The sequence below is a fragment of the Rhizobium chutanense genome (genome assembly GCF_002531935.1).
Classification (GTDB): domain Bacteria; phylum Pseudomonadota; class Alphaproteobacteria; order Rhizobiales; family Rhizobiaceae; genus Rhizobium; species Rhizobium chutanense.
Map to the genome: position 1 here is coordinate 169,590 of NZ_NWSV01000004.1, position 226,881 is coordinate 396,470.

The 226,881-nt window shown below is 63.1% G+C and carries 213 protein-coding genes and 5 pseudogenes (2 of these 218 running past the window's edge); 115 read left to right on the plus strand and 103 right to left on the minus strand.

Annotation, left to right across the window (positions count from 1 at the left end; all coding sequences use genetic code 11):
- The 5 genes from CO666_RS08125 to CO666_RS08145 form a co-directional block, all read right to left on the minus strand.
- On the minus strand, positions 1-719 hold the start of the coding sequence (locus tag CO666_RS08125) for a TadE/TadG family type IV pilus assembly protein (RefSeq protein WP_097611560.1). Its footprint begins 883 nt before the window's first position; the window shows 719 of its 1,602 coding nt (coding positions 1-719); the start codon lies at positions 717-719; its stop codon lies off the left edge, out of view.
- Positions 720-811: 92 nt separating this feature from the next.
- Positions 812-1,117 carry a hypothetical protein gene (locus tag CO666_RS08130; protein ID WP_097611561.1) on the minus strand — a complete coding sequence of 102 codons (306 nt, stop codon included), beginning with the start codon at positions 1,115-1,117 and terminating at the stop codon, positions 812-814.
- Positions 1,101-2,588 (minus strand): type II and III secretion system protein family protein, encoded by a 1,488-nt coding sequence (locus CO666_RS08135; protein ID WP_097611810.1) that lies wholly within the window; start codon positions 2,586-2,588, stop codon positions 1,101-1,103. The genes CO666_RS08130 and CO666_RS08135 overlap by 17 nt, the downstream gene beginning before the upstream one ends.
- A 59-nt stretch (positions 2,589-2,647) precedes the next feature.
- The gene (gene cpaB, locus CO666_RS08140) at positions 2,648-3,565 is read right to left on the minus strand and encodes a Flp pilus assembly protein CpaB (RefSeq protein ID WP_097611562.1); all 918 of its coding nucleotides are present in this window, start codon (positions 3,563-3,565) and stop codon (positions 2,648-2,650) included.
- Between the two features lie 98 nt (positions 3,566-3,663).
- Positions 3,664-3,861, minus strand: coding sequence for a Flp family type IVb pilin (locus CO666_RS08145; RefSeq protein WP_064841572.1), 198 nt, complete (start codon positions 3,859-3,861; stop codon positions 3,664-3,666).
- A gap of 260 nt (positions 3,862-4,121) precedes the next feature.
- Here CO666_RS08145 and CO666_RS08150 point away from each other — a divergent pair, with 260 nt between their 5' ends.
- Positions 4,122-4,652, plus strand: a complete 531-nt coding sequence (locus CO666_RS08150; protein WP_097611811.1) for a prepilin peptidase — start codon at positions 4,122-4,124, stop codon at positions 4,650-4,652.
- Between the two features lie 56 nt (positions 4,653-4,708).
- Here CO666_RS08150 and CO666_RS08155 read toward each other — a convergent pair whose 3' ends face one another.
- Together CO666_RS08155 and CO666_RS08160 are read right to left on the minus strand one after the other, a co-directional pair.
- Positions 4,709-5,206 carry a GNAT family N-acetyltransferase gene (locus CO666_RS08155; protein WP_097611563.1) on the minus strand — a complete coding sequence of 166 codons (498 nt, stop codon included), beginning with the start codon at positions 5,204-5,206 and terminating at the stop codon, positions 4,709-4,711.
- A complete protein-coding gene (locus tag CO666_RS08160; RefSeq protein WP_097611564.1) occupies positions 5,203-5,499 on the minus strand; it encodes a type II toxin-antitoxin system TacA family antitoxin in 297 nt (98 codons plus the stop codon). The genes CO666_RS08155 and CO666_RS08160 overlap by 4 nt, the downstream gene beginning before the upstream one ends.
- Before the next feature lie 205 nt (positions 5,500-5,704).
- Between CO666_RS08160 and CO666_RS08165 the strand changes: the two genes are divergently transcribed.
- The 3 genes from CO666_RS08165 to CO666_RS34480 all read left to right on the plus strand — a co-directional run bounded on the left by CO666_RS08165 (position 5,705) and on the right by CO666_RS34480 (position 6,755).
- Positions 5,705-6,004 carry a hypothetical protein gene (locus CO666_RS08165; RefSeq protein ID WP_097611565.1) on the plus strand — a complete coding sequence of 100 codons (300 nt, stop codon included), beginning with the start codon at positions 5,705-5,707 and terminating at the stop codon, positions 6,002-6,004.
- A gap of 144 nt (positions 6,005-6,148) precedes the next feature.
- Entirely contained in the window at positions 6,149-6,424 is a 276-nt protein-coding gene (locus CO666_RS08170) for a type II toxin-antitoxin system ParD family antitoxin (RefSeq protein WP_097611566.1), read from the plus strand.
- Complete coding sequence (locus CO666_RS34480) at positions 6,411-6,755, plus strand: type II toxin-antitoxin system RelE/ParE family toxin (protein ID WP_097611567.1); 345 nt, start codon at positions 6,411-6,413, stop codon at positions 6,753-6,755. Before CO666_RS08170 ends, CO666_RS34480 begins: the two co-directional genes overlap by 14 nt.
- Positions 6,756-6,871: 116 nt before the next feature.
- On the opposite strand, the gene melA (CO666_RS08180) is transcribed toward CO666_RS34480, so the two are convergent.
- The 6 genes from melA (CO666_RS08180) to melA (CO666_RS08205) all read right to left on the minus strand — a co-directional run bounded on the left by melA (CO666_RS08180) (position 6,872) and on the right by melA (CO666_RS08205) (position 15,882).
- Positions 6,872-8,242, minus strand: a complete 1,371-nt coding sequence (melA, locus tag CO666_RS08180; protein ID WP_097611568.1) for an alpha-glucosidase/alpha-galactosidase — start codon at positions 8,240-8,242, stop codon at positions 6,872-6,874.
- 22 nt (positions 8,243-8,264) lie between these two features.
- A complete protein-coding gene (locus CO666_RS08185) occupies positions 8,265-9,932 on the minus strand; it encodes an ABC transporter ATP-binding protein (protein WP_097611569.1) in 1,668 nt (555 codons plus the stop codon).
- A gap of 10 nt (positions 9,933-9,942) precedes the next feature.
- Entirely contained in the window at positions 9,943-11,079 is a 1,137-nt protein-coding gene (locus CO666_RS08190) for an ABC transporter permease (RefSeq protein ID WP_097611570.1), read from the minus strand.
- A gap of 1 nt (position 11,080) precedes the next feature.
- Positions 11,081-12,088 carry an ABC transporter permease gene (locus tag CO666_RS08195; RefSeq protein WP_085740130.1) on the minus strand — a complete coding sequence of 336 codons (1,008 nt, stop codon included), beginning with the start codon at positions 12,086-12,088 and terminating at the stop codon, positions 11,081-11,083.
- A gap of 116 nt (positions 12,089-12,204) precedes the next feature.
- A complete protein-coding gene (locus CO666_RS08200; RefSeq protein ID WP_097611571.1) occupies positions 12,205-14,292 on the minus strand; it encodes an ABC transporter substrate-binding protein in 2,088 nt (695 codons plus the stop codon).
- A 123-nt stretch (positions 14,293-14,415) separates the two neighbouring features.
- Positions 14,416-15,882 carry an alpha-glucosidase/alpha-galactosidase gene (melA, locus tag CO666_RS08205; RefSeq protein ID WP_097611812.1) on the minus strand — a complete coding sequence of 489 codons (1,467 nt, stop codon included), beginning with the start codon at positions 15,880-15,882 and terminating at the stop codon, positions 14,416-14,418.
- Positions 15,883-16,127: 245 nt separating this feature from the next.
- Between melA (CO666_RS08205) and CO666_RS08210 the strand changes: the two genes are divergently transcribed.
- Entirely contained in the window at positions 16,128-16,970 is an 843-nt protein-coding gene (locus tag CO666_RS08210; protein ID WP_097611572.1) for an AraC family transcriptional regulator, read from the plus strand.
- A gap of 19 nt (positions 16,971-16,989) precedes the next feature.
- On the opposite strand, the gene CO666_RS08215 is transcribed toward CO666_RS08210, so the two are convergent.
- Positions 16,990-18,051, minus strand: coding sequence for a class I SAM-dependent methyltransferase (locus tag CO666_RS08215; protein WP_097611573.1), 1,062 nt, complete (start codon positions 18,049-18,051; stop codon positions 16,990-16,992).
- A gap of 232 nt (positions 18,052-18,283) precedes the next feature.
- On the opposite strand from CO666_RS08215, the gene CO666_RS08220 reads away from it, so the two are divergent.
- From CO666_RS08220 to CO666_RS08235, 4 genes are all read left to right on the plus strand, one after another.
- On the plus strand, positions 18,284-18,604 hold the full coding sequence (locus tag CO666_RS08220; RefSeq protein WP_085740127.1) for a helix-turn-helix domain-containing protein: 321 nt from the start codon (positions 18,284-18,286) through the stop codon (positions 18,602-18,604).
- Positions 18,605-18,865 (plus strand): hypothetical protein, encoded by a 261-nt coding sequence (locus tag CO666_RS08225; protein ID WP_097611574.1) that lies wholly within the window; start codon positions 18,605-18,607, stop codon positions 18,863-18,865.
- A 10-nt stretch (positions 18,866-18,875) separates the two neighbouring features.
- Entirely contained in the window at positions 18,876-19,115 is a 240-nt protein-coding gene (locus tag CO666_RS08230) for a hypothetical protein (protein ID WP_097611575.1), read from the plus strand.
- A 308-nt stretch (positions 19,116-19,423) separates the two neighbouring features.
- Complete coding sequence (locus CO666_RS08235; RefSeq protein ID WP_097611576.1) at positions 19,424-21,985, plus strand: GcvT family protein; 2,562 nt, start codon at positions 19,424-19,426, stop codon at positions 21,983-21,985.
- Positions 21,986-22,042: 57 nt separating this feature from the next.
- Here the strand turns inward: CO666_RS08235 and CO666_RS08240 are convergent, their stop codons facing one another.
- The gene (locus CO666_RS08240) at positions 22,043-22,780 is read right to left on the minus strand and encodes a phosphatase PAP2 family protein (RefSeq protein ID WP_097611577.1); all 738 of its coding nucleotides are present in this window, start codon (positions 22,778-22,780) and stop codon (positions 22,043-22,045) included.
- Positions 22,781-22,970: 190 nt separating this feature from the next.
- Here CO666_RS08240 and CO666_RS08245 point away from each other — a divergent pair, with 190 nt between their 5' ends.
- A complete protein-coding gene (locus CO666_RS08245; protein WP_097611578.1) occupies positions 22,971-23,513 on the plus strand; it encodes a hypothetical protein in 543 nt (180 codons plus the stop codon).
- 13 nt (positions 23,514-23,526) lie between these two features.
- Here CO666_RS08245 and CO666_RS08250 read toward each other — a convergent pair whose 3' ends face one another.
- The 5 genes from CO666_RS08250 to CO666_RS08270 all read right to left on the minus strand — a co-directional run bounded on the left by CO666_RS08250 (position 23,527) and on the right by CO666_RS08270 (position 28,207).
- On the minus strand, positions 23,527-25,020 hold the full coding sequence (locus CO666_RS08250) for an HAL/PAL/TAL family ammonia-lyase (RefSeq protein ID WP_097611579.1): 1,494 nt from the start codon (positions 25,018-25,020) through the stop codon (positions 23,527-23,529).
- Positions 25,017-25,793, minus strand: a complete 777-nt coding sequence (locus CO666_RS08255) for an ABC transporter ATP-binding protein (RefSeq protein WP_097611580.1) — start codon at positions 25,791-25,793, stop codon at positions 25,017-25,019. The genes CO666_RS08250 and CO666_RS08255 overlap by 4 nt, the downstream gene beginning before the upstream one ends.
- A 28-nt stretch (positions 25,794-25,821) precedes the next feature.
- On the minus strand, positions 25,822-26,526 hold the full coding sequence (locus tag CO666_RS08260) for an ABC transporter permease (protein ID WP_097611581.1): 705 nt from the start codon (positions 26,524-26,526) through the stop codon (positions 25,822-25,824).
- Positions 26,527-26,536: 10 nt separating this feature from the next.
- Positions 26,537-27,262, minus strand: a complete 726-nt coding sequence (locus tag CO666_RS08265) for an ABC transporter permease (RefSeq protein WP_097611582.1) — start codon at positions 27,260-27,262, stop codon at positions 26,537-26,539.
- A gap of 102 nt (positions 27,263-27,364) precedes the next feature.
- A complete protein-coding gene (locus CO666_RS08270; RefSeq protein WP_097611583.1) occupies positions 27,365-28,207 on the minus strand; it encodes a transporter substrate-binding domain-containing protein in 843 nt (280 codons plus the stop codon).
- Positions 28,208-28,402: 195 nt separating this feature from the next.
- Here CO666_RS08270 and hutC (CO666_RS08275) point away from each other — a divergent pair, with 195 nt between their 5' ends.
- Positions 28,403-29,158: a histidine utilization transcriptional repressor HutC gene (gene hutC, locus CO666_RS08275; protein ID WP_097611584.1), complete on the plus strand. Its 756-nt coding sequence runs from the start codon at positions 28,403-28,405 to the stop codon at positions 29,156-29,158.
- Between the two features lie 33 nt (positions 29,159-29,191).
- Here hutC (CO666_RS08275) and hutC (CO666_RS08280) read toward each other — a convergent pair whose 3' ends face one another.
- Both hutC (CO666_RS08280) and CO666_RS08285 read right to left on the minus strand, forming a co-directional pair.
- Complete coding sequence (hutC, locus tag CO666_RS08280; protein ID WP_097611585.1) at positions 29,192-29,914, minus strand: histidine utilization transcriptional repressor HutC; 723 nt, start codon at positions 29,912-29,914, stop codon at positions 29,192-29,194.
- Between the two features lie 60 nt (positions 29,915-29,974).
- Positions 29,975-31,321, minus strand: a complete 1,347-nt coding sequence (locus tag CO666_RS08285) for a formimidoylglutamate deiminase (protein WP_097611586.1) — start codon at positions 31,319-31,321, stop codon at positions 29,975-29,977.
- A gap of 122 nt (positions 31,322-31,443) precedes the next feature.
- Between CO666_RS08285 and hutI the strand changes: the two genes are divergently transcribed.
- The 6 genes from hutI to CO666_RS08320 all read left to right on the plus strand — a co-directional run bounded on the left by hutI (position 31,444) and on the right by CO666_RS08320 (position 38,332).
- Positions 31,444-32,706 carry an imidazolonepropionase gene (hutI, locus tag CO666_RS08290; RefSeq protein WP_097611587.1) on the plus strand — a complete coding sequence of 421 codons (1,263 nt, stop codon included), beginning with the start codon at positions 31,444-31,446 and terminating at the stop codon, positions 32,704-32,706.
- Positions 32,703-34,238, plus strand: a complete 1,536-nt coding sequence (gene hutH, locus CO666_RS08295) for a histidine ammonia-lyase (RefSeq protein WP_097611588.1) — start codon at positions 32,703-32,705, stop codon at positions 34,236-34,238. The genes hutI and hutH overlap by 4 nt, the downstream gene beginning before the upstream one ends.
- A gap of 202 nt (positions 34,239-34,440) precedes the next feature.
- A complete protein-coding gene (gene hutG, locus CO666_RS08305; protein WP_097611589.1) occupies positions 34,441-35,244 on the plus strand; it encodes an N-formylglutamate deformylase in 804 nt (267 codons plus the stop codon).
- Between the two features lie 30 nt (positions 35,245-35,274).
- Positions 35,275-36,948: a urocanate hydratase gene (hutU, locus tag CO666_RS08310; protein WP_097611590.1), complete on the plus strand. Its 1,674-nt coding sequence runs from the start codon at positions 35,275-35,277 to the stop codon at positions 36,946-36,948.
- A gap of 5 nt (positions 36,949-36,953) precedes the next feature.
- Positions 36,954-37,529 carry a HutD/Ves family protein gene (locus CO666_RS08315; protein ID WP_097611591.1) on the plus strand — a complete coding sequence of 192 codons (576 nt, stop codon included), beginning with the start codon at positions 36,954-36,956 and terminating at the stop codon, positions 37,527-37,529.
- Between the two features lie 173 nt (positions 37,530-37,702).
- Complete coding sequence (locus tag CO666_RS08320; RefSeq protein WP_097611592.1) at positions 37,703-38,332, plus strand: J domain-containing protein; 630 nt, start codon at positions 37,703-37,705, stop codon at positions 38,330-38,332.
- Positions 38,333-38,356: 24 nt separating this feature from the next.
- Here CO666_RS08320 and CO666_RS08325 read toward each other — a convergent pair whose 3' ends face one another.
- The 5 genes from CO666_RS08325 to CO666_RS08345 all read right to left on the minus strand — a co-directional run bounded on the left by CO666_RS08325 (position 38,357) and on the right by CO666_RS08345 (position 41,889).
- Positions 38,357-39,058: a DUF899 family protein gene (locus CO666_RS08325; RefSeq protein WP_097611593.1), complete on the minus strand. Its 702-nt coding sequence runs from the start codon at positions 39,056-39,058 to the stop codon at positions 38,357-38,359.
- Between the two features lie 197 nt (positions 39,059-39,255).
- Positions 39,256-40,158: an NADP-dependent oxidoreductase gene (locus CO666_RS08330; protein ID WP_097611594.1), complete on the minus strand. Its 903-nt coding sequence runs from the start codon at positions 40,156-40,158 to the stop codon at positions 39,256-39,258.
- A 77-nt stretch (positions 40,159-40,235) separates the two neighbouring features.
- Positions 40,236-40,634, minus strand: coding sequence for a DoxX family protein (locus CO666_RS08335; protein WP_097611595.1), 399 nt, complete (start codon positions 40,632-40,634; stop codon positions 40,236-40,238).
- A gap of 29 nt (positions 40,635-40,663) precedes the next feature.
- Positions 40,664-41,044, minus strand: coding sequence for a glutathione S-transferase N-terminal domain-containing protein (locus CO666_RS08340; RefSeq protein ID WP_097611596.1), 381 nt, complete (start codon positions 41,042-41,044; stop codon positions 40,664-40,666).
- The gene (locus tag CO666_RS08345) at positions 41,041-41,889 is read right to left on the minus strand and encodes a DODA-type extradiol aromatic ring-opening family dioxygenase (RefSeq protein ID WP_097611813.1); all 849 of its coding nucleotides are present in this window, start codon (positions 41,887-41,889) and stop codon (positions 41,041-41,043) included. Before CO666_RS08345 ends, CO666_RS08340 begins: the two co-directional genes overlap by 4 nt.
- A 138-nt stretch (positions 41,890-42,027) precedes the next feature.
- Here CO666_RS08345 and CO666_RS08350 point away from each other — a divergent pair, with 138 nt between their 5' ends.
- The 3 genes from CO666_RS08350 (at position 42,028) to CO666_RS08360 (ending at position 43,975) form a co-directional block, all read left to right on the plus strand.
- The gene (locus CO666_RS08350; protein ID WP_097611597.1) at positions 42,028-42,927 is read left to right on the plus strand and encodes a LysR family transcriptional regulator; all 900 of its coding nucleotides are present in this window, start codon (positions 42,028-42,030) and stop codon (positions 42,925-42,927) included.
- Positions 42,928-43,023: 96 nt separating this feature from the next.
- Positions 43,024-43,311, plus strand: coding sequence for a hypothetical protein (locus CO666_RS08355; protein WP_097611598.1), 288 nt, complete (start codon positions 43,024-43,026; stop codon positions 43,309-43,311).
- A gap of 22 nt (positions 43,312-43,333) precedes the next feature.
- Positions 43,334-43,975 (plus strand): alpha/beta hydrolase family protein, encoded by a 642-nt coding sequence (locus tag CO666_RS08360; RefSeq protein ID WP_097611599.1) that lies wholly within the window; start codon positions 43,334-43,336, stop codon positions 43,973-43,975.
- A 22-nt stretch (positions 43,976-43,997) separates the two neighbouring features.
- Here the strand turns inward: CO666_RS08360 and CO666_RS08365 are convergent, their stop codons facing one another.
- The 3 genes from CO666_RS08365 to pcaQ all read right to left on the minus strand — a co-directional run bounded on the left by CO666_RS08365 (position 43,998) and on the right by pcaQ (position 46,181).
- On the minus strand, positions 43,998-44,669 hold the full coding sequence (locus CO666_RS08365; RefSeq protein WP_097611600.1) for an RES family NAD+ phosphorylase: 672 nt from the start codon (positions 44,667-44,669) through the stop codon (positions 43,998-44,000).
- Positions 44,666-45,190 carry an MbcA/ParS/Xre antitoxin family protein gene (locus CO666_RS08370; RefSeq protein WP_097611601.1) on the minus strand — a complete coding sequence of 175 codons (525 nt, stop codon included), beginning with the start codon at positions 45,188-45,190 and terminating at the stop codon, positions 44,666-44,668. Before CO666_RS08370 ends, CO666_RS08365 begins: the two co-directional genes overlap by 4 nt.
- Positions 45,191-45,263: 73 nt before the next feature.
- Positions 45,264-46,181, minus strand: coding sequence for a pca operon transcription factor PcaQ (gene pcaQ, locus CO666_RS08375; RefSeq protein ID WP_097611814.1), 918 nt, complete (start codon positions 46,179-46,181; stop codon positions 45,264-45,266).
- 289 nt (positions 46,182-46,470) lie between these two features.
- On the opposite strand from pcaQ, the gene pcaD reads away from it, so the two are divergent.
- From pcaD to CO666_RS08400, 5 genes are all read left to right on the plus strand, one after another.
- Positions 46,471-47,280 carry a 3-oxoadipate enol-lactonase gene (gene pcaD, locus CO666_RS08380; protein WP_097611602.1) on the plus strand — a complete coding sequence of 270 codons (810 nt, stop codon included), beginning with the start codon at positions 46,471-46,473 and terminating at the stop codon, positions 47,278-47,280.
- The gene (gene pcaC / locus CO666_RS08385; protein ID WP_097611603.1) at positions 47,277-47,678 is read left to right on the plus strand and encodes a 4-carboxymuconolactone decarboxylase; all 402 of its coding nucleotides are present in this window, start codon (positions 47,277-47,279) and stop codon (positions 47,676-47,678) included. Before pcaD ends, pcaC begins: the two co-directional genes overlap by 4 nt.
- Positions 47,679-47,687: 9 nt before the next feature.
- Entirely contained in the window at positions 47,688-48,437 is a 750-nt protein-coding gene (pcaH, locus tag CO666_RS08390; RefSeq protein WP_097611604.1) for a protocatechuate 3,4-dioxygenase subunit beta, read from the plus strand.
- A 2-nt stretch (positions 48,438-48,439) separates the two neighbouring features.
- On the plus strand, positions 48,440-49,051 hold the full coding sequence (gene pcaG, locus CO666_RS08395; RefSeq protein WP_097611605.1) for a protocatechuate 3,4-dioxygenase subunit alpha: 612 nt from the start codon (positions 48,440-48,442) through the stop codon (positions 49,049-49,051).
- Positions 49,052-49,282: 231 nt separating this feature from the next.
- Positions 49,283-50,329 carry a 3-carboxy-cis,cis-muconate cycloisomerase gene (locus CO666_RS08400; RefSeq protein ID WP_097611606.1) on the plus strand — a complete coding sequence of 349 codons (1,047 nt, stop codon included), beginning with the start codon at positions 49,283-49,285 and terminating at the stop codon, positions 50,327-50,329.
- Positions 50,330-50,382: 53 nt separating this feature from the next.
- Here the strand turns inward: CO666_RS08400 and CO666_RS08405 are convergent, their stop codons facing one another.
- From CO666_RS08405 to CO666_RS08440, 7 genes and pseudogenes are all read right to left on the minus strand, one after another.
- Positions 50,383-51,213 (minus strand): shikimate dehydrogenase family protein, encoded by an 831-nt coding sequence (locus CO666_RS08405; RefSeq protein ID WP_097611607.1) that lies wholly within the window; start codon positions 51,211-51,213, stop codon positions 50,383-50,385.
- Positions 51,214-51,220: 7 nt separating this feature from the next.
- Positions 51,221-52,286: pseudogene (locus tag CO666_RS08410) on the minus strand (Gfo/Idh/MocA family protein); the annotation flags it as partial.
- Between the two features lie 39 nt (positions 52,287-52,325).
- Positions 52,326-53,054 carry an amino acid ABC transporter ATP-binding protein gene (locus tag CO666_RS08415; RefSeq protein WP_097611609.1) on the minus strand — a complete coding sequence of 243 codons (729 nt, stop codon included), beginning with the start codon at positions 53,052-53,054 and terminating at the stop codon, positions 52,326-52,328.
- Between the two features lie 91 nt (positions 53,055-53,145).
- Positions 53,146-53,787 carry an amino acid ABC transporter permease gene (locus tag CO666_RS08420; protein ID WP_097611610.1) on the minus strand — a complete coding sequence of 214 codons (642 nt, stop codon included), beginning with the start codon at positions 53,785-53,787 and terminating at the stop codon, positions 53,146-53,148.
- Positions 53,788-53,797: 10 nt separating this feature from the next.
- Positions 53,798-54,466, minus strand: coding sequence for an amino acid ABC transporter permease (locus CO666_RS08425; protein ID WP_085739767.1), 669 nt, complete (start codon positions 54,464-54,466; stop codon positions 53,798-53,800).
- Complete coding sequence (locus tag CO666_RS08430; protein ID WP_097611611.1) at positions 54,463-54,912, minus strand: type II 3-dehydroquinate dehydratase; 450 nt, start codon at positions 54,910-54,912, stop codon at positions 54,463-54,465. The genes CO666_RS08425 and CO666_RS08430 overlap by 4 nt, the downstream gene beginning before the upstream one ends.
- Positions 54,913-55,172: 260 nt before the next feature.
- Positions 55,173-56,003 carry a transporter substrate-binding domain-containing protein gene (locus CO666_RS08440; RefSeq protein WP_097611612.1) on the minus strand — a complete coding sequence of 277 codons (831 nt, stop codon included), beginning with the start codon at positions 56,001-56,003 and terminating at the stop codon, positions 55,173-55,175.
- A gap of 222 nt (positions 56,004-56,225) precedes the next feature.
- On the opposite strand from CO666_RS08440, the gene CO666_RS08445 reads away from it, so the two are divergent.
- Positions 56,226-58,121: a bifunctional sugar phosphate isomerase/epimerase/4-hydroxyphenylpyruvate dioxygenase family protein gene (locus CO666_RS08445; RefSeq protein ID WP_097611613.1), complete on the plus strand. Its 1,896-nt coding sequence runs from the start codon at positions 56,226-56,228 to the stop codon at positions 58,119-58,121.
- A 59-nt stretch (positions 58,122-58,180) separates the two neighbouring features.
- On the opposite strand, the gene CO666_RS08450 is transcribed toward CO666_RS08445, so the two are convergent.
- Positions 58,181-58,855 (minus strand): GntR family transcriptional regulator, encoded by a 675-nt coding sequence (locus CO666_RS08450; RefSeq protein ID WP_097611614.1) that lies wholly within the window; start codon positions 58,853-58,855, stop codon positions 58,181-58,183.
- Between the two features lie 51 nt (positions 58,856-58,906).
- Positions 58,907-59,575 carry a GntR family transcriptional regulator gene (locus CO666_RS08455; protein WP_097611815.1) on the minus strand — a complete coding sequence of 223 codons (669 nt, stop codon included), beginning with the start codon at positions 59,573-59,575 and terminating at the stop codon, positions 58,907-58,909.
- A 490-nt stretch (positions 59,576-60,065) separates the two neighbouring features.
- On the opposite strand from CO666_RS08455, the gene CO666_RS08460 reads away from it, so the two are divergent.
- Both CO666_RS08460 and CO666_RS08465 read left to right on the plus strand, forming a co-directional pair.
- Positions 60,066-60,896, plus strand: a complete 831-nt coding sequence (locus tag CO666_RS08460; RefSeq protein ID WP_097611615.1) for an MBL fold metallo-hydrolase — start codon at positions 60,066-60,068, stop codon at positions 60,894-60,896.
- Between the two features lie 128 nt (positions 60,897-61,024).
- Positions 61,025-61,399, plus strand: a complete 375-nt coding sequence (locus tag CO666_RS08465; protein ID WP_097611616.1) for a GFA family protein — start codon at positions 61,025-61,027, stop codon at positions 61,397-61,399.
- 15 nt (positions 61,400-61,414) lie between these two features.
- Here the strand turns inward: CO666_RS08465 and CO666_RS08470 are convergent, their stop codons facing one another.
- Positions 61,415-62,161, minus strand: a complete 747-nt coding sequence (locus tag CO666_RS08470; protein ID WP_097611617.1) for a polysaccharide deacetylase family protein — start codon at positions 62,159-62,161, stop codon at positions 61,415-61,417.
- On the minus strand, positions 62,158-63,252 hold the full coding sequence (locus tag CO666_RS08475) for a glycosyltransferase family 4 protein (protein ID WP_097611618.1): 1,095 nt from the start codon (positions 63,250-63,252) through the stop codon (positions 62,158-62,160). Before CO666_RS08475 ends, CO666_RS08470 begins: the two co-directional genes overlap by 4 nt.
- Positions 63,253-63,433: 181 nt before the next feature.
- Here CO666_RS08475 and CO666_RS08480 point away from each other — a divergent pair, with 181 nt between their 5' ends.
- Together CO666_RS08480 and CO666_RS08485 are read left to right on the plus strand one after the other, a co-directional pair.
- Entirely contained in the window at positions 63,434-65,152 is a 1,719-nt protein-coding gene (locus CO666_RS08480; RefSeq protein WP_097611619.1) for an adenylate/guanylate cyclase domain-containing protein, read from the plus strand.
- Positions 65,152-66,030, plus strand: a complete 879-nt coding sequence (locus CO666_RS08485) for an FkbM family methyltransferase (protein WP_097611620.1) — start codon at positions 65,152-65,154, stop codon at positions 66,028-66,030. Before CO666_RS08480 ends, CO666_RS08485 begins: the two co-directional genes overlap by 1 nt.
- 62 nt (positions 66,031-66,092) lie before the next feature.
- Here the strand turns inward: CO666_RS08485 and CO666_RS08490 are convergent, their stop codons facing one another.
- Positions 66,093-67,004 carry an ankyrin repeat domain-containing protein gene (locus CO666_RS08490; RefSeq protein WP_097611621.1) on the minus strand — a complete coding sequence of 304 codons (912 nt, stop codon included), beginning with the start codon at positions 67,002-67,004 and terminating at the stop codon, positions 66,093-66,095.
- Positions 67,005-67,289: 285 nt separating this feature from the next.
- Between CO666_RS08490 and CO666_RS08495 the strand changes: the two genes are divergently transcribed.
- On the plus strand, positions 67,290-69,203 hold the full coding sequence (locus CO666_RS08495; RefSeq protein ID WP_097611622.1) for an adenylate/guanylate cyclase domain-containing protein: 1,914 nt from the start codon (positions 67,290-67,292) through the stop codon (positions 69,201-69,203).
- 169 nt (positions 69,204-69,372) lie between these two features.
- Positions 69,373-69,468, plus strand: a pseudogene (locus CO666_RS33580) (FkbM family methyltransferase); the annotation flags it as partial.
- Positions 69,469-69,616: 148 nt separating this feature from the next.
- Here the strand turns inward: CO666_RS33580 and CO666_RS08500 are convergent.
- The 9 genes from CO666_RS08500 to CO666_RS08540 form a co-directional block, all read right to left on the minus strand.
- The gene (locus CO666_RS08500; RefSeq protein WP_097611623.1) at positions 69,617-69,943 is read right to left on the minus strand and encodes a hypothetical protein; all 327 of its coding nucleotides are present in this window, start codon (positions 69,941-69,943) and stop codon (positions 69,617-69,619) included.
- 215 nt (positions 69,944-70,158) lie between these two features.
- Positions 70,159-71,058, minus strand: a complete 900-nt coding sequence (locus CO666_RS08505; RefSeq protein ID WP_097611624.1) for an RDD family protein — start codon at positions 71,056-71,058, stop codon at positions 70,159-70,161.
- Positions 71,055-72,131, minus strand: coding sequence for a stage II sporulation protein M (locus CO666_RS08510; protein WP_097611625.1), 1,077 nt, complete (start codon positions 72,129-72,131; stop codon positions 71,055-71,057). Before CO666_RS08510 ends, CO666_RS08505 begins: the two co-directional genes overlap by 4 nt.
- A complete protein-coding gene (locus CO666_RS08515) occupies positions 72,131-73,450 on the minus strand; it encodes a DUF58 domain-containing protein (RefSeq protein WP_097611626.1) in 1,320 nt (439 codons plus the stop codon). Before CO666_RS08515 ends, CO666_RS08510 begins: the two co-directional genes overlap by 1 nt.
- On the minus strand, positions 73,451-74,407 hold the full coding sequence (locus CO666_RS08520) for an AAA family ATPase (protein ID WP_097611627.1): 957 nt from the start codon (positions 74,405-74,407) through the stop codon (positions 73,451-73,453). It lies immediately after the preceding gene.
- Positions 74,408-74,460: 53 nt separating this feature from the next.
- Positions 74,461-75,771: a hypothetical protein gene (locus CO666_RS08525; RefSeq protein WP_097611628.1), complete on the minus strand. Its 1,311-nt coding sequence runs from the start codon at positions 75,769-75,771 to the stop codon at positions 74,461-74,463.
- Positions 75,764-76,522: a hypothetical protein gene (locus tag CO666_RS08530; protein ID WP_097611629.1), complete on the minus strand. Its 759-nt coding sequence runs from the start codon at positions 76,520-76,522 to the stop codon at positions 75,764-75,766. Before CO666_RS08530 ends, CO666_RS08525 begins: the two co-directional genes overlap by 8 nt.
- A gap of 3 nt (positions 76,523-76,525) precedes the next feature.
- Positions 76,526-76,969 carry a DUF805 domain-containing protein gene (locus tag CO666_RS08535; RefSeq protein WP_097611630.1) on the minus strand — a complete coding sequence of 148 codons (444 nt, stop codon included), beginning with the start codon at positions 76,967-76,969 and terminating at the stop codon, positions 76,526-76,528.
- A 201-nt stretch (positions 76,970-77,170) separates the two neighbouring features.
- Entirely contained in the window at positions 77,171-77,602 is a 432-nt protein-coding gene (locus CO666_RS08540) for a DUF805 domain-containing protein (RefSeq protein WP_097611816.1), read from the minus strand.
- 505 nt (positions 77,603-78,107) lie between these two features.
- Between CO666_RS08540 and CO666_RS08545 the strand changes: the two are divergent.
- Positions 78,108-79,897: pseudogene (locus tag CO666_RS08545) on the plus strand (ABC transporter ATP-binding protein).
- Positions 79,898-80,029: 132 nt separating this feature from the next.
- Here CO666_RS08545 and CO666_RS08550 read toward each other — a convergent pair.
- Positions 80,030-80,509: a class I SAM-dependent methyltransferase gene (locus CO666_RS08550; RefSeq protein WP_097611631.1), complete on the minus strand. Its 480-nt coding sequence runs from the start codon at positions 80,507-80,509 to the stop codon at positions 80,030-80,032.
- 123 nt (positions 80,510-80,632) lie between these two features.
- Between CO666_RS08550 and CO666_RS08555 the strand changes: the two genes are divergently transcribed.
- Positions 80,633-81,808, plus strand: coding sequence for a DUF3095 domain-containing protein (locus CO666_RS08555; RefSeq protein WP_097611632.1), 1,176 nt, complete (start codon positions 80,633-80,635; stop codon positions 81,806-81,808).
- On the opposite strand, the gene CO666_RS08560 is transcribed toward CO666_RS08555, so the two are convergent.
- Entirely contained in the window at positions 81,798-83,135 is a 1,338-nt protein-coding gene (locus CO666_RS08560; RefSeq protein WP_097611633.1) for a nucleotide sugar dehydrogenase, read from the minus strand. The genes CO666_RS08555 and CO666_RS08560 overlap by 11 nt on opposite strands.
- Before the next feature lie 718 nt (positions 83,136-83,853).
- Between CO666_RS08560 and CO666_RS08565 the strand changes: the two genes are divergently transcribed.
- The 10 genes from CO666_RS08565 (at position 83,854) to CO666_RS08610 (ending at position 98,475) form a co-directional block, all read left to right on the plus strand.
- A complete protein-coding gene (locus tag CO666_RS08565) occupies positions 83,854-85,197 on the plus strand; it encodes an adenylate/guanylate cyclase domain-containing protein (protein ID WP_097611634.1) in 1,344 nt (447 codons plus the stop codon).
- Positions 85,198-85,352: 155 nt separating this feature from the next.
- Positions 85,353-87,248 (plus strand): ABC transporter ATP-binding protein, encoded by a 1,896-nt coding sequence (locus CO666_RS08570; protein ID WP_097611635.1) that lies wholly within the window; start codon positions 85,353-85,355, stop codon positions 87,246-87,248.
- Complete coding sequence (locus CO666_RS08575) at positions 87,242-89,149, plus strand: ABC transporter substrate-binding protein (RefSeq protein WP_097611636.1); 1,908 nt, start codon at positions 87,242-87,244, stop codon at positions 89,147-89,149. The genes CO666_RS08570 and CO666_RS08575 overlap by 7 nt, the downstream gene beginning before the upstream one ends.
- A gap of 3 nt (positions 89,150-89,152) precedes the next feature.
- A complete protein-coding gene (locus tag CO666_RS08580; protein WP_097611637.1) occupies positions 89,153-90,151 on the plus strand; it encodes an ABC transporter permease in 999 nt (332 codons plus the stop codon).
- On the plus strand, positions 90,151-91,323 hold the full coding sequence (locus tag CO666_RS08585) for an ABC transporter permease (protein WP_179869639.1): 1,173 nt from the start codon (positions 90,151-90,153) through the stop codon (positions 91,321-91,323). The genes CO666_RS08580 and CO666_RS08585 overlap by 1 nt, the downstream gene beginning before the upstream one ends.
- 96 nt (positions 91,324-91,419) lie before the next feature.
- Entirely contained in the window at positions 91,420-92,625 is a 1,206-nt protein-coding gene (locus CO666_RS08590) for a glycosyltransferase family protein (protein ID WP_097611638.1), read from the plus strand.
- Between the two features lie 9 nt (positions 92,626-92,634).
- Positions 92,635-93,882: a glycosyltransferase gene (locus CO666_RS08595; RefSeq protein ID WP_097611639.1), complete on the plus strand. Its 1,248-nt coding sequence runs from the start codon at positions 92,635-92,637 to the stop codon at positions 93,880-93,882.
- A complete protein-coding gene (locus CO666_RS08600; protein WP_097611818.1) occupies positions 93,879-95,045 on the plus strand; it encodes a glycosyltransferase family protein in 1,167 nt (388 codons plus the stop codon). The genes CO666_RS08595 and CO666_RS08600 overlap by 4 nt, the downstream gene beginning before the upstream one ends.
- 148 nt (positions 95,046-95,193) lie before the next feature.
- Positions 95,194-97,908: an ABC transporter ATP-binding protein gene (locus CO666_RS08605; RefSeq protein ID WP_097611640.1), complete on the plus strand. Its 2,715-nt coding sequence runs from the start codon at positions 95,194-95,196 to the stop codon at positions 97,906-97,908.
- Positions 97,909-98,007: 99 nt separating this feature from the next.
- Positions 98,008-98,475 (plus strand): cyclic nucleotide-binding domain-containing protein, encoded by a 468-nt coding sequence (locus CO666_RS08610; RefSeq protein ID WP_085740122.1) that lies wholly within the window; start codon positions 98,008-98,010, stop codon positions 98,473-98,475.
- Positions 98,476-98,564: 89 nt separating this feature from the next.
- On the opposite strand, the gene CO666_RS08615 is transcribed toward CO666_RS08610, so the two are convergent.
- Both CO666_RS08615 and CO666_RS08620 read right to left on the minus strand, forming a co-directional pair.
- Positions 98,565-99,023 carry a hypothetical protein gene (locus CO666_RS08615; RefSeq protein WP_097611641.1) on the minus strand — a complete coding sequence of 153 codons (459 nt, stop codon included), beginning with the start codon at positions 99,021-99,023 and terminating at the stop codon, positions 98,565-98,567.
- Positions 99,024-99,316: 293 nt separating this feature from the next.
- Positions 99,317-100,648: an MFS transporter gene (locus tag CO666_RS08620; RefSeq protein WP_097611819.1), complete on the minus strand. Its 1,332-nt coding sequence runs from the start codon at positions 100,646-100,648 to the stop codon at positions 99,317-99,319.
- Between the two features lie 378 nt (positions 100,649-101,026).
- Here CO666_RS08620 and cyoA point away from each other — a divergent pair, with 378 nt between their 5' ends.
- From cyoA to CO666_RS08650, 6 genes are all read left to right on the plus strand, one after another.
- Positions 101,027-102,190 (plus strand): ubiquinol oxidase subunit II, encoded by a 1,164-nt coding sequence (cyoA, locus tag CO666_RS08625; RefSeq protein ID WP_097611642.1) that lies wholly within the window; start codon positions 101,027-101,029, stop codon positions 102,188-102,190.
- 42 nt (positions 102,191-102,232) lie between these two features.
- Positions 102,233-104,236, plus strand: a complete 2,004-nt coding sequence (gene cyoB / locus CO666_RS08630; protein ID WP_097611643.1) for a cytochrome o ubiquinol oxidase subunit I — start codon at positions 102,233-102,235, stop codon at positions 104,234-104,236.
- Positions 104,237-104,241: 5 nt separating this feature from the next.
- A complete protein-coding gene (gene cyoC, locus CO666_RS08635; RefSeq protein WP_097611820.1) occupies positions 104,242-104,862 on the plus strand; it encodes a cytochrome o ubiquinol oxidase subunit III in 621 nt (206 codons plus the stop codon).
- Positions 104,859-105,260, plus strand: coding sequence for a cytochrome o ubiquinol oxidase subunit IV (gene cyoD / locus CO666_RS08640; RefSeq protein ID WP_097611644.1), 402 nt, complete (start codon positions 104,859-104,861; stop codon positions 105,258-105,260). Before cyoC ends, cyoD begins: the two co-directional genes overlap by 4 nt.
- Before the next feature lie 61 nt (positions 105,261-105,321).
- A complete protein-coding gene (locus CO666_RS08645; RefSeq protein WP_097611645.1) occupies positions 105,322-106,083 on the plus strand; it encodes an SURF1 family protein in 762 nt (253 codons plus the stop codon).
- Between the two features lie 112 nt (positions 106,084-106,195).
- Complete coding sequence (locus CO666_RS08650; RefSeq protein WP_097611646.1) at positions 106,196-107,368, plus strand: acyltransferase family protein; 1,173 nt, start codon at positions 106,196-106,198, stop codon at positions 107,366-107,368.
- A 40-nt stretch (positions 107,369-107,408) separates the two neighbouring features.
- Here CO666_RS08650 and CO666_RS08655 read toward each other — a convergent pair whose 3' ends face one another.
- The 3 genes from CO666_RS08655 to CO666_RS08665 form a co-directional block, all read right to left on the minus strand.
- Positions 107,409-109,337: a hybrid sensor histidine kinase/response regulator gene (locus CO666_RS08655; RefSeq protein ID WP_097611647.1), complete on the minus strand. Its 1,929-nt coding sequence runs from the start codon at positions 109,335-109,337 to the stop codon at positions 107,409-107,411.
- A gap of 69 nt (positions 109,338-109,406) precedes the next feature.
- On the minus strand, positions 109,407-110,813 hold the full coding sequence (locus CO666_RS08660) for an FAD/NAD(P)-binding protein (protein WP_097611648.1): 1,407 nt from the start codon (positions 110,811-110,813) through the stop codon (positions 109,407-109,409).
- Between the two features lie 363 nt (positions 110,814-111,176).
- Positions 111,177-112,088: a LysR family transcriptional regulator gene (locus CO666_RS08665; protein WP_097611649.1), complete on the minus strand. Its 912-nt coding sequence runs from the start codon at positions 112,086-112,088 to the stop codon at positions 111,177-111,179.
- Between the two features lie 154 nt (positions 112,089-112,242).
- On the opposite strand from CO666_RS08665, the gene CO666_RS08670 reads away from it, so the two are divergent.
- From CO666_RS08670 to CO666_RS08680, 3 genes are all read left to right on the plus strand, one after another.
- Positions 112,243-112,923, plus strand: a complete 681-nt coding sequence (locus CO666_RS08670) for a type 1 glutamine amidotransferase domain-containing protein (RefSeq protein WP_097611650.1) — start codon at positions 112,243-112,245, stop codon at positions 112,921-112,923.
- Between the two features lie 198 nt (positions 112,924-113,121).
- The gene (locus tag CO666_RS08675; protein ID WP_179869640.1) at positions 113,122-115,083 is read left to right on the plus strand and encodes an ABC transporter ATP-binding protein; all 1,962 of its coding nucleotides are present in this window, start codon (positions 113,122-113,124) and stop codon (positions 115,081-115,083) included.
- 17 nt (positions 115,084-115,100) lie between these two features.
- Positions 115,101-117,008, plus strand: coding sequence for an ABC transporter ATP-binding protein (locus tag CO666_RS08680; RefSeq protein WP_097611651.1), 1,908 nt, complete (start codon positions 115,101-115,103; stop codon positions 117,006-117,008).
- A gap of 137 nt (positions 117,009-117,145) precedes the next feature.
- On the opposite strand, the gene CO666_RS08685 is transcribed toward CO666_RS08680, so the two are convergent.
- Positions 117,146-118,411, minus strand: coding sequence for an RNA polymerase sigma factor (locus tag CO666_RS08685; protein WP_097611652.1), 1,266 nt, complete (start codon positions 118,409-118,411; stop codon positions 117,146-117,148).
- A gap of 31 nt (positions 118,412-118,442) precedes the next feature.
- Complete coding sequence (locus tag CO666_RS08690) at positions 118,443-118,835, minus strand: YciI family protein (RefSeq protein WP_097611653.1); 393 nt, start codon at positions 118,833-118,835, stop codon at positions 118,443-118,445.
- A gap of 361 nt (positions 118,836-119,196) precedes the next feature.
- On the opposite strand from CO666_RS08690, the gene CO666_RS08695 reads away from it, so the two are divergent.
- The 3 genes from CO666_RS08695 (at position 119,197) to CO666_RS08705 (ending at position 120,476) form a co-directional block, all read left to right on the plus strand.
- Positions 119,197-119,481 (plus strand): hypothetical protein, encoded by a 285-nt coding sequence (locus tag CO666_RS08695; protein ID WP_097611654.1) that lies wholly within the window; start codon positions 119,197-119,199, stop codon positions 119,479-119,481.
- A gap of 111 nt (positions 119,482-119,592) precedes the next feature.
- Positions 119,593-119,919 carry a hypothetical protein gene (locus CO666_RS08700; protein WP_097611655.1) on the plus strand — a complete coding sequence of 109 codons (327 nt, stop codon included), beginning with the start codon at positions 119,593-119,595 and terminating at the stop codon, positions 119,917-119,919.
- Between the two features lie 257 nt (positions 119,920-120,176).
- Positions 120,177-120,476, plus strand: coding sequence for a hypothetical protein (locus tag CO666_RS08705; protein WP_097611656.1), 300 nt, complete (start codon positions 120,177-120,179; stop codon positions 120,474-120,476).
- Between the two features lie 45 nt (positions 120,477-120,521).
- Here CO666_RS08705 and CO666_RS34090 read toward each other — a convergent pair whose 3' ends face one another.
- A complete protein-coding gene (locus CO666_RS34090; protein WP_179869641.1) occupies positions 120,522-120,689 on the minus strand; it encodes a hypothetical protein in 168 nt (55 codons plus the stop codon).
- A gap of 54 nt (positions 120,690-120,743) precedes the next feature.
- On the opposite strand from CO666_RS34090, the gene CO666_RS08710 reads away from it, so the two are divergent.
- Complete coding sequence (locus CO666_RS08710) at positions 120,744-121,784, plus strand: LacI family DNA-binding transcriptional regulator (protein WP_097611657.1); 1,041 nt, start codon at positions 120,744-120,746, stop codon at positions 121,782-121,784.
- 81 nt (positions 121,785-121,865) lie between these two features.
- Positions 121,866-122,903, plus strand: a complete 1,038-nt coding sequence (locus tag CO666_RS08715) for a LacI family DNA-binding transcriptional regulator (RefSeq protein ID WP_097611658.1) — start codon at positions 121,866-121,868, stop codon at positions 122,901-122,903.
- Between the two features lie 6 nt (positions 122,904-122,909).
- Here CO666_RS08715 and CO666_RS08720 read toward each other — a convergent pair whose 3' ends face one another.
- Positions 122,910-124,202 carry an MFS transporter gene (locus tag CO666_RS08720; RefSeq protein WP_097611659.1) on the minus strand — a complete coding sequence of 431 codons (1,293 nt, stop codon included), beginning with the start codon at positions 124,200-124,202 and terminating at the stop codon, positions 122,910-122,912.
- Positions 124,203-124,328: 126 nt separating this feature from the next.
- The gene (locus tag CO666_RS08725) at positions 124,329-125,528 is read right to left on the minus strand and encodes a multidrug effflux MFS transporter (protein WP_097611660.1); all 1,200 of its coding nucleotides are present in this window, start codon (positions 125,526-125,528) and stop codon (positions 124,329-124,331) included.
- 267 nt (positions 125,529-125,795) lie between these two features.
- Here CO666_RS08725 and CO666_RS08730 point away from each other — a divergent pair, with 267 nt between their 5' ends.
- Positions 125,796-126,536: a TetR/AcrR family transcriptional regulator gene (locus tag CO666_RS08730; RefSeq protein WP_097611661.1), complete on the plus strand. Its 741-nt coding sequence runs from the start codon at positions 125,796-125,798 to the stop codon at positions 126,534-126,536.
- A 14-nt stretch (positions 126,537-126,550) separates the two neighbouring features.
- Here CO666_RS08730 and CO666_RS08735 read toward each other — a convergent pair whose 3' ends face one another.
- Entirely contained in the window at positions 126,551-126,991 is a 441-nt protein-coding gene (locus tag CO666_RS08735; RefSeq protein ID WP_097611662.1) for a response regulator, read from the minus strand.
- 284 nt (positions 126,992-127,275) lie between these two features.
- Between CO666_RS08735 and CO666_RS08740 the strand changes: the two genes are divergently transcribed.
- The gene (locus CO666_RS08740) at positions 127,276-127,815 is read left to right on the plus strand and encodes a L,D-transpeptidase family protein (RefSeq protein WP_097611822.1); all 540 of its coding nucleotides are present in this window, start codon (positions 127,276-127,278) and stop codon (positions 127,813-127,815) included.
- Positions 127,816-127,820: 5 nt separating this feature from the next.
- Here CO666_RS08740 and msrA read toward each other — a convergent pair whose 3' ends face one another.
- On the minus strand, positions 127,821-128,525 hold the full coding sequence (gene msrA, locus CO666_RS08745; RefSeq protein WP_097611663.1) for a peptide-methionine (S)-S-oxide reductase MsrA: 705 nt from the start codon (positions 128,523-128,525) through the stop codon (positions 127,821-127,823).
- A gap of 208 nt (positions 128,526-128,733) precedes the next feature.
- Between msrA and CO666_RS08750 the strand changes: the two genes are divergently transcribed.
- Together CO666_RS08750 and pbpC are read left to right on the plus strand one after the other, a co-directional pair.
- Complete coding sequence (locus CO666_RS08750; protein WP_097611664.1) at positions 128,734-134,205, plus strand: alpha-2-macroglobulin family protein; 5,472 nt, start codon at positions 128,734-128,736, stop codon at positions 134,203-134,205.
- Positions 134,202-136,283 (plus strand): penicillin-binding protein 1C, encoded by a 2,082-nt coding sequence (pbpC, locus tag CO666_RS08755; RefSeq protein ID WP_097611665.1) that lies wholly within the window; start codon positions 134,202-134,204, stop codon positions 136,281-136,283. Before CO666_RS08750 ends, pbpC begins: the two co-directional genes overlap by 4 nt.
- Before the next feature lie 29 nt (positions 136,284-136,312).
- Here the strand turns inward: pbpC and CO666_RS08760 are convergent, their stop codons facing one another.
- Both CO666_RS08760 and CO666_RS08765 read right to left on the minus strand, forming a co-directional pair.
- Complete coding sequence (locus CO666_RS08760) at positions 136,313-136,774, minus strand: Lrp/AsnC family transcriptional regulator (RefSeq protein WP_097611666.1); 462 nt, start codon at positions 136,772-136,774, stop codon at positions 136,313-136,315.
- A gap of 13 nt (positions 136,775-136,787) precedes the next feature.
- Positions 136,788-136,976 (minus strand): hypothetical protein, encoded by a 189-nt coding sequence (locus CO666_RS08765; RefSeq protein ID WP_097611667.1) that lies wholly within the window; start codon positions 136,974-136,976, stop codon positions 136,788-136,790.
- On the opposite strand from CO666_RS08765, the gene CO666_RS08770 reads away from it, so the two are divergent.
- The 4 genes from CO666_RS08770 (at position 136,975) to cueR (ending at position 143,981) form a co-directional block, all read left to right on the plus strand.
- Positions 136,975-138,201: an MFS transporter gene (locus tag CO666_RS08770; protein ID WP_097611668.1), complete on the plus strand. Its 1,227-nt coding sequence runs from the start codon at positions 136,975-136,977 to the stop codon at positions 138,199-138,201. The two genes, CO666_RS08765 and CO666_RS08770, sit on opposite strands and share 2 nt — an antisense overlap.
- Before the next feature lie 133 nt (positions 138,202-138,334).
- Positions 138,335-140,944, plus strand: a complete 2,610-nt coding sequence (treY, locus tag CO666_RS08775; protein WP_097611669.1) for a malto-oligosyltrehalose synthase — start codon at positions 138,335-138,337, stop codon at positions 140,942-140,944.
- Positions 140,945-141,056: 112 nt separating this feature from the next.
- Complete coding sequence (locus CO666_RS08780; RefSeq protein ID WP_097611670.1) at positions 141,057-143,582, plus strand: heavy metal translocating P-type ATPase; 2,526 nt, start codon at positions 141,057-141,059, stop codon at positions 143,580-143,582.
- A gap of 9 nt (positions 143,583-143,591) precedes the next feature.
- The gene (cueR, locus tag CO666_RS08785) at positions 143,592-143,981 is read left to right on the plus strand and encodes a Cu(I)-responsive transcriptional regulator (protein ID WP_097611671.1); all 390 of its coding nucleotides are present in this window, start codon (positions 143,592-143,594) and stop codon (positions 143,979-143,981) included.
- Between the two features lie 17 nt (positions 143,982-143,998).
- Here the strand turns inward: cueR and CO666_RS08790 are convergent, their stop codons facing one another.
- Positions 143,999-144,292: a hypothetical protein gene (locus CO666_RS08790; RefSeq protein ID WP_097611672.1), complete on the minus strand. Its 294-nt coding sequence runs from the start codon at positions 144,290-144,292 to the stop codon at positions 143,999-144,001.
- Between the two features lie 186 nt (positions 144,293-144,478).
- Here CO666_RS08790 and CO666_RS08795 point away from each other — a divergent pair, with 186 nt between their 5' ends.
- From CO666_RS08795 to CO666_RS08805, 3 genes are read left to right on the plus strand one after another with little or no spacing between them, the layout of a single operon-like run.
- On the plus strand, positions 144,479-145,018 hold the full coding sequence (locus tag CO666_RS08795; RefSeq protein ID WP_097611673.1) for a sigma-70 family RNA polymerase sigma factor: 540 nt from the start codon (positions 144,479-144,481) through the stop codon (positions 145,016-145,018).
- Entirely contained in the window at positions 145,005-145,772 is a 768-nt protein-coding gene (locus CO666_RS08800; RefSeq protein ID WP_097611674.1) for an anti-sigma factor family protein, read from the plus strand. The genes CO666_RS08795 and CO666_RS08800 overlap by 14 nt, the downstream gene beginning before the upstream one ends.
- A gap of 20 nt (positions 145,773-145,792) precedes the next feature.
- Entirely contained in the window at positions 145,793-146,503 is a 711-nt protein-coding gene (locus CO666_RS08805) for a Bax inhibitor-1/YccA family protein (protein ID WP_085739705.1), read from the plus strand.
- A gap of 124 nt (positions 146,504-146,627) precedes the next feature.
- Here the strand turns inward: CO666_RS08805 and CO666_RS08810 are convergent, their stop codons facing one another.
- From CO666_RS08810 to repA, 4 genes are all read right to left on the minus strand, one after another.
- Complete coding sequence (locus CO666_RS08810; RefSeq protein ID WP_097611675.1) at positions 146,628-147,761, minus strand: RHE_PE00001 family protein; 1,134 nt, start codon at positions 147,759-147,761, stop codon at positions 146,628-146,630.
- 180 nt (positions 147,762-147,941) lie between these two features.
- The gene (repC, locus tag CO666_RS08815; RefSeq protein WP_097611676.1) at positions 147,942-149,156 is read right to left on the minus strand and encodes a plasmid replication protein RepC; all 1,215 of its coding nucleotides are present in this window, start codon (positions 149,154-149,156) and stop codon (positions 147,942-147,944) included.
- A 154-nt stretch (positions 149,157-149,310) separates the two neighbouring features.
- On the minus strand, positions 149,311-150,303 hold the full coding sequence (gene repB / locus CO666_RS08820) for a plasmid partitioning protein RepB (protein WP_097611677.1): 993 nt from the start codon (positions 150,301-150,303) through the stop codon (positions 149,311-149,313).
- Positions 150,300-151,496, minus strand: coding sequence for a plasmid partitioning protein RepA (gene repA, locus CO666_RS08825; protein ID WP_097611678.1), 1,197 nt, complete (start codon positions 151,494-151,496; stop codon positions 150,300-150,302). The genes repB and repA overlap by 4 nt, the downstream gene beginning before the upstream one ends.
- 202 nt (positions 151,497-151,698) lie before the next feature.
- On the opposite strand from repA, the gene cobF reads away from it, so the two are divergent.
- From cobF to CO666_RS08850, 5 genes are all read left to right on the plus strand, one after another.
- Positions 151,699-152,463 (plus strand): precorrin-6A synthase (deacetylating), encoded by a 765-nt coding sequence (gene cobF, locus CO666_RS08830; RefSeq protein ID WP_097611679.1) that lies wholly within the window; start codon positions 151,699-151,701, stop codon positions 152,461-152,463.
- Between the two features lie 73 nt (positions 152,464-152,536).
- Positions 152,537-153,919 (plus strand): precorrin-3B synthase, encoded by a 1,383-nt coding sequence (gene cobG / locus CO666_RS08835; protein ID WP_097611680.1) that lies wholly within the window; start codon positions 152,537-152,539, stop codon positions 153,917-153,919.
- Positions 153,920-153,921: 2 nt separating this feature from the next.
- Complete coding sequence (locus CO666_RS08840) at positions 153,922-154,554, plus strand: precorrin-8X methylmutase (RefSeq protein ID WP_097611681.1); 633 nt, start codon at positions 153,922-153,924, stop codon at positions 154,552-154,554.
- Positions 154,551-155,282 (plus strand): precorrin-2 C(20)-methyltransferase, encoded by a 732-nt coding sequence (locus CO666_RS08845; protein ID WP_097611682.1) that lies wholly within the window; start codon positions 154,551-154,553, stop codon positions 155,280-155,282. The genes CO666_RS08840 and CO666_RS08845 overlap by 4 nt, the downstream gene beginning before the upstream one ends.
- On the plus strand, positions 155,279-156,043 hold the full coding sequence (locus CO666_RS08850; RefSeq protein WP_097611683.1) for a precorrin-3B C(17)-methyltransferase: 765 nt from the start codon (positions 155,279-155,281) through the stop codon (positions 156,041-156,043). Before CO666_RS08845 ends, CO666_RS08850 begins: the two co-directional genes overlap by 4 nt.
- Here CO666_RS08850 and CO666_RS08855 read toward each other — a convergent pair.
- A complete protein-coding gene (locus CO666_RS08855) occupies positions 156,007-156,777 on the minus strand; it encodes a cobalt-precorrin-6A reductase (protein ID WP_097611684.1) in 771 nt (256 codons plus the stop codon). The two genes, CO666_RS08850 and CO666_RS08855, sit on opposite strands and share 37 nt — an antisense overlap.
- Between CO666_RS08855 and cbiE the strand changes: the two genes are divergently transcribed.
- Together cbiE and cobM are read left to right on the plus strand one after the other, a co-directional pair.
- Positions 156,776-158,008 carry a precorrin-6y C5,15-methyltransferase (decarboxylating) subunit CbiE gene (cbiE, locus tag CO666_RS08860; RefSeq protein ID WP_097611685.1) on the plus strand — a complete coding sequence of 411 codons (1,233 nt, stop codon included), beginning with the start codon at positions 156,776-156,778 and terminating at the stop codon, positions 158,006-158,008. The genes CO666_RS08855 and cbiE overlap by 2 nt on opposite strands.
- A 4-nt stretch (positions 158,009-158,012) precedes the next feature.
- The gene (cobM, locus tag CO666_RS08865; protein ID WP_097611686.1) at positions 158,013-158,771 is read left to right on the plus strand and encodes a precorrin-4 C(11)-methyltransferase; all 759 of its coding nucleotides are present in this window, start codon (positions 158,013-158,015) and stop codon (positions 158,769-158,771) included.
- A 220-nt stretch (positions 158,772-158,991) separates the two neighbouring features.
- Here cobM and CO666_RS08870 read toward each other — a convergent pair whose 3' ends face one another.
- Positions 158,992-159,804, minus strand: coding sequence for a TIM barrel protein (locus CO666_RS08870; protein ID WP_097611687.1), 813 nt, complete (start codon positions 159,802-159,804; stop codon positions 158,992-158,994).
- Between the two features lie 169 nt (positions 159,805-159,973).
- On the minus strand, positions 159,974-161,002 hold the full coding sequence (locus CO666_RS08875) for a LacI family DNA-binding transcriptional regulator (RefSeq protein WP_097611823.1): 1,029 nt from the start codon (positions 161,000-161,002) through the stop codon (positions 159,974-159,976).
- A gap of 132 nt (positions 161,003-161,134) precedes the next feature.
- Between CO666_RS08875 and CO666_RS08880 the strand changes: the two genes are divergently transcribed.
- From CO666_RS08880 to CO666_RS08935, 14 genes are all read left to right on the plus strand, one after another.
- On the plus strand, positions 161,135-162,223 hold the full coding sequence (locus CO666_RS08880) for a fatty acid desaturase family protein (protein ID WP_097611688.1): 1,089 nt from the start codon (positions 161,135-161,137) through the stop codon (positions 162,221-162,223).
- A 21-nt stretch (positions 162,224-162,244) separates the two neighbouring features.
- Complete coding sequence (locus CO666_RS08885) at positions 162,245-162,559, plus strand: MocE family 2Fe-2S type ferredoxin (RefSeq protein ID WP_097611689.1); 315 nt, start codon at positions 162,245-162,247, stop codon at positions 162,557-162,559.
- Positions 162,560-162,570: 11 nt separating this feature from the next.
- Positions 162,571-163,797: an NAD(P)/FAD-dependent oxidoreductase gene (locus tag CO666_RS08890; RefSeq protein ID WP_097611690.1), complete on the plus strand. Its 1,227-nt coding sequence runs from the start codon at positions 162,571-162,573 to the stop codon at positions 163,795-163,797.
- Positions 163,798-163,852: 55 nt separating this feature from the next.
- Positions 163,853-164,665 (plus strand): 3-methyl-2-oxobutanoate hydroxymethyltransferase, encoded by an 813-nt coding sequence (locus CO666_RS08895; RefSeq protein ID WP_097611691.1) that lies wholly within the window; start codon positions 163,853-163,855, stop codon positions 164,663-164,665.
- A 57-nt stretch (positions 164,666-164,722) separates the two neighbouring features.
- The gene (locus tag CO666_RS08900; RefSeq protein ID WP_179869642.1) at positions 164,723-165,661 is read left to right on the plus strand and encodes an NUDIX hydrolase; all 939 of its coding nucleotides are present in this window, start codon (positions 164,723-164,725) and stop codon (positions 165,659-165,661) included.
- Between the two features lie 69 nt (positions 165,662-165,730).
- The gene (gene nadA, locus CO666_RS08905; RefSeq protein WP_097611693.1) at positions 165,731-166,702 is read left to right on the plus strand and encodes a quinolinate synthase NadA; all 972 of its coding nucleotides are present in this window, start codon (positions 165,731-165,733) and stop codon (positions 166,700-166,702) included.
- A complete protein-coding gene (locus CO666_RS08910; RefSeq protein WP_097611694.1) occupies positions 166,699-168,258 on the plus strand; it encodes an L-aspartate oxidase in 1,560 nt (519 codons plus the stop codon). The genes nadA and CO666_RS08910 overlap by 4 nt, the downstream gene beginning before the upstream one ends.
- 1 nt (position 168,259) lies before the next feature.
- A complete protein-coding gene (gene nadC, locus CO666_RS08915; protein WP_097611695.1) occupies positions 168,260-169,126 on the plus strand; it encodes a carboxylating nicotinate-nucleotide diphosphorylase in 867 nt (288 codons plus the stop codon).
- Entirely contained in the window at positions 169,123-169,290 is a 168-nt protein-coding gene (locus CO666_RS34095; RefSeq protein WP_179869643.1) for a hypothetical protein, read from the plus strand. The genes nadC and CO666_RS34095 overlap by 4 nt, the downstream gene beginning before the upstream one ends.
- Before the next feature lie 45 nt (positions 169,291-169,335).
- Positions 169,336-171,288 carry an AfsR/SARP family transcriptional regulator gene (locus tag CO666_RS08920; RefSeq protein ID WP_097611696.1) on the plus strand — a complete coding sequence of 651 codons (1,953 nt, stop codon included), beginning with the start codon at positions 169,336-169,338 and terminating at the stop codon, positions 171,286-171,288.
- Positions 171,289-171,394: 106 nt separating this feature from the next.
- Positions 171,395-171,538: a hypothetical protein gene (locus CO666_RS34100; RefSeq protein WP_164740501.1), complete on the plus strand. Its 144-nt coding sequence runs from the start codon at positions 171,395-171,397 to the stop codon at positions 171,536-171,538.
- A gap of 13 nt (positions 171,539-171,551) precedes the next feature.
- A complete protein-coding gene (locus CO666_RS08925; protein WP_245436755.1) occupies positions 171,552-172,916 on the plus strand; it encodes a YcaO-like family protein in 1,365 nt (454 codons plus the stop codon).
- Positions 172,913-173,656, plus strand: a complete 744-nt coding sequence (locus tag CO666_RS08930; protein ID WP_097611697.1) for a TfuA-like protein — start codon at positions 172,913-172,915, stop codon at positions 173,654-173,656. The genes CO666_RS08925 and CO666_RS08930 overlap by 4 nt, the downstream gene beginning before the upstream one ends.
- Positions 173,657-173,720: 64 nt before the next feature.
- Positions 173,721-173,987 carry a hypothetical protein gene (locus CO666_RS08935; protein ID WP_097611698.1) on the plus strand — a complete coding sequence of 89 codons (267 nt, stop codon included), beginning with the start codon at positions 173,721-173,723 and terminating at the stop codon, positions 173,985-173,987.
- A gap of 216 nt (positions 173,988-174,203) precedes the next feature.
- Here the strand turns inward: CO666_RS08935 and CO666_RS08940 are convergent, their stop codons facing one another.
- The 3 genes from CO666_RS08940 to CO666_RS08950 all read right to left on the minus strand — a co-directional run bounded on the left by CO666_RS08940 (position 174,204) and on the right by CO666_RS08950 (position 176,713).
- The gene (locus CO666_RS08940; RefSeq protein ID WP_097611699.1) at positions 174,204-174,608 is read right to left on the minus strand and encodes a helix-turn-helix domain-containing protein; all 405 of its coding nucleotides are present in this window, start codon (positions 174,606-174,608) and stop codon (positions 174,204-174,206) included.
- 206 nt (positions 174,609-174,814) lie between these two features.
- The gene (locus CO666_RS08945) at positions 174,815-175,651 is read right to left on the minus strand and encodes an amidohydrolase family protein (protein WP_097611700.1); all 837 of its coding nucleotides are present in this window, start codon (positions 175,649-175,651) and stop codon (positions 174,815-174,817) included.
- Positions 175,652-175,927: 276 nt separating this feature from the next.
- The gene (locus CO666_RS08950) at positions 175,928-176,713 is read right to left on the minus strand and encodes an IclR family transcriptional regulator (protein ID WP_097611701.1); all 786 of its coding nucleotides are present in this window, start codon (positions 176,711-176,713) and stop codon (positions 175,928-175,930) included.
- 387 nt (positions 176,714-177,100) lie between these two features.
- Here CO666_RS08950 and CO666_RS08955 point away from each other — a divergent pair, with 387 nt between their 5' ends.
- From CO666_RS08955 to CO666_RS08980, 5 genes are all read left to right on the plus strand, one after another.
- Positions 177,101-177,835, plus strand: coding sequence for an SDR family oxidoreductase (locus tag CO666_RS08955; RefSeq protein ID WP_097611702.1), 735 nt, complete (start codon positions 177,101-177,103; stop codon positions 177,833-177,835).
- Between the two features lie 80 nt (positions 177,836-177,915).
- Entirely contained in the window at positions 177,916-179,193 is a 1,278-nt protein-coding gene (locus CO666_RS08960) for an L-fuconate dehydratase (protein ID WP_097611703.1), read from the plus strand.
- A 223-nt stretch (positions 179,194-179,416) separates the two neighbouring features.
- Positions 179,417-181,996: a caspase family protein gene (locus CO666_RS08965; RefSeq protein ID WP_097611704.1), complete on the plus strand. Its 2,580-nt coding sequence runs from the start codon at positions 179,417-179,419 to the stop codon at positions 181,994-181,996.
- Positions 181,997-182,020: 24 nt separating this feature from the next.
- Positions 182,021-182,662, plus strand: coding sequence for a tail fiber domain-containing protein (locus tag CO666_RS34105; protein ID WP_179869644.1), 642 nt, complete (start codon positions 182,021-182,023; stop codon positions 182,660-182,662).
- Positions 182,663-182,679: 17 nt separating this feature from the next.
- The gene (locus tag CO666_RS08980) at positions 182,680-183,942 is read left to right on the plus strand and encodes a methyltransferase family protein (RefSeq protein WP_097611705.1); all 1,263 of its coding nucleotides are present in this window, start codon (positions 182,680-182,682) and stop codon (positions 183,940-183,942) included.
- Positions 183,943-184,340: 398 nt separating this feature from the next.
- On the opposite strand, the gene CO666_RS08990 is transcribed toward CO666_RS08980, so the two are convergent.
- Positions 184,341-185,948, minus strand: a complete 1,608-nt coding sequence (locus CO666_RS08990; RefSeq protein ID WP_097611707.1) for an NHL repeat-containing protein — start codon at positions 185,946-185,948, stop codon at positions 184,341-184,343.
- A gap of 149 nt (positions 185,949-186,097) precedes the next feature.
- Here CO666_RS08990 and CO666_RS08995 point away from each other — a divergent pair, with 149 nt between their 5' ends.
- The 8 genes from CO666_RS08995 (at position 186,098) to CO666_RS09030 (ending at position 198,250) form a co-directional block, all read left to right on the plus strand.
- Positions 186,098-186,688 carry a hypothetical protein gene (locus CO666_RS08995; protein WP_097611708.1) on the plus strand — a complete coding sequence of 197 codons (591 nt, stop codon included), beginning with the start codon at positions 186,098-186,100 and terminating at the stop codon, positions 186,686-186,688.
- Positions 186,689-186,880: 192 nt separating this feature from the next.
- Positions 186,881-187,252, plus strand: a complete 372-nt coding sequence (locus CO666_RS09000; RefSeq protein WP_097611827.1) for a hypothetical protein — start codon at positions 186,881-186,883, stop codon at positions 187,250-187,252.
- Between the two features lie 212 nt (positions 187,253-187,464).
- A complete protein-coding gene (locus CO666_RS09005; protein WP_097611709.1) occupies positions 187,465-189,399 on the plus strand; it encodes a DUF4384 domain-containing protein in 1,935 nt (644 codons plus the stop codon).
- A 22-nt stretch (positions 189,400-189,421) separates the two neighbouring features.
- Positions 189,422-191,053 carry a caspase family protein gene (locus tag CO666_RS09010; RefSeq protein ID WP_097611710.1) on the plus strand — a complete coding sequence of 544 codons (1,632 nt, stop codon included), beginning with the start codon at positions 189,422-189,424 and terminating at the stop codon, positions 191,051-191,053.
- On the plus strand, positions 191,050-193,563 hold the full coding sequence (locus tag CO666_RS09015) for a trypsin-like serine protease (RefSeq protein ID WP_097611711.1): 2,514 nt from the start codon (positions 191,050-191,052) through the stop codon (positions 193,561-193,563). The genes CO666_RS09010 and CO666_RS09015 overlap by 4 nt, the downstream gene beginning before the upstream one ends.
- Positions 193,564-193,576: 13 nt before the next feature.
- Positions 193,577-194,776 carry a serpin family protein gene (locus CO666_RS09020; protein ID WP_097611712.1) on the plus strand — a complete coding sequence of 400 codons (1,200 nt, stop codon included), beginning with the start codon at positions 193,577-193,579 and terminating at the stop codon, positions 194,774-194,776.
- A 30-nt stretch (positions 194,777-194,806) separates the two neighbouring features.
- Positions 194,807-197,212 (plus strand): protein kinase domain-containing protein, encoded by a 2,406-nt coding sequence (locus tag CO666_RS09025; RefSeq protein WP_097611713.1) that lies wholly within the window; start codon positions 194,807-194,809, stop codon positions 197,210-197,212.
- Between the two features lie 285 nt (positions 197,213-197,497).
- Positions 197,498-198,250 carry an NYN domain-containing protein gene (locus CO666_RS09030; RefSeq protein ID WP_097611714.1) on the plus strand — a complete coding sequence of 251 codons (753 nt, stop codon included), beginning with the start codon at positions 197,498-197,500 and terminating at the stop codon, positions 198,248-198,250.
- Between the two features lie 41 nt (positions 198,251-198,291).
- On the opposite strand, the gene CO666_RS09035 is transcribed toward CO666_RS09030, so the two are convergent.
- On the minus strand, positions 198,292-198,984 hold the full coding sequence (locus tag CO666_RS09035; RefSeq protein WP_097611828.1) for a TetR/AcrR family transcriptional regulator: 693 nt from the start codon (positions 198,982-198,984) through the stop codon (positions 198,292-198,294).
- A 91-nt stretch (positions 198,985-199,075) separates the two neighbouring features.
- On the opposite strand from CO666_RS09035, the gene CO666_RS09040 reads away from it, so the two are divergent.
- From CO666_RS09040 to CO666_RS09050, 3 genes are all read left to right on the plus strand, one after another.
- A complete protein-coding gene (locus tag CO666_RS09040; RefSeq protein WP_097611715.1) occupies positions 199,076-199,732 on the plus strand; it encodes an O-methyltransferase in 657 nt (218 codons plus the stop codon).
- A gap of 310 nt (positions 199,733-200,042) precedes the next feature.
- Complete coding sequence (locus tag CO666_RS09045) at positions 200,043-200,354, plus strand: DUF982 domain-containing protein (RefSeq protein WP_097611829.1); 312 nt, start codon at positions 200,043-200,045, stop codon at positions 200,352-200,354.
- 167 nt (positions 200,355-200,521) lie between these two features.
- Positions 200,522-200,899: an Imm8 family immunity protein gene (locus CO666_RS09050; RefSeq protein ID WP_143540269.1), complete on the plus strand. Its 378-nt coding sequence runs from the start codon at positions 200,522-200,524 to the stop codon at positions 200,897-200,899.
- A gap of 247 nt (positions 200,900-201,146) precedes the next feature.
- On the opposite strand, the gene CO666_RS09055 is transcribed toward CO666_RS09050, so the two are convergent.
- Complete coding sequence (locus tag CO666_RS09055) at positions 201,147-202,085, minus strand: AraC family transcriptional regulator (RefSeq protein WP_097611717.1); 939 nt, start codon at positions 202,083-202,085, stop codon at positions 201,147-201,149.
- Positions 202,086-202,137: 52 nt separating this feature from the next.
- Here CO666_RS09055 and CO666_RS09060 point away from each other — a divergent pair, with 52 nt between their 5' ends.
- A complete protein-coding gene (locus tag CO666_RS09060; protein ID WP_097611718.1) occupies positions 202,138-202,875 on the plus strand; it encodes an SDR family oxidoreductase in 738 nt (245 codons plus the stop codon).
- Positions 202,876-203,035: 160 nt separating this feature from the next.
- Here the strand turns inward: CO666_RS09060 and CO666_RS09065 are convergent, their stop codons facing one another.
- Positions 203,036-203,257 carry a hypothetical protein gene (locus CO666_RS09065; RefSeq protein ID WP_097611719.1) on the minus strand — a complete coding sequence of 74 codons (222 nt, stop codon included), beginning with the start codon at positions 203,255-203,257 and terminating at the stop codon, positions 203,036-203,038.
- A 232-nt stretch (positions 203,258-203,489) separates the two neighbouring features.
- Here CO666_RS09065 and CO666_RS09070 point away from each other — a divergent pair, with 232 nt between their 5' ends.
- Positions 203,490-204,134: a glutathione S-transferase family protein gene (locus CO666_RS09070; RefSeq protein WP_097611720.1), complete on the plus strand. Its 645-nt coding sequence runs from the start codon at positions 203,490-203,492 to the stop codon at positions 204,132-204,134.
- 79 nt (positions 204,135-204,213) lie between these two features.
- Here CO666_RS09070 and CO666_RS09075 read toward each other — a convergent pair whose 3' ends face one another.
- Complete coding sequence (locus tag CO666_RS09075) at positions 204,214-205,185, minus strand: DMT family transporter (RefSeq protein WP_097611721.1); 972 nt, start codon at positions 205,183-205,185, stop codon at positions 204,214-204,216.
- Between the two features lie 448 nt (positions 205,186-205,633).
- On the opposite strand from CO666_RS09075, the gene serA reads away from it, so the two are divergent.
- A complete protein-coding gene (serA, locus tag CO666_RS09080) occupies positions 205,634-206,872 on the plus strand; it encodes a phosphoglycerate dehydrogenase (RefSeq protein ID WP_097611722.1) in 1,239 nt (412 codons plus the stop codon).
- Positions 206,873-207,204: 332 nt separating this feature from the next.
- Here the strand turns inward: serA and CO666_RS09085 are convergent, their stop codons facing one another.
- Complete coding sequence (locus tag CO666_RS09085) at positions 207,205-207,390, minus strand: 4-oxalocrotonate tautomerase (RefSeq protein WP_097611723.1); 186 nt, start codon at positions 207,388-207,390, stop codon at positions 207,205-207,207.
- 124 nt (positions 207,391-207,514) lie between these two features.
- On the opposite strand from CO666_RS09085, the gene CO666_RS09090 reads away from it, so the two are divergent.
- From CO666_RS09090 to CO666_RS09100, 3 genes and pseudogenes are all read left to right on the plus strand, one after another.
- The gene (locus tag CO666_RS09090; protein ID WP_097611724.1) at positions 207,515-208,399 is read left to right on the plus strand and encodes a LysR family transcriptional regulator; all 885 of its coding nucleotides are present in this window, start codon (positions 207,515-207,517) and stop codon (positions 208,397-208,399) included.
- 154 nt (positions 208,400-208,553) lie between these two features.
- The gene (locus CO666_RS09095; protein WP_143540272.1) at positions 208,554-208,871 is read left to right on the plus strand and encodes a hypothetical protein; all 318 of its coding nucleotides are present in this window, start codon (positions 208,554-208,556) and stop codon (positions 208,869-208,871) included.
- A gap of 70 nt (positions 208,872-208,941) precedes the next feature.
- A pseudogene (locus tag CO666_RS09100) lies at positions 208,942-209,220 on the plus strand (type II toxin-antitoxin system TacA family antitoxin); the annotation flags it as partial.
- A gap of 61 nt (positions 209,221-209,281) precedes the next feature.
- Here the strand turns inward: CO666_RS09100 and CO666_RS09105 are convergent.
- A complete protein-coding gene (locus tag CO666_RS09105) occupies positions 209,282-210,052 on the minus strand; it encodes an SDR family NAD(P)-dependent oxidoreductase (protein WP_097611830.1) in 771 nt (256 codons plus the stop codon).
- Positions 210,053-210,075: 23 nt separating this feature from the next.
- On the opposite strand from CO666_RS09105, the pseudogene CO666_RS35010 reads away from it, so the two are divergent.
- Both CO666_RS35010 and CO666_RS09115 read left to right on the plus strand, forming a co-directional pair.
- Positions 210,076-210,226 (plus strand): annotated as a pseudogene (locus CO666_RS35010) (LysR family transcriptional regulator); the annotation flags it as partial.
- Between the two features lie 180 nt (positions 210,227-210,406).
- Entirely contained in the window at positions 210,407-210,769 is a 363-nt protein-coding gene (locus tag CO666_RS09115; protein ID WP_097611726.1) for a hypothetical protein, read from the plus strand.
- Positions 210,770-210,803: 34 nt separating this feature from the next.
- Here the strand turns inward: CO666_RS09115 and CO666_RS09120 are convergent, their stop codons facing one another.
- From CO666_RS09120 to CO666_RS09155, 8 genes are all read right to left on the minus strand, one after another.
- Positions 210,804-211,262, minus strand: coding sequence for a DUF411 domain-containing protein (locus tag CO666_RS09120; protein ID WP_097611727.1), 459 nt, complete (start codon positions 211,260-211,262; stop codon positions 210,804-210,806).
- Positions 211,263-211,317: 55 nt separating this feature from the next.
- Positions 211,318-211,605 carry a copper-binding protein gene (locus tag CO666_RS09125; protein ID WP_097611728.1) on the minus strand — a complete coding sequence of 96 codons (288 nt, stop codon included), beginning with the start codon at positions 211,603-211,605 and terminating at the stop codon, positions 211,318-211,320.
- Between the two features lie 23 nt (positions 211,606-211,628).
- On the minus strand, positions 211,629-212,108 hold the full coding sequence (locus CO666_RS09130; protein WP_097611729.1) for a cupredoxin domain-containing protein: 480 nt from the start codon (positions 212,106-212,108) through the stop codon (positions 211,629-211,631).
- Positions 212,109-212,142: 34 nt separating this feature from the next.
- Positions 212,143-213,489 carry a multicopper oxidase family protein gene (locus CO666_RS09135; protein ID WP_097611730.1) on the minus strand — a complete coding sequence of 449 codons (1,347 nt, stop codon included), beginning with the start codon at positions 213,487-213,489 and terminating at the stop codon, positions 212,143-212,145.
- Positions 213,490-213,503: 14 nt separating this feature from the next.
- Positions 213,504-214,967 (minus strand): TolC family protein, encoded by a 1,464-nt coding sequence (locus tag CO666_RS09140; protein WP_097611731.1) that lies wholly within the window; start codon positions 214,965-214,967, stop codon positions 213,504-213,506.
- Positions 214,964-215,191, minus strand: a complete 228-nt coding sequence (locus CO666_RS09145) for a hypothetical protein (RefSeq protein WP_097611732.1) — start codon at positions 215,189-215,191, stop codon at positions 214,964-214,966. The genes CO666_RS09140 and CO666_RS09145 overlap by 4 nt, the downstream gene beginning before the upstream one ends.
- Positions 215,192-215,282: 91 nt before the next feature.
- The gene (locus CO666_RS09150; RefSeq protein WP_097611831.1) at positions 215,283-215,681 is read right to left on the minus strand and encodes a hypothetical protein; all 399 of its coding nucleotides are present in this window, start codon (positions 215,679-215,681) and stop codon (positions 215,283-215,285) included.
- A gap of 136 nt (positions 215,682-215,817) precedes the next feature.
- Positions 215,818-216,321 carry a cytochrome b gene (locus CO666_RS09155; protein ID WP_097611733.1) on the minus strand — a complete coding sequence of 168 codons (504 nt, stop codon included), beginning with the start codon at positions 216,319-216,321 and terminating at the stop codon, positions 215,818-215,820.
- A gap of 206 nt (positions 216,322-216,527) precedes the next feature.
- Between CO666_RS09155 and CO666_RS09160 the strand changes: the two genes are divergently transcribed.
- Entirely contained in the window at positions 216,528-217,058 is a 531-nt protein-coding gene (locus CO666_RS09160; RefSeq protein ID WP_425352406.1) for a cytochrome c, read from the plus strand.
- 142 nt (positions 217,059-217,200) lie between these two features.
- Here CO666_RS09160 and CO666_RS09165 read toward each other — a convergent pair whose 3' ends face one another.
- The 10 genes from CO666_RS09165 to CO666_RS09210 form a co-directional block, all read right to left on the minus strand.
- Positions 217,201-218,076 carry an FHA domain-containing protein gene (locus CO666_RS09165; protein ID WP_097611734.1) on the minus strand — a complete coding sequence of 292 codons (876 nt, stop codon included), beginning with the start codon at positions 218,074-218,076 and terminating at the stop codon, positions 217,201-217,203.
- Positions 218,077-218,078: 2 nt separating this feature from the next.
- Entirely contained in the window at positions 218,079-218,984 is a 906-nt protein-coding gene (locus CO666_RS09170) for a type II secretion system F family protein (protein ID WP_097611735.1), read from the minus strand.
- Positions 218,981-219,844, minus strand: a complete 864-nt coding sequence (locus tag CO666_RS09175; RefSeq protein WP_097611736.1) for a type II secretion system F family protein — start codon at positions 219,842-219,844, stop codon at positions 218,981-218,983. Before CO666_RS09175 ends, CO666_RS09170 begins: the two co-directional genes overlap by 4 nt.
- A gap of 62 nt (positions 219,845-219,906) precedes the next feature.
- Positions 219,907-221,805 carry a TadA family conjugal transfer-associated ATPase gene (locus tag CO666_RS09180; RefSeq protein ID WP_097611737.1) on the minus strand — a complete coding sequence of 633 codons (1,899 nt, stop codon included), beginning with the start codon at positions 221,803-221,805 and terminating at the stop codon, positions 219,907-219,909.
- Positions 221,806-221,825: 20 nt separating this feature from the next.
- Positions 221,826-222,743, minus strand: coding sequence for a Flp pilus assembly protein CpaB (gene cpaB, locus CO666_RS09185; protein WP_097611738.1), 918 nt, complete (start codon positions 222,741-222,743; stop codon positions 221,826-221,828).
- Entirely contained in the window at positions 222,740-223,666 is a 927-nt protein-coding gene (locus tag CO666_RS09190; protein WP_097611739.1) for a hypothetical protein, read from the minus strand. The genes cpaB (CO666_RS09185) and CO666_RS09190 overlap by 4 nt, the downstream gene beginning before the upstream one ends.
- The gene (locus CO666_RS09195; protein ID WP_097611740.1) at positions 223,663-224,337 is read right to left on the minus strand and encodes a TadE/TadG family type IV pilus assembly protein; all 675 of its coding nucleotides are present in this window, start codon (positions 224,335-224,337) and stop codon (positions 223,663-223,665) included. Before CO666_RS09195 ends, CO666_RS09190 begins: the two co-directional genes overlap by 4 nt.
- The gene (locus CO666_RS09200; RefSeq protein WP_097611741.1) at positions 224,309-225,952 is read right to left on the minus strand and encodes a TadE/TadG family type IV pilus assembly protein; all 1,644 of its coding nucleotides are present in this window, start codon (positions 225,950-225,952) and stop codon (positions 224,309-224,311) included. The genes CO666_RS09195 and CO666_RS09200 overlap by 29 nt, the downstream gene beginning before the upstream one ends.
- Positions 225,949-226,746, minus strand: coding sequence for a TadE/TadG family type IV pilus assembly protein (locus CO666_RS09205; RefSeq protein WP_097611742.1), 798 nt, complete (start codon positions 226,744-226,746; stop codon positions 225,949-225,951). The genes CO666_RS09200 and CO666_RS09205 overlap by 4 nt, the downstream gene beginning before the upstream one ends.
- A gap of 5 nt (positions 226,747-226,751) precedes the next feature.
- On the minus strand, positions 226,752-226,881 hold the end of the coding sequence (locus CO666_RS09210) for an A24 family peptidase (RefSeq protein ID WP_097611743.1). It continues 434 nt past the right edge of the window; 130 of the gene's 564 nt are visible here — the last part of the coding sequence; the start codon falls outside the window, past its right edge; it ends in the stop codon at positions 226,752-226,754.

Genomic DNA, 226,881 nt, shown 5'->3' on the forward strand with positions numbered 1-226,881 from the left:
TTGCCAGGCCCGGGATTGGCGGAGGACGTGCTGTGCATTTCGATCTGCCGGCCGTAGAGATTGCCAGCCGCGAAGTTGGTGTGGAGATCCGTCGCCGCCTGTTGGCTGGCGGCCTCGCTCGTATTGCCCGCCGGCTCGTAGGGATTGCAGATGAAGATCGGCGTCACGTCGCAGGCGCTGGCATGGTATACCGCCACGGCATCGGCAGCGATGCTGATCGTGCTGCGGGTGAAACCGACCGGGACCGGAAAGATCGTCTGCATCGCCTGCGGCTTGGCGATGACCCAGGCGTAGGACGCTTCGCTGGCCGTGGTCGTTTTCATCGAAGACGGGATCGGCGTATCGTCATTGGCCGGGATGTTCTTCAGAAAAAACACGGTGACCGTGCTGGCGGCGTCGTTTCCAGCCTTATAGGTGACGCTGATGTGCGAGCCGAGCGACATGCCGGTCCCGCCCCCGGAAAAAGCCGCGCTATTGGCGATTTTCTCGATCGCGGTCTGCGCCCTCGAAATGGCATCGTCGCGGCCATCGAGTTCGCGGGCTCCGGCCAGTGCCATCGCGTCGACCGCGTTCTGGAGATCGGTGTGCAGGTTGCTGCTGCGGCCGACATCGATGACCAGCAGCGAAAAGCCGAGAAGCATGGGCATGGCGATGAGCGTCAAGGCGATGACATAGCCACGATGATCATTCCAGAACCGTCTGACAACCCTGCTCAGCATTGGCCCACCCCCATCACGGCTTTCGCCGCGACGACCCTGTTTCGTGCATTTTCCCTTCCGGCGCGTTGCCGCCGTTCATGCCTTTCGAACAGCTACTGGCTGACGGTGGCCCCGTTGGACGCACCGTTGGCCTCCATGGCCGGCGATGGCTGAACGACCACCACCCCGCCGTTCTGATACTCGGTCATCACTCTGCGGACCACCTTGCCGTCGCTTGCGATACGGGTTCGCTGGGCTTCCGGCGGGAACGGATCCTCGGTGTGGATGGCTTTGTTTGCTTCCATGGCGTTCCCGGCCCCGAAGGTGATCGTGTCGCGATGGTTCATGTAGTCGGCGCAGCTGGAAACCAGGCCGGCGGCCGCGAGGACGAGAAGGATGCGCTTAGCGTTTTGTAGCAACAACCTGGCCTCCCTGGTTCAGGTCGAGACGATGGCCATAAGGCCCGGTCACACCTTCGCCGTTGCGAAAGCGCCGGAGCATGTCCTTGTCGACTTCCAGGACACCGAGCGCGAAAAGCTCGACATCGTTGGACGACCGCGTCTGATCGAGCGGACTGTAGAGGTCCTCGCCCGGGCGGGCGGGCCGCACGATATGCGGGGTGACGACGATGACGAGGTCGGATTCCTTCTTCTGGAAACTCGTCGAACGGAACAATGCGCCGAGGATCGGTATCTTCCCGAGGCCGGGCAATTGCTGGATGTCCTTGGCGTTAATCGACTGCAGCAGACCCGCCAAGGCAAAGCTCTGGCCGTCGCGAAGTGCGACCGTGGTGCTGGCCGCGCGCGAGATGAAACCCGGATTGCCGTTGACGTTGATCGACGGATCAAGCTCGGAAACCTCAGGCTCGATCTCCAGATTGATGAGCCCGTCATCAAGAACCACCGGCTTGAAGGTCAGCCGCACGCCGAAGGGGCGATAGTCCGTCTCGGTGGCGACTGTCGTGCCGTTGTTGGTCGTCTTCAGGATCGGCACTTCGCCGCCGGCATGGAAGCTGGCCGTCGAGCCGCTCATTGCGATGAGGTTCGGCTGAGCCAGGCGACGCACCAATCCCTTCTGCTCGAGCGCGTTGATGACCACGTCGATGTGGCCGCCCGAGATTTCCAGCACCTTTGCGATCAACTGACCGAAGGGCAGCGCGCCCGTTGCCGCACCCTTGGGGTCGACGAGGGTGCGGACGAGGCTGCCGTTATCATCCACGCCGATACCCTGGCTGGTCGTTGCCTTGCCGATGCCGTTGTTGCCGCGCCCGGACCAGCCGATCCCGAGGTCACGACCCGTCTGGCGCGAGGCTTCGATGACACGGACTTCCAGCATCACCTGCTGGCTGTCACTGACGCGCAACTGGTTCAGCACCGGCTGGTCGGAATAGGACTGGGCGATGTCCATCACCCGCTGCAATTCGACGCCGTCACGGACGATGCCTGTCAGGCGAATGCGGTCGCTGGAATTGGCCACGACAACCCGGGCCGAGGGCGCGGCAGAGCGAATGGCGGCGGCGACTTCACTGAAATCGCTGGCAACCCGGACATCGATGACACCGAGAAGCGACTTGTCGTCGCCATAGACCGAGATATTGGTGGCGCCGATCTTCTTGCCGCGGATGAACAGCGACTTGTCGGAAAGCGGCACCACGTCGATCATATCGGCGCTGCCGATGACGAGATCGCCGAAGGTCTGGCCGGTATTGAGCGTCAGCGTCGCGTTCGGAGGCAGGGTCACGCGCTGGACCGATTTGCCTAAGGTGACCGATTTTTCCTGTGCGTTGGCGCAGCCTGCAAATCCCGGTCCTAAACACACACAGGCCGAAAACACCGCCGCCAGTGCCGCAAGGCTTTTCGTCCTTGCGATTCTTCTCTTGCCATTCGCCATGCCTGCTTTAGCCCCCTCGTTCGGCATGGCCGTATCTGCGGCATGCCGGCTAAACAACATCACTGGACCAGGCCGACTCGGTGCTCCTCGCGCTTCGTCGTGTTCCAGACCCCCACCGTCACCCATTTCGGCTCAACCGGCAACACCGGTTCGACCTTTTGTTCCACAATCTGCACTTGTTTTTCAGCTTCTGGTAATTTTTTCTTTTCTAAATCATTGCCGAGCTCCGTCGCCATCGCCCCGCCACCGAGGTCTGCGACGGTGATCGGCCGGGTCTGCTCGACGGAGGCAGAGGCAATATTGCGAAGCGCCAGCGAGAGCGTGCCGATGCTGGAGCCGAGGGTAAGCCGTTGCGCCTCATCGGTCGTGACCTCGAAGGTCACGGTTTTGACGACGGACGGTTCGTCCTTGCGCTCGTCTGCCGTCTGGTCTACTGCCAGCACCTTGACGCCTTGCAGCAGCACGTCGACGAAGGTCTGATCGTTGCCGGCCGGCCCGCGCACGACCCGCGTCAGAAGCACGTCGACGCGATCGGAAGGCCTGACGAAGCCGGCAACGCCGAGCACGTCATTGACACGGATGGAAACGGCCTTCATGCCCTGGTCGAGGGCCGCCGACAGCGTGGCGCGTTCGCCGGCGCCGGTGATTTTCGAGGAAAGCACCGGCTCGCCGGGATCGATCGCCGCCATCGCATAACGCGGCTGGGCATCGCTGCCGACAACCGTCTCGATGCTGACGAATGAGCCTGAGGGTGTTTCATTGGAGGGCCATGGGATGGCCCTGAGATTTTCGGGCCGGATCCGGTCGCCGAAGCGCATCGGTTTGGCGGCGACGACGAGCGTCCGCTCCTCGGCCTTCACACCGTTCATCGCCAGGAGCCTGGCCTTCTGATCGGAGAGATACTCGCGCATGCCGAAAACTGCTGCTGCTGCGAGGACAAACGCAATAACGAGACTTAAAATCGTTGAAGAACGCATCGCAGTTACTCGCTACACTGGACGGAACGCATCCATTCATTGCTTCTAATTTAGAAGAGAGGGGTTAACAAAACCCCTCGCTTCTTCGTACGCCGATATCAGGCTGCTGGCGCGGTGAGGTTAGTCGTAAACCAGCCTGCCCAGCCGTTCCAAACGGTCGCCAGATTGGTGCCGGCCAATGTCACCGCCCCGATCACGCCGCCGACCAGCAAGGCAAGCAGAATGAGATATTCGGTCAGTGCGACGCCATCTTCTTCCCGCGCGAAAGCGCGTACGCAGTTTACAAATGCTTTCATCGAGAATTACCTCCCAGGTAAGTTGTGCGCCGTAATTTCCCCCGGCCGCGTTGTCGTCGAGACCGCCCCTTCGACTGGTTGTATTAATAATCTGTTAAGACTAAATTAGTCAATTGTTTTATACATGGACGATATACATCTATACTTTTATGGTTAAGACCAAAGACCGGGGAGCGCGCAGTCAATACCAGCTTGCGTCGCTGATGACGAATGAAAATAAACGTGCAGGTAGATTAAATAACCCAAAGAGGTTGCGCTCCATGCTGAAACTGGTCGTCGTTATTAATTATCTTTCAGTATTACTTTTTCTCTACGCCGCCTGGACAGACTTCCGTACATGGAAGATCCCCAACACGCTCGTTCTTGCCCTCGTAACACTCTATGTATTGCGCGCGTTGGCTGTGATTCTCAGCGCCGAAGATGTCGGCGCTGCGCTGTTTGATTCGAGCGGAATTGGCGGCGACCTCGGGGCCGGCCTGCTGATGTTCATGCTTGGGGTGGTGCTCTGGGCACTCCGGCTGTTCGGCGCAGGAGATGCCAAGCTTTTCCTGCCGATCGGCCTTTTTGTCGGATGGCACGGCATGCTGCCGTTTTCGTTTTTCCTCCTCGTCCTCGGCGTCGTGACGCTGCTCACCCTGCGGCTGCCGGTGCCGTTACCCGTCGCACATCTCGCTTTTTTCATGCGCATCGCGGAAATCCGGGCGAGCCGGAAGGTGCCTTATGGCGTCGTCATGGTTTTCGCCGTGCTCCTCACCCTGGCTTTGCCCATTATCCGACAGCAGCTGCGGTGACCTGCAGCGACAACTTCCTCACGGCGCGGCGAGACGTGCGCCTGAGCAAAGCATGGTCACGCGTTCAGCGCGCTATTGAGATCATGCAACCCGATCATCAGCATCATCGGGTCGGATGGCGAGGGCAGGAAACCGACGGCCTCATAGAAAGCGCGTGCGCCGTCGGAAATCGCATGCACCAGCACGCCGCGAATTCCGAGGATGTCTGCGGCATTGAGCAGGCGCAGGCCCGCATCGCGCACCAGTGCTCTGCCGATCCCGCGCCCTTGGTAGGACTGATCAATGGCGAGGCGGCCAAGCACGGCAACCGGAATCGGATCAGGCATGTTGCGCCGAAAACGACCGGGCGCTTCCGGCAGCTTCACGGCACCGGAAGCGAGTGCGTAATAGGCGATGACCCGGCTTCCCTCGCCCACGACGAAGGTGCGCGACGCGCCGCCTGCCTGATTGGCGCGGGCGCGGCGACGCAGCCAGTCATTCAGTTCAGGCACGCCGGAATTGAATTCAGCCAGCTCGTGATGATCGGCCAGCGGTGCCGGTGGGCTAAGGGTCACGCTTCATCCCATGGCGCTTTGGTCGACATGGTCCGTTTCAGGCGCTCATTGGGCTGCGCGGGCGCGTCGAGGCGGGCAAGGTATTCGGCATGGATTTCCGGGGTGACTGTGAAGATGACATGATCGAGCAGCACTTCCTCGGCTCGGCGCTCGGAAGCCTCCAGCATGAAATCCGTGCGCGTCTTGCCAAGCAGCTCGGCGGCGCGGTCGATCAAATTGCGGGTCGCGGGCTTGATGCGCATATTCAGCGGCACGCTTGCGTCCGGACCTTTGTTCGTAGGCGAGATGGGCATGGGACACTCCTGTCTGGAGTACATCATAGTGTAATGACATTATCTTTACAAGCGCCGTAAAGATATCGTCATTACACCCTCTCACCTCGCGGAACTCTCAACCCAGCCCCCACCGGGTCAACTATCGGATTGGTCGTCAAAGTTTGAGTTGACCGTTTTCGATGGCGAAGCGACACTTACCTGCAGCGAGGCAGGAGGAAAGACGATGGACGACCTAGACCGCTGGCGCCAGATGGCAAGCGCTCCGAAAGACGGCAGCCGGATCCTGGTGACGATCCGCGCATCCGAACAGGGGCCGGCGGAAGTCGACCTCGCCTATTGGTCGCACGGCGATCAGTTCGGTGGAGAAGGCTGGCGCGCCTCCGATTCCTCGCCCGGCCACATCATCGAATATGCCGAGCCGGAACTGAAGTGCTGGATGCCGATGCCCTCCGCCAATCGCACCTCGATGCCTTCGCCCTGGGAAGGCGACGACGCCCAGCAACTCGACGGCTCAGGGATTTAAGAAGCCCCGCCCTGGCAGCCTTGGTATCCGAATCAACACAGCACCACATCATCGGCCGTCGCCTTTGAGGAACAGAGGGAGGGGTTCCGTCCTATTGGTGGATGTGCTACTGAGTAGCAAAAATCGCCCGGTGGAGATAAACCGATGAGTGTCAAATCGTCGATCTCGCTGACCGATCAGCAGGACGCGTTTGCACGTTCGCTGGTGGAGAGCGGGCGCTATTCCAGCATGAGTTCCGTTCTTCAGCAGGGCTTGGAACTCCTCCGCCAAAAGACGGAAACCGAGGCCGTCGAAACGGCAGCTCTTCGAGAACTGGTCCAGCGGCGTTTGAAGGACCCGATGATTTCCACGACGGAAATGGAAAGCCGCGTCGAGACAATGATCGCGCGGAAGCGGCGAGTTATTCGTGTGGACCCTTGAATATTCCGAGGATGTCGAACGAGATTTCGAGTTGATTTTCGATCATCTCTTCGAGTCCTATGTCGAACTCGGAGACTCGCCCGACGAGGCTTTCGAGCGTAGCGCTGAGCGAATCCGTAAATTGCGCGTCGAAATTGATCGTCTTGTCGATACGCCTTATATCGGGACATTGCGAGCCGACATTTGCCCTGGAATCCGGTTTCTGCGGCGGGACAGGACGGCGGTGTGGTTCCTGCCGGTAGAAAGCAGCCGCAGGATCATTATTGCTGCCATTTTTTACGGCGCGCAGGACCATATCAGACATATGCTTACACGTATGCTGTCTGGATAAAAGGTCGCTCCGTGCGCCCGCGCGGCGGCCCACGTCCGCAACAAGTCTTTCACGCAAAAGCCCCGCGGTCGTTGCCACACCGCGGGGCTCTTTGACGCCTCACCCGGGAGAGGGGGTCAGGCGGCCTTGATTTTGCTGGATGTCCGCGCCCATTCCGGCAGCCAGTCGCCGTGGGCGGCGAGCAGGTCGTCGACCAGCGACCAGATCTGGTCGAGGTCGAGTTCGGCGGCCGTATGCGGGTCCATCATCGCGGCGTGGTAGATGTGCTCGCGATTTTCCGTCATCAGCGCCTGCACCGTCAGCTCCTGGACGTTGATATTGGTGCGCATCAGCGCCGTCAGCTGCGGCGGCAGGGCGCCGATGAAGGTCGGCTGGATGCCTGACGCGTCGACCAGGCAGGGTACTTCGGCGGCGCAATTTTCCGGCAGCGAGGTGATGCAGCCATTGTTGCGGACATTGCCGTAGATCACCGAGGGTTCGCCGGTCCAGACCGAATTGATGATCGAGGAGGCATATTCCTTCGACGGCTGAACCTCGATCTTGTCGGCCGAACGATAGGCTTCGGCCTGGCCCTTCCAACGTTCGATCTGCTCGATGCAGCGCTTCGGATATTCATCGAGCGGGATGCCGAACTTCTCGATCAGGTCGTCGCGGCCCTCCTTGATGAAATAGGGGGTGTATTCGGCGAAATGCTCCGAGCTTTCGGTGACGAAATAGCCGAGCCGCGTCAGCATCTCGTAGCGCACCTTGTTCGGGCAGCGCGGGTTCCAGCCGGGCTTCGGCGCCCTGCCCTCGCGGTAGCCGCGCAGCAGGTCGGGATAAAGGTTGCGATAGGAACCGTCGGCCTGGCGATGCTCGAATTTGAGATAGAAGGCCATGTGGTTGATGCCGGCGGCGCGGTAGCGGATTTCCTCGTAGGGAATGTCGAGGTCGTGGGCCAGTTCCATCGCCGTGCCCTGCACCGAGTGGCAGAGGCCGACCTGACGGATGCTGGGATACTTCTCCGAGATCGCCCAGGTGTTGATCGCCATCGGGTTGACATATTGCAGCATGATCGCCTCGGGGCAGACGGCGAGCATGTCCTCGCAGACCTTCCACAGATGCGGCACGGTGCGAAGCCCGCGCATGATGCCGCCGACGCCGAGCGTGTCGGCGATCGTCTGGCGCAGCCCGTATTTCTTCGGCACCTCGAAATCAGTGACCGTGCAGGGCTCGTAGCCGCCGATCTGGAAGGCGACGACGACGAAATCGGCCCCGGAAAGCGCCTTGCGCTGGTCGGAATAGGTCTCGGCCTTGGCCGCCACACCGAGCGTCGAGATCAGCTTGTTGACGACGATGGCGCTTTCCTCAAGCCGCTGCGGATTGAGATCCATCAGCGCGATCGTCGCCCCCGACAGCGCCGGACGCTGAAGCACGTCGCCGATGATGTTCTTCATGAAGACGGTGGAGCCTGCTCCGATGAAGGTGATTTTGGGATTTCCTGCCATTAGTGCCTCCGGCATTCGATAATCATGCTACCTCGAAAGCGGCCTTGACGAGCCGTTCGGTGTAAGCGGTCTTGGGATGGGTGAGAACTTCGTTGACGGGCCCCTCTTCGACGATCTTGCCATGCTGCATGACGATGACACGATGGCAAAGCGCCCGGACGACCTTGAGGTCGTGGGAGATGAAGAGGTAGCTCAGGCCCCGCTCGTCCTGCAGCTTGCGCAGGAGCTCGATGATCTGCGCCTGAACGGACAAGTCGAGTGCGGATGTCGGTTCGTCGAGCAGGATGAATTCCGGCTCCAGCGCGATAGCGCGGGCAATGGCGATGCGCTGGCGCTGGCCGCCGGAAAATTCATGCGGAAAACGCGACAGGATATTGCCGGGCATGCCGGCGGCAATAAGCGCCTCGCTCACCCGGTCCTGGCGCTCGGCCCTCGTGGCGCCGAGCTTGTTGACGACGAGGCCCTCCTCGATGATCTGGCCGACCGTCATGCGCGGGTTGAGCGAGGAGAACGGATCCTGGAACACCACCTGAATGCGGGCACGCAAGGGCCGCATCTCGGCCCTGGAAAGCCCGTGGATCGGCTGATGGTCGAAATGGATCTCGCCGGCCTGGGGCGTGTTCAGCCGCAGGATCGCCTGGCCGAACGTGGTCTTGCCGGAGCCGGATTCACCGACGATGCCGAGCGTCTCGTGACGGCGCAGCGTCAGGTCGAGGCTGTCGACGGCGACCAGCTCGCGCATCGCCGGCTTCAGAATGGTGCCGTGGCGCAGCATGAAGGCGACGCGCACACCCTTGGCATCGAGAATGACATCCGATCCTTCCGGCAGCGGATTGGCTTGCCCACGCGGTTCGGAGCCGAGCAGATGCCTTGTATAGGCGTGCTGCGGATTGGCGAAGAGCGCTTCGGTGGTGTTGTGCTCACGCACCTCGCCGTGCTGCATGACATAGACGTAATCGGAGAACTGCCGCACCACCGTCAGATCATGGGTGATGAGGATGACCGCCATCCCCAGCTCTTTCTGCAGGTTGCGGATGAGGTTCAGAATCTGCGCCTGCACGGTGACGTCGAGCGCCGTCGTCGGCTCGTCGGCGATCAGCACGTCGGGATCGTTGGCGAGCGCCATGGCGATCATCACCCGCTGGCGCTGGCCGCCGGAAAGCTGATGTGGATATTGCTTGAGCCTAGCTGCGGGATCGGGAATCTGCACATGTTCGAGCAGTTCGAGCGCCCGCTTTTCCGCATCCCTCCGGCTGACCCGGCGGTGGACGCGGATCGCCTCGACGATCTGGCCGCCGACCGTATAGATCGGGTTCAGCGAACTCATCGGCTCCTGGAAGATCATCGAGATGCGGTCGCCGCGCAGCTTGCGGCGCGCCCGCTCGGAGAATTTCAGGATATTGCTGCCGTCATAGGAAACCGTCGATTTGTCGGAGACGACGGCGCGCTTCGACAACAGCCCCATCACCGTTCGCGCCGTCACCGATTTGCCGGAGCCGGATTCGCCGACGATCGCGATGGTTTCGCCGCGATAGAGCTGGAAGGAGACGTCCTTGACGGCTTCGACCAGGCCGTTCTCGACCTTGAAATTCACCGCGACGTTGCGGGCGTCGATCACGGGCGTGTCCGAGCGGCCGTCGTGGTCGTGGCGAACGGGCGGGGCGAAGGAATTGACCAGTGCAAGAGCCATATCAATCACCTCAATAAGGATCGACTGCATCGCGCAGTCCGTCGCCGAGCGCATTGAAGGCGAAGACGGTGACGAGCACGAAGGCGACGGGAGAAAGAATCCAGGGATAGGAGCCGATGACCGAATAGGTCGCCGTATCCTGCAGCATCAGCCCCCAGGAAATCAGCGGCGGCTTGACGGCAAAGCCGAGGAAACCGAGGAAGGATTCCAAGAGCACGACGCTCGGTATGGCGAGCGTCACCGCGACGATGACGTGGCTCATCACATTCGGGAAGATATGCTGCAGGATGATGCGGGTGTCGGTGGCGCCGACCGCCATCGCCGCCCGGACATAATCGATGCGGGCGAGCGCCAAGGTCTTGCCGCGCACCTCGCGCGACATCTGCGCCCAGCCGAGCGCCGACATCACGCCGATGACGAAGGCGAGGAAGACATTGGTCGGCGCCGTCACCGGGATCAGCGAGGTCAGCGCCAGATAGAGCGGCAGCTGCGGGAAGGCGAGCACCAGTTCGACGAAACGCTGCAGCCAGACATCGAAGCTGCCGCCGAAATAACCCGAGACCATGCCGACCGTCGTGCCGATGACGGTGACGATGGTGACCACGGTCAGCGCGATCATCAGCGAGATGCGCGAGCCGATGATGGCGCGCGACAGCACGTCACGGCCGAACTTGTCGGTGCCGAGGAAATGCACCGGCTGGCCGTCGGTCGAGCCGAAGAAATGCCGCTCAGTCGGGATCAGGCCAAGAAGGTTGTATTCGGCGCCCTTGACGAAGAAGCCGAGCAGCCGCGGATTGTCGTAATCGACGCCGACGATCGGCTGGAAGGTGACGGGGTCGAGCTCCTCGGAATCCGACAGCGCATAGACGCGCGGCTGGAAGACGAAATTGCCGTCCTTGTCGTGGAAGCTCATCACCTGCGGCGGGGCGAAGCCGACATCGGTCGCCTTCGGGTCCATCGGCGCGAAGAAATCGGCAAAGATCGCCATGAAGAGCAGCAGCCCGACCAGCACCAGCCCGGCCAGGCCGGTCCAGGAGCGCCTGAGCCGGCGCCAGACGAGCGCCAGATAGCTCTCGCCGCCCTGCGATGGCTTCTTGACCGCGGGTTCGGTCGTCGGGGGTGTGTCGGACGAATCGAAAGCAAGCATGTCAGGCTCCTCCGAACTGGCGGACGCGCGGATCGAGCAGGGCCAGCAACATGTCGGCGATGATATTGCCGACGATCAGTGTTGCCGACAGCACCATCATGAAGGTGGCGGTGACATAGACGTCGCCGACCGCCATCGAGCCGACGATGGCCGGGCCGACGGTCGGCAGGGCGAAGATGATCGCCGTTTCGATCTCGCCGGTCAGCATGTAAGGCAGCACGACGCCCTGATACATCACAAGCGGATGCAGGGCATTCGGCACCGCATGGCGCATCACCACCGCGCCGCCGGACAGGCCCTTGGCCTTGGCCGTCTCGACATATTGGGCATTCAGCGTATCGAGCAGATTGCCGCGCATGACACGCATATTGTAGGCAAGCCCGCCGAAGGTGGCGATCGCCACGACAGGCCAGACATGGTGGACGAGATCGACGAATTTCGCCCACGACCAGGGTGCCCCACCATATTGCGGCGAGAAGAAGCTGCCGATCTCGGACACGTTGAACTGGAAAACCAGGAGGTAGACGATGATCAGCGCCATCAGGAAGCGCGGCACCGTCATGCCGAGGAAGGAAATTCCCGAAAGCAGGCTGTCGATCCAGCTGTATTGCCGCGTCGCCGCCCAGATGCCGAAGCCGATGCCGAGCACCGAGGCGAAGATGTGGCAGACGAGCGCCAGAAGCAGCGTGCGCGGCAGCCGCTCGGCGACCACATCGGCCACCGGCTTGTTGTAGAACATGCTGTAGCCGAAATCACCGCGGGTGACGATGCCGCCGATCCAGTTGACGTATTGGACGACCAGCGGCTTGTCGAGGCCGTGTTCGGCCCGGTAGGCCTGCGCCTGGGCTTCGGCCTGGGCGTAGGACGCGCCACCCTGATTGATCAGCTGTGATCTTATATAATCGGCATAATCGCCGGGCGGCGCCTGGATGATCGCGAAAGTCACCACGCTCAGGATGAAGAGAACGGGGATCGCGGAGGCTATGCGCACGAGCAGGAATCGCAACATCGAACGGTTCGCTTCGCTTTGCCGCCAGTCGCTCCTTGTCGGCGCGGCCGGCTCGTTGGTCATATCAGGCCGCGCGCCACGCGCGGCCTGACTCTCGCTTCAGCTGGGAGGGAACACTAGTTTATGGGACCCTTGTCGCCGGGCTTGCCCGGCAGCTGCTCGGGGAACAGCTCATATTTGCCCTGCTTGTCGGCGGCCACCCACAGGCGTTCGCGGATGATCGAGTCTTCAGCCCAGTTGAACATGAAGATCGGCGTCCCCTGCGGCACGTTGGAGAAGCGCTTGTTGATGATCAGCGCGCCCGGATATTCGGTCAGGCCGACGGTGTTGACGTGTTCGGTCGAGATCTTCTGATACTGCTTCATCAGATCGACGCGTTCGTCATTGCTCTGGCTGGTGGTGAACTTGTTGACGACGTCGACAAGCTCCTGTTCGAACGGCATCAGATCGAGCTTGTCGTCCTTGCCGGCACGATGGTTCCAGCTGGTGCGCGGACCGACCGGGGCGAGCTGCTCGGTATTCTGCACCACCGATGACAGTTCCGTGGTGTTGCGCTGGATCAACCAGTCGAAGCGGCCGGAATAATGGGCTTCGTCACGCTTCGCCCCGTCGAGTCCATTGATGATGATCTTCAGCCCGAGTTTTTCCATCTGGCCGACGACACCTTCGCCGAGGCTCTTGTCGGTCGTATAGTCGTTGTTGACGAGCAGAACGATTTCGACATTCTTGCCGCCGGCCGTACCGGCCGGGAAGTTCACGATGCCGTCGCCGTCCGTATCCTTGAGGCCGGCCTTGGCAAGCTCCGCCTTGGCGCCCTTCAGATCGAAGGGATAGTAGACGGTGGAGTTGCGGTCGTAGAAGCTGGTGCCGGAGGAAAGCCCGCCCGGATAGATCGCGGTGAACGGTCCCTTGACCAGCGAGTCGCCGATCGCCTTGCGATCGAGCGCCATGGTGACGGCCTTGCGGAAGTCCTCGTTGCGGTTCAGATCGCGGATCGCCTGGCCACGTTCGTCCGGGTTGCCCCAGCCATTGGCGGAGAAGTTCATGCGCAGATTATAGCCGATCAGGCGCGGACCGAAGGCAAGGCGGGCGGGCGCGGTCTTTTCGGCGGCTCGCTTCAGCGAGGCGACGAAGTTTTCCGGCTGCTCGAGGTTGGAGATGTCGGCAGAGCCCGCCACCGCCTGAACGTCGCGGTCGGCCCAGGTCGACAGCTTGTAGTGCAGCTCGTTGAGATAAGGCAGCTGATTGCCCTTCTCGTCGACCTTCCAGTAATAGGGGTTGCGCCGCAGGACGATGATGTCGTCGGAGCGATATTCCACCGGCACCCAGGCGCCCATCACAGGCATGTTCATGAACTCCGGCGGGAAGGCGTTCTTGAACTGGTCGTAGGTGTTCTTCGAATATTTCGGATGCTGGGGCTTCAGGATATGCGACGGACCCGGGCAGAAGTTCGGGTAGGACATCGTATAGAGATATTGCTTCGGGAAGGCCTCCTTGAAGGTCCACTCGACGGTATAATCGTCGATCTTCTTCAGCGTCGTGCCGACGCCGAAGGCCTCAGGCGAGGCGCCGCCGCCGAGCGGCGAGACGTTCGGGTCGACGACTTCGTCGTCCCAGTAGAACATGATGTCGTCGGCGTTGAACGGCGCGCCGTCGGACCATTTGGCGCCTTCGACCAGGTGCATGGTCAGCTTATGGCCGTCGGCGGACCAATCCCAGCTCTTGGCCAGATTCGGCAGCGGCTCGGTATCCTTGGCTTCCACCTGGAACAGCGGCGCGGTGCGGGTCAGGCATTCGGAAAGGCCGATATCGATGCCGCCCCAGCCCTGCGTCTGGCCGGCGCCGTAGTTCCAGCCCTCCGGCCGGCCGCCGATGACGTGGCGCATCGTATCGCCATAGACGCCGATGCCGTCGGGCATATTGCCCGTCTTGAAGACCAGTGGCTCCTTCGGCAGCCGGTCCTTGACCGGCGGCAGCTTGCCGGTGGCGACGAAACTCTTGGTGACCCAATCGGGCTCGTGATATTCGGGCAGCGCCTTGAACTCCAGGATGGAGTCGCGCGCCACATATTTGATCTTGCCTTCGGCCGGGAAGTCCGCCGGTGCCGGCGGAACGGTTGCTTCGGAAGCATAGGCATTCAGCGCCAGCACCGAGACGCCGAGCGCCAAGCCGGCCAGAATGCCTGTTTTGCGGATATTCATCATCGTTCTCCCTCTTGTTCCGGAGCGCGGGTCACACGGGCTCCTTTTCCTCGCACGATGTGATGGCGGGCCTGATGTCATGGATTTTCCTCCCGGAAACCCATGACGGCCCATCCGTCACGAGATTCAGACGGCCTGTTTCAGCGCCGCCTTTTCGGCGCGCAGCTCCTCGATCGAGCGGACGGTGCGGCGCGCGGCCCCCGCCCAGTCGCGGGTCTGCACCTTCGATTTCGACAGCCGCTCCTTGGCGGCCGGCACGGCATCGGCATATTGCGGCAGCCAGCGCGCCTGGGCAACGACCATCTCGTCGACCATCTGCCAGACCTCCTCGGGCGTCGAGACGGCTCCAACAAGCGGATCGTGCAGCACGGCGAGCTTCAACAGGTCGATATCGCCGGAGATCGCGGCATGCACCGACATGCGCTGGACGTTGATCGAGGAAATGCAGGTCGCCGCACAGGCTTCCGGCAGGGTGACGCCGGAGACCATGTTGATGCCGAAGCGGTCGACGAAGCCGGGCGATTCGATGATCGCGTCGGACGGCAGGTTGGTGATGACGCCGTTGTTCTTGACGTTGAAATGGCCGCGATAGACCCGGTTGGTCTCCAGCGCCTCCAGAATGTGGCTGGCATGTTCGTTCGAGCGCTTGGCCGGGTCGATCGGCTTCGATGCGGATTCCAGGAATTGCGGAAATTCGGTCTCGAACCAGTTGCGCGTTTCGGTGGAGTGGCGGAGATAGCCACCGGTCTCGCCATGGATCCAGTCGGACATGTCGATCCAGCGGGTGATTTCCTCCGGCCGCTTGCGATACCAGGGCAGGTATTCCGAGAGATGGCCGTTGCTTTCGGTGGAATAGACGCCGAACCGCTTCAGCACGTCGATGCGCAGTTTTTCCTGCTGCGAATAGACCGGATGCGCCTCGAAGGCGGCGACCAGCTCGTCCTTGCCGATCCTGCGGCCATTGAGGCGCAGGTCGATGAACCAGGTCTGGTGATTGATGCCGGAGCAGATGTAATCGAGCTCGCTCAGCGACTTGGCGCCGAGCACCTCGGCGATCTGTTCGGCGCCGTGCTGGACGCCGTGGCAGAGGCCGACGGTGTCGACCTTGCCGTATTCGATCGCCGCCCAGGTGTTCATCGCCATCGGGTTGGCATAGTTGAGGAACTTGGCGCCGGGCTCGGCGACCTCCCGGATATCCTTGCAGAAGTCGAGGATGACGGGAATGTTGCGCTGGCCGTAGAGGATGCCGCCGGCGCAGATCGTATCGCCGACACACTGGTCGATGCCGTATTTCAGCGGAATTCTGATATCGTCGGCATAGGCTTCGAGCCCCCCGACCCGGACGCAGCTGATGATGTAACGGGCGCCTGCGAGCGCCTGGCGGCGGTCGGTCGTTGCCGTCACCTTGGTCGGCAGCCCGTTCGCCTCGACGATACGGTCGAGGATCGCCTTGATCATTTCGAGATTATGCTCGCTGAGATCGGTCAGTGCGAATTCGACGTCGCGGAACTCCGGCACGCACAAGATGTCGGTGAACAGCTTCTTGGTGAAACCGACGCTGCCCGCACCGATGATAGCGATTTTGAAACTCATGATCTTCACCTCGACCCAATGGAATGCTAGAGAAAAGATTGATGTGGAGGAACAGGCCGCATGCCGGCGCATGGGGTTGAAAAAGCCGTAAAACTGCCTGTTTTCCTCCCGGCCGCTCTCGTCGACCGTCGTCTCTTCTGTGTTGTCGAGCGGGATTATGCCCGAAATCGGCGGCCCGACCAGAGAAGGATTATGCTTTCAGGGGTAATTTTGTGCTGCAGGATTTAATCGCCAACGGACAGTCGATGAGAACGGTTTCGCTGCCCCGCGGCCGCCAGCGGCTGCATGCCATGCCGACCAGCACCGGCTATGAAGTGCGCGAGAACGAAACCTATGACTGGGACGGCAGACGGCGTGGCCAGACCCCCTTCACCGTGCTGCAGCACACGATCAGCGGCTCGGGCCGGCTGCGCTACCAGAACCGCAATTATCGCCTCCAGGGCGGCGACACGCTGCTGGTGCTCGTCCCGCACAATCACCGCTACTGGCTGGAGAAGGGTGAGCGCTGGGAATATTTCTGGATCTCGATGAATGGCGAGGAAACGCTGCGCATCCACCAGCTGGTGCTGTCGACCGCCGGACCGGTGCTGAAGCTGCAGCGCTCGACCATCGATCATCTGGCCGATTGCAGCCTGCGCCTCGTTAAGGGCGCGACGTCGCCGGGTGCCGCCTCGGCGGTTGCCTATGAGGCGGCGATGGCGCTCTACGACGACGTCTTCGGTTCGCCATCCTTTGCCGCCGAGGCCAGCCCGATGCAGCCGGTGATCGACCATATCAATGCCCATCTCGAAAAGCCGCTGCCGGTCAGCGAACTCGCCGGCATCGTCGGCCTCAGCCGCGCGCATTTCTCGCGCAGCTTTGCCGAGAGCGAGGGCGTGCCGCCCGCCGAATTCGTGCTGCAGCAGCGCCTGCAGCGCGCCGTCAAGCTTCTGACCAAGGCCGATTTCCTGCCGGTCAAGGAAGTCGCCATCATGTGCGGCTTCGAGGATGCCAATTATTTCTCAAAAGTCTTCCGCCGCGTCTACGGCACCAACCCCACCGAATTCCGCACGACCGGCATGTATGCCAGCATCGGCAAGCTGAAATAAAATGCTTCCCCGACTTTCTTCAGGCCCGAACCTCGAACACCATGTTGAACGGGGTTTCCGTAGCGCGGCGGAAATGCTTGAAGCCGGCGTCGAGCGCGACCTTTCGAAGCTTCATTTCTCCCGCCTGGGCGCCGAGCCCGAGCCCGACTTCCTGGGAGAGCGATGCCGGCGTGCAGATCATCGTCGATGCGCCGTAATAGACGCGGCCCACGGGGTTGAGATTGTCCTTCAAATGGTCGTGGGCGAAGGGCTCGACGATCAGCCAGGTGCCGTTCGGGGCGAGCGTTTCCCTGACATGCCGGCCGGCGCCGACCGGATCGCCCATGTCGTGCAGGCAGTCGAACATGGCGACCATATCATAGCCGCGCCCGGGAAATTCCGCCGCCTTACCCTGCTTGAAGGTCACCCGGTCGGCGACCCCAGCTTCTTTGGCGGCAGCCTTGGCTCTTTCGATCGAGGGCCCGTGATAATCGAAGCCGGTAAAATGCGAGGCGGGATAGGCCTGCGCCATCAGAATGGTCGAGGCACCGTGGCCGCAGCCGACATCGGCGACATTGGCGCCGGCTTTGAGCTTTTCGTCCATGCCGGCAAGTGCGGGAATCCATTCGTTGACCAGATGGCTGTTATAGCCCGGGCGGAAGAACCGCTCGGTGCCGCGGAAGAGGCAGGTGCTGTGCTCATGCCAGCCGAGCCCCTTGCCGGTGCGGAAGGCATCGGCGATCTTCGGCTCGTCCATCCACATGGATTGCACGACCTCGAAGGCGCCGACGAAGAAGGCCGGGCTGTTTTCCTCGGCAAACACCATCGCCTGTTCCGGCGTCAGGCTGAAACGATCGGTTTTTTCGTCGTAAACGACATAATCGGCGGCCGCCTGGGCGCTCAGCCATTCCCTGAGGTACCGCTCCTTCACCCCGGTCTTCGCGGCAAGCTGCTCAACGGTCAACGGCGTGCCGTCGGCCATCGCCTTGAAGATCCCCACCTTGTCGCCAAGCACGACCAAGGCACCCGACATGGCGGCGCCGACATCGCCGACGAGACGACCGACCAGCGCATCGAGTTTCTGCATATCTGGCTCACGCATTGTTACCTCCCGGCGTGACAAAGGCGGTTAGATTAGGCCTTAATAATATTCAGTCAATCAACCTCCCCCATCGCCCAATCAGGGTAGATCAAAGGCCCTATTCCGCCCCGGCAAGACATGCGCTTGCCTTATTCTGCGGCGGTCACATCTTTATAGTGCTGATCGAGAGCAGGCCGTGAACTCCGGAGCGACGGCAATGCTCCCTCCCCTTCTTCGACATCAGGTGGTTATTTTGTCCCTATCTCCAGCTCAGTGCCGGGCCGCGCGTGCTCTCGTTGGATGGTCCGAAGACGACTTGTCTTCAGCCGCGAAAATCGCCAAAAAGACGATTGCCGATTTCGAGGCCGGGACGCTTTCCCCGTCCGCGCGAATCCTGCAGGATGTGAAGCGTAGCTTGGAGGATGCGGGCGTGCTTTTCATTCCGGAGAATGGCGGCGGCGCCGGTGTTCGCCTTGCGAAAGGCGCGAATGCCTCGATCGACACCAACGAAACCGAGACGGTTCAATACGAAGAACATCTCAAAAACGACGCCCCTCCCGGCGCTGGCGGCTGAATGGCAAAGAAACAAAAGCTTGAGCACTCCGAACTGGCGGGGGAATTCACCGATGACGGGGTCACGGTGCTCGTCGATATCTTCCGCACCTCCGGCAGCAACGAAGACTGGACGATGGAAGTCGTCACGCAAGGCGAGGATCTGATCCGCTGGGACGAACCCTTTGCCACCGACCGGGATGCCTTCGACGAATTCCTGGCCGTGGTGGCGCGCGACGGCATTCGCTCCTTTCTCGAAGACGAAGAACCGTCGGTGCATTGAGGGATATCCCGTGAAAAGCATCAATGATCTCATCGCCTCGGCGAAAACCGTCTGCGACCGATACCGAGCCGGGCGGATGGAGCGGGAAACCGTGCGCGAATGGGTCCTCGGCCTTGGCGCCTATCCGGCGCCGCACGGAGACCGCGTGCGCGAAGCTGCCGAATGGTTCCGCCTGCACAACCGCGAGCCTGTTTCCGAAGAGATCGTGCTGGTGGACATCGACCGGCTCCAGGCGATTTCAGCGCAGTGAACTCCGCCGTGCGAGCGGACAGGCGCAAAGAGTTTGCCCATGCCGTCGTCGCCGATCGTCGCCTGGCCGTTCGATCCCGGCTGACGCAATTACGCCGTTACTCGACGGCGTAGGACCAATGACGATTGTGAGCCTTATGCATAATGGCCTCTTCGCAGCTTCCATGCTGAGAGGTCTAGGGGTTCCGCAGCTTCGGCAAATGTGACAAACCCCTACGAGGCTGACATGGCTCTGCATCTGACGCGCAAAGCGGAAGTCACGCGTGGCCAGGCATCTTAAATTCGTCCGATAAGTAAAAGGAACAGCACGTGGCAGCATTTCCGGAAAAGGCAAAGGTCGTCATCATCGGCCTCGGCGGCATCGTCGGCGCCTCCATCGCGCATCATCTCGTCGAGCGCGGATGGGACGATATTGTCGGCATCGACAAGTCGGGCATACCGACCGATATCGGCTCGACAGCCCATGCCTCGGACTTCTGTTACACCACGAGCCACGACTATCTCTCGGTCTGGACCACGCAATATTCGATCGATTTCTACGAGAAGATGGGTCATTACGCCCGCATCGGCGGTCTCGAAGTGGCGCGCACCGGCGACGATGCCTGGATGGAGGAAATCAAGCGCAAGCTTTCCTCGGCCCGCGCCTTCGGCACGCGCGCCCATTATGTCAGCCCTTCCGAAATCAAGGAGAAGTTCCCGCTGATCGAGGAAGATCAGGTGATGGGCGGCCTTTACGATCCGGATGCCGGCCTCGTCATTCCGCGCTCGCAGACCGTTGCCGGCAAGCTGGTCGATGCCGCCGAAAAGGCGGGCAAGCTGCAGGTGTTCGGCAATACGCCGGCGAAGTCGCTGATCGTCGAAGGCGGCCGCATCAAGGGCGTCGTCACCCATCGCGGCACCATCATGGCCGACCATGTCATCGTCTGTGCCGGCCTCTGGGGCCGTCTGATCGCGGAGATGGTCGGCGAAGACCTGCCGGTCATGCCGGTCGACCACCCGCTGACCTTCTTCGGTCCCTATAACGAGTTTGAGGGCACCGGCAAGGAGATCGGCTTCCCGCTGCTGCGCGACCAGGGCAACTCCGCCTATATGCGCGATACCGGCGACCCGTCGACGACGGAAGGCGGCCAGATCGAGTGGGGCTATTACGAAGCCACCAATCCGCGCATGTGCCATCCGCGCGACATTCTCGAAAAACACGAAGCACGCCTTTCGCCCTCGCAGCGTGACCTCGAGATGGAACAGATCATCGAGCCGCTCGAGCGCGCCATGGAACTGACGCCGATCCTCGGCGAACTCGGCTATAATGAAGGTCACTCCTTCAACGGCCTGCTGCAGGTTTCCGCCGGCGGCGGCGCATCCTGCGGCGAGAGCCAGAAGGTGCGCGGTCTCTGGTATTGCGTTGCCATCTGGGTCAAGGACGGCCCGGGTTACGGCAAGCTGATCGCCGACTGGATGACCGACGGCCGGACCGAAATCGATCACAACAGCATCGATTACGCCCGCTTCTATCCGCATCAGCTGACGGAAGAGTTCATCGAAGGCCGCTGCTTCGAAGCCGCCCAGAAGATCTATTTCCCGGCTGTTCACACCCGCGAACCCTATGCCTCCGGCCGCAACGTCAAGCGCTCGCCCTTCTACGAGCGCGAAAAGGAACTCGGCGGCTACTTCATGGAGCTTGGCGGCTGGGAGCGTGCGCACGGCTACGCCGCCAACGAGCACCTGCTGGAGAAATATGCCGACCGCGTCCCGGTTCGCGAGAACGAATGGGACAGCCGCCATTTCTGGCGCGTGTCGAATGCCGAGCATCTGGCGATGAGCGAGGATTGCGGCATCGTCAATCTCAGCCACTTCCACATGGTCGATATCGAAGGGCCCGACCATGTCGAGCTGATGGAATGGCTGTGCGCCGCCAAGGTCGGCGGTGATGCCAACATCGGCAAGGGCGTCTACACCCACTTCCTCGACGACGAGGGCATGGTGCGCGCCGACTTCACCGTCTTCCGCATGGCCGACCGCTGCCGCCTCGTCAACGGCGCCGATGCCGGCCCGCGCGACCTGCACTATATGAAGCGCGTCGCCCAAGACCGCGGCCTTGACGTGACCGTCACCGATGTCTCGGAAAAATTCGTGACGATCGGCATCTGGGGCCCGAACGCCCGCGACACGCTGAAGAAGGTTGTGGCCGATCCGGCCGGGCTCGATCAGGAAAACTTCGCCTTTGCGGCGATCAAGCCGATCGAAATCGCCGGCAAGTCAGTCACAGCCTTCCGCATCTCCTACGTCGGCGAGCAGGGCTGGGAACTGCACATGAAGTACGAAGACGGCCTGGCCGTCTGGGATGCGCTGCGCTCGACCGGTGTGATGGCCTTCGGCGTCGAGACCTATGCAAACTCGCGCCGCATGGAAAAGAGCCTGCGCCTGCAGAATGCCGACCTGCTGACCCAGTACAACCTGATCGAAGCCGATCTCGCCCGTCCGAAGGTCAAGGAAGCCGATTTCCGCGGCAAGGAAAAGCATCTGGAATACAAGGCGCGCGAACATCAGCCCGCCATGCTCTGCACGCTTGTGATGACCGAGAATACCGACAAATCGGGCGTGAAGCGTTATCCCCTCGGCAACCTGCCGGTTGTCGATCCCGCCACGGGAGAGGTTCTGGTCGACGAGCTTGGCCGCCGGTCCTACACGACCTCGATCGCCTACGGCCCGACGGTCGGCAAGAACATTGCTCTGGCCTATCTGCCCTGGTCGCATTGCCAGGTCGGGCGCAAGCTGAATATCGAGTATTTTGCCGAGACCTATCCGGTCGAGGTTGTCGGCGTTGGATACAAGCCGATCTACGACCCCGAAAATCTGAAGCCGCGCACCTAAGCGCTCAAGCACTTGTGGCGCCGCAGCACGTGGCGCCACAAGCATGAGGTTGAAACGCTATCTGCCGTCGTCATTTTCGGCTTCGGCAGCAGCATCGGGAGCACGGCTCGGCACGAAGCGTTTCGAGATCAGCCAGCAGCCGAGCGCCCACAGCGCCCCGGCGCACCACCCGGCGAGAACGTCGGTCGGATAGTGAACCCCGAGATAGATCCGGCTGAGCCCGATGATGACGGCCAAGAAGACGCCGGCGCCGATGACGAAGATCCGCGTCGAGCGGTAACGCTGTGTCCGGGCCAGCAGTGCGCCGAGCGTCAGATAGGTCACCGCCGAAACCATCGCATGTCCGGAGGGGAAGCTGAGATCACTGACCTCGACGAGATGCGGCACGATATCGGGGCGCGGCCGGGCGATCAGGATCTTCAGAAGGGTGCTCGCCAGCCAGCCGGTCAGTACCGAGGAAAAGACGAAGATCGCGATCGGCCAGCGCCGGTCGAGCAGGAGATAGACGGTAACCAGAACGGTCATCAGCGTCAGCACGGTGACGCCGCCGAGGCTGGTGATATCGCTGACGGCATGGGTCAGCCAGGCGGGACCGATCGGCACGCCAAGTTCGCCCTGATGTCTGAGCGCCAGCAGGATGGCCTTGTCGAAACCAAAGGTCTCGCCCTCGAGCACCTCGCTCGTCAGCCGCTGCAGCACGAACAATCCGCCGGCAACGCATGCCAGTGTGATCAGCGTCAGCGGCTCATATGCGGTGAGCCTCGCCAAAAATCCGCGTCGTTGAACCTCACTCATGCCTGCCGTCGAACTCCCTTCACACCATGTCGCTCTTTGCCAGATCGGCAAGGTGAGCCGCAAATTCAAGACCTTGCGGCGTTCGAGGACATTTCCGAGCCTGACCGCCGCCTGATTTCAGACGCCCGGTAGCAAAAGCTCAACCTTCTTTTGTTATGGCTGGAGCGATTGTCCTGGAGATGGTTTCGCGATGAAAATTCTGACCGCGATGGTTCTGATGGCAGCCGGGCTGCAACCGGTCGCAGCCCTTGGCGAGACCGAATGGATGGGCGACGCAAGACAATGGTCGGTCGGCTATGCAAACGAGAGCCCGCCCTATTGCCGGCTGCTGTGGAACAGCGAGATCGGCAAGACCGTCGAATTCCGCCAGAGCGCCACCGAGACCTTCTGGCTGGTGGCAAAGACCAGCTGGGAGATTCCAGCCGGCACCACGACCGAGGTGACGCTGACCGATCGCAATGTGACGAAAGTGGTTGCCGCCGAATTCTTCGACAAGACCACGCTTCGCCTCTGGCCGCCGGCGAGCAAAGGAAGCGGCGGGCTGAAGAAGATCATCAAGAATTCCTTTTCAGGAACGCCTGACGTGCAGCTGACCTTTGCCGGCGACGAAGGCGACTGGACGCTGCCGCTGTCGCGGGTCGACCAGCTCTATCCGACCTTTCGCCAATGCCTCAAACGGCTGGAGGCCGGCGGAAAGCCGAAGCAGGATTCCGACACCAGCAAGCCGTTCTGACGGTCTGCCCGATTCAATCCATCGCCGGCGGGGCGGTCTCGCGGATCAGGCTGCGCACGGTCTCGATATCGCTATTGAGCGGCCGCTCGTCGCCATAATGGGCAATACGCTGCCGCACGGCCTGATAGACGAGATCCGTGCCTGCTGCCCGCGGCGCCGTCGCCGCCAGGAAATCATGTGCCTGGGCAGCCGCCATCAGCTCGATCGCCAGTATATATTCGGCATTGTCGATGACCGCGAGCAGCTTGCCGGCGGCGGCTGTCGGATGGGCGAGGAAATCCTCCTGCAGGCCGGAGGTCAGGCCGCCATCCATAGCCGCGGGCGCGGCAAGGCGGCGATTCTCGTTGCTGAGCGCCGCTGCAGTATATTGGGCGATCATGAAGCCGGAATGGCTGCCGGCGTCACTCGCCAGAAACGGCGGCAGGCCGCTGACCAGCGGATTGACCAGCCGGTCCATGCGCCTTTCGCTGATCGCGCCGATCTGCGCCAGCGCAACCGCCAGACTATCGGCCGCCTGGCCGAGCGCCGGCGCGACGGCGTGCGCCTCGGAGGAGACGATCGGCTGTTCCGGCGTGCCTGAGACAGCCGGATTGTCCGTCACCGAGGCAAGTTCCTGATCGGCGATGCGGGCGGAATTGTCGAAGACGTCGCGGGCGGCACCATGGGCATGCGGCACCGACCGCAGGCTGAGTGCATCCTGGGTGCGCCGGCCGAAGGCGGCGGCGACAAGGCCGCTGCCCTGGAGGCGGGCGCGCAGCGTCGCTCCGACCTTTTCGATGCCGGCGGATGGGCGCAGCTTCAGCACCGCCGCGTCGAAGGCGGCGATCTGGCAGCCTGCCGCTTCCAGCGTCAGCGCCGCGATCGCATCGGCCCAATCGAGCAGCCGCTCAGCGCGCAAAAGTGCGGTGGCGGTCAAGCCGGTGGCGCAGGCCGTGCCGTTGACGAGGCTCAGCCCCTCCTTGGCGCCGAGCACCAGCGGTTCGAGGCCGATCGCCGCCAGTGCTTGGCGGCCGCTCCTGCGTTCGCCGCCGAGCGTGGCGCTGCCTTCGCCGATCAGGACCAGCGCGGTATGGGCATTGTGGGTGAGGTAACCCGCCGAGCCCTTGGACGGGACGTCGGGAATGCAATCATGCGCCAGCAGGGCCACGAGATGCTCGACGATCTCGCGCCGCACGCCGGAATGGCCATGGGCGAAATTGGCGATCTGCGCGGCGATGACGGCGCGCACCTCATGGGCGGGCAGCAACGGGCCGACGCCGCAGGCGTGGCTCAGCACGATGCTGCGCGACAACAGGCTCTGCGAGGCGCGATCGACGACGGTATCGGCGAGTGCCCCGACGCCGGTGTTGACGCCATAGGCGCGCACGCCTGTTTCAACGATGCTGGCGACGATGCGGCTTGCCTGCTCGACCCGCGCCCAGGCGGCCGGCGACAGCGCAAGCGCCTCCCCTGCCCCGACGCGCGCGACGTCGCGCCAGGTCAGCACTTGATCGATCGTGATCGTCATTGGCCGCTTCCGAAATGGCCGATGAACTGGCGGAAGGCGGGCGTAGCGCCGCCGGTAAACATCTCGTCCGGCTTGCCGCTGCTTTCGATCAGCCCCTCGCGCATGAAGACGACGCGGTTCGAAACGTTGCGGGCAAAGCTCATCTCATGGGTGACGACGAGCATGGTCATGCCTTCCTCGGCCAGCGCGCGCATGACGCGCAGCACCTCGCCGACGAGTTCCGGATCGAGCGCCGAGGTCGGCTCGTCGAAGAGCATGACCTTCGGCTTCATCGCCAAAGCGCGGGCGATTGCGGCGCGCTGCTGCTGGCCGCCGGAGAGATGGGCGGGATAGGCATGGCGCTTGTCGGCAATGCCGACTTTTTCGAGCAGCGCCTCGGCCTCGGCGATGCAATCGGCGCGCGGCCGCTTCAGCACGTGAACGGGACCTTCGATGACGTTCTGCAGGATCGTCATATGGGACCAGAGATTGAAGGACTGGAAGACCATGCCGAGTTCGGAGCGGATATGGTCCACCTGCTTCTGGCTGGCCGGCTTGGTCTTGCCGTTCTTGTGAACCATCTCGATATGCTCGCCGTCGACCCAGATCTCGCCGTCGCTGGCGGTTTCGAGCATGTTGATGCAGCGCAGAAAGGTCGATTTGCCGGAGCCGGAGGCGCCGAGCAGCGAGATCACGTCGCCGTCCTCGGCATCGAGGGAAATGCCGCGCAGGACCTCGTGCGTGCCGAAGCTCTTGCGGATATTGCGGACCGAAAGTCGGGTAACGCCTGGCATGATTGCTCCAATCGATTTGAGGTTCGCCTCAAGCCTTCAGCGCCTGCGGGGCTGCGCGGCGGTGTCGGGAGAGCGAATATTCGAGCAGGGCCATGCCCTGCAGGATGATGAAGTTCAGGACGAGATAGATGATCGCCGCGCAGAGGAAGACTTCCATCGTGCGGTAGGTCTGCGAGATCAGCCGCTGGGCGACGCCGGTGACCTCCCAGACGGTGACGAGGCTTGCGAGCGCCGTCGATTTCATCATCAGCACGATCTCGGTGGAATAGGCCGGCAACGCATGGCGAAAGGCGATCGGCGCCAGGATGCGGCGCACCAGCAGGAAGCCGGACATGCCGATCGAGCGCGCCGCCTCGATCTCCTTCGGCGACACGGCGCGGATGCCGCCGCGAAAGATCTCGGCCGTGTAACCGGCGGTGCAGAGCGCCAGCGACAGGATGGCGCAGACCATCGGCTCGCGCAGGAACGGCCAGAGGAAGGAATAGCGGATGACGCCGAACTGGCCAAGGCCGTAGAACACCAGGAACATCTGGATCAGCAGCGGCGAGCCGCGGAAGACGAAGATATAGCCCTTGGCGAAGCCCGAAAGCACTCTGTTGCCGCTGACCCGCATCGAGACGATGACGAGGGCGAGCAGGCCGCCGAAGAAGATCGACAGCGAAAACAGGATCAGCGTCGTCGGCACCGCCTTCAGCAGCGTCACCATGGTCGAAGCAAGAAAGGTGAAATCCATCGTCGCCTCCTTACGCCTGGCCCATGGCCGATGCCGGCATGCTGCGGTTGGCGCGGCGTTCGGCACCGTTGAAAATGCGGTCGGAAAGGCTGGTCAGGATCAGATAGAGGCAGCCGCCGGCGATGAAGAACAGGAAATATTGCCGGGTCGAGCCCGCCGCCACCTGGCTGGTGCGCATCAGTTCGGCAAGGCCGGTGACGGAGATCAGCGCCGAATCCTTGAGGCTGAGCTGCCAGACATTGCCGAGGCCGGGAATGGCCAGCCGCAGCACCTGCGGCATGATGATGCGGCGAAAGCGCAGGCCGCGATGCATGCCGATTGCGGACGCCGCCTCGAGCTCCCCCTTGGAGATGGCAAGGTAAGCGCCGCGGAACACCTCCGCCTGATAGGAGCCGGAAATGATGCCGACGGCAAGCGCGCCGGCGGCAAAGGAAGGCAGCCCGAGGAAGCCCTCATAACCCATCGCCTTGCCGATCGAGGTGACGGCCGAGGAGCCGCCGAAATAGATGAGATAGATGATCAGCAGTTCCGGCACGCCGCGAAACACGGTCGTATAGATATTGCCGAGCGTGACAAGGAGGGGATTGCCGGAGAGTTTCGCGAATGCGACGATCGCGCCGAGCACCGCGCCGATCGCCAGCGCCGTCGCCGTGACGGCGAGCGTCATCACGGTGGCGAGAATGAGCAGCGCGCCCCATCCGGTCGAGCCGAAGCCAAGCAGTTCCAAACTTGCCATATCGTCCGTTCCCCGTCCGCGGCAGTGTTTTGTGTGACAATAACATGCTGTCTCCGGCCATAAAGCCGGAGACAGGCGTTTGCGGCCGACAGGCCGAAACGCTTATTGCTGCGGGCTGACGTCGACGTTGAACCACTTCATCGACAGGTTCTTGACGGTGCCGTCGGCGAGCGCCGACTTGATCGCCTCATTGAACTTGTCGCGCAGATCCGTATCGGCCTGGCGGATGCCGAGGCCTTCGCCCTCGCCCCAGATCGAGCCGACGATCTCCGGGCCGGTGAAATCGAGCGTATCATTGGCGGACTTGAACGCGTTGGCGAAATAGACGGCATCGTCGAAGCCGAGGTCGATGCGGCCGTTCTGCAGGTCGAGGTCGCGGTCGGCGCCGGTCTTGTATTCGCGGATCTCGGCAATGTCGCCGAAATTGTCATAGACGAACTTGGCATAGACGGTCGCTGCCTGGATGCCGATCGTCTTGCCCTTGAAGGCGGCCTTCAGCGCATCGATTTCCTTCACGCCGGTCTGGCCGGGCGTCATCTTGATCGTGGCGCCGGTGCCGGCGGCCTTGGCCAGCGGGCTGTCCTTGGCGGTGGCGAAGGCGGCAGGGGTGGCGGCATAGGGAATGGTGAAGCCGATCACCTGCTTGCGCTCGTCGGTGATGGACAGCGCGTCCATGATGACATCGAACTTGCCGGCGTTGAGCGCCGGGATCATGCCGTCCCAGTCGGAGGCAACCAGCGTGCATTCGATCTTGGCGCGTTCGCACAGCACCTTGGCAAGCTCCGGCTCGAAGCCGCCGAGCGTGCCGTCGGCATTGGTGAGGTTCCACGGTGCATAGGCGCCTTCGAGCGTGATGGTTGCCTTCGTCCAGTCCTTGGCGAATGCGGGTGCTGCGAAGGCGGAAAGAGCGGCGACGCCGCAAAACAGGATTGTGCTGAATTTCATTGATGAATTCTCCTCTGGAGTTGAAACAGACCTTGCGGCACCGCGCCGATCTTCGCCGGCTTGCCCTCTCCTGTCCTGTTTTTGCTGCAAGGACCGATTGGGAGGTTGTATATGGTACCATATGAGATATTTTGTGATATGCAAGAGGAAAGTCGGTTTATGTGGCGAATTCCATTCGTGCAAAAGGAATAGGCAATGAAGCGTTCCGGGGAAATGAAGCGCGAGCTGGCGGAAAATGATAGCACGCCGCTTTATGCCGGCGTCAAGCAGGTGATCCTCGACCGCATTCACAGCGGCGAATGGCCGCCGAAATACCGCGTGCCGTCGGAAAACGAGCTGGTGGTCGAACTCGGCGTCAGCAAGATGACCGCCAATCGGGCGCTGCGCGAGCTTGCCAATGAAGGCGAACTCGTCCGCATCCAGGGCGTCGGCTCGTTCGTCGCCGAGCGCAAGGGTTATTCGGCGCTGTTCGAGGTCCGCAACATCGCCGAGGAAATTGCCGAACGCGGCCATATCCATGAGGCGTCCGTCGTCGTTCTCGCCCGGGAAACCGCCTCTCCCGAGATCGCCGACGCGCTCGAACTGGAGATCGGCGCGGCGGTCTTCCACTCGCTGATCGTGCACAGCGAAAACGGCGTTCCGGTGCAGATCGAAGACCGCTTCGTCCATCCGGAGGCCGCGCCCGAATATCTCGACCAGGATTTCACCACCCTGACGCCGAACGCCTATCTGACGGCCGCCGCCCCGCTCAGCGGCTCCGAACACGTCGTCGAGGCGGCAATGCCGCAGGCCTGGGAATGCAAGCTGCTGACCATTTTGAAGACCGAACCGTGCCTGACGATCCGCCGGCGGACATGGTCGGCAAAACAGGTGGTCTCCACCGCCCGCCTCGTCTATCCCGGCTATCGCTACCGGCTCGAAGCGCGCAGCGGCAAGATGTTCGAGGAATGAAAACAGTCCCCATGTTGTATATGGAACATTGGACTATTGCGATGCCGGCGTGAACCGCGCCACCAATGCGTGGCGATCGCCGGGATAAGTGAAGCGCACATGGGTCACCGGTCCGGCGCCGCTCCAGGTGCGGCGTTCGACCACCAGGCAGGCGGCGTTGCGGGCAATGTCGAGGGCTGCGGCCACGTCAGCACCGGCTGAGATGGCGTGAATCCGGTGTTCGGCCGTGCTCCACGGCACCTGGTTGAGCAGCCACGGTCCTGGCGCCACCGTCAGAAAATCGGCATCCGCCGCCTCAGGCACGGTTTCAAGGCTGATCAGCCGCTCCTCCAGGCAGAAGGGCCGCGCCCCGGCATTGTGGATGCAGACCACCTCGACGACCGAGGACGCCACCGGCAGTTCCAGCCGGCTTCTGTCTTCCGCCCTGGCCTTGCGGCTCGCCTTCTTCGACACCGCATAGGAATAGGGCAGGTTCAGCGACTGCACTTCGGCCTTGATGTCGTGGATTTCGAGAACGGCCGATTGCGCCTGCGGCTGGGTGACGAAGCTGCCGGATTTCTTCCGGCGTTCGATCAGGCCGGCCTTGGCGAGCTGGGTCAGCACCTTGTTCACCGTCATGCGCGAGCAGTCGTACTGCGTGGCGAGATCGACCTCGAAGGGAATACGATGCCCCGGCGGCCATTCGCCCGAGACGATACGGCCCTCGATCTCGCCGAGGATACGCTGGTGCAAGGTGAAATCCTTGCTTGGATTCATCGCCACGCTCCGATTGATCTCCCGCTCTAGATCGAATGTCTTGAAAGGAAAAGCGCTTTTTCAGGCCGCCAGCAATTCGCCCATCGCGGCGAGGAAACGCCGGTCGATGGCCTCGCGCCCGACATGGCGGCCGCCTTCCACCTGCTTGCGGCCGCGTGCCCAGACGCAATCGACGAAAACGCCGCCGGCAAACAGCCAGTGATCGAGGATCTGGTCTCCCGAGAGATAGGGAACGGCAGACGTATCGAGCGAAACGAGGTCGGCGTGATGGCCCTCGACGAGACCGGTCGGCGCTTTCAGCGCGGCACCGCCGCCGGCAAGCGCATGGGTGAACAGCGAAAGCGCCGTCGAGCCGCCGGGAACGGCGACGACATTGCGGGCGCGCAGCGCCAGGCGCTGCGAATATTCGAGCTGGCGCAATTCCTCCGGCACGGAGATCAGCACGTTGGAATCCGAACCGATGCCGTAACGCCCGCCCTCTTCGAGGAAGAGCGGCGCGGCAAAGGCGCCGTCGCCGAGATTGGCTTCGGTGATCGGGCAGAGGCCGGCAATCGCGCCGCTTTTCGCCATCCGCCGCGTTTCGTCCTCGGTCATATGCGTCGCATGGATCAGGCACCAGCGCTGATCCACAGGCGCGTGATCGAGCAGCCATTCCACCGGCCGCGCGCCGGACCAGGCGATGCAGTCCTCGACCTCCTTCACCTGCTCGGCGACATGGATATGGATCGGGCCGTCGCCCGCCATCGGCACCAGCCTTGCCAGCTCCTCCGGGGTTGCGGCACGCAGGCTGTGCGGCGCCAGACCGAGTTCGGCGCCGTCGAGCCGGCCGGTTACCGCCCGGCATCCCTCCATCAGCCTTTCGAAGCTTTCGAGCGAATTGATGAAACGCCGCTGGCCGTCGATCGGCGCAGCCCCGCCGAAGCCGGAATGGGCATAGAAGACCGGTAAAAGCGTCAGGCCGATGCCGGTCTCTGCGCTCGCCGCACCGATGCGTTCGGCAAGCTCGGCGATATTGGCATAGGCGCCGCCGTCCCTGTCATGATGGAGATAGTGGAATTCGCCGACGCGGGAAAAGCCGGCTTCCAGCATCTCGGCATAGAGCTTGGCGGCGACCGCCTCGACATGCTCCGGCGTCATCGCCAGGGCAAACTTGTACATGACCGTGCGCCAGCTCCAGAAGCTGTCATTGGCAGGCCCGCGCACTTCGGCAAGGCCGGCCATCGCCCGCTGGAAGGCATGGCTGTGCAGGTTGCCCATGGCGGGAACGAGGAGAGCATGGCGCTCATCGCCGGGCGCGGCGGCAATACCGGTCTCGATCCGGGCAATGCGCCCGGCGTCGAGCGTCAGCCGCACGTCCTTCTGCCAGCCCTGCGGGGTCAATGCCGTGTCTGCGTGAAGTGTGGTCATGGCCTTCCCTCTCCTCTTGTCGCGCCGCCGATCTTTCTTTTCCAGAAAAGCGCGCAAAATTTCTCTTGTCACCTGTCGAATATGTATATACATGTTTTGACATAAGGAAAGGCGCAAAGCTGATGACCGGGAACAATTTTTCAGACGAAACCCCATCCGCCGACCTCCGGCCGGTGCTTTGGCGCAATGCGCGGCTCGCCACGCTTGCCCCTGAGAAAACAGGGCTCGGCATCGTCGAAAAGGGCGCCATCCTGGTCGAAAACGGCCGCATCGCCTTTGCCGGCGCCGAAAGCGATCTGCCGGCATCGGCCATCGAACAGTCCGAGATCGTCGATCTCGAAGGCCGCTGGGTCACGCCCGGCCTCGTCGACTGCCACACCCATATCGTTCACGGCGGCAACCGCGCCCGCGAATTCGAGATGCGCCTTGCCGGCGCCACCTATGAAGAAATCGCCCGCGCCGGCGGCGGCATCGTCTCCTCTGTCAAGGCGACCAATGCGCTGTCGGTCGAAGAACTGGTCGCCGAAGCGCTGCCGCGGCTCGATACGCTGCTTGCCGAAGGTGTGACGACGATCGAGGTGAAGTCCGGCTACGGGCTGAACCGTAGCGGCGAAGTCAAGATGCTGCAGAGCGCCCGCCTGCTCGGCCATGTCAGGCCGGTGCGCGTCGCCACCAGCTATCTCGGCGCCCATGCGACGCCGGTGGAATATAAGGGCCGCAACAGCGATTATCTCGACGATGTCGTCCTGCCCGGTCTCGACGACATGTTCAATCTCGGTCTTGCCGATGCCGTCGACGGCTTCTGCGAGGGCATCGCCTTTTCCACCGCCGAGATCGCCCGCGTCTTCGACAAGGCCAAGGCGCTCGGCCTGCCGGTCAAGCTGCATGCCGAACAGCTCTCCAATCTCGGCGGCGCCAGGCTCGCCGCCTCCTACGGCGCGCTTTCGGCCGATCACCTCGAATATCTCGACGAGGATGGTATTGCGGCAATGGCCGCTTCCGGCACCGTCGCCGTGCTGCTGCCCGGCGCCTTCTACGCCATCCATGAGAAGCAGAAGCCGCCGGTCGAGGCCTTGCGGCGGGCAGGCGTGCCGATCGCCATCGCCACCGACTGCAATCCCGGCACCTCGCCGCTGACCTCGATGCTGCTGACCATGAACATGTCGGCGACGCTCTTCGGCCTCACCGTCGAGGAATGCATCGCCGGCGCCACCCGCGAGGGCGCCCGCGCGCTCGGTCTGCTCGGCGAGACCGGAACGCTCGAACCCGGCAAATCCGCCGACCTCGCCGTCTGGAATATCGAAAGCCTTGCCGAGCTCGTTTACCGCATCGGCTTCAATCCACTGCATACGCGTCTCTTCAAGGGCGAAAGGAACGGCCGATGACCATTACGCTCCACCCGGGCTCCGTCTCGCTCAAGGATCTGGAAATCATTTACTGGACGGGCGAGCCGGCAAGGCTCGATCCCGCCTTCGATGCCGGCATAAACAAGGCCGCCGCCCGCATCGCCGAGATCGCCGCCGGCAATGCGCCGGTTTACGGCATCAATACCGGCTTCGGCAAACTCGCCTCGATCAAGATCGACAGCGCCGATGTCGCCACCCTGCAGCGCAATCTCATCCTGTCGCATTGCTGCGGCGTCGGCGCGCCGCTGCCCGACAATATCGTCCGCCTCATCATGGCGCTGAAGCTGGTCTCGCTCGGACGCGGCGCCTCCGGCGTGCGGCTGGAACTGGTGCGGCTGATCGAAGGCATGCTGGAAAAAGGCGTCATCCCGCTGATCCCGGAAAAGGGCTCGGTCGGCGCCTCCGGCGATCTGGCCCCGCTCGCCCATATGGCGGCGGTAATGATGGGCGAGGCCGAAGCCTTCTTCGCCGGCGAACGGCTCTCGGGCGCCGAAGCTCTGGAAAGAGCAGGATTGAAACCGGTGGTGCTCGCCGCCAAGGAAGGCCTGGCGCTGATCAACGGCACCCAGACCTCGACGGCGCTGGCGCTCGCCGGCCTGTTCCGCGCCCATCGCGCCGCCCAGGCGGCGCTGATCACCGGCGCCATGTCGACCGATGCCGCCATGGGCTCTTCGGCGCCCTTCCATCCGGACATTCACACGCTGCGCGGCCATAAGGGCCAGATCGACACGGCGGCGGCGCTGCGCGCACTGCTCGAAAACTCCGTCATTCGCCAGAGCCATATCGAGGGCGACGAGCGGGTGCAGGATCCCTATTGCATCCGCTGCCAGCCGCAGGTCGACGGCGCCTGCCTCGATCTGCTGCGCTCGGTCGCCCGCACGCTGGAGATCGAAGCCAATGCGGTCACCGACAATCCGCTGGTGCTGTCGGACAATTCCGTCGTCTCCGGCGGCAATTTCCACGCCGAACCCGTCGCCTTCGCCGCCGACCAGATCGCGCTTGCCGTCTGCGAGATCGGCGCGATTTCGCAGCGCCGCATCGCGCTGCTGGTCGATCCCACCCTCTCCTACGGCCTGCCGGCCTTCCTCGCCAAGAAGCCGGGCCTGAATTCCGGCCTGATGATCGCCGAGGTCACCTCGGCGGCGCTGATGTCCGAGAACAAGCAGATGTCGCACCCGGCCTCGGTCGATTCGACGCCGACATCGGCAAATCAGGAAGACCATGTCTCGATGGCCTGCCACGGCGCCCGCCGCCTGCTCGGCATGACCGAGAACCTGTTCGCCATCATCGGCATCGAGGCGCTGACCGCCGCCCAGGGCGTCGAACTGCGCGCGCCGCTGGCGACCAGCCCGGAGCTTGAGAAAGCGATCGCCGCGATCCGCGGCAAGGTGCCGACGCTTGATGTCGACCGCTACATGGCAAAGGACCTTGAAGCCGCCGCCGAACTGGTGGCGACAGGGGCGCTGAACGGCTCGGTTTCAACGGGCATATTGCCGGTTTTGGAGGGTTGATCGTGATGGTTCTGGACTTGGTACCCCCCTCTGCCCTGCCGGGCATCTCCCCCACAGGTGGGGAGATCGGCTGGGCGGACCCGCTCGTTCCAGCGTCAATTGTTTGGGCAGATTCCATCCGCGAGTCGATCTCCCCCCTTGTGGGGGAGATGTCCGGCAGGACAGAGGGGGGTAGCGCCCCAGACACCGGAGCGCTTTGCCCATGACCGCACCATACGAAATCCGCCAGGGCACCTCGCCCGTCATCCTCGGCTTCCCCCATACCGGCACCGAGGTCCCGCCCGCGATTTACGGCCGCCTCAACGACAACGGCCGGATCCTTGCCGATACCGACTGGCACATCCACCACCTCTATGACGGCCTGCTCGACAGCGTTACGACGGTGCGCGCTACCTTCCACCGCTACGTGATCGACGCCAACCGCGATCCGGCAGGCGTCAGCCTCTATCCCGGCCAGAACACCACCGGCCTCGTTCCGGAAACGGACTTCGACGGCAAGCCGATCTGGAAGGACGGGCAGGCGCCTGATGAGGCAGACATTGCGGCGCGGCTGCGGGATTTTCATGCGCCCTATCATGCGGCCCTCGCTGCCGAGATCGAGCGCGTCAGAGCCATCCATGGTGTGGCGATCCTCTATGATTGCCACTCGATCCGCTCGCATATTCCCTTCCTGTTCGAAGGCAAGCTGCCGGATTTCAATATCGGCACGGATCTGGGCAAGACCTGCGACAGCGCCATCGCGCAGGCGACGCTGACCGTCGTCGAAGCGGCGCAAGGCTATGACAGCGTGCTCAACGGTCGCTTCAAGGGCGGCTGGACGACCCGCCATTATGGCCGGCCCGAGACCGGCGTGCACGCGATCCAGATGGAGCTGGCGCAATCCACCCATCTGCAGACCGAGGCACCGCCCTTCGCCTATGACGCCGCCAAGGCCGACAGGCTTCGCGTCCATCTCAAAGACATTCTGGTGCGCATCGAACAGATCGCCCCGGGCCTGAAACGCTGAAGATTGAAACCTGAGAACAGGGGAACCGCCATGACCAATCCACGCCATAATATCCGCGAAATCCGCGCGCCCCGCGGCAATGAACTCAATGCCAAGAGCTGGATGACCGAAGCGCCGCTGCGCATGCTGATGAACAATCTCGATCCCGATGTCGCCGAGAACCCGAACGAGCTGGTCGTCTACGGCGGCATCGGCCGTGCCGCCCGCACCTGGGAAGATTTCGACCGCATCGTCGCGACGCTGAAGACGCTGACGGAAGAAGAAACGCTGCTCGTCCAATCCGGCAAGCCGGTCGGCGTGTTCCGGACCCACAAGGATGCGCCGCGCGTGCTGATCGCCAATTCCAACCTGGTACCGCATTGGGCGACCTGGGATCATTTCAACGAGCTGGATAAGAAGGGCCTTGCCATGTACGGCCAGATGACGGCCGGCTCGTGGATCTATATCGGCACGCAGGGCATCGTTCAGGGCACCTACGAGACCTTCGTCGAGGCCGGCCGCCAGCATTATGGCGGCAATCTCAAGGGCAAGTGGATCCTGACCGGCGGCCTCGGCGGCATGGGCGGCGCCCAGCCGCTCGCCGCCGTCATGGCCGGCGCCTGCTGCCTGGCCGTCGAATGCAATCCCGACTCGATCGATTTCCGCTTGCGCACCCGCTATCTCGATGCCAAGGCCGAGACGCTCGACGAAGCGCTCGAAATGATCGACCGTTGGACCAAGGCTGGTGAAGCCAAATCCGTCGGCCTGCTGGGCAACGCCGCCGAAATCCTGCCGGAAATGGTGCGCCGCGGCATCCGCCCCGATATGGTCACCGACCAGACCTCGGCCCACGACCCGATCAACGGCTATCTGCCGAAGGGCTGGACGATGGCCGAATGGAAGGCCAAGCGCGAAAGCGATCCGAAGGCTGTCGAAAAGGCCGCCCGCGCCTCGATGCGCGAACATGTCGAAGCGATGATCGCCTTCTGGAATGCCGGCATTCCGACACTCGATTACGGCAACAATATCCGTCAGGTCGCCAAGGAAGAGGGCCTCGAAAACGCCTTCGCCTTCCCGGGCTTCGTGCCGGCCTATATAAGACCGCTGTTCTGCCGCGGCATCGGCCCCTTCCGCTGGGCCGCCCTGTCCGGCGATCCGGAAGATATCTACAAGACCGATGCCAAGGTGCGGGAGCTGACGCCCGGCAATACCCACCTGCACAATTGGCTCGACATGGCCAAGGAGCGCATTGCCTTCCAGGGCCTGCCGGCGCGCATCTGCTGGGTCGGCCTCGGCGATCGTCATCGCCTGGCTCTGGCCTTCAATGAAATGGTCAGAAACGGCGAGCTGTCCGCGCCGATCGTCATCGGCCGCGATCACCTCGATTCCGGCTCCGTCGCCTCGCCGAACCGCGAGACGGAATCGATGAAGGACGGTTCGGACGCCGTCTCCGACTGGCCGCTGCTGAACGCCCTGCTCAACACCGCCTCGGGCGCCACCTGGGTATCGCTGCATCACGGCGGCGGCGTCGGCATGGGCTTTTCTCAGCACTCCGGCGTCGTCATCTGCGCCGATGGCACCGATGATGCGGCAAAGCGGCTCGAGCGGGTGCTGTGGAACGACCCGGCGACCGGCGTCATGCGCCACGCCGATGCCGGCTACGACATTGCGCTGGACTGCGCCCGGGACAAGGGCCTGCGCCTCCCCGGCATTCTCGGGAACTGAACCCGGTGAGGATCCTGCGCGCTGCCGATCACAAGCGCATGCCGTGGAAAAACGGCGGCGGCGAAACGGTGGAGATCGCCGTTTCGCCGGAAGATGCCGGCCTTGCCGGCTTCGACTGGCGCGTCAGCATGGCGACCGTCGCAACCGACGGTCCGTTTTCGATCTTCCCCGGCATCGACCGGACGTTGGCAATCCTCGACGGCAACGGCATGGTGCTCGATATCGAAGGCAGCGCGCCGGCGCTGCTGACGACGGCAAGCGATCCCCTGGCCTTCCCGGCGGATATCCCGGTCGCCGCCAGGCTCCAGGATGGCGCGATCACCGATCTCAACGTCATGACGCGCCGTAACGGGCTTGCTCATGCACTCAGTCAAATCGAAGTAGATGGCGGTAAGATCGTGCCGCTGTCTTCGACGACAAGCCTGTTCCTCTGCCATAGCGGCACATTATCATTCCGGTGGAACGACGAGACCGGCGGGCTTGCGGCCGGCGATGCGCTGCTGATCGAGAATGCGGCCGGAACCGAACTAAAAATCGACGGCGACGCCAAATGTTATCTCGCCTCGATCATCACAGGCTGATCGCCACATAAAAGATTGAAAAATCTAGACAATCGAGGAATGGTCGAGGCCACCGCATCGAGCATTCTCATGTCAGACCATGGACGTCATTCCTCCTTTCGGTCTAAACTTTGCCTTTGTGATGCAAAAGAAGACCTAGACTGCCCCGGCATTCGGGCAGCAGGGGAGCAGGCGTGACGGATCCATACGAAATTCTCGGCGTTGACCGCGATGCAGACGAGGCGAAGGTGAAGGCCGCCTATCGGCGCGTTGCCAAGGTCGCCCATCCCGATTCGGGAGGCGATACGGAAGCCTTCGACATTTTGCAGAAAGCCTATGGGCTGCTTCTCGATCCGGTCCGCCGCAAGGTTTACGACGACACCGGCTACGATGTCGAATTCGCCGACGCCGCCGAGTTGCAGGCGCTCGTGCTGATCGAGAAGCTCGTCACCGACGCGGTGCTCGACGAGCGCGCCCCCGGAAGTTTCGATCCCGTCGCCGTCATGCAGGACAGTCTCTCCGAAGAACTGCGCAAGGCGCGGTTCAGCAAGAGCGAATTGGAGCGCCACGCCTCGCGCATCGGCCTGCATCTGGAGCGGCTCGAAAAACAGTCCGGCCGCGATGTGCTCGCCCACATGTTCCGCGCCCGCATCGAAGCGATTTCCAAGGCGGTCGCGGAAACCGAGGCAAAGATCAAGGCGGCGGAACGCGCCGCCGACATGCTCGCCGGCTATGTCTACGATGTCGACCCGCCGCCGCTGCCGGAAGCCGCGGTCGCCAACATCGAATGGGTCGAGACGTCGAGAAACCGCTCCACCGGCTGACGGAGCGGCCTGCCTTGGAGCAATTCAGTAGGACAGCTTCGGATACCAGTCCGGCGCCCGGCCTTCCGGCGTCGTGTCGATCACCGTCCAGAGCGGCATCAAGTCGGGGGCGCCACGCGGGTCCTCGCCGGGATCGGCGGTGACACCGCCCATCTCTCCACCCCAGAAATGGCGGATGGTGCCGTCGCGGCGGGTGAAGACGTTGTAGGCAGGCTCATCGCTGCCGCCCGTGCCGATGGCGTGGTAGTCACGGCTGTAGTCGTCCGTCAGGTCGGAATAGAGCGGCAGGTGATGCCATCCGCGTTCCTTCTTGAAGGCAAGCAGCTTTCCGATCGGCGAGCGGGCAACGACCGCAAGGGCGACGCGCTGCTGGATGTCCGGCACCTCGCCGTCCCAGGCCGACAGCAGCGAGGTGCACATCGGGCATGGGCGCTCGCGCTCGGGGCCGAACATATAGCTGTAGACGACCAGCGTGTCCTTGTCGGCGAAGAGTTCACTGAAGCTTATCGGCCCGGCAGCGCCTTCGAAGCGATAGTCCTTCTTCACCTCACCGCCCGGCGGCAGCGCCCGGCGCTGTCTCGCGACGCGCTCGATATGCCGGCGCAATTCGATCTCTTCGGCGAGCAGCGCGTCGCGGGCGATGCGATACTCCTCGCTCTCATTGGGAAATTTTACGCCATTCTTTGCCGCCAGCACGGCGGCGGGGACCAGATGCCTGTTGTCCATGACCTATCCTCCTTCGGTTGCCGCGCGTCTCTGACGCGCCAAGAACGTGCTGAAGCCGCAAAGGGAATTCCGGCACATTGTTAGCATGACGATCGGAGGATGCGAAAATCGACAGCGCCGGTGCGAAAAATTGACCGGCATGAAGAACCTCATGCCGGTGCTGTCCTCCGCGTGGCGCCGGGCCGTGTCTTTGTCTCTCAGTGTTTGAGAACGACCTTCCCGGGAGCCCCTGCCGCAACCGCGCTCTGGGCAAGGCCGATCTGCTCCAGGGGGAAGGTGTGGGAAATCGGGATCACCAGGTCACCGCTGGCGGCGGATGCCAGAACGGCGTCGAGCATGGCCGCATCGGTGCGATGGTAGAGTTCACGGACGATAACCCGGCCTCCGGCATTGGCGCCGTCCGGCACCGGAACGATGCTCGCAACCGTGCCACCGTCGCGAACATGGCCGATGAGGTTGCCGGCCACCGGCCCAGCCGTGCTGATCGCATAGTCGAAGCTCGGGCTTGCGGCGGCAACGGTGATGTCGAGCGCCTCGCCCGCCAGTTCCCGGCCTTCGTTTAGCCGCTCGGGCCGGACGCCGGCAACCGGCTTGGCGCCGATCTGCTTGAGATATTGGATGGCGGACCGTCCCACCGTGCCGAGGCCGCCGGACACGAGAACCCGGTCGCCGGCCTTGACGCCGAGCGCTTCGACGGTCTGCCGGCCGGTCAGACCTGCCTTGACCAGCGAGGCGCCCTGCTCGAAGCTGAGTGCAGCCGGCAGCCTTGCGATCGATGTGGCGGGAACGACGCCATATTCCGCATGGGCGCCTTTGCCGTTGGCGGCAAAATCGGCGACAACCCGGTCGCCGACCGCAAACCCGGTCACGCCTTCGCCGAGTGCCGAGAGGGTGCCGGCGGCGTCACCGCCGAGCACTGCCGGCAATGGAAGCGGAATATACTGGGCCATGAAGCCCTGGCGGAGGATGAGATCGAAAGGATTGACGGCGGAAGCCTCGATCTTGATCAGGACTTCGCCCGGTCCGGGCTTTGGCGCCGGAAGATCCGCGATTTCGAACTGATCGATATCACCGTAGGATTTGAGAAGTGCCGCTTTCATTGCAGGTCTCCAGAATTTTCGTCTCGTTTGGCACATGCCCGGCTGCCGGGCATGTGTGATTTCCGGATAGTGCCGTCTCAGGCCGTGGCGGGACGCCGCGCATTGTCGAGCGTCCAGGCTCCGCCGCCGGCAAAGGCGATGTAGAGGAAGATGAAGCAGAACAGGATGGCGCCTTCGCCCATGTTCAGCGCCGGCCAGAAGCCATAGGGCATGTGGCCCATGAAGTAGGCGGCAGCCATTTCGCCCGAAGCGATGAATGCGGCGATGCGCGTTTGAAATCCGACGAGCATCAGAGCAGAGGTGATCACCTCGATTGCGCCTGCAACCAGCAGGAGGGCGGGCAGCGGATAGGGTACGCCTTGAATCGGACCCGGAAACTGCAGAAACTTCATGGTGGCATGTTCGAGGAAGAGTAAGGCCGCCATGATGCGCAGAAGTGCGAGGACGTATGGCGTCCATTTGCCGGTATTGATCATCGAGTTTCTCCAAAGAGGTTGATGGGAGGTCAGGCGGCCGACGCCGCCTTCTTGAGTTCCTGGTTTTCTTTCCAGAGCTTCATCGACATGGCGAAGACCCCATCGACATAGTTCCGATAGACCGTCATGCCCGTGGGATCGCGGCCGGCCTTCGCTGCGAAAAATGCAATGATATCGTCGGATTCAGCGATATAGCGGCCGGGCTCGAGCTGTGCCGAGGGAAAGCTCACCTTGTCGAGATGCGGCGAAAGCTCGGCGCGGATCGCCTCCTCCTGCTCGGTTCCAGCAGCGAAGTCGCGGCTTTCCACCTCCGAGGCCAGTCCCGATTCCAGAAGGAAGAGGCGTACCTTGAGACAGAAGGGGCAGTTTTCCTTGAGGTAGACGATCGGCTTGAAGCTTTCGCTGGTCATTGCGCATCTCCATGGGATTGGGGGGTTGAGGGGACGTCGCCAAAACGGAAGCTCGATGCGGTGAGCCCGCCGGCGAAGTCCTTCTGGTGATAGGTGGTGGCACCGGCTTCGTTCTCGGCAGCGCCGACCACCACCATCAGCGGGATCAGGTGGTCTTCGCGCGGATGCGCCGCCCGGGCGGCCGGCGCCTGCTGCCACTCGATCAGCCGCTCGGTGCGCTTGTCGGCGGGCGTGTGAACCAGTGTTTCCCGAAGCCAGGCGTCGAAGCGGCGGGAGGGCTCGTATCCGCCGGTGCCGCGCATGGCCGAAAGGTTATGATAGCTGAGACCGCTGCCGATGATCAGCACGCCCTCGTCACGCAAGGGCGCCAGCGCCCGGCCGACCCTGATGTGCAGCGCCGGATCGTAACCCGCATCCAGCGAAAGCTGCACGATAGGGATGTTCTCTTCCGGGTAGAGCGGCTTCATGATGCTGAACGTGCCGTGATCGTAACCGCGCGTCGGATCGAGCGCCGCTTCGACGCCGCCTGCGTGAAGCAGCTGCTGTACGCGGTTTGCCAGCTCGGGCGAACCGGGGGCATTGTAGGTGATATGATAGAGGTGTTCCGGAAAGCCGTGATAGTCGTAGACCATGCCGGGCTTGGCGCCCGACGATATGGCAAAACCGTCCTCCTCCCAATGACCCGAGACCACCAGGATCGCCTTCGGCGCGCTGCCGAGTTCGGCGCGCATGTCGACCAGCGACTGTTCGAGCACGTCGAAGTTGCGGCGGAATTCGCCGGTCATATAGGGCCAGGGGCCGCCGCCATGGCTGATGAAATAGGTCGGGAGTCGAGAATCTGTCACCGGAATTGTCCTTCGCATCATGGCCGCGAGCATCGGCGGGGCTTCGATGGGTGTCTGTTGCGGAAGACTTTGATTTTTTCTCTACCATTGATCAATGTGACAAATATTGAAGAACCATTTCCTGGATGTTGATGATCGATGGACACTTTGACGAGCCTGCGGGTGTTCTGCACCGTCGCCGAACTGAAAAGCTTCACCTCTGCCGCCGATCGCTTGGGCGTTTCACCGGCAATGGCGAGCAAGCATGTGATGCAGCTCGAGAACCGGCTGGGGACACGGCTGCTCAACCGAACCAGCCGCCATGTCAGCCTGACGGAGACCGGGCGGCTTTATTTCACCCAGACCCGGGAGATGCTCGAACGGCTGGACGAGGTGGAAGACGCCATCGGCAATGTGACGGTGGCGCCCCGCGGTACCCTGAAATTGAGTGCGCCGGTTTGGGCGGCCACCAGCTATTTTACAGACATGCTGGCAGCCTATAACCGGCGCTATCCCGACGTCTGCCTGGATCTGGATCTCAGCGGCCGGCTGGTCAATCTGGTTGACGAAGGTTTCGATCTGGCGCTGCGGGCAACGTCGCAAGACCGGCTCGATCCGGGCCTCGTCGCTCGCCCACTGACGAATGTCCAGTTCCGTCTGATGGCCTCGCCTGACTATCTCGAGCGAACCGGGCGCCCGCAGAACGTCGCCGAACTCAACGGCCACGCCCTGCTTCGCTACTCCGGCGTCAACCTCGGGGACAGCATGTCGCTGGAAGGTCCGGACGGACCACATAAGATCACCTTCCGCACGGTGATGCTGAGCGACAACGAGACCATCATGCACCTGGCGGCCCTGCGCGGCATGGGCCTCGCCTTCCTGCCGACATGGATGGCCGAGCAGGATATCGAAGCCGGCCGGCTGGAAATCGTGCTGCCGGCCATCACGCTCGGCTTCAACAGCACACTTTACGCCGTTTATCCAAGCCGCAAATATCTCTCGGCCAAGGTCCGCACCTTCATCGATTTTCTAACGGCGAGCACGCGGGAGACGGGATGATCTTCTTGCCGCGAGAACGGCAGCAGCGAGGAAAACGGCGGCGCGAAAAAAATCCCACTTCGGAATCCCGAAATTCCCCCGCTTCGGGATTCCGAAATGCGCCGCGTTTTCAGCGCCGTCGCCGCAGAAAAATATGCAGTGTTTTCAATGATGCAGCCAATTTCGGGATTCCGAAGTGCTATACAGAATATGGTGGGAGTTGATCCCTATCGCACCAGCATGAACCCAAGGCCGTCACTCCAGCCGATATCCGAAAAGCAAAAAGGGCGCTCGACCCTTGCGGGGAGCGCCCTTATCCTGTCGGACAGCGAACAGTTCGACGACGTCGATACCGCGCGCATCCATTTTTCAGGCAGGAGCCGTATATGGACCCTTCAGGCCTGACTTTCAAGGGACAGTTTTGCCGATGTCTGACAGGTTTCTGCTTCAAGGCCCCCATGATGCCCGCTTCACCATCCTTCTTGCGCATGGCGCCGGAGCGCCGATGGATTCGGGGTCGATGACAGCAGCGGCGGAGGCGCTCGCCGGCGTCGGTTTCCGTGTGGCCCGCTTCGAATTCGCCTATATGGCGGCGCGGCGCACGACGGAGGGCCGCAAGCCGCCGCCGCGGGCCGAAACGCTCAATCCCGAATACGAGGCGGCGATTGCCGAACTCGGCGCCGGCGGCCCGCTGATCATCGGCGGCAAGTCGATGGGCGGCCGGGTCGCCAGCATGATCGCCGACGATCTCTATCGCAGGGGAAAGATCGCCGGGCTGCTCTGCCTCGGTTATCCCTTCCATCCGCCCGGCCAGCCGAAGAAGCTGCGCACCGGCCATCTTACCGGGCTCGCGACACCCGCTCTGATCTGCCAGGGAACCCGCGACGAATTCGGCACGCGCGACGAGGTGCCGGGCTATGGTCTCTCCGACCGGATCGAGATTCTCTGGCTCGAGGACGGCGACCACGACCTCAAGCCGCGCAAGACGATCTCCGGCTTCTCCGCTGGCGATCACCTCGCCACGATGGCGAAGACGGCAAAGGCATGGGCCGAGCGCCTGCCGGTTTGAGCGTCACCGCCCGACGGTCGCATCAGGCCGCAAGCTTCCTGACGTCGATGCGCCGGTCGCCGGCGAAAACGGTGATTTCGAAGTGATCGGCCTGCACCACGTCGCGAATGTTCTTCGGCCGGTGCGCGGCGATGTTGACGCCACCGCGCAGCCGGACACTGTCATAGAGGATGCCGGCACCGCCGCTTGCGCGCAGCTGTTCGCCCAGCACCTGCGACGCGGCATAGCTGGTGCCGTCATAGACATCGGGCCGCAGCCTCTGTTCGCCGCGAATGTCGAGATAATCGCCGATCAGCGTGGCCGAATAGCTTCGATAGGTCCGCGCCATCGTCGCCACGCCGCGGGCCAAGTTCTCGCGCCGGAGGTGATGGCCGACCTCGGCGGCGGCTGTCTTCAGATTGTCGGCGGCATACCAGGCGCCGAGATCGGGACCGTTGAAGCGCATGCCGCCGGGAGCGACATGCAGGAATGCCGCCATGACGATGCTGGCATTCGCAGTGCCGTAAACCCATTCGTCCCTGGGAAGCCGCTGGATGCGGTCGGCGACGAGACGGTCATTGGTCCAGCCCACCAGTTCCATCACCGCTTCGAGATCGGCCGCCCGAGCCACCGTCTCGAACAGCCCGATCGGCGGAAATTGCGACGGGATCAGCCGGCAGGACGGCCGGGGCGCCTGAGCATAACGGTCGCTCACCGGAAGACGATGTCCGCATCTTCGTAAGGCGTGAAGGTTTCGTCGAGCCTGTTCGGCTGCATGTAGACACCGCCGCGGGCGCCATCGAGGAAGCGGCGCACGGTCATCAACCCGTCCTGGGTTCCGTTGGTCACCACGTCGAGCGGCGGATGCCCGCCGAAAACCGGCGCCTGATGCGGCATGCGCAGCCAGGCAACGCCGGCGCGTTCATCGGCAAAAAGCACGCCGAGCGCCTGGTGGATGCCGAGCACGGCGGAGATCCGGGTCAGCGTATCGACATCGAGGGTGAAAGCCCCGTGCTCGCGCGCCTGCTTGGCCCAGCTGTGATAGGTCGATCGGGAGGGATAGCCGAGCACCAGCAGCCGCTGTTCTTCGCTCAAACCCCAGAGATCGGCGATTGCCAGGAAGGTTCGCAAGGCCGGCGCGCTCAGCCGCCGGCGATTGGCCGGGGCAAAACGCTCCAGGTCCAGCCGCTGCGGCCCCTGGCCTTCCCGGTGCTCCGTGCGTCGCGCATGCTGCATGATGGCACTCCTGTCTTGAATTAGACATAGTCCAAATCTGGGCATTCGGCAAGCGGATTCAAACAGCCCGGCTTCAGAAAAGCGCCCCTGCCGCCTCGCGGATCGTCTGCATCAGAATCGATTGCGGCGCCGACGGCACGGCATCGGCCCGCATCGTCAACCCCACAGGCCCGCGGGTTTCGCCGGTATCGACCGGCAGCAGCGCCAGCCGCCCGTCGGCGACATCGTCGGCCACCACGCCGTTGGAAATGATCCAGATCGCATCGCTTGCCCTGAGGAAGGCGCGGCCGAAGGAATCCGACACCGTCTCGATCTGGTTCGGCAGGCTGGAGACGCCGTTGGCGATCAGGAAATTTTCGACCACCGGCCGGATGATCGAACCCCGCGTCGGCATCAGCACCGTATAGTCGCCGAAACCGGCAAAGGGCGATTGCCGGCCGTCGAGCAGCGGATGGCCGGGACGCACGGCAAAGACCACCTGCTCGGAATAGAGATGTTCGAAGGAAAAGCCCGCCATCTTCTCCGCACCCGCCAGCCGGCCGACGACGAGGTCGAGATCGCCGACACGAAGCTGTTCCAGCAGCACGGCATTCTCGCCGGTGACGATCTTCACCCGGCTCCAGGTCCGCTCCTTGAGGAAGAGTTCCATCGCCCGCGGCATGATCCGCGACGACACCGTCGGCAGCGCGCCGATGCGGATCGGCGGCGCATCGGAAAACTGCTCCTGCGAGACGGAATCGAGCCCCTGGCGCAGCGCCGTCAGCGCCGCCCCGGCATGGCGCAGGAAGACCTCGCCGTAACGGGTGATCTTGATGCCGCGGCCGTCGCGCTCGAAGACGGCAACTCCCAGCGCCTGCTCCAGCTCGCGGATCGTCTTCGTCACCGCCGGCTGGCTGACATGCAGCAACTCGGCCGCCTTCATGACGCTCTTCTGCCGCGCCACTTCGACAAAGGTCTGCAGATGGCGAAACTTGACGCGGCTGTCGATCATCGCCCACATAACTCCTGGGTTATCGAAATGCCTGAAAATATCATTTTACTTAACCGGATCAACCATTCAGTTTCGTGGTTGGAATGCTACCCTATCTTACCAAATGCGCAGCGGGCTGCCCCTCACCCTAACCCTCTCCCCGTAGAAACGGGGAGAGGGGACGTGCCCTGCGAGAGCGAGGTGCGAACGGAGAGGGTGCGGCATGTCCCTTCGCCCCGCGAGCGGGGAGAAGGTGGCGGCAGCCGGATGAGGGGCACCCCCACGGAACTGACATGATGAGGAGATTTCAGTGCAGTTCGCCCGCATAAACGACGTGACGATCCATTATCAGGTGATCGGCGCGCCTGCCGACCGGCCGGTGATCGTCTTTACCAATTCGCTCGGGACGGATTTCCGTATCTGGCGCGATGTCGTGGTGCGGCTTGCCGGCGACTTCGCCATCGTGCTTTACGACAAGCGCGGCCACGGCCTGTCCGATGTCGGCCAGCTCCCCTCCTCGATCGAAGACCATGCGACCGATCTCGCCGGCCTGCTCGATCTCTTGTCGGTGAAAAACGCCGTCGTCTGCGGCCTCTCGGTCGGCGGCCTGATCGCCCAGTCGCTTTATCAGCGGCGGCCGGATCTGGTCGGCGCGCTGATCCTTTGCGACACCGCCCACAAGATCGGCGCTGCGGAGAGCTGGAACGCCCGCATCGCCGCCGTCGAGAAAGACGGCATCGGCAGCATCGTCGACGCCATCATGGAGCGCTGGTTCACCCCGGCTTTCCGCCGGCCCGAAAACACCGCCTATTCCGGCTATTGCAACATGCTCAAGCGCCAGCCGGTCGAGGGTTATATCGCCGCCTGCGAAGCCATCCGCGACGCCGATTTCACCGAAGCGGCCAAGAGGATCGCCGTTCCCACGATCTGCATCGTCGGCGACCAGGATGGCTCGACGCCGCCCGATCTCGTGCTCTCGACGGCGCGGCTGATCCCGGACGCCCGCTACGAGGTGATCGCCGACTGCGCCCATATTCCCTGCGTCGAGCAGCCGGAGGCGCTGACGGCGATCATCCGCGCCTTCCTCACATCCATCCCACCTGGAGACACCAACCGATGAACGAGACCGCCTCTTCCGAGCGTTACCGGCAGGGCATGGCGACCCGCCGCGCCGTGCTCGGCGACGCCCATGTCGAGCGCGCCGCAGCCGCAACGAGCGAGTTCGACCGCCCCTTCCAAGAGTTGATCACCGAAGCCGCCTGGGGCCATGTCTGGTCGCGCCCGGCGCTGACCAAGCGCGAGCGCTCGATCGTCACCATCGCCCTGCTGGCCGCACTCGGCCAGGACGACGAGGTCGCCATGCATGTGCGCGCCACCGCCAATACCGGAGCAAGCCGCGATGATATCTGCGAGGCGCTGCTGCATGTGGCGATCTATGCCGGCGTTCCCGCCGCCAACCACGCGATCAAGATTGCCAAGCAGGCCTTTGCACAGATGGACGCCGAGAAGGCGGCCTGAGGGAGAGACATGTCCGAACGACCCAACCAAAAGCCCGAGACCGGCGCCTTCTTCGCCCGCGACCGCGCCTGGCATGCGCCGGCCCTGACCCCCGGCTACAAAACCTCGGTGCTGCGCGCGCCGCAGCGCGCGCTGCTGTCGCTCGACGGCACGATCTCCGAAACGACAGGCCCGGTCTTCGGCCATTCGATCATCGGCGACCTCGACAACGACCTGATCCTGAACTACGCGCAGCCCGGCGAAAGCGCCATCGGCGAACGCATCATCGTCCACGGCCGGGTGCTCGACGAGCGCGCCAGGCCGGTTGCCGGTGCGCTGGTCGAATTCTGGCAGGCCAATGCCGGCGGCCGCTACCGCCACAAGAAGGAAACCTATCTGGCGGCGATCGACCCGAATTTCGGCGGCTGCGGCCGCGCCATCACCGACGAGGAAGGGCGCTATCATTTCCGCACGGTGCGGCCCGGCGCCTATCCCTGGCCGAACGGCGTCAACGACTGGCGCCCCGCCCATATCCATTTCTCGATCTTCGGTCACGGCTTTGCCCAGCGGCTGATCACCCAGATGTATTTCGAGGGCGACCCGATGATCTGGAAATGTCCGATCGTCGGCACCATTCCCGACAGGGCGGCGATCGAGCAACTGATCGCGCCGCTCGACTGGGGCAATACCATCCCGATGGATTCACGCGCCTATAAATTCGATATCGTGCTGCGCGGCCGCCGCTCGACGATGTTCGAAAACAGGCTGGAGGGCAATTGACCATGCAGCAGCTCGGCTATCTCAAGGAAACCCCGTCGCAGACGGCAGGCCCCTATGTCCATATCGGCCTGACGCCGAACTTCTGCGACATAGTGGGCGTCTATGACAGCGATCTCGGCACCCAGATGGTCAACGACAAGACGCTCGGCGAACGCATCACCGTCACCGGCCGCGTCTTGGACGGCGCCGGCGCCCTGGTGCGCGATGCCGTCGTCGAGATCTGGCAGGCCGACAGCGCCGGCCTCTACAACAGCCCCTCGGAAATGCGCGGCGCCGCCGACCCGAATTTCACCGGCTGGGGCCGCTGCCCGACGCGAGCCGAAGACGGCGTCTACAGCTTCGAGACCATCAAGCCCGGCCGCGTTCCTTTCAAGGACGGCCGCAAACAAGCCCCGCATATCACCGTCTGGATCGTCGCCCGCGGCATCAATATCGGCCTGCATACGCGCCTGTATTTCCCGGAGGAGACGGAGGCCAATGCCGGCGATCCGCTGCTGTCGCGCATCGAACATCGCGAGCGCGTCGCAACGATGATCGCCACCCGCGACGGCGCGACCTGCCATTTCGATATTTACCTGCAGGGGCCCAAGGAAACGGTGTTTCTGGATATTTGAGGGTTTGCGGGCTGCTTGTTCGGAAGGCTCCGCGCAAGCGGCCCCCTCACCCTGCCCTCTCCCCGACGGGGAGAGGGGAACAGTGCCACACGAGATCGCCCGCTCATTAAGTGCCGGCGCTGCCCCGAGTCCCTTCTCCCCTCGGGGGTCCGAAGGACGGGTCGAGACCGGTGGCTCGACCCCGGGGTGGCGGCAGCCGGATGAGGGGGCCACGACCAAAACGAGCAACCCATGACCGCATCACCCTTCGACCATCCCTTCCTCTCCGGCCTCATCGGCGACGATGAAATCGCGCCCTATTTCTCCGCCGAGGCCGATCTCCGCGCCATGCTCTCCTTCGAGGCGGCACTCGCCAAGGCCGAAGCGGCGCATGGGCTCATCCCCGGAGACGCCGCAAAGAAGATTGCCGACACCTGCGCCGCCTTTTCCCCCGACCTCACCAGCCTTCGGTCGGCAACGGCACGGGATGGCGTCGTCGTCCCCGACCTCGTCAGGCAGCTGCGCAGCGCGGTCGGCGCGGAAGCGGCCAAGAGCCTGCATCTCGGCGCCACCAGCCAGGATGTGATCGACACCAGCCTGATGATCCGCCTGAAGGCCGTCGTCTTCCTGTTGGCCGGCCGGCTTTCCGCGATTGCCGCAGGGCTCGATACGCTCGACCGCCAGTTCGGCCAAAACCGGCTGATGGGCCATACCCGCATGCAGGCGGCGATCCCGATCACCGTCTCCGACCGACTTGACGCCTGGCGCGCACCGCTGATCACCTATCGCGACCGCCTGACCGAGCAGAGTTTTCCCGTCCAGTTCGGCGGCGCCGCCGGCACGCTCGACAAGCTCGGGGCGCAAGGCCCGGCAATCCGCGCCTCACTCGCCGGGGAACTCGGCCTTAGCGACAGACCGCAATGGCAGAGCGGGCGTCTGCCGATCGCCGATATCGCCGGCCTGTTCGCTTCGATTTCGGGCAGCCTCGGCAAGATAGGCCAGGATATCGCCCTGCTCGCCCAAGCCGGCGACGAGATCGAAATCTCAGGCGGCGGCACCTCGTCGGCGATGGCCCACAAGCAGAACCCCGTCGCCGCCGAGGCGCTCATCTCGCTTGCCCGCTTCAACGCCACTCTTCTGTCGGGCATCCACCAATCCCTCGTCCATGAACAGGAACGTTCCGGTGCCGCCTGGACGCTCGAATGGCTGCTGCTGCCGCAGATGGCGATAGCAACCGCCGCCTCGCTGCGGCTGGCGGGGGAATTGATAGGGAATATCAGGCGACTGGGAGCGGTTTAAAGCGCGCTGCAATCTTTCAGATCCGCGCGCTTTTGCTTCAGGCGCAACGAGCATCACCCGAGCTTGGCGATTGCACGCAAATTGTCGGCCGTCGTTGTCGGGAATTCGAAGAATTCGAGATAGGCGGGGATTTGTTCGAACAACATGTCCGTTCCGACTTGAAAGGCGCAGCCCCGAGCCCTTACGGCTTCGAGAAAGGGGGTGATCTCCCGGCTCAGCACCACTTCGCCGACAAAGGTCGATGGCGAGATGCGCTCGACATCGAGGGGCAGAGGGTCGCCCCGTCGCATGCCGAGCGGCGTGGCATTGACGACAATGTCGAAACCGGCCGGATCGAGAGAGCCGATCGTCACCTGCAGCCGCGGATAATAGGTCTTCAGCCGGTCGAGCAGTGCTGTCGCGGTCGTCGCATTGGCGTCGAAGATCGCCAGATGAGCCACACCGGCCCGCGCCAGCGACGCGGCGATCGCCGAGCCGACGCCGCCGGCGCCGACGACGAGCGCCTGCGCGCCTTCGACCTTTTTGCCCTTGCGCAGAACGCCGCGGACGAAGCCTTCGCCGTCGAACATGTCGCCGATCAGCCGGCCGTCTGAACCGAGACGCACCGCATTGCACGAGCCCGCGACTTTGGCATTGGTCGATGCCTCGTCGAGCAGCGCCATCGTCGACATCTTGTGCGGCATGGTGATCAGCGCGCCGTGGATATTGGAGAGCCGGAAGAGGAGCTTGAAGAAGGTGGGATAATCCTCCGGCCTGCAGCCCATCGGCACGACGACCGCGTCGATCCCGGTCTTTTCGAAATAAGGATTATAGATCAGAGGCGCCTTGAAGGACTCGGTGGGATAGCCGAGGTGCGCGATGAGTTTGGTCGTCCCGGAGATCATGTGGCTGGACTTTCTGGGGATTGGAAGAGGCCGCCGGCGTCGGAGAGAGGGATCATCTGCCCCGAGCCCGCCGACCGCTTGATTGCCTCGACGACCCTGAGGGTGGCGAGCCCCTCGCGGCCACTGACGAGTGGCGCGGCATCGCCGCGAATGACGTCGCAAAAATGCCGGAGCTGAACGCAGAGCGGATCGGCTGCCGCGTAAGGCACGCGCTCCTCGGCAAGCGGCTCCAGCCAATCCGGCTTCGACGTGCTGGTCCAAAGCGTCAGATCGGGAATTCCGAGCGAACCCTTCGTCCCGCCGATCTGGTAGCAGAATTGATCGTAACGGGGAAAAGCGGGATTTTCACCGGTGGTCGCCTCCCAGCTCCAGGGCGCGGCGACGGCATCGCTGCCGCTGAGCGTGGCGAGAACACCGCTGGCGAACCGGAGCGAAACGACGGCGCTGTCCTCGACGGCGTGGTGGCGCACGGCATGCGATTCCATCGCCTGGACGGCGTCGACGTCACCGAAGAGAAAGCGGAAGAGGTCGACATCGTGGATCAGATTGACGAAAACCGGGCCGGCGCCGGCTTCACGCCGCCAGGCGATGTCGAAATATTCGTCGGGCTTGGCGACCCAGAACGTGCCGTGTACCGCGATGATCCGGCCAAGCCTGCCGCTGTCGACGATCTGTCTGGCCGCCTGCATCATCGGGTTGTGACGCCTGTGGTGACCGACCAGCAGCGGTATTCCCGCCCTCTCGCCGGCGGCGACGAGCCTCGCGGCAGAAACGATGTCGTCGGCGATCGGTTTCTCCACGAGGATAGGAATGCCGGCGGCGACCACTTCCAGTCCGTTCTCGACGTGAAGCTGGTTCGGCGTTGCCACGATGACGCCGTCGGGCCGGTCCTCGGCGCGGATGTCCTGGAAGTTCGCATACCAGCGGATGCCGGCATTTCGGGCGAAGTCGCGACCGGCGTCGGAAGGATCGATCACCGCGGAAAGAACGGTTCCCGGCTCGGACATCACGCGCTCGGCGTGGCGTCTGCCGATCAGGCCGGCTCCCATCACTGCAATCTCTAACGGCTTCATTATAAAGCTCCCGGATTTTGACGGCGTATCGGCTTGCCCCTACTTGCGCAGGATCTCTCCGAGAAATTTTCGGGTCCGCTCGTGCTGTGGATTGGTGAAGAATTCGGCGGGCGGGGCTTCCTCGACGATCGCGCCGCTGGCCATGAAGATCACCCGATCGGCGACCTGGCGGGCAAAGCCCATTTCGTGGGTGACGCAGATCATCGTCATGCCCTCGTCGGCCAGCGCGATCATCGTATCCAGCACCTCCTTGACCATCTCCGGGTCAAGCGCCGACGTCGGTTCGTCGAACAGCATCACTTTCGGCCGCATGCAGAGCGCCCGGGCAATGGCGACGCGCTGCTGCTGGCCGCCGGAAAGCTGGACCGGGTATTTGTCGGCCTGCTCGAGGATCTTGACCCGCTCGAGCAGGCCGCGGGCGCGTTCCTCGGCTTCCGCCTTGCCGACGCCGATCGCCTTCATCGGCGCCAGCATGCAGTTCTGCAGTACGGTCAGATGCGGAAACAGATTGAACTGCTGGAAGACCATGCCGACCTCGCGGCGGATCGCATCGACGGTCTTGGCCTGGTCGCTGAGCAGGATGCCGCCGACCCGGATCTGACCTTTCTGGTAGGTTTCGAGATGGTTGATACAGCGAATGAGCGTCGACTTGCCGCTGCCGGAAGGGCCGCACAGGACGATCCTCTCGCCGCTGCGAACCGTCATGTTGATGTCGTGAAGGGCCTGAAACGAGCCGTACCACTTTTCCACCTGCGCCATGGTGATCATGGCTTCCGCGCGTTGGGGGGGAACGGATCTGGTCATCGGGTGAACTCCAGGATTGGCGGCCAGGGCCGCATCGAAGAAAAAAGGATGCGGATCAGCGCGCCGAGGCGGCGAACTTTCGCTCGAGGCGGGCGCCGAGAATCGTCAGCGGGCAGCACATCAGGAAGTACAGGATGCCGACGATGCCGAAGACCGTCAGCGGCTGGAAGATCTGATTGGAGATGATGTTGCCGGCCCGCGTCAGCTCGGTGAAGCCGACGATCGAAGCCAGCGAGGTGCCCTTGATCAGCTGCACGAGGAAGCCGATCGTGGCCGGCAGCGAGATACGCAGCGCCTGCGGCAGGATGACGTCCCGCATACGGGAGACGTATCGGAGGCTCAATGCCTTTGCCGCTTCGGTCTGGCCGCGCGGCACCGCTTCGATCGATCCGCGCCAGATCTCGCCGAGATAGGCGCTGGCATGCAGCGTCAGCCCGATGGCGACGGCCACCCAGGCATCGAGCATCAGGCCCACCAGAGCCAGACCGTAATAGACCACGAAAAGCTGCATCAGCAGCGGTGTTCCCTGGAAGACGGCGATGTAGCCTGATGTCACCCGTTCCAGCAGCGGATTGCCCGAGACGCGGGCAAGCGCGACGCCGAGCCCGGCAATGCAGCCGCAGACGAACCCGACCGCGGACAGGACCACCGTCCACTTCAGGCCGATCAGGAGGAAGACGAACTCGTCGTGACCCATGGAATTCCTCCTACTTGACCGGATATTTGAAGTAGCGGGCCGAAAACAGCGCAAACAGGCGCATCATCACCCAGGAGATCACGAAATAGAAAAGCGTGACCGTGAAGTAGACCTCGAAGCTGCGGAAGCTCTCCGATTCGATCCGCTGGGACACGGAGGTCAGCTCATAGGCCGAGATCGCCGAGGCGATGCTGGTGGTCAGCGTCAACAGCACGAACTGGCTGGTCAGGGACGGATAGATCGCCCGCAATGCCGGCTTGAGGATGATCAGCCGGAAGACCTGCGCCTTGTGCAGGCCAAGGGCGAGGCCGGCCTCCATCTGCCCCTTCGCAATCGACTGGACGCCGCCGCGAATGATCTCGATGGCATAGGCGCCGCCGTTGATGCCGAGCGCGATGATCGCCGTCGGCGTCGGATCGAGCCGGATGCCGGCGAGCGGCAGCGCGAAGTAGATGAAGAAGATCTGCACCAGGAACGGCGTGTTGCGGATCAGTTCGACGAAGGCGATGACCAGCCAGCGCGCCGGCTTGAAAGCGGAGTCGCGCAGGGCAACCCCGCCAATTCCAATGACGATCGCCAGCAGCATCCCGCAAATGGCAAGCAGGAATGTCCCGAGACAGCCGAGCAGCAGGCTCGGCAGGCCATCGATAACGGGGGTGAAATCCAGCGTGTAATTCATGCCTTCGCTGCTCCCGCCATGCCGGCCATCGCTTCTATGGCGAGTTCATAACCGCGGGGGCCGAAGCCGATCATGATGGCGGTGGCGACGCGCGAGACGAGGGATTTGTGATAGATCTCCTCGCGGGCATGCACGTTGGAAATATGCAGCTCGATCTTCGGCGGATCGAAGGTTTTCAGCGCATCGAGCAACGCGATCGAGGTGAAGCTATAGCCGGCCGGATTGATGATGATGCCGCAGGCCGCTTTGCGGGCCTGATGCACACTCTCCACCAGCTCGCCCTCGAAATTGGTCTGGCGGAAGTCGATGGCAAAGCCGAGGCTCTCCGCCTTTGCGAGGCACTTGTCCCTGATATCGGCCAGCGTCGCCGAGCCGTAGATAAGAGGTTCGCGCTCACCGAGCAGGTTCAGGTTCGGTCCGTTGAGCACAAAGATGGTTCTGGTCATGTCGCGCACCTCAGGGCCTTGGGCATGGCGGTTGCGTTGACGGGCATCGGCATGCCCGTCTTATTTGGTAGAGGGTTCAGCCTGCCCCTCATCCGGCTGCCGCCACCTTCTCCCCGCCTGCGGGGAGAAGGGGATATGCCGCACCGGCTTCCTCAACCTCAACGCCGCGTTTGGCACGTCCCCTCGCCCCGTTTACGGGGAGAGGGTTAGGGTGAGGGGCAGCCATCGGCGCGAACCGGACGGCAGTGGGACGAACGATGTCAGTGCGCCGCGAACGGAATGCCTTCCAGCGTTTCCGGGAATTCCGGCACCGGCACCTTCATCCACTTGTCGTAGACGGCCTTGAGCTCGCCGTTCGTCTTGATCTTGTCGATGAAGGTGTTGAGCGCCGCGTTGATTTCCTTCTCGCCGAGACGCGTGCAGGCACCGTTGTAGAGCTTCTGGAACTCGAGCTTGTTTTCGAATTCGCCCGGACGCGCCTTGTTCACCCGGTCCATATAGAAGATGTTGCCGCCCAGTGTGTCGACCTGGCCGGAAACCAGGGCCTGAACGCTGGCAGCGTCGCCGTCATAGCGCCGGATCGTCGTGCCCTCAGGCGCATTCTTCGTCACCTGCGTGTCCTGCGCAGCACCCTTGGCGACGCCGACCGTGAACTTGGCCATGTCGGCATTCGTCTTGATCTCCGCCGATTTGGGGCCGATCAGCACGATGGCATTGGCAACATAGGGTTTGCTGAATTGCACGGCCTTGGCGCGATCCGGCAGCATGGCCATCGTCGCGAAGAGAACGTCGACGCGGCCGGCCGTCAGCGCCGGAATGCGGTTGTTGACTTCAAGCGGCACGAATTCGACGGAAACCCCCAGTTCCTTGGCGAACAGCGTTGCGATGTCGGCGTCGAGACCGTCCTGTTTGCCGCCACTTGTCACAAAACCCCAGGGCGGATTGTCACCCTGAATGCCGACGATGATTTTGCCGCGCGCCTTGATTTCGTCAGGCGTCACGGCGGCGGCCGGCTGCGCCAAAGTGACGGCGGCCACCAGGGCTGCGGCTCCGAGCATCGCGTTTCGGCGCGTTAGCATAGATCTGAACATGGAATTCCTCCTCCTTTGACGGTCGATGGACCGGACAGCCACCTCACCTTTTGACTGTGGAGGGAATGATTGCCAGAGCAGGACATCAAAATCAACAGAGTTTTTCGAAATCATCTGAGAATTTAGGATACGACCAGCTATTTTAATTTCTAACGACATTTGCAATAATAGATGAGAGCGATTTCTCCCGGTGTGCGGTGCGGATACCGAAAGGGCTTTGATATGAAGACCTCGATTGCGACTGTAACGATCAGCGGCGAACTGCCGGAAAAGCTCGAGGCGATCGCCCGCGCCGGCTTCGACGGCGTCGAGATCTTCGAAAATGATTTCCTGGCCTTCGACGGAAGCCCGGCCGACGTCGGAAAGCTCGTCCGTGACCATGGCCTTGACATCACCCTGTTTCAGCCGTTCCGGGATTTCGAGGGCATGCCGGAGCCGCTGCGAAGCCGCACCTTCGATCGCGCCGAACGAAAGTTCGACGTGATGCAGCAGCTCGGAACGGATCTGGTGCTGGTCTGCTCGAACGTCTCGCCGGCAGCCTTGGGCGGCATCGATCGGGCGGCGGCGGATTTCCGCGAACTCGGCGAGCGTGCCGCCCGGCGCGGGCTGCGCGTCGGCTACGAGGCGCTCGCCTGGGGCCGCCATATCAGCGACCACCGCGACGCCTGGGAGATCGTGCGGCGCGCCGATCATCCGAATGTCGGCCTCATCCTCGACAGCTTCCACACCTTGTCACGCAAGATCGACGTCAATTCCATCCGCTCGATTCCCAAAGAGAAGATCTTCATCGTCCAGCTTGCCGATGCGCCTGATATCGACATGGATCTGCTCTATTGGAGCCGCCACTTCCGCAACATGCCGGGAGAAGGCGATCTTCCCGTCACGGCCTTCACCGAAGCCGTCGCTGCCACCGGTTACGACGGATATTACTCCCTGGAGATTTTCAACGATCAGTTTCGAGGCGGCCTGTCGCGGGCGATCGCCGCCGATGGCCACCGCTCGCTGATCTATCTCGGCGACCAGGTGCGGCGCCATCTCGGCACCGGCAGCATGACCGGGGCGGCGATGCCGGATAGAGCGGCCGTTCGAGGCGTCGGCTTCGTCGAATTTGCCACCGACGAACAGGAGGAAGTCGAACTGGTGGCATTGCTGCGCACCCTCGGCTTCAAACAGACCGCCGTCCACCGCACCAAGAAAGTCTCTCTGTTCGAGCAGGGCGAGATCCGGATCCTCGTCAATGTCGACCGGGCGGGATTTGCCAACGCCGCTTATGCCGTTCATGGCACCTTTGCCTATGCCATCGCGCTCGATGTCGACGATGCGGCGAAAGCCTATGCACGCGCCCTGGCGCTCGATGCCGAACCCTTCGTCCAGCCTGTCGCGGAAGGTGAGCTCGAGCTGCCGGCAATTCGCGGCGTGGGTGGCGGCATCGTCTATCTCATCGACGACAAGAGCGCCCTGGGCCGCTTTTCCGAAATCGACTTCCGGCCGGTCGCCGATGATGGCGACACGGACTCCGCAGGGCTTTTGCGCGTCGATCATGTCGCCCAGACCGTCGGCTACGATGAAATGCTCACCTGGCTTTTGTTCTACACCTCGATCTTCGAGACCCATAAGACCCCGATGGTCGACATCATCGATCCCGCCGGGGTGGTGCGCAGTCAAGTCGTCGAGAACCGGTCGGGCGCGCTGCGCATCACCATGAACGGCGCCGAAAATCGCCGCACCCTGGCGGGGCATTTCATTGCCGAGAAGTTCGGCTCCGGTATCCAGCACCTGGCATTTTCGACCGACGACATCTTCGCCACCGCCGAAAAACTTCGCAGCTGCGGTTTCAAGCCCCTGCACATCTCGCCGAACTATTACGACGACGTCGAAGCACGTTTCGGGCTCGATCCCGTGATGACCGAGCGGCTGAAGGCGGAGAACATCCTCTATGACCGAGACGAGCATGGCGAATATTTCCAGCTCTACAGCGGCACCTATGGCGAGGGTTTCTTTTTCGAAATCGTCGAGCGGCGCGGCTATCGCGGCTATGGCGCGCCGAACGCGATTTTCCGGATCGCCGCGTTGAAAAGACAGATGCGCCCGGAAGGCATCCCGAAGGACGCCTATTGAACGCCGCTCAGGCATGACGGCGAAAAGGCTCGGCGGTTTCCCGCCGGCCTCATGCTGCTTTACGGGATTCGCCCGCTCTTCAGCACATGTTCGACGCCGCTTTGAACGTGCCGTCTGACCACCTCGGTGGCGCCGGCGACGTCACGGCGAATGGACAGTTCGAACAGAAGCCGGTGGTCGTCGACGACAGGCTGGCCGCGAAAGCTTTCGGCCAGCATGTGGTAGCGCAGAAAACGGTCGAAGACGGAGGACAGCGTCGCCATCAGCGTCGCGGAATTGCAGGCCGAGACGATCGCCTGATGGAATTCCCAATCGTACCGCACCCAGTCGACCGTGCGCGACACGTCGCCCGCCAGCAGCCTGCGCTCGGCGGCAGCCAGCCGGTGATGGGCAGCGACGATGCGCCCTTCCCATTCGAGATTTCCCGCCGCAAAGGCAAGGCCGATCGCATGCGTTTCAAGCACGATCCTCAGGTCGGCAAGCTCCAGCAGTTCCCGCCGCGAGGCAGGGCTGACTTCGAAACCCCGCTGTCCTTCGGCAACGACAAGGTTTTCCGTGGTCAGGCGGCTCAGAATTTCGCGCAGCGACGAAATGCCGATCGAGTATCGCTCCTTGGCCTGCTCCAGCTTGATCTTGGCCCCCGGCGGCAATGTGCCCGATATGATATCCTCGCGGATTTGCCGGAAGACGACATCGCTAACTGTTTCAGCCGGGTCGTGGACTTGCGTGAGCATGGCTTTTCCTGGTTTGCCGAGATGTGTGTCAATCCTGAAGGGCGTCCGTCGCTATTTCAATGACCCTTTGGCCAGCGCATGTTCCACCCCGCCCTGGATGTGAAACGCCAGCACCCGCTTCGCCGTCTCTGCGTCCCGTCGCAGCGCCGCTTCCAAAAGCTGTTGATGTTCATCGGCTGCGACGTCGCCGCGGTAGGATAGGGCGACCATCTGATATCTCAGATATTTGTCGAAGATCGCCGAGTGTGTCTGCATCAGCAATTTCGATCCGCAGGCTGATATCAACGCCTGGTGGAACTCCCAGTCGTAGCGCTTCCAGTCCTCGGCCCGGCTGGTATCGCCTGATGCCATCACCTGCTCCATCCGCGCCAGCTTATAGTGAGCCGAGACCAGGGGCGCCTCCCATTCCACGTCTCCACGCGCGAAGGACTGCTCCATGGCATGCGTCTCCAGCAGCAGCCGCATCGCTGCCGTCTCCTTGAGGTCGGAAACCGACACCGGAGAAACCTCGAACCCTTTTTGCCCTTCGGCAACGACAAGCCCCTCGGAGGACAGCCGGTTCAGCACCTCCCTGAGCGTGCTGATGCTGGTCTCATAGGCCTCCTTCAGGCTGTCCAGCTTCAATTTTTGCCCGGGCGCCAGCCGCCCGAAAATGATGTCGGCCCGAATGCGCCTGTAGCTGCTCTCGGCAATGGTCTCGTTCACGACAGGCTGCGGCATCATGAGTCTCTTATATTTCCCATATCCTCGGATATATCGCCCTTCGGCAACGCCAAGCAAGGAAACATTCGTGCCGGAGCGAGCACAATTTTCTCCTATGATAAGGATTTCTGCCGATATTGGAGCTGGAGTAAAATCGACGCCGGTGCACGCCCCGGCGGTCAGAGCGTCGTGGAGACCTTCAGCGCGGCAAGTTGACAAGGGGAACGGGACTTGGAGCGGCAGCAATTGTTTTTTCAATCGCGCGCAACCATCTAATAGGCATGAGTTACGGGAAAATTGTCCCGCCCCAGCACCCCGTTTACCGAAAACCAACCATACTGGGTTGCTTTCCGACGCGAAAGCCGATTGCTTAGGAAAATCTACTCCTTCTTCCGCTAGCGGTTAGGAGAGGGAAAGGGGACACAGGCAAACCCGTGGAATTCTGCTGCTTCGCATCGGGATGAACTATGATTACGATGGCGATGCGGGAAGGCCGGTTTGAAGAAAGATGACGACAGAACTGTTTCAGGTAAAATTTTGGGGCGTCCGCGGCAGTATTCCCGTATCCGGCCCCGAGTTCGACCGCTACGGCGGTAACACGTCCTGCATCGAAATTCGTTGCGGAAAACATCGGATGATCTTCGACGCGGGCTCCGGTCTGCGTGAGGCGGGGCTGTCGCTGCTGGCCGACGGCGTCAGCGATGTCGACCTGTTCTTCAGCCACTGCCACTACGACCACATCATCGGCCTGCCCTTCTTCAAGGCGATCTACTATCCCTCGATCAACGTCAACATCTGGTCCGGTCATCTCGACGGCAAGATGAGCACCCGGGAAATGGTCGAGCAGTTCATCAGCCCGCCCTGGTTTCCGGTCAAGACCGACATCTGCCAGGCGACGATGAACTTCAGCGATTTCCATCCCGGCCAGGTCCTGACGCCACACAAGGGCGTCACGATCAAGACCTTCATGCTGAACCATCCGGGCGGCGCCATCGGCTATCGCATCGAGTGGCAGGGCCGTTCGGTCGCGCTGATCTACGACATCGAGCATATTCCGGGCAGCCACGACCCGGTCTCGCTGGAGATGATGCAGGGCGCCGATCTCGTCGTCTACGACTGCACCTACAATGAAGACGAGATGCAGCGTTTCAAGGGCTTCGGCCATTCGACCTGGGAGCACGGCACCGAGCTGGCAAGGATGGCCGGCGCCAAGCGCTTCGCCCTGTTCCACCACGCGCCCTCGCGCACCGACGAACAGCTGGCTGAGATGGAAGCCAAGGCGCAGGCCGCCTTCCCCGAATCCTTCGCCGCCCGCGACAACCAGACTGTTGTGATCTAAAGCGCGTCGCGATCTTTCAGATTCGCTCTTTGCGCTTAGCGCTGTACGGTTTTGCGCGACATGCTCTGCGGAACGCATGCCGAGCCAGACCGTTTCCCCCGCGCGAGATCAATGAAACGGGGACAGCCATGACCGTATTTTCCGGACAATGCCTTTGCGGCCAGGTGCGGCTTTCCGTTCGGGGCGAGCCCTTACGCGTTGGAATCTGTCATTGCACCGACTGCAGGAAGGACAGCGGTTCGGCCTTTACCTTCTATGGGATCTGGCCCGCCGGCCAATTCGAGCACACCGGAGAAACCGGCGCGTTCCAAGGCCGGCATTTCTGCATCGGCTGCGGCTCGCGGCTGTTTTCCGCCGATGCCGAGGAGGCGGAGATCAAGCTCGGCATCCTGTCCGAAGCCCCGACGCCGCTCACGCCGCGCTACGAACTCTGGATCAAGCGCCGCGAAGCGTGGCTGCGGCCGGTGGAGGGCGCCGAGCAGTACGAGGAAGACCGACGGTGAGGAGGCCGCCTAAGCTTACAGCAGCGCCGCCGCCGGCGACCAGCGCACGGCGGGATGCCGAGCCGTCTCCGCAAACAGAGCCGACAGGAAATCCCACGCAGCCGTGTCATGCACCAGATGATGAGTGAGGAGGCCAATCGGCTCGTCACGGCCGGCAAAACGGTCGCTGAGTTCCGCCACCAGCTCGGCCACCAGCTCCGCCGCGCCGCGCCCGCCGCGTGTGCCGTGCCAGTCGATAATGTCGACATGGGTGTTGAGCAGCGGCATCGGGCCATCCGGCTTTGCCCGCCCATAGACCGACAGCGCCGCAAATCCAAGCCCCGGCAGTGCCGGGATAAGGGCCGCGTCGATGCGGTTCCACGGCGGCACCAGCAGCGGCTGGAAGCGGGCCGGATGCAGCCGCTCCAGCAGTCGCAACCCTTCGCGCAATTCGCCGAGCACGACGTCTGCCGGCCGCTCGCCGCCGAGTTCCTGCTTCTTGCCCGCCGGCCCCGCATGATTCGTATGCGACCAGCCGTGCACGGCGACAGTCACGCCGGCCTCCGCCGCCAGCCGCGCCGCCAAAGCCTCGCCGGTCAGGCCGGGAATGACGGCAAGCGTCAGCGCAACCCCGCTTTTACCCGCCAGCGCCAGCAGCGTCTCCAGATCAGGCGTCGGCTCGATCGCGTCGTCGTCGCGCAGCCAGAACCGCGCCACCCGGCCGGCGGCCTGCCAGCGGTCGAGTTCGCGGCGCAGCGGCTCCCAGTCCATCCGATCGGTCATCCCCTCACTCCTGTTTCCGCATAGTCCCGCAAAATTCCGTCCAGTCGCGCAGCCGCCATCGCCAGCGAACGCTCCTCGAGCACGAAGCGGCGCGCCGCCTGCCCCATGGCCTCTCGCCGCTGCCCATCATCAAGCAGGGCAACCACGGCCCCGGCATAGGCGGCAACATCGCCATCCCTTGTCAGCAGGCCGGTCACCTCGGCTTCCACCACCGCGGGCACACCCGCCGTTTCCTGCGCCACGACAGGCAGGCCGGCGGCCTGGGCTTCCAGATAGGCAAGCCCGTAAGCCTCGCCGCAGCCCGGCCAGACATAAATACCGCCGCGCCCGAGCAGGCCGGCGATCTCCGCCCCATCCCGCTCGCCCAGCCACTCGATGCGGCCCGGGGGAAGGCCGGCAAACAGCGCCTGCACCTCCTGGCGCATCGGGCCGTCGCCGATGACGGCAAGCGTCCAGGGCCGGTCTTCGATCAGCCGCAGTGCCTTTGCCAGCATCGCATAACTCTCCATCTTGTCGCCGGCCCGCATCATCGCCACCGTCATCAGCCGGCGCGGATCCGGCGCCGGCGACAGCTTCTCGAACAGCGCCGTGTCGATGAAGGGCTTCAGGCCGGCAAGCCGCGCCTGCGGAAAGGCGGCGGCAAGACCTGCGCGGTCACGCTCGGTGAAGCTGATATTGACCGCCGCCTGCAAGATCGCTTCGCCGACCCGCTTCTGTTGCGCCGCCCAGCCGGTGCTGTCGCGTTTGGCCGCGTAAGAGGCTTCGGCAGTCACATAGGGAATGGCGAATTCGGTCGATATCGCCGGCCCGAAAGGGTCGGGCGATTTGTAATAGGGGTGGTAGCAGAACCAGAGTTCGGGTCGCGGGCCGGCGGTCCATTTCTCCCGCAGCCGCTGCAATTCGGCACGGATGGCGGGTTCGAGCGCCGCTGCCGCCTCCGGGCTCGCGGCATAGGAGCGGAATTCGGAGACGATCTCGACCTCGTGGCCGGCACGCTCCAGCGCCCGGATCAACAGCCGCGCCATCAGCCGGTCGCCCGACGGCACCAGATGGTTCGGCGATTTCATCGGCGCGTAGAAAGCCACCCGCATCCACAACCCTCACTTAGAGAACACACTGTTTCCACCCGGCATGCCCGCCGGCGCAACTCCGCTATTGTCCATTTCCCGAAAACTTGCGCATAAGCATATGGAATGTGATCGCGATCGAAACAATTCCGCCTTTTTGCCAATCTCTATGGGCGCGCGGTTGCATCGACAAGAACGGGAATGAATGACGACGGCCTCAGTCACAGGGATTTTTTCGGAGCGCTCGATCAGAAGGGCAAGGCTTGGTTCCGGCCTCGTCATTTTCATCTTCGTCCTCTTGCATTTGTCGAACCATGCGATCGGCCTGATTTCGGTCTCCGCCGCCGATAAGGCCTCCCGCCTCTTCCTGGCGATCTGGCGCAATCCTGTGGGGACGGCGATCTTCTATGCGTCGATTCTGATCCACATCGCGCTGGTGCTGCGCGCCATCTATGTCAGACGCAGCCTCGTCATGCCGAAGGGCGAGATGGCGCAGATCGTGCTCGGCTTGCTGATCCCACTGCTTCTGATGGATCATGTCATCGGCACCCGCATCGCCCACGAACTCTACGGCTATATCGACGACTACGAGGCGGTGGTCAGCATGCTCTGGATCAGGAACCCGACGGGCGGCCTGCGGCAGGGGTTCGCCGTCGTCGCCGTCTGGATCCACGGCTGCATCGGCATCCATTTCTGGCTGCGCTACCGGTCCTGGTACCCGGATTTTGCGCCGCTGCTGCTGGCGCTGGCGATCCTCGTGCCGGTGCTGTCGCTGCTCGGTTTCGTCGAAATGGGCCGCACGCTGGCCGACCCCTCCTATCAGCAGGCCATGACGATCAGCGCCTACAAGGAGGGCGTCAACACCCATTTCATCTCGAATCCGGAGGTTCACCGTCAGGTCTCCGTGATCCGCGCCGCTCTCTACGGCGCCTTCGCGGCTTCGCTGCTGATCGTCGTCATTGCCCGCGCCCGGCGCAAGCTGATGGAGCGTCTCGACCAGGTGGCCGTGTTTTATCCGGGCGGCGAGGTGATCCGCGTGCCGCGCGGCTTCTCGGTGCTGGAAGCAAGCCGGCTCGGCGGCCTGCCGCATTACGCCGTCTGCGGCGGCAAGGGCCAGTGCTCCACCTGCCGCGTGCAGATCCTCGGCGATTACGAAAGCCTGCCGGCCCCCGACAAGATGGAACAGACGACGCTCAGGCGCATCAATGCCGGCCCGGACGTCCGGCTTGCCTGCCAGCTTCGCCCGGACCGCGACGTCGCGGTCGCGCCGCTGCTGGTGCCGGCGGTCGAAGCCGCCCTTCCCGCCAACAGCCAGGAGACCAGCCCCGGCCGCGAGCGCGAGATCGCCGTGCTCTTCGTCGATATCCGCCATTTCACCACGCTGACGGAAACCCGCCTGCCCTTCGACGTCGTCTTCCTGCTGAACCGCTATTTCGCCATCATCGGCAAGGCGGTGGAGCAGGCGGGCGGGCGGCTCGACAAGTTCATCGGCGACGGCGCCATGGCGCTGTTCGGCCTCAATACCGCGCCGGAGCAGGCCTGCCGCCAGGCGCTGACGGCCGCCGCGGCGATCGTCGCCGAGATCGAGAAACTCGCCGCCGAACTCGCCGAGGAACTGGCGCTGCCGCTGCGCATCGCGATCGGCATTCACACCGGCCCCGCCGTCGTCGGCACGATGGGCTATGGGCGGGTGCGCAGCATGACGGCGATCGGCGATACCGTGAACGTCGCGAGCCGGCTGGAAAGTGCCGCTAAGGAGTTCGAGGCGGCAATCGTCATCTCCGAACCGGTGGCGAACCTTTCCGGCGCCGATCTTTCCGGCATCGAAAGCCGTGAAATCAACGTGCGCGGCCGCGCCCTGCCCTTGAAAGTCTATGTCATTCCGCGAGAAAAAGCGGCAGAACCGCTCGAAGGAAGAGACTGATGCCCGGCAAGCCCTGGCTGACCGCCAAATACTGGAGCCGCCGCCTGCGCAAGGCGCGCAACAGAGCCGTCTCGCGCTTCTTCGACACCCGCTTCGGCCGCCGCCTGCTGATCGAGAATATCGGCCCGCGCGTTACCTCGATGACGGTCGACGCCGGCGACCATCTGATGACCTTCTCGCCTTCCGACTATATCGGCCGCAAGGTCTTCCGGAAGGGCCATTTCGAGCGCGACGCCGTCGACCGGCTGATCGTCATCCTGCGCGAGCGCGGCCTGCTCAGAAAGGATGCGACGCTGCTCGAGATCGGCGGCAATATCGGCACCCAGACCGTCTATTTCGCCCTGAGCGGCACCTATGCCCGGATCGTCAGCATCGAGCCCGACCCGCGCAATTTCCCGCTGCTTGCCCTCAACATCCGCCAGAACCGGCTCGAGGAAAAGGTTCGGCTCGTCAATTGCGCCGCCGGCGAGAACGAAGGCGAGATCGACTTTTTCCTCAACCTCAACAATCACGGCAAGAGCAGCGCCATTCGCCAGAGCCCGACCGACAGGAAGATCAGCGTGCCGGTGAAGCCGGTCTCGGAGATTCTCGCCGGCCTTTCGGTCGATCCGGCCGCGATCGGCCTGGTCTGGATGGATATCGAAGGCTACGAGCCGGTCGTCTGCCGCTCGATGCAGCCGCTGCTTTCCCGCCGCGTGCCGCTCCATATGGAGTTCACGCCGCTCTTCTACGGGCCGGAGGGAACGAGGGCCTTCATCTCGATGCTGTCGGGATTTTACGAGGATTGCCTGGTGATATTCGAGGATCGCGAGGAGGAGATGAAGGTGCGGGATCTGCCGGGTGAGTTCGATCAGTATAACGTCTTGTTTTTGCCGTAGGTTTCCGTGCGGAAATGAGGCTCGGGATAAACTGTTCCTCGTTGGCATCGTGCCTTTCACTGTCAGGGCAGCGGAGCCGGCGTATCGGCGAGTGTTCTGAGATAGGCGATCACATCAAGCCGATCGGTTTCCTCAGGCGCGCCGCGAATTTCCATGTCTACGCCGGGCGTCGTCAGGGTCGGACCGGCAAGAAAGATATTGAGATCCTCGTAGGTCCAAGCCCCCTCCCAGGCCGACAGCGTTTTGGAATAGCCGGCGAACTTCGTCGAAGCCTTGTCGCGTCCGACGACGTTCCACAAATTCGGTCCTCGGGTGGGTCCACCCTGAGCGCGGGTGGCATGACAGGAGGAGCAGTTCGGCGCAAAGAAGGCCTTGCCCTTTGCCGGGTCACCCTTTGCCAGCTTCGCAGCAATCGGCGCGGGTTTCAGAATGGTGACGCCATGCGCCAGCAGGTAGGCGGCGATCTCGGCCTGATCATTGTGCCTGGCAAGGTGATAGGGCGTGATAATGGCCGGCAGACGGGCGGGGTCACCTCGGGTCCAGACCGCGTTGACGTCTGCGCCGGCTTCGACGAGGAGCTTGACGCAGTCGAGACAGCCGTTCGCGACCGCGAAATGCAGCATGCGCTCGCCCCTCGATGCGGCGTTCGGATCGGCGCCGTGCGCCAACAGCAGTCGCATCAGGTCGGCGGAATTCTGCAGAACGGCGCCGGTGAGCGGCAGGCCGAGCGCCGACGGGTTGTTCACGCCGGCCCCGCGCTCGATCAGCAACTCCACTGCTTCGGGATGGCCGCTGCGAACCGCCAGAAAGAGCGGCGTAACCCCCTTCTCCTGCTCCTCGATATTGGCGCCGGCATCGAGGGCCGCCGCTATGGCCGTCAGGTCGCCGCTCTTGACCGCCTCGTGAAGTGGACCGCATTGGGCGGCTGTGAGAGCACTCAAATAGATGAGCGCGCTTCCGATCAGTTCACGCATCCGGCTCTCCTTCCGCCAACACGGTGACCGATAATTATATACCCGAGTGCCCCTGCCGGCCAGCTTGGCATGCACCCCTCGCCTCCCCGCGCCTGCCGTCAACATTGGCCAGAACCAACTGGAGGAGAAAAGCCCGGCTCATTGCGCCGCCGGCGACAGACCAGATCTTGTGCAAGCCCGAAAAAAGCGGTTAGCTGCCGTTGTTGGGGACGCGCTTCATGCACGATTAGACGAGCCTTGGGACGCTAGGTGCGCTGAGGCGGTCCGCATTTCGAGGGAAATCTCGTGCACTGGTCCAAACCGCTCAGAGTGCATCTCGGCGTCCTGGTCGTCGCCTCGCTGCTCTGCACGTCGGCGCCGATCATCTGGATGGCCTTCAGGCAGGGAAGCGATGCTGCGGTGAATGCCGGCGCGCGGCAGATGCGCGAGATGAGCCTGCGGCTGATCGAGGGATACCGCAATACGCTGCAGGGAGGCACCGAGGCGGTTGCGCTGGCATCGAGCGCGCCGCAGTTCGTTTCTGCGCCGCCTCAGGATATCGAGGCAAAACAGGCATTCTTTCTGGAAGTTCTGCGAAGCGTCCCCGAGGCGACAAGTATCTACACCGGATATCCCGACGGTTCGTATCTGCAGGTCATCAACATCGTGAGAGAGGATGTTCGCCGTGCCCTCTCGGCGCCCGGTGGCGCGGCTTTCGCGGTCAGGACCATCACCGCGAGAGAAAGCGCAGACGTCATCTCGACACTTCGTTTTCTCGACAGCCAGGCAAGACCGATCGGCGATCGGGACGTCGAATACGCATCTTTCGATCCGCGGCAACGCCCCTGGTATCAATCCGTCGTTCAGGATGGTGTTCCGGTCTCCGTCGGACCCTATGTGACCGGCACGCTCAATGTTCCCACGCTAACCATTGCAGCGCCGATGAAGGGGCATCGCCAGGTGGTCGTCGGCATCAACATTCATCTGCAGACGATCAGCCGCCTGCTGGATGCGCAGGGGATTTCGCCGCATGCCCGCGCCTACATCATCGATGAAGGCGGCAATCTCGTCGCCCATTCCGACTCTCAGATCATGAGCAGGATCATCGGGTTGTGGGCGAGAACATCAGGCGCATTCGCCGCGACGGCAAACAGTTTCGACGCGAGCCTTGAAACCGTGGCCAGGCTGCGGCGCGATCCCGCCTTCGCAAGCGGTGGCGCTGCACGGTTCGATCTCGATGGCGCAACTTATCTGGTGCAGATGGCCCCCGTCAGCGTGTCCGGCCTGTTTAAGGGAAGCACCGCCGCAATCGTCGTGCCGCTGGAAGACCTCGTGGCCGAGGCCAACCGGCTGCTCGTGCGCAATCTCCTGATTGCCGGCATCCTCCTGATCGCGGGCGTCGGGGCATCGGTGGTGCTTTCCCGCATGGTCAGCCGCTCTCTCTATCGGCTCGCCGATGAGGCGCGCAGGATCGGCGATCTCGATGTCGGCGAGAAAGCCTTGTCGCATTCGTGGATCACCGAGATCAACACGCTGGCGAGCGCGCTCTCGGCCAGCCGTCACGCCATCGGCCAGTTTGCCCTTTATGTTCCGCGTGAAGTCGTTCGGCGGATCGTCAGCCCGGAAGGGCGAGCGGTCGTCAAGGCGAAGCGGCAGGATGTGACCGCGCTGTTCACCGATATCAGGGACTTCACGACCATATCCGAACTCAACTCGCCCGAGGAGGTGGTCGATACGCTGTCGGCCTATTTCGAACTGCTGAACACCATCGCCGAGCGCCATGGCGGGACAGTCGTCCAATATCTCGGCGACTCCATTTTCGTCATGTGGAACGCCCCTGTCCCAGATGCCAGGCATGCCGAACACGGCTGTCGATGCGCATTGGCCATGAAGGCGGCGATCGACGAATTGAACGAAGAAAACAGCAGGAACGGCCGTCCCGCGCTCATCACGCGATTCGGCTTGCACACCGGCCCGGCGGTCGTCGGCAGCTTCGGCGCGATTTCGCGGCAGCAGTACACGGCCATGGGCGATACGATCAATGTCGCTTCACGGCTGGAAGGGCTGAACAAGGAGTTTGAGACGTCGATCCTGGTCAGTGCGACCGTTCACGACGCCGTTGGCGATCGCTTCGCGTTTCGGGCGCTGGGCCTGGTGCATGTGAAGGGACGGGCTGAGAAGGTTGATCTATGGGAGCTTCGTGGGGAGAGCGGCGAATAAAATGTGGCGCAATTTTCGGGGTTGAAGGTGATATCCGCAATTCCGGCCGAGCCATCACCGCCAACGGCCAGTTCGGAGTGCACGTCGTTTGGTCTGAGGATGCCAACCGTGGTGCTCGACCAAGGTGGAAGCGGTCAACTTGCGCTAGGGACAAAAGCGAAGGGCGAAATTCCTCAATCTCAACAATCACGGCAAGAGCAGCGCTATCCGCCAAAGCGCGCCCGAAAGGAAGGTCAGCGTGCCGGTGAAGCCAATGTCCAAAATCCTTGCCGAACTCGATCAATCCGGCGCTTACCGGTCTATGCGGACGCTGCTTTCCGGCCGCGTGTCGCTGGCGCCGGTCGCTTGCTTGGTGACCCGGCATTGGCGAGTTGTCATCTTCTTTGTCATCTCCGCCAAACCTCGCCGCCCCATTATTGCCACCACTTGGCTTTCTCAAGGATGACTTTCCGCATCACCTTGTGGTTGTCGGGAACTTGGATCTCGATGACCTTGCTTTTATTTCCTTTTTTCACCTCAGTACACACTGCTGTCACCGCCGGAAACAATGGGTCGTGAAGATTACTCATTCCAAGAGTGGCTGCAGCTTTTTCTGCCGATTCTGCCGTCATGTTGAAGCCGCATGCCGATTTCGTAAAACTGTGAAAGTAGAATGCCGCTGCGGTTCTGCGATCGTCAGCCTGAACATGACCCGCCGTAGCAAAAACAAGCGCGATAGCGCCTAAAATATGCAGCTTCATTATATTGCCCCTAAATTACAATCTCTGAGCACCACAACTTCGCACATTTCCAAAGTCAATTGGCTGCAACTCGAAACCACAATTCTTTCGGTGCTCGATCGACAGAAGGGCTATGACCGCCGCGGAATACTGGCATTCAATCGGGCGCGGCATGCGCCCTGCCAGTTAAGAGGTGACCATGCTCAATATTCCGGCCTGCCTGCGCATTCATTCCCTTAAACAAGTTTCTTCGCCTCTGCTCGCGCATGCTCATGATACTTATTTTCCCGCAGCGTCCCGAACAGCTTCAAACTCTCCAGATGTTCGCGCTGGGCGCGATAGAACTCGTTGAGGAAAAGCAGTTCCCGGCCGGGCTTTACGGTGTCTTCGTAGCGGATCTTCCGGGTGATGGTGCGCACGATCTGTTCGATCTCTTTGTGGTTTGACGTCTTCGTCGCGTCACGCAGCACGTCTTCCAGCGTCTGCAGCTCATATTTGCCGTAGATGTCGAGATGTTCGGCCAAGAATTCGAATTCCGCTTGCGACGATGCGGCGGCTGGCGCAGACAGCGCGAGGTCGGAGAGCAGCACGGAACGCGGATTGTCGACCACCAGCGTGCCGGCGATGATGTCGCCAAGCCGTTGCCGGCGTCGGTTGGCCAGGGGAACGATGACCACCGCCAGAAGCCAGGCGCACGTCAAACCGTTTTCCCAGGACGACTGAGTGCCGACCGAAGCCAGAAGGCCCATGGGGGCGAAGATCTCCACCTGTTTCATCAGGTTGCGTGCCGTCACCTGGTGCGGCGTCAGCCGCCGTCCGTCCATGTTGATGACGCGGATGCCGGTTATTCTTTTTCCGAGCGTGCGGCCGTTCCAGATGAGTTCGGAGAGGATGTAATAGGGGATCTGCACCAAAAAGCCGAGCAGCACCATGAGCATCGCCTCGGCGGTCATAGGCAGCACGCCTGTGAAGAGGATGGCCATAGCGCAGACGAACATGATGATCGAGGCGAAGAGGATGTCGAGGAACTGCGCGCCGAAACGGGTTCCAAGCGAGGCAATGGCGAAGGTGATCGGGACGCCTTCCGGCGGGATGAACTGCTCGACGCGCTTGCCGTCCGTCACTGACTGGTTCATCGCACAGCCTCGCGCGAAACTTTGCTTTGACGGCCTCCCATCAGCAGCCAGCCCAACCAGAAGACGCCCATCCCCCAGCCGATGACGAGGCGCCAGGTCGGATCCTGGACTAACTGACGCAGGAAGCCTTCGATGAAGGCTGCCGCGACAAGCATCAGCCCCGCGAGGATCGCCAGTTTGACGGCATCATGCGCCTGGTGGCGCAAGGCTTCCTTGCGCGTTCTGACACCGGGAAGGAGAACGGCAAGTCCGAGCCTCGCCCCACCCGCACAGGCAATGGCGATGGCCGCAAGCTCGGTCACACCGTGGATCGAGAGCCATGCCAAGACGTCGTAACCCAGCCCTTTGCGCGCAAACATCGCGAAAAAGGCGCCGAGGATCAGGCCATTGTAAAAGGTCAGAACGAAGCTCGGCACCGACACGAAAACACCGAGCGTGAAGATCAGGATGACGATGGTCGTATTGTGGGAAAAGAGATAGGCGGAAAACGCAGCCAGCCGATCGCTGTCATGGCCTTCATTGCCATAGATCGTGGAGCGGAGGTAATCGGTCGAGGCATCGGGCGTGCGCTGGTCGGCCATTTCAGGCGGCACCAAGGTGTAGAACCAGCCCGGATCGTTCTGGTAGAGCCTGTAACCGGCGACCGCGCCCAGAATGAGCGCCAGGAAACCGATGAAGAGAGGCAGGGCCGACCGGCGCACCGCCTGCGGGATACCCTGCGAAAGCAGCCGGCTGATCAGGCCGCCCAGGCTTTCCTGCGGGGCGTAGACGACGAGATAGGCCCGGGCGCAGAGGCTTTCCAGATAGGCGATCAGGGCGCGATCGAGAGAGATGTCGCGCGCCACGCTCAATGAGTTCATCGCCTGCCTGTAGCCGCTGGCGAGATTGCGAACCTCGTCATAACCGAGCGCGGCGGCACTTCCCTTCTCGGCACGCGTCACCAGTTCGTCCAGTTGACGCCAGTGTGCCTCGCGCTCCAGCCGGAAGCGGGCCGAGCGAAGCGTATCGTTCTGAACGCCGCCGGCATTGACCGTCGCGCCACCATCTATCCTGCCGTCGATACCGATATCCATCATATCATCTCACGGGATTTGATTTCGATGTAGCGCGCAATGAGATCCGAGGTCAGCGCCTCCGGCGTGCTGTCGAGGCAGAGCACGCCGAGACGCGTCAGCTTTTCCATGACGGCGCGCCGCTCCTGAAGAATCTGGCGCGCTGCGACCGAGCGGGCGACGGCGTCCATGCTGATCTCCTCAGGTTCGACAAGCCTCTGCAGCATCGGATCGCGCAAGGCGACATAGACGACGAAGTGATGCCGGGCGAGCACCTGTATGTTCTCGATCATCAGCTCCGCTGTGATCGTGTCGACGAAATCGGAGAATATCACAATCAGCGACCGTCGCTTCAGGCGCCCGGACAGATGCGTCAGCCCCAGCGTGTGGTTGGTCTCCTGAGTTTCGTAGCGCAGCCCGGCGCACACCGTCTGCAGCCGCGCAAAGGCTGCGCGCCCGGGCAGGGCCGGCACGAAGAGACGCGGACGGCTGTCGAAGCTGTAGAAGCCGACGAGATCGCCGGCAAGACCTGCGCCCCAGCACATGGCGAGCGCGGCATTGATGGCGCGATCGAGCTTGGTGAAACCGCCAAGCTGCTCGGCCATCAGCCGCCCGGAATCGACGCAGAGGATGATCTGATGGTTTCGTTCGGCCCGCATCTCGCGCACGACGAGACTGCGCATGCGCGCCGACCGCTTCCAATCGATGCTGCGCGGATCCATGCCGCTGGCAAATTCCCGCAGCTGGTGGAATTCCGATCCCTCGCCGCGCAGCCGCAGATCCTTCTGGCCGGCTTCCAGCGGCAGGATCTGGGTCTTGATCGCCCCGGACAGCACCGGCGATATGTCCGGCTGGACGGCGATCTCCTGTCCGACCGGCATTCGCGCGATCATCTCGAGCAGCTTTAATCGCGATGGCCACTTCAGCCACAGCGCGTTGACCGCATATTGTCCGCGCCGGGTCAGACGAAGGTCGAGAGTGGCCTTGACCTCCCCTTCTCCGGCATCCGATGCAGGGATGATCCATCGGGTTTCGGAGACGACCAGCTCGGGCGCGAGATCGAGCCGGATTTCGATTTTCTGAGGCAGCGCTTTCTGCTGCGGCCGGATGCCGACGGTGAATGCGGCGGTATGGCCGACAAAACCTTGCGACGGCAGATCGACATCGATCGCCATCCTGCCCGACAGGTTGGAGACAACGAGATCGGCGGCCGCAAGGGCTGCGAGTGCCAGCCACATGAGGAGCAGCAGGGAGCTCATGTCGCGCCACCACACGCTGGTGAACACCGTCACCGCGGCTGTTATCAGAACGAGCGCGATCAGAGTGGGGGATGGCCGCATTTAACGGGGCGCGTCCACGCGGTTCTTGATGTTGCGCAGCACCTCGTCCGGTGTGCGCCCATCGATTTCCGCCGAGGGCGAAAGGATGATGCGATGGCGCAATGCCGGAACCAGCAAGGCCTGAACATCGTCCGGCAAGCCATAATCCCGGCCCTCGAAAGCGGCACGCACACGCACGGCCGCGGCAAGCGCGTCGGCCGCGCGCGTCGATGCGCCGTAGAGAATGTCGGGATCGGAGCGCGTGGCGCGCACCAGATCGACGACATAGGTCAGGATCGTGTTGTCGAGATGGATGGCATCGATCAGCGCGCGGCCTTCCGCGAGTGCCGCACGGGTGACAAGCGGACGGATGCCGGCATTGCGCAGGTCTGATTTCAGCGCCTGGGTCGCGTGTTTGGAGAGGATGGCAATTTCCGTATCGCGGTCGGGAAAATCGACGATGAGCTTGAACAGGAAACGATCGAGCTGGGCTTCGGGCAAGGGATAGGTGCCCTGCTGCTCGATCGGGTTCTGCGTGGCAAGCACGAAGAAATCCGGTCCGAGGGAGTAATCGGTTCCGTCAAGCGTGACCATGCGCTCGTTCATCGCTTGCAGCAGGGCCGATTGCGTCTTCGGCGGGGCACGATTGATTTCATCGGCGAGAAGAATGTCGGTAAAGACCGGCCCCTTGGTCAGGTGGAACTGGTTCGTCTGGAAATTGAAGAGATTGACGCCGAGGACATCGCCGGGCATCAGGTCCGGCGTGAACTGGATACGCCGATATTGCAGCGCCATGGCGGCGGAAACCGACCGGGCAAGCAGGGTTTTGGCCGTGCCCGGCGGCCCTTCGACGAGGCAATGCCCGCCGGCAAAGATCGAGATCAGGACGAGATCGATGATCGCATCCTGCCCCTGCACCGCTTTACCAATTTCGCCACGAACCGCAGCGATAAGATTGCGAAATTCACCTAGATCCAAGGTCAAGCTCCCTGAAGATGCCGAAAAGCGTAGGCGCTCTTCGGCATCATGCTCTAATTCTTTGATTTGGAAGAAGATTCGGATTTCAGGCCGACCGGCCTGAAATCATCCTGTTCCAGCGATTTTCTGAAAGTCTCGAGATTGCGGTGCAGGCTCGCCCGCGTCATCAGATGTCCACGATCGATCAGCGCCTGCGCCGACGAATGCAATGTCTTGGCCGCCGCCGGATCGCGGCGCGCCAGGCGCTGAAACAGCCGCGCTATGCCGGCCTCGTTTCCGGCTCCGGGGCCGAAGAGCTGCTGCGCCTTGTCCGAAAGCAGATGCAGCACGAACTGCCCCGTCATCCGCCCATCATTGCCCGACAGGCGCAGCAGACGCGCCATCGCTTCGATCGCGGCGGTCTTCGACAGCTCGGTGTTTGCGGAGACCTCGGGCAAAGCCGGCCCGAAGCGATAGGCGCCGCGCCAGAAACAAACAGCTGCGACGAGGATGAGCGTTCCCCAGATGAGAGACAGCGGATAGGCGAAAAACCGCTTGAAATCGCTGGCGGAGCGCTCATAGGAGCGCCCCTCATCCACCGGTTTCTTCCTATCCAGTGGCAGGCCTGCCGTATCCAGATAGACCGGCCGCGTTTCGCCCGCTCTGCGCAACAGCGTCACCAGCGACACGGCAAAGGAGGCGTTGTCGGCGAGAGCCAGTCCATGATTGTTCATCAGGTCCGGATCCGACAGCAGATAGACGCTGGGATTATCCGTGCAACGCAGGAGCAGCGCCCCCAACGGCGTGCCGGCGAGCTCCCGGCAGCCGCTCGGCAGGCTCGACCGCTCGAAGGTTTGCGCCTGATAGAGGGCGATCTTGATTGGCTCGCCCGATTTCAGCTGCGGCTGCGCCGCTTCAAAACCCGTCTTGCTGCGGGCAAAGCCAAAATCGGAATAGCCGATCTTGTCGAGTTCGCTGCCGATATCGGCGAGATCGACCAGCGCCGATTTGTCGGCGACCCCCTCCGTCGACACGCTGCCGCGCCATTTCGGCAAAATGATCAGCGTCGGCAGCGCATAGCGGTTCGACTCCCGGACCGGGTTTTGCGGGCCTGCGTCATCCGCTTTCTGGTTTGCCTGAGATGCGGCAGCCTCGCCTTGGCCGATCGACAAAGGAATGACGCGCAGCGAGATTTGCGAAGGCGCGCGGGCGATATGAGGGTCGGATCGAACGACAGGGATACCCTTGGCCTGCAGCCACAATTCCAACCCCTTGTTGCCGAGGGGCGAGTGGTCGAAATCGCTGCCGCGCGACAGCGCAAAGATTGCCACCGCCGCCAGCGCAAGCAACAGCCCCAGAAATAGAAGAGGTCCCGAGTTACGCATTGGGGGCCACTCTGCCTGTTGACAGCAAGCCGCGCGCGGTCGTCAGAAGGATGCCGAAATGGCTTTCCGCAAGCGTGCGGCCGCCATAGTGAACGAGCTCCACCGCCGTCAGGAAATTTTCCAGGCGCTCGCGCTCGGGCATATCACGCGGCAGGCGAGCGAAAACCGCCCGTTCCGTATCCGAGCGGAAAAGCCGCGTTCCGGTCATGTCGGCCGCGTGCAGCAGGCAGTGCCTGAGCAGCAGGACAAGCGCCTGCCGGCGATCCGCCATGGCGGCAATGCGCTGCAGGAAATCGCTCGGCTTTTCCTCGGCGTCGACTGCCGACATGCGCCAGCTTTCCGGCGCCTCTCCCCGCCGCTTCACGTCGCGCGGAGCCGATGAGAGAAGCACACCGCCATTGCCCAAGCGGATCCATAGGCCGATGACCACGATAAGACCGACAAGCACGGCGGCAACCGCCAGAGGACCGCTGACGACCGGCTCGCGCGGGATGATCAACGGCTGGCGTTGCGGTGGCGATGTCGTCGTATTCGATACCGGTTCGTCTTTTGCGGAGGCGTCGCCATAGACGAGCGTGCAGCGCAATCCATTCTGCCAGCACTGCGCGGCATATTCGTCTCCGGCGGCGCTCCTTTGATGATCGCCGCTCGCAATCTGTTGACTGGTGCTGTCCTGCGCCTCTGCGGGTGGAAGCTGAGCCAAAGCGGCGAGCAACAGAGCCGCCGGCAGGCCGACTTTGCGGATGGTCATGCGCTAGGCAAAGACCTCTGCTCTTATCTCCGGACGCAGGGGATCCGCCCCGAACTTGTTTGGGCCTTCAGTACCCGGAAGCACATCGATAATGAAAATCGCAAGACCCGTGCCGAAACCGACATAGGGAATAAAGCCCAGGATGACCAGCGCGAGATACCACCAACCGGAAATGTTCCGATCATGGAAGCGGCGAACCTGCAGAGCTGTCAGCGGCAAAAGTATCGCGAGGATGAACAATCCGCAAATGACTACAGCGTAACTAGCCGGAGACGCGGCTCCGCCGCCACTGGTAGCGAAGGCGAGCACACCGCCCAGAAACCCAAGTACGAACATCACCAGAAAATAAAACAGCATGAACCACCAATATTCCGACCGGGAAGCCCTGCCGGAAAAGGTTGCGTATTTCTGCTTCAGCACAGTCCGAACAGCTTCAGTAAACCCCATATGAAATGCCCCATTCTGCTTGCCGCAAGCGCCGTAAGATCTCACGCCGTCTTGCCGCCCCAGTAATTCCGATGGAAACAGCTACAATTCAAACGTAAAAATTGCAAGAAGTTGGCTGCTTCAAAAAGGCGTTCGCTGATACCGAAACTAAGCCGACGCGGCGAGCGACAGAGCCGGCAATGTAGGTGGCAGATAGCCATGTTAGGCAAACACCTCTGCTCTCGTGTCGGGACGCAACGGATCCGGCCCGAACCTGTTAGGGCCATCCGTGCCCCTCAGGACGGAAAGAGCGGTGATCGCGAGACCCGAAACGGAACCGATAGTGGGAACCATGCCCAAGACGATCAGCGCCAGATACCACCAACCGGAAATGTTGCGGTCATGGAAGCGACGAACCTGCAGAGATATCAGCGGCAAGAGAATTGTGAGTATGAACAATCCACCGATAACCGCGAGAGCTTCAACCGGTGTCGCACTTCCGCTCATGATGAGCCCACCGGCCAGAACTCCAAATACGAACAGCACCAGCAAACAAAATAGCATAAACCACCAATATTCCGAGCGGGATGCTCTGCCGGAGAAGGTTGCATATTTCTGCATCAGAACCGTTCGAACAGCCTCAGTAAATCCCACTTTGAATGCCCAATTTTGCTTGTTGCGCGTCTGATGATTTCTCACCAGCATCTTGGAACGAGTAATTCCGGCTGAAAACCAGCTACAATTCAAACGCATAAATTGCAATAAGCCAGGCAGGCCACTGGCGGCGATGCCGTTTGAGCACGCAAGTCCGCCGAACCATTCACTCGCAAGCGCACAAGGTGTGTCGTTTCCGCATCACTTTCCGGCAGGTTGCAAATATCCGCTTGGCAACAGCGAATTGGTTCGGTAGAAAACGCTCACCGCTCAATCGAACAAGGGAGGCGTTGCATGACACCAGCATTCATCGAAACCTTCCCATGTGGCATGTCTCGACGCTAAGTCATTGCCATTCGCGGCCCGCCTCGAGCGCGCCACATGCGGTTTTCTCTTCCTTCATAGCCCGATTGATCTGACGGGATCATTTTGTCTCCCGCATGGGCTGTGCGCCTTTTAACTCTCGATTTGAGGACCGGCGTCGACATGGGCCGGGCTGGTTAAAATGACTCGCAAGAAGCTCGATTTCCGTGCCGATGCCTATCGCAACGTGCTCGGCTTTGTTTTTCAACATTGGCGCCACCGGCTTGGTCTGGTGGGCCTGATCGTCGTGCTGGTGATAGCAAGCACGCTCGCCGAAGTCATGGTGCCGGTATTCTCCGGCCGCATCGTCGATGCCATCGCCGGCGGCAATGCGGCGGATGGGGCGCTCAGGGCCTTCGTGGTCGTTGTGGCTCTGGGCATGACCAGCGTCGCACTGCGCTGGTTCATCTTCAACGGCATCATCCGGCTGACGCTGCGCATCATGGCGGATGTGGTCAATAACGGCTTCCACAAGGTGCAGCGATTCTCGACCGACTGGCATGCCAACAGTTTTGCCGGTTCGACGGTGCGCAAGATCACCCGCGGCATGTGGGCGCTGGACTCGCTCAACGACCTGCTGCTGGTCGCGCTTTTGCCCTCCATCGTCATGCTGATCGGCGCCAGTCTCGTGCTCGGCAGCTACTGGCCGGTCATGGGCCTGATCGTGGCTCTGGGATCGCTGATCTATATCGGCGTAACCGTGGCGCTCTCCATGGGCTTCGTGTCGCCGGCGGCAAGGCTTGCCAATGCCTGGGACACCAAGCTCGGCGGCGCGCTGGCCGATGCGATCAGCTGCAATGCGGTGGTCAAAGCCTTCGGCGCCGAAATGCGCGAAGAGGCACGCTTGCGCCATGTGCTCTCCAAATGGGACAGCCGCACGCGGCGGACATGGAAGCGCGGCACAGCGAGCGGCACGATCCAGGGCTTCATGATGGTATCCATGCAGGCCGGCATTCTGGGCACGGGCCTGGTCATGTGGCGGCAGGGCTGGCAACGCCCGGCGACATCACCTTCGTGCTGGCGATGTTCTTCGTTCTGCAAGGCTATCTGCGGAATGTCGGCCAGGACATCCGCAATCTGCAGCGGGCCGTCAACGACATGGAAGAACTGGTGCTGCTCGACAAGATGCCGCTCGGCATCGAGGACAGGCCGAATGCCACGCCCATTGCGATCGGCGATGGCGAGATCGTCTTCGATCGCGTCACCTTCCAATATGGCGCGCATCCCACCCCGCTCTATGAGGACTTCTCGGTCACCATCAAGCCGGGCGAACGCGTCGGGCTGGTCGGGCATTCCGGCTCGGGCAAGACGACCTTCGTCAAGCTCATCCAGCGCCTCCACGACGTGACGTCGGGCGTAATCCGCATCGACGGGCAGGATATTGCGGGGGTCAGACAATCGAGCCTGCGCGGCCAGATCGCCATCGTGCAGCAGGAGCCCATCCTGTTTCATCGCACGCTGGCGGAGAATATCGCCTATGGCAGGCCGAACGCCTCGCGCCGCGAGATCGAGCAGGCGGCCAAGCAGGCGAGCGCCCACAACTTCATCATGGACCTTCCCAAGGGCTATGAGACGATGGTGGGAGAGCGCGGCGTCAAACTGTCGGGCGGCGAGCGGCAGCGTGTCGCCATCGCCCGGGCCTTCCTCGCCGACGCGCCGGTGCTGATCCTCGACGAGGCGACGTCGAGCCTCGACAGCGAGAGCGAAGTCCAGATCCAGCAGGCGATGGAACGCCTGATGACCGGCCGCACCACGCTGGTCATCGCCCATCGGCTGTCGACGGTCCGGGCGCTGGACCGGCTGCTGGTCTTCGACAAGGGAAATATTGTCGAGGAAGGCGACCACCAGGCGCTGATCCGGCTGAACAACGGCATCTACCGCCGGCTGTTCGAACGGCAGGCGCTGGAACTGACCAAGGGTCTGGTGGCGTGAACGGGAATGCGCCGGGGCTGATGCTGTGGCGTATTAGAGCAATTCCAGGAAAAGTGCGAAGCGGTTTTCCGCCCGGAATTGCGTCAAAAAAAGTTAGAGCGGTTCAGCGCTTCCGTGAAAACCTGAAACGCTCTACCTCCTGCGATAGAGGAAATACCGGCCTTCCTTGATCCCCTCCGGCAACGGCAGCGCCACCAGTTCGGGATGCTCCAGCGGCAGGCCGCTGACGGCGATGGCGTCCGGGGCGAGCACGCCGGCCATCAGCTGCGGCAGCCAGGTGAGCGTCACCGCGTCGATCTCGTCATGGCCGGTGCCGATATCGGCATGGGCAAGGGCGGCACCAATGCCGAGGAAGGCCTGGCCGGATTCGCGGATATTGCCGGTCACCATGTCCTGCGGCTCCGGTGTCGAAGCCGAATAGGAGCGGACCTCCCAGTCGAAGGCGACGATGCGCCGGCCGGGAAAGCACTCCCGCAAGTGATCATAGGTGCGGCCGTTGCCGAGGCCGAATTCCAGCACCGGGCCCTCGATTTCGCCGACCAGACCGATGATCGCGTTCAGAATATCGCGTTGAGCCGTCAACCGGCGAATGAAGCTGTCGAGGCGGCTCATCTATTCCGTATCCGTCATGAAAATCGTGGTTGCGTGCTAACACATGAAACCTTGCCAAGTCGATTGCCGTAAATGGGAAATGGCGTTGCAGTGGCAACATGGGTCTGTGCTAAGGTCGATGACATGAAAACCGTGACCGACGAAGAATTCTTTGCCGCCGTGCCGCTCTTCAGCGCCTTCGAGGGTGTGACCGATGCCGCCAATTATCGGCCGCTGCCCGAGGGATGGGTGCTGGCGGTCGCAGACATCGTCGGCTCGACGCAGGCGATCGCCGGCGGCCGTTACAAGGACGTCAACATGGCCGGCGCCAGCGTCATATCGGCGGTGCTGAATGCCGTCGGCAAGGGCGATTATCCCTTCGTCTTCGGTGGCGACGGCGCGCTGATTGCGCTTCCTGGCTCGCTGGAGAAGGCGGCGCGCGATGCACTCGCAGCCGTGCAAGTCTGGGTCGAGGAGGATCTCGGCCTGATGCTGCGCATCGCCATCGTTCCGGTCGCCGATACCCGTGCCGAGGGCCTCGACGTCCGGGTCGCGCGCTACTCGGCAAGCCCGCATGTCACCTATGCGATGTTTTGGGGCGGCGGCACCAGCTGGGCCGAAAGACAGATGAAGCTCGGCCGTTACGGCGTCGAGCGCGCCGCCGCCGGAACCCGCCCGGATCTGACCGGCCTCTCCTGCCGCTGGAGCCCGATCGAAGCCGAGAACGGCGAAATCGTCTCGATCATCGCCGTGCCCGGCGAAGGCCGGCCGGGCGAAGAATTCCGCGCCCTGGTCAACGGCATCGTCGCCATCACCGCCGAGCAGAACCGCGGCAGCCATCCAGTGCCGGCCGACGGGCCGAAATTCGCTTTCTCGCTGAAGGGCATCAATCGCGAGGCCAAGGCCACCGCGCCGGCCGGACGGCGGCTGCGGCAGAAGCTCTTCATCTTCCTGCAGCTTGCCATCACCGTGGCGTGCTACAAACTCGGCATCCCGCTCGGCCGCTTCGATGCGCGCCGCTACAAGAGCGACGTCGCCGGCAATTCCGATTTCCGCAAATTCGACGACGGGCTGAAGATGACCGTCGACGTCGATGCCGAGCACCTGAAACGGATCGAGACGCTGCTGGAGGCGGCACAGGCCAAGGGCATTGCCCGCTACGGCCTGCATCGGCAGGGCTCGGCGCTAATGACCTGCTTCGTGCCGACGCCGATTTCGCGCGACCACATGCATTTCATCGATGGTGCATCAGGCGGTTATGCGGTGGCGGCGAGCCGGATGACCGGCAAGTCGCTTTCGGCAGTTCCCGTCACGCCTTGATGACGTGATCGGCCGAAAGGCCGAGCCGGTTGAAGACATTGCGGGTGTCGACGATCAGCGAGGCGCTTTTTGCGAGCGCCGCATAGTCGACCCGGTCGTGATCGGTCGCCACCAGCACGGCATCGTAGCCGGCAACGTCCTCCGGCGTCAGCGCCACCGATTTGCGGCCTTTCAGCGCCTGGTATTCGCGCGTCGGCGGGATCTCGGCAACGAAGGGGTCGTGATAGTCGGCCCGGCCGCCGCGCTCCTCGATAATCTCGATCAGCCGCAGCGACGGGCTCTCTCTGATATCGGCAACGTTCTTCTTGTAGGCAAGCCCGAGCACCAGCACCCGGCTGCGGCTCAGCGCCTTGCCGGCGCGAATGTCGAGCGCTTCGGCAAGCTTGCCGACGACATAACGCGGCATTGCCGAATTGATCTCGCCGGCCAGCTCGATGAAGCGGGTCGGCAACTCGTATTCGCGCGATTTCCAGGTGAGATAGAAGGGGTCGATCGGGATGCAATGGCCGCCGAGCCCCGGGCCGGGATAGAAGGGCATGTAGCCGAAGGGCTTGGTCTTGGCCGCATCGATCACCTCCCAGACGTCGATGCCCATCGCCGCATAGACGGTCTTCAGCTCGTTGACGAGGGCGATATTGACCGAGCGGAAGATGTTTTCGGTAAGCTTCACCGCCTCGGCCGTCGCATTCGAGGAGACCGGAACGACGGTCGAGACCGCAGCGCCATAAAAGGCCTTCATCAGCGCCAGCGCTTCCGCGCCGTCGCCGGCGACGACCTTCGGGATGGTGGCGGTATGATAATGCTGGTTGCCGGGATCCTCGCGCTCGGGCGAGAAACCGACGAAGAAGTCCGCGCCGGATTTCAGCCCGGTGCCTTCGAGGATGACCTTGACGATATCGTCGGTGGTGCCGGGATAGGTGGTCGATTCCAGCACGACGAGCTGACCGGGGCGCAAATGTGCGGCGATCGAGCGCGACGTTGCCTCGACGAAGGAAAGGTCGGGATCGCGGTGCTTGGTCAGCGGCGTCGGCACGCAGATGATGATGACGTCGCAGGCGGCAAGACCGGCGAAATCGGTGGTTGCCTGGAAGCGCCCCGCCTCGATCTCGGCGGCAAGCGCCTCGTTGCTGACGGCGTCGATATAGGAGCGGCGAGCCTCGAGCGCCACCATCTTGCCCGGATCGATGTCGAAGCCGGTCACCGCAAAACCGCTGCGCGCCACCGCGATTGCCAGCGGCAGGCCGACATAGCCGAGCCCGATGACGCCGGCACGCGCCGCGCGGGTTTCGATCTTCTGCAGAAGCGTGTCGAAGGTGGAGATGGCCAAGGCGGGATCTTTCAAACGGAATAGAGGAAGCTGATCTAGTGCATGATCGCGGCAAATTAAACCCGGTGCTTCTTCTCCCCGGCGATGCTACCTCTGTTTAAGCCAATGGCTAAGTCACCTCGACCTGGATCGGTGCCCGGAGGACAAGGAGGCAGGCGAAGGCCATGTCAACATCGCAGCTGCGGCCGTATCCGCGCTATCTTGCTCCAGGATCCAACCCACCCTCCGTCGTCCTCGGGCTTGACCCGAGGACCCATGCCGGCCTCCACACCAGCAGCGGGCGTGGATCCCAGGGTCAAGGCCTGGGATGACGGAAAATGGGGACTGTTTCTGCCAAACTCGACGTCAGCGCAGCGGACGATGCATCCACCTCCTGACCCGGCGTCAAGCCGTATGCCACTCCACCCGGGAGTGTGGCCGAAATGACTCGCCCCACCCTTTCGTTGCAACTGGAGCGCACAAAAAAATGCCGCTCCCATTGTTTCGCATTTGCAGCATCCCTATTTTGACTTTTGATAATGAACCGCCATGAAAGGACTGCCCGTCCGATCCCCAGCAGGGGAGCAGAGGGGTGCCGCTGCCGGGCTCTCGGCAGATCGTTGACAAATAATACCGCTCGTACATCCTGATTTCCTTTTGACCTGCGCATGAACATGTGCCGGCCGGGGGGATTTTTGGCTCTTGGGGATGGGCGTGCCTGATGAGGATCATACCGAGAATGAGCACGATCGAATCCAGCGTGTCCTCCATCCTGTTGGACCGGGTCGCTGAATGGCTGACGAACTCTTCGCTGGCCGGAGACGAGCTTGAAAACATCGTGCGCGGCTTCTGTGAGAGGCTCGCCGCCGCCGGCCTGCCGATCGCGCGTGTGCATCTGACCTTTTCGATGCTGCATCCGCTCTACGACGCGCTGAGCTTCACCTGGCGGCGCGCCAGCGGCGTCACCATCGAGGGCTTCCGCATGCCGGCCGGGCAGAAGCCGGATCGTTTCCTGCAGAGCCCCTATTATTACCTGCTCGACAACAATCTGCAGCACATCCGCCGCCGGCTGATGCAGGAAGGGCCGGCCGAGTTTCCGATCTTCGAGGATCTGCGCAAGGACGCCATCACCGATTACCTCGCCTTCGTGCAGCCCTTCGGCGACGGTTCGGTGCAGGGCATGATGGGCTCCTGGTCGACCGACCACCATAACGGCTTTTCCGACGATATGATCGACGCGCTTCTGAGGATGCAGAATCATCTGGCGGTCGCCGCCAAGATGGCGGTGCTCGGCAAGCTCGCCAACAACATGCTGACCACCTATCTCGGCGGCGATGCCGGCAAACGGGTGCTGAACGGCCAGATCCGCCGCGGCGACGGCGAGACGATCCGCGCCGCCCTCGTCATGGGCGACATGCGCGAATCCACCATGTATGCCGAAAAAGAGGGCCGCCAGGCCTATATCGACACGCTCAACCAGTTCTTCGACGCGATCGCGGCTCCCTTCAACCGCAATGGCGGCGAGATCCTGAGCTTCCTCGGCGACGGCTTCCTCGCCGTCTATCCCTGCGGGCGCCACAAGGATCCGTCGAAAATCGCCTGCGAGGCAGCCCTTTCGGCCGTGCATCAGGCGCAGGCGCGGGTCGCCGAACTCAACAACGACCGCGAACAGAAGGGCCTCAGCAAGGTCGGCTACGGCATCGGCCTGCATGTCGGCAACGTCATGTTCGGCAATGTCGGCCTCAAGGACCGCCTGACCTTCTCCGCCTTCGGCTCGGCGGTCAACGAGGTGCAGCGGCTGCAGATCCTCACCAAGAAATACGGCCGCGAGGTCGTCGCCAGCCAGGCTTTCGCCGGTTATTGCGGCGGCGAATGGACGAGGCTCGGCGAAGAGAAGCTGCGCGGCATCCGCCAGAAGGTCACGGTGCTGCAGCCGCGCGCCCCGGCCCCCGAGATCAATGTCGACGACAGCTTCCGCGAGGCGGTGCAGAACGGGCTGTCGGAAGCCGAGCAGGTCATCCTCCTGCATCGCGACGCCAAGAAACAAGTCAAGCAGACGAGCATGGAGAAATTCATCCAGTAAAACGCCAAGACTCCGTCCTCGATCTGCGTGCTTCGCCTAAGGGAACTTTGGCGGAACGCGACAGTTTTCCCGCAATTGTCATCTGCTAGACACCCCGTTTGCGGTACGATAGTGTGCCTTAACGGGAACACAGAAGACTGGGGAATTTCATTGGTATGGCGTCTGCAGCGGATTTGTTGCGTATTGAAAATCTCGACGTCTCCTTCTCGGTTTTCGGCGACCGGCTGCGTGTCGTAAAAGAAGCCAATCTTCGCATTCTTCCGGGCAAGGTTACCGCGCTCGTCGGCGAGTCCGGTTCCGGCAAATCGGTGATCAGCCAGTCGGTCATGGGCATCCTGCCCAACCCGGCCAAGGCGTCGGGCCGCATCCTCTTTACCGATCCGCTCGACGGCAGCACGACCGATATCCTGTCGCTGCCGCGCGACAGCGAAGAGATGCGCGATCTGCGCGGCAAGCGCATGGCGACGATCTTCCAGGAGCCGATGACCTCGCTCTCGCCGCTGCACACCGTCGGCAACCAGATCAGCGAAGTGCTGCTGATCCATACCGATGTCGACAAGCAGGAAGCACGCGTAAGGACCGAGGAGATGCTCGGCCTCGTCGGCTTCTCCAATCCGCACCGCACCTACGATATGTATCCGTTCGAACTGTCGGGCGGCATGCGCCAGCGCGCCATGATCGCCATGGCGCTGATCTGCAAGCCGGCGCTCCTGATCGCCGACGAGCCGACGACGGCGCTCGACGTGACGATCCAGGCACAGATCCTCGAGCTCCTGCGCGATCTGCAGGCCAAGCTCGGCATGGCGATGCTGCTCATCACCCACGATCTCGGCATCGTCGCCAACATGGCCGACGAGGTGGTCGTCATCTACCACGGCGAGATCATGGAGGCCGGGCCAGTCGAGGCGATCTTCCGCAACCCGCAGCATGCCTATCTCAAGGCGCTGATGGCCGCCGTTCCGCATTTCGACATGAAACCCGGCGAGCGGCTGAAGGCGCTGCGCGACGTGCCGGTCAATCTCGAAACCCTCGTCGGCAAGAAGAAGCCGCTGCAGGCGGAAGCGCCGGGCACATTGCTTTCGGTCGCCAATCTCTCGAAGACCTACAAGACGCGCAAGCGCAGTTTCCTCGGCAAGCAGGAAGCCGCCGTCGTGCACGCCGTCGACGACGTCAGCTTCGACATCCGCCGCGGCGAATGTCTTGGCCTCGTCGGCGAATCCGGTTGCGGCAAGACGACGCTCAGCAAGATCCTGATGCGCGCCGTCACCCCGGACGGCGGCGCCGTCGTGTTCAACGACGGCAAGGAAGTCATCGACGTACTGTCCGTCAAAGGCGCTGAGCTGCAGGAACTGCGTACCAAGATCCAGATGGTGTTCCAGGATCCGGTCTCCTCGCTCTCGCCGCGCATGACGGTGCGCAATATCCTCAGCGAACCGCTGGAGATCCATGACCGCGGCGACAGCGACGAGCGCAAGCGCAAGGTCGAAGGCTTGATGGCGGCGATCGGCCTCGACAAGCGTTACCTCAGCCGCTACCCGCACAGTTTTTCCGGCGGCCAGCGGCAGCGCATCGGCATCGCCCGCGCTCTGGCGCTCGGCCCAAAGCTCGTCATCCTCGACGAGCCGGTCTCGGCCCTTGATGTCTCCGTCCAGGCGCAGATCCTTAACCTGTTGAAGGACCTGCAGAAGGAGCTGGGGCTGACCTATCTGTTCATCTCGCACAATCTCGCCGTCGTCGATTACATGGCCGACCGCATCGCCGTGATGTGCAAGGGCCGCATCGTCGAGATCGCGCCGCGCGAGATCATCCTGCGCGATCCGGTGCATCCCTATACGAAATCGCTGCTTGCCGCCGTCCCCTTCCCCGATCTCGACCGGCCGCTCGATTTCAAGGCGCTCCGGGAAAACGGCGCCGCCGACAAACAGAACTGGGGGGCGACCTTTACCGCCGAGCATGACGACGCTTCCGAGCTTGCCTATGCCGATCTTGGCGACGGCCATCTGGTGCGCGCCCGCAAGGGCGCCGATGCCAAGGAGTTGCGCTCATGGTGACGCGTCGTATTTTTCTGGGCGGCCTCGTCGGTGCGGCGATCGCGCCTTCGGTGCTTCGGGCGCAACAGGCCGGCGAGCCGGAATTCCTGAAGGAGCAACTCGCCTCAGGCAGCCTGCCGCCGATGGCCGAGCGCCTTCCTGCCCACCCGCGCATCGTCAACCTGAAGGAAATGGGGCTCGAACCCGGCAGCTACGGCGGCACGGTGCGCACCATCATCGGCAGCCAGCGCGACATCCGCTTCATGACGATCTACGGCTATGCCCGCCTGGTCGGCTACGACAAGCACCTGCAGTTCCAGCCCGATATTCTCGCCGATTTCCAATCGGAAGACGACACGGTGTTCACCTTCACGCTGCGCGAAGGCCATAAATGGTCCGACGGCCAGCCGTTCACCGCCGACGATTTCCGCTACTGGTGGGAAGACGTCATCCTGAACGACAAGCTGACGCCGGGCGGCGGCGCGCTGGAGCTTCGCCCGCACGGCAGCCTGCCGCGTTTCGAGATGCTCGACGCGCTGACCGTTCGCTACAGCTGGGAAAAACCCAACCCGATGTTCCTGCCGACCCTGGCAGGGCCCATACCGCTCGTCATCGTCGGGCCGGCACACTACCTCAAGCAGTTCCACAAGAAGTATCAGCCCGACCAGGCGAAGATGGAACAGATGATGCAGGCCAACCGCGCCAAGAAATGGCAGGACCTGCACATCAAGATGGCCAGATCCTACCGGCCTGAGAATCCCGACCTGCCGACGCTCGATCCCTGGCACAACAGGACGCCGCTGCCGGCCGAGCAGTTCGTCTTCGAGCGCAACCCGTTCTTCCACCGCGTCGACGAGACCGGCAGGCAGCTTCCCTATCTCGACCGGTTCATCCTCAACGTCTCCTCATCGTCGATCATCGCCGCCAAGGCGGGGGCCGGCGAAGCCGATCTGCAGGCGACCGGTATCGATTTCAACGACTACACCTTCCTGAAGGAGGCCGAGAAGCGCTTCCCCGTGAAGGTCGATCTGTGGAAGGTCGCGCGCGGCTCGCGCATCACGCTCCTGCCGAACCTCAACTGCGCCGACGAGGTGTGGCGCGGCCTGTTCCGCGACGTGCGCCTGCGCCGGGCGCTATCGCTGGCGATCGACCGGCACGAGATCAACATGGTCGCCTTCTACGGCTTGGGCACGCCGAGCGCCGATACCGTTCTGCCCGACAGCCCGCTGTTCAAGCAGGAATATGCCGACGCCTTCGTCAAGTTCGATCCCGACGAGGCCAACCGCCTGCTCGACGAACTCGGCCTGGTGAAACGCGGCGACGACGGCATCCGCCTGCTGCCGGACGGGCGGCGCGCCGAGATCACCGTCGAGACCGCCGGCGAGAGCAATCTCGATACCGACGTGCTGGAACTGGTGCACGACCACTGGGCCAATATCGGCCTGGCGCTCTATACCCGAACCTCGCAGCGCGACGTCTTCCGCAACCGCGCCATGAGCGGCACGATCATGATGTCGATCTGGTACGGCCTCGACAATGGCGTGCCGACCGCCGACATGTCGCCCTCGGGGTTGGCGCCGACCCTCGACGATCAGCTGCAATGGCCGCTCTGGGGCATGCACTATCTCTCGGCCGGCCAGGAGGGCACGGCCCCCGACCTGCCGGAAGCGGCCGAACTGGTCGATCTGCTCGGCCAATGGGGCTCGACGGCGAAATTCGAGGAGCGCCAGGTGATCTGGCACAAAATGCTGTCGCTCTATACGCAGCAGGTGTTCTCGATCGGCCTGATCAACAGCACGCTGCAGCCGATCCTTCGCGCCGCCAAGCTGCAGAACATGCCGGCGAAAGCCCTCTACGGCTTCGATCCCACCTCCTATCTCGGCATCTACATGCCGGATGCATTCTGGTACAAGGAGGCCTAAGGCGTGCTCAGATATATTCTCTGGCGTATCGCCGCCATGGTGCCGACACTCTTCGTCATTTCGGCGCTGGTTTTCACCATCATCGAGCTGCCGCCCGGCGATTTCTTCGAGAGCCAGATCGCCGAACTGCGCGCCTCCGGCGAAACCGCCAATCTCCAGGAAATCGAGGAGATGCGCCAGCAATACGGCTTCGACAAGCCGGAGATCGTGCGCTATTTCTACTGGGTCGGCGGCATGCTGCACGGCGATTTCGGCTATTCCTTCGAATACCAGCTGCCGGTCTCCGACGTGGTCGGCGATCGCCTCTGGCTGACGATCCTCGTCTCCTTCACCACCATCCTGCTCACCTGGCTGATCGCCTTCCCGATCGGCATCTATTCGGCCACGCACCAGTACAGCTGGGGCGACTATGGGCTGACCTTCCTCGGCCTGCTCGGCATTGCCGTTCCGAACTTCATGCTGGCGCTGATCCTGATGTATTTCGCCAATATCTGGTTCGGCATCTCGATCGGCCATCTGATGGACCAGCAATATATCTCGGCGCCGATGAGCTGGGAGAAGGCGCGGTCGATCCTCTCGCACCTGTGGATCCCGGTGATCATCGTCGGCACCGCCGGCACGGCCGGCATGATCCGGCGGTTGCGCGCCAACCTGCTCGACGAGATGCAGAAGCAATATGTGACGACCGCCCGCGCCAAGGGCCTGCATCCGATGCGGGCGCTGCTCAAATATCCGCTGCGCATGGCGCTCAACTTCTTCGTCGCCGATATCGGCTCGATCCTGCCGTCGATCATCTCGGGCGCCGAAATCGTCGCCATCGTGCTGTCGCTGGAGACGACGGGACCGATGCTGATCAAGGCGCTGCAGAGCCAGGACATGTATCTGGCCGGCTCCTTCCTGATGTTCCTGGCCTTCCTCAACGTCATCGGCGTGCTGATCTCCGACATCGCGCTCGGCTTCCTCGATCCCCGCATCCGTCTGCAAGGCAGGAGCACCAAATAATGTCGCCCCTTCCCGCACCCGGCGCGCCGCTTCCCCATTACGTCTCGACGGCGCCTTTCGATCCGCACGCGACCGAAACCATGACGGCAGCGCAATCGCGCATCCATCTCGCCTCGCAGAAGCAGCTGATGTGGTGGAAGTTCAAGCAGCACCGGCTGGCCTTGATCTCCGGCATCTTTCTCGCCGCCGTCTATCTGATGATCCTGATCGTCGAGTTCCTGGCGCCCTACGGCCTGCACACCCGCAATGTCGATTTCATCCATGCGCCGCCGCAAAGCGTCCATTTGTTCGACAAGGGTGAGTTCGTCGGACCCTTCGTCTACGGCCGCAGCATGACGCTCGATCTCGACACGCTGCACCGCGTCTATACCGACAGGCCGAACGACGTGCAGCCGATCCGTTTCTTCTGCCGCGGCGATGCCTATAAATTCTGGGGCTTTGCCGCCTCGAACTATCATCTGGTCTGCCCGGCGATCGGCGGCCAGATGTTCCTGCTCGGCACCGACCGGCTCGGCCGCGACGTGCTCTCGCGCATCCTCTACGGTGCGCGGATCTCGCTGACGATCGGTCTGATCGGCATTTCGATCAGCTTCGTGCTCGGCATCGTCATCGGCGGCCTCGCCGGCTACTGGGGCGGTATTTTCGATCTCATCGTCCAGCGCCTGATCGAGGTGCTGCAATCGCTGCCGAGCCTGCCGCTGTGGATGGCGCTGGCCGCCATCATGCCGGTGACCTGGAGCCCGATCGTCATCTATTTCGGCATTACCGTCATCCTCGGCATCATCGACTGGACCGGGCTGGCGCGTGCCGTGCGCTCCAAGCTTTTGGCGCTGCGCGAGGAGGATTACGTGCAGGCGGCACAGCTGATGGGCGCCAGCACGCCGCGCATCATCGGCCGGCATCTGGTGCCGGGTTTCATGTCGCATCTCATTGCTTCGGCGACGATTTCCATCCCCGGCATGATCCTCGGCGAGACCGCGCTCTCGTTTCTCGGCCTCGGCCTGCGTCCGCCGATCACCAGCTGGGGTATTCTGCTGACCGAGGCAAAAAGCGTCAGCGTCATCGCCTTTTATCCTTGGCTGCTCTATCCGATCATTCCTGTTGTTCTTGTCATTTTGGCGTTCAACTTTCTGGGAGACGGCTTGCGTGATGCGGCAGATCCCTACAAATAGCAGGAAGCTCGGCGGTGCCTCACGGCATCGCTCCCGCCGCATGGCCTCCGGACGGTGGGGGTGCTAAATATGTTGCTCGCCCCAGAGGGAACACCCATGGCCAGACGTCTCGAAGATGCACGCATCCTCATGTACAGCCACGACACCTTCGGTCTCGGCCACCTCAGACGCTGTCGCACCATCGCCCATGCGCTGGTCGAGGATTATCGCGGCCTCAACATCCTGATCATTTCGGGCGCCACCATCGCCGGCGCCTTCGACTACCGCGCCCGCGTCGACTTCGTGAAGATCCCGAGCGTCATCAAGCTGCGCAACGGCGAATATACCTCGCTTGCCAGCCACATCGACCTGCACGAGACGCTGAAGATGCGCGAATCGAGCATCCGCCACACGGCCGAGACCTTCCAGCCCGATATCTTCATCGTCGACAAGGAGCCGATGGGGCTGAAGGGGGAGGTCGAGGATACGCTCGCCTATCTCAAGGCCCGCGGCACCGTGCTGGTGCTCGGCCTGCGCGAGATCATGGATGCGCCGCATCTGCTCGAGGCCGAGTGGAAGAAGAACGGCATCATGCAGAAGATCGACCAATATTACGACAGCGTCTGGGTCTACGGTCCGCCTGATTTTTATGACCCGCTGGTCGGTCTCGACGTGCCGGCGAGCCTCCGCCGGAAGATGGATTTCGTCGGCTTCCTGCAGCGCAGCGTCTCCAAGGGCAAGACCTCGATCAACGCCCGCAAGGACAATTACATCCTCGTCACCACCGGCGGCGGCGGCGACGGCTCCGATCTCGTCCATGACGTGATGAACGCCTACGAGGCCGATCCGACGCTGACGCAGAAGGCGCTCGTCGTGCTCGGGCCCTATATGCCGGCCGCCGAGCGCGCCAAGCTGGTACAGAAGGGCGAAGCCATTCCCTATATCGAGGTGATCGAGTTCGACAACCACATGGAAGAGCTGATCGACGGCGCCATCGGCGTCGTCGCCATGGGCGGCTACAACACCTATTGCGAGATCCTCTCCTTCGATAAGCCGGCCCTCATCGTGCCCCGCGTCAAGCCGCGCGAGGAACAGCTGCTGCGCGCCCAACGGGCAAGCGAGCTCGGCCTCGTCGACATGCTGCTGCCGGAACAGTCGGTCGATCCGAAGATCATGGCCGAGGCGCTGAAGCGCCTGCCCTCCCGCCTGCCGCCGTCGAAGAGCGGCAGCAATATGCATCTCGAAGGGCTCGATCATATTTCGCAGACCGTCGGCCGATGGATCGACGGCCGCGCCAGCCACCTCGCCCTCGTCGCAGAATAGGGCACAGCCTTGCCGCCACGCCGCAAGATCCTCGTCGTTCTGAAAGGCTATCCCCGCCTTTCGGAAACCTTCATCGCCCAGGAGCTGCTCGGCCTCGAAAAGGCCGGCTTCGACCTGACGCTGATTTCGATGCGCCGGCCGACCGACAAGAAGCGCCACCCCGTCCATGACGAGATCCGGGCGCGCGTCGTCTACCTGCCGGAATATCTGCATGAGGAGCCGATCCGCGTGCTGAAAGGCTTGGTCGCCGGTTTTGCGAAACCTGGCTTCAAGGCGCTGATCAAACGTTTCCTCGCCGACCTCAAGCGCGACATCTCGCGCAACCGCTTCCGCCGTCTCGGCCAGGCGCTGGTGCTGGCGCGCGAATGGCCTGACGGCGGGCAATGGCTGCATGCCCATTTCATCCACACGCCAGCCTCGGTGACGGAATATGCGAGCATCCTTACCGGCACGCCCTGGACCTGTTCGGCCCACGCCAAGGACATCTGGACGTCACCGGACTGGGAGCTCAACGAGAAGCTCGGCAGCGCCCGCTGGGCGGTCACCTGCACCAGAACGGGCTACGAGCACATGCGGGGCCTGACATCCCGCAAGGATGCGGTGCACTTAAGCTATCACGGCCTCGATCTCGCCCGTTTCGGCCATTTTGCCGGCGCGCGTTCGGACCGCACCGGCACCAACCCCGACGACCCGGCCTTCATCCTCAGCGTCGGCCGTGCCGTCGAGAAGAAAGGCTACGACGTGCTGCTCAGGGCGCTTGCCCTGCTGCCCGCCGACCTCCACTGGCGCATGGACCACATCGGCGGCGGCGAGGAGCTTGCGAAACTGAAAGTCCTGGCCGGCGAACTCGGCCTCTCCGGCCGCATCGTCTGGAAGGGCGCCCTGGCGCAGGAAGACGTGCTCGATCATTACCGCCGCGCCGACCTCTTCGCGCTGGCTTGCCGGGTCGCCGCCAATGGCGACCGCGACGGCCTGCCGAACGTCCTTGTCGAAGCATCGAGCCAGCGGCTCGTCTGCGTCTCGACCGACGTATCCGGCGTGCCGGAACTCCTGAAGAACGGTGAAAACGGTCTCGTCGTGCCACCGGAGGATCCGGCGCTGCTTGCGAGAGCCCTGGAAGCGGCGATCCGCGACCCGGCGCTGCGCAAGCGCCTCGGCGACGCCGCCGAAAGCCGGGTGCGCGAAGATTTCGATTATCACTCCAGCATCAGACAGCTCACCGGCCTGTTCGAGGCCGAATGGCAGAAGGCCTCATGACGGCACCGCGTATCTTCTTCTATGTCCAGCACCTGCTCGGCATCGGCCATATCGCCCGCGCCAGCCGCATCGCCAATGCGCTCGTCAAGGACGGTTTCGACGTCACGGTCGTCACCGGCGGCCTGCCGGTGCCTGGCTTTCCCGGTGAGGGCGTGAAGACCGTGGCCTTGCCGGCGGTCGTTGCCAGCAATGCCGGTTTCTCCGGCCTCGCCGATGCCGACGGCCGGCCCGCCGGCGAGGATTTCCTCCATGCCCGCCGCGAACTGCTGCTCGACGCCTTTCATGCCGCAAGGCCCGATGTCGTCATCATCGAAGCCTTCCCCTTCGGCCGGCGACAGATGCGCTTCGAACTCCTGCCCTTGCTCGCGGCAATCGAAAAGGCCGAGCCGCGGCCGAAACTCTTAAGCTCGGTGCGCGACATCCTGCAGGAAAACCGCAAGGCCGGCCGCGACGCGGAAACCGCCGCGCTGGTCAAGGAGCATTTCGACGCCGTTCTCGTCCACGGCGATCCGGATTTCGTCAGGCTCGAGGACACCTTCCCGCTGACGCCTGAAATCGCCGACAGGCTGCGTTATACCGGCCTTGTCGCAGCCCCGCCGGCGCCCGAGCCGACCGAAACATTCGATGTCATCGCCTCGGCGGGCGGCGGCGCCGTCGGTGCGGCGCTGATCGGCGCGGCCAAAGAGGCGGCAGCGATGCTGCCCGCCGATCTCCGCTGGCTGCTGATCGCGGGGCCGAACCTGCCGGAGACCGATTTTACCGCGCTGTCGCGGGACGCGCCTCGAAATGTGACGCTGGTGCGTTTCCGCAAGGATTTTCCTTCGCTGCTGCGCGCCGCCAAAGTCTCGATATCGCAGGCCGGCTACAACACGGTCGGCGATCTGCTGCGCACCGAATGCCGGGCGATCCTCATTCCCTTCGTCGCCGGCGGCGAGACCGAGCAGACGGTGCGCGCCGAACGGCTGCAGGCGCTCGGCCTCGCCGATATCCTGCCGGAAACGGGACTGACGCCGATCCATGTGAAAGAGGCGGTCGAAAGGGCGCTCGCCGCACCGGGGCGCAAGCCGGTGCTGCTCGATCTCGACGGGGCGGAGAAAACCGCCGGCGTCATTCGCTCCATGATTGCCGAATCCCTCGCCCAATCCAAAATTCCTGTGATATAAACAGTGTTCCGGCGAGAATCGGCACGTCTGCGGCCGGTCGCTTCGCCTTGTTTTCATTGCGATATCGGCGGTCCGGCTGCATGGTCCTGTTCTTGAGATTCCTCCCCATCCCGGCCCCCGCAATTTCCCAGCACGCTGACGGTTAGCCATGGAAAAAAGCCTCGCCCGCTACATCTGGAAGAACACGCGGCTGCAGCAGCTGTGGATTCTGGCTGTCGTCGCCGCCTCGATGGTGCCCTACTTCCTGTCCTTCGACCTGCCGAAGCAGATCGTCAACGGACCGATCCAGGGCGACGGTTTCGAAGGCCCGGGCGCAAGACAGACCTTCATGCACATCGCCTACGACATTCCGCTGATCGGCCATGTCGAATTCTTTCAAGGTTTGCAGCTCAACCGCTTCCAGATGCTGATGGCCCTCAGCCTGGTGTTCCTGGCGCTGGTGGTGCTGAACGGCCTCTTCAAATTCTACATCAACACCTATAAGGGCCGGCTCGGCGAGCGCATGCTGCGCCGCATTCGTTTCGAGCTGATCGACCGGGTGCTGCGTTTCCCGCCTATTCACTTCAAGCGGGTGAAATCGGCCGAGATCGCCACCATGATCAAGGACGAGGTGGAGCCGATGGGCGGCTTCACCGGCGATGCCTTCGTCTCGCCCGCCCTTCTCGGCGGCCAGGCGATCACCGCGCTCGCCTTCATCATCGTGCAGAATTTCTGGCTCGGCATGATCGCCGCCGGCATCGTCGGCGTCCAGGCCGTCGTCATTCCCCGCATGCGCAAGCGTCTCCTGGATCTCGGCCGCCAGCGGCAGCTGACGGCGCGCGAACTTTCCGGCCGCGTCGGCGAAATCGTCGACGGCATCGGTACGATCCACGGCAACGACACATCCAACCTCGAACGCGCCGACATCGCGTCGCGGCTCGGCCGGATCTTCTCGATCCGCTACGACCTTTACCAGTGGAAATTCCTGGTGAAGTTCATCAACAATTTCCTCGCCCAGGTCACGCCTTTCCTGTTCTACGCGATCGGCGGCTATCTGGCGCTGCAGGGCCGGCTGGACATCGGCCAGCTGGTCGCCGTCATCTCGGCCTATAAGGACCTGCCCGGCCCGCTGAAGGAACTGATCGACTGGGACCAGATGCGCCAGGACGTGCAGGTGAAATACCAGCAGGTCTACGAGCAGTTCAACGTCGAGCCGCTGATCGACAGCCGCATCCAGGAACTCGCGATCGCCCCCGTCGGAGCGCTGACGAGCGCGCTCGTCGTCACCAACCTGTCGGTCTCCGACGACAGCGGCGCCCGCCTCGTCGACCACGTTTCCGTCGAGATCAAGCCGAACGAGACCGTGGCGATCGTCGGCCCGAACGGCAGCGGCGCGGAAGCCTTCGCCGAAGCGCTCGGACGCATGGTATGGCCGGATTCCGGCCGCATCACCATCGACGGCCGTGACCTGCTGGACTTGCCGGAATCGATCACCGGCCGGCGCATTTCCTATGCCTCGGCCGATACGTTCTTCTTCCACGGCTCGCTCGCCAGCAACCTGCTCTACGGCCTCAAGCATGCGCCGATGACCGATGCCGTCTATGACGAGAAGGAGGCGCAGGAATATAAATGGCACTCCATCGAGGCGGTGAAGGCCGGCAACCCGACGCTCGACCTCAACAGCGACTGGGTGGATTACAAGGCGGCCGGCGCCAGCGGGCCCGAGGACCTGTTGAAAGCGATCCGGCCGGTGCTCGACGCCGTGCTGATCTCGCAGGATATCCTCGACCTGGCGCTGCGCTCGAACGTCAATACCGACGTGCATGTGGCGGTCAGCGATCATGTCGTGGCGCTGCGCGCCTCGCTCAGAGACCGGCTGCGCGACGAGGGCCTCGACGGCATTGTCGTGCCTTTCGATTTCGACGCCTATAACGCCCAGGCAACGGTTGGCGAAAACCTGCTCTTCGGCACGATGAAGCGGCCGCTGATGACCAATCGCAGGCTGGCCGCCCATCCCTATTTCCAGCAGCTCTTCCGCGAGACCGGCCTCAGCACCGATCTCTACGCCATGGGCCTCGAAATCGCCGAGAACGCGGTGGAACTCTTCCACGACCTGCCGCCAGACCATCCCTTCTTCCAGCAGCTGACCTTCATGACGGCGGACGACATTCCGACCTACCAGGCGCTGCTGCAGAAGCTGCAAAGCCGCCGCTTCGAGGACGCCACACCCGAGGAACGGTCGGCGATCATCCGGCTGAGCTTTGCCTATATCGAGCCGCGCCACCGCTTCGGCCTGCTGACCGACGAGCTGATGGCCAAGATCGTCAGCGCCCGCAAGCAGTTCCACGAGCATATTCCAGCCGATCTCGCCGAGCTGATCGAGCGTTATGACGCCGAGCGTTTCACCCCCTCGGCCAGCCTGATGGACAATGTCCTTTTCGGCCGCATCGCCTATCAGCAGGCCGACGCCTCCGACCGCATCCGCGCCATCATGGGCGAACTCTTCGACGCGCTCGACCTTTATGACGACGTGCTGTCGATCGGCCTCGAATTCGACGTCGGCTCTGGCGGCAAGCGGCTGACCATGGTGCAGCGGCAGAAGCTCAACCTTGCCCGCGCGCTTCTGAAACGCTCGGACTATTTCATCTTCAACCGGCCGCTCTCGGCGCTCGACCAGCGCGTCCAGGATCAGATCACCCGCAACATCGTCGAAGACCTGCATAAGGAAGGCGAACGCCCGGCGATCGTCTGGGTGCTCTCCAATGCGCGCCTCGCCGAGCTGTTCGACCGGATCCTGCTGTTCGACCGCGGCGGTCTGGCGGAAGCCGGAAACTATCCGGAACTTTCCGAAAAAAACGGTATGTTCAAGGAACTGTTATCGTAATATTCTATTGGGGCGGCGATGGTAGGCGTTCCCGGGGGAACGCCCGGAATTTGAAGACGCCTGGTTCCAAGGACCATGCGGCAGGGGATTGAAACGCTCATGCTGTTGAGAGACGAAGTGGAAATGCTGCGCCGGGTGCCGATCTTTTCAAGGATTGCGCCAGCCAAGCTCAAGCTTTTGGCCTTCACCTCCGACCGCATGACCTACAAAGCCGGGCAGGACCTCTTCCATCAGGGCGATGTCGGCGACGCCGCCTATGTCATCCTTTCCGGCAGCGCCGATATCATCGTCGCCTCGCCGGCCGGCGAGATCAAGGTCGCCGACGTCGAGCTCAATTCCATCGTCGGCGAAATCGCCATCCTCTGCGATGTCTCGCGCACGGCGACAGTGCGCGCCACCTCGCCGCTTGAAGTGCTGCGCATCAGCAAGGAGCACTTCCTCAAGCTGCTCAGCGACTTTCCGGAGATGGCCGTGGAAATCATGCGGGTGCTGGCCGACCGCCTGAACCACACCACGGCGGAACTGACCGCCGCACGGGCGGCAAAACAGCCGCAGATGGCGCAGTAAGACGCGTTCAGCCTTTCGGCGGCCATTGCTGGGCGCCGTGGACGAGGCGCAAGATTTCCAACTCTGCGATTTCACACGCCAGATGAGCTTTACTTGGCTCCAGCCTTAAGCCGCGCCAGCAGCTCTGCCCGTTCGCGCGCCATCTGCTCCTCGACGACTTCATGCGGAATCCAGACCGCGTTCGGATCATCGGCCTCCCGGATCGCCTCCTCGACCTGTTCGCGGAACCACTTGTCGTATTCCGCCGCCTCATGGATACGGCGCAGAGCCTCCGCCCGATCCGGCCGCGATGCCGTCTCAGGAACGTAATCGGCCGCGTCGACATCGAACCGCGAAATGCCGACATCCTTGAGATAGGAAACCAGGGTATCCATGCGCTTGAACACACGCACCTGCCGGCTGCGCTGAGCGGCAAGTGGCCGCTCGGCCTTGCCGTAGCGGATGACGACCGACCAGCCGCCGGTTTTGCCGACAACATGAGCAGCATCGACCGCACCGGCTTCGACAAGGCGGGAAAGGGTCGAATGATCGATGGTTTCTGCGGTCATGGCAATCCTCGCTGATCGCCAACATGATATGCATTTAATTATAGATTGCAATGCATTCAATAATTGGAATTGCGACCCGAAACCAAAGCCTGCTTCCTGCCGCTGTCCGATTCGTGGCAGCGGCTGCCCCTCACCCTAGCCCTCTCCCCGTAAAAGACGGGGAGAGGGGACGTGCCCCACGAAAGGTCGAAGAGGACGGACAGGGTGCAGCATGGTCCCTTCGCCCCGTTTACGGGGAGAAGGTGCCGGCAGGCGGATGAGGGGCTGGCGCCCCTGGGGCGCAGACTGGCCGCCTATTCCCGCTGCTCCAGCGCCTTGCTGAAGGCGAGTGCTGCCAGCGTGCAGATGGCGCCGGAGAGCAGGTAGTAGCCGACGAAGGTCAAGCCGAAGCGGCTGGAGAGGCTGAGCGCCACCAGCGGCGCAAAACCGGCGCCGATCAGCCAGGCGAGATCCGAGGTGAAGGCGGCGCCGGTATAACGATAGCCGCGGCCGAAGCGCGACGAGATCGAACCGGTCGCCTGGCCGAAGGACAGGCCGAGCACGCCGAAACCGATAATGACGAAGGCGTCATGGCCGCTATTGCCAGACGCGATCAGGATCGGTCCGACGAAGCTGAAGACGGCGATGATGACGGCGCAGATGGCAAGCTGGGCGCGCCGGCCGATGCGGTCGGCGATCAGGCCCGACGCGACGATGGCGACGACGCCGACCATGGCGCCGACCACCTGCACCACCATGAAGGCGCCGATCGGCTGGTTGCCGTAAAGGCTCATCCAGCCGAGCGGGAAGATGGTGACGAGGTGGAACATGGCGAAGCTGGCGAGCGGCACGAAGGCGCCGATCAGGATGTCGCGTCCGTGCACGCGCAGCACCTCGAGGATCGGGGCTGCTTCCAGCTCGTGCTGTTCGAGCAGCGTGCCGAATTCCTTGGTCATGACCAGGCGCAGACGCGCAAACAGCGCCACGACGTTGATCGCGAAGGCGACGAAGAAGGGATAACGCCAGCCCCAGGAGAGGAAATCTTCACTGGAAAGATTGGCGACGAAATAACCGAACAGCGTGCTGGCCAGCGCAAAGCCGATCGGCGCGCCGAGCTGCGGGATCATCGCATACCAGCCGCGGTGATTGGCCGGCGCATTGAGCGCCAGCAGCGAGGCAAGGCCGTCCCAGGCGCCGCCGAGCGCAAAGCCCTGGCCGAGACGGAAGAGTGCCAGCAGCGCGATCGACCAGACGCCGATCTCCTCGTAACCCGGCAGGAAGGCGATCGAAGCCGTGGAGCCGCCGAGCAGGAAGAGCGCGATCGTCAGTTTGGTGCCGCGCCCATACATCCGGTCGATCGTCATGAAGACGACGGAGCCGACCGGGCGGGCGAGGAAGGCCAGCGAGAAGATGGCGAAAGAATAGAGCGTCGCCGTCAGCCTGTCCGGCGCAAAGGGGAAGACCAGTTGCGGAAAGACCAGGACCGAGGCGAGGCCGTAGACGAAGAAATCGAAGAATTCCGACATGCGGCCGATCACCACGCCGATGGCGATGCTGCCCGGGGAAACCGGCTTGTCGTCGTGAATGCGCCGCGCGTCGCGTTCGAGCGACGCCGACGACGGTCCGTAATGCGATGTTGTAGCCATGAAAAACGCCTCCTCGTTAAGGCGCTTCCGGCAAAGCGCCTCAAGCCTGATCTTGATCAAACCCGCAGGCTTATCAAGTGCGTGAGATGTAAATAGTTCATCTGTGCGGCTCAAATTGAGCGCGGGTGGAAAAAATTGGCGTGATCCGGACAGTAATTTGTCTTGGGAACGCTGGCCTGACCGATTCTTGCGGATATATTGACCGAAACACGCGCTGGCGAAAAATCCTTCTTGATTTCATCAGGATTTCAAAGCACTAGCGCACAAGATTTGTGCCGCAATGCGGCATACTTGCTGCACTGCGACCAAAGGCCTCATGTCGCGATCCGGTTCAGTGCTTTAGTCGCGGAACAAACGAAACAACAAGAGCTTAGAGACGTGCCAAAACTCGTGAAGTTTTCCCGCCTTCTATCCGTCTTGCCGCTGCTTTTCCTGGCAGGATGCAACATGGTGGTCATGGCGCCTTCCGGCGACATCGCCATGCAACAGCGCGATCTCATCGTCATCTCGACGGTGCTGATGCTGCTGATCATCGTCCCGGTGATCTTCCTGACGCTGTTCTTCGCCTGGCGCTACCGCCGCTCCAATACGGCCGCAACCTACGCGCCGGAATGGCACCATTCGACCCGCCTCGAAATCGTCATCTGGGCCGCACCGCTGGCGATCATCATCGCGCTCGGCGCCGTGACCTGGATTTCCACCCATAAGCTCGATCCCTACCGCCCGCTCGACCGCCTCGATGCCGAGCGCGCCATCCCGGCCGATACCAAGCCGCTGACCGTCGAGGTCGTGGCGCTCGACTGGAAGTGGCTGTTCTTCTATCCCGAACTCGGCATCGCCACCGTCAACGAGCTTGCCGCGCCGGTGGACACGCCGATCAATTTCAAGATCACCGCGTCCTCGGTGATGAACTCCTTCTACATCCCTGCGCTGGCCGGCCAAATCTACGCCATGCCCGGCATGGAGACGAAGCTGCACGCCGTCATCAACCGGGAAGGCGAGTATGAGGGCTTCTCGGCCAATTACAGCGGCGCCGGCTTCTCGCACATGCGCTTCAAGTTTCATGGCCTCGACCGCGAAGGCTTCGACGCCTGGGTGGCCAAGGTCAAGCAGCAGGGCACGATGCTCAACCGCGACGCCTATCTGAAGCTCGAGAAGCCGAGCGAGAAGGAACCGGTGCGCTATTATGCCGGCGCCGATGCCGACCTCTACGACGCCATCCGCAACATGTGCGCCACGCCAGGCAAGATGTGCATGAACGAGATGATGCACATCGACATGATGGGCGGCGGCGGCAAGGAAAGTGCCGAGAACCGCGAGAAGCTGCAATATGACAACCGCCATGCCGACGAAGGCATCGTGGCGCCGGCGGCCACAGTGCCGGCGACGGGTGCTCCGGCGCGCAGCGAGCCCGAGCGTACCGACGGCAGCAGCATGCAGCACGACATGCCCGGCATGGATATGCAGCATGACGGCCATTCCATGCCCGGCATGGGCAATGGCGCCGATCCGGCGCCGGCGCAGCTCAACAACAACAATTAACCTGGCGCTTTGCGTCGCAAGACATAATGAACGGGTTGTTCCATGTTTTCCAATCCTGACCTCCTGAAGTTCGTCTTCGGCCGGTTGACCCTCGATGCCATTCCCTATCACGAGCCGATCCTGGTCGTGACCTTCATCGGCGTCGTCATCGGCGGCCTCGCCGTGCTCGGCCTCATCACCTATTTCAAGTTCTGGGGTCCGCTCTGGCGCGACTGGATCTGCAGCGTCGATCACAAGAAGATCGGCATCATGTATGTGATCCTCGCCGTCATCATGCTGCTGCGCGGCTTCTCCGACGCCATCCTGATGCGCATCCAGCAGGCGATCGCCTTCAACGGTTCGGAGGGTTATCTGCCGCCGCACCATTACGACCAGATCTTCACCGCCCACGGCGTCATCATGATCTTCTTCGTGGCGATGCCCTTCGTCACCGGCCTGATGAACTTCGTGGTGCCGCTGCAGATCGGCGCGCGCGACGTCTCCTTCCCCTTCCTCAACAACTTCTCCTTCTGGATGACGACAGCAGGCGCGATCGTCATCATGCTGTCGCTGTTCATCGGCGAATTCGCCCAGACCGGCTGGCTGGCCTACCCGCCGCTGTCGGGCGCCGCCTACAGTCCGGGCGTCGGCGTCGACTATTATATCTGGGGCCTGCAGGTGGCCGGTGTGGGAACGACGCTTTCGGGCATCAACCTGATCGCCACCATCGTCAAGATGCGTGCGCCGGGCATGACCTTCATGAAGATGCCGGTCTTCACCTGGACGGCGCTCTGCACCAACGTGCTGATCGTCGCCTCCTTCCCGATCCTGACGGCAACGCTCGCCCTGCTGTCGCTCGACCGCTACGCCGGGACGAACTTCTTCACCAACGACCTCGGCGGCAATCCGATGATGTACATCAACCTCATCTGGATCTGGGGCCATCCGGAGGTCTACATCCTGGTGCTGCCGGCCTTCGGCATCTTCTCGGAAGTCGTCGCCACCTTCTCCGGTAAGCGCCTCTTCGGCTACGCCTCCATGGTCTACGCCACCTGCGTGATCATGATCCTGTCCTACATCGTCTGGCTGCACCATTTCTTCACGATGGGCTCGGGTGCTTCCGTCAACTCGTTCTTCGGCATCACCACGATGATCATCTCGATCCCAACCGGGGCGAAGATCTTCAACTGGCTGTTCACCATGTATCGCGGCCGCATCCGCTACGAGGTGCCGATGCTGTGGACGGTCGGCTTCATGGTGACCTTCGTCATCGGCGGCATGACCGGCGTCATGCTCGCCGTGCCGCCGGCCGACTTCGTGCTGCACAATTCGCTGTTCCTCATCGCCCACTTCCACAACGTCATCATCGGCGGCGTTCTCTTCGGCATGTTCGCCGGCGTGAACTACTGGTTCCCGAAGGCCTTCGGCTTCAAGCTCGATCCCTTCTGGGGCAAGCTGAGCTTCTGGTTCTGGCAGATCGGCTTCTGGTTCGCCTTCATGCCGCTCTATGTGCTCGGCCTGATGGGCGTCACCCGCCGCATGAGCCAGTTCGAGGACCCGTCGCTGCAGATCTGGTTCATCATCGCCGCCTTCGGCGTCGGCCTGATCGCGCTCGGCATCGCCGCCTTCCTGATCCAGATCGTCGTCAGCTTCATGAAGCGCGAAGAACTGCGCGACGACAGCGGCGATCCCTGGGACGGCCGCACGCTGGAATGGTCGACCGCTTCGCCGCCCCCGGATTACAACTTTGCCTTCACGCCCGTCGTGCACGACCATGACAGCTGGTACGACATGAAGAACCGCGGTTATGCCCGCCCGCTGGAAGGCTTCCGGCCGATCCACATGCCGAAGAACACCGGCACCGGCGCGATCCTGTCTGCTATCAGCGTCGCGCTCGCCTTCGGGCTGATCTGGTACATGTGGTGGCTGGTCGTCGTCTCCGCCATCGCCATGCTCGTCGTTGCGATCGGCCATACCTTCAACTACAGACGCGACTTCTACATCGCCGCCGACGAGGTAACCGAAACGGAAGGCAAGCGCACGGCGCTGCTTGCCGAGCAGGTGTAATGACCATGAGCGATCACACCATCGACACGGCCGAAAAGCCTGAATTCTACCTGACGGAAGATCATCATCCGGAGGGCAGCACCAATCTCGGCTTCTGGCTCTACCTGATGAGCGACTGCCTGATTTTCGCGGTGCTGTTTGCCACGCACGGCGTGCTCGGCCGCAATTATGCCGCCGGCCCGTCGCCGGCCGATCTCTTCGATCTGCCGATCGTTGCGCTGAACACCTCGATGCTGCTGTTCTCCTCGATCACCTACGGCTTTGCCATGCTGCAGATGGAGCGCAACGCCAAGGCGGAAACGCTGTTCTGGCTCGGCGTCACCGGCCTGTTCGGCGCAGCCTTCATCGGGCTCGAACTCTACGAGTTCATCCACCTGATCCATGAAGGCGCCGGGCCGACGCGCAGCGCCTTCCTGTCTTCCTTCTTCACGCTCGTCGGCACGCACGGCCTGCACGTCACCTTCGGCATCATCTGGCTGATCACGCTGATGGTGCAGGTGTCGATGCACGGGCTGATCGAGGCCAATCGCCGCCGTCTGATGTGCCTGTCGATGTTCTGGCACTTCCTCGACGTCGTCTGGATCGGCGTCTTTTCCTTCGTCTATCTGCTCGGAGTTCTCGGATGAGTTCGCAAGCACCCGCCCATGAGGATGCCCACGAGGCGCATCACGGCCACAGCCACGGTCATCAGGCCGGCCACGGCACGTTCAAGAGCTATATGGCGGGCTTCGTGCTCTCCGTCATTCTCACCGCCATTCCCTTCTGGCTGGTCATGTCGGGCGTGATCGCCAGCCCGGCACTGACGGCGGTGCTGGTGATGGGCCTCGGCGCCATCCAGATCGTCGTCCACATGATCTTCTTCCTGCACATGAACACCAGGAGCGAGGGCGGCTGGACGATCATGGCGCTGATCTTCACCCTCATCATCGTCGCCATCGCGCTCTCCGGCTCGCTCTGGGTCATGCATCATCTCAACACGAACATGATGCCGATGAACCCCGAGATGATGAAGAACATGCCGTGACCCCTTGGCACGGGCGGCGGCAGCGCCGCCCGCAGCGGTTCAGGCCCGATATAGTTTGGATATGAGCGAGGCTTCCTCGGAACAATCGGAGACACGGCATTCCCGGGCGAAACGCGCGGTCTTCGCCGTCTGCCTGGCGTTGCTTGCCGCGGCTCTTGCCGCCCTCGGCACCTGGCAGGTCGAGCGCCTGGCCTGGAAACGCGACCTCATCGCCCGCGTCGACCAGCGCGTGGATGCGCCACCCGTGCCAGCCCCGACCACGCCCGCCGACTGGAGCAAGGTCAATACCACAGACGACGAATATCGGCGGGTGACCGCAGCGGGGATGCTGGCGAACGACAAGGAAACGCTGGTCTATGCCTCCACGATTCTCGGCCCGGGTTACTGGGTGATGACGCCGCTGATGCTTGCCGACGGCACATCGATCCTCGTCAATCGCGGCTTCGTTCCCACCGACAGGCGCGATCCCACCTCACGCCGCGAGGGCCAGCCATCAGATCCAGTGGAAATCACCGGTCTGATGCGGATGACCGAGCCGAAGGGATCGCTGCTCAAATCCAACGACGTCACAGCCGACCGGTGGTATTCGCGCGACGTCGCGGCAATCGCGCAAAAACGCGGCCTAGGTGCCGTCGCCCCCTTTTTCATCGACGCCGATGCCGCACCCAATCCGGGCGGCCTGCCGGTCGGCGGCCTGACGATCATCCAATTCCCCAACAACCATCTCGTCTATGCGATCACCTGGTACGGGCTCTCGGCGATGGCGCTGGCACTGCTGGTTTTCATCCTGCGCGCCGAGATCGGCAGAAGCCGCCGGAAATAGTTCGGGCACGCCCTGTCGTTTGCACGGATACGAGCCCGAGCGCACCGCATTAATATCTCGTAAAGCGATGTCCGATACTGCTTGATTGAAGAGAATATTTAAAAAGCTGCACATGCGCCGGCCGGATTACATCCCCAGTCTCGATGGCCTGCGCGGCATTGCCGCGCTTCTGGTCGTTCAAGCCCATATCGGACTTGTCTTTCCCGGCACCGCCCAGCATTTCATGACGATGGGCAGCGAAGCCGTCGGCCTGTTCTTTGCTCTCAGCGGCTTTCTGATGGCCCATCTCTACGGTTCGCGGCCGGTGACCAAAGAAAACGTGCTGGATTTTCTGGTGAGCCGCTTTGCCCGCATCTATCCGGTCTATCTGGCTGCCGTCGCGCTCGTGGCGATCCTGTCCGGCATGCAAGATCTGAACTTCGTTCAGCCGATTGTCGGCGCCACGGACTTTGTGCGCCATGTCCTTCTTCTGGGCTCGAGCGGGGTTTTCTGGTCAATTCCGCCGGAAATCCAGTTCTATCTGCTCTTTCCGGTCCTATGGCTTTGCCTGGCCCGGCCGCACCGCCATAGCGGCCTGATCGTCGGCTTTGCCGTGGTCGTCGTTATCGACGGTCTGCTGGAATTGCCGGGGCCTGGCATAATGCTGGTTTCCAAGCTCCCCTACTTTCTTTTCGGCGCCCTTGCCGGGGCGCTGCATTCCCACTGGGACCGATGGGCACCATCTGCCCTCACAGGAATTTTCACCTTGTTCCTGCTGGCGGTGTTCTTCGCGTACCGGCATGTCGTGCCGAGTTTTTCCCCTGAATTCTGGGGCCTGCAAAGCGCGGTCGCGGCAGCCGTCATTGTCGCGCTCGTCGCGCGGCAACCGCCCATCGCAGCCTATGTGCTGGCAGCCGCCCCCATGAGGTTCTTGGGCACGATCAGCTTCTCGCTCTATCTTTTCCATGTCCCCATCATGGTCCTCGCACGCCGGACTTTCGATGGACTGATGCCCGAACCGGTGCTGATCGGGGCGGCGCTTGCCGTAGCGGCAGGCGGAGCATGGTTCATTCACGAGACGGTCGAAGTCCCGAGCCGCCGGCTGCTCGTCGGCCTGTGGCAGCAGCATCGCTGGCGCATAGCGCGCGAAAGGCCGGCTGAAGGCATTGAACGCGCGATCCTCGACCTCAAAGAGACCGAAAAACGCCTCCTGAGCGCCACACCGTCAGTCGCGGCGGATGAAGTCCGGGAGGAAGCCTCCCGTACCGGCATCCAGGACGATGGCGACGGGAAGCTTCGCGCCTAGATTCCGAAACGTGTGAGCGGTTTTCGGGATCACGCCTCTCTCAAGAAGCGATCCGGCTGATCGCCTCGGCGAGCTGCGCCTGCGAGAAGGGCTTGCCGAGACGGGGCAGGTTGGGGATCCCCGTTCCTTCGGGGAGCTCGGCGTAGCCGGTTGCGAGAATGATCGGCATTTCAGGCCATTCGTCGCGGATCGCCTTGGCCAGCTGCGCGCCGGTCATGCGCGGCATGGCATGATCTGAGATCACCAGATCGACCGGCTGCCGGCGCAGGATCTCGAGCGCCTCGGGACCGGCCATCGCCTCGAACACGGTGTGGCCGAGATCTTCCAGCATCAGCGTCGTATTCATCAGGACCAGGGCATCGTCATCGACGGCGACGATGCGCAGCCCGTGCGATGCATTGTCCGCCCGTTGCGGCAGATCCGCCGCGGCCGTGGCCACCCGCGCGGCAGTGACGACCGGGAACCACAATTCGGCCGTCGTGCCTTCGCCGAGGCTGCTCTTCAGCATCAGACGGCCGCCGGATTGGGAGGCAAGGCCCTGCACCATGGAAAGGCCGAGGCCGGTGCCCTTGCCGACACCCTTGGTGGTGAAGAACGGCGTGATGGCCTGCTCCATCGTCTTGGCGTCCATGCCCTCGCCTTCATCGATCACCGCGATCCTGATATAACGCCCGGGCGGCAGCGCACGCTTGCCCGGTGACACCGTTTCCTCGGAAGCGCGAAGCATGATCCGGCCGCCGGATGGCATGGCATCGCGGGCGTTGACGACGAGGTTCAGGATCGCCATCTCCAGTTGGTTCGGATCGGTCCGGATGGTCGGCAGCCTGACCGGGAAAGACGTCTCGATCACGGTGAGCGGTCCGAGCGACCGGCTCAGCATATCCATCATGCCTCGGACCAGGCCGGAGACGTCGATTGGTTCCATGTGCAGTTCCTGCCGGCGGGAAAAGGCCAGCATGCGCTGCGTCAGCGCGGCACCCCGCTGGGCGCCCTGCACGGCATTGTCGACAAGCGATGTCAGCGACAGATCCTGCGGCATGCGTTTCTTCAGGATTTCGAGACTGCCGAGCACGGCCATCAGCAGATTGTTGAAATCATGGGCGATCCCACCGGTCAATTGACCGATCGCCTCCATCTTCTGCGACTGGAAGAGTTCTTCGCGCGCCTGCTCCAGGGCGCGCTGGGTCTCCATCTTTTCGGTGATATCGCGGGTGATCTTGGCAAAACCGAGTACATCGCCTTCCTCATCGCGAATGACATCGATGACGATGCTGGCCCAGAAGCGGCTGCCGTCCTTGCGGACCCGCCAGCCTTCCCGCTCGAACCGGCCTTCGGCACGCGCGACGCCGAGCGCCGTCTCCGGCACGCCGGCGGCGCGATCCTCGGGCGTATAGAAGGTCGAGAAATGACGGCCGATGATTTCATCGGGCCGGTAGCCCTTGATCCGCTCGGCGCCGAAGTTCCAGCTGCTGACATTGCCGTCGGGATCGAGCATGTAGATGGCATAATCCGAGACGCCCTGGACCAGCCGGCGGAACTGCTCCTCGCTCTGGCGGATCGCCTTTTCCGCAGCTCTGCGTTCGGTCAGGTCACGGGTGATCTTGGCATAGCCGATGAGCTCGCCGGAGGGACGCCGGATGGGATCGATGATCACATGCGCCCAGAAGCGGCTGCCGTCCTTGCGCTGGCGCCAGCCCTCCCCCTCGAAGCGACCATGCTCCTTGGCGGTCGCCAGCGTGCGCTCCGGAATTCCCGCGGCGCGATCCTCCTCCAGATAGAAGCGGGAAAAATGCTCGCCGAGAATTTCGGAAGGCCGGTAACCTTTGAGACGCTGAGCACCGGTATTCCAGCTGGTGACGATGCCTTCGGGGCTCAGCATATAGATGGCATAGTCGGTGATGGCATCGACCAGGAGGCGAAAGCGTCCCTCTTCCTCGAAAGACGTATCATGTCGATTCAGCGCTTCCATCGGCCCCTCAGTGTCACCAGCGCTTTATAACGCCGCGGCAGGCGGATGGTTCCAATTAACCTCGAATTTTCAGACTGCCTTGACCTGCGGGTAGAAGCGCTCGCCGACCCGTTCGGCAGCCGCATAGGCCTGCGAGACGATCTCCGGCACCAGATCGATGTCGGGCAGGCTGCCGAGGCCGAGCGGGCCGACGGCAAAAAGCCCGTCGACCGTTGAACCGTCCTCGAGGAAGGGCTCGCCGCGCGCATTGACGGCGAGCCCCAGCGACAGCTCGTCCGGCATGGCAAGGCCGGCGGAAAGCAGGCTCTGCATCAGCGGCGCGGAAAGATCGGGCGCCTGACAGCGGCAGTCGATGATGCGCTCGGCATGGATCACCTCCTCGGCGGCGGAACCGGCGGGCGTGAAGAACAGGCCGCTCAGGCCCCGGCGGCCGGCCCGGCCGCGGCGCAGCACCGTGCGGCCTTCGGCAAGCTCGCGTTTCAGGCGCAGATGCATGGCCTCCGGCAGGCGATTGCGATGGCTGTCGTAGATGGCCCGCAGATGCCGATTGAACTGGTGCTTGTCGCCGGCCGGCAGCGAACGCCAAAGCGAGCGGGCATGTCTGCGCAGGCCGTTCATCACCGATTGCCAGCTTCGCCCCTGCTCTTCCGCCTCGCGACAGGCCTGGCGGATGAAGCGCACGATGTCGGGCAGGCTTTCAGGCAGCGCTTCGGCCGGGAAGACCGGGTCGGCGGAATTCGGCGTATGGCTCTGGGGCAGGAAACCGCGCCGGGAAATGATCGTCACCTGGCCGGCATAGCCGGAATCGCGCAGCTGCAGCAACTGGTCGACGACCCGGATGCCGCTGCCGAGCAGCACCGCATGCGGCCGCGCGACGAGGCGCTGGGCCCGGACGGGAGAAGCCTCCCGCTCGCCGGCATCCTGATCGCCAAGGCCGTAGCCGGTGGCCAGGATGACCGTGTCGAACAGCGGATTGGCGGGATTGGCGCTTTCAAGCAGGAAGCGGTGGCCATGGCTGCGGCGGATCGCCACCACCGGATCGTTGCAGACCTGCACGGTGATATCCCGGCGGGCGGCGAGCGCTTCGGAAAAGCGCTGATAGACATAATCGCTGAAGATCTCCTTCGGCACGAAGATCTGCCGGAAACCGGGAATGGCGGCCGGCACGGCGGCGCGGAAGGCGGCGTTGCTGCAGAGCCAGTCGTTGAAATCGTCATTGTCGCCGAGCGAAACCGAGAGATCGCGCACGCGGGTGTTGAGGATCGTCGAGGCGCGGACCGAGGCCAGCGCCTGCCCGCCGCTGACCGACGAATTCGGATCGAACAGTTGCAGGTGGAAGGGCGCCCGCACCGTCTTCATCAGCGCGATGGCCGTCATCATCCCGGAAAAGCCGCGCCCGACGATCGCGACGCGCGGCACGGCGGATATCTGCGCCGCCGCGTTGGCGCGCGCCGAAAAAAGTCCCTGAACCGTCATCGCAACTCCTCTGCGGCTCGGCCGCACCATGTGCAAATAGGTTCAACGCATAAAAGCGGGCCATGCGTTGATGAGGTTCATGCGGCCATTCACAAACATCTGCCGCAAGATCGGGGTCCGAACCGGTCGCCCCGCATGGGAACTAGGGGAGCGATCACGCTCGTCCATAGTCTATTAAACTAGTCGTGTATGAAAGCGCTAAAAACCGCAGGTGGCAAGGGCTTTGTTGTCGCGGCAGCGTAAACTATTGGAGCAAAACACATTTTTCGGCCGTTTCCGCCACATGGCGACGGTTGGATCGGGACTTCACAGACGGCAAAGTGCCCACTTAGCCTATACGAACACGAGTATGAACAATCGATTTCAAGTCTCTTTTGCGGTCATTTCTCTTGCCAGTTCGCCGATCATCGAACGCAACCACCTGTGGGCCGGGTCGTGACGGTAGCGTACGTGCCAAGCCATCTGCACCGGAAAAGTACCGAGATCGACGGGCGGCGGTAGTATCTTCAGGCGCGGATCCCGTTCAAGAGACCGACAGATCAGGCGCGGCAGCGTTGCGCAGTAATCGGTTGCAACGAGCATCTCGGGCACGGCAAGGAAGTGCGTAACGGACACGGCAACCTCTCGCTTGAGATTTTGCTGTCCCAATGCCTGGAAGAGGCCCGCGCGCAGCCGGCCCGGCGGGAGCACGTTCACGTGCTTGAGGTTCTCAAACTGTTCCCGGGATATATGGTCTCTAATCTCGGGATGATCGGCGCGCACCACGCAGGCAAGCCCATCGTCCATAAGATGCTGGACGACAAGGTTATCAGGCGGATCGACGATCCGGCCAAGCACCATGGCGGTTGTCCCGGAAATAACGCCGGTCTCGGCGAGATCATTGCCGAATGGCGTCATGCGAAGCCTGATGCCCGGCGCCAACTCTCGCACTCTTGCTGCCAGTGCCGGCATCAACACAAGTTCCGCGTAGCTGTTGGGGGCAAGCGTGAACAGGCGCTCGGCCTGTGCCAGCTGAAATTCCTGCCGGTTCGAAACCAGATCGTCGAGCTGCGCCAGCGCTGCTTCGATCGTTGGGGCGATCGCTTCCGCCAATTCCGTCGGTTTTATCCCGTACCTTTCCCGGATGAACAGCGGATCATGCAGGGTTTCGCGCAGGCGGTTCAGCGAATTGGACAGCGCCGGCTGGGTGATGCCCAGCCGCACTGCGGCCCGCGTCACGCTCCGTTCTTCCATCAGGGCCAGGAAAACCGGAAGCAGGTTCAGATCATATTTCATTTAGATATAATCTCATCTGAATATCTAAAATCAAAGAAGTAAATTTCCGAAATATGTCGACAGATGCCATTGTGACGACATCGAAACGCCGCAACGGCTGATCGAGCTCCAATCCACCGGCCGCCACGCGCGCCATCTGACGGAAGGATCCACAATGAAAGTCCTCATCGTACTCACCTCGCACGACACGCTCGGAGACACCCGCAGAAAGACCGGTTTCTGGCTCGAAGAGCTGGCGGCACCCTACTATGTCTTCAAGGATGCCGGCGCCGAGATCACTCTCGCCTCGCCGAAGGGCGGCCAGCCGCCTCTCGACCCGAAGAGCGACGAACCTATGTTCCAGACCGACCTGACGCGGCGTTTTACCGCCGACGAGGCGGCCAAGGCGCAGCTTGCGGAGACTGTGCGCCTGGACAGCATCGACCAGAAGGATTTCGATACCGTCTTCTACCCCGGCGGCCACGGCCCGTTGTGGGATCTGGCCGCAGATCGGAATTCGATCGGGCTGATCGAATCCTTCGTCAGGGCCGGCAAGCCGATCGCCCTCGTCTGCCATGCGCCGGGCGTCCTGCGCCACGTCACGAACCCCGACGGCACCCCCCTCGTCCAGGGACGCTCCCTCACCGGCTTCACCAATTCCGAGGAAGAGGCCGTGGGGCTCACAAAGGTTGTGCCGTTCCTCGTCGAGGACGAACTGATCGGTCTCGGCGCGCTCTTCTCCAAGGTCCAGGATTGGGGCGTGCATACAGTGGTCGACGGCCAGCTCATCACGGGTCAGAATCCGGCTTCGTCCAGCGAAGCGGCCGAAGCACTCATCGCTGTTCTCGCGCGCTGAATATCGTGAGCTGCCGACGGCCAGTACGGCGGCAGATCGCTTTCAGAAACCGGGGTTTATGATGTCCACCATGGGCCCGGTCCTGTTGCTGTCGGACGCGCGACAGATGATCGAGAGGTCCATCGCCGCCGCCGAAGCGGCATGCGGGGGCATGCAAGGGGCGCTCACGTAAAAATAACCAGTTGGTGAATTCTTTACTTGAACCCCCAAATGGAATCGGCAAAAGTGACGGTGCAATCAATCCCTTCATGGATTTGCCGTCTTTTCGGGCCAGCGTCCGATCACACATCATTTGGAAAAAATACCGTGAGCAGCGATGCGTTAAGACGCGCGACGAAGCCTTCGGCTTCGATGGCGCTTGCAACTGCGGCAGGCTGGGGCCGAGGCCTCTACACCTTGGTGCGCATCACCATGATGGCCTTTCGCCACCCCTGGCAATCCGGCTTTGCGATCGGCGCCACGCTTGTCGCTTCCACCTTCCAGCTTATGATCCCCCGCCTTCTCGGCCAGGCAGTCGACCACACGCAGATGGCGATGAGCGGCGGCGCGGCGGGCCAGGCGGCCCAGGACGCGCTTCTGACCACGGCGCTGCTGCTGCTTGGCGCGGCCGTGCTGCGCGGTCTCTTCACCATGGTGCAGAACTATTACAGCGAAGCCGTCGGCCATCACATCGGCTATGAATTGCGGCTGGCCTGCTACGAGAAGATCCAGCGGCTGTCCTTCAGCTTTCACGACACGGTGCATTCCGGCGACCTGATCACCATCGGCCTGCTCGATCTCGAAGGCGTGCGCATGTATTTTTCCACGGCGCTCGTCCGGATGATCCTGTTGTCGATCCTGATCGGCATCGGCGCCTATATGCTGCTGTCGACCGATGTCGTGCTGGGCCTGCTGGCGCTCTCCTTCGTGCCCTTCGTCGGCTGGCGCTCCTCGGTGACGCAGCTCCGGCTGCGCGCCACCTGGCTCGACCTGCAGGAGCGGCTGTCGGTGCTCACCCGCATCATGGAGGAAAATCTCGGCGGCATCCGCGTCGTGCGCGCCTTTGCCGCACAGGACCACGAAATGTCGAAATTCGAGGTGGCCTCGAAGAACGCATTGGCGCTCGCCCATCAGCGCGTCGGCATCCGCGTCGTCAATACCAGCGCCATGACATTTTCCTTCTTCGCGGCCATGGGCCTCGTGCTCTGGGTCGGCGGCGGCAAGGTGATGTCGGGCGAGATCACCGTCGGCACGCTCGCCTCGTTCCTCACCTTCATGACCATTTTGCAGATGCCGGTGCGCCAGCTCGGCCTGATGGTCAATGCCTTTGCCCGCGCCTCGACCTGCGGCTCGCGTCTCTTCAATCTTCTCGACCTCGACATATCGATCAAGGATGCGCCGGATGCACGGGAACTGAACCTCACAGGCGGCGTGCTGCGCTTCGAAAATGTCAGCTTCGCCTATCCGGGTTCGGAAAAACGCACCGTGCTCCACGATGTCTCCTTCGAAGCCAGGCGTGGCCAGACGATCGGCATCGTCGGGCCGCCCGGCAGCGGCAAGTCGACGATCGCCCATCTCATTCCCCGCTTCTACGACGTCAGCGGTGGCAGGATCACGCTCGACGGCCAGGATATTCGCAAGGCGACGCTGCAATCGCTGCGCCGGGCGGTTGCCATCGTGCAGCAGGATTCCTTCCTGTTCACGACGACGATCGAAAACAACATCGCCTATGGCGATCCATGGGCGAAGGAAGGCCGCATCGAACGCGCCAGTGAAAGCGCCCAGCTGCACAATTACGTGCTCGGCCTGCCCACGGGCTACGGCACCGTCGTCGGCGAGCGCGGCGTGTCGCTGTCCGGCGGCCAGCGGCAGCGTCTTTCGATCGCCCGCGCCCTGATGCTGAAGCCGGCGGTGATGGTATTCGACGATTCGACGGCGGCGATCGACGCCGCCACCGAGCAGCGCATCCGCAGCGCCATGCGCCGCTACGCCGCCGACCGCGTGACGATCATCGTCGCCCATCGCCTGAGTTCGCTGATGCATGCCGACCAGATCCTGTTCGTCGAAGACGGCAGGATCGTCGAACGCGGCACGCATGCGGCGCTGCTGTCGCTCGGCGGCCGTTACAAGGCGCTCTACGACCTGCAGGTGCGGCCGGGCGATGAAGTGTTGAGCGCTTAAGCCGCAGGAGGAATGGCATGGCCGAGGAACTGGAAACCGAGCGTCCCGACGTTCGCGAGGATGGACGCCGCCCGCCGCGGGCGGTGGTCGGTTCGCATCGCGTCGAGGAGGAAATGTTCGGCAAGGCCTTCGACGGCAATATCATCAAGCGCATCTGGGCCTTCGTTCATCCCTATCGCCGTCAGGTCGCCTGGGCGGTCGTTGCCGTCCTGACCTTCACGATGATGCAATTGCTGATCCCGCTGATCATCCGCTATGCCATCGACCATGGCATGTCGCCGGGCGGCAATCGGTCGGCGCTGCTCTGGGCGATCGCCGCCTTTACCATCGCCATATCCATCAATTATGCGGCAAGCTACGCCCAGGAGACGCTGGTCGGCGGCGTGGCGGAAGACGTGCTCTTCGATATCCGCAGGGCGATGTTTTCGCATCTGCAGCGCGTCTCGCTCTCCTTCATGGACAAGACCGAAGTGGGACGGCTGATGTCGCGCCTGCAGGGCGACGTCAACTCGATGCAGGAATTCCTCGAAACTTCGGTGCTGTCGGTCGGCGACATCGTGCTGCTCTTCGGCATCGTTTTCGTGATGCTCTATCTCGATTTCAAGCTGGGGCTGCTGACGCTTTCGGTACTGCCGGTGCTCTTCGTCGTCAGGCTGTTCTGGCTGCCGCTCGCCCGCAAGTCCTTCATGGCGGCGCATGAGACCAATTCGGTCGCCAACGGCGCACTCGCCGAAGCCATCCACGGCGTGCGCGCCGTCCAGAGCATGGACCGTCAGGGCGTCAACTTCACGCTCTACGACGACAAGGCGCGGGCCAATCTGCTGACGCATCTGACGGCGGCGCGTTATGCCCAGGTGATGGTGCCGATCGTCGACAGCCTGACCGGCGTCGCAATGGCACTCGTCATCGTCGTCGGCGGCGCCCGCGTTCTCAACCAGGCGCTCGACGTCGGCGTGCTCGTCGCCTTCCTGTTCTACATCCAGCGCTTCTTCGACCCGATCCGTTCGCTGACCCTGCAATATTCGGTGATGCAGCGCGCCATGGCGTCCGGCCAGCGGCTGACCGAAGTGCTCGACGTGCCCGTCGACATCAAGGATGCGCCGGATGCCAAGGTCCTGTCGCGCGACATGGACGGCTCGGTCGAATTCAAGGACGTCGTCTTCGGCTACAATCCGAAGCATCCGGTGCTGAAACATGTGAGCTTCAAGGTCAATCCCGGCGAGACGGTGGCGCTTGTGGGTCCGACGGGGTCGGGCAAATCGAGCTGCATGTCGCTCATCCACCGTTTCTACGACGTGCAGCAGGGCCAGGTGCTGGTCGGCGGCCACGATGTGCGCGCCCTGACGCAGGATTCGCTCGGGGCCGAGATCGCCATGGTGCTGCAGGAACCCTTCCTGTTCACCGGCACCGTCTTCGAAAACATCCGCTATCACAAGCTGGCCGCGACACGCGAGGAGGTGATCGAGGCGGCGAAGGCGGTCGGCGCCCATGATTTCGTCATGCGCCTGGCCGATGGTTACGACAGCGTTCTCGGCGAGCGTGGCGGCAACCTTTCGCTCGGCCAGCGCCAGCTTCTGAGCTTTGCCCGCGCCCTTGTCGCCGACGCGAAGATCCTGGTGCTCGACGAGGCGACCGCCAATATCGACAGCTATACCGAGATGCTGATCCAGAAGGCGCTGGTGAAACTGCTCGAAAACCGCACCGGCCTCGTCATTGCCCACCGCCTGGCGACGATCCGCGAGGCGGACCGCATCATTGTGCTGCAGAACGGCGAAATCATCGAAAGCGGCAACCACCGGCAATTGATGAAGAACGGCAAGCTCTATTCCAGGCTCTATAACCTCAACTACGCCTCCTTCGACGATATTCCCGAAGATGTGTTGGACGCCACCGGCTATGACCTAAAACATACCGGTATGACCTGAACCAGGCCGTCTTCAGTTTGGCGGCATCGATCCCAACCCCCTCCTGTGATGAGGAGCGGTTCGGCCTGTCCGAGCAACCCTGGGATGACCAATGTAGGGCGAGCCACCTCAGCCACGAAGGCGGAGATAGGTTAAGATCAACCCTTTGCTGCGGCTTCACCGGCACGGCGCATGAGGAAATCGTGCTCCCTTCTATTTTCGGCAAGGCCGGCCGCCATTTGAAAGGCTCGCTGCGCTTCGTCGAATCGGCCAAGCTTATAAAGAAGATCGCCGCGAACGCTCGGCAGAAGATGATAGTCCTTCAATGCCGGCTCGTCGCGCAGGCTTTCAACGATGTCCAGTGCCGCCTCGGGGCCTTCGACCATGCCGATGGCCACCGCTCGATTGAGTTCGACGATCGGCGAAGGCAGAATCCGGGCAAGCTCCGTATAGAGACCGGCGATCCGCCCCCAATCGGTTTCATCGGCGCTCATCGCTTTTGCGTGACATGCGATGATCGCGGCCTGCAGGGCATAGATCCCGCCGGCGCCGTCAAGCTCCTCGGCCCGCGTCAGCGCCTTCAACCCGCGCTGAATCTGTAACCGATCCCAGCGGCCGCGATTTTGTTCGAGAAGCAGAATCGGATCGCCGGCAGCATCCGTCCGCGCCGCAGCACGGGAGGCGTTCAGTTCCATCAAAGCCAGCAACGCATGCGCCTCCGGCTCCAGCGGCGCCACGGACGTCAAGACCCGGCCCAGCCGCAGCGCCTCATTGCACAATTGCAACCGAAACCAGTTGTCGCCGCGGGCGGCCGTATAACCCTCGTTGAAGATCAGGTAGATGACCTCCAGCACCGAGCCGAGACGTTGCGACAGTTGCTCGCCATGCGGCGTCTCATAGGCCAGCCCCGAATCCGACAATGTCTTCTTGGCGCGGAGGATGCGTTGGGCGATGGTTGCTTCCGCCACCAGGTATGCCCTGGCGATTTCTTGTGTTGTCAGGCCGCAGATCATCCGCAAGGCCAGAGCTACGCGCGCCTCGCGCGAGATCAGCGGATGGCATGCCGTAAATATCAGGCGCAGCATTTCATCGCCGATATCATCATCCAGAGGGGTGTCTAGATCGGGCATGATCCGCTCTTCCTCCTCCATCTCCCGAACGATCATCTGGTGCTTATGATCGAGCATCCGGCGACGACGCAGATGATCGAACGCTCGACGCTTGGCAGTTGTCATGAGCCATGCGCCGGGCCGTTCGGGGATTCCCGTCTTCGGCCATCGTTCCAGGGCTACAGTGAGCGCTTCCTGCGTCAGATCCTCGGCAAGCGGCACGTCGCGCAGCAATCGTGCCAGGCTGGTGATAAGCCGCGGCTGTTCGATCCGCCAGACGGCCAGGATCGTTTGATGGGTGCCGGCGGCCGTCACGGCCGCCCGCCCGGATTATGGGTCGAAAGGATCATGCCCTTGCTTCGGCGAGCGGGTCGCAGATCCCCTCCGCACCCGCTTCAAAATAGGCGCGCACTTCACACGTGCCCTCCCAACCGGGCATGAAATCCTTGTGCAACTGCATGAACTCGACCGCCAGCGCCACGGCCTCCTCTTTGCTCTGCAGCTCGAAGATTGCATAACCGCCGACGACCTCCTTGGCCTCGACGAAAGGGCCATCGATAACGCTCAACTTGCCGTCCCGGATCGTGACACGGGCACCGGTCGCCAGCGGCATCAGCCCTGCCGTGTCCAGCATGCGGCCGGCCTTGATTTCCCGATCGGCAAGCTTGCCTATCGCCTCAATGAGCTCGGGCGTCGGATGCATCGAATCGGTGGACGTGACGATGGACATGAACCGCATGGGAATTTTCCTCCAGGAGCGAGACGCCGGCACCATTGCCGCTAAACAAGCCCGCTCATATTGACAACGAAGCAGCCGTTCGCAAATCGACAATAATCTCGAGAAAATTTGGATCGGAGCAGAGCGCCAGCAGATCCTGCTGGCCCGCCGTTTCGCAATAGTCGTCGGCACAACAACGCAGCGACGAATAGTCGTTGAAGGCCCTGCTTACCCTGAACGGTGGCCTCGCAGGATGAAGGAGTCGGCGCTGAGCTATGTTCAAGCGGCCGCATTCACCTTTTGATGGTGGGGCCGATCCCTTTTGCCGGATGTGCGCATCGGGGATTCTGTATCAATCTCGCCATACGACCGGAGGGGCGAAATGGCGAGCAATTATCGTTTGGAAGCGAGGGATACCACTTGGGCCATCATCGACATAGCAACCGATGCGCCGGCCCGACTGGATGGCATACCACTCGTAACAATGGAGGCTGCGGAAGCCCGACACATGCTTCGTATACTTTATGGCATCGATCGGATCCGAACCAATTCGAAGTGGTGGGCGAAGCTCGCCAAAAAGCGGGCAAAGATGGTAGCCCCCTCGGACGATGTGCAGGCGGTGGAGTTCGAGCCGCTGCGGCCGTTTGCTTCAAGCAGTTGGACTTGAGACAACGAATCCCATCCACACGGATAGGAATGTCGAGATAAGCCTTTTTGATCAATATTCGCCGTGCACTAACGCGGTTACAATCTTCGTTTGAGAAGAAGGGAGTGAACGATGAAAGCGATCACGGTTTCTGGCCTCATTCTGCTGGCCTTCGCATCTGCGGCCTATGCCGCAACCATGACGGCGGAGCAGATGAAAAGTGAGTTGGTAGGCCACCCAATTCACTGGAAGTCAAAGACTCAATCGGGCGTCACGACTTACAAACCAGACGGAACGATTGAAGCGACGGTCGACGGGGACAAGGCCACCTACAAGGGCACATGGAGCATCAAAGGCAACAAGATGTGCGAGAAGTTCGATAAGGAAAAATGTGCAACGATCAATGCGCTTGGAGGTAAGAAATACTCCAAGGGGGCCGGAACGTTCACGGTGGAATAGCGATGCGCTACCTCCGTTCCCAAACCGGCACAACATCTTTCCATGCACCCTTAGCCCTGCGAACTGCGGGGCTTTTTAATCACCGTCGGGAAGTAGCCTGTGCGGCCCACTCCACTCAAAACCCGACTGGACCTATGACCCTGATATGGCGTTCAGCGATGACATGCGTTAATGCATGTCGCAAAGTTTGAACGAACAAACGACTTGCTGCCGCATTTCTCTTTTATCCGGGGCGAGTGCCATGTCAGGAGAACGTCATGAAGAGAGTCATTAGCAGCCTGTTGATCGCCACGGCCCTTGTCGGAGCGGCCATCCAGCCTGCTGCCGCACGCGACCACCACCATCACAATAACACCGGCCGCATCATCGCCGGCGGCGTTGCCGCAGGTGTCGTCGGCGGCCTGATCGGCGGCGCTCTCGCCAATGGCGGCCCGCGCTACGTCGATGAAGGCCCGCGTTATGTCGAACCGGCACCGAGATGCTGGTACGAGGACCGCGACGTGCGCAACCGTTATGACGGCGGTTATCACACCGAGACGGTACGGGTCTGCGAATAGCCCCCGAATTGTTGCGGCGGCATTGGTTTTAACACCGCCGGTTTGTCATCCGCCGAGGTTGCCTCCCGCAGCCTCGGTGTTTTTTTGTTCAATATGTAGCCGGTTCCATTCAAAACCCCTTCCCACAAGGGCAGGGGTTGGGGAGGGGTCTTTTTTGGGCGCCAGGCGGCCGGTCACGCCGACGAACAGCACCACCGCCGCCAAAATTTTCATCCACCCCCGCCGCCTGTCATCCGGCTGTCAGAGACGCGCAATAGCTGAGAGCCGATGAATGACGGTCCCGTGAACGGCGGCAGGATGCCGAAAAAAGAGCGCATGCGTTTCGTCAGCGCCGAGCAGGTGGCGCAGCTGGCGGGCGTTTCGCGTTCCGCCGTGTCGCGCACCTTCACGCCGGGCGCAAGCGTGGCGCCGGCGACGCGCGAAAAGGTGCTGCGCGCCGCTGAAGAGCTCGGCTATCACGTCAACGATCTCGCGCGCGGCGTGCTTGCCAATCAGAGCCGCCTTGTCGGCATCGTTGCGACCCGGCCGGAAGTCGGCTTTCGCGCCCATCTGGCGGCGGCGCTCGCCAAATCGCTGATCCGGCGCGGCAGCATCCCGATCCTGGTCAACACCGGCCAGACGGAAGAGGAACTGCTTGCCGCCCAGAAGATGCTGATCGGCCACCGGGCCGAGGCGATCATCATTCTGTCCGGCTCGCCGCCGGGAAGTTTCCTCGAACTCGCGCAGCGAAACGGCCAGCCGCTCGTCGTCATCGGCCGTTCGGAGCCCGACGCCGACCATGTGCGCGCCGGCAATTCCGAAGCCTCGCGCAGCGCGGCGGCGGCCTTTTACGAAAGCGGCAGGCGGCGGCTGGCGGTGATCGGCTCCAACTCGAAAACGCCTGCGATCATCGAACGCGAAAGCGCCTTCCTGTCGGCGGCCGAATCGCTCGGCGCATCCGTCATGGTCGCACGCGGCGACGATTCCGATTATCAGGGCGGCGCCGCCGCCGGCCGCGCGCTCTTCTCGGGAAAAATAATGCCCGACGCCGTCTTCTGCGCCAACGACCTGATCGCCTTCGGGCTGATGGATGTCGCGCGCCAGGAAGCAGGGCTGCGCATTCCCGAAGATGTCGCCATCATCGGCTTCGACGACGTGCCGGAATCCGCCTGGCTGAGCTACCAGCTCACCACCTTCCGCCAGAACCCACTGACCATGGCGCAACGCGCCGTCGCGCTGATGGAGCGACGGCTCGAAAACCCGGACGCGCCGCCGGCTTCCGAACGCGTCATTCCGGAACTCGTTATCCGCCAGAGCTTCAGGCCATAATCCCTCCCCCGACTTTTCGCAGGCGCCATCCTGTGGCAAGAAAGGACGAATGCGATCCGATCGGGAGGAAAATCGTCGGAGATGAAGGGAATTCGCCAGCTCGCCGAGCATCTGGACATTTCGATCGGGACCGTGTCCCGGGCGCTGAACGGCAAGCCTGACGTTAATGAAGACACGCGCCGGCGGGTGCTTGCCGCCGCCGAAGAGCTCGGTTACGTCGCCAACCAATCGGGCCGCAGCCTTCGCCAGGGCATGACCAACGTCATCGGGCTGATGCTCGAGGTCAGCCGCGAGACGGTCGAAAACAGCGACGACTTCTTCCTCGGCGTCACCGACGGGCTGCAGAGCGTCTTTTCCCGCCACAAGCTCGACCTGGTCATGCTGCCCTGCCCCGACGACGAGGATCCGCACGAATATCTGAAGCGCATGGTGGCGCGCCGCCTCGTCGACGCGATGATCATCTCGGCGACGCGGCGCACCGACCGGCGCATCGAGCTTCTGGAAAAGGCCCGCATCCCCTTCGTGGCGCTCGGCCGCAGTGCGTCCGGCGGCAGCTACACCTGGATGGATCTCGATTTCGAAGGCGTGGCGGCGCGCGGCGTCGACAGGCTGGTCGCCAAAGGCCACCGGCGGATCGCGGTGGCCGCCCCCTCCTCCGACATCAATCTCGGCTACGTCTTCCTCGACAGTTACCGCCAGGCGCTGAAACGCCACGGCATTGCCTTCGATCCGGCGCTCGTCATCCGCGTCAAATCGAGCGAACAGGGCGGTTATCAGGCCGGCCACGAACTGCTGATGATCGAAGACCGGCCGACAGCGATCATTCTGATCCACGAGCTGATGGCGATCGGGCTGTACCGGCGGTTGGCCGAGGCCGGCATCGTGCCCGGCCGCGACCTTGCCGTCGTCGGTTTCCGCGAGGAGCCCCGCACCGCATTCCTGCAGCCGACGCTGACCTCCTTCCGCATGTCGCTGCGCGATCTCGGTGCCCAGCTCGGCGAAACCCTGCTCGCCACCATGCCGGCCTATGCCGAGCACTATCCGCAGGGCGCCCGCAACCGCATCTGGCCGCTGGAACTCATTCCCGGTGAAAGCGACGCGTTCACGCTGACGGTCTGACGCGTTTCAGACGCGGCTCGGCGCCGCCGGAGGCTCCCGGCTCGCCAGCTGCCGCGTGACGAAGAAGACCAGCAGGGCGCCGGCCGCAAGGCAGGCGGCCAGGAAGAACATCGGCGCGATCGTGCTGCCGCTCTCATCCTTAATCCAGGGCACGACGTTCTGGGCGACGAAGCCGCCGAGATTTCCGACCGAATTGATGGCGGCAAGGCCGGCTGCCGCCCCCGCCCCTTTCAGGAAGCGCGAGGGCAGGCTCCAGAATACCGGCTGGGGCGCGAAGATGCCGGCGGCGGCCACGCAGAGGAAGGCGAATTGCAGCGTATGGTTCGGGATCAGCGCCGAGAGCAGCAGGCAGGCCGCGCCGATGAAGGCGGGGATGACGATATAGGGCGTTTTCGATTGCGCCTTGTCGGCCATGGCAGGCACGACATAGAGGGCGACGGCCACCAGAAGCCAGGGAATGATGTTGAGAAAACCGTTCACCGTATTGCTGACGCCGAAGGCCTTGACGATGGTCGGCAGCCAATAGCTCAGCCCATAGGCCGACAGCGGAAAGGCGATATAGCAGAGCGCCATCAGCAGCACGCGCGGGTCGATCAGCGCCTTGAAACCGTTTCCGGCATTTTCGCCCATGCCGGCATTTTCCGAGGCGAGCCGGCGTTCGAGCCAGGACTTCTCCTCGCCGCTCAGAAAGCTTGCATTTTCCGGCCGGCCGGGAAGATAGAAGAAGGTGACGATGCCGGCGAGAACAGCCGGGATACCGGTCGCCAGGAACACCCATTCCCAGCCGGCAAAACCGTAGAGACCGTCGAGATCGAGCAGCAGGCCGCCGAGCGGCGCACCGACGGCATTGGCGATGGCGCTGAAGATCATGAACAGCCCGACCATCCGGCCGCGATAGGCCGCGGGAAACCAGAGCGTCAGCAGATAGAGCACGCCCGGAAAGAAGCCGGCTTCGCAGACACCGAGCAGGAAGCGCAGAATATAGAACATCGTGGCGTTCTGCGTGAAGGCGAGCGCGACGGTGACGAGGCCCCAGGAAACCAGGATGCGCGCGAACCAGACGCGGGCGCCGAGCCTGTCGAGGAAGAGGTTGCTCGGCACCTCGAAGAGAAAATAGCCGATGAAGAACAGCGAAGCGCCGAGGCCGTAGGCATATTCGCTCATCCCGAGGGCATCGACCATCTGCAGCTTGGCGAAGCTGACATTCTGCCGGTCGATATAGGCGATGAGGTAGAGAATGCCGAGAAACGGCATCAGCTTCCAGGTGATTTTCGAGATCAGCCGCTTCTCGTCGACCATGCGTATCCTCCGGACTGTCAATGCTTCGTCAGGGATAGATAGCGCCGTCGGGCGATAATCAATTGCGCGTTGCATTTTCTCGGGAGTCGCGGCCGCACCCGAGTGCCGGGCGCGGCCTGTGCTCAGTCATTCGGCGGCGGCAACGGCGGCGCGGCGGCCGATCGTTGCCTGGGTCAGCACGAAGGCTGCGAACGCGCAGAGCGCGATGCCGCCGGCCATCGGCACCGCGGTGCCGTCGAAGAACAGGCTCGATATCACCATGGCGACGGCGGCGATGACGAAATGCAGCGTGCCCATCAGCGACGAGGCGGTGCCGGCGATGGCGCCATGATCCTCGAGCGCCAGCACCGCGCTCGTCGGGATGACGAGGCCGAGGAAGCCGTAGCCGAGGAAGAGCAAGCCAGCCATGACCGGCAGCTGGTTGAAGCCGGAAGCCATCACCACCGCCATGACCACCATGGCAAGGGCGAAGGCGCTGACGGCAATGCGCATGACGCGCACCAGGCCGAAACGCTCGCCGAGCCAGCCGGTCGCCTGCGACACCGCGAAGAAGGAGACGGCATTGATCGAAAAGGCGAAACTATATTGCGTCGGCGTCAGCCCGTAATGCTGGATCAGCACGAAGGGCGAGTTGGCGAGATAGACGAGGAAGCTCGAAATGCCGAGGCCGCCGATGAAGGTCAGCGTCAGGAAATTGCGGTCGGCCAGCAGCAGCCGGTAGGCGGCCATGGCGCTGGCGAGGCCGCTGCCGCCCCGCTCCGTGGCCGGGCGGGTTTCCTCGAGCTGGGTGGAAAGCAGAACGAGACCGATTGCGGCAGCGATGGTCACGGCCCAGAAGACGCCGCGCCAGCCATAAAATTCGATGACGGCGCTGCCGGTCAGCGGCGCCAGGATCGGCGAGATCGAGAAGACCAGCATCAGGAGCGACATCAGGCGCGCGGCCTGCACGCCGGTATGCATGTCGCGGACGATGGCGCGGGGGATGACCATGCCGGCAGCGCCGCCGATGCCCTGGACGAACCGGAAGGCGATCAGCGTTTCGATATCGGTCGAAAGCGCGCAGCCGATCGAAGCGCCGGCGAAAAGGCCGATGCCGAGATAGAGCGGCAGCTTGCGCCCCCACATATCCGACAGCGGGCCGTAGACCAGCTGGGCGAGCGCAAAGGAGACGAAGAAGGCGAGAAGGGTCAGCTGGGTGACGCTGTTATCCGCATGCAGGTCCTGGCCGATGGACGGCAGCGCAGGCAGATACATATCGATGGCGAAAGGCCCGATGGCCGAGAGAAGGCCGAGAATGAGGGCAATGCGAAAGAAGGAAGCCGTCATAAGGGTGATCTTTCATAAAAGCGCAGCGGAGGGATCGTCGCTCCGCCGCATTGCTCTTGAAGCGCCGTGCGTCCTCTCGAACGCACAGGGGACGCTCTAACTCTTTGGATCGACGCATCGGGCTTTCGAAATCGATTCCGATTTCGGGCCGATGTGCGAGGGTTCAATGATGATCGTTCGCGCGAAGACGAAGTTGGGAGCTCATATCTCCAGCGGCGGAACCAGGCGTGTCAATAATTTTGGACACAGTTGTAAAATTAGACTCCATTGTCTAAATCGTCAAGACGCCTTATCCTCGCTCGCATGAAAGATCGCATGACACCGGCCGTCAGGATGGCGGGACATAGCCAGCGCGGCCAATGCGCCAAGCGCCTGTCGATCCTCGATGCCGCCGCCGACGTCTTCTGCCGCCAGGGTTTTGCCGGCGCCAGCATCGACGAGATCGCTGCCGTTGCCTGCGTCTCCCGCCAGACGATCTACAATCACTACCGCGAAAAAGAGACGCTGTTCGTCGCCGTCGTCGAAGACGTGATGAACCGCGCCAACGCCATGCTCTTTTCGGTGCTGTCGGGTTTTCCCGAAAACGCCGACAATCTGGAGGATGATCTGACGGGTTTTGCCGTGCGCCTCAACAAGAACTGCATCTGCAATCACGACGGCAAATTCCTGCGCAAGCTGGTGCAGACCGAAGGCGAACGCTATCCGCATCTCTTCGAAAGCTGGCGTCGGCAGGGGCCGGGCAAGCTGACCACCGCCCTTTCCGCCCTCCTCGCCCGGCTTGCCCACGGCCGAGCGCTCGTGATCGACGATTTCGACGTCGCCGCCCGCCAGTTCGTGGCGCTCTGCAATGCCGACCTGCAGATGATGACGCTTTTCGGCGAAACTCCCAGCGATGAACAGCTGGAAAAAGCGGCGCGCAATGCCGTGCGGACCTTTCTCAAGGCCTATGGCGCGCCGCCGGCCGATAAGGCCGGCCCCAGGGCGCATCTTGCCGCCCTGCCCGGCTGATCAGGCCTTTCCGATCAGGCAAACACCGTCATCTGTGCCGGCACGACCGCGAACATGCCGACCCGGCGCGCGGCAAGATATTTCACCAGTTGTTCGACCAGCGTCGGCATGACCGGCTTCTGCACCACGCCGACCGCGCCCCTGACGCCGTCGGCGACCATTTCCGGATTGCCGGTCATGAAGACCACCGCAATGCCGTGTTCTTCCGCCAGCCGCCGGCCGATCTCGGGCCCGGTCGGACCGTCGGCGAGATTGACGTCGACGAAGGCGATATCGGCAAGCGGCGCCAGCCGCAGTGCCTGCTCGCAATCATTGGCAAGGCCGGCGACTTGCATGCCCATGCCTTCGACCGTCGCCCCGAGATCGAGCGCGATCAGGAATTCATCTTCGACGATCAATACTCTCTGCTTCATCAGATCATCTCGTTGCCAGCGCCGCACGACATTGGTGGCCATGATACGTCCCCTTGGTTCACGCACATACTTCGAAAGAGGGATCCGCTTCGGCAGACTATCCCTGCACGAAACTCGTGAGCCGTAACGGTCAACTCGACCATATGTTCCGGGGTGGAACGCGATTTCGTACATTTAAGATATTGTTAACGTTGATAAATTCTTAAAGTGACCGATATGCAGCAAAAAAGAGGCGCCAAATTGCGCTCAATCTGAACGCGCATCTTCTGGCTGAGGGCGCGAGAAGGCGGTATAATCCTTCCGTCCGTTTGAAGACTGGATTGATATTGAGAAAAAAATTTATCGTTTTGGCCGCCGTGATCGTCGGCCTGTTCGCTTACACCAAAATGATGGCCAGGATCGGCTCGGGCTCGCCGCCTCCGCAGGCGCCGCTCGCGCAACAGGCCGACCTCATCCGCGTTTATAAATCCGAACGCCGCATGGTCCTTCTCAAAGGGGACGTTCCGATCTCGACATACCGGATTTCCCTTGGGCAGGCGGCCGATGCCGGTCCCAAACAACGGGAAGGTGACGAAAAAACACCGGAAGGGCGTTATGAAATCGACTGGCGAAATCCCAAGTCGATGGCGCATCTCAGCTTGCACATTTCCTATCCGAACCTGGAGGATCGGCATAACGCCGAATCCAACGGCTTTGCGCCCGGCGGCTCTATCATGATCCACGGGCTTCCCAATGGCTGGGGCCTGTTCGGGGAAAGCCATCGGCTGTGGGATTGGACGGATGGCTGTATTGCCGTCACCAACGCCGAGATGCGCGACATCTGGGCCAGCGTCCCCGACCATACCCCCATCGACATCATGCCCTGAAGCCGTTAGCCCTTGGCCTTCCTGACGAGGACCGGCTGGCTGCGGTAGTCGGCTGGAAATAGCGATTTCAGGTTCTCGATCTTCGGCAGGTCGTTGTAGACGATATAGGGATAGGTCGGATTGAGCGTCAGAAAATCCTGATGATAGGCTTCTGCCGGATAGAAGCCGGTGGTGTCGGACACCTTGGTGACGATCGGTTGGGCGAAGACATGCGCCTTGTCGAGCTGGTCGATATAGCGCTCGGCCACCTTGCGCTGCTCTGGCCCGGCGACGAACAGCGCCGAGCGGTACTGCGTTCCCCGATCCGGACCCTGGAAATTCAGCTGCGTCGGATTGTGCGCCACCGAGAAGAAAATCTGCAGCAACTTGCCGTAGCTCACCTCTTTCGGATCGAATGTCACCTCGACGGATTCGGCATGACCGGTCGCGCCGGAGCTGACGGTTTCGTATTGTGCGGTTGCCGCCTTCCCGCCGGCATAACCGGAGACGGCGCGCTTGACGCCCTTGACGTGCTGGAAGACGCCCTGGACGCCCCAGAAGCAGCCGCCGGCGAAAATGGCGGTCTCGGTCCCTGCCCCGGCGGCCTCGTCGACGGCAGGCGGCGGGATGACGACGGCGTCTTCAGCCGCGCCTGCGGCACTCGCACCGATTGAAAGAAGAGTGGCGGCAAGGAGCGCCGTTAGGCTCCTGCGGCGGGACGACGTGAACATGGCGCTACCTCCGGCGATCGGAGAAATCCTTGCTCATGTCAGTCGAAGCCGCAAATCACAAGGCGATCACTCACGCCGATGTGACAGCCGGACGAAAGCGCCTGTGCGAAGTTGAAACAGCGCGCGAGTCGAGTTGACAATTTCGCGTGGAGTGAGGAGAGTGCCGGCCGGTAAGAGCCTGCATCGCTTGTATCCTTGGGGGGAACCTATGTCCGTGCGCTCGTTTTTCGCTTTCGCGACAATCGCATTTTTTTCCACGATCGCCATCAGCTTTCCCGCCGCCGCTGCGGACACCAGGCGCGACATCCAGACGATCAAGGACGCCGATTTCTTCGGCTTCGATCTTCGCACCGAGCAGAACGTCTCGCTCGATCAGTGCAAGACCTCCTGCATCGGCGACAAGAGCTGCAAGGCCTTCACCTACAATCCCAAGGTGAAATGGTGTTTCCTGAAGTCGGACTTCAAGACGATGAACGCCTTCCCCGGCGCCATCGCCGGCAAGATCGTGGAGACCGCAGGCAAACAGGAGCCGGATCTCGGCGCTGCGCCACGCCTGACCTTCCTGAGCAACGACCTCATTCAGCAGGCCCACGACTTCAAGGATAATCTGGCGCTGACCGACGGCCAGCAAGGCCAGGGCGTCGACAGCCTGACGGCCAATGCCCGTCTCGATATGACCGCCAACAATCTGACCGACGCGCTGATCGCCTTCCACGGCGCCCTGTCGATCACGCCAGACGATGCCGATCTCTGGCTCGAAACCGCTCGTGCTGCAATTTCCTACGGCAGCACCGAGAGCAGCGTCACCGGCCAGGCCGTGATCGACGCGCTGAACGGCTACGAGCTGACCCGCACCAAGCCCAAGCGCGCCGAGGCGCTCTCCGTGCTGGCCACCGCTCTGGAACGAAACGCCAATTACCGGCCGGCCCTCGACGCCTACAAGGCGAGCCTGGCGCTGGTTGCCGCCGACGATGTGCAGGCGGCCTACGTGCAGCTGAAATCGACGCAGGGCTTCCGCATCACCGAACACACGGTCGACGCCGACAGCGCTAACCCGCGGGCCTGCGTCACCTTCTCCGAGGCGCTGATCAAGACCACCGACTATACGCCCTTCGTGACGCTGAACGGGGCCGCCCCCAAGGCGCTGGAAACCAAGGACAAGCAGATCTGCGTCGAGGGGCTGACGCATGGCGAGACCTACAAGATCGCCTTCCGCACCGGCCTGCCGTCATCCGTCGACGAGCCGCTCGACGCCGCCGTCAGCATCGACATCTATATCAAGGACCGCAGCCAGATGGTGCGCTTCACCGGCGACAGCTTCGTGCTGCCCTCGACGGCGCGCCGCGGCATCCCGCTGGTCTCGGTCAATATGGCGTCGGCCAACCTCAAACTCTACCGCATCGGCGATCGCGCCATTGCGCCGCTCTTGACCAACTCGCAATTCCTGACCCAGCTCGACGGCTACAGCGCCCAGAACATTCAGGACCAGAACGGCGAACTCGTCTGGCAGGGCTCGATCGACATCGCCAACGAGCTCAACAAGGACATCGTCACCAGCTTCCCGGTCGACGAGGCGCTGCCCGAGCGCAAGCCCGGCATCTACGTGCTGACCGCAACCGGCCCGAACGGCCCGGCGCAGGAGTGGGATTCGCAGGCGACGCAATGGTTCCTGGTCTCCGATATCGGCATCACCACCTATGCCGGCACCGACGGGCTCAACGTCTTCACCCGCTCGCTCGCCTCGGCCAAGCCGATCGCAGGCGTCGAGCTGCAGCTGCTTGCCAAGAACAATGAGGTGCTCGGCACCGCGACAACAGACGAAAACGGCCGCGCCACCTTCACCGCCGGCCTGATCCGCGGCACGGCGGCGCTGACGCCCGCCGTCATCGCCGCCAGGAACGGCACCTCGGACTACGTCTTCCTCGACATGACGCGGGCCGGCTTCGACCTCTCCGACCGCGGCGTCACCGGCCGCGCCGCCCCCGGCGCGATCGATGTGCTCACCTTCACCGAACGCGGCATCTACCGCGCCGGCGAGACGGTGCATGCGCAGGCGCTCGCCCGCGACACCGACGGCAACGCCATCGAGAACCTGCCGCTCACCTTCATCTTCAGCCGCCCGGATGGCGTCGAAGACCGGCGGATCGTCAGCCAGACCAGCAATCTCGGCGGTTACAGCGTCGATTTCGCCACCCAGGAAAACGCCATGCGCGGCACCTGGACGATGAATATCTATACCGACCCCAAGGGCAGCGCGATTGCCAGCAAGAGCTTCCTCGTCGACGATTTCGTGCCCGATCGCACCGACATGGAAATCAAGACCGAGGCCAAGGAAATCGGCCCGGATACGCCGGCGACGATCACCATTGCGGGCAAATATCTCTATGGCGCCCCGGCCGCCGGCCTGACGCTCGAAGGCGACGTCGTCGTCAAGCCGACGCGCGAGAGTGCGGCCTATAAGGGCTTCCTGTTCGGGCTTGCCGACGAGGAGGCGAGCGAGGATTCCCGCCTGCCGATCGACGGACTGCCCGAGCTCGACGAGAATGGCGAAGCCTCGACTGATCTCACCGTCGGCGACCTGCCGGCAACGACGCAGCTGCTCAACGCCACCGTCTATGTGAGAATGCAGGAAGCGGGCGGACGCGCCATCGAGCGCTCGCTGGTGCTGCCGGTGAAGAATGAGCGGGCTTCGATCGGCATCAAGCCGGAATTTTCCGACGACCTGCCCGAGAACTCGATCGCCAACTTCACGGTGATCGGCGTCAACGCCGACGGACAGAAGCAGGAAGCCAAGGGCCTGCGCTGGAAATTCTACAGCCTCAACCGCGAATACCAATGGTATCGCGAGGGAACGGCGTGGAAATACGAGCCGGTCTATACCGCCGAGCAGGTTGCCAACGGCAGCGTCGACGCGACGATGGACGGCGGCAAGATTTCCGTGCCGGTGAAATGGGGCCGCTATCGCCTCGAAGTGGAAAGCCCGGATGCCGACGGCCCGACCTCCAGCGTCGAATTCGACGCCGGCTGGTTCGTCACCTCGACCTCGACCGAAACACCGGACGGGCTTGAGATCGCCCTCGACAAGGACAGCTACAAGATCGGCGACACCGCCAAGCTGAAAGTCACCTCGCGCTACGGCGGCGAGCTGATGGTGACGGCCGGAACCGAAAAGCTGGTCGCCGTGCAGAACGCAACCATGGGCGAGAGCGGCGGTGAAGTCGACATCCCGGTCACTGCGGATTGGGGTGCCGGCGCTTATGTCACCGCGACACTCTTCCGCCCCGGCGATGCCCAGGACAGCCACATGCCGATGCGCTCGATCGGCATCAAATGGCTGAAGGTCGATCCGGAACAGCGCGCATTGCAGGTCAAGCTCGAGACGCCGGAAAAGATGCTGCCGCGCGGACCGCTTGAGATCGGCCTGCAGGTGGCGGGCGCCGGCGCCGATGAGGACGCCTATGTCACGGTTGCCGCCGTCGATGTCGGCATTCTCAACCTGACGCGTTACGAACCGCCGAATCCGGAGGACTGGTATTTCGGCCAGCGCCAGCTTGGCCTTGAAATCCGCGACCTCTATGGCCGCCTGATCGATGGCTCGTTGGGTGCGACCGGCAAGCTGAGGACCGGCGGCGACGGCGGTGCGGTGGCGCTGCAGGCAAGCCCGCCGACCCAGAAGCTCGTCGCCTTCTTCTCCGGCCCGGTCAAGCTCGACGCCGAAGGCAAGGCGCATATCTCCTTCGACATTCCGCAATTCAACGGCACGGCGCGCGTCATGGCCGTGGCATGGTCGAAATCCGGTGTCGGCCACGGCGTCAAGGATGTGATCATCCGCGATCCCGTCGTCGTGACCGCCAGCCTGCCGAAATTCCTTGCCCCCGGCGACAAGGCCAATCTGCGCCTCGACATCGCCAATACCGATGCGCCGGCCGGCGATTACAAGCTGCAGCTGACCGGCAACGACGCGGTCGGCATCGAACAAGCCTCCGCCGCCCAGACGATCCGCCTCGAGGCGGGCGCGAAGTCCGAGCTGACGTTGTCGCTGATCGGCAAGCAGCCGGGCGCCGGCAGCGTCTCGATCAACCTCTCCGACGCCGCCGGCCTGTCGCTCGACCAGACGGTCGACGTGCCGGTGCGGCCGGCATCGCTGCCAATCACCGAACGGCGGGTGCTGGCGCTGAAGCCCGGGGCAAAACTCACCGTCGACAAGAACCTGCTCGCCGACAGCGTGCTGCCCGGCGCTTCGATCAGCGTCAACGTCACGCGGTCGGCCGCCTTCGACATTCCCGCCCTGCTGATGACGCTCGACCGCTATCCCTTCGGTTGCGCCGAGCAGACCACCAGCCGGGCACTGCCGCTGCTCTACCTCGCCGAAGTCGCAAAGCAGGCCGGCATCGAAAATGACGACGACGTGCACAAACGGGTGCAGGATGCGATCTACCGCGTGCTCTCCTACCAGGCCTCGGCCGGCAGCTTCGGCCTCTGGGGACCGGATTCGGGCGACGTCTGGCTCGATTCCTACGTTACCGATTTCCTGACGCGGGCCCGCGAAATGAAATACGACGTGCCGGAAAAGGCCTTCGTGCAGGCCCTGGAGAACCTGCAGAACACGCTGTCCTACACCACCGACATCAAGGGCCAGGGCGACCAGATCGCCTATGCCGTCTACGTGCTTGCCCGCAACAAGAAGGCGGCGATCAGCGATCTGCGCTACTACGCCGATACGATGATCAACGACTTCCCGACGCCGCTCGCCAAGGCGCATATCGCCGCCGCGCTGGCGCTCTACGGCGATGCGCAGCGTTCGAAGAACATCTTCCTCGACGCGCTGCAAATGTCGCAGCAGTCGATGGTCTCGCGCGTGAACTTCTCGCGCACCGATTACGGCACGATCCTGCGCGATGGCGCTGCGATCCTCGCACTTGCCGCCGAAAGCCGGCCGGTGCCGCCGGTCATTCCGGAACTCTCCAAGGCCGTCGCCAAGGAATGGGGACGCAGCAAATACAAGAGCACCCAGGAAGAGACTTGGATGCTGCTTGCCGCGCGCGCCATCCAGGGCGGTGATGACGACCTGAAAATCGACGTCAACGGCGCCGCGCACACCGGCGCCTATATGGCCAGCATGAGCGGCGAGGCGCTCGCCGACCATCCGCTGACGCTGACCAACCAGACGAGTGACGCGGTCTCGGCCGTCGTCACCACCGTTGCCGCCCCGACCACGCCGCTGCCGGCCGGCGGCGACGGCTTCCTGATCGAGCGCAGCTATTACACGCTCGACGGCGAGGAGGCGAATGTCAGCGAAGCGAAACAGAACGAGCGCTACGTCGTCGTCATCCATGTGCGCGAAACCAACGACTGGCCGTCGCGCATCGTCATCACCGATCTCCTGCCGGCCGGCTTCGAGATCGACAATCCCAACCTGGTCGACAGCGCCCAGATGACGAATTTCGACTGGATCGGCGAGATCTCGGCGGCCCATACCGAATTCCGCTACGACCGCTTCGTCGCCGCCTTCAACCGCGCTCAGGGCGATGAGCGCGAATTCAACGTCGCCTATGTCGTGCGCGCCGTCACCCCCGGCGCCTACGACCATCCGGCCGCCAGCGTCGAGGACATGTACCGTCCCGAGCTTTCCGCCCGCACGGCGACCGGCAAGATGGAGGTCGTGGCGGCGCAACAATGAGGCTGTGGCACAAGTTTGCGATCGGATCCGCCGCCGGCATCGTTCTTGCCGGCGCGGCTCTCTTCGCGCTCGACGCCGCCGACAAGGCCTTTCCGCCGCCGCTCGACAAGGCGGATCAGGTTTCCGCCGAGGTGCTGGATGCCGACGGGCAATTGCTGCGCGCCTTTGCGACCTCGCAAGGCCGCTGGCGGCTGAAGACTGTGGTCACCGACGTCGATCCGCAATTCCTGCGCATGCTTGTTGCCTATGAGGACCAGCGCTTCTACGATCACGGCGGCGTCGACGTCTGGGCGCTCGGGCGCGCCGCCATGCAATTGATCCGCAACGGCCGCATCGTCTCCGGCGCCTCGACGCTGTCGATGCAGGTGGCGCGGCTGATCGAACCGCGCGAAGGGCGCTCGCTTTCGGCAAAGCTCCTGCAATTGGTGCGCGCCGTGCAGATCGAGCGGCGGCTGTCGAAAGAGCAGATCCTCGATCTCTATCTCACCCATGCGCCCTATGGCGGCAATCTGGAAGGTGTGCGCGCCGCAAGCCTTGCCTATTTCGGCAAGGAGCCGCGCCGCCTGACGGTCGCGGAAGCCGCCCTGCTCGTCGCCCTGCCGCAATTGCCGGAACGGCGCCGGCCGGACCGCAATCTCAAGGCAGCCGAGGCGGCGCGCCAGCGTGTGCTCGACCGCGTGGCGGTGACCGAGGCCGTCGGCGACGGCGAGGCGGAGCGGGCCGAGGGTGTCGCCATCCCGCCGCGGCGCATGCAATTGCCGGCGCTCGCCGCCCACGTCGCCGAAGCAGCACTGCGCAAGGAGCCTGATGTCCTCAAGCACCAGACGACCTTGAAGAAACAGGTGCAGCAGGGGCTGGAAGCGGTCGCGCGGGCCGCGGCGATGAAGCTCGGGCCGAAGCTGTCGCTCGCCATGGTGATGGCGGATGCCCAGACCGGCGCGATCGTCGGCGAGGTCGGCTCGGCCGATTATTTCGATGCCAGCCGCTCCGGCTGGATCGACATGACGCGCGTCAGCCGCTCCCCGGGCTCGACGCTGAAGCCCTTCATCTACGGCCTCGCCTTCGAGCAAGGCCTCGTCTCCCAGGAGACGATCATCGAGGACCGGCCGGCCGATTTCTTCGGCTACCGGCCGCGCAATTTCGACATGAGCTACCAGGGCGACGTCACCGTGCGCGAGGCCTTGCAGCTCTCCTTGAACGTGCCGGCCGTCAAACTGCTCGATGCCGTCGGCCCGTCGCGACTGATGGTGCGCTTCCGCCGCGCCGAGGTGCGCCCGGTGCTGCCGCCGAACGAGACGCCGGGGCTGGCGATCGGTCTCGGCGGCGTCGGCCTGACGCTGAAGGATCTGGTGCAGCTCTATACGGCGCTCGCCAATCGCGGCCAGCCGGCGAGGCTCGGCGACGGCATCACCGGCACACCGGGCAAGCTCGACGGCGAACCGCTGCTGGAGCCGGTCGCGGTCTGGAACATCGCCGATATTCTCTCCGGCGTCATTCCCCCCGCCGGCGCGCCGCAGCGCGGCATCGCCTACAAGACCGGCACCAGCTACGGCTATCGCGACGCCTGGTCGGTCGGGTATGACGGGCGCTATGTGCTCGGCGTCTGGGTCGGACGGCCCGACAACAGCGCCGTGCCGGGTTTGACCGGCTACGGCACCGCCGCACCGATCCTGTTCGAAGGCTTCGCCAAATCGGGCATCTCGACGACCCCGCTGCCCCGCCCGCCAGCCGGCGCCGTGCGCATCGCCCAATCCGAGCTGCCGATCAGCCAGCGACGTTTCGCGCTGAATGCCAGCGGCCTGCTCGTCGCCTCCGGCCGCGAGCCGGCGCCGCAGATCGTCTATCCGCCCGAGGGCGCCCATATCGATCTCGGCGCCGGAGCCGGCGACCTGTCGCCGCTGATGCTGAAGCTGCAGGGCGGCCGCGCCCCCTTCCGCTGGCTTGCCAACGGCAAGCCGCTGCCCGATCTCTCCCGCCGGCGCACCCAGCAATGGCTGCCGGATGGCGGCGGCTACTCGAAACTGACCGTCATCGACTCGGCCGGCCGCGCCGCCAGCGTCGGCGTTTTCATCGATTGAGCATCGGCCTGAAGCTACGATTTGGCCGGTCACTCATCGACGGACAAGGCCAATCCATGCTTGACCGTCTTCAGCGCGATCAGGCTCTTGTATTTTCGCACAAGCGCCTGTTGCTCGTTCATCAGCCGGTCGACGAAGCCGTTGTATTCTTCGAGATCGCGGACAGCCACCAGCAGGACAAAGTCGACATCGCCGGTGACATACCAGCATGATTGGACTTCCGGCGCACGGTCCAACCACCGCTGGAATTGCTCCAGCGTGTGTCGATGTTCGTTCTGGAATTCGAGCTCGACCAGGATGGACAGGGTCCGATCGACAGCTTTTGGACTGACCACCGCCACGATCTTCTCGATGATGCCATCCTGCTTCAGCTTGCCGATCCGGCGTTCGACGGCCGAGGTGGACAGGTTGACCGCGTCGGCAATGACCTTGCCGGGAATGTCGGCGTTTTCCTGCAGGATCGATAGAATGGTTCGATCGATATCGTCCATAGCGTGTTTCCAATCATATGCGCGGAAATTCCGCTAAATATTTCACGTCAGCGCGGTTTTCCCGCATCGTAAATGCATAATCTCTTTCCATGACAAAACAACCATTTCTCTCCGCCGCATCGCCAAGCCAGGCCTCGACCAGGTCTGCGCAGGCCGCCTCCCCTCGCCCGTAAGCAAATCGTTTTCGCGGTTCACCCATCATGTCCGAACTTGTTTCGCCGCGCGTCGGCGCTTTTCGCCACGCCGGCTTTCGTCACTATTGGATCGCCCGTTTCCTCGCCAACTTCTCCGGCCAGATCATGGGTGTGTCGGTGGGCTGGCAGGTCTATGACATCACCCGCGACCCCTTCGATCTCGGCATGGTCGGCCTCACGCTGTTCCTGCCGGCCTTCCTGCTCGTGCTGGTGACCGGCGCCGTTGCCGATCGTTTCAACCGTGTGCTGATCATGACGGGCTGCATCGTCGGCGAGGGGCTGTGCGCGCTGGCCCTGCTGCTATTCACCGTGACGGAAGGGCAAACGGTGGTGCCGATCTTTTGCACGCTCGCGGTGCTCGGCACGCTGCGCGCCTTCTTCGGCCCGGCACAGCAGTCGTTGATGCCCAGCCTCGTGCCGGCGCAAGAGCGTGCCAGTGCCATCGCCTGGGGCACCTCCTCCTGGCAGATCGCGACCATCGCCGGGCCGGTCGCCGGCGGCCTGCTTTACGGCATCTCGCCCGACGCGGCCTATATGACCTCTTTCGCGCTGCTTGCCGCCGCGGCGGCGATGAGCATCCGCGTACCGGCCGGCGGGCACGTCACCGGGGAAAGACCGAGCCTGGAGACGGTCGTTGCCGGCTTCCGTTACATTTGGAAGGAGAAGATCGTGCTGGGTGCCATCTCCTTCGATCTTTTCGCCATGCTGCTCGGCGGCGCCTCGGCCTTGCTGCCCGTCTACGCGCGCGACATTCTCGCCGTCGGCCCGTGGGGGCTCGGCCTCCTGCGCGCAGCACCCGGCATCGGCTCGATCCTGGTGGCAGCCTTCCTCTTGCGCCATCCCGTGAAAGACCATGCCGGCGTGATCATGTTCGTCTGCGTCGCGCTGGTCGGTTTGTGCATTGCCGTGTTCGGCGCCTCGACGGCGGTCTGGCTATCGGTGCTGGCGCTCGGCCTGATGGGCGGTTTCGATATGGTCAGCGTCTATGTGCGCGAGACGCTGATCCAGTTGCGAACGCCCGATGCCGTGCGCGGGCGCGTCAACGCGGTGAACATGGCATTCGTCGGCGCCTCGAACGAGCTCGGCGAATTCCGCGCCGGCATCTCCGCCTGGGCTCTCGGCGCCGTGCCGGCGGTGATGATCGGCGGCGCCGCGACGATCGGTGTGTCGGCGCTGTGGTGGTATTGGTTTCCGCAGTTGCGCGAGGCAAGGCATTTGCAGGACGGGGCATAGTTTCGCCCTGTGCCCTCCTCACCCAAGACTACCCCCGGCCAAAATCGCAGCTTCGGAGCGACCGGCGCTTTAAGGGAACAAAAACCCGGCCACAACCGTTGAAAAGGGTCTTTCTCCAACGTCCGACGGCCTCATGACACTTCCGACAGCGACCTACCGGATCCAATTCCGCAACGGCATGACCTTCGATCGCGCCTGCGGCCTTATTCCCTACCTCAAGAGGCTCGGCATCAGCCACCTTTACGCCTCACCGATCTTCACCGCCGTCCGCGGCTCGACCCACGGCTACGACGTCACCGATGCCAACGAGATCGATCCGGCGCTCGGCGGCCGGGCGGGGTTCGAGCGGCTGACGGAACGCCTTGCCGCGGCGGGCATGGGCCTGATCCTGGACATCGTTCCGAACCACATGGCCGCCTCGCCTGAGAACGGCTGGTGGCGCGACGTGCTGGCCTTCGGCCGGCAGAGCGCCTATGCCGGCCACTTCGACATCGATTGGCGCGAGCCGCTGACCCTGCCGCAGCTCGGCCAGGATTTCGAGGCGGCGCTCGCCGCCGGCGAGCTCGGCATCGCGCTCGACGAAACCCACGGCAACTTCGCCTTCGCCTATTTCGAGACGCTGCTGCCACTGACCCCCAGCAGTTACGGCACACTCGCCAACCGGCTCGACGACCCGGTCGCAACGAGAATGGCAGAGGCTGCGGCCGTGACCTCAGGCGAGGACTTCGCCCGGGCGATGCGCGACATTCTTTTCGAAGGCGGTGACGGGGTGCTGCTCCGGCAAAAGCTCGAGGACGTCTCGGCCGATCGCGATTTCCTCCAAAGCCTGCATGAGGCGCAGCACTGGCGGCTCACTTATTGGAAGGAAGCGGCGCGGCATCTGAGCTATCGCCGTTTTTTCGAGGTGACCGGGCTGGTCGGCACCCGCGTCGAAGATCCTCCAGTGTTCGAGGATCTCCATCGGCTGACGATGGAGCTGGTGCGCCATGGCAAGGTGCAGGGCCTGCGCATCGACCATGTCGACGGGCTCGCCGAACCCAAGGCCTATATCGACAGGCTGAGGGCGGCGGTCGGACCGGACACCTATATCGTCGTCGAGAAAATCCTCGGGCCTGCCGAGGTGCTGCCGGAGAGCTGGCCGGTCGCCGGTACCACCGGATATGAGTTCATCGCCGCCCTCGGCGAGCTGTTCATCGACGGCGGCGGTCTGCGTATCCTGGACGAGGCCTATCGCGGCGTCGCGGCCGAGACGGGCGATCTCGAAGAGAGCCGGCGGATTGCCAAGCGGCTGATGGTGGAGCGCAATTTCGCCGGCGAGACCGACAGGCTGGTGTCGATCGCGGCAGGCATCTTTCCCGAGCTGAAGAGAGGCGAGATCGCCACCGCACTCGCCGAATTGCTGATCGCCTTTCCCGTCTACCGCACCTATGGCGACGGCGGTCCGCTTTCCTGGCAGGATGCAGCGGTGCTTGCCGGGACCGCATCGCAAACCATGCCAAAGCTCGATGATCGCAGTGCATGCGACCATGTGCTGAAGCTTCTCGAAGGCAAGATCGAAGGGGATGCGGCCCACGCCTTCCGGATCCGCTTTCAGCAATTGAGCGGACCTGTCATGGCGAAGGCGACAGAGGATACGCTGTTTTACCGTTACAACAGGCTGCTTGCCGCAAACGAAGTGGGCGGCGAACCGGGCAAGGCGCCCGGCGGCACGGAGGAATTCCACCGCCGCATGGCCGAGCGCGCGCGGCTGCAGCCGCATGGACTGTCGGCAAGTGCCACCCACGACACCAAACGCGGCGAGGATGCCCGCGCCAGGCTCTACGCCTTGAGCGAGGGGGCAGATGTCTTCGTGCAGGCGGTGGCCCGCTGGCGCGAGATGAACCGGTCCCGGCTCAGGGACCTAGCGGATGGCGTAGCGCCGGAGCCGAATGTCGAATGGATGCTCTATCAGGCGCTCGCCGGCGTCTGGCCGGAGGATTTCGACCGGGGGCAGATGGATCAGCTTACCGAACGCTTCACCGGCTATGCGCTCAAGGCGGTGCGCGAGGCCAAACTGCGCAGCGACTGGACGGAACAGGACGCTGCTTATGAGGAAACGGTCACGGCCTATGCGGCAGCGCTGCTTTCGCCTGACAATGACGCCTTCCTCGAGGATTTCGAAAGCGTGCTGCAGCCCTTCATCGCCGCGGGTTATCTCAACAGCCTGTCGCAGACCCTCCTCAAGCTGACGGCGCCCGGCATTCCCGATCTCTACCAGGGCGCGGAGGGCTTCGATTTCAGCCTGGTCGATCCTGACAACCGCCGGCCGGTCGATCACGAACGGCTGGCCGCCTGGCTTGATGAAGCCGGGCCGATCGAAAAGCTGCAGGCGGCGGCCTTGAAGCAGCGCATCATCGCAATCGGCCTGCAGCTGCGCCGGCGGCACCCGGCTCTGTTTGCCAAAGGTGATTATCTGCCGCTGAAGGTAACGGGCAGCCGGCGCGATCATGTCCTGGCTTTTGCCCGCGTTCATCATGGTGATTTCGCGATCTCCGCCGTGCCCCGGCTGATGTTCGGCTGGCTCGATCCGGGCGTGCTCTTTGCCGGCCCGGAATTCTGGGAGGATACGGCGATAGCAGTCCCCTCCCCTCTTCACGGGCTGAAGGCGGATCTGGTGACCGGCAAGACGATCGAACCGGGCGGGAGCATTTCGCTCGCCGCTCTGCTCGGCAGCCAGCCGGTTGGGATGATCAGCCCGAATTGAGGACCGACGGCAGCCTTCGGAAAATCGGGCTTGCCAAAATTAGCGCTTGACCTTCCAGTTGCTGGAAGGTGGATAAACCTCTCCAACTGCCCCTCGGGCATAGGAGACAGGCATGACTATCAAACACGATCACGACCATCCTCATGGTCACGCCCATAGCGACGATCACAGCTGTTGCGGCCATGGCTCGAAAAAAGCTGCCGACGCGGTCACTCGTGATGCCGTCTGCGGCATGACCGTCGATCCGCAGGCCGGCAAACCTTCGTTCGATCACGCGGGCCGCCTCTATCATTTCTGCTCCGAGGGCTGCCGGACGAAATTTGCGGCTGCGCCACAGGACTACCTGACGGCGAAGGATCCCGTCTGCGGCATGAGCGTCGATCGCTCGACGGCGAAGCATTTCCTGAAAGCCGAGGGTGAGAAATTCTATTTCTGCTCAGCCGGCTGCAAGGCAAAATTCGAAACCGATCCCTCCGCCTATCGCGACGGCCAGCGCCCGCCGGCAAAGCCGGCGCCGAAGGGCACGCTCTATACCTGCCCGATGCATCCGGAAGTCATCAGCGACCGGCCCGGCGACTGCCCGAAATGCGGTATGGCGCTGGAGCCGATGGGCATTCCGCCTACCGACGAAGGTCCGAACCCGGAGCTCGTCGATTTCATCAGGCGGCTCTGGGTCAGCGCCGTGCTTGCTGTGTCGCTGCTGGCGCTCGGCATGGGGCCGATGCTCGGCCTGCCGCTGCGGGACATGATCGGCGAGCCGCTGGCGACCTATATCGAACTTCTGCTGGCGAGCCCGGTGGTGCTCTGGGCCGCCCTGCCCTTCTTCCGCCGTGCGTGGGCATCCGTCGTCAACCGCAGCCCGAACATGTGGACGCTGATCGGCCTCGGCGTGGGCACCGCCTATGTCTACAGCGTCATCGCCACGCTGGCCCCTGATCTCTTCCCGATGAGCTTCCGTGGCCACGGCGCAGCCGTGCCCGTCTATTTCGAGGCCGCCGCCGTCATCGTCGCGCTCGTCTTCGTCGGCCAGGTGCTGGAATTGAAGGCACGCGAGCGTACCGGTTCGGCGATCCGCGCTTTGCTCGACCTCGCGCCGAAGACGGCGCGGCGCATCGCTGCCGACGGCAGCGAGAGCGATGTTGAGGTGGACGAGATCCAGACCGGCGACCGATTGCGCGTGCGCCCCGGCGAGCGGGTGCCGGTGGACGGCTCCGTTCTCGAGGGTCAGTCGACCGTCGACGAATCGATGATATCGGGCGAGCCCTTGCCGATCGAGAAGTCGAAGGGCGATGCATTGACCGGCGGCACGATCAACAAGAACGGCTCCCTCGTCATGGCGGCCGAGAAGGTCGGTGCCGACACGGTGCTGTCGCGCATCGTCGACATGGTCGCCAAGGCGCAGCGCTCGCGCGCACCGATCCAGGGCGCCGTCGACCGGGTGTCGGCCATCTTCGTGCCGGCCGTCGTCGCCGTCGCCATTCTGGCCTTCCTCGTCTGGGCCGCGATCGGACCGGAGCCGAGCCTTGCCCATGCGCTGCTGGCCGCCGTCGCCGTTCTGATCATCGCCTGCCCTTGCGCGCTCGGTCTGGCGACGCCGATGTCGATCATGATCGCCACGGGCCGCGGCGCCCAGGCAGGCGTACTGATCAAGGACGCGGAAGCGCTGGAGCGCTTCTCCAAGGTCGGCACGCTGATCGTCGACAAGACCGGCACGCTGACCGAGGGTAAACCGAAGCTTACCGACATCATCGTCCTCGGCGGCGTCGGGGAAGACCGGCTGCTGTCGCTGGCGGCAAGCCTTGAGCGCGGTTCCGAACATCCGCTGGCCGAAGCGATCGTTTCCGGCGCCGAAGAGCGCGGCGTCGCCTTCGTGGACGTCACCGGCTTCGAGGCGACGACCGGCAAGGGTGTGCAGGGTCTTGCCGGCGGCGCGAGGGTGGCGCTCGGCAATGCGGCGATGCTCGCCGATCTCGGCATCGATCCGGCGGGGCTTTCCGACAAGACCGAAGCTCTGCGCGGCGACGGCAAGACGGTGATGTTCGTGGTGCTCGACGGCGCGCTTGCCGGTCTCGTCGCCGTTGCCGACCGGATCAAACCGACGACGGCTGCCGCCATCAAGGCGCTGCACGAAAGCGGGCTGAAGATTGTCATGGCGACGGGCGACAACAAGCGCACGGCCGAAGCGGTGGCCAAAAGCCTCGGCATCGACGAGGTGCGGGCCGACATGCTGCCGGAAGGCAAGAAGGCGCTGATCGACGAGCTGCGGGCCAGAGGCGCTATCGTCGCCATGGCCGGCGACGGCATCAACGACGCACCGGCGCTCGCCGCTGCCGATGTTGGCATCGCCATGGGCACCGGCGCCGATGTTGCGATGGAAAGCGCCGGCATCACCCTGGTGAAGGGCGATCTCACCGGCATCGTCAGGGCGCGGCGGCTGGCGGAGGCAACGATGCGCAACATCCGCCAGAATCTCGGCTTCGCCTTCGGCTATAATGCGCTCGGCGTTCCGGTCGCAGCCGGCGTGCTCTATCCCGTCTTCGGGCTGCTGCTGTCGCCGATGATCGCGGCGGCGGCCATGAGCCTCTCGTCGGTCTCGGTGATCGTGAATGCGCTGAGACTGCGTTTTGCAAAACTATAGGAGACGCCGATGAATATTGGCGAAGCATCGCAGCGGTCGGGTCTGCCGTCGAAGACCATCCGCTATTACGAGGATATCGGCCTCATCCGCCCCGAACGGGGCGGAAACGGCTATCGCGACTATGCCGCCGCCGACGTCCACAAGCTGCGCTTCCTGCAGCGCTCGCGCGGCCTCGGCTTTTCTGTCGAGGAATGCCGGCAGTTGCTGGCGCTCTACGAGGACAAGGACCGGGCGAGCGCCGACGTCAAGGATATCGCCGAGACCAAGCTTACCGAGATCGACCGCAAGATCCGCGAACTCTCGGAATTGCGCCGCACGCTGGAGCAGCTCGTGCATGCCTGCCACGGCAATGACAGGCCGGACTGTCCGATCCTCGAAGAGCTTTCGGACGGCAGCTGACCCTTGAGGCGACTGGATCAGGAAAACTGGGGGGTGTTCTGGTTGGCCGCCTGCGAGGATTGAACCTGCTCGTCGGCCTCCTCGTCTTCGCCGCCATCCAGCCGATGCTTGATCGCCAGCGCATAGATCACGTCGAGAATATTGCGGTCTTTCAGATGAGGATCGGTCAGCGCAAGAAGCGAAGCACGGACGATCTTCTTGCTGGTGGCATTCGGGCAACGTGCCTTGACGAAATCATAAAGCGCCTGATCCGTCAGCCCTTCCATGGCGCCGTCCACGAGAGCTTCGTAGACCCGCTTCTTTTCCTTCATTCTTTATTTCCCCTCAAATCAGCGGCGTCATGATCTGTCATGTAATTGTCATAAACAATCGCCGATTTAAGGTGCACATCCGCCGGAGAAGGAAATTTTGATTATTTTTCAGGCGGCGATCCTCGGCCCGGACGATTTTTTTGCGCCCGCTGGAATAAAATACGTCGCACTTCCGTATACTCAATCATGGACCGCAAAGAACGCCCCTTCGATGTCATCGGACAGCTTGCAGCGCTGAGGCGCTACGCGCGCGCGCTGGTGCGCAATGCGGATGAGGCGGAAGATCTGGTTCATGATGCGCTGGTGCGCGCCCTCGAGAAGAAAAAGAGCTTCCGCAGCGGCGGCAATCTACGCACCTGGCTGCTCTCCATCCTGCACAATGCCCATATCGACCGCCTGCGCCAGAACCGGTCGCTGACGCGCCGCCATGACGAGGCGGCTGTCGAAGCCGAGCAGTCGCTGCCGGCCGGGCAGGAACATGCGGTGCGTCTGCAGCAGGTGCGAGATGCCTTCTTCGGCCTGCCGGAGGAACAGCGCGAGGCGCTGCATCTCGTGGCGATCGAGGATCTCTCCTATCAGGAAGCCGCCCATGCGCTCGGCATTCCGATCGGCACATTGATGTCGCGCATCTCGCGTGCGCGCACCCAGCTGCGCGAATTCGAGGAGAAGACGCCGCGCGTTTCGCATCTGAGATTAATCCGAGGAGATGACAATGAAAGCAATTGATCCGATCCTCGATGCCGATCTCGACGCCTATGTGGATGGCGAGCTCGATGTCACCCGCCGCATCCAGGTGGAATCCTATCTTTCCGACCACCCGGCAATTGCCGCCAAGGTCATGGCCGATCTCAGCATGAAGGGCGAATTGCGCCTGGCGCTTGCCGGCGAAAGTGCCTTCGGCCGCCCCGAGACCCGCGATGCCGCCCGCCGGCTGGAACGCGGCCTTTCCTATGGCCGCATTTTCCATTCCCTGCAGCGCGTCGCCGCCGTCGGCATTCTAGTGACCGCCGGCTGGGTGGCGCACAATTCCTTCGGCGCCTTCTCGGCCACCGAGGTATCGGCGTCGGTGCCGGCACCGGCCTATGTCGAGGATGCTGTGCGCGCCTATCAGACCGCGGCACTGCGCCAATCGATGCCGCCGCAGACGCCGGCCACCTATAGCGCCGACGATATTCGCGCCGCCACCGCGATCGTCATGCCCGAACTGCCTGGGGATTGGAAAGTCGCCGACGTGCAGATCTTCCCGTCCGAATTCGGCCCCAGCGTCGAAATGGCGATCGAGCAGTCGGATGGAAAGCGGCTGTCGCTTTTCGCCGTCCGTCCGGGCGCCTTCGAGGTCAAGCCGGTCAGTCATCTCACGCTTCAGAAAGCAGAAGCCGCCTATTGGCAGATCGGCGAGGTCGCCTATGCGCTGATCGCCGCCGATAGCGGTCTCAATCTCGACCAGGCGGCCGAACGGCTCGCCCGCTCACTCTATTAGTTCAAACCGAGGAGATCAGCATGAACCCGATCAATTCCCGCTACGGCGCCGCAGCCGGCACCCAGGCCCTCTTCGACGAGGGCCTGCGCCAGCATATGCTGCGCGTCTATAACTATATGGCTCTCGGCCTCGTCATCACAGGCCTCGTCGCCTTCGTCGTCGGCTCGACGCCGGCCCTCTACGTCCCGATCTTCGGCTCGCCGCTGAAGTGGGTCGTGATGCTGGCGCCGCTCGCCTTCGTCTTCTTCTTCTCGTTCAAAATCCAGACGATGTCGGCCAGCACCGCCCAGATCACCTTCTGGGCCTTCTGCGCCGTGATGGGCCTGTCGCTCGCCTCCGTCTTCCTGGTTTTCACCAAGACGAGCATCGCCCAGACCTTCTTCATCACCGCCGCGATGTTCGGTTCCATCAGCCTCTACGGCTACACGACGAAACGTGACCTGTCGAAGATGGGCTCGTTCCTGATGATGGGTCTCTTCGGCATCATCATTGCCGGCATCGTCAACATCTTCTTGGGTTCGAGCGCGCTGCAGTTCGCGATCTCGGTGATCGGCATCGTCGTCTTCGTCGGCCTCACCGCCTACGACACGCAGAACATCAAGGAACAATATTCGGAAAACTACGATCAGGAATCGAACCAGAAGCTCGCCGTCTTCGGTGCGCTGTCGCTCTACCTGAACTTCGTCAACATCTTCCAGCTTCTGCTCAACTTCACGGGCGAGCGGGAATAGGACTGCGCTTCCGGGGGCAATGGAAGCGCAAGAGCGCCTGGTCTGCCGCCTGTGACAGGATGGCGGACCGGGTGCTCACGTCAAGGAACGGCCGGGCCAACACCTGGCCGTTTTCATTTTCGTTTCAGATGATACCCCAGGCGCGATAGCGGCCGCGGCCGGTGATTTCGCGGATGCCGATCTCGTTGACGAGATTGAGCGCGCCGCGTGGCGTGATCCGCAGATGACGGGCAATCATCGCCGCCGAGACCATCGGCCGCGACAGGATGAAATCGGCAAGTTCGGGCAGACTGCTGTTCGAACGGCGGCCGCGAAAACGCAGCTCCATCTGCGTGCGCGCCAGCGTCAACCGATCGAGTTCCTTGAGCCCGGCCGTGGCGCCCAGATGCATCGCCTCCAGGAAGGCTTGCAGCCGGGTCGCCCGGTCGCGGGCCCGGCGACGCTCATGGCGCACCAGTTTCAGCCCGCCGTAGAAAGAAAACAGATGCGAGGCGACCTTGCCGCGGGCGCGCAGATGGCCGGCGATGAGAAGGCCGCCGAGCCAGTGCTGGCGCCGCAGCGGCTCGATCCTCTCCCAGGCTTCGAACAGGATGACGGCGCCGAGAACAGGCGGCAAGCTGTCGGCCAGCGGCAGCACACTCCGCCACTCCGCCAGCCGCTGCTCCTCGTCCCATTCGTCGTCCCCGAGCAGGCCCAGAGGATCTTCGTTTCGCCTTGCGGGCGGGGCTGCGACCTGCTCGCTTGCCGGCGCCTTTCCCGTATGGATATCGATGAGTTTCTGCGAGCGCGCGAGGATCGCGTCGATCTCCGCCATTTCGGCGGCGAGCGGCCCGTCTTCATCCTCGCCCTCCTCGTCTGCTTCGGCGGCAGCCTCGGGACGCTTCGCTTCCCGCGCGTCGCCCTCCCCTTCCCCGAGCGTCGCCGTCAGCGCTGCAAGCCCCGGCGCTCCCAGCGCCCAGGAGGGTTCGCCGGTCCAGATGCGCCGCCGTGCCCGCAGCACGGAATGGGCGATCGTCAGTTCGTGGCTGGGGGCGCGGCTGTCCATATGCGCATCGTGCAAAACCAGATCCTCGACATGCACGAGTTCGCCCGCCACCCAGAGCGCGCCGGCGGCATCGAAGAAATGGCTGCGTTCGGCAAATCCGCCACCGACCGGCGAGCGCAACACCCGCTCGTCCAGCCGCGCCACCGCATCCTCTGCCGCGGCAAAGGCGGGAAGCAGGGCCTGAAGCATGACACCGTCAATATCGTAGCGCATTGTTAAGCTTTACGGTTTCTCACAAATGGAAGCAAAACGCATGTTTCCTTCCGTCATGTATGACATGGTTAACGGCGTATTTCAACAAAAGGACGGGGGAGGAATTGGCTGAGATGTCTGATCGACCAGCCGCCTGTTCGTTTAGCCGACGCAGCTGGCGCGAAGCTTTTTCACAGCTGTTCATCCGGTTTTCCGCGCTACCGGCCCATTTGCCCGCATCAGCGCCATCAGCATCGGCCCGAGCGAGAACTCGCCGCGCTCCGCCCGCCGTGTCAGATCGCGCAGATAGCCGCCGGCCGAGTTGATATGTCCGCCCCTTTCCAGAATGCAGGCGATCACCGTCGCGGCGTTTTCCGGGCCCATGACCTCGCAGGCCAGCTGATAGGCACTCGGGCTGACGCCAAGCATCGATCGGACGATGACGGCTGCGGCCATCAGATCCCGCCAGCTGCCGACCCCGCCGCCCGGTCCGTAAGCAACGATCTCCGGGCAAGCCTGCAGCACCATGGCAAGCGGGAAGGATTTCGGCGGCTCCCGCCACGGCCGCGTTTCGTCCTCCGGCTTTGCGTCCTGCTTCGATTCGAAGCTTGGTTCAAGTTCAGATATGGGGTGTGGGTTTGAATTATGTATGTGCCGACCGTTTTGGCTGTCATTGGCGTCTGTTTCTTCTGTTTTCGTCTTCAATTCCAGCGTCTTGACGATCATCTCGCGGAAGGCTTCGAGATCGGCCAGCAGTCCTTCCATCTCGACGGCCGACGGGCGGCGCGGCAGGCTTGCGGACAGCAGGTTGAAATGCTGCTGCATCTCGATCCATTCGCCGGCAATCTGCTCTTCCAGCGCGATCTCGATGAGCTTGGTTATATCTCGCCGGCAAAGCGTCAACCGCTCCCGCAGGCGCTTCCATTCGAGCTTGGCAGCCATCACCTCAGCCGCCTGCGCCTCGATCTCGCGGGCGCGGACAAGGAGCGGCGCCACGCTGAAGCCGAAGGCCTCTCCAAGCCCGCCCTCGCCGTTGCGACGGGCAAAACGTTTCCCGTTCGGGCTGTCCCTGCGGATGATCAGGCCGGCTTCGACCAGCATTGCCAGGTTCCGCCGCAGCGTCGTGCCGGCCATGCCGTGCGTGCGCAGCGACAATTGTTCGTTCGAGGGGAAGACGACGAAGCCATTGGCCTCGGCAATCTCGTTCTTCGGGTAGAAGGTCAAGAGCGCGTTGAGAACCGCGAGCGCACGATCGGATACGCCGACCAGCTCCTTTGCTTCGCAGAGCGCGCGAAAGATCTTCCACTTGTCGACCGATGCGTCCGGATCGACCTTGCTGGCATTCTCCTGGCTTGCCAGCATGCCAAGCGTCATCGATCGCCGCCCAAAGGGCGTCGATACATATTGAGGCTCCATGTCCCTCACCTTTTTTCAAGGCAAAAGAAACCTACCACCCAAAAGGATGCCGAAGACGCTTGACAGTGATTCGAGGAAGTGCGATTCTCAGATTGTCCAGATATGAGAAAGGCTTCCGCGGCGGCAACGTTCGGAGGCTTTTTTCTTTTGCGGCCTACTCTCCTGCTTGCAACTTGCCGGCCCGATAGGCTTCGTAAAGCTCATCGAGACGGCGTGAAATGTAAGCGCCGAAATCCGGCGCATCGCCGGTTTTCAACGCGATCGTGAAGGAATTGCCGGCGCTCTTGATTCGGCCGGCAATCCTGCCGCCGCTCTTCGGCTTCCAGTCATATTCCGTGGGTTCGGGCTTCGCCTCTTTTCTGGCGAGTTCGGCAATCAGAAGCTCGAAACGGCGGTCGCTCTCCTCGGCCATGAAGCGTTCCGAGCCGACGAGCTTGGCAAGCCGCGCCGCGGTCATCCCGTTCCAGTCCTGGGCAAGCGCCATCCATTTGCGTCGCCCGATGCCGGGCGCAGCGCCGACCGACCTGACGATCTCGGCCGGGATGGCCCTGGCGACGGAGAGCAGCTTCGACAGCTCCGTCTTGTCGGTCGACAGTGCCTTCATGATGATAGGTCGCTCAAAACCCTTGAGCTCGAGATTGAGCGCAAAGACGGCGCGCTCTATGTAGGAGAGATTGCGGCGCGCCGAATTTTCGATGCCCTGCGCAATGACAACATCGGTATCGTCGAGCTGACGGACGATCGCCTGCACCTTGCGCCCGAGCAGCTTGACGGCCTGCAGGCGGCGATGGCCGTAGGCGATCTGATAGCGCTGCTCGTCATCGGGATGACGGCGCACGAGGATCGGCACTTCCTGGCCGTTCTCGGCAATCGACTGCACCAGCTCGTCTTCGATCTCGAGCTGATCGGCCAGGCGGTCGCGGACGAAGGAGGAATCGATCAGATCGGGATCGAGCTCGACGATGCGTTCGCCGGACAGCAAGGCCTCCTGCATCGCCCTGCTCTCTTCCTCCATGCGTCCGAGGGTCAGCGCCATTGTCCGCACCGGCCCGGCCGATCCGCGTAAAGACGTCTCCTCGTAGTTGGCCGCGGCCAACTCCTGCGCCGTATCGTCGAAGAGGCCTTTCAGGCGATCGCGTCTGCTCATGTGCGGCCCCAGGCTTTGTGAATGCCGGCGAGAACCTCGCTGTTGGCGGCGTTGACCGATTCCAGCGCCCGATCGTAAGTCGAGCGGCGCACCTGCCCCTTCTCGATCTCGAAGAGCGTCTGCTTGGTCAGGCCGGCATCGGCGATCGCCGTCGATTTGAGAATGGTCGCCGTCAGCACGTCGTCGCCGAACAGGCTGCGCAGCAGCGCCACGATCTGCGACTGCGGCGCGTCGAAAGGCTCGTGGCGGGTGACGATGTATTTGATGAAATCATGCTGCAGATCACCGCCGGCCTTGCGCACGACGGAGAGCAGATCCGAAGTCATCAGCAGGAATTGCGACATCGAGGCGACATCGACCATCTGCGGATGGATGGTGATCAGCAGCGATGTCGCGGCGCAGACGGCGCCGAGGGTGAGATAACCGAGCTGTGGTGGGCAGTCGATCACCACGACGTCGTAATCGGCCTCGACCTCGGCAATGGCAACGCCGACGCGGCGGAAGAACAGCTCCGCCGGCTTCTGGCGATCGTTGAGCGCCCGCGGCGTCTCATGTTCGAATTCCATCAGTTCGAGATTGCCCGGCACCAGATCGAGCCCGTCGAAATAGGTCTTGCGGACAATGTCCTTCAGCGGCTTGCGCCCCGCATCGTAGCGGATGGCGCCATAGAGCGTATCGCCGTCGGCAAGATCGAATTCCGGTTGGACGCCGAGCATGGAAGACAGCGAGGCCTGCGGATCGAGATCGATGGCGAGCACCCGGTACCCTTCCAGCGCCAGATACTGCGCCAGATAAAGCGTCGTCGTCGTCTTGGCCGATCCGCCCTTGAAATTGGTAACGGCAACCGTCTGCAGCTTCTCGCCGGGGCGCCGCCAGGGCAGATAGGAAAGCGCATCCTTCGGCTTGAGCTTTGCCATATAATGGCGCAATTCATTGATCTGGCCGAGCGTATAGGAGCGCCGGCCATTCTGCGAAAGCTCCGGCTGCGGGCCTTTGCCATCGAGCGACAGCTGGCGAAGATAGCCGTCGGAAACGCCGATCATCTGCGCCGCCTCGCCGGAGGAGAATGTGCGCAGCGTCTTCTGCGCGAGCGGCGGAAACAGCTTGTCGCGCAGCAGCTTCAGCTGCCGCGAAAGCTGGTTCGCATGCCGCTCGATCCGTACATCTGTCGTCGATACGCTAATGTTGTCCAAAACACTCAATCCTTTTCGATGCGCTTTTCTGTCAACATAGCGTCAAAAAGCGTATCGAAAGTGACACGATTCGGGATTTGCAGCAACAATGGGGCCTTAGCGCCATCCACAGGCTTGGTTGGCCGCGGCCAACTCTTTCTCCCCGGCCTTGCGGCGAGCAGGCTTTTTCGGCAAGACCACCAGGAATCACGGGAGTATCGGCTTGAAGCACATCCTTATCATCGGCATCGGCACGGGCAACCCGGAGCACCTCACCATCCAGGCGATCAATGCGATGAACGCGGCCGACGCGATCTTCCTGCCGGTCAAGGGCGCAGGCAAGGAAGAGCTCGCCGAAATCCGGCGTGACATCTGCGAACGCTACATCACGCGACCGGGCGTCAGCATTTCAGAATTCAAGGTGCCGCAACGCCAGACGACGGAAAGAACCTATGCGCAAAGCGTCGACGCCTGGCACGGCGAAATCGCCCGCATCTATGAAGCGCTGATCTCCGGTCTGCCGGATGAGAGCCGCGGCGCCTTTCTCGTCTGGGGCGATCCCAGTCTCTATGACAGCACGATCCGTATTATCGAACGTGTGCGGCAGGCAGCCGGCCTGGATTTCGACTACAGCGTCATTCCCGGCATCACCAGCATCCAGGCTCTCGCGGCCAGCCACAAAATCCCGGTCAACCTTGTCGGCAAGCCAATCGAGATCACCACCGGGCGCCGGCTGGCGCAGGACGGGCTCCAGGCGGCCACGACTGTTGTCATGCTCGACGGCGAACAGGCCTTTGCCAAGATCGACGATCCCGATGCCGAGATCTTCTGGGGCGCCTATCTCGGCACCGAGGATGAGATCGTCAGATCCGGACGGCTCGGCGATATCGCCGCCGACATTGTGACGCTGAGGGCCGAAGCCAGGCGGCGGCACGGTTGGATCATGGACATCTATCTCCTGCGCAAGGGACGGGATTTCGAGGAATAACCGGCCCAAACCGTTTCCATCATGTTTTGCCGCACCGGCTGCGATCATGTAAGACATGATCAGAGGATTGAGCATGGGAATTGAGGCCGCAACAGTGATCGACAGGACAAGCGAGGCAGACCGGCACGGTCGCCAGGCGGCGAAGATCCGCGCCCGCGGCGCCTGCCCGGCCCTGTCGGCGCCGATGCCGACCGGCGACGGTCTGCTGGTGCGGCTGCGACCGGCCGGCGGCGCGCTGACGCTGTCGCAATTTGCAAGCCTTGCCGGCGCCGCCGCCGCACACGGAAACGGCATTCTCGAGATCACCGCGCGCGGCAATCTGCAGATCCGCGGGCTGCGGGCCGAGACGGTCGGACCGCTCGCTGCCGATATCCATGCCGCCGGGATCGCCGTGCCGGACGGGCCGGCGATCGAGACCTCGCCGCTGCACGGCATCGATCCGGAAGAGGTGAGCGATCCGGCGGCGATGGAACTGGCCTTGCGCAATAGCCTCCCCGAATTGCTCGCCTCGCCGCGGCTTGCGCCGAAACTGTCGATCGTCGTCGACGGCGGCGGAGCATTCCATCTGTCGGCGCTTTCTGCCGATATCCGTCTCGTCGCCGTATCCCACTCGGATTGGCTGCTCGCGATCGACGGCGACGGTGCGACGGCAACACCCGTGGCGACCGGTCCTGCGGAGGCGGCGATATCGGCCGCCGGCGAAATTCTGAGCCTGCTGGCCGCGCTCGGGCAGGGCAGGCGGGCACGGCATATCGATCCGGCGCTGCTGCGGGCGCGTTTTCCCGCTATGGATCAGCTTCGCGCCATTCCGTCACGCGCGGCAAACATGCCGCTATCCGGCCGGCATCGGCTGGCAGATGGCAAAACCGTGCTCGGCGTCCGCCCGGAATTCGGACAGATGCGGGCGCCCGATCTGACCGCCCTGCTCGATCTCGCGGAGGCCCATGGCGCAACAGCCATTCGGCTTGCACCCGGCCGCGGTTTCTTCCTCATCGGGCTTCCAGCAGATACAGTGCCGGCTATGCAGATCGCAGCAGCGGAGCATGGCTTCGGCGCGCAAGCCGGCCAGAGGAGCGAACATATCGCCGCCTGCGCCGGCGCCGGCGCCTGCGGCTCGGCCTTCTACGAGACGAGAACTCTGGCGCGCCGCATCCTTGCCGCAGCCCCCACCCTGTTCGACGGTTCGCTGACGCTGCATCTCACCGGTTGCGCCAAGGGCTGCGCCCATGCGCGGCCGGCGCTGACCCTGACGGGCACCGCCGAGGGTTATAACCTCATCCTCAACGGGTTGGCCGCGGATCAGCCGGACGAACGGATCGCTGGCGGTCGGATCGATTTCGCTATAGAGAGGCTCGCCCGGTCCATCGAAGACAACAGAAGCGCTGGCGAATCGGCTGCCGCCTGCCTTACACGGCTTGGCGCAACCGGCATTTTAGAGGCGCTGCGACAGGAATAGGAATGCCAGACTACGATTATATCCGCAGCGGCGACGCGATCTACGAGCGTTCCTTTGCGATCATCCGCGCCGAGGCCGATCTTTCGCGCTTCACCGAAGAGCAAGCCGAAATCGCCGTGCGCATGATCCATGCCTGCGGGCTGGTCGAGGCGGCGGAGCATTTCGTCTTCTCCGCCGATGTCGTCGGGGCGGCGCGCGCCGCGCTGAAGGACGGGGCGCCGATCTTCTGCGACGCGGAAATGGTCTCCCATGGCATCACCCGGGCGCGGCTGCCGGCGCTGAACGAGGTGATCTGCACACTGCGCGATCCCGCCACACCGGAGCTGGCGCGCGAGACCGGCAATACCCGCTCGGCCGCCGCCATGCATCTCTGGCTCGACCGGCTCGGCGGCAGCGTCGTCGCCATCGGCAATGCACCGACCGCGCTGTTCCACCTGCTCGAACTCCTGCGCGACGGCGCCCCGAAACCCGCCGCGATCCTCGGCATGCCTGTCGGCTTCGTCGGCGCGGCCGAATCCAAGGATGCGCTGGCGGAAAATTCCTATGGCGTCCCCTTCGCCATCGTGCGCGGCCGGCTCGGCGGCAGCGCCATGACGGCAGCCGCCATCAATGCACTGGCGAGGCCCGGCCTATGACGACATCAGGCCGTCTCATCGGCGTCGGCACCGGTCCCGGCGACCCGGAACTGCTGACCCTCAAGGCCGTCCGCGCCATCGAAGGCGCCGACGTGATCGCCTATTTCGCCAAGCAGGGCAGGGGGGGCAACGGCAAGGCGATCGTCGAGCCGCTGCTGAAACCCGGCACGACGTTGCTGCCGCTCTATTATCCCGTCACCACCGAGATCGACAAGAACGACGAACGCTACCGGAGCCTGATCACCGAATTCTACGATCGCTCCGCCGAAGCCGTCGCCTGTTATCTCGATGCCGGGCGCACCGTCGCCGTGCTCAGCGAAGGCGACCCGCTGTTCTACGGCTCTTATATGCATCTGCATGTCAGGCTGTCCCAGCGCTACCCGACGGAAGTGATCCCCGGCATCAGCGCCATGTCCGGCTGCTGGTCGCTGGTGGGCATGCCGATCGTCCAGGGTGACGACGTGCTTTCCGTACTGCCCGGTACGATGGCCGAGACCGAGCTGACCCGCCGCCTGGCCGATACGCAGGCCGCCGTCATCATGAAGGTCGGCCGCAACCTGCCGAAGATCCGCCGGGCGCTGGCGGCAGCCGGCCGGCTTGCCGAAGCCGTCTATGTCGAGCGCGGCACCATGGCCAATGCAGCAATGGAAAAGCTTGTCGACAAGGCCGAAGGCGATGCCCCGTATTTTTCGCTGGTGCTGGTGCCGGGCTGGGAGGAGAGCCGATGAGCGGCCAGCTTTTCGTGATCGGCACCGGTCCCGGCAATCCCGAGCAGATGACGCCGGAAGCGCTTGATGTCGTCGACCAGGCAACGGATTTCTTCGGCTACGGACCCTATCTCGACAGGCTGCAACTGCGCGACGATCAGCTGCGTCATGCCTCGGACAATCGCGAGGAGCTGAGCAGGGCCGAGGCGGCCCTTTCCATGGCAGCTGACGGTGCGAAAGTCTGCGTCGTCTCCGGCGGCGACCCCGGCGTCTTCGCCATGGCGGCGGCCGTCTGCGAGGCGATCGAGAACGGCCCGGCAGCATGGCGCGCGGTCGATCTCACCATTCTGCCCGGCATCACGGCGATGCTGGCGGTGGCGGCAAGGGCCGGCGCGCCGCTTGGCCACGATTTCTGCGCCATCTCATTATCCGACAATCTAAAGCCTTGGAATATAATCGAAAAACGCCTTGAACTGGCGGCGAAGGCAGGCTTTGTCATCGCCCTCTATAATCCGATCAGCCGGGCGCGGCCCTGGCAGCTCGGCGACGCCTTCAAGCTGCTGCGCGACCATCTGCCCCCGGCGACACCGGTTATTTTCGGGCGGGCGGCCGGGCGGCCGGACGAGCGCATCGCCGTCCAACAGCTATCGCAGGCGGATGCCTCGATTGCCGATATGGCGACCTGCATCATCATCGGCTCCGCCGAGACCCGCATCGTCGCCCGGCCCGGCAGGCCGGATCTCGTCTATACCCCGCGTTTCCTAGCGGGAGGAAAGAGGTGATCGATCACCGCCAGCGCCGCTTCGACGGTATCGACCGCCGTGACCGTGGAGGCCGGCGCGCGTGCGACCATCATCACATCGATGCCGAGCAGGCGGGCTGCCTCGATCTTCGCATAGGTGGCGCCGCCACCGCTGTTCTTGGCGACGATGACATCGATGTCGTGCCGCCTCAGCAGATCGCATTCGCCTTCCAGCGTGAACGGCCCACGATCAATCACATAGTCGACATGATCGAGCCCAAGCGGCGGCTCGACAGGGTCGACGCTGCGGACGAGATAGCGATGATGCGGCGCCGCTTCCGCATGATGCGCGCCCTGCCGGCCCGTCGCCAGGAAGACCTTGCGGGGGGAGGGGCCGAGCGCTGCGATGGCCGCCGGAATACTCGGCGCGTCCCGCCAGCGGTCGCCCGGCAGACGCTGCCATTCGGGACGGCGCAGAGCGATCGCAACAATACCGGTGGCCTCAGCCGCAAAGGCGGCATTGGCGGAAATGCGCTCGGCGAAAGGGTGCGTGGCGTCGATCAGCAGCTGATATCCGCCCGCCTTCAGGAAATCGGCGAGCGCTGCAGCGCCGCCGAAACCGCCGACGCGAACCGGAACCGGCTGTGCGGCCGGTTTTTCGGTGCGCCCGGCCAGCGACAGCAGAATATCGCCATCTCCCCGTGCCGCCAACGCTTCGGCGAGCAGACGCGCCTCGCTGGTGCCGCCGAGGATCAGGATGCGAGGTCTTCCCATGTCTGATCTCTCTCCTACATCCGGCCCGCGCTGGCTGACTATTATCGGCATCGGCGAAGATGGTCCAGCAGGGCTGGGCGAAGAGGCGAGGAGGCTGATCGCATCGGCACCCGCCGTTTTCGGCGGATCGCGGCATCACGCGCTCGCCGCCTCGCTGATATCCGGCGAAAGACTTTCCTGGCAGAGCCCGTTCGAGCGCTCGGTCGAGGCCGTGCTCGAACGGCGCGGCACGCCGGTTGTCGTGCTCGCCTCCGGCGATCCCTTCCTCCATGGCGTCGGCGCCACGCTCTCCCGCCATATCGCGGCGGAAGAGATGCGCACCATCCCGGCGCCCTCGGCCTTCAGCCTTGCCGCGTCCCGCCTTGGCTGGCCGCTGCAGGAAGTCGCGACGATCTCGCTGCATGGACGGCCGATCGACCTGATCCGGCCGCATCTGCACCCCGGGCGGCGCATTCTCGCATTGACCTCGGACGAGAAGGGGCCGGGCGAGCTGGCCGCCCTGCTTGCCGCCGCCGGCTTCGGTCAGTCGCAGCTTACCGTGCTCGAGGCGCTCGGCGGTGCTCGGGAACGGCAGAGACGGGCTGTGGCGGCGGATTTCGATCTCGCGGACATCGATCCTCTGAATGTCTGCGCCGTCACCGTTGCGGCAGGGGAGGGGGCTCGCATTCTGCCTTTTGCCGCAGGGCTCGAGGACGAACTGTTCGAGCATGACGGGCAGATCACCAAACGCGAAATCCGGGCAATGACGCTGTCGGCGCTTGCGCCGCGTCACGACGAAATGCTCTGGGATATCGGCGCCGGCTCGGGATCGATCGGCATCGAATGGATGCTCGCCGATCCCAGCCTGAAAGCGATCGCCATCGAGCAATCGCCGGAGCGGGCGGCACGCGTCGCCCGCAACGCCTCCGCCTTCGGCGTGCCGCATCTTGCCGTCATCGAAGGGACCGCCCCCGATGCGCTGAAAGGCCTGCCGGAACCGGATGTGATCTTCCTCGGCGGCGGCGGCAGCGAGCCCGGCGTCATCGACGCCGCGATTGCCGCGCTGAAGCGGGGAGGGCGGCTCGTTGCCAATGCGGTGACGCTGGAGATGGAAGCCATGCTGCTCTTGGAACACGCCAAACGCGGCGGCACGCTGACACGGATCGAAATATCGCGCGCCGCGCCTGTCGGCAGCATGAGCGGCTGGCGGCCGGCCATGCCGGTAACGCAGTGGCGCTGGACGAAAGGATAACGGCATGAGGGTGCATTTCATCGGCGCGGGGCCAGGGGCTGCGGATCTGATCACGGTGCGCGGCCGCGATCTCATCGGCCAGTGCCCGGTCTGCCTCTATGCCGGCTCGATCGTCTCGCCCGAACTGCTGCAATATTGCCCGGCGGATGCGCGTATCGTCGATACGGCGCCGATGTCGCTCGATGAAATCGAGGCGGAATATCTCAGAGCCGCCGCGGCCGGCCAGGATGTCGCCCGGCTGCATTCCGGCGATCTCTCGGTCTGGAGTGCGGTGGCCGAACAGGTGCGCCGGCTGCAAAAACACGGCATCGACTATACGATGACGCCGGGCGTTCCGGCCTTTGCTGCCGCAGCCTCGACGCTTGGGCGCGAACTGACCATCCCTGCCGTCGCGCAAAGCCTGGTGCTGACCCGCGTTTCCGGCCGCGCCTCACCGATGCCGAACGACGAGACGCTGGCGAAATTCGGTGCCACCGGCGCCACGCTGGCGATCCATCTGGCGATCCATGCGCTCAAGCAGGTGGTGGAGGAATTGACGCCGCTTTACGGCGCCGACTGCCCGGTCGCGATCGTCGTCAAGGCCTCCTGGCCGGACGAGCGCATCCTCTCCGGCACGCTCGCCGATATCGAGACAAAGGTTGCGGCCGAACCGATCGAACGCACGGCGATCATCTTCGTCGGCCCGTCGCTCACAGCGGAGGATTTCCGCGAGAGCTCGCTCTATGATCCGGCCTATCAGCGCCGGTTCCGGGGCAGAGAATAAAGTCGAAGATAGGCCGCGCTGGTGGCGCGGCCCCTCGGAGATCAACAACAGGCGATCTTGCTCGCTACGGGCAGCGACAAACCCGCGACGTCATCCTCGGCCTTGTGCCGAGGATCTGCGCACCTCCAATTAAGCATCTGAAAACAAAAACTTTTCTGTCAACAAATTGCAGCGGGCAGATGCTCGGCGCAAGGCCGAGCATGACGGAGAAGACCTTGTCTCAGACCCGCGCGTTGAGATAGTCCATGCTGGCGCGGAGCACGCCGGCCGGGTCCTTGACCGCATGCACCTCGGCTGCGAAGGGCTCGAAGGAGAACGGGCCGGCATAGCCCGCCTGCAGCAGCGCCTTAATCTGCCCGGCATTGTCGAGCCGGTCGTCGGCGCCGACGAGCACACGATGGGAGTCGCGCATGTCGGCAACGGAAACGGCAGGGTCGCTGACGCCCGAAATGTGCACGAGGCCGGCGAGTTCCGGGAAGGTCGCGGCTTCACCGGCAAGGTGATGGTGGAAGGTGTCGTGGACGAGCCTGAAGGTCGATTGTGCGCCGAGCTCCCTGATCGCCTCGGCCGCCTCGGTTTTCGAGCGTAGCGAGCAAATCTCGAAACCAAGCGGCTCGACGAGGCCTGTGATTCCGGCTTTTTCAAGCATCGGCTTCAGCGCCGCCAGAGACTGGCGCAGATTGACCTGGCGTTCGCCGTCGGCACAGCCGGTGCCGTCGTTCTTCGGAACGAGGACCAGCGCCTTGGCGCCGCAGGCGCTGGCATAATCGATCAGTTCCTGCGCTTCGCGCGCACGGGCTTCATTCCACTCGTTGAAACGCTGCAGGGCATTGATCGAGATGATCGTCAGGCCCTGACGGGCAGCGGCCTCTCTGATCGCTTCGGGTTTGGTGCCGTCGAGAATGGCATTGCCGGAAAGGTCGTTGCGGATCTCGACAGAATCAATGCCGAGCGACTTTGCCAGCGCGAAGAAATCATCGATGGCGAGCGACGGCGCGGCCATATGGTTGAGCGCAAAGCGGATCGAAGTCATGACGGATTATCCTCCTCGTCTCCGCGATATCGGCGGAGCAGTTCCTCGTGAATGGGCGAGCGAATCTCTATCGGAATTCCCGAGGCAATCCATCGGTGATCACCCTCATTGCTGCAAGAATGTCAGCCGGAATGATAGAATTCCATCATTTACCGGATGTTCTCTGGCCTCAGATGTTCTCGGAGATATAGATATCGAAAGGCAGGAAGGATTGGCCGGGAACCGCGGCCTCGCCATGCTCGATCGCGCCGAGCATCAGCGACAAAAGCTCCTTGCAGAGCGCCGGCAGCGGGGTGGCGACCACCATGGTGACGATATCGTCGGCAAGACCGGCCTTGCTCTCCGGCGTCAGCTCGTTGACGACAAGCACGATCCGGCCGTCGACGCCTTCCTCGCGGAATGCGGAAATCGCCCCTTCCATGCCGCCGCCGCAGACATAGAGACCGACGAGATCGGGATGTTTCTGCAGCAGCGTCAGCGTCGCCTCATGGGTGATTTCGGCGGTCTCCAGATTGATCAGCGTATCGACGACATCGAACTCCGGCGCATTCTCGCGGAAATAGGAGCGGAAGCCGATCTCGCGCAATTCATGGCCGTGGAAACGATGGCTGCCGACGAAACAGGCGACCTTGCCGGGCTTCTTCGCCGTTCGCGCAATCGTCCAGGCGGCGGTGCGCCCGACCTTGCGGTTGTTGACGCCGACATAGGCGTCACGCACGCCGGTGGCGAGATCGGAAAGCAGCGAGAAGACCGGAATGCCGCGCTCTTTCAATTCCTCGACCGCCGTCGTCACCGCCGGATAATCCGGGCCGACGAGCGCAACGGCCTGATTGCGGGCGCCGAGCGTCTTGATCTTCTCGACGATCGCCGCCGGTGTGGCGGCGGAGGGAAAATCGATCTGCGTCTGGATGCGCGCGCTGGTCACCAAACGCGCTGCGGTTTCGATCTCGCGCACGAAGCTCTGGTAGAAGGCCTGCGTCGGTTTCTGCAGCAGGAAGGCCAGCTTATATTGCGGCAGATCCTCGAAGACGCGCTGCCGGATCAGGCCGACGGCATGATAGCCGATCTCCTGCGCCGCGTCATAGACCCGCCGCGCCGTTTCCTCGCGCACGCGGTGGCGGGCATTGAGAACCCGGTCGACGGTGGCGACGCTGACGCCGGAGGCGCGGGCGAGATCGGATATAGTGGGGCGGCGCATGACGTTCCTGATGGATTCAATCACGAATGCGAGCCATTCATGATTGTTTTTGATAGATTGCATCAAGCCTGCATTGAGCCTCTTCCGAAGTCAACCTATTCTCTTCGGCAACGGCATAACGGGAGGCGGACAATGGCGATCCAGGCAAAGAAACGAGACTACGACCTGCTCGGCGAAAGCGGCCGCACCGCCGTCGAGACGGGGCTGGCGGCAGCCGAATGGTATCACACCGATATTCCGCGCAAGGAGATGAAGGCGCTGATGCAGCGCTCCGATGCGCCGGCGATCCGTGACACCGTCATCTGGCTCGGCAGCATGGTCATCTTTGCCGGACTCGGCATCTACTTCTGGGGTTCGTGGATCGCACTGCCCTTCTTCCTCGCCTACGGCGTGCTCTACGGCTCGGCCTCCGACAGCCGCTGGCACGAATGCGGTCACGGCACCGCCTTCAAGACGCGCTGGATGAACGATGCCGTCTACCAGATCGCCTGCTTCATGATCATGCGCAATCCGGTGACCTGGCGCTGGAGCCATACGCGCCATCACACCGATACGGTGATCGTCGGCCGCGATCCCGAAATCGCCGTCATGCGGCCGCCGGATCTGTTCCGGCTGGTGCTCAATTTCTTCGGCATCCTCGACGCCTGGCATGCGATGGTGGACATGCTGCGTAACGCCTTTGGCGTCATCAGCGCGGCGGAAAAGACCTTCATTCCCGAGATGGAGCAGCCGAAGGCGATCCGTTTCGCCCGCATCTGGCTGGTGATCTATATCGCCACCATCGCCGCCGCGGTCGCCATGGGCTCGATCCTGCCGCTGATGCTGATCGGCCTGCCGCGCCTTTACGGCGCCTGGCACCATGTGCTGACCGGTCTGCTGCAGCATGGCGGCCTGGCCGACAACGTCATCGACCACCGGCTGAACAGCCGCACGGTCTATATGAACCCGATCAGCCGCTTCATCTACTGGAACATGAACTACCACGTCGAACATCACATGTTCCCGATGGTGCCCTACCACGCGCTGCCGAGGCTGCATGCGATGATCAAGCACGACCTGCCGGCGCCGAATCCGTCGATCTTGTCCGGCTATCGCGAGATGATCCCGGCCTTCCTGCGCCAGCTGCGCAACGAGGATTATTTCCTGAAGCGCGAACTGCCGGCCACGGCACGGCCTTATCGCGAAGAATTCCACACCGAGCTGGCTCCGGCCGCGCAATAATCACGATCGAGGGAGGATAAGATGAGCGGAAACTGGATCAAAGTCTGCGGCAAGGAGGAGATCGACGAAGAGGATGTCATCCGCTTCGATCACGACGGGCGCACCTTCGCCGTCTATCGCAGCCCCGACGATGAATTCTTCGCGACCGATGGGCTCTGCACCCATGAACATATCCATCTCGCCGACGGGCTTGTTATGGATGAGATCATCGAATGTCCGAAACATAATGGCCGCTTCAACTACAAGACGGGCGAAGCCAAGGGCGCACCGGTCTGCGTCAACCTCAAGACCTATCCGGTCAAGGTCGAAGGCGGCGCCGTCTTCATCTCGGTCTGAGGGAGGCTGCCGTGGCTCATTTCGTTATCCTGGGCGCCGGCGAATGCGGGGCGCGCGCCGCCTTCGCATTGCGGGAAAAGGGTTTTGACGGCGAGATCACGCTTGTCGGCGCCGAAACTCTTCATCCCTATGAACGCCCGCCGCTGTCGAAAGCGGGGGCCGCCGATGCAAGCGATCCGAAATTCATCGCGACGGTGGAAAAATATGAAGACAGCGGCATCCGGCTGCTGACCGGTCTGGAAGCCAGGGATTTCGACGCGGCATCCAGGACCGTCACGCTTTCCGACGGGACGACGCTTTCCTATGACAGGCTTCTGCTGGCGACGGGTGCCGCCGCGCGCGCTTTTCCCGGCGCGCCGGACGGCAGCGCCCATATTCGCTCGCTGCGGACGCATCATGATGCGGCGGCGCTGCGCGATGTGATGAAGCCGGGGAAGCATATCGCCATTATCGGCGGCGGCTTCATCGGGCTGGAACTTGCAGCGACCGCGCGCCTGCTCGGCGCCGCGGTCACCGTCATCGAGGGGCTGGAACGCGTGCTGAAGCGCGGCGTGCCCGAGGAGATCGCCCATCTCCTGACCGAACGCCACCGCGCCGAAGGCGTCGACCTCCGCTGCGGCGTCTCGATCGAAGCGCTGACTGCGGAAGGCGGCAAGGCGCTGATCCGGCTGTCGGGCGGCGAGGTCATCGAAGCCGACCTCGCCCTGGTCGGCATCGGCGCGCGGCCGAATGTCGAGATCGCCGAAAGGGCAGGGCTCACGATCGACAACGGCATATCAGTCGATCCCTATCTCCAGACATCGGCACCGGATGTTTTTGCCGCCGGCGACTGCTGCTCCTTCCCGCTGTCGATCTATGGCGGCCGGCGGGTGCGGCTCGAATCCTGGCGCAATGCCCAGGAGCAGGGCACATTGGCCGCGGCCAACATGCTCGGCCTCAATGAAGCTGTTTCGTCCGTGCCGTGGTTCTGGTCGGATCAATACGACATGACGCTGCAGATTGCGGGCCTTGCCGAAGGCGCCGTCACGCATCAGCGCCGCGACCTCGGCGCAGGCGCCTTCATTCTCTTCCATCTCGATGCCGGCGGGCGGTTGATTGCCGCCAGCGGCATCGGCCCCGGCAATGCGGTGGCGCGCGACATCCGCCTCGCCGAAATGCTCATCGCCGCCGGCGCCCATCCGGATCCGGCGGCACTTGCAGCCAGCGACATCAAACTGAAATCCCTGCTGGCCGCCTGAGCCGCCGGATATTTTCACCCGATATTTTCACCCAATATTTTCAAGGGAATTGACGATGAAGAAACATAGACGCGCGACCGTCGCCGATCTGCTTGCCGAAAAGGGCAAGCGCCAGCTCACCATGCTGCGTGTCACCTCGCTGGAGGAGGCGGAAGCGGCGGAAAAGGCGGGGATCGACATCGTCTCGGTGCCGCCCTCGCTGCTCGGCCCGGTCTTTCGCGAGATCGCCCCGACGCCCTTTGCCATTCCGGGCCTCGAATATGGCGACCATGTCTCGGCCGAGGACTATCTGCGCGCCGCCTTTGCCGCGCTGAAGGCCGGCGGCGACGCGGTCTATTGCGCCGCCAGCCTGCAGACGATCCGGCGCATGCGCGACGAGGGCATCCCGGTCTGTGGCCATCTCGGGCTGATCCCATCGAAGGCCACCTGGACTGGCGGCTTCCGCGCCGTCGGCAAGACGGCGGCAAGTGCGGCCGAGATCTGGCGGCAGACCAAGGCGCTGGAAGAGGCCGGCGCCTTCGCCGCCGAAATCGAAGTCGTGCCCGCTGATGTCGCTGCCGCCATCAGCAGCAACACCTCGATGCTGATGATCTCCATGGGCGCCGGCAGCGGCTGCGACGCCCAATATCTCTTCGCCGACGACGTGCTCGGCGCCAATCGTGACCACTATCCCCGCCATGCCAAGGTCTATCGCAACTTCGCCGCCGAACACGACCGGCTGCAGCGCGAACGCATCGCCGCCTTCAGCGAATTCGCCGAGGATGTCAAAACAGGCGCCTATCCGGAAAAGCGCCACAACGTCGGCATCGACGAGGCGGAACTGAAGGTTTTCCTGCAGCAGTTGAGAAGTGAGACGGGGAATAGGTGAGGGCGCTGGGGAGAAGGGGGAACCTACCGTTGGCTTCCGTCCCGCCCTGTGTCAGGAATGATCCGTTCGACCCAACCGGAACGGAGTATTCGGGCCCCTGTGACGATCGGCTTTGCGCATGCGGAATTGATTGCGGTGCTCGTCGCGGTGACGGGGGACGAGCCGCGCGTGATGACGATCCGTTCCGGCAATGCGCTGCCGTCAGGCCCCTTCGAAATGGGCCATCGCACCCTGCAATCGGGCCTGCGCGAATGGGTGCAGGAGCAGACCGAGCATCCCGTCGGCTATCTCGAACAGCTCTATACCTTTGCCGACCGCGACCGGAACAACGATATCCCGGGCGGTCGGACGATCTCGATCAGCTATCTCGGCCTCGTCAACGAGCAATCGGGCGCCGGGCGGCCGGGATGGCACGGCTGGTACGAATATTTTCCCTGGGAAGATCATCGGCAGGGCCGCCCGGTGGTGCTGGATGAGATCATGGCGCGCCTGAAGGCCTGGGCCGATGCCGATCCGCCCAGGCGCGACCACCGCCATCGCCGGGCGGATTTCACCTTCGGCCTCGACGGCGGCGGCTGGAACGAGGATCTGGCGCTGCAGCGCTACGAACTGCTTTACGAGGCGGGGCTCGTCACTGAGGCCGGATGCGAAGCGGAGACCAATCTCGGCCGGGCGATGTTTGCCGATCATCGCCGGATTCTCGCGACCGGAATCGCCCGGCTGCGCGCCAAGATCAAATACCGCCCCGTCGTCTTCGAGCTGATGCCGGAGAGTTTTACCCTTCTGCAGCTGCAGCGCGCCATCGAGGCGCTCGCCGGCCTGACGCTGCACAAGCAGAATTTCCGCCGGCTGATCGAACAGCAGGAACTGGTCGAGGAAACCGGCGGCACCGAAAGCGAAACCGGCGGCCGGCCGGCCAAGCTCTTCCGCTTCCGCCACACGGTGCTCGAAGAACGGGCGTTGGCCGGAACGAAATTACCGCTCTCCCGCAATTGACATATGCTCATGGTGAGAATATCTATTTGTCCATGATATGCTCAAACAGAGCATAATTAGGAGCCGGCCATGAATCATCCTGTTTCCGCATCCTCGCTCTATGAACGCGTCAGCCGCGTCATTCCCAAAGCCGAATGGATGACCTTCGAAAACGACGTCGACGCCATCCTCGAACTCAAGCGTCGCCGCAACGCCGTCATCCTCGCCCATAACTACCAGACGCCGGAGATCTTTCACGGGGTGGCCGATATCGTCGGCGACAGCCTGGCGCTCGCCCGCAAGGCGATCGAGGTCGACGCCGATGTAATCGTGCTGGCCGGCGTGCATTTCATGGCCGAAACCGCCAAGCTGTTGAATCCCGAAAAAACCGTGCTGATCCCCGATCTCGGCGCCGGCTGTTCGCTGGCGGATTCGATCACGCCCGAGGATATTGCCCTGCTGCGCCAGGCCCATCCCGGCGTGCCTATTATCACCTATGTCAACACCTCGGCCGCGGTGAAGGCCGCCTCCGACATCTGCTGCACCTCGGGCAATGCCAAGCAGGTGGTGGAATCGCTCGGCGTGCCGAAGGTGCTGATGATCCCCGACGAATATCTGGCGCGCAATGTCGCCCGCGAGACGGATGTCGAGATCATCGCCTGGCACGGCCATTGCGAAGTGCATGAACTCTTCACCGCCGAGGATGTGCGCCAGCTGCGCGAAAACCATCCCGGCGTCACCGTGCTCGCCCATCCCGAATGCCCGCCCGAGGTGGTGGCGGAAGCCGATTTCGCCGGCTCCACCGCCGTCATGTCGGATTATGTCGGCAGGCAGAAGCCGGCGCGCGTCGTGCTGCTCACCGAATGTTCGATGAGCGACAATGTCGCCGTCCACCACCCCGATGTCGAGTTCATTCGTCCCTGCAATCTCTGCCCGCATATGAAGCGGATCACCCTTGCCAATATCCGCGCCGCACTTGAGGAAAACCGCCACGAAGTGACGGTCGATCCGGCGATTGCCGTGGCCGCGCGCCGTGCCGTCGAAAGGATGCTGGCGATATGACCGAGCTTCTCGAGCACCTTGCCGGACGCACGGTCATCGTCGGCAGCGGCCTTGCCGGGCTGATGACCGCGCTGACACTGGCGCCGGAACCCTGCGTCATCGTCACCCGCGCCGCCCTCGGCGCGGAGACGTCGAGCGCCTGGGCACAAGGCGGCATTGCCGCCGGCATGGGCGCCGACGACAGCGCGGCGCTGCATCTGGCCGATACGCTTGCCGCCGGCGACGGCCTCTGCGATCCCGCAATCGCCGCCGGCATCGTTGCCGAAGCACCGGCGGCGATCGCCGCACTGGAGCAGGCCGGTGTGCGTTTCGACCGCAATGGCGCGGGCAAACTGTCGCTCGGGCTGGAGGCCGCTCACAGCCGCCGCCGTATCGTCCATGCCGAAGGCGACGGCTCGGGTGCGGCGATCGTCGCCGCGCTGGTGCGGGCGGCCAAGCAAACGCCCGCCATATCCGTGCTCGAAGGTTTTGAGGCGCGGCGGATTCTGCTGGATGACGAGCGCATCGCCGGCCTGCTCTGCGCGACCCCGAGCGGCGGCGCCATTCTGCCGACCTCGAAGCTGGTGCTCGCCACCGGCGGCATCGGCGGGCTTTATGAGGCCACCACCAATCCGATGGGCAATTTCGGCCAGGGGATCGCGCTTGCCGCAAGGGCCGGCGCCGATCTCGCCGATATGGAATTCGTGCAGTTCCATCCGACGGCGCTCGATTCCCGCCGCAAACCCCTGGCGCTGGTCAGCGAGGCGGTGCGCGGCGAGGGGGCCTTGCTCATCAACGAACGCGGCGACCGGTTCATGGCCCGCATTCCAGGCGCCGAGCTTGCGCCGCGTGACGTGGTGGCGCGCGCCATCAGCGCCGAGATCGCCCGCGGCGGCCGGGTCTTCCTCGATGCCCGCGCGGCCCTCGGCAGCCGGTTTGCCACACGCTTTCCCGTCATCGCGGCCCTTTGCGGCGAGGCCGGCATCGACCCGGCGGCAGACCTCATTCCCGTGCGCCCGGCCGTTCACTATCACATGGGCGGCGTTGCCACGGACGCGAATGGCCGCAGCTCGGTTCCCGGCCTCTGGGTCGTGGGCGAGGCGGCCTCGACCGGCCTGCACGGCGCCAACCGGCTCGCCAGCAATTCGCTGCTGGAGGCGGCTGTCATGGGCATGCGGGCGGCGCGCGACATCTCGGCCATGCCGGCAGGCTCTGCCGGCGCCATCGTCGCCGAGAAGCTGCCGGCACCGGCCGATGCATCACTCGTCCGGCCGATCGTCTCGCGTCATCTCGGTGTGCTGCGCAACGCCGGTGCGCTGGAGGACGCGATCGCCGCATTGCTGCCGCTTGCCGAAGGCAACGGCCCTGCCGCCGATCCGGCTATCGTGGCGCTCTCGATCGCCGTCTTTGCCAGCCTGCGGATGGAATCGCGCGGCGCCCATGCCCGCACCGATTTTCCGCTGAAGCTTGCCCAGGCGAACCGGCGGCAGATGCGCCTTTCCCAAGCGCTGGAGATCGCCCGCGCCACGGCGCCCTATGCCTTTGCCCCTCGCTACGCCCTTGCAAGGAGTGCCTGATATGAGCCTCGTTCCCCTTCCGCGCCTGATCGTCGAGCCGTTGGTACGGGCAGCCCTGCTCGAAGATCTCGGTCTTGCCGGCGATATCACCTCGGCATCGGTCATCCCTCACGATCATCGCTCAACGGTCATCATGGCCGCTCGCCAGCCGGGCGTGATCGCCGGCCTCGATGCCGCCGAACTCGCCTTCACCCTCGTCGATCCGGAGATCGTCCTGCGCCGCCATCTCCAGGATGGCGATGCGGTCAAGCCGGGCGACGTGATCGCCACCATCGAAGGTCCGTCGCGCGGCTTGCTCACCGCCGAGCGCACCGCGCTGAACTTCCTCGGCCATCTCTCCGGCATCGCCACCGTGACGGCGGAGATCGCCGCCACCATCCGCGGCACCAAGGCTAGCGTCGCCTGCACACGCAAGACGACGCCGGGGCTGCGGGCGCTGGAGAAATATGCGGTGCGGGCCGGCGGCGGCATGAACCACCGTTTTGCGCTGCATGACGCGGTGCTGATCAAGGACAATCACGTCGCCATCTCAGGCGGCGTCGCCGAGGCGATCCGCCGGGCGCGGGCCGGCATCGGCCATCTGGTGAAGATCGAGGTCGAAGTCGACACCCTCGATCAGTTGCGCGAAGCGATGGAGACCGGCGTCGATGCCGTGCTCCTCGACAATATGACGCCGGATCAGCTGCGCCAGGCCGTCGCCATCGTCGCCGGCCGGGCGATCACCGAGGCCTCCGGCCGTGTCACGCCGGCAACGGCTGCCGCAATCGCCGCCTCCGGCGTCGACCTCATCTCCGTCGGCTGGCTGACGCACAGCGCGCCGGTGCTCGATATCGGGCTCGATTTCGTTGCGGCTGCGGCAACAGCTTGAACAACGTGCCGAATTGGGACGCAAAAACACCTGCCATGAAAGTGTCGGCCAAGCATCTTCTCGGCGAGCGACGTGCAAAAATGCAAATAATCGCTGAAATTTCTTCTTTTTATAGCAAAGGCCGCTATGCGCGGCGGCTTTATAGCTTTAACATGATTTCTTGACCGCCGGTGCGTTTACGCGCCTTGGCTTCAGGGGTGAGAACCGAGATGCAACGGACATCCGGGCAAAAGTCGACGAACAGGCTGTGCCTGCTCGGAAGACCGCGATTGCTGGCGGCGGGGAAGGAACTCCCCTTGCCGGAGAAGTCTTATTTTCTCCTCGCCATGCTCGCCGCCGAAGCCGATCTCGAACTCGACCGCGAAACCGTCAGGCGGCAGCTCTGGCAATCGGAACTGCCGGAAAAACGGGCCGGCAGCCTGCGCCAGCTCCTGGCGCGCATCGAACAGAGCATTCCCGCCGGTCTTCCGCCGCTGCTGGCCGCGACCCGAACCCATATCGGGCTTGCCGACGGCTGGGAGGTCGATGTCCATATCCTGAAGCAGAAAGGGCCGCTTGCCCCCGAAGACAGCGATATGCTGAACGGCGAGTTGCTCGAAGGCGCCAAATCGCCGACCCAGGGCGCCGAGGACTGGCTGACGTTCGAGCGCCAGCGTATCGATGAATTGCGCTCAGCCCATCTCACCCGGCTGATTGAAACGTCGGAAGACAGATCGGAAGACGAGCAGGTGGCGCTGGCCCGACGCCTGCTGCAGCTCGACCCCGCCAATGAGACGGCCTATCGCGCCCTGATGCGCACCTATATCAGGCTGAACGATCCGGCCGCCGCTCGTCAGGCCTATCTGAAGTGCAAGAGCCAGCTGAAGGACGACTTCGACACCGAGCCGGAGGAAAGCACCACAGCGCTTGCCCGCGAACTCGGCCTGATCCCTGCAGCACAAGTTACCGCGCCGGAGCGCCCGCCGGCATCAGGCATATCGGCCGATCTGCTCGGCCAGCCGCGCATCATCATCCTGCCGCCGGAAAGCATCTTCACCGATCCGCTGATGGAGCGCGTCGGCCGAGCGCTTCTCGAAGACGTCACCATCGGCCTCAGCCAGCAGCGCGGTTTCAAGGTGATTGCGGCCCATACCAGCCTGGAGATCCTCAGCCGCTCGATCGATCCGTCCCGTGCCGTGCCCGGCCCGCTCGACCTCAGCTTCGACTATGCGGTCTACGTCACCATCCAGGGCCGCGACGAGGATGTCTTTGCCACCTGCCGGCTGACACGGACGACGACCTCGGAGGTGATCTGGGCACTGGAACTGCCGCTGGTCATGCAGAAGATCAGCGAATCCTTCGCGCATCTGACGCGGCGGATCGTCTCCTCGCTCGCCGACACGATCGAGCGCCACGAACTGGCGATGCCGATCGGCGACGCGCCGGCCTCTGCCTACCGCCTTTACCTGGAAGGCAAGCGGCTGATCGCCCAGACCGACCTGCAGCATCTGCGCCAGGCGCGCAAATGGTTCAAATCCTCGCTCAATCGTTATGAGCATTTCTCGGCCGCCCATGCCGGCGTGTCGCGCGCGCTCGGCATGGAATGGCTGATCCGCGGCATGCGGGACAAGGAACTGCTCGATGAGGCGAACGGTGCTGCGCGGCTGGCGCAGCAGTCCGATCCCAATAGCGGCCGGGCCTACCGCGAGCTTGGCTTCGTGGCGCTGTATCGCCGCCGCTTCGACGAAAGCCTGGAATATTTCCAGCAGGCCCAGGATCTCAATCCCAACGATGCCGACATCCTTGCTGATTTCGCCGACGCGCTTTCCCATGACGGCGATTTCGACCGGGCGCTGGAGCTCAGCCGCGCCGCTTTTAAACTCAATCCGCTGCCGCCGGACTATTATTACTGGAACCTCGGCGGCATCCACTTCATGCGTGAAGAGTATGAAAAGGCGATCGACGCGCTGGAGCCGGTAAAGGCGAAACAGGCGACGGCGCGTCTGCTGGCCGCCTCGCATGCCATGGCAGGCGATACGGCCAAAGCCGGGAATTATGCCAGGACGGTTCTGGAAAACTTCCCGGATTTCCGCAGCGAGGATATCCGTCACTTCGTCCCCGATCGCGATCCTGCCTTTACCGAACCGCTGATAAAAGGCCTGCAACTGGCCGGTCTTCCCTGATTGCATCGCCTTTTAACGAAGCCTGTAACGCTTAAATGACGCAGGCAATGTTTCCTTCCGATGGTTAACGGCAGCAAGGCGCTGCCCAATCAATCGGAGATGGATCATGAAGACGAATGCTGAAACTGCCGCAGTTCAGACCCAGTCCCTGCGCTTCTCTGCAGCTGCCAAGGCAGCCATGAAACAGGACGAACTCAACATTTCCGCCAATGCGCTCGAGAGCCTGACGCACGCGCTGAGGTTCCGCTAAGGGCGAGATCGGTATGTCCGCTTTCACCGGCCCAGAGCAATTCCAGCAAAAGTGTGCAGCGGTTTTGCGTCCGGAATTGCGTGAAAACCAAGAGAGAGAGCATTTTCGCGATTCGAGGAAAAACGAGGATGCTCTTGAAACGCTTGCCGGTGATCTCGAACGGTCATCGGCCGGCGTCAGCGATTATCATGACCGCGCCGTCACGCCGGCTCAGACGCTTGCCGCCATCAGGCCGCATCTGCGCGAATTCGGCATCACCCGCGTCGGCCTGCTGACCGCGCTCGACGTCCTGAACATTCCCGTCGCCTTCGCCACGCGGCCGAATAGCCATACGCTCTCGGTCTTTCAGGGCAAGGGGATCGACAATGACGCCGCCATGACCTCGGCCGCCATGGAAGCGATCGAGACGCGGATCGCCGAAATTCCACCCGCCGACCTGACGCAGGCGACGGTCGAAAGCATGCGGGCGGCACATGCCGCCATGATCGATCTCGACAATGTCGCGCGCTGCGCACCCGACGAGATCGGCAGCGGCCCCATCCCCTGGTGCTCCGGGCTCGACATCCTGTCCGGCAGCCGCGTTTTCGTGCCCTGGTGGCTCGTCGGCCTCGACCACCGCGGCGACCGGCCGCCAGGCTTCGAGCAGTCGAGCGATGGGCTCGCCTCCGGCAACACGCCGTCAGAAGCGGTGCTGCACGGGCTTTGCGAGTTGGTGGAGCGCGACGCCTGGGCTCTGGCCCAGCTGAAATCGCCGCAGCGCCTGAAAGACAGCCGGATCGACCCCGCCTCTTTCGGCGATGCGGTCATCGACATCATGACCGATCGGATCGCGCGCGCCGGCATGCGGCTGCTGCTGCTCGATATGACCACCGATATCGGCGTTCCCGCTTTTCTCGCTGTCATCATGCCCGGCAATCTTTCCGACCGCGTCGATGCGCGCTGGGCCCATGTCTGCGGCGGCTGCGGCTGCCACCCCGACCCCGTGCGCGCCGCGCTGCGCGCCATCACCGAAGCGGCACAGAGCCGGCTGACCGCGATTGCCGGCAGCCGCGACGATTTCTCGCCGCGCATCTATCGGCGGCTCGACCGGAGTGCGGCGATGCAGCAGGTGGTCGAGCTCTGCGAGGGCGACGGCCGGATGCGCGCCTTCCAGCCCCGTCAGGGCAGAGCTGCGACGATCCAGGCAACCATCGGCCAGATTGCCGGGCGGCTGGCGGCAGCAGGCATCGAGCAGATCGTCGTCGTGCCCTTTGCGCACCGGGCTCTGCCGGTCTCCGTCGTCAGGGTCATCGTGCCGGGCCTGGAGGTCGATATATCGGGCCAGTACGTCCAGCTCGGCCTGCGCGCGGTCAATACCATCAGAGGAGCCCAATCATGAAGGTGCTGTTCGTCGGTCCGAGCCTTGGCAGCGATCTCGCCGCGGCGAGAGCCATGTCCCCCCGCATCGATTTCCGGCCGCCGGCCGCCTGCGGCGATATCCTGAAAGCCGTTCACGATGGCGCCACCGCCATCGGCCTCGTCGACGGCTATTTCGGCGATCTGCCGTCGGTCTGGCACAAGGAAATTCTTTTCGCCCTCGACCATAATGTCGCCGTTGCCGGCGGCGCCAGCATGGGCGCGTTGCGGGCAGCCGAATGCGCGCCTTTCGGCATGGTCGGGATCGGTTCGATCTTCGAGGATTACGAGGCCGGACGGCTGCTCGACGACGAGGCCGTCGCTCTGGTGCATGCGCCGCAGGCGCTCGGCTGGCTGCCGCTTTCGGTGCCCTGGGTCGATTTCGAGCCGACGATCGATGCGCTTCTTGCCGGCGGCGAGATCTCGCCCGGCGAGCGCAAGAAACTGCTGTTGGCCGGACGTTTCCTGCATTTCTCCGAACGCACCTATGCCAAGGTCGTCGACGAGTGCCATTTCCGCAAGCCGCGCCGCGACACCATCCTCGCTGCCATCCGCGGCAATCGCGTCGAGCGCAAGCGAAACGACGCCCGGCTGGTGCTGGAATGGCTGCGCCGGGACGAATTCCTGCCCGTCGACCGTGACTGGCACTTTGCCGCCACCTCGCATTGGCAGCTTCTGCACGCCGAAGTCACGCGCAATAAGGTTCCTGTAACGCTTGAATAACGGTCGCGGCGGAAGATGCAGTGGTGATGGAATCTTAGGTTTCGCGACCAAAGGGGCGGGAACGATGTTTGAACAACACAACGAGCCTACGGGCAGCGAATACGCAAGGATCTTCCGGCTGCTGTCGGCAGCCAAGGAGGAGGCTGAAAAGCTTCAGCTGCGTAATCTGATGCACCTGACGAACATGGCGCTGCTGCAGGTCGTCATCGATTGGGACGGCATAGATCCCGACAGGGAGCTAGACGTCAATCTCGAGAAGCTGCTCGGCAGCAAGGCCAAGATCGCAATGAAGGATGCCAGCGAGAATCTGATCCTGATCAATCCCCATTGATCCCGGATCAATCCTGATTGATCCCGATCGACCCCGTTGATCTCAATCGATTCCCATCGATCCCGATCAATCTCACTTGATCCTGATCGGTCCCCATCGACGGCAAATTGATCCGATCAAGGACAGTTGATCCTGATCGATTGCTGTTATCCTGATTGATCCCGTTCGCCAGTGATCCTCATGCGGTCCGTTAGGATCGCGTGAAGGCCTGCCGGTCTATTCGGCGGCGTCCGCTTCCAGCTGCTCGGTATGAGCGATCGCCTGGACGAGCTTCAAGATCTTCTTGCGAAGCGCTTCGTTCTTGATCGAGAAGAACGCCGCATTGAGAAGCACGCCTTCGCGCGAAATCACGAATTCCTCGCTGGGGGCCGGGTTGTCGTTGGCAGTATCCGGCGCGGCCATGTCGTCGAAAAACGTCCTGACGTCGACCTTCAGAGCGCCGGCGATTTCCACCAGCATGCTTGCGGAAACGCGGTTGGAGCCCTTTTCGTATTTCTGGATCTGCTGGAACGTTACGCCGACGCGATCTCCGAGTTCCGTCTGCGAGACCTTCCTCAGCAGACGCTGTATACGGATCGTCTTTCCGACGTGGACATCCACTGCATGTGGTTCTTCTTTCATTTGTTTCCCTCCTGAGGACACCGGATATGAAGTTATTCGCCAAATCCGTATCTGACAACTTTTACCTGAGATGACGAAAGCTAGCAATTGTCCGGTGGTAAGTCGTCCCAAACCGAAACACTTGCGTTACTTCATCCTTACCCAAGCAAAAGACATGCCAAAGTAGCACTTTTGCAAGTCACAGCACATCACAGGATTTCGCGACCTCAAAGCGACCAGAGGCGCTGCGCATTGGCGAAAAGCAGCTTGGAACGCTCCGTCTCGCTGCTGGAGGAAAGCATGGCATGGGTCGCCGCGACCCAGGTGGAAAGGCCGCCGCCGAGCGTGCAGACCGGCCAGTCGCTGCCCCAGACGACACGATCCCAGCCGAAGCTTGCAGTCACATGCTCGATATAGGGCCGCAGCGTCTCAGCCGTCCAGCTCTCGGCATCGGCATAGGCGACGACGCCGGAGATCTTGCAGACGACGTTCGGCCGGCGGGCAATCTCCGATAAGCCGGCTTTCCATGGCGCGAAGGCATCGGAGCGGATATCCGGCACGCCGCAATGGTCGAGGACGAATTGCACATCCGGCGCGAGATCGACGAGGGCGGTGACGCGGCTCGCCTGGTGCGGCAGTGTGCAGAGGTCGAAGGTCAGGCCGCTGCCGCCGATGCGCCGGATATTTTCGCGAAACAGGACGCCTTCGGAAACCTCGTCCGGCACCACATGCAGCACGCGGCGGAAACCCTTGACGAACGGATCGGCCTTCTGCCGCTCGAGATAGGCGGGAAAACCTTGCTCTTCCGGCCGGCACGAGACGATGGCGCCGACCAGCAGACTGCCTGCCTTTTTGGCAATGCTTGCCACGTGATCGGTCTCGGCCTGCATGGCGGCGGGATCGACATCGACCTCCATGTGAAGCGCCGCGGTGATACCACAGCGCCGGGCCTCGGCCGCATAGGTCTCGTAGAGGAAATCATGATCGAGAGCGGGCGCCTGGGAGAGCCAGGGATAGGGCAGCGCCGAACGATCGACGATATGCAGATGGGTGTCGATAAACACGCTCTTCTCCTCCAGGGGTGTTTTGCGGCAACCTATCTCTGGTGAATGGATTGTTCAAATAGAAATTTCTCGTACCGGTGGCTGCCCCTCACCCTAACCCTCTCCCCGTAAAAGACGGGGAGGGGGGACGTGCCCTGCGAAAGGCTGGTGGGGACGGAGAGGTCGCGGCTTGGTCCCTTCGCCCCGCGAGCGGGGGTCCGAAGGACGGGTCGAGACCCGTGGCTCGACCCCGGTCGGTGCCGGCAGGCGGATGAGGGGCCGGCATCACAGTCGTCATCACCCGGAATTCGCCACATCCGCCCCGGCCAACAGCGAAAGCTGGGCGGCGGCCTTCTGCACCAGCATCACCGCCTGGGTGATATCGGGCGCGGACGGCGCATTGACGAGCGCGATGAAAGGGCAGGTGAGGGCGGCGATGCAGCGGCGGTCCGGCCCGAGGACGGGTGCGGAAAGATTGTAGACGCCCGATGTCTGGGCGCTCGCCATCATCTCGTAGCCGCGCTCGCGGATCTGGTCGAGGCGATCGTAGAATTCCGGCCCGAGTTCGATATCGGCGCGGCTGCGCACATGTTCGGAGATCATCATCTCCCGCTCCTCCGCGCTGCGGAAGGCGAGCAGCACATGCCCCGAACCGGTGTCGAACAGGCTGATATGAGCGCCGACGCGGATCGAGAACCCCCAGTAATCAGGCGCCTCCTGCTGGGCGATGACGACGGCAGCACCGCGGTCGAAGACGGCAAGATGATTGGCCTGGCGCGTGCGCTGGGCGAGCTCGCGCATCAGCGGCGTGGCATAGGAGGCAAGCCGGCGCACCGGCGCGTGCAATTGCGCAAGACCGAAGAGCTTCAGCGTCAGCGAATAACGGTCGCCGTCCAGCCGGGTGACGTAACCGCGGCGCACCAGACGGTCGAGCATGCGGTAGAATTCATTGGGGCTGCGGTCGAGCCGCTTGGCGATTTCAGCCTGGGTGAGACCGCTGTCGACGCCGGCGAGCAATTCCAGAATATCGAGACCCTTGTCGAGCGCAGGGGCGCGGTAGCGGTCTGACTCGTCGGTCTCCATTCCTTCCTCCTGTGAATATGGCTCTGCATATACGCAGAACCGCCGCCGGAAAAGGAAAAGTTTAGGCTTGCCTCTTGGCTAATCGTCTGTTTGTCTATAAACAGACAAATCATCACTGAAAACGCTGGCGGGGCGGCGCGCGCGGCGAGAGTGCCGAAGGCGGCCAAGCGGCAAGATCACAAGCAGCCTGGCAGGGAGGAAGACAATGCAGCGCATGGGAACGATCCTGCGGGGGCATGCCTTGCCAGAGGCCGGTCGAAGCGCGCAAAGAAGACAGATGGCGGCGACAATGATGATGGAGCCATTCCGCTATCGCCACCAGCCTTCGTCAAAACATGAACTGCATTCCATCGCTCGGCGTAGACAATTCCAGAAAAGGCCCGTGACATGACAAACAAACTTTCCGGCAAGTCCGTTCTCATCACCGCCGCCGGCCAGGGCATCGGCCGGGCGACGGCGGCAGCCTTTGCCGCGGCCGGCGCCAAGGTCCACGCAACCGACATCAATACCGACGCGCTGGCGACGCTGGCGGCGCAAACCGGGGTTTCGACCCATCAGCTGAACGTGCTCGAAGAGGATGCGGTCAATGCCCTCGTCGCCGAGATCGGCGCGGTCGACGTGCTGTTCAACTGCGCCGGCTTCGTTCATGCCGGCTCGATCCTCGAGATGAAGGATTCCGATTTCGAATTCGCTCTCGATCTCAACGTCAAGGCGATGATACGCACCATCCGGGCAGTGCTGCCCGGCATGCTCGAGCGCAAGGACGGGTCGATCATCAACATGGCCTCCGTCGCCTCCAGCATCAAGGGCGTGCCGAACCGCTTCGCCTATGGCGTCACCAAGGCGGCGGTGATCGGGCTGACCAAATCCGTCGCCGCCGATTATGTCGCCCAAGGCATCCGTTGCAACGCCATCTGCCCCGGTACGGTGGAAAGCCCGTCGCTGCAGGATCGCATGCGCGCCCAGGGCGATTACGATGCGGCCCGCGCCGCCTTCATCGCCCGCCAGCCGATGGGCCGGCTCGGCTCGCCAGAGGAGATCGCCGATCTCGCCGTCTATCTCGCCGGCGCCACCTATACCTCGGGTCAGGCAATCGCCATCGACGGCGGCTGGACGATCTGACGTCAGCCGATGATACGGCCGGCAGCCCGCCGGCCGGCCACCGCCTTCGGCCCACACAATGATAATCGGGAGGAACAACCATGACCCGCATCACCGATCTCCGCGTCTTCGACCTCCGCTTTCCCACGTCGCAAAGCCTGGACGGATCCGATGCGATGAACCCCGATCCGGATTATTCGGCCGCCTACGTCATTCTCGATACGGATGCATCAGGCCTTACCGGCCACGGCCTGACCTTCACCATCGGCCGCGGCAACGACATTTGCTGCATGGCGATCGAGGCCATGCGCCACCTCATCGTCGGCGCCGACCTCGCCGAGGTGCTCGCCCATCCCGGCCGGTTCTGGCGGCACCTGACCAGCGACAGCCAGCTGCGCTGGATCGGCCCTGATAAGGGCGCCATTCATCTGGCGACCGGCGCCGTCGTCAACGCTGTCTGGGATCTGCTTGCCAAGCAGGCGGGAAAACCCGTCTGGCGGCTCGTCGCCGAAATGTCGCCGGAAGAGATCGCCGATATCGTCGACTATCGTTATCTCACCGACGTGCTGACCCGCGACGAGGCGATCGAGATCCTCAAGCGCGCCGAAGCCGGCAAGGCCGAACGCATCGCCATCCTCGAAAAAGAGGGTTACGCCTGCTACACGACCTCGGCCGGCTGGCTCGGTTATGAAGACGAGAAACTGCGCCGCCTCTGCCGCGAGGCGATCGACGCCGGCTTCAACCACATCAAGATGAAGGTCGGCCGCGACCTGGACGACGATATCCGCCGCTTGCGGATCGCCCGCGAGGTGATCGGCCCCGATCGTTACCTGATGATCGACGCCAACCAGGTCTGGGATGTCGGCCAGGCGATCGACTGGGTCAAGGCACTGTCCTTTGCCAAGCCCTTCTTCATCGAGGAACCCACCAGCCCCGACGACGTCGCCGGCCACCGCAAGATCCGCCAGGCAATCAGCCCGGTAAAGGTCGCGACCGGCGAGATGTGCCAGAACCGCATCATGTTCAAGCAGTTCATCGCGGAGGGCGCGATCGATATTGTGCAGATCGATTCCTGCCGCATGGGCGGGCTGAACGAGGTCCTCTCCGTGCTGCTGATCGCCGCCAAATTCGGCCTGCCGGTCTGGCCGCATGCCGGCGGCGTCGGCCTCTGCGAATATGTGCAGCATCTGTCGATGATCGATTATGTCGCCGTGTCGGGCACCAAGGACGGCCGCGTCATCGAATATGTCGATCATCTCCATGAACACTTCCTCGATCCCTGCCGGATCGAGAACGCCGCCTATATGCCGCCGACCCTGCCGGGCTTCTCCATCGAGATGAAACCGGCCTCGATCAGCAACTATACGTTCCGAGGGTAAGGAAACCTCGCCGTCCGCATGTTAAATTCCTGATTTCGACAGTCTTTCTTGTCGACGATGGACTTCCAATCTGACAGGACTGCTCCAATTCTCTTGGAGGCGGCGAAGCTTGCTTTTTTTAGCTGTCGGGAATATTTTTGAAACGTGAATGTGGAGGGGGCTCTGCACCAGCAGGCCAGCAAATTTTATTGAACAGAAACAATAGAATGTTTGCGATCGAGCCATGCCCAAGTTTCACGATGTCAGGAGACTGTGCGCTTATCTGCTGACCGCTGCGGCAATACTGCTGTCGGCCGGCATCGGGCATGCCGCCGTTACGGAAGAGAGCGGGCGCCGCGTCGCCCTCGTCATCGGCAACTCGGTCTATAAGACGCTGCCCTCGCTCCCCAATCCCGCCAATGACGTCGAAGAGGTCGCGAGCACGCTGCGGGCGGCCGGTTTCGACGTGACGATCGGCGTTAATGTCGACCGCATCGGGCTCGAAGATACGGTGCGCCGCTTCCTGCGCTCGACCAGCCATGCCGATGCCGGCCTGATCTATTATTCGGGCCACGGCATTCAGGTCGGCGGACAGAATTTCCTCGTGCCGGTCGATGCGACGCTGGAGACGCCCTATGACGTCGAGACCCAGACCATGCCGCTCGACCTCATCCTGAACCACCTGAAACAGAATTCGCGGGTGCAGCTGATCTTCCTCGACGCCTGCCGCAACAATCCCTTCAACGCCCAGAAATTCTGGATGGCGGAAAAGCTGGAACCGGTCGGCGCCACCCGCGGCCTTGCGCGCATCGACAGCGATCTCGGCAGCCTGATCGCCTTTTCCACCGAGCCGGGCCAGGTGGCGCTCGATGGCGAGGGCGCGCTCAGCCCCTATTCCGAATCCTTCATCAAACGCGCCAGCGAACCCAACAAGGAAATCCGCCAGGTCCTGACCGACGTGCGCCGCGACGTGATCGCCATGACCAACGGCAAGCAGGTCCCCTGGGAAAACTCCTCGCTGATGGACAGCTTCTATTTCATTCCGGCGCCGCCGCCGCCGAGCGTCGAAGCGATGCAGCAGGTGAGCGTGCCGGAGGGTGCCGCCGCCACGAAGCTGCCGATCGCCCCACCGCATGACGAGACCGGCGCAGCACTGCTCGTCACCCTGAACCAGCTTCCCCAGACCGGCAAACTCAGCTTCGACGGCAAGCCGGTCGAACAGGGCGCCAAGATGCCGGTCGCGGCGCTGACGGCGCTGAGCTATGATTCAACCGGTGTCGCCGCCGGAACCGTCGGCCTGATCGGTTATACCGTCAGCGATCCCTATGGCCAGGCGACGCAGGGCGTCGTTGCCATTACCGTCTCGGCCGATGCCGGCGCCAAGCTCGCCCAGCTCGAACAGCAAAAACAGACAAGGCTTGCCGATGCGGATGCCTATCTGAAGACGCTGCCGCGCGACATCGACGCCATCATCGGCGTCGGACCTGTCGCCGCCGCTCTGCCTGAAGTCCCGGCATCGGCTGCGGAAATGACCTTCAAGGTGGCGGCCCTGCCCGACAAGGGCACGCTGCGGGCCGGAGACCGGGTGATCGGGCTCGGCCATGTGCTTGAAACCGCCGATATTGCGGCACTTTCCTACGAGCCGCAGATCGGCACCGAAACCCAGCCTTTCGCCCTGACGCTGCAGGCCGCCAATGAAAATCTGCCGCCGGCCACCATCACCTTCAAGCCGGTGCTCGACGCCTGCGACACCGCAGCCGCAGCCCCTCTCGACCTGCAGGGTGTGACTTCGGGCAAACTGCCAAACGAGATCGATCCGGCCATCGCGATGCCGGCCTGCACGGACGCAATAAAGACCTATCCTCAGGTGGCGCGTTTCGTCTACCAGCTCGGCCGCGCCCAGCTTGCCAACCGCGACACCAAGACGGCGTTCGCGACGATCAAGAAGGCAATGGATGCCGGGCATATCCGGGCTATCTACGAGCTGTCGAGCCTTTACGAGTTCGGCGCCTCCGTTCCGCGTGATGCCGCCAAGGCAAGCGAGATCGCCAAGGGCGGTGCGGCCAAGGGTGATCCCTTTGCCCTGCACAGCTATGGCAAGGCGCTCTACTACGGCCGCGGCACCAAGGCCGATCAGCAGCTGGGTTTGCGCCTGATGCTGCAGGCCGCCGATCTCGGCCATACCTATGCGATGAATGAACTCGGCTATATCTTCCTGAACGGCGTCAACGTTCCGGCCGATCCGGAACGCGGCATCCGCTTCTACGAGGCCGGTGTCCAGCGCAACGACATCTATTCGCTGAACAATCTCGCGCTGGTCTACCGTTTCGGGAAAGGCGCTCCGGAAGACCTGCCGAAAGCGCTCGACCTTTTCACCCGGGCGGCAGAAGGCGGCCAGCCCTATGCCCCGACCAATCTCGGACGCATGTACCGGGACGGCATCGGCGTTACCGCCGACAAAGCGGAAGCGGTGAAGTGGCTGGAGATGGGCGCCGAACGCGGCGATTATTGGGGGGCGCTGGACCGCGGGATACTGGCGAAGGAAGACGCTGCGGACGCCGACGGCCTCGTCACGGCAGCACGTTATTTCGCGCTGGCGACCGCCATCAACATGCCGGGTAGCGGCGACCCGAAGAACCAGGCAACGGCGGCACTGAAGACCTTGCCGACTGCTGCAAAGAAGAAAGCGGAAGAGACCTTTGCCGCCGAGCTGACCGCTCAGGAGAAAAAGGCGCTTCCGAAAACCAAGTCGCTCGATGACAGGCTCGTTCAGCTCGCCAAGGCGACATGGGTCAAGCGAAATCCGAGGTACGATCTCTTCTAAAACGGCGATCCGGGGGCGCCCCACATGACCAGAAAGCTCATCATCCGTGTTCTGCTTTGCTCGACTTTCCTCGCCGGTTCAGGCGCAATCCTGCAGAGCTGTATCTTCGATCCTGGCGCCAAGACGCTGTTTGCCAGTGAAGAGCCGGCCAGAACCGTCACCCCTGCCAAGCAAACCACGCCCGCCGCTAAAAAAAGAGTGGTCGCAAATACCAGCCAACCGGCGTTCGCCCGCTCTGAGAACAGTTCCAGCGGGAATTCCAGCTCTGGCGGTGGCGGCATGGGCGGCGGCTCCAGTTCCAGCAGCTCTTCCAGCTCGAGCAGTTCATCGAGCTCTTCCGGCGGCCCTTCCTGGTCCGATCGTCGCCTGAAGACCGATATCCGTCGGCTCGGCACCTCGGCTGAGGGCATCCCAGTCTATGCTTTCCGCTATATCTGGGGCGGCCCGCTCTTCGTCGGCACGATGGCGCAGGATCTCTTGGCGATCCGGCCTGAAGCTGTCATTGCGACAAGGTCGGGCTACTATATGGTCGACTATGGCAAGCTCGATATTGCGATGATCTCGCTGCCGGAGGACATGTCGTCCCTGACGGCTGCAGCAGCCATGGCGCTTGCGGCGCGGGCGGCACGGATAGGCTCTCCGGTCTCCGTCCAACCGGCAATCTGATTGAGAAAGCTGCGCGCGTGCCGATCTCGCAGGACAGGGATATCGTGGCCGGCAGCTCTCTCGTCAGCCAGGCTGCGACCCTTGCCGGCGTTCTCGCCGGCATCGCGCTGTCGGACTATCTGCAGCTTGAGCCCGGCATGGCGATGGCGCTTGCCGTCATCTGCCTTCTCCTCGCGTGGGTCGTGGTCGAGGGCACACCGGCCGCCCGTCAAGCCTGGGCATCGCGGGAAAGACGCAACGAGGCTCCTGCCATCTTCTGGCGGCGCATCGGAACCAAGCTCGTCGGCCTTGCCGCGCTCCTTGGCGCGGTCGTCATTGCCTGTTCGGTCTTTCCGTTTTTCACGCAGTCGTCCGCGGTCCAATGGGTTGTCGAAGCCAGCCATACGACCGTCCCCCTTTCCATCGCCCTGGCGATTGCCACCATTGTCTACGTCGCGGTTACCGATCTGATCGCCAGGCAGCCCGACGATTATCTCCATCAGGCCGGGCGTGCGGTGCTGATGCAGGATTTTCGCGAAGAGGACGTGCTCTTCGCACTGCGCCTGCTCGCGATCAAATGCTTCTTTCTCGTGCTGATGTTTTCGAGCGGCATGGCCGCGCTTGCCGATCTGGCCGACAAGCCGGCCTGGACCTTTCCTCCATTGTCAGCAGCCTGGTTCGAAGGCTGGGCGCGGCTTGTCTTTCTTGTCGACGTCATCCTTGCAGCCGGCGGCTACATCGCCACCTTCAAGCTTTTCGGCTGGCATGTCAGGGCGACGGAGACGACGGCGCTCGGCTGGCTCGTCTGCCTCATCTGTTACGAGCCGTTCTTCCCGGCGATCTCGCATGCCTTCGTGCCTTATGGCGATGGGCCGGGCTGGGAGAGCGTGATCCGGGAGGGATCGGCCGTCTTCATCCTCTGGAGCGGTGCGATGCTGTTCTGCACCCTGATCTATGTCTGGGCGACCATCGCCTTCGGGCCACGTTTTTCCAACCTCACCCATCGCGGCATCATCACCTCGGGCCCCTATCGCTTCATCAAACATCCGGCCTATGTCGCCAAGAACATGGCCTGGTGGCTGTTTGCGGCCCCGAGCTTCGTCGCCAGCGGCCTAACGGAAGGACTTGCCCGGGCCGGCATGCTGGCGATCGTCAGTCTTATCTACCTCATGCGTGCCCGTGCCGAAGAGCGCATGCTGAGCCGCGATCCCGCGTATCGGGACTATGCCGCGAGCATTGCCTCGCATGGGCTTCTGGCGATGGCGAAGCGGCGGCTGGCGCCGACAGCGCCGCGCGTCTGAAAAGGACTTCAACCAGGGCGAGTTCGGCGGGAACGCATCCCCAATCTCCGTCGTCCTCGGCCTTGAGCCGAGGACCCATGCCACAGCTGCTGGTGGGTGCGGTATGGATGCTCGGCTCAAGGCCGAGCATGACGGAGGACGGAGTGGCGGAAGAGGCCCATCGCGGCGCGGACACCCGCTTAAGGAACGAGGTCCGCCCCCATCAAATAGCTAATGTGCAGCCCAGTTCCACCACGCAGCGGGCCGGCAGGCAGAGGTAATCCGAGGGTTTGGCGTTGGCAAACGCCATGTAAAGCCGATCCTGCATAGCGCATGCCGGACTTGGAGTCCGATACAGTACGCGGCGACCACTATAATACTTCGAACTATGCAGCAGACCGGCATGAGACCCCAGCCGTTCACCCATCCAACCCCTTGAAGCGCACCGGCTGGTAGCCGCGCATCAGCAGGCTGCCGAGGGAATAGGTATTGCGGCAGACGCGGCCCCTGCAGGCGTTCGGCGAGGCCTCCATCACCTCCACCTTGCGGTCGTCGGTGAAGCGCATGAACAGGAGCACATGCGAGCCGGGCTTGTTCAGCGCGTCGCCCGGCCGCAGCGACCAAGGGTCGGAGAGGCGCTTGGTGATGCCGGGGATGGCGCGTGTCGACACATGCATCTTCAGGCCCCAGGCGTCGCTGACGAAGCCGGAGCAGTCGACGCCGAGAATGTTGGATTGCGGCGCGCTCTTGGTGCAGACATTGCCGGCGGTCTGGCCCTTTTCGACGCCACCGATGAAATTCTCGAGCGGCGTCTTGCAGCCCCAGCAATAGGGAACGCCCTTCACCGTCTGGCCGCGTTTGCCGATCAGGTAGACCGGCCGGCGCAGCCGGTTCATGTTGAGGCAGCCGGGACCGGGATCGCCGCCATAGGCGGTCGGCGTCACCAGCCAATTCAGCGTCTCGAAGCCGATCGCCCGCTCGACGACGTCGTCCCGCGATTTCGGCACGATCGCCACCTTCGGCGTCCTGCCGGGTTTATCGGCTTTGAGCGGCTTGGCCGGGTTGATGACGGCAAGCTTGCGGCCGGGATCCCGGCCGTCGAGTTTGACCACCTGCGCCCGGCCCTCTTGCGATCTCAAATACAGCACATCGCCGCGCGGGCCGATCGCCACGAAGCGCCGGGAGAAGACCGTGCCCGGGTCGATCGGCAGGTCGTAGACCCGGTCCATCGCGCCGTTCGGGGTGAAGCGCGCCACCAGCATGCCGGTGCGCTCCGGCCGGTCGGCCGGCACCAGTTCGACCAGCGCATAGGGCCGGCCCGTCGTGTCGATGTCGAGAAGTTCGACGGTGCCGATCCGCCCGTCCGCGCTCAGCTGCAGCGACAGGAAATTCTCCTCCGAACTCGCCCGCCGCAGCAGGATCTCCGCCTTGTCGCTGGCGGCCGAGACCTCGGCGACGATATCGCCGAGCCCGCGGCTCGGCACATATTGCACGACCGGCGGACGGACTTCCGGCCGGCTGACGCTGCGGCCGATCTCGTCGATGATGCTGTTGAGCGGTCCGGGCGGCACCGAGCCCATCGAGGCGAAGACCGAGCGAGTGTAATCGTCGGCATCGCCGCCGCCGTCGACGGCGCGCAAAGTCTGCGACCGGCCGTCGGCCTCGGTGGAGCGCTCGAGCGGTACGACGCCGTCGGACCAGAGATAAAGTTCGTTATGGACGACGGCGAGATCCTCCGGCGCGGCATTCTCCGGCAGCGGCAGGATCTCGGGCTCGGCCTGCGAGCGTTCGGCGTCGATGGCGAGCACGCGGCCGTTGTTCTGGTCGAGGATATAGAGGGTGCCGTCGTCTCCGACGGTGATCGCCGCCGGCCCGGAGGCTTCGACCTCCTCATTGGCGGAAATGATGCCGACCGAACGCCCGCCGTCGCCGCCGGGAAGCTCGATGATCACAGTGTCTTTGGCAAAAACCGGCGAAGCGACCGCAAGGGCCGCGGCAAACAGGATATGCGACGCCAAACTACGCATTGCCTCGACCCCCAGAAGATCGTCAAGTCTTTAAAATGTTAGGACAGTTGTGCCTCCTCAGCAAGCTGTTGCTTTCCAAACGATTTGGAGATCCGGGCTGGGAATAGTACAAGATCATCGTCTCGACGATTTGCTGGCAGGAAATGCTTATGCTGGAATGGAACGGTGACGAACTGGCGCTCGATATCAGCCTGCTGGAGCAGGTGCGCGCCGCAAGAATCGGTTTCTCCGATCGGGTCTGCGCCGCCTCGGCCAGCAAGGACGACAAGCATCTGGCGCAGCTGCGCTCCGAGCCGACCTATCTGATGGCCGAGTTCCTCTATTCGATGAAGGTCTTCGGCATCAGCACGGCGGAAGATATCGAGCGCTTCGCCGATCTGCACAATGATTATGTGGTGTCGCTGACCCGCGATCCGGCCAAGCTGCAGCGCCTCGGGCTGTCGCAGGATCGGGCGCTCGCCTCGATGTTCACCGCCGACACCAAGCCGCGGCTGATCCAGAACTGGGCGGAGAAATCAGGCGCCATCGACCAGTCCAATCTCGCCCGTTTCCTGGTGGCGGTCATGTCGAGCGAGACCTGCCGCAAGACGCTGATCGATTTCGAGACGGCGGGCTTCATGCAGCGCAAGCGCTCGCCCTACGGCACCATGGTCGTCTGGTCGACGGGCATGATCGAGGAAATCTTCGGCGAGATGCTGCGCGATCTGCGCCTCAACCTGCAGCAATTGAAGATTCTCTAATGCATGTCGCCCGGAAGTGTGCAGCCGGGGGGGGGGTAACGACAAGCATAAAACAAAGAGCGGAGCGCCGCTGCCAGCCGATTTCAACCCTCCCAATCGATTGGCACCGAGCGCCGTTGCCATCCTCCTGGCCTCTCCCTATTGTCGTGCTGCCTACCCTTTTGCGACGCCCATAAGACGGATTTGACGACGATGACGAAATCTCGGCTCATAACCCTGTCGATCAGCCTGCTGATGGCGCTACCGCAGCTCGCCCATTCCGGCCCGGTCGAGGATGCATTGGCGGCGCGCAATCCCGCGCTGGCGGCGCTGCGCCAGCAGGATGAAAAAGCCTTTGCCGCGGCGACCGCAATCATCGCCAAACACGAAAGCGCCGAGGGGCTGACACCCGGCGCGAGCAAGCTGCCCGATGCGACCTCGCCCGGCCGCGACATGGGCTCCGGCCCCGGCAAGGAATTCGCGATCGACAATCCGGATATTCTCTGGCTCTACAATTCCTCGCCCGAGGGCATGAGCGACCTGATCTCGATTTTGAAATCAGCCGGACAGAAACCCAAGAACTAACTGTAACCCCGTCGTCAGAACCGACTATAATAGCGGCCGGATATTGCCCGTTGTGAGTCTTGCTCACCTCTTTGCCTTGGCGGATTCTTCCAGGCTCCAAATAATTTGTAACCCTCCCTCAAGCAAGACAGGCCGAGCCATCCCAATTTCGCCGGTCAGTGCTATTCTCATCTTCAACACAGTGTGAGATTGTTCGAAGAGGAGGTTTTCCAATGCCGAACCGTAAAGCCATCCTAGCCGCAGCCACATTTCTTTCGTTTTTTGCGGTGGTGCCGGCCGTCGAGGCGCAGAACGAACGCACACTGACCGAAGCCCCGGCCCAGACCGGCCCCGTCAGCATCACCTTCGATCGCGCGGAGGCCAAATACGCCATCGGCGAAGTCGTCGGCCTCTTCATCCAGTCGAGCGAAAATGCCTATGTCACGGTGCTGAACGTCTCGCCGAACGGTTCCGTCGTCAAACTTTTCCCGAACAAGTATCAGACCGACGCGCTGGTCGGCGCCGGCAAACGCGTGCAGGTGCCGGATCCGGCCAGCGGCGCCCGGCTGCAGGTCTCCGGCCCGGTCGGCCAGGAGCAGATCAAGGTCTTCTATTCTTCCAAGCCGCTCAACATTTTCGCCGATCTCGGCGGCAGCGGCAGCGGCATGTTCCGCTCGATCGACGGCGGCATGGACGCCGTCTCCCGCAGCCTCGAAGAAGCCCGCAGCCTCGGCACCAAGATCAGCAGCAAGACGCTGATGCTGACGACGGTCGATAGCCCGGCGGCCCTGCCGCCCGCCGTGACCCCTCCCGTCGCAGCCGCCCCGGCGGCAAAACCCGCACCGGTCGAGCAGGCGGCCAAGCCGCCGGTTGCGCCGAAGCCGAAGCCGGTGACGAAACCGGAAGTCGCCAAAAAGCCGGAAACGGTGGTGGAAAAACCGAAGCCGGTTGCGCCCAAAAAGGTCACGCCGAAACCCGTCGAGCAGGCCACGACGCAGCCGCCGAAGAAATACAAGATCGTCACCAATCTGGCGCCCGGCCAGGAGCTTGCCGCCGACGAGCTGCAACTGATTGGCCCGGCCGACACCACATCATCCACCCGCCCGACGCAGTACAAACAGCCGGCCCAGTCGTCTCAGATGCAGATGCCGAAACTGCCGATGCCGCAGCTCAAGATGCCGCAATTCAAGCTTCCCGGCGGCTTCAGCATCAAGATGCCGCAGTTGAACCTCGGCCGTTCGGCCGAACCGGATCAGGCCGGCGAGGCGATCGAGGTCGCCAATGCCGACACCCCCGCCTGCACCGCCCTGCTCGACAAGCTGAACGAGGCCGTCGCCGCCAAGGATATCCCGGCTGCCGCGACGGAAGCCGATGCGATCGCCGTCAGCGCCGAATGCGGCCAGTTCCAGGTGAATGCCCAGCGCCGCGTCGCAGCGCTCCGGCTTGCTAGCGCCCAGGAGATGATGGCCGCCGATCGGCCGGTCGCCGATTACGAGCCGCTGCTGGTCGCCGCCGACAGCCCGCAAGTGCTCTGGCAGGCTTCCGCCACGCTCGGCGAGATCTATTTCTCCGCCCGCCGCTTCGCCGATGCCGCCGCCGATTACCAGCAGGCGATCGAGATCATCAAGAACGAGACCCGCACGCCGAAAGCGCCGCCGGCCGATACCATTTCCGATCTCATTCAGCGCGCCGCCCAGGCCCGCATCCTGGCCGCCAATCCTTCGAGCGACAATCCGCAGGGCAGCTTCGTGCCGGCCGAGAAGGATCACCGCAGCGGTGTGCTCGGCGGCATCTATTCGGACAATGTCCGCGGCATCGTGCCGGTCTCCATCCCGGTGCCGATCACCTTCGATTTCGACAAATCGACCTTCACCTCGATCGGCACCGAGGCCGCCGAGGAACTGCTGGAAGCGTTGAAGGAACAGAAGCCCGGCCGCATCATCCTCATCGGCCACACCGACCGGCGCGGCGGCGACGATTACAATCAGAAGCTCTCCGAGCGCCGCGCCCAGGCGGTTGCCGATTTTCTCAAGAGCCACGGCATCGACGCCTCGATCGACGCCGAAGGCCGCGGCGCCTCCGAACCGGTTGATGTGACCGCCACCGCAAACCTCACCGAAGACGATGTCGATGCGCTGAACCGGCGCGTCGAATGGCGCCGCGAATAGCTGGGGCGAGGGGGGCTCGGCCATGTCCACATCCGCTTCCCTGGCCGCAGCCCTTGCCATCCTCACTTTGGCGGCGACCGGCAGCCTGGCAAAAACGATCGAGGCGCCCGAGCGCGGTGCCGTCCGGGCGGTGCTGATCGGCATCGACCTCTACCGCAACGTTCCGCCGCTGCACGGCGCCGTCGCCGATGCCGAGGATCTTTCCCTGTCGCTGCGCTCGGTCGGCGTCGAGGACATGACGCTGTTGAAAAACGGCGCTGCCGACCGCGAGGGCATCTTTCACGCGATCGAAGCCGTCACCGAAAGGGCAGGGCCGGGCGATCTCGTCGTGCTCGGCATCGCCGGCCACGGCTCGAGCGAGCCGGAGCGCGTCAAGGGCTCGAAACCGAGCGGCCGCGACGAGGTCTATGTGCTGGCCGGCTTCGATACCCGGCTGCCGGGCTCGCGCGAGCGCATCTTCGGCGACGAGTTCAAGGTGCTGATCCACAATCTCGAAGCCAAGGGCGCCGATGTCGTCTTCATCGCCGATACCTGCCATGCCGGCGGCATGACCCGCGACGTCGATCCGCGCGGCGGCGAAATCACCTGGCGCCAGGCGCCCTCCTATACGATCGAGGAGGACGACCTCGCGCCGATTTCGACGACGGCGGACGCGCTCTCCACCGGCTTCGATTTCCAGCGCCTGACCTTTCTCGCCGCCGTAGACGACAACACCAAATCGCCCGAAATCTCGATCCCCGGCATTCCGCAGAAACGCGGCGCGCTGAGCTACGCCACCGCCCGCGCCTTCGAAGGCGCGGCCGACCGCAACGGCGACGGCGCGGTCAGCCGCCGCGAACTCTTCGAATATGTGCGCCAGGCGGTCTACCAGTTCACCGACCAGCGGCAGAACATTTTTACCGAAAGCCCGCCCGGAACCGATCTCGACCGCGCCGTCGTCTATAGCTACGAAGGGGCGGGAGCGCAGGTGGCGGCCGCGAAATCGACCGCTCCCCCGCCCGCCACAGTCGCGCCCGCCGCAGCCGCGCCGATCCGCATTGCCGCTCTCGGCCCGGATCAACCGCTGCAGGGGATCAGCCCCGCCGTCACGCCGTTCACGCTGACCGAGGCCGCCGATGCCGAACTGGTCTTCGATCCGGAAAAACACGAGGCGATTGCCGGCGGCGATGTCGTCGCCTCCGGCGTCGGCGCCGGCGACATGCCCTTCGTCGTCGACCGGATGGCCGCGCTCGACACGCTGAAGCTGATGTCGGAGGCCAATCCGCAGACGGTGCGCGTCACACCATCCGATGCGGTGCATCGCGAAGGCGAGCGCGTCGGCGTCACCGTTTCGGATCTCGCCGGCCGCAAGCTGGTGCTCTTCGACGTCACCGGCGATGGCACCGTGCAGTTCCTCTATCCCGGCGAGAAAGACGTCGATGCCGGAATGCCCCAGAGCTTCGATCTCGATCTCTCCGTCGTCGCGCCTTTCGGCACCGACCTGCTCGTCGCCGTCACCTCCGAAACCCCGATGCCTGATCTCGTGGAATTCTTGAAGCAGAACGACCGGCGCCGCACCGCCGGCAATATCGCCAGGCGCCTCGGCGAAGTCCTGCCCGAGGGCGCACGCGTCGGGTTCACGGTCCTCTATACCTCCGCCGGAGCCAAGCTATGAGCACGTCGATCAGCAGGGTCCTCACGATTGTCTCCGTCATGCTGCTTCTTGTCCCTCCGGTGCTGGCGCAGCAGGATACCGATTTCGCCGGCGAGGATGGCGGGCGCGTCATCGGCGGCCAGGCGGCGAAGAAGGGCGAATGGCCCTGGCAGGTGAAGATCCTGGCCCCCGATCCCGAGCAGCGCGGCCGCTTCGGCGGCCATTGCGGCGGCTCGCTGATCGCCCCGCGCTGGATCCTGACGGCCGCCCATTGCGTCACCAGCGGCCGCTCCGGCAAGCAGGATCTCTTCGCCCGCGATCTGCTGATCGTCGAAGGCAAATCGAAGATCGACAAGGTGATATCGGTCGACGGCCCCGACAAGCCGGGTCTCGCCGTCGAAGACGTCATCATCCACGAGGATTTCGACCGCAAGGTCTTCGCCAACGACATCGCCCTCATCAAGCTTGCCGAACCCGCCGTCTCCAGGCCGGCCATTCTCGCCTCGGCCTCGGACGAGGATGTCGAGGCCGCCGGCCACAAGGCCGTCGTCACCGGCTGGGGCTACACCAAGGCCGATCACGGCTGGGACGACAAATACCTGCCGACCGAGTTGCAGGAGGTCGAGCTGCCGATCGTCCCGCGCGAGGATTGTCGCGCCGCCTATCGCGACAGCTCGATGCGGATGAACCCGATCGACGAGCGCAATGTCTGCGCCGGTTATGCCGAAGGCGGCAAGGACGCCTGCCAGGGCGACAGCGGCGGACCGCTGGTCGCCCAGCGCCCGGACAAGAGCTGGATCCAGCTCGGCATCGTCAGCTGGGGCGCCGGCTGCGCCGAGGCCGAACATTACGGCGTCTACACCCGCGTCGCCGCCTTCCGCGACTGGATCGCCGCCAAGACCGACGGCGACGTGCCCAATGTCGAAACGCCGGCCGGCGATCAGGTGGCGTCGACCATCACCGGCGCGGGGACGAAACAACAGCAGTCCGGGCAGGAGGAGGCGAATATCGGCATCGTCGCCCCGCCCGCCGGCGATAGCGCGCCCGCCGGTGCCACCGAAACGCCAAACCCCGACAGACCGGCCGACAAGCCCGTCACCGACGAACCCGCCGTCCAGCCGCAGGCCATCCAGACGCCGGTGGCGCAAAGCTCCCCCGGCGACCGCGCCCTGCTGATCGGCATCGACGATTACGACATGCGCGAGGCGAAACTCACCGGCTCCGCCAGCGACGTGAAGGCGATGCAGCTCTTCCTCGCCAAAACGCTCGCCTACCGCCCGGAGCAGATCCATGCGCTGACCAACCGCAAGGCAACCCGCGAGGCGATCCTGGCCGAGATCGACGACTGGCTGGTGCGCCAGTCGACGCCGGGCAGCCGCGTCTTCCTCTATTTTAGCGGCCAGGGATCGGAGGAAATGGGCGCCGAGGAAACGACGAGCCCGACGCTGGTGGCCGCCGACGCCAAACTGACGCGCGAGGGCGGCAAGGTGACGGTCACCAACCAGATCCGCGAAACCGAGATCGCCGCCCGGCTGAACAGCCTCAAGGACCGCCGCGTGACGCTCTTGATCGATGCCTGCCATGTCGGCCCCGGCAGCCGCAGCGCCGTGGCCGCCCCCGCCGGCGGCACCGTGCGCTGCCTCGGCCCGGCGCTTGCCGCGCTGGAGCCGCCGAACAAATCGGGCAAGGAAGCGAAATTCTCCTTCGGCGGAGAAAACGCCATGGTCTGGTCGGCGGTCAACTCCGGGCAGTGGGCGCTCGTCGACCGCGAGGCCAAGCCGGCGCTGGGCGTCTTTACCCGCAACTTCATCGAAGGCGTGGAGAATGGCGTGGCGCGCGCCGCCGACAAGCCCGACGTCAGCAATGCCGCTTTGCTCGATTATGTCCGGCGCAAATCCGACGAATATTGCCGGACGCATGCGGGAGACTGCCGCTTCACGCCGGTGCCGCAATTCTACGGCCAGCCGGATGCGCTCGGCCGCGACGTCATCACCGGCGAGGAGGCAAAGACCCCGGTCGCCGCCGTCGAAAACACGCTGAAGAGCGATAACGACGCCGGTGTCGCCGTCGACATGCTGCCCGGCACCTCGGTCGGCATCGGCGACAAGGTGGCGATGCGCGTCTCCACCAAGAAACCGGGCTATCTGATCCTGGTCGATATCGATGCCTCCGGCAAACTCACCCAGCTTTACCCGAACAAGCGCTCGATGGGCCTGAAACCGACCGCCAAGAGCGGCGACAACCGGCTCGATCCGGCCCGCCCGGTCGTCGTGCCGGATGCCCGCAATCCCTATATCGGCTTCGAATATCAGGTGGAGGGACCGGCCGGCGTCGGCATGGTCGTCGCCATTCTCAGCGACAAGCCGATCGAAGTGCTCGACCTGCCGGATGTGCCGACGCCGCTCGTCGGCCAGCGCGCCGCCTTCAATTATGTCTACGATCTCGCCCGCAGCCTCAGGATCGTCGGCGACGACGAGACCGGCGCCCAGGGCAAATGGTCGTTCGATTCCAAATTCTATCGCATCCGCTGAAGAGGAGCGAACCATGCCGAAATCCACTCTGCTGGCCGCTCTCGCCGCTTCGCTGATCACGCTTGCCCCAGCCGCCGGTGCCGGCGAGACCGGCGACGGCAAGGCATTGCTCGCCGCGCAGGCGGGGCTTGCCGTCGAACTGCTCGACCGCACGCTGGCGAGCGAAAAGGCAGCCAATATCATGGTGTCGCCGGCAAGCCTTGCCGCCGCCCTCGGCCTCGCAAGCCTCGGCGCTTCGGATCAGGGCAAGGCGGCAATCGCCAGAAGTCTGGGTTTCCAGGAGCCGAAGGGACCGGCGACGGTGCTTGACGCGATGACCCCGGAAAAGCCGGCAGCAGCCGATGCGCCGCTGGCGACGGCGGTGGCGATCGTCTTCGATGATAAGCTGGCGCTCGTCCCCGGCGCGCTCCCCATGCTCGCCACCCATCGCATCAAACCGACGATCGACGACCTGGACGGCCCGGCATCGGTCGAGCACATCAACGCCTGGGTCAAGGAGACGACGCGGGGCGCCATTCCCAGTATCCTCGACGCGCCGCCCGGCGGCGGCTTCGTCAGCCTCGGCGCACTCTCCTTCAAGGCGCGCTGGAAGACCGCCTTCGACAGGGAAAGCCCGGCAAGCCCCTTTCAGCGCCCGGACGGCTCGACGATCTCGGTGCCGATGATGCATCTTGCCGGCGACGGCCAAAAATTCCGCTCCGACGAGAAATTCTCGGCCGTCGACCTTGCCTATACCGGCGAGGGCTACAGCATGGTCGTGGTGGCGGCGCGTTCCGGCAAGGGCGTCGGCGGCGCCGATCTGAAGGCGCTCACCTCCTGGCTGCAAGGGGAAAAATTCGAAGCCGCCAAGGGCGAAATCTTCCTGCCCCGCTTTTCCCTGAACGACGGGCGTGATTTGATGCCGGTCCTGAACGCGATGGGCGTGGCGCCCGAAAAGGCCCAAAAGACTGGGAAGACCGGGGAAGCGGCTTTCCCGGGTTTCACCAAGGAAAACATCCGCTTGTCGCGCGTCCTGCAGAAGACCATGATCAAGGTCGACGAAAACGGCACGGAGGCGGCGGCAGCCACCGCAGCGATCACCGAGCGCAGCATCGATCCGAAGCTGGTGCGCGTTGTCGCCGACGCCCGTTTTGCCTTCGCGTTGCGCGATACGAAAAGCGGCCTGCTGCTCGCTGCAGGCCTGATCGGCGATCCATTACTGGCAGGCGAATAGAAATGCCAATGAATGCAGGGGGACAAATGCATGAGAAGTGATCTGATCGCCCGCTACACGATCGGCCAGCCGATCTATGAAAACGAATTCATCGTCTATCCCGCTGAGGATAAGCGGATGGGCCATGCCGTCTTCATCGTCACGCCGGATGTGGCATTGAAACTGGACAAGGCGCGTTTCGAGCGGGTCTGGACCTCGATCAACGAGGCCAAATCGCTGACCGCCCGGCGCTTCGTCGAAATCGAAGACCTCATCCCGCCGTCGCCTGATGACGACAACTTCTATATCGTCGAGAAGCGGCCGTCGAAGACGCTGCACCAATATCTCGACGAAACCGAGATGGTGGCCTACGAGCGCGCCGTCGAGATCGGCCGCCACATCCTCGAAGGCCTGGCGACGCTGCATGGCGCCGGTTACGCCCACAATGCGCTGACCGACCAGTGCATCTATGTCTCCGAGGATTATTCCGGCCTGTCGGTCCGGATCGGCAACCTGCATCTGATCTCGAAGATCGGCGAACACATCATCCCGCCCTATGTGCCGGAATTCGGCGCGCCGGAGATCTATGCGAGCGGCACCTTCTCCGCCTCGCCGGCCCTCGACATCTATGCCATGGGCATGATCGCCTACAAGCTCTTCCTGCCGCGCCAGACCTATGCCAGCGTCTTCGACAGCGTCATGGTCTGGGAGGATGAGCACCAGCGCGAGCAGAGCTGGAAGAACATCCATCTCGACCCCTCCAATATCTTCCCGCGCCTTGATGTGCTGATCCCCGGTTTTCCCGAGGGGCTTGCCAGCCTGATCGAGCGCATGCTGAGCCGCGATCCGGGTGTCAGGCCGCGCACCGGCGCCGATGCGCTCGGCGAATTCAGCCGCGTCACCACAGGCATCCAGCCGATGTCCTGGGATCCGCGCGGCGGCATGCCGCAGCAGCCGGAGGCGGCGAAGCCGAAAAAATGGACGGCGGCCAAACTGTCGATGATCGGAGCGCTGCTGCTGATCTGCATCGGCGTCGGTGTCGTCACCATCCCGAAGCTGCTGCGCCCGGATCCGAAACTCGTCGCGGATGTCGGCACCTGGAAGAAGGAGGCCGAAAGCCGCAAGCAAAAGGCGATCGCCGCCAAGGCGCCGGAGCGCCCGGCCAGCGACCAGGCGAAACTTTCCTATGACACGGGTGCTGCGGCACTGACCTCGGCCGACGCCCTGCTCAAGGACGAAGACTACGACAAGGCCCTTCCGGGCTATCAGACCGCCGCCATCAATCTCGGCAATGCGCTGATCGCCATATCGAAGGAAAATGCCGAAAAGGCGAAAGCCGCCGCCTCGGCCGCCGGCGGCGACAAGGCGCCGAGCTTTGCCGAGGCCGAAACCAAGATGAAGACGGCCACTGAGGCCGCCACATCAAAGCAGATGCATGCCGCCGTCGACAATTACGACGCCGCGAAAACTGCCTACGACGATCTCGCCAAGGCGCTGACCGCGCTGACCGCGGCCGAAAAGGATGCGGCGGCAAAACGCGAAACCGTCACCCGCATCGGCGCCGGCGATAGCCCCGACGTCGCCAAGGCAAGCGGCCTGATGACCGAGGCCAAGGCCAAGGCGGAGCAATGGCAGCTGCCGGCCGCGACCTCGGCCTATAGCGATGCCGCCAAGCTGTTCGACGCTCTCATCGCCGATGTCATGGCGGCCAAGGACGAAGCGACGGCGCTGCGGCAGAAAGTCACCGATCTCCACGCCTCGATCACGACACGCGCCGGCGCCGCCGACCCCACACTGGCAGCGCTCACGCCGAAGCTGACCGAGGCCGACGGCCGCTACAGCGCGGAGGCCTACAAGCTCGCCATCGCAGCCTACCAGCCAATCCTTGCCGATCTCGAAGCCCTGTCGGCCCGCGGCTTCTGCCCGGTCTCGCAGACCCTTGCCTTCGAAACCGTGCCGGCCGGAAGTTATCCGCTCGACAATGTCCGGCTGATGACCTCCTCGCTCAAGGAGCTCGGCGGCATGCTCGGCGTCGCCAATGGCGCCGTGAAGATCAAAAAATCCTTCTGCATGCAGGCCAAGGCCGTCACCCGCGCCGAGATGGCGCAATATTACACCGCCAACTCCGATCCCGCCGCCGCAAAGGCCTACGCCGACAATCCCGAACAGCCCGCCGACGACGTACCGCTCGCCGAGGCGCAGAACTACACCGCCTGGCTGTCGAAACAGCTGAACACCCCCGTCCACCTGCCATCGGCCACCGAATGGATGGCAAGCGCCGTCAAGCTGACGACGGAAAAACTGCCCGACAATGGCGACATCATCCTGCAATGGAGCGCCACCCCCTGCGAAGCCGGCGGCAACGTCGCCTTCATGGCGCAAGAGGGCTCGACCTTCGTGGTCTGCTCGGATGCGTCGGCGGGCGGGATTTTTCGGGTGAGTGCGGAGTTGCGGTGAGAGGCGAGGCGCCATGAAAAACGAAAATGCCATCAAGGATCTTCGATGGAGTGCTTTCGAATGGGCCCGTGCGTTTTGGCAGTGTCGGCGCCGCTTGCTCCCTCTTCTCCCCTCGGGGAGAAGGTGCCCGTAGGGCGGATGAGGGGGCCACACGGCACGCCATTCACCCCCCTCTTAGCTACCTCCGTTCACGATAGGCGATACCTGATGCAAACGTTTGATTGAAGGAACGACTGAGTAAACCGGCTTGAGTTTGGGGTCTATCAATCGCCATGGAGCTTCGGCATGCCTGAATTACGCTCGCCACGTCTTGCAGTTCTTATCGATGCGGACAATGCCTCTGCGAAGATCGTTGACGGTCTGTTCGAGGAAATAGCCAAGATTGGTGAAGCGAGCGTGCGACGCATCTATGGCGACTTCGCCAGCGCTCGCTCGAAGGCATGGATCGACGTCCTTGCAAAACACGCGATCATTCCTCAGCAACAGTTTGCCTACACCACAGGTAAGAACGCGTCCGACATCACGCTTGTCATCGATGCGATGGACTTGCTGCATAGTGGCCGCTTCGACGGTTTCTGTTTGGTGTCGTCCGATAGCGATTTCACGCGCCTCGCCTCACGCATCCGCGAACAAGGGATCGATGTCTTCGGCTTCGGGGAACAGAAGACGCCGGAGAGCTTCCGCCAGGCATGCCGGCGGTTTATTTACACGGAAAATCTGGCTCCTTCGGCTGCGTCGAACGGAGCGGACACCGTACAGGCTGCGTCTTCGCTACGGCCGCCCAGCGCCGCTACACCGATTATCAAAAGGGTAATCGCGCAGATGGAGACCGAGGATGGATGGATCCCGCTTGGCGTCGTTGGAAAGCAACTTGCCAATTTGGCATCCGACTTCGACCCGCGGACTTTCGGATTCAAGAAGTTGAGCGATCTGGTAAAGAAGACGAACTCCTTCGAGGTCGATCATGCCGAAGGCCGTCCGGTCCGCATCCGCCTGAAACCCCAAACAACGAAAAACAGCGTGAAACCGGCAACCTGACGCCGGTGTTTCATGGCGCATTAAAGCATGCATGATCAATGTTATATGGGCAGGGTTCCAGCTTGATGGGGACGGTCTGCGCGTGCGGTCCTATCGCGCATCGCCCCATTCACCAAGCTTTCCAAGTACGCGCAAAACATCTGCGCCATCGCCGCCGAGAAAGCAGCGATCTCGTCCTCCGTCCTCGGCGTTGCCGAGAAATCCTGGCCGACCGTGCTCAGCGTCGTCATGATCAAGTCACTTGCGACATCGCGAACCGGATTCGGCGTTGCCGGCAGCACCTCGAGCATGAATGCCTCCATCACCGGCTCGGTCGCGCGTTTTGCCGCCTCCGCCTCCGGCGCGTCGCGGTAGAGCGGCGCGGCATCGCTGAGCGCGATGCGAACGGATGCCTCCTCGCATTCCGAGCGCAGGAACGCATGCACCAGCGATCGAAGCCTTTCGAAGGGAGGCTTCGATCGGTCGCTGAGGATCTCCGCCAGCAGGGTGGTCGTCTGCTGCCATTCCTCGCTTTGCAGCCGGAACAGGATCGATGCCTTATTGGGAAAGTACTGGTAGAGCGAACCGACGCTGACGCCCGCCCGCTCGGCCACCCGCGCCGTGGTGAAGCGGTGCGCTCCTTCTTCCGCCAAAACGCGAACAGCCGCCTGCAGAATCGCGCCGACGAGGTCGTTCGAGCGTGCCTGCTTCGGCAGTTTTCTCGTGGAAATCCGGGGGCTTGTCACCTTGTTCATCTCGACGGACCGCAATGCGATTAGCGAATGCGACGACTTATTCGTATTTTCAATGGCGACGCAAGAAACATTCCCAACAAGGATTTCGACGATGACAACATTGACAACCGCCCCGCTCGCGCCGCTGCTCGCTCGCCTGTTCGAAGAGGCAGCTTCGGCGACAAGCCCGGCCCTATCGAGCGTGTCCGACGAGGAGCGGGCGCGCCTGCTGACAAGCAAGACCGAATATCTCGAGCTCTACGCTCGGCTGAAGGACCTCTGGCTGCCCGTATCTCGCGAGGCCGGCCATCTTCTCTATATGCTGGCGCGCAGCACGCGGGCCCAAAACATCGTCGAATTCGGCACGTCGTTCGGCATATCGACGCTCCATCTCGCCGCAGCACTCCGCGACAATGGCGGCGGCCGGCTGATCACCACGGAGTTCGAGCCGTCGAAAGTGGCGCGAGCCCGGCGGCATTTGACCGAGGGCGGCCTGATCGACCTCGTCGAAATGCGCGAAGGCGACGCCTTGCAGACCCTTGCCGCCGATCTCCCGCAGACCATCGACCTGGTGCTGCTCGACGGCGCCAAGGCGCTCTATCCCGACATCCTCGCCTTGCTCGAACCACGCCTTCGCCCAGGTGCGCTCGTCATCGCCGACAATGCCGACGATTGCCCTCAATATCTCGAACACGTCCGCTCTCCGGCGAACGGTTATCTCTCGACGCCATTTGCCGGGGATATCGAGCTGTCCATGCGTGCCGCCTGACACCACAGATCCGGCGAGCCGGGTGCGCGCCCGCGCATCCGGCCGACCGTCACGCCCCGCTGTAAGCTCTCCGATACGATTGAAATCTCTTGCGAATCCAGAATTGCGGCCCTGCGGCCGTCGTCAATCGGTTCAGCCTGTCGGACACAGCTCAGCTGCTCCGACACGAGGTCGCAGAATGCCCTTTCCCGGCATTCGGCATCTTCACGCTCAAGCAGTGTTCGTCATAAAGTTTTCAATTCCCAATTTCAAAATACGCGCGTATATTGCAGCTGGGATTGCAGTTCCGTGCCTTGAGGGGTCGAGGACAATGTGCTGGAATACATCGTCGGCATTCACGCCGGTCGCGCTTTCTTTGAGCCGTCCGGTATCTCGCAAAATCGTACGGACGCTGGGTGACGCCGCGTATCTCCTGATCAACGACTGGCCTTTCGATGACGGCGAGGAATATGTCGCTGCGGTGAAAGCCTGCGTCGACGCCATCAGCGGGAAGATTGCCCCGGAGCAATTCCGGGAAGCGCTTCTGCGGGCGGCCGAGGAGGCCGGTATCGCTGCTCTATCGCTCGTCCCGCAGGGCGTTGGACAGCGACGGCCGGACCTGCCCCCGGCGATGCGAACATAGGCCTCGTTTCACGCAACTGCCCGCCTTTCGAAATCAGGTTTGCGCCAATAGCGGTCATTGCGCGGACCCAAGAACTATTGATCTTTAATGGTCGGTTTAGTTCGGCCGACCACATACAATGGTCGGACGGACATCGAACCGACGTCAAAGTGAATTGCGGTGATGTGTTGGAATTGAAAATTCGCGCGCTGACGGCTGCCTCAAGGGGGCAGGTGTCCTATGTCGATATGGAGAAGCATCATGGCTTTGACACGGCTACATCCGACGACGCCGACATCACACTGCAACTTGATATCGGCCCTAAGGATGCGGATTGGACGGAAACCTTTTCGATAAGGGTAGCAACGCCCAGAAACATGTCCAAGAGCAATAGCCGCATGAAGACGATGCGAATTCATTCCTTTTCTTTCGAGACGCTCAAAACCTATTTGGTCACGGCTGTAGCGTCCTGCGAGCGCGAAACGTGGGATGAATGCCTCGATGCGCTACGCACAAGGTTTCTCTGGGAATGGGACACGCCGAACAAGCAAAAGAGCAAAAGGTAACGTCTCGCCAACCGCTATAGCCGCTTCGGGCCGAAAGCGGACATTCGGAGAGCAAGGGTAGCCCTCCTTTGCAACGGACAGCTGCTTCCCGCGATCCGAAGGCGGAGATACCTCTGCTGTGTCCACGCAGCTATGGTTCGAATCTCCTCCGGCGGGCGAGAAGAATGAAACAGAGAATTACGTCGCCATGGCCCTTCGACGGCTTCGAGGGCAAGCCATGGCCCCGACAACCGCCGAAAGGGTATCTTCAGCCACCAGAGCGTGGTGTACGGCCAAAGGTTCGCTTGAAGGCATGAGAAAAGGCGCTCTGCGAGTTGTAGCCGACCGCGGCGGCAACCGCGGCGACCGTCTGGCCCGTGTTAAGCTTTCGCTGCGCCAGAACCATGCGCCAGTGGGTCAGGTAGTCAAGCGGTGGGCGGCCGACGCGATCGGTGAAACGCTGGGTGAAGGCCGAGCGTGACATGCCGACCTCCGATGCCAGCATCGGCACCGTCCAACGCCGCGCGACATCGCCGTGCAGCAATCTGAGCGCTTTGCCGATCCGCGGGTCCGCCAGCGCGGTGATCCAGCCGACACTGGTTGTCGGACTGGTGGCCACGAAAGCGCGGACCGCCGCGACCACGAGGATTTCCGCGAACCGCTCGGCGACGAGCGAACCGCCCAGTTCCGCGCTGCTGACCTCCGTCCTCAGGGATTTCAGCGTCCTTGCGACAGCCTCGGCGGCGGGCGAGGTCCGGTCGACACGCAGGAACCTGGGGAGCGCGTCGAGAACGAACAAGGCGCCGCCATCCGCAAAGCCGCTTCCGCCGCCTATCATGGCCGTCTCGTCCCCCGCGCCGAGACGCACCATGTCCTGCCCCGGCGAAGCGTAGAGCGGCATACCGTCGATCGGTTCGACCGCCGGATTGCTGGCCACCGCATAGCGCGTGTTGCTGATGAGAACGACATCGCCTTCCACCAGTGCTTCCGGCGGATGATCCGGAAGCAGCAGCCAGCAGCGGCCACGTGTGACGGCGACGAACTTCAACCGCGCCCGCCCGTCGAAGGCGAGCGCCCAGTCTCCTGCCGCTTCGAGGCCGGTCCCGCGAACGCTCCGCGCACCGAGCGCCGCAAGAACCTCGGAGAAGGGATCGGATGCAATTTCGGCGGATCGCGATAAAAACATGGCCGTTTGAGCATAGATCATTCAATCCGCAACGCATAGGCTGGCTTTGCACTCGGAAAACGGAGCCTCTATCATGACCATAGAGAACAAGATCGTCGCCATTACCGGAGCCGGGCGCGGCATCGGCCGGGCGACCGCTCTTCATCTTGCTGCGCGGGGCGCGCGTCTCGCACTCGGTGCGCGAAGCGAGGCGGAAATCACCGCTGTCGCGGGCGAGATCGAAGCGGCGGGCGGCGAAGCCGTCTACCGGGCAACCGACGTGACGAAGCGCGAAGATCTGAACGCGCTGGTCGGCCTTGCCTGCGAGCGGTTCGGGCGGCTTGATGTCATCGTCAACAATGCAGGCATCGGGCCGCTCTCGCGCTTCGACGCTCTGGAAGTCGATGACTGGGAAGCCATGATCGACGTGAACCTGAAGGGCGCGCTTTACGGCATCGCTGCGGCGCTGCCCGTGTTTAGCCGCCAGAACAGCGGGCACGTCGTCAACGTCATCTCGACGGCAGGCATCAGAATCGCGCCGACAATGGGCGTCTACGCTGCGACCAAAAATGCGCTGCGGACAGCCACCGAGGCGCTGCGACAGGAATCCGGCCCAAACCTGCGCGTGACGGAAGTATCGCCGGGTTTCATCGACACGACCTTCGCGGATCACTCCATTGCCGATCCGGATATCAAAGCGATGATTCAAACGCGCAAACAAGAGCTTGCCATTTCGCCGGACGCGATCGCACGGGCGATCGCCTTCGCAATCGAACAACCCGGCGACGTGGAGATTGGCAGCATCGTGGTGCGCCCGACAGCTCAGGATTGATGTTAAAAAGCGCGGATCGGCACCGCACCGAAGCATGCAACGTCCGCTTCAAGCAGGAATGAAATCCAGCGGAGGTCAGCGACGGCAGCCGCCGCAATCACGCGCCTCCCGTCTGTGATCCCGGCGCCGGATATCGGGCTGCAGCGTAGTCGCCCGATCATCAATGACTGCGTGGCTGTGCTTTTGCGAGAGCTTCGTCGAGCCATTTATCATGCACGATCATCCCGTCACACTTCGGATAGTAGCAATTCTCAGTCTCGTAGGTGAAGCGACTCCGATCCATTCCTTCGAGCGACAGATTGCTGAGCGAATAAGCCCCGGCCAAACCGAGAAAGAGGCCGAGCAGGATGACCGCGTAGGTAATGTGACGTGTTGTGATCAATCGCGCAGCTCCAAAGCAACAAGCTTAGAGGACGGCTGTTTGTCGTTTCGTCACTAAAGTCGTTAAAATTGCACGGCAACGAGCTTCACCCGCACAAGGAAACACTCATCATGTAGGGTGCGCTCGGGCCGATAGCGGAAATAGACCCCGGCCGGAATGGGCCAGAACCGGAAGTTGCTGCGGTCGCCCGAACAATTTGCAAGCCGGTGGCATCGACGGGAGGAGAAACGACATGACGGAAGCCTTGACGATCTGGACATATGATTGGGTGCCGCCAGGCCCCCGCGGTCATGTGCGCGACATCAGATTGCGCTGGGCCTGCGAAGAGGGCGGCCTCGACTACGACGTCAAGTCGGTCCCCTTCCAAAACCGCGGACCGGAGCATTTCGCGCGCCAGCCTTTTGGCCAGGTGCCTTTCATCGACGACGGCGACATCACCCTGTTCGAAAGCGGCGCCTGCCTTCTCTATCTGGCGCGAAAGAGCGAAAAATTGATGCCGCGCGATCCCAAGGGCGAGGCGGCGACGCTGGAATGGACGATAGCCGCGCTGAATTCGATCGAGATGGTGTCGGTTCCCTGGTGGTTCATCGGCCTCTCCAAAGAGATCGCCAACCCGCTCGAAAGCTGGCTGTTCCAGCGCCTGCAGCACCTGGAAGCCGTGCTGGCCCAGCGCGAGTGGCTGGCCGCCGGACAATTCACCGTCGCCGACATCCTGATGACGGATGCGCTCCGCGTCCCCAAGGTCAGGGCCGCCGGCGATTTTCCGGCATTGCGCTCCTACGTCGATCGCGCCTGCGCGCGCCCCGCTTTCAAAAGAGCCTATGACGGCCAGATGGCGCATTTCGCCGCCGGCGATGCGGTGAGAAACCAGGCCTGACGGAGCGTGATGCCAGAGATTGAGAAGCGCCACAGCGGGCGGCCTGACGTGGTCACATGGAAAGCCGTTGCGCTCGTCCTCAGGCTTTGGCCGCCTCCGCTCTGGTCGTCGGCTTCAGCAGGATGATGAGAAGCAGGCCGGCGACGATGAGTGCTGCGCCTTCGAGATGATAGCGTTGCAGCTGTTCGCCGAGGAAGAGGTAGGCGAGCACGGCGATAAAGATCGTCTGGATGTAAAGCAGCACGCCCGCCCGCGCCGCCCCCAGGGCCTCGATGCTGCGATTGAAGAGATAATACATCACCGCGCCGCCCGGGATCGCGACATAGCCGAGCGCGATCAAACCGCTGGCATTCAGCGTCGAGCGCTCCTCGGAGACAAGCTCAAAGAGGTAGAAGGGCAGCGCCGTCAGCACCGCCGCGCCGAGGAGCAGCACCAGCAGCGCAAGGCGATTGAGATCGAATTTCGCCCGCCGCAGCAGCACGGTATAGAGGCTGAAACAAAACGCGCCGGCGACGATCCACAGCTCTCCGGGATTGAGGTCGAGACGCAGGAGCGCGGCCGGGCTGCCCTTGACGATGATGATCACGATCCCGACAAAGGCCAGGATCGATCCGATCACCTGCCAGCGTCCCATCGGCTCAGCCAGAATGAAACGGGCAAGGATCATGGTGATGATCGGGATCAGGGCGATGATGATGCCGGCGGTCGTGGCATCGGCATGTTCGAGGCCGACAAAAATCAGGCCCTGGCAGATCGCAAGCCCGATACCGCCGATGGCGAGCAGTTCGAGGCCGCGAGCCCGCACCAGCGCGGCCATGGCGCCGAAATGCCGGTAAACGATCGGCATCAGGATCGCCCAGGCGATCAGCACGCGCCAGAAGCAAAGCGCCCAGGGCGGCATCTCCGAAGAAACCCATTTCGCGGCGATATAGACGCCGGCCGACAGCAGCCAGCAGAAAACCCCCACGGAATAGGCGGCTGCCAGCGAACCGCCCGCCGCCTGTTCCGTCCCGACCGTGTCGCGATGGACCGCCAAGACATGTATCGCCATGGTAGAGTTATGCCACAATTCCCGAGCGCTGCACAGATGAAGGCGGCGGCACTTCGCCTATTGCGCGAGGACGACTTCCCGTGTCGGCGGGCGGGCGACGATTAAACGCAGCATTTCCCGATGAAGAGGCGCTGCTACTTGGGACCGATCGCCGACGAGCCTCGGCCACTTTGCGCCAGCTGCGGTCATTCCGCTCTTATGAAGTGAGCGGGAGACCAAGCATCAGCTTCGGCCGCAACAAATTTCAGGCGCGAGCACGCAGCTTGCGACGTCATGGTATCGACTTGCACAATTGGGGATCGACCGCCGAGACACGTCCAGTCGCAGCGGAGAATATTGGGATTTGTGCTTGCACTGTTTGTCGGATAGTCGCAAAGCCGTATCATTGCGCCAGGATGGCCTACAGACCACATCTTCTTCTCAAAATTAGGAAAACGAAAGTCTACCCATGCCTCCTCAGCTTTCCCTCCCGCGTGACCGAATTTCCGTGCTTCTGCTTGAAGGCATCAGCCAGAGCGCCGTGGACTATTTTTCGTCTTGCGGATACACCAATCTCGTGCATCTGCCGAAAGCGCTTGATGACAAGGATCTCAAAAGCCATATCGCTGATGCGCATATCATCGGCATTCGGTCCCGAACGCAGCTGACGGAAGAAATTTTCGAATCTGCCAAGAAGCTGATCGCGGTCGGCTGTTTTTCCGTGGGCACGAACCAGGTCGATCTGGAAGCGGCACGCCGCCGCGGGATACCGGTGTTTAACGCGCCTTATTCGAACACCCGCTCGGTGGCCGAACTTGTGATCGGCGAGATCATCATGCTGACGCGGCAAATCTTCCCACGCTCGGCGTCGGCGCACCAGGGCGGATGGGAGAAATCCGCTGTCGGCAGCCGAGAAGTCCGCGGAAAAACCCTCGGCATTGTCGGCTACGGCAATATCGGCTCGCAACTGAGTGCTCTTGCGGAAAGCATGGGCATGGTGGTGCGCTATTTCGATCTCTCCGATAGGCTGCGCCGCGGCAATTCGGAATCGATGGCTTCGCTCGGCGAGCTTCTGGAAATCTCGGATTATGTGACGATGCACGTTCCGGAAACGCCATCGACGCACAATATGATCACCGAAACCGAACTGCGCCGTATGAAGAAAGGCGCGATCTTCATCAACAATTCCCGCGGTACGGTGGTCGATCTCGACGCGCTTGCGAAAGTCTTGAAAGAGGGCCATCTGGCAGGTGCTGCGGTTGATGTGTTTCCCAAGGAGCCGGCATCGAACAAAGAGCGTTTCGAAACGCCGCTGCAGGGCTTGAGCAATGTCATTCTGACACCGCATATCGGAGGCTCGACAGAAGAGGCCCAGGAGCGCATCGGCGGAGAAGTCTCCAGAAAGCTGGTCGAATATTCCGACATCGGCTCGACGATGGGCGCCGTTAACTTTCCGCAGGTTCAGTTGCCTGAACGCCCGAACGGTACACGCTTCATCCATGTTCACCAAAACCGTCCCGGCATGCTCATCCAGTTGAACGAGATCTTCTCGTCGCGCGGGCTGAATATCGTCGCCGAATTCCTGCAGACGCATGGCGACACGGGATACGTGGTCATCGAGGTCGAGGACATGTCCCAGACAGCCGACGATATTCTTCAGGCGCTGCGGGAGATCCCGGGAACGATCAGAACGCGATTGCTCTACTGACGCATCGGCAATGGTACATTGCCATTGAGACTGGCAGAATGAAACGCGCAACTTCCGGGATGCGCCAATAGCGGACTTTGGTCGACGTCGGACGGGCTCTTCTCGTTGCCGTTATATGGGGGACGCCGGTCGTTCGGTGTGTTGCCTTTCCCGTGCGGGAACCGCTGTGGCGCATAGAACGGAAACACGCTTGTCATTGCCATCCGCCTCGGGGCGGCCGGTAAAGTCGACCAGTCGCCCGCCCGGTCGGCGCGGGAGCCGCGGACCGGCTCCCTGCCCAATACCATCGCGGCGGCGCCGCACCTCGCGCCTTCGCCACTGCGGATCGCCTCTCAGGCCTCGGATTTCAGCTTGCCGCCGACCGCCCAGGAATCCTTGGCGATCTCTGTGATCAGGATTTCCACCGAGTCCGGCGGGCATACCAGGGTTTCGACGGCGGCCTTGGTCGCTTCGCGCACGAAGGCGCGCTTCTGGTCGTCGGTGCGGCCGGGATGCATCTGCAGGTGAAGAATGGGCATGGTTTCTCCTAAGTCATGGTTGGTTGCCCGTCGCCTTGGCGCGGGCATGACGACTATGTTGTAAATGCTGAGGTTGATAAATAAGCTGCGGGTGTCTTCATTCGAAACCTGGAAGTAGGCAATCATGGACAAGCTGGCCGGTATGGCGATGTTCGTCAGGGTCATCGACCATGGCAGTTTCGCGGCTGCCGCGGAGATCGCGCAGGTGTCGCCTGCCATGGTTGCCAAGCACATCAAGACGATCGAGACCCGGCTCGGGGCGAAGCTGATCCATCGCACCACGCGCCGCCATCAGCTGACGGAGGTCGGCCAGCTCTATTACGAGCGCTGCAAGCGCGCCCTGTCCGAAGTGGCGCTGGCCGAGGCTTCGGCAAGCGAGCTGCAAGCAGCGCCGCGCGGCCGGCTTCGGCTGGTGGCGCCCGTCAGTTTCGGCACGCAAGTCCTGGTGCCGGCGCTGGTCGAGTATCAGAACGCCTATCCCGAGGTCAGCATCGAGCTGTCGCTCGACAACAATGTCCATGACCTCGTCGGCGAGGGGTTCGAGCTCGGCATCCACATCGGCCCGCTCGCCGACAGCAGCCTGGTCGCCCGCCCGCTCACGCCCTACCGGCGGATTCTCGCCGCCGCGCCGGACTATCTCGCCCGCCATGGCCGGCCGGCTTCGCCGGAAGCGCTGACCAACCATCTCTGCCTCGGCCACTCCTACTGGCGCAAGCAGGATCGCTGGCATCTGGTCGGACCGGGCGGCGAACTGCGCGACGTGCTGATCTCCGGAAAATTCTCGACCAACCAGGGGGCGGCGCTGCGCATGGCAGCGCTCAGCGGCGCCGGAATCGTGCTTCAGCCGGAACTGCTGCTCGCCGCCGATATCGCCGAAGGCCGGCTCGAGCAGGTGCTGCCGGAATGGTCCTACAAGCCTGTGCCGATGTCCCTCATCTACGCCCCGAACCAGCGGCCGACAGCGATGCTGCGCACGGTAATCGATTTCCTGGTGGAACGGTTTGGCTGACGGCATCCGGCCGTGCGGTTTAGCCTTCAGCTCTAAGACCGTCTATTTCGCCAAACTTAAAAGTCGCAGTGCCTAGCGAGCGAAATTTGACAGGTTTATTCTGATGAATGATCTTAAGAGTGCACGTACTTAAATGCATGGGGGTGTGCTGGGAATGGTCGGTCAACCGCTGGTCTTGAAGTTCATAGTTGGGACCTGCTTCGGTGCATTTATCGTGAGTTTCGCCGTCATTTTTTGGGTGACGATAAAGGTGCTCAGTAAGACCGGCTGCATGGTAGATAAGCCGGAAGATCAGGGCCTCAGCCGGCGAGAACGACAGGCGCGCAGGCGCAGCCGTTTCGACAGGTACTACGTCGCCGATGAGTTTCGTTCATTGCGCAAGGCAGCCGCCATCGCATGGACAAGTTCATTTCTGTCTTTCGGCTCGATTGTATTGATTGGTCTGTTGTTCGGCGAGAGAGCATCGCACTAGGTCTGAAGCACGAAGAAATAGATACACATTGTGTATGCGACCACGCTAGGCTGATCTCGAAGGAAATACTATGGCCAGCAAAAACGCGACCGATACCCATAAACGCGCCGTCAATTTGAAGGTTCGTGACGACATTCGCGGCCTGATCGACCGTGCGGCCAAGGTCCACGGGAAAACCCGCTCGGATTTCATGATCGACGCCGCGCGCCGCGCCGCCGAAGACGCCCTTCTCGACCAGACATTGGTGCAAGTCGATCCGGACAGCTATAAACACTATCTGGCCGTCCTCGACCAGCCGCCAAGCGGCGAAGGTTTCGAACGGCTGATGAATGCTCCCAAACCCTGGCAGCCGTACTATTGTCAGCGCCGGCGCTTCGCGGGGAAGCGCACGATCTCCAACCATTCGGGCCTCAGGCGACCGACCATCCACCGTCCACCAGCAGGTTCGCGCCGGTGATCAGGCTGGCAGCCGGCGACGCCAGAAAGACCACGGCACCCACCACATCGTCGGTTTCACCGATCCGGCCAAGCGGAATGTGATCGAGCGTCGCTTGGCGATTGGCGTCGTCGGATAGAAAGGGTGCTGTACCATCCGTATGGATGAAGGTCGGCGATACGGTGTTTACGGTGACATTGTAGGGCGCCCATTCGGCCGCAAGGCAGCGCGTCAGGTGATTGATCGCCGCCTTGCTCATGCAATAAATTGCCTCGCCGCGCAGCGCCACGGTGCCGGCCTGTGAGCTGATGCTGATGATCCGGCCTCCATTGCGCTTGATCATCTGACGCCCGACTGCCTGCGTCATCAGGAAGGTGCCCTTGATGTTGACATCGAGGATCTCGTCCAGGTCCTTCTCCTCGACGAGTTCGGCGAGATTGCCTGGAGCCACGCCGACATTGTTGACGAGGACGTCGATCCGGCCAAATGTCGTCAGGGCTGCGTCGACAGCTTGTGCGATATGGGCTTTGTTGGGAATGTCCAGTTCGACAGCGAGGACTTTGCGTCCCGCGCCCTCGAGTTCGGCGACCAGATCCGCCGACGCTGCGACATTGCGGACCCCCAAGACAATATCGGAGCCCGCCGCGGCACAGGCAAGCGCGCAAGCCCGACCGATGCCACGGCTCGCTCCCGTCACCAAAGTCACCTTGCCCTCAAGGCTGAAGTCCGGCGCATTCCTCTGCATCATCGTGCCTCCCTCCATCAACCTCCGCCGATATCTCCGGAGGACGGCTCGAGCAGGTGCTGCCGGAATGGTTCTACAAGCCTGTCCCGATGTATCTCATTTATACGCTGAACCGGCGATCGACAGCAATGTTGCGGACGGTGATCGATTTCCCGCTGGGAACGGTTTGGCTGACGTCATCAGGCCGATATGGCTTACAGTTCAGCTTGAAGCTCTGTCCCCGCTGATCCTGCCTGGCGATCGCACAAACGAACGACCCCACCAACATCGGCAGCACCGGAAGCCATTAGCGGCGGATTTCGAAAACTGCGAGGCTATGATAGGATCAAGGTGCATAACCCAAGGGAGGGGGAGATGCGTCGAATCCTTCTATCCCTGATCCTTTGCGTTCAGTCCGCGTCGATGTCGGCTGCATCAGCCGTCTTTTACACGACTGCGTTCGACGGCAGCCGCTCGGTCAGCCTCAGTCTGGCCAAGGGCGGACCGGCCCACGATCCCGCCTTCGATTTCGACGTGATCATCACGCTGTCGGAAATCGACCGCGGCGGGGCGGTGCTCTATCAGGACGGAGGAAGGCACGAGGCGAGTGTGCGCTGCATTTCGCCCGCCACGGTACGCGTCAATTCCGCCGAATATACAGTCGACGTTTCGGCCCGGCCGGGAACCGACTGGAAGCACGATCTCTGGGCGAGGCTCTGCACCGCTCCAGCGTCCTGAGCGACAGTATGGCACGGCCCGATCGGTCGCGGCGTCAACCCTTTCGCGGACGGACCTCCATGAACGAAGAGGGTGCGCCGGCTAAGGGAATGGCATAGACGTCATAGGACGCCCGCGGATCGTCGCCCATCCCGAGCGAGCCCGGCGGCATGCCCGGCACGGCGAGCCCCCGGAGCGGCGGTCGCTCCCGCAACAGGCGCTGGATGGCCTCGAGCGGCACGTGTCCCTCGATGAAATACTCCTCGACCACGGCGGTGTGACATCCCTCGAGGTCGGCTGGCACGCCCAGCCGCGCCTTGACCGCGGCAAGGTCGTCGGTATCGCGGGCGTCGACGGAAAATCCGGCCGCCGCCATCGCCTTCGACCATTCATGGCAGCAACCGCAGTTCGGGTCCTTGTAGACCGTCATCTTCGCCGGCGTGGCGGCGCTAACCCCGCCGCTAGGGAATGCCATGGCGGATGCCGCCATGGCGATGAAGCTTCTCCTGTGCATCGTCTCCACTCCTCGATGTCCTGCCGCCCGGATGGGTCCGGGCGGCAGGTGCTGGCTATTTAACTTCGGTGACGGTCAGCTTGCCGTTCACACGTTCGGCGACGAACTCGATGCTCGAACCTTCCTTCAGCTTTTCGATGAGGGCCGGGTCTTCGACGCGGAAGACCATCGTCATCGCGGGCATGTCGAGGTTTTTCAGCTCCTCATGCTTGATGGTGACCTTCTTCGCCTTGGCGTCAACCTTATTGACGACGCCCTTGGTGAATTCCTCGGCAAGAGCACCGAAGGCAGCGCTGACAGAGAGCAGGGCGGCTAGACTGATTTTGATCATTGCAGTTTTCATATTCGTGGCTCCTTTATCGAGGGTTACTTGCCGGCGACGCTGACATCGCCGTGCATGCCGGCTTCGTAGTGACCGGGGATCAGGCAGGCGAATTTGAACTCGCCGTCGGTGGTGAATTTCCAGACGATCTCGCCGGACTGACCGGCCGGAAGACGGATAGAATTGGCGTCGGCATGTTCCATTTCCGGGAACTTCTCCATCACCTTCTTGTGCTCCAGGATCTTGTCTTCCTGATCGAGCACGAATTCGTGGTCGACGGTTCCCGCGTTCTTGATCGCGATCTTGACCGTCTGCCCCTTGCGGACGTTGAAGACCGCGGGCGTGAACAGCATCTTGCCGTCGTCGGTTTCCTTCATCGTGACGCGGATCGTCTGTGTCGCCTGGGCTTTGTCGCCGGGCTCGCCGACCGCCATTTTCTCACCGTGGCCGCCGGCGTGATTGCCGGAGGCGAGGGCGGGAGTTGCGAGCGCTGCGAGTGCCAGTGCCAATAGATAATTCTGCATGCGGTGATCCTTTTTTGATGTGGGATGTTGAGCCTCAGCCGTTCGTCGGCTTCGGCGTGATTTGCGTCTTCGCGTCTTTAGCCTTGGTCGCGTCCGGCAGCTCGCCGGTCCACTCCCAGGCCTGCGTTCCGGGCGGGTTTTCGTACCAGCCGGGATCGGAGTAATCGTCCGCCGCGATGCCCTCGCGGACCTTCACCACCGAGAACATGCCGCCCATCTCGATCGGGCCGTGCGGCCCCCAGCCGGTCATCATCGGGACGGTGTTCTCGGGAATGGGCATTTCCATTTCGCCCATGTCGGCCATGCCCTTGGTGCCCATGGGCATGTATTCCGGCTGAAGCCTCCTGATCTTCTCGGCGAGCTTCGACTTGTCCGCACCGATGAAGGTCGGGATGTCGTGCCCCATCGCGTTCATCGTGTGATGCGATTTGTGGCAGTGGATCGCCCAGTCGCCGAGATATTTGGCGTCGAACTCGTAAGCGCGCATGGCGCCGACGGGGATATCGATGCTCACCTCCGGCCACCGTGCTTCGGGCCGCACCCATCCGCCATCCGTGCATGTCACCTCGAAGTCGTAACCATGCATGTGAACCGGATGGTTGGTCATCGTCAGGTTGCCGACCCGCACCCGCACCCGATCGTTCCTGGAAACGACCAGCGGGCTGATGTCCGGAAACACGCGGCTGTTCCAGCACCACATGTTGAAGTCGGTCATCTCCATGATCCTCGGCACATAGGAGCCGGGATCGATGTCATAGGCGTTGAGCAGGAAGACGAAGTCGCGGTCGACGCGCATGAACGTCGGATCCTTGGGATGGACGACGAAGAAGCCCATCATGCCCATCGCCATCTGCACCATCTCGTCGGAATGCGGGTGGTACATGAAGGTGCCCGATTTCACGAGGTCGAACTCGTAGACATAGGTCTTGCCGACCGGGATATGCGGCTGCGTCAGCCCGCCGACGCCGTCCATGCCCGACGGCAGGATCATGCCGTGCCAGTGGATCGTCGTGTGTTCCGGCAGCTTGTTGGTGACGAAGATGCGCACCCGATCGCCTTCGACCGCCTCGATGGTCGGACCCGGAGACTGGCCGTTATAGCCCCAGAGATAGGCGGTCATGCCGTCGGCCATCTCGCGTTCGACCGGCTCGGCGACGAGGTGGAACTCCTTGACGCCGTTGTTCATCCGGTGGGGCAGGGTCCAGCCGTTGAGGGTGACGACCGGCTGGTAGTCCGGGCCGGAGGTCGGGTGGAGCGGCGGCTGCATGTCCGCCGATTCCATTGTCGGGGCGTCGGGCAGCCCCATCGCCGAGGTCTTCGTCCAGGCGCCGGCCGCCAGCAGGGCCGCACTCGCACCGAACAGTTGTCGTCTGTTGAACATGGTGGCTTCCTTTCTCAATGACCGCCGCCGCTGCTGCCGGAGGCAGCGGCGACTTCGGTCTCTGCCGGCGCGTTGGTCGCGCCGCCGCCGTAGATCGCCGGCGCGAGATTGGCTTCGGCGAGCCAGAAATCGCGCTTGGCGTTGACGGAGAGCAGGATGGAGTTGATCTTGTCGCGCGTGTCGGTGAGCAGCTCGAAGGTGTTCGAGATCATACCGTTATAGGTCAGCAGGGATTCCTCCTCGACCTTGGTGCGCAGCGGCACGACATTGTTGCGGTAGTGGCGCGCGATGTCGTAGTTCGACCGGTACGCCTCATAGGCGGAGCGTGCTTCCGAGCGGACGTTCACCGCCTTCTCCGCAAGCAGGTTCGCCGCCCGCATGTACGCCACTTCGGCCTTGCGCATCCGGGCCTTGCCGGTGTCGAAGATCGGGATCGAAAATTCCAGCTCGACCTGGCCGGTCGTTCTGGTGGTCTTCTCGTCGTCCTCGATTTCCCGTTCTGTTTCGAAGCCCGTCAGGATCTGGAGATCGGTGACATAGCGCGTCGCTTCGGTGAGCCCGTAGGATTTGGCTGTCGCCTCCAGTTCGAGCTTCGCCACCTGAAGGTCGATGCGGTTCCTCAGAGCCTCGGCCTCGATGGTATCGCGTTTGACGACGGACTTGGGCAGCGGCGGCAGGCTGTTCGGGACCCGATAGTCCAGCTCGGATCCCCAGAGACCCATCAGCCGCGTCAGCTCCTCCTTGGCGAGACGTGCCGCCAGCCGCGCCTTCGCGGTCTCTCCGGCGAGCTCGGCGACGAACACATGTTCGCGCGCCTGGGCGCCTTTGGTCATCGCACCGGTCTCGCCAAGCTTTTCCGCAAGTTCGGAAGCGGCGTCCGCCGTCGCCTGGGCGCGCTGCAACTGCCCGACATTCTCCCAGGCCGCCACCGCCCCGATCCAGGCACGCCGCGTATCGGCGGCGATCTCGAGCGTTTTCACGGCGGCGGTCAGTTGCGCCTGCCGGAAACGGGTGTCGGCGATCGCAATGTCCCGGTTCTTTGTCGCAAGCGCCAGGATGTTCGTGGTGATCATCCCCTCGATAGTCTTGAACGCCTCCAGTTCCGGCGTCCCCATGCCCGTCGTGCCGATGGAGATGGTCGGGTTGATGAACATCGTCGACTGCCAGGCGTCGGCCGCGCTGTCGCCGAGATCGGCGTAGGCGGCCTGGAGACCCTTATTGTTGAGGAGGGCGACCTGGACGGCGGTCTCGGCGTCGAGGACCTTCTTTCGCGCGAGCAGGCTTTTGACTTCAGCGGTGACCGACCGGGCCTGGTTCTGGTTCTGGATCCAGACCGTCTGCTTCGCGGTCGCGATGGCGGTCTTGTCGGCAACGGAAGCGAAGCCTGCCTGCTTGCCGGAATATTCGGCGCCCGTGACACAGCCGCCGAGCGCCAGCGGGAACGCCAGCACGGCGGTTAATTTTCCAAGGCCGATCATGAGGCGTCCCCTTTTGCAGGAGACTGCAGATCATTCTGTCTGCGCCACGGTTTGGGATCGACGGGCTGCCTGGCGACATAGCCCGAGACGGGCGACCGGTATGTGACCGGGCGCGGCGACGGCTGTTCGACCGCGGCGGAAGACGCCACCACGTCGGGAGGAAGCGTGGATGCGCAGCCGCCGATGACAAGCGGCAGCCCCACCACGAAAAGCGAGGGTTTCATTATGAAATTTCCGAATAAGAGATAGCCTACGGGCGCTCGCCTGAATGCAGGCGGCGACCGACTGGACCCGATCGAACGGGTGCGTCTCTATTCAGATATTCGGAGGGCGGTGGAGCGGCGGCAATTCGCCGAAGGCCGTTCGGTCGTCCACGAACTGCCGGATCGAGGTGACCACAGGCCCGCCGACGTCGGGGCTTTCACAAATGATGCCGAGCCCGCCGCAGAAATCCTTGCAGCACTCCTGCTTGACGAGCTTCGACGTAGCGCCTTCGTCATCGGACATGTCGCCGCGCGCGTGGTCGTGATGGCCCGCTTCCGCCATCTCATGGCCTTCATGGGACGGCGTCACCTCTGCGGCGGCGACTTGCAGTTCGGGAAACGAGGAGCCGTGCATCGCCGCGCTGGCGTTGGACAGCGAGTACCCCGCCAGTGATACGACGATCACCAGCCGCATCATCACGAGCAGCGTGCTCACTGTGATTCGGTACATCTTGCCCATTCCCAACGAGCTACAAGCAAAGCAGCTCGATTTCAATTGCGGACCTGTCTATCACAGACGTTCGAGTCCTTTATGTGACACGCATCCCACAAGGAGGCGCCGTTACCCCGTGATGCCGTCGGCCGCTTCAGACGTTTTCGGCTGATCGCTTCCGGCGCGGCAGCAGCATTCGGTCGACCGTCTCGTCGCGGGCGACCAGCGTGTGCCAGGCCGCTGCGGCAAGATGCAGCGCCACCATTGCCAGAATGATCTTCGAACCGATGACATGGTAGGGTGCGATCCCGAACCAGAAGTAGCTGGCGACGAACCCCATGCAGGCCTGTGCGATGATTGCGGCGTAGAAGGCGTGATGAAGCGCCGTGGCGATCCGCCCCGTCCACGTGCCGGGCGCGGCCGGCTCGGGCGGCTGAAAGATGCGAAGAACGAGCCGCATCCCCATCAGCAGGCCGATGGCGATCCCCGCATAGTTGTGGAGCTGGTGCTGCACGACGTCCCAATCGGATGGCGTGATCCCCATATGGACGGCATGGTGGATTCGCTCGATGCTGCCGCCCGTCAGATATTGCACCGGCACCATGAGGGCGACCAGCCAGTGAAGCCCTATCTGAACCAGCGAATAGCCGCCTTTCATCGATCCACCCCCCAGCGAGAGCCGCAGACTAATCGGCGTCGGTTAACGCTTCCTCTCCTGCCGCCGCTGCCCCGAGAGCTGCCTAGGGATGGCGGCCCGATCAGGAGGAGTTCGCCCTCTTGCCGCCCAGATGAGAAGCGATATCCGTAGCAAGCGGCATGACGGATTCGGAACGCAGCCTTATGAGACGAACCCTTTTCGGAAACATGTTCGGACTGCTCTGCGCGGTGGGAGCGGTCCTGATGACGGCGGCCCCGTCGGCGGCAGCCGAGGATGTCGTTGCACGTCGTCAGACGGACATGAAGGCCATGGCCGCGGCGGCAAAGACGATTTTCGGCATGTTCAAGGATCCGGCCAGCTATCAGGCCGCCGAGTTCCAGGGAGCGGCAGATGCCATCCGCGACAGATCGGGCGGCGTTCTCTCCGGACACTTCGCATCCCAGGCGGCCAACCCACAGTCAAAGGCCAAGCCGAACATTGTTGAGGAGCGCGAGCGGTTCGACCGCTTGGCCAATGACCTCCGCGAATATGCCGTCGCGCTCGAGGCCGCCGCGCAGAATAACCCCGGACCAATGCCCTCCGGCATGCGCATGAAGCCCGGAGAAGCCATGGGCGGCGGCCCGCTCGGCACCCACGTCCGAAACGAGCAGGCGCTGTCGGCTATGTCGGCGGAGCACGTTTTTCACCTCATGCTGCAGACCTGCACGACCTGCCACGTTAGGTTCAGGACGGACTGAGGTCGAGACACACGCGGTGAAATGGCTCGCCAGCAGGCGTAACGGGGAAAATGCGCGGGTGATTCCGGAAAAAGCGCCTTGCGCACTGCGATGAACGACCTGGGTTGCATCTCAGCGAGCGCTGGCATTGCCGAACCGCCAATCACCGCCGCGCCGGCGGCTTCGTGGCGGCGCGGCGCTGCAGCGCGAAACGTGCGGCCGAGCAGTTGACGTCGGGAACGAGGTCGTAGGTCTGCTGGTAGAGGCTCTGCGCCAGCGTATTGTTGCCGCGGGTTTCCGAGGCGAAGGCGGCGAGCGCGGTGCGTTTATAGGCCTCGACGATCGGCTCGGCGGCCTTTGCCAGTGCCGCGTCATCCGATGGTTCGGCGGCCAGCGAAAGGGCGGCATAGCTCGCTTCGCCATCGCGGCCGACGCGGCCGCCGACCGCGCCGTTGAAGCTCTGCTCGGAAACCTGGCGCATGCGCCTTGCGTTCTTGATGCAGGTCGGGATGCGGGCGGCTTCCGCATTGATGCGCTCGGCCGTCGGGCCGCTCTCGGCGCTCTCGCCGCCGGAGAGGATCACGTAGCCGATGATGCCGACGACGGCGAGATAGACCAGCCCCATGCCGGCGAGGAAGGCCGGCTGCTTGAGGAGCGGCTTCTTCGGCTTGGCGTCGCCCGCCTTGGCGGCCTCCTTCTTCGGCGCCTCCTTGGCCGGCGCCTTCTCCAGAAACTGGAATTCGACGTCCTTGCCGAGACGGAAGCTGTCGCCTGTTTTCAGCGAGGCCGTCTGCAGCAGCGCTTCGCCGCGCAGCATGATCGGGTTCAGCCCCATGCGGCGGATGATGAAGCCGCCATCGCGCTGCTTTTCGATGCGGGCGTGGATCGGCGCCAGGAACGGATCGTCGACGACGATATCGGCATTGCCAGCCCGGCCGATCGACATCTCAGGCCGGTCCAGCACATGGCTGCGGCTCTGGCCGCCGGGGCCGGTCTGCAGCAGGCTGGGTTTGTTTCCGCGAAAGAAGGAGAAGACCATGATCAGAACATCCCACTCGACATCATCTCGACAATTGCCGGCGCCAGCACCAGAAGCAGGATCGACACGACGATCATCATCGCCGGCATGACGATCTTGGCTTTCAGCTTTTCGCTGGCCCTGTCGGCCTTTTCCCAGCGGCGGAAGCGCAGGTCGCGCGCATGTTCGCGCAACAGCTCGACGCGGTTGCTGCCCTCGACCTCGCCCTGGATCACGGCGCGGATGACCCGCACCACCTCCTCGGCGGTCATGCGCGCCTCCAGGCGCTGCAGCGCCTCGACCATGCCGGTGCCGAGCGCCACGTCCTTCAGCGTCTGGTCGATCTCCTCGCTCATCACGGTGCCGGGCGCGGCCTCGGCATAGAGCCTGAGGCTTTCCGGCAGCGTCGCCTGCGCCTGCTGCGTCATCACGACAAGATCGAGGAAATAGGGAAATTCGCGCGAAATGCGCTCCTTGCGATCCTGCATCTTGTCGTCGGCGACCACCCAGAAATAGATGGCGGGGATCAGGCCGAGGATCAGCCCGGCCACCAGCCCGCCGATGACGCTGCCGCTGGCAATGCCGAACAGCAGGCCGAGCAGGATGAAGCCGAACAGGCTCATCACGACGAGAAGGGCGATATATTCCCGCCCCGTCACGCCGCCGAAGGGCCGGCCGCCATAGATCAGCTTCTGCTCGAGCTGCGCGCCGTAATCGGCAAGAACCGGCTCGAAATGGGCGAGCACGAATTCGACCGGCGTGCGCATGCCGATGCTGTCGACGATATTCGGCGGCGGGCCGTCGCCGCCGGCCGAACGGCGCACCACCTGGATGCTGCCGAGCAGATCGCCGATCCACCAGACGAAGAGGGCAGCGGCAATGCCGGCAAAGACGACGGCGATCGGGGCAAGCGGGATGTGCGACATCATACCGACACCTTCATCATCGAGCGCATCCAGAAGAAGCCGGTGGCATAGAGAATGGCGCCGACGATGGCGATGACGATGCCGATGGCGTTGCCGAACACCTTGTCGATCAGCTCCGGCTGGCCGAAGATGATCATCAGGATCATGAACAGTGCGCCACCGTTGACGACGCGGAAGTTCATGCGCGCCTGCGACGACGAGGTGGTGATCTTCTGATCGAGCTTCCAGATTTCCTTGAAGGATTTCGACATTTCCGTCAGCGGTTCGGAAATGTCGCCGCCCTGGCGGGCAAACAGGCCGAGCGCCGCGTCGACCATCTTGAAGTGCAGGCTCGGCACGGTGCGTCCGTGGCGGTCGAGCGCCTCGACGAGGCCGATGCCGAGCTTCTGTTCGCGGGCGATGCGCTCGAATTCACGCGAGGCCGGCATCTGGCCGGTATCGGCCACCGCATTGACGGCAACGGCGAGCGGCTTGCCGGTGCGCACCGCCGAGACGATCTGGTCGACCGCATAGGGAAGCTGCGATTCGATCTGCAGCCAGCGGCGCTGCAGGAAATAGCGGATGATCGCCTTGGGCAGGAAGAAGGCGACCGGAATGGCGACGACGATGCCGACGATCGGCCCGAAGATCAGCGATATCAGAGCAAAGACGACCACCGCCGTGACGATGTAGGCGAGGATCATCGTATAGGGCGGCACGGCGTCGCGCCCGAAGACCTGGGCCGCTTCGCTGGCGAGCGCGATGTCGCGTTCGGTGGCGCGCAGGAGCGGCGCCGGCCAGCGCACCGGCGCGCCCCAGACCAGCAGCCCCGCCGTCACCGCGCCGAGGACGACCGTAAAGATCTGCAGAATGCTGATATCCATGGCTTCCCCCTAAAAACAAAAGCTTGGAGCGGTTCTGCGCTTCCGCGAAAACCTGAACCGCTCTAGACGAACATATCGAGTTTTTCGATTTCACCGTCTTCGCCGAACTCGACGAGCTCGGCGACGAAGCTCGGCAGGTAACCGGTGAAGGCATGCACCGCCTGGCCGCCGGCGCGGCCGACCAGGTGGAAGATCGGCTCGACGATGACGAGGCCGGTATCCGGATCGATGCCGATCACCTCTGATATTTCGGTGACGGCGCGCCGGCCGCTTTCCAGGCGGTTGAGCTGCACGACGAGTTCGACAGCGGCGACGATCTGCTGGCGGATCGCCATCACCGGCAGCGAACTCTGGCCCTGCAGCACCATCACCTCCAGCCGGGTCATCATGTCCTGCGGCGTGTTGGCATGCGCCGTCGTCATCGAGCCGGCATGGCCGGTGTTCATCGCCTGCAGCATGTCGATCGCCTCCGCACCGCGGCACTCGCCGACGATGATGCGGTCGGGGCGCATGCGCAGCGCGTTGCGCACCAGGTCGCGGATGGTGACGCTGGTTTCGGATTCCGCCGTCTTCGGCCGCGATTGCAGATAGACGACATGGATGCCGTCGAGCTGCAGCTCGGACGTATCCTCGACGGCAACGACGCGCTCGCCGATCGGGATGAACTGCGACAGGCTGTTCAGGAGCGTCGTCTTGCCCGAGCCGGTGCCGCCCGAGACGACGATATTCTTGCGGGCGCGCACCGCCGCCTCGAGGAAGGCGCGCATCGGTTCGCTGAGCGCCCCTGCCGTCACCAGTTTGCTGATGTCGAGCCGCGACTTGCCGCCGAACTTGCGGATGGTGAGACAAGCGCCCTTGACCGCCAGCGGCGGAATGACGGCGTTGACGCGCGAACCGTCCGGCATGCGGAAGTCGGCCATCGCCTCGCTCTCGTTGATCGAGCGGTTGGAATCGACGGCGATGCGCTCGATCACCTTCATCAGCTGCCGCTCATTGGCAAAGGCGAAGGGATAGCGTTCCAGCAGGCCGAATTTTTCGACGTAGATCTCGTCATAACGGGTCACCATGATTTCCGAGATGACGTCGAGATCCATCAGCTCCGAGATTGTCCCCCAGCGATACATCAGCTCCTCGATATTCGAGCGCAGGTGCATATGGGCGATCTCGTAGCGGTCGCCGGCATTGAAGAGCGCCTGGCGGGACTGGAAGGCGGCGCTGAACCGCGTGTCGAGCTGGGCGAAATCCGAACGGGTGGATTCGAAATTCAGCTTCAGCTGCAGCGCCGAGATCAGCGCCTTGCCGACATCGAAGAGGCGGCGGTTGTCCTGCTCCTCGCGCGCGAGGCTTGCCGCATTCGACGCGGCGTCGCGCCGGCCGGTGCGGGCGATGCGTTTGGCGAGCCAGCGGTAGACGGCGTTCTTGATGACGAGGATGACGAGATCCTGGGGTGCGGCATCCAGCGCCTCCTTGATGAACATGTCGAGCCGCTCGCGGATGCGGTTTCGCGTGTCCTCGCGGCCGAAATCGGAGGATTTCACCAGCCGGTCATATTGCGTGTCCTTTAGCAATCGCTCATGGATCTCCATCTGCAACGCCAGCACCCGCTCCTGGTCCGGAAACTGCGTCACCGCTTCCTGAGCCGCCGCCGGCTCGACCAGCTCGATCGTGACATTCGGCACCCAGATCGACATGCCGGCCGAGACCGCCACCGGCGTGCCGGCCCTGAGCGGCTGGTCGTCGAGGCGCGTCGGATTGCGGCCATGATGCTGCACCGACCAGCCCTGGCCGGACTTGCGCAGCACGAATTGCGGCGAGGAGACATGGCTGCCGCGCAGCCGCACGACGCCGGCGCCGGCCGGCAGCGAAAGCGTGCTGCTTTCGCCGACGAAATAGGTCTCGTTCGAAGAAAGCGGGATCACCTCCCGCCCGCTGCCGTCCTCATAGGAAATCTTCAACAGCATGGCTCATTCCCCCGTGACGGTCACATGCGCGTCCAGTTGATGCTCGGCAGGTCCTCGACGGTATTGTCGGCCGGATTGCGCAGCACGAGGTTGAGGCTGCCGTTCGATTGGCCGAGCGCAAAGATCAGCATCTCGGCCTCCGCCGGCGTCACTTCGACGGTGACGTTGTTGTAGGTGCTGTTGGCCTTGGTGACCGCGCCTTCCGCCGTCGTCGCCGCGCCGACGGCCAACACTTTGACATTCTGCAGGAAGGTGCGGGTGACGACGCGGGTGCGCGAGCTGATGCCGAGCTTATAATCCTGCGCCTTCTTGCGGTAGGCGTTGACGTCATTCTCGTCGGCGCCTGGATATTGGGTCAGATAGTTCTTCAGCATCTGCTCCACAGGCGAGGGCGGCTGGGCCGGAGCCGGCGGCTGCCCGGTCGCGGCGGGCGCCTGACCCGGCGCTCCAGGCTGGGTTGCGGCGGCCGGCGCCACCGGCTCGACCGGTTCGTCGACCGTGCCGAGGATATCGACATAGCTGCCCGGCTCGACGAAGTGGCCGACGGCCGCGGCGGCGTTGACGGGCAGGGTCAGCGCCCGTTTTCCGGGCGCGATCATCGTCGTCAGGCGCCCGCCGTCATTGTCGTCGAAATATTGGAAGAGCAGCACCGAGCCGGCCGGAATGTCGGCGGCAGCCGTCCGATCCTTCAGCCATTCCCGGTAGGCGCTCGCCGCCGGCACGGCGAGTTTGGCCAAGGCCCCGAAGCTTTCCGGCAGCATCACCGGTTCGGCGAGCATGTCGGGCGTAATCGCCTGTCCTCTCGTCACCTTGCGGTCGGGCTGGAGCCGCATGAAGGCATAGGCCACCTGCTCGTTCTTGACGCTCTCGGTCCAGAAGTAGAGCAGAACGCCGGTGATGAGCCCGACGATGACAGCGGCAATGAGCTTCCAGTTCATGGTGTTATTCCTTCGACGAAGGGTTGCCTGATTTGAATGACCTCGACGGTCCGGCCGTCGGCCTTGCTGCTGGTGTAGAGAATATTGGCCTCGACGCTGCCGCGCCGGCCGTAAAGGGCAATCACCCTGCCGCGCTGGGCCGGCGGTGTCTCGATGGTGAAACCGTCGCGCGTCAACAGGTCGGCGCGCTGATCCGACCAGCGCACGGCAGACAGTGTGCCTTTCGAGACGACGGTGCGCGAGGTGTGGCCCTTGTCGCGATCGCCGATATCGCTCAGCACCTCGACGCCGGCCGGCGGACGCAGCGACATCGGCAGCTTGCCGGCATCGGCCGGCGCCGCGAAGGCCGGCAGCGTCGAAGCGACATCGTCGAAGCGGCTCATCAGCACCTCGGTGACAGGCGCATCGGCGGGTCGGCGGATCATGATCGAGACGCCTGGGATCGGCGCTCTTGCCGACGGATTGGCGGGGTCCTGCCGTTTGAGATAATCGAGCGCCGCCTCACCATCGCCGTCGAAGAACCGCACCACCACGGCGAGATCGTCGCGGATGCGGCTGACCTTCGGGACGATCAGCATATTGGCGGCGATGACGGCGGTCAGTTCCTGCCTGTCGCTGCTTTTCGGTAGGGCGGGCCTTGTATTGGCGGCCAGCACCCGCAGCCATTCGTCGGTGATATCGGAAATGCTGCGGTCGCTCTGATAGGGCGTGAACTCCAGCGGCTGGCCGTTGATGACAAGATCGCGCGGCGCCCGTTCCGACGCGCCGAGGATACCGGCCAGCATCGAATTCAGCGTCGCCCGGGAGTCCTTGTAGACCTCGGCGCGGCCGGGTGTGACTACAGCGACGGCGAGCCCGATGACGAGCGCCAAGCCAGCGAAACGGCCGGCGAAACGGAAGGAGATGCGCGCGCCCTGTCTCATCTATTCGCTCCCGGAAAGACGCCGTCGAAGAGATCGCCGGAATCGTCGGCCACGTCGCGGATTTCTCGCCGCAGCGTCGGATCGTAGCCCCGGCTCGTGACGTCGTTGTTGTGCGAGGCAAACAGCGTCGCGTCATCCACCGTGAACGCGTCCTTCCAACGCAGGCTCCGGATCGTATCGAGATCGTCGGAATCCCTGAATTTGTAGACGCGGTCGGCGGTCGCGGTGACCAGCTGCGGCTTTTCATTGGCGAGGTCGCCGACCATATCGCCGAAGTCGCGGCCGTCGCTCTTCAGCGTGTTCTGCACGTCGTCCCAGACAAAGCTGCGCTGCGGGTCGCCGTCGCCTTCATGCGACGGCGTGCGCGAGCAGCTCATGGCGTCGCGTCCCGGCAGGGCCGGGAGCGGGAAGACGTTCGAGAAGTCGGAGGTGCAGTTGAGCCCGTTCGCCTCGGCGAAGGCGGCGTTGCGCATGGCGAGCATGGTGCCCACCTTCTTGGTGGAAATCCTGTTCGCATGGATCATGAAAATCACGATCAGCAGGATGACCGGTGCGGCGAGCACGAATTCGATCGAGGCAAGCCCGCGCCGGTCGCGGTGCAGCCGCATCATGAGGCCGCCGGCCGGAGCGCTGCCCCGAGCCTCAGTGGGTGTTGACGGCAGCCCAGGCATTGGCTCCTCCCTGGTCGAAGACGCGGGTCAGGCCGGTGAAACTGTCGGCCGCCGGGCTCTGCTTGATGGTGTTCGAAACCTGGCCGATATCGTCGGCAAGTGTCGCGGGCGCCAGCGATGCGAGCCAGTCCTGGGTGTAGAGATCGAAGGCCGTGTAATTGTGCACCCAGCTCTGCGCGAGCGCATAGGCGGACGGCGTCCTGTCCTTGAAGATGCGGATCTGCAGCCTGGCGCGCGGGGCGCGGGAGACGATCGCCAGCGTCTGGTAGTCGTCGAGCTGCTCGCCGCCAAAGGGCGTGAAATTGAAGGGGATGCGTCCTTTCAGCCAGTAGGGCTTGGGTAAGGAAATGACGGGCAGGGGAGCACCGGCCACGGAAATCGCGCCGCCGGCCGGCCCGCAGACCTGGTTCCAGATCATGTCGAACTTGCGGGTAAAGTCGTTCTTGTCCTTCGTCTGCGAGTCCGAGTAGCGCGGCGGCACGTCGATCGGCAGCTGGAACGGGTTGGTGATGCCGAAGCCGACGCCGAAGACTTTGTCGGCGATCCAGAAGCTGGCATCGAGCGCCAGTTCCTGCCACCAGCTGAGATCGCCGGCATATTGTTCGACAATCGCCTTGAACGGCACCTTGCTCAGATAGGCCGGGCCGAAGGCTTCGTAGAAGATGTAGAAGTTCACCAGCGCATTGTCGATGCCGCTCTTGTGGTTGACCCAGTCGCGGATATGGCTGCCGTCGACGCCGCCTGCGGTCAACGGGCCCTTGCCGTTGGGGAAGCCGCGGTTGGCAAATTCGCCGCGCATGAGGAGCGGGTCCTGCCCCTGAGTGCCATAGGACATGGCAAGGCACATTTCGGTATAGGCCGCAGCGGGATTGATGCCGTCGCGATCGACCGGCAAGTTGCCGCCGGCGCCTTCTCCAGCCTGGCCGCAGTTTTCGCACGGCGGATGAAACACGACGTGGTCCGATTTGTTGAGGCGCACCAGATGCAGGGCCTCGTTGCCGACACGCTCAGGGAAGCTCTCGACGAGGTAGTCGTTGAGATCGTTCATGCCGTCGATAATGTCGCTGGACTTCACGATGAGGCCCCAGGGATCATAATCGATCTGTGCTTTTACCGTATAGGCAATCGCCAGGCTGGCTTCCGTTGCCCGAAACCCCTGAAACGCCAGGCAAGCGCCGTAGATGATGCCGCCGACGATCGGAACCTTCTGCCAGCCCGGGCAATAGGGCATCGGCGGCATCGGCGGCAGCAACGAGGCCGGTCCGAAACCTTCGGTGAAAGAGTATTCGGCGAGTTTCGCCAGGATGGCGGTCGAGCGCAGGGCCAGTTCCGCAGTGGTCAGCTGGAAGGCGACCGAGGTCGCCATGACGACGGTTGCCTGCGAGGAGGCGACATTGTTCATCGCCATGATGTTGAGATAGCGCGCTTCCCAGTCGGCATGGACGAGCGCGGCGGCGTCGGCGGTATCCTGCGTGCGCTGCTTGTCGTAGATCATCTGTCCCGTGTTCAGGATCCAGACGATCATCAGGGCGAGCGCGATCGTCATGTAGAGGATGATCGGCGACAGGAAGCCGCGTTCGTCGCGGTGCAGGCGCTTGATGAGGGTCGGTGTCATAGCAGGTTCACCTCCGCCGTCGAAATCGTGTAGTAGCGGCCGTCCTTCCTCTGGCCGCGGGCAAAGACCCAGCCGGCATATTCGAGCAGCAGGAAGCGTGCTTCCACCTTGGCGGTCACGGGCACGTGCGGCGTGCGGTTGATGGCGGCATAGAGCGCCATCGGGGCGCGGTCGACGGTGACCGTGACGTTCTGCGGATCGAACATGTAGCGGGCCTGGTTGCGCATCGCCCGCCAGTTCTTCGAAAGGCCGGAAGCATCGGCAAGGGCTTTCAGCGCCTCTTCCGGCGGCTGGCAGGCGCCGACGCATTTCAGCTGGTCGTAGGGAGCGGCCGGGATCAGCGCCAGGCGGGCGGCAAGATCGGCCTTGCCGGGGGCGGCATCGTCGTCGCAGGTCTTGGGGTCGATGATGCTGCGGATGGTGATCGGCAGGGCCGGGCAGAAATAGACGCGGGCGCTGCGGGCCGCCGCATAGGCGGCATAATGGGTGAAGAGGTGGTTTTTGGCGAGAATCGCGAACTGGAAGACCACGAACATGAAGAAGACGAAGACCGGCGTGACCAGCACGAAATCCATCATCGTCGTGCTGCCCGAGCTATCGCCGTGCAGCTCCGATATCCGGCGCCGGCGGGCGGAAAGCCGCGGCAGCAGCAGCATCGAGGCGAAGAGCAGCAAGGCGATCGCAAAGGTACCGAGAAGAGCGCCATGATCCTGCGGGATCCAGAAGGTCCGCGAGTGCAGGATAGAACTCCAGAAGGCACCGTCGAAAGTGGGGCGTTCGAGTTCGGGGCGCATTGCCGTTACCTCACAAGGGCAAGAGGGGTGAAATCCGGTATGAACAGGCACCACAGAAGTCCGAGAGCGGCGGCAACGCCGAAGCGGACGGTATGATGGATTTCGCGTGGCTTCAGCACGGAAGCGGCATCGCGG

What these genes read in the sequence shown, in the direction of transcription:
- CO666_RS08805 (WP_085739705.1), top strand. Translation starts at nt 145,793, where the DNA reads ATGAACCCGATCAATTCCCGCTACGGCGCCGCAGCCGGCACCCAGGCC.
- CO666_RS08255 (WP_097611580.1), bottom strand. Translation starts at nt 25,793, where the DNA reads ATGCCAGGCGTTACCCGACTTTCGGTCCGCAATATCCGCAAGAGCTTC.
- hutC (WP_097611584.1), top strand. Translation starts at nt 28,403, where the DNA reads ATGAAGCGTTCCGGGGAAATGAAGCGCGAGCTGGCGGAAAATGATAGC.
- CO666_RS08190 (WP_097611570.1), bottom strand. Translation starts at nt 11,079, where the DNA reads ATGCTTGCTTTCGATTCGTCCGACACACCCCCGACGACCGAACCCGCG.
- CO666_RS08455 (WP_097611815.1), bottom strand. Translation starts at nt 59,575, where the DNA reads ATGCCGCAGCCTGTCGTGAACGAGACCATTGCCGAGAGCAGCTACAGG.
- CO666_RS08645 (WP_097611645.1), top strand. Translation starts at nt 105,322, where the DNA reads ATGAGCGAGGCTTCCTCGGAACAATCGGAGACACGGCATTCCCGGGCG.
- CO666_RS08450 (WP_097611614.1), bottom strand. Translation starts at nt 58,855, where the DNA reads ATGCTCACGCAAGTCCACGACCCGGCTGAAACAGTTAGCGATGTCGTC.
- CO666_RS08335 (WP_097611595.1), bottom strand. Translation starts at nt 40,634, where the DNA reads ATGATCAATACCGGCAAATGGACGCCATACGTCCTCGCACTTCTGCGC.
- CO666_RS08855 (WP_097611684.1), bottom strand. Translation starts at nt 156,777, where the DNA reads ATGGGAAGACCTCGCATCCTGATCCTCGGCGGCACCAGCGAGGCGCGT.
- CO666_RS08225 (WP_097611574.1), top strand. Translation starts at nt 18,605, where the DNA reads ATGGCAAAGAAACAAAAGCTTGAGCACTCCGAACTGGCGGGGGAATTC.
- CO666_RS09000 (WP_097611827.1), top strand. Translation starts at nt 186,881, where the DNA reads ATGACGAAATCTCGGCTCATAACCCTGTCGATCAGCCTGCTGATGGCG.
- CO666_RS08920 (WP_097611696.1), top strand. Translation starts at nt 169,336, where the DNA reads ATGCAACGGACATCCGGGCAAAAGTCGACGAACAGGCTGTGCCTGCTC.
- CO666_RS09060 (WP_097611718.1), top strand. Translation starts at nt 202,138, where the DNA reads ATGACCATAGAGAACAAGATCGTCGCCATTACCGGAGCCGGGCGCGGC.
- CO666_RS09170 (WP_097611735.1), bottom strand. Translation starts at nt 218,984, where the DNA reads ATGATGTCGCACATCCCGCTTGCCCCGATCGCCGTCGTCTTTGCCGGC.
- CO666_RS08680 (WP_097611651.1), top strand. Translation starts at nt 115,101, where the DNA reads ATGGCCGAGGAACTGGAAACCGAGCGTCCCGACGTTCGCGAGGATGGA.
- CO666_RS08610 (WP_085740122.1), top strand. Translation starts at nt 98,008, where the DNA reads ATGCTGTTGAGAGACGAAGTGGAAATGCTGCGCCGGGTGCCGATCTTT.
- CO666_RS08735 (WP_097611662.1), bottom strand. Translation starts at nt 126,991, where the DNA reads ATGGCCACCAATGTCGTGCGGCGCTGGCAACGAGATGATCTGATGAAG.
- msrA (WP_097611663.1), bottom strand. Translation starts at nt 128,525, where the DNA reads ATGTTCACGTCGTCCCGCCGCAGGAGCCTAACGGCGCTCCTTGCCGCC.
- CO666_RS08695 (WP_097611654.1), top strand. Translation starts at nt 119,197, where the DNA reads ATGGCGAGCAATTATCGTTTGGAAGCGAGGGATACCACTTGGGCCATC.
- CO666_RS08480 (WP_097611619.1), top strand. Translation starts at nt 63,434, where the DNA reads ATGACGACGGCCTCAGTCACAGGGATTTTTTCGGAGCGCTCGATCAGA.
- cyoD (WP_097611644.1), top strand. Translation starts at nt 104,859, where the DNA reads ATGAGTTCGCAAGCACCCGCCCATGAGGATGCCCACGAGGCGCATCAC.
- CO666_RS08615 (WP_097611641.1), bottom strand. Translation starts at nt 99,023, where the DNA reads ATGACCGCAGAAACCATCGATCATTCGACCCTTTCCCGCCTTGTCGAA.
- CO666_RS08950 (WP_097611701.1), bottom strand. Translation starts at nt 176,713, where the DNA reads ATGGAGACCGACGAGTCAGACCGCTACCGCGCCCCTGCGCTCGACAAG.
- CO666_RS09045 (WP_097611829.1), top strand. Translation starts at nt 200,043, where the DNA reads ATGTGCTGGAATACATCGTCGGCATTCACGCCGGTCGCGCTTTCTTTG.
- CO666_RS08210 (WP_097611572.1), top strand. Translation starts at nt 16,128, where the DNA reads ATGAGAACGGTTTCGCTGCCCCGCGGCCGCCAGCGGCTGCATGCCATG.
- CO666_RS08195 (WP_085740130.1), bottom strand. Translation starts at nt 12,088, where the DNA reads ATGTTGCGATTCCTGCTCGTGCGCATAGCCTCCGCGATCCCCGTTCTC.
- CO666_RS08440 (WP_097611612.1), bottom strand. Translation starts at nt 56,003, where the DNA reads ATGTTCAGATCTATGCTAACGCGCCGAAACGCGATGCTCGGAGCCGCA.
- CO666_RS09055 (WP_097611717.1), bottom strand. Translation starts at nt 202,085, where the DNA reads ATGATCTATGCTCAAACGGCCATGTTTTTATCGCGATCCGCCGAAATT.
- CO666_RS08135 (WP_097611810.1), bottom strand. Translation starts at nt 2,588, where the DNA reads ATGGCGAATGGCAAGAGAAGAATCGCAAGGACGAAAAGCCTTGCGGCA.
- CO666_RS08700 (WP_097611655.1), top strand. Translation starts at nt 119,593, where the DNA reads ATGAAAGCGATCACGGTTTCTGGCCTCATTCTGCTGGCCTTCGCATCT.
- CO666_RS09035 (WP_097611828.1), bottom strand. Translation starts at nt 198,984, where the DNA reads ATGAACAAGGTGACAAGCCCCCGGATTTCCACGAGAAAACTGCCGAAG.
- CO666_RS09160 (WP_425352406.1), top strand. Translation starts at nt 216,528, where the DNA reads ATGTTCGGACTGCTCTGCGCGGTGGGAGCGGTCCTGATGACGGCGGCC.
- CO666_RS08355 (WP_097611598.1), top strand. Translation starts at nt 43,024, where the DNA reads ATGCGCCGCGTTTTCAGCGCCGTCGCCGCAGAAAAATATGCAGTGTTT.
- CO666_RS08760 (WP_097611666.1), bottom strand. Translation starts at nt 136,774, where the DNA reads ATGGACGATATCGATCGAACCATTCTATCGATCCTGCAGGAAAACGCC.
- CO666_RS08875 (WP_097611823.1), bottom strand. Translation starts at nt 161,002, where the DNA reads ATGCGCCGCCCCACTATATCCGATCTCGCCCGCGCCTCCGGCGTCAGC.
- CO666_RS08260 (WP_097611581.1), bottom strand. Translation starts at nt 26,526, where the DNA reads ATGGATTTCACCTTTCTTGCTTCGACCATGGTGACGCTGCTGAAGGCG.
- CO666_RS08960 (WP_097611703.1), top strand. Translation starts at nt 177,916, where the DNA reads ATGACCCGCATCACCGATCTCCGCGTCTTCGACCTCCGCTTTCCCACG.
- CO666_RS08900 (WP_179869642.1), top strand. Translation starts at nt 164,723, where the DNA reads ATGATCCGTTCGACCCAACCGGAACGGAGTATTCGGGCCCCTGTGACG.
- CO666_RS08845 (WP_097611682.1), top strand. Translation starts at nt 154,551, where the DNA reads ATGACGACATCAGGCCGTCTCATCGGCGTCGGCACCGGTCCCGGCGAC.
- CO666_RS08360 (WP_097611599.1), top strand. Translation starts at nt 43,334, where the DNA reads ATGTCTGACAGGTTTCTGCTTCAAGGCCCCCATGATGCCCGCTTCACC.
- CO666_RS08925 (WP_245436755.1), top strand. Translation starts at nt 171,552, where the DNA reads ATGTCCGCTTTCACCGGCCCAGAGCAATTCCAGCAAAAGTGTGCAGCG.
- melA (WP_097611568.1), bottom strand. Translation starts at nt 8,242, where the DNA reads ATGGCAGGAAATCCCAAAATCACCTTCATCGGAGCAGGCTCCACCGTC.
- pcaH (WP_097611604.1), top strand. Translation starts at nt 47,688, where the DNA reads ATGTCCGAACGACCCAACCAAAAGCCCGAGACCGGCGCCTTCTTCGCC.
- CO666_RS08485 (WP_097611620.1), top strand. Translation starts at nt 65,152, where the DNA reads ATGCCCGGCAAGCCCTGGCTGACCGCCAAATACTGGAGCCGCCGCCTG.
- CO666_RS08575 (WP_097611636.1), top strand. Translation starts at nt 87,242, where the DNA reads ATGGTGACGCGTCGTATTTTTCTGGGCGGCCTCGTCGGTGCGGCGATC.
- CO666_RS08935 (WP_097611698.1), top strand. Translation starts at nt 173,721, where the DNA reads ATGTTTGAACAACACAACGAGCCTACGGGCAGCGAATACGCAAGGATC.
- CO666_RS08490 (WP_097611621.1), bottom strand. Translation starts at nt 67,004, where the DNA reads ATGCGTGAACTGATCGGAAGCGCGCTCATCTATTTGAGTGCTCTCACA.
- treY (WP_097611669.1), top strand. Translation starts at nt 138,335, where the DNA reads ATGACACTTCCGACAGCGACCTACCGGATCCAATTCCGCAACGGCATG.
- cyoC (WP_097611820.1), top strand. Translation starts at nt 104,242, where the DNA reads ATGAGCGATCACACCATCGACACGGCCGAAAAGCCTGAATTCTACCTG.
- CO666_RS08715 (WP_097611658.1), top strand. Translation starts at nt 121,866, where the DNA reads ATGAAGGGAATTCGCCAGCTCGCCGAGCATCTGGACATTTCGATCGGG.
- CO666_RS09075 (WP_097611721.1), bottom strand. Translation starts at nt 205,185, where the DNA reads ATGGCGATACATGTCTTGGCGGTCCATCGCGACACGGTCGGGACGGAA.
- CO666_RS09155 (WP_097611733.1), bottom strand. Translation starts at nt 216,321, where the DNA reads ATGAAAGGCGGCTATTCGCTGGTTCAGATAGGGCTTCACTGGCTGGTC.
- CO666_RS09115 (WP_097611726.1), top strand. Translation starts at nt 210,407, where the DNA reads ATGCGTCGAATCCTTCTATCCCTGATCCTTTGCGTTCAGTCCGCGTCG.
- CO666_RS08405 (WP_097611607.1), bottom strand. Translation starts at nt 51,213, where the DNA reads ATGATCTCCGGGACGACCAAACTCATCGCGCACCTCGGCTATCCCACC.
- CO666_RS09180 (WP_097611737.1), bottom strand. Translation starts at nt 221,805, where the DNA reads ATGCTGTTGAAGATTTCCTATGAGGACGGCAGCGGGCGGGAGGTGATC.
- CO666_RS08555 (WP_097611632.1), top strand. Translation starts at nt 80,633, where the DNA reads ATGAAAACCGTGACCGACGAAGAATTCTTTGCCGCCGTGCCGCTCTTC.
- CO666_RS08530 (WP_097611629.1), bottom strand. Translation starts at nt 76,522, where the DNA reads ATGACCATCCGCAAAGTCGGCCTGCCGGCGGCTCTGTTGCTCGCCGCT.
- CO666_RS08710 (WP_097611657.1), top strand. Translation starts at nt 120,744, where the DNA reads ATGAATGACGGTCCCGTGAACGGCGGCAGGATGCCGAAAAAAGAGCGC.
- CO666_RS08930 (WP_097611697.1), top strand. Translation starts at nt 172,913, where the DNA reads ATGAAGGTGCTGTTCGTCGGTCCGAGCCTTGGCAGCGATCTCGCCGCG.
- CO666_RS08955 (WP_097611702.1), top strand. Translation starts at nt 177,101, where the DNA reads ATGACAAACAAACTTTCCGGCAAGTCCGTTCTCATCACCGCCGCCGGC.
- cpaB (WP_097611738.1), bottom strand. Translation starts at nt 222,743, where the DNA reads ATGAACTGGAAGCTCATTGCCGCTGTCATCGTCGGGCTCATCACCGGC.
- pcaQ (WP_097611814.1), bottom strand. Translation starts at nt 46,181, where the DNA reads ATGATCGACAGCCGCGTCAAGTTTCGCCATCTGCAGACCTTTGTCGAA.
- CO666_RS34090 (WP_179869641.1), bottom strand. Translation starts at nt 120,689, where the DNA reads ATGAAAATTTTGGCGGCGGTGGTGCTGTTCGTCGGCGTGACCGGCCGC.
- CO666_RS08800 (WP_097611674.1), top strand. Translation starts at nt 145,005, where the DNA reads ATGAAAGCAATTGATCCGATCCTCGATGCCGATCTCGACGCCTATGTG.
- CO666_RS09145 (WP_097611732.1), bottom strand. Translation starts at nt 215,191, where the DNA reads ATGAAACCCTCGCTTTTCGTGGTGGGGCTGCCGCTTGTCATCGGCGGC.
- CO666_RS08350 (WP_097611597.1), top strand. Translation starts at nt 42,028, where the DNA reads ATGGACACTTTGACGAGCCTGCGGGTGTTCTGCACCGTCGCCGAACTG.
- CO666_RS09195 (WP_097611740.1), bottom strand. Translation starts at nt 224,337, where the DNA reads ATGCCTGGGCTGCCGTCAACACCCACTGAGGCTCGGGGCAGCGCTCCG.
- hutG (WP_097611589.1), top strand. Translation starts at nt 34,441, where the DNA reads ATGACCGCACCATACGAAATCCGCCAGGGCACCTCGCCCGTCATCCTC.
- CO666_RS09070 (WP_097611720.1), top strand. Translation starts at nt 203,490, where the DNA reads ATGACGGAAGCCTTGACGATCTGGACATATGATTGGGTGCCGCCAGGC.
- CO666_RS08665 (WP_097611649.1), bottom strand. Translation starts at nt 112,088, where the DNA reads ATGAAATATGATCTGAACCTGCTTCCGGTTTTCCTGGCCCTGATGGAA.
- CO666_RS08160 (WP_097611564.1), bottom strand. Translation starts at nt 5,499, where the DNA reads ATGCCCATCTCGCCTACGAACAAAGGTCCGGACGCAAGCGTGCCGCTG.
- CO666_RS09105 (WP_097611830.1), bottom strand. Translation starts at nt 210,052, where the DNA reads ATGCAGAGGAATGCGCCGGACTTCAGCCTTGAGGGCAAGGTGACTTTG.
- CO666_RS08150 (WP_097611811.1), top strand. Translation starts at nt 4,122, where the DNA reads ATGCTGAAACTGGTCGTCGTTATTAATTATCTTTCAGTATTACTTTTT.
- CO666_RS08885 (WP_097611689.1), top strand. Translation starts at nt 162,245, where the DNA reads ATGAGCGGAAACTGGATCAAAGTCTGCGGCAAGGAGGAGATCGACGAA.
- pcaG (WP_097611605.1), top strand. Translation starts at nt 48,440, where the DNA reads ATGCAGCAGCTCGGCTATCTCAAGGAAACCCCGTCGCAGACGGCAGGC.
- CO666_RS08265 (WP_097611582.1), bottom strand. Translation starts at nt 27,262, where the DNA reads ATGGCAAGTTTGGAACTGCTTGGCTTCGGCTCGACCGGATGGGGCGCG.
- CO666_RS08370 (WP_097611601.1), bottom strand. Translation starts at nt 45,190, where the DNA reads ATGCAGCATGCGCGACGCACGGAGCACCGGGAAGGCCAGGGGCCGCAG.
- CO666_RS08340 (WP_097611596.1), bottom strand. Translation starts at nt 41,044, where the DNA reads ATGACCAGCGAAAGCTTCAAGCCGATCGTCTACCTCAAGGAAAACTGC.
- CO666_RS08660 (WP_097611648.1), bottom strand. Translation starts at nt 110,813, where the DNA reads ATGACGGTTCAGGGACTTTTTTCGGCGCGCGCCAACGCGGCGGCGCAG.
- CO666_RS08690 (WP_097611653.1), bottom strand. Translation starts at nt 118,835, where the DNA reads ATGCGGTTCATGTCCATCGTCACGTCCACCGATTCGATGCATCCGACG.
- CO666_RS09030 (WP_097611714.1), top strand. Translation starts at nt 197,498, where the DNA reads ATGCCTGAATTACGCTCGCCACGTCTTGCAGTTCTTATCGATGCGGAC.
- CO666_RS08910 (WP_097611694.1), top strand. Translation starts at nt 166,699, where the DNA reads ATGACCGAGCTTCTCGAGCACCTTGCCGGACGCACGGTCATCGTCGGC.
- CO666_RS09025 (WP_097611713.1), top strand. Translation starts at nt 194,807, where the DNA reads ATGAGAAGTGATCTGATCGCCCGCTACACGATCGGCCAGCCGATCTAT.
- CO666_RS08415 (WP_097611609.1), bottom strand. Translation starts at nt 53,054, where the DNA reads ATGATCACCATGGCGCAGGTGGAAAAGTGGTACGGCTCGTTTCAGGCC.
- CO666_RS08810 (WP_097611675.1), bottom strand. Translation starts at nt 147,761, where the DNA reads ATGCGCTACGATATTGACGGTGTCATGCTTCAGGCCCTGCTTCCCGCC.
- CO666_RS08565 (WP_097611634.1), top strand. Translation starts at nt 83,854, where the DNA reads ATGAGCACGATCGAATCCAGCGTGTCCTCCATCCTGTTGGACCGGGTC.
- CO666_RS08850 (WP_097611683.1), top strand. Translation starts at nt 155,279, where the DNA reads ATGAGCGGCCAGCTTTTCGTGATCGGCACCGGTCCCGGCAATCCCGAG.
- CO666_RS08460 (WP_097611615.1), top strand. Translation starts at nt 60,066, where the DNA reads ATGACGACAGAACTGTTTCAGGTAAAATTTTGGGGCGTCCGCGGCAGT.
- CO666_RS09200 (WP_097611741.1), bottom strand. Translation starts at nt 225,952, where the DNA reads ATGACACCGACCCTCATCAAGCGCCTGCACCGCGACGAACGCGGCTTC.
- cobG (WP_097611680.1), top strand. Translation starts at nt 152,537, where the DNA reads ATGGGAATTGAGGCCGCAACAGTGATCGACAGGACAAGCGAGGCAGAC.
- CO666_RS08780 (WP_097611670.1), top strand. Translation starts at nt 141,057, where the DNA reads ATGACTATCAAACACGATCACGACCATCCTCATGGTCACGCCCATAGC.
- CO666_RS08585 (WP_179869639.1), top strand. Translation starts at nt 90,151, where the DNA reads ATGTCGCCCCTTCCCGCACCCGGCGCGCCGCTTCCCCATTACGTCTCG.
- CO666_RS09135 (WP_097611730.1), bottom strand. Translation starts at nt 213,489, where the DNA reads ATGTTCAACAGACGACAACTGTTCGGTGCGAGTGCGGCCCTGCTGGCG.
- CO666_RS08515 (WP_097611626.1), bottom strand. Translation starts at nt 73,450, where the DNA reads ATGCGGCCATCCCCCACTCTGATCGCGCTCGTTCTGATAACAGCCGCG.
- CO666_RS08185 (WP_097611569.1), bottom strand. Translation starts at nt 9,932, where the DNA reads ATGGCTCTTGCACTGGTCAATTCCTTCGCCCCGCCCGTTCGCCACGAC.
- CO666_RS09085 (WP_097611723.1), bottom strand. Translation starts at nt 207,390, where the DNA reads ATGCCCATTCTTCACCTGCAGATGCATCCCGGCCGCACCGACGACCAG.
- CO666_RS08670 (WP_097611650.1), top strand. Translation starts at nt 112,243, where the DNA reads ATGAAAGTCCTCATCGTACTCACCTCGCACGACACGCTCGGAGACACC.
- CO666_RS08250 (WP_097611579.1), bottom strand. Translation starts at nt 25,020, where the DNA reads ATGACGATCACGATCGATCAAGTGCTGACCTGGCGCGACGTCGCGCGC.
- CO666_RS08965 (WP_097611704.1), top strand. Translation starts at nt 179,417, where the DNA reads ATGCCCAAGTTTCACGATGTCAGGAGACTGTGCGCTTATCTGCTGACC.
- CO666_RS08840 (WP_097611681.1), top strand. Translation starts at nt 153,922, where the DNA reads ATGCCAGACTACGATTATATCCGCAGCGGCGACGCGATCTACGAGCGT.
- cyoB (WP_097611643.1), top strand. Translation starts at nt 102,233, where the DNA reads ATGTTTTCCAATCCTGACCTCCTGAAGTTCGTCTTCGGCCGGTTGACC.
- CO666_RS08420 (WP_097611610.1), bottom strand. Translation starts at nt 53,787, where the DNA reads ATGGGTCACGACGAGTTCGTCTTCCTCCTGATCGGCCTGAAGTGGACG.
- CO666_RS08765 (WP_097611667.1), bottom strand. Translation starts at nt 136,976, where the DNA reads ATGATGGGTGAACCGCGAAAACGATTTGCTTACGGGCGAGGGGAGGCG.
- CO666_RS08215 (WP_097611573.1), bottom strand. Translation starts at nt 18,051, where the DNA reads ATGCGTGAGCCAGATATGCAGAAACTCGATGCGCTGGTCGGTCGTCTC.
- CO666_RS08285 (WP_097611586.1), bottom strand. Translation starts at nt 31,321, where the DNA reads ATGACCACACTTCACGCAGACACGGCATTGACCCCGCAGGGCTGGCAG.
- CO666_RS08795 (WP_097611673.1), top strand. Translation starts at nt 144,479, where the DNA reads ATGGACCGCAAAGAACGCCCCTTCGATGTCATCGGACAGCTTGCAGCG.
- CO666_RS08430 (WP_097611611.1), bottom strand. Translation starts at nt 54,912, where the DNA reads ATGACCAGAACCATCTTTGTGCTCAACGGACCGAACCTGAACCTGCTC.
- pbpC (WP_097611665.1), top strand. Translation starts at nt 134,202, where the DNA reads ATGAGGCTGTGGCACAAGTTTGCGATCGGATCCGCCGCCGGCATCGTT.
- CO666_RS09150 (WP_097611831.1), bottom strand. Translation starts at nt 215,681, where the DNA reads ATGTACCGAATCACAGTGAGCACGCTGCTCGTGATGATGCGGCTGGTG.
- CO666_RS08650 (WP_097611646.1), top strand. Translation starts at nt 106,196, where the DNA reads ATGCGCCGGCCGGATTACATCCCCAGTCTCGATGGCCTGCGCGGCATT.
- CO666_RS08505 (WP_097611624.1), bottom strand. Translation starts at nt 71,058, where the DNA reads ATGAACCAGTCAGTGACGGACGGCAAGCGCGTCGAGCAGTTCATCCCG.
- CO666_RS08500 (WP_097611623.1), bottom strand. Translation starts at nt 69,943, where the DNA reads ATGAAGCTGCATATTTTAGGCGCTATCGCGCTTGTTTTTGCTACGGCG.
- CO666_RS08720 (WP_097611659.1), bottom strand. Translation starts at nt 124,202, where the DNA reads ATGGTCGACGAGAAGCGGCTGATCTCGAAAATCACCTGGAAGCTGATG.
- CO666_RS09165 (WP_097611734.1), bottom strand. Translation starts at nt 218,076, where the DNA reads ATGGTCTTCTCCTTCTTTCGCGGAAACAAACCCAGCCTGCTGCAGACC.
- CO666_RS08940 (WP_097611699.1), bottom strand. Translation starts at nt 174,608, where the DNA reads ATGAAAGAAGAACCACATGCAGTGGATGTCCACGTCGGAAAGACGATC.
- CO666_RS09140 (WP_097611731.1), bottom strand. Translation starts at nt 214,967, where the DNA reads ATGATCGGCCTTGGAAAATTAACCGCCGTGCTGGCGTTCCCGCTGGCG.
- CO666_RS08620 (WP_097611819.1), bottom strand. Translation starts at nt 100,648, where the DNA reads ATGGCTACAACATCGCATTACGGACCGTCGTCGGCGTCGCTCGAACGC.
- CO666_RS08880 (WP_097611688.1), top strand. Translation starts at nt 161,135, where the DNA reads ATGGCGATCCAGGCAAAGAAACGAGACTACGACCTGCTCGGCGAAAGC.
- CO666_RS09125 (WP_097611728.1), bottom strand. Translation starts at nt 211,605, where the DNA reads ATGAAAACTGCAATGATCAAAATCAGTCTAGCCGCCCTGCTCTCTGTC.
- CO666_RS09205 (WP_097611742.1), bottom strand. Translation starts at nt 226,746, where the DNA reads ATGCGCCCCGAACTCGAACGCCCCACTTTCGACGGTGCCTTCTGGAGT.
- CO666_RS08570 (WP_097611635.1), top strand. Translation starts at nt 85,353, where the DNA reads ATGGCGTCTGCAGCGGATTTGTTGCGTATTGAAAATCTCGACGTCTCC.
- CO666_RS08590 (WP_097611638.1), top strand. Translation starts at nt 91,420, where the DNA reads ATGGCCAGACGTCTCGAAGATGCACGCATCCTCATGTACAGCCACGAC.
- melA (WP_097611812.1), bottom strand. Translation starts at nt 15,882, where the DNA reads ATGAGTTTCAAAATCGCTATCATCGGTGCGGGCAGCGTCGGTTTCACC.
- CO666_RS08770 (WP_097611668.1), top strand. Translation starts at nt 136,975, where the DNA reads ATGTCCGAACTTGTTTCGCCGCGCGTCGGCGCTTTTCGCCACGCCGGC.
- CO666_RS08445 (WP_097611613.1), top strand. Translation starts at nt 56,226, where the DNA reads ATGAAGACCTCGATTGCGACTGTAACGATCAGCGGCGAACTGCCGGAA.
- CO666_RS09090 (WP_097611724.1), top strand. Translation starts at nt 207,515, where the DNA reads ATGGACAAGCTGGCCGGTATGGCGATGTTCGTCAGGGTCATCGACCAT.
- CO666_RS09175 (WP_097611736.1), bottom strand. Translation starts at nt 219,844, where the DNA reads ATGGATATCAGCATTCTGCAGATCTTTACGGTCGTCCTCGGCGCGGTG.
- CO666_RS09010 (WP_097611710.1), top strand. Translation starts at nt 189,422, where the DNA reads ATGTCCACATCCGCTTCCCTGGCCGCAGCCCTTGCCATCCTCACTTTG.
- CO666_RS08600 (WP_097611818.1), top strand. Translation starts at nt 93,879, where the DNA reads ATGACGGCACCGCGTATCTTCTTCTATGTCCAGCACCTGCTCGGCATC.
- cobM (WP_097611686.1), top strand. Translation starts at nt 158,013, where the DNA reads ATGAGGGTGCATTTCATCGGCGCGGGGCCAGGGGCTGCGGATCTGATC.
- CO666_RS08550 (WP_097611631.1), bottom strand. Translation starts at nt 80,509, where the DNA reads ATGAGCCGCCTCGACAGCTTCATTCGCCGGTTGACGGCTCAACGCGAT.
- CO666_RS09040 (WP_097611715.1), top strand. Translation starts at nt 199,076, where the DNA reads ATGACAACATTGACAACCGCCCCGCTCGCGCCGCTGCTCGCTCGCCTG.
- nadC (WP_097611695.1), top strand. Translation starts at nt 168,260, where the DNA reads ATGAGCCTCGTTCCCCTTCCGCGCCTGATCGTCGAGCCGTTGGTACGG.
- CO666_RS08750 (WP_097611664.1), top strand. Translation starts at nt 128,734, where the DNA reads ATGTCCGTGCGCTCGTTTTTCGCTTTCGCGACAATCGCATTTTTTTCC.
- cueR (WP_097611671.1), top strand. Translation starts at nt 143,592, where the DNA reads ATGAATATTGGCGAAGCATCGCAGCGGTCGGGTCTGCCGTCGAAGACC.
- CO666_RS08525 (WP_097611628.1), bottom strand. Translation starts at nt 75,771, where the DNA reads ATGCGTAACTCGGGACCTCTTCTATTTCTGGGGCTGTTGCTTGCGCTG.
- CO666_RS08895 (WP_097611691.1), top strand. Translation starts at nt 163,853, where the DNA reads ATGAAGAAACATAGACGCGCGACCGTCGCCGATCTGCTTGCCGAAAAG.
- CO666_RS08165 (WP_097611565.1), top strand. Translation starts at nt 5,705, where the DNA reads ATGGACGACCTAGACCGCTGGCGCCAGATGGCAAGCGCTCCGAAAGAC.
- CO666_RS08535 (WP_097611630.1), bottom strand. Translation starts at nt 76,969, where the DNA reads ATGGGGTTTACTGAAGCTGTTCGGACTGTGCTGAAGCAGAAATACGCA.
- CO666_RS08240 (WP_097611577.1), bottom strand. Translation starts at nt 22,780, where the DNA reads ATGAGTGAGGTTCAACGACGCGGATTTTTGGCGAGGCTCACCGCATAT.
- pcaC (WP_097611603.1), top strand. Translation starts at nt 47,277, where the DNA reads ATGAACGAGACCGCCTCTTCCGAGCGTTACCGGCAGGGCATGGCGACC.
- CO666_RS08145 (WP_064841572.1), bottom strand. Translation starts at nt 3,861, where the DNA reads ATGAAAGCATTTGTAAACTGCGTACGCGCTTTCGCGCGGGAAGAAGAT.
- CO666_RS08400 (WP_097611606.1), top strand. Translation starts at nt 49,283, where the DNA reads ATGACCGCATCACCCTTCGACCATCCCTTCCTCTCCGGCCTCATCGGC.
- cbiE (WP_097611685.1), top strand. Translation starts at nt 156,776, where the DNA reads ATGTCTGATCTCTCTCCTACATCCGGCCCGCGCTGGCTGACTATTATC.
- CO666_RS09130 (WP_097611729.1), bottom strand. Translation starts at nt 212,108, where the DNA reads ATGCAGAATTATCTATTGGCACTGGCACTCGCAGCGCTCGCAACTCCC.
- CO666_RS34105 (WP_179869644.1), top strand. Translation starts at nt 182,021, where the DNA reads ATGACCAGAAAGCTCATCATCCGTGTTCTGCTTTGCTCGACTTTCCTC.
- CO666_RS08475 (WP_097611618.1), bottom strand. Translation starts at nt 63,252, where the DNA reads ATGCGGGTGGCTTTCTACGCGCCGATGAAATCGCCGAACCATCTGGTG.
- CO666_RS08725 (WP_097611660.1), bottom strand. Translation starts at nt 125,528, where the DNA reads ATGACGGCTTCCTTCTTTCGCATTGCCCTCATTCTCGGCCTTCTCTCG.
- CO666_RS34100 (WP_164740501.1), top strand. Translation starts at nt 171,395, where the DNA reads ATGAAGACGAATGCTGAAACTGCCGCAGTTCAGACCCAGTCCCTGCGC.
- CO666_RS09015 (WP_097611711.1), top strand. Translation starts at nt 191,050, where the DNA reads ATGAGCACGTCGATCAGCAGGGTCCTCACGATTGTCTCCGTCATGCTG.
- CO666_RS08425 (WP_085739767.1), bottom strand. Translation starts at nt 54,466, where the DNA reads ATGAATTACACGCTGGATTTCACCCCCGTTATCGATGGCCTGCCGAGC.
- repC (WP_097611676.1), bottom strand. Translation starts at nt 149,156, where the DNA reads ATGGAGCCTCAATATGTATCGACGCCCTTTGGGCGGCGATCGATGACG.
- hutH (WP_097611588.1), top strand. Translation starts at nt 32,703, where the DNA reads ATGACCATTACGCTCCACCCGGGCTCCGTCTCGCTCAAGGATCTGGAA.
- CO666_RS09120 (WP_097611727.1), bottom strand. Translation starts at nt 211,262, where the DNA reads ATGCACAGGAGAAGCTTCATCGCCATGGCGGCATCCGCCATGGCATTC.
- serA (WP_097611722.1), top strand. Translation starts at nt 205,634, where the DNA reads ATGCCTCCTCAGCTTTCCCTCCCGCGTGACCGAATTTCCGTGCTTCTG.
- repB (WP_097611677.1), bottom strand. Translation starts at nt 150,303, where the DNA reads ATGAGCAGACGCGATCGCCTGAAAGGCCTCTTCGACGATACGGCGCAG.
- cpaB (WP_097611562.1), bottom strand. Translation starts at nt 3,565, where the DNA reads ATGCGTTCTTCAACGATTTTAAGTCTCGTTATTGCGTTTGTCCTCGCA.
- CO666_RS08790 (WP_097611672.1), bottom strand. Translation starts at nt 144,292, where the DNA reads ATGAAGGAAAAGAAGCGGGTCTACGAAGCTCTCGTGGACGGCGCCATG.
- CO666_RS09190 (WP_097611739.1), bottom strand. Translation starts at nt 223,666, where the DNA reads ATGAGACAGGGCGCGCGCATCTCCTTCCGTTTCGCCGGCCGTTTCGCT.
- CO666_RS08705 (WP_097611656.1), top strand. Translation starts at nt 120,177, where the DNA reads ATGAAGAGAGTCATTAGCAGCCTGTTGATCGCCACGGCCCTTGTCGGA.
- CO666_RS09095 (WP_143540272.1), top strand. Translation starts at nt 208,554, where the DNA reads ATGGTCGGTCAACCGCTGGTCTTGAAGTTCATAGTTGGGACCTGCTTC.
- CO666_RS08605 (WP_097611640.1), top strand. Translation starts at nt 95,194, where the DNA reads ATGGAAAAAAGCCTCGCCCGCTACATCTGGAAGAACACGCGGCTGCAG.
- CO666_RS08200 (WP_097611571.1), bottom strand. Translation starts at nt 14,292, where the DNA reads ATGATGAATATCCGCAAAACAGGCATTCTGGCCGGCTTGGCGCTCGGC.
- CO666_RS08870 (WP_097611687.1), bottom strand. Translation starts at nt 159,804, where the DNA reads ATGACTTCGATCCGCTTTGCGCTCAACCATATGGCCGCGCCGTCGCTC.
- CO666_RS08470 (WP_097611617.1), bottom strand. Translation starts at nt 62,161, where the DNA reads ATGACCGATCGGATGGACTGGGAGCCGCTGCGCCGCGAACTCGACCGC.
- CO666_RS09005 (WP_097611709.1), top strand. Translation starts at nt 187,465, where the DNA reads ATGCCGAACCGTAAAGCCATCCTAGCCGCAGCCACATTTCTTTCGTTT.
- CO666_RS08245 (WP_097611578.1), top strand. Translation starts at nt 22,971, where the DNA reads ATGAAAATTCTGACCGCGATGGTTCTGATGGCAGCCGGGCTGCAACCG.
- CO666_RS08990 (WP_097611707.1), bottom strand. Translation starts at nt 185,948, where the DNA reads ATGCGTAGTTTGGCGTCGCATATCCTGTTTGCCGCGGCCCTTGCGGTC.
- CO666_RS08510 (WP_097611625.1), bottom strand. Translation starts at nt 72,131, where the DNA reads ATGGATATCGGTATCGACGGCAGGATAGATGGTGGCGCGACGGTCAAT.
- CO666_RS08655 (WP_097611647.1), bottom strand. Translation starts at nt 109,337, where the DNA reads ATGGAAGCGCTGAATCGACATGATACGTCTTTCGAGGAAGAGGGACGC.
- nadA (WP_097611693.1), top strand. Translation starts at nt 165,731, where the DNA reads ATGAATCATCCTGTTTCCGCATCCTCGCTCTATGAACGCGTCAGCCGC.
- CO666_RS08995 (WP_097611708.1), top strand. Translation starts at nt 186,098, where the DNA reads ATGCTGGAATGGAACGGTGACGAACTGGCGCTCGATATCAGCCTGCTG.
- CO666_RS08170 (WP_097611566.1), top strand. Translation starts at nt 6,149, where the DNA reads ATGAGTGTCAAATCGTCGATCTCGCTGACCGATCAGCAGGACGCGTTT.
- CO666_RS08330 (WP_097611594.1), bottom strand. Translation starts at nt 40,158, where the DNA reads ATGAAAGCGGCACTTCTCAAATCCTACGGTGATATCGATCAGTTCGAA.
- hutC (WP_097611585.1), bottom strand. Translation starts at nt 29,914, where the DNA reads ATGAATCCAAGCAAGGATTTCACCTTGCACCAGCGTATCCTCGGCGAG.
- hutI (WP_097611587.1), top strand. Translation starts at nt 31,444, where the DNA reads ATGACCGGGAACAATTTTTCAGACGAAACCCCATCCGCCGACCTCCGG.
- CO666_RS08465 (WP_097611616.1), top strand. Translation starts at nt 61,025, where the DNA reads ATGACCGTATTTTCCGGACAATGCCTTTGCGGCCAGGTGCGGCTTTCC.
- CO666_RS08325 (WP_097611593.1), bottom strand. Translation starts at nt 39,058, where the DNA reads ATGGACAACAGGCATCTGGTCCCCGCCGCCGTGCTGGCGGCAAAGAAT.
- CO666_RS08270 (WP_097611583.1), bottom strand. Translation starts at nt 28,207, where the DNA reads ATGAAATTCAGCACAATCCTGTTTTGCGGCGTCGCCGCTCTTTCCGCC.
- hutU (WP_097611590.1), top strand. Translation starts at nt 35,275, where the DNA reads ATGACCAATCCACGCCATAATATCCGCGAAATCCGCGCGCCCCGCGGC.
- CO666_RS09020 (WP_097611712.1), top strand. Translation starts at nt 193,577, where the DNA reads ATGCCGAAATCCACTCTGCTGGCCGCTCTCGCCGCTTCGCTGATCACG.